This window comes from Paraburkholderia phytofirmans PsJN (genome assembly GCF_000020125.1).
GTDB classification, from domain to species: domain Bacteria; phylum Pseudomonadota; class Gammaproteobacteria; order Burkholderiales; family Burkholderiaceae; genus Paraburkholderia; species Paraburkholderia phytofirmans.
This window is the reverse complement of record NC_010676.1, coordinates 919,511-1,148,864: the sequence shown is the minus strand read 5'-3', so window position 1 is coordinate 1,148,864 and position 229,354 is coordinate 919,511. Positions and strand designations below refer to the sequence as shown.

At 63.6% G+C, this 229,354-nt stretch carries 202 protein-coding genes and 2 riboswitches (1 of these 204 only partly in view); of the genes, 107 read left to right on the top strand and 95 right to left on the bottom strand.

Going from position 1 to position 229,354, the window contains the following annotated elements:
• Positions 1–617 precede the first annotated feature (617 nt).
• Positions 618–1,562, top strand: a complete 945-nt coding sequence (locus BPHYT_RS24860) for a flagellar brake protein (protein WP_012426879.1) — start codon at positions 618–620, stop codon at positions 1,560–1,562.
• A 33-nt stretch (positions 1,563–1,595) separates the two neighbouring features.
• Here the strand turns inward: BPHYT_RS24860 and BPHYT_RS24855 are convergent, their stop codons facing one another.
• The 4 genes from BPHYT_RS24855 to cobW form a co-directional block, all read right to left on the bottom strand.
• Positions 1,596–2,192, bottom strand: a complete 597-nt coding sequence (locus BPHYT_RS24855) for a vWA domain-containing protein (RefSeq protein ID WP_012426878.1) — start codon at positions 2,190–2,192, stop codon at positions 1,596–1,598.
• An 86-nt stretch (positions 2,193–2,278) separates the two neighbouring features.
• Positions 2,279–3,355: an ATP-binding protein gene (locus tag BPHYT_RS24850; protein WP_012426877.1), complete on the bottom strand. Its 1,077-nt coding sequence runs from the start codon at positions 3,353–3,355 to the stop codon at positions 2,279–2,281.
• Positions 3,352–7,161, bottom strand: coding sequence for a cobaltochelatase subunit CobN (gene cobN, locus BPHYT_RS24845; RefSeq protein ID WP_012426876.1), 3,810 nt, complete (start codon positions 7,159–7,161; stop codon positions 3,352–3,354). The genes BPHYT_RS24850 and cobN overlap by 4 nt, the downstream gene beginning before the upstream one ends.
• Before the next feature lie 6 nt (positions 7,162–7,167).
• The gene (cobW, locus tag BPHYT_RS24840; protein ID WP_012426875.1) at positions 7,168–8,259 is read right to left on the bottom strand and encodes a cobalamin biosynthesis protein CobW; all 1,092 of its coding nucleotides are present in this window, start codon (positions 8,257–8,259) and stop codon (positions 7,168–7,170) included.
• A 197-nt stretch (positions 8,260–8,456) separates the two neighbouring features.
• A riboswitch (cobalamin riboswitch) is annotated at positions 8,457–8,749 on the bottom strand.
• Between the two features lie 67 nt (positions 8,750–8,816).
• Positions 8,817–9,066, top strand: a riboswitch (cobalamin riboswitch).
• Positions 9,067–9,305: 239 nt separating this feature from the next.
• On the opposite strand from cobW, the gene cobA reads away from it, so the two are divergent.
• From cobA to bluB, 5 genes are read left to right on the top strand one after another with little or no spacing between them, the layout of a single operon-like run.
• Positions 9,306–10,082 (top strand): uroporphyrinogen-III C-methyltransferase, encoded by a 777-nt coding sequence (gene cobA, locus BPHYT_RS24835; RefSeq protein WP_041759586.1) that lies wholly within the window; start codon positions 9,306–9,308, stop codon positions 10,080–10,082.
• A complete protein-coding gene (locus BPHYT_RS24830; protein WP_012426873.1) occupies positions 10,079–10,567 on the top strand; it encodes a cobalamin biosynthesis protein in 489 nt (162 codons plus the stop codon). The genes cobA and BPHYT_RS24830 overlap by 4 nt, the downstream gene beginning before the upstream one ends.
• A complete protein-coding gene (cobO, locus tag BPHYT_RS24825) occupies positions 10,564–11,166 on the top strand; it encodes a cob(I)yrinic acid a,c-diamide adenosyltransferase (protein WP_012426872.1) in 603 nt (200 codons plus the stop codon). The genes BPHYT_RS24830 and cobO overlap by 4 nt, the downstream gene beginning before the upstream one ends.
• A gap of 3 nt (positions 11,167–11,169) precedes the next feature.
• A complete protein-coding gene (locus tag BPHYT_RS24820; RefSeq protein ID WP_012426871.1) occupies positions 11,170–12,468 on the top strand; it encodes a cobyrinate a,c-diamide synthase in 1,299 nt (432 codons plus the stop codon).
• Positions 12,452–13,111 carry a 5,6-dimethylbenzimidazole synthase gene (gene bluB, locus BPHYT_RS24815; protein WP_012426870.1) on the top strand — a complete coding sequence of 220 codons (660 nt, stop codon included), beginning with the start codon at positions 12,452–12,454 and terminating at the stop codon, positions 13,109–13,111. The genes BPHYT_RS24820 and bluB overlap by 17 nt, the downstream gene beginning before the upstream one ends.
• 12 nt (positions 13,112–13,123) lie before the next feature.
• Here bluB and BPHYT_RS24810 read toward each other — a convergent pair whose 3' ends face one another.
• From BPHYT_RS24810 to BPHYT_RS24770, 9 genes are all read right to left on the bottom strand, one after another.
• On the bottom strand, positions 13,124–13,768 hold the full coding sequence (locus BPHYT_RS24810) for a DUF4136 domain-containing protein (protein ID WP_012426869.1): 645 nt from the start codon (positions 13,766–13,768) through the stop codon (positions 13,124–13,126).
• Positions 13,765–16,254: a CHASE2 domain-containing protein gene (locus BPHYT_RS24805; RefSeq protein WP_012426868.1), complete on the bottom strand. Its 2,490-nt coding sequence runs from the start codon at positions 16,252–16,254 to the stop codon at positions 13,765–13,767. Before BPHYT_RS24805 ends, BPHYT_RS24810 begins: the two co-directional genes overlap by 4 nt.
• A 66-nt stretch (positions 16,255–16,320) precedes the next feature.
• The gene (locus BPHYT_RS24800) at positions 16,321–17,775 is read right to left on the bottom strand and encodes a FecR domain-containing protein (protein ID WP_012426867.1); all 1,455 of its coding nucleotides are present in this window, start codon (positions 17,773–17,775) and stop codon (positions 16,321–16,323) included.
• Positions 17,772–18,509 (bottom strand): response regulator transcription factor, encoded by a 738-nt coding sequence (locus BPHYT_RS24795; RefSeq protein ID WP_012426866.1) that lies wholly within the window; start codon positions 18,507–18,509, stop codon positions 17,772–17,774. Before BPHYT_RS24795 ends, BPHYT_RS24800 begins: the two co-directional genes overlap by 4 nt.
• 849 nt (positions 18,510–19,358) lie before the next feature.
• A complete protein-coding gene (locus BPHYT_RS24790) occupies positions 19,359–20,042 on the bottom strand; it encodes a septal ring lytic transglycosylase RlpA family protein (RefSeq protein WP_012426865.1) in 684 nt (227 codons plus the stop codon).
• A 34-nt stretch (positions 20,043–20,076) separates the two neighbouring features.
• The gene (locus tag BPHYT_RS24785; protein ID WP_012426864.1) at positions 20,077–20,880 is read right to left on the bottom strand and encodes a peptidoglycan DD-metalloendopeptidase family protein; all 804 of its coding nucleotides are present in this window, start codon (positions 20,878–20,880) and stop codon (positions 20,077–20,079) included.
• A 65-nt stretch (positions 20,881–20,945) separates the two neighbouring features.
• Positions 20,946–21,194 carry a hypothetical protein gene (locus BPHYT_RS24780; RefSeq protein WP_012426863.1) on the bottom strand — a complete coding sequence of 83 codons (249 nt, stop codon included), beginning with the start codon at positions 21,192–21,194 and terminating at the stop codon, positions 20,946–20,948.
• Between the two features lie 240 nt (positions 21,195–21,434).
• Positions 21,435–24,902, bottom strand: a complete 3,468-nt coding sequence (locus BPHYT_RS24775; protein WP_012426862.1) for a DEAD/DEAH box helicase — start codon at positions 24,900–24,902, stop codon at positions 21,435–21,437.
• Positions 24,903–25,026: 124 nt separating this feature from the next.
• Positions 25,027–25,809 (bottom strand): DeoR/GlpR family DNA-binding transcription regulator, encoded by a 783-nt coding sequence (locus BPHYT_RS24770; RefSeq protein WP_012426861.1) that lies wholly within the window; start codon positions 25,807–25,809, stop codon positions 25,027–25,029.
• 274 nt (positions 25,810–26,083) lie between these two features.
• Between BPHYT_RS24770 and BPHYT_RS24765 the strand changes: the two genes are divergently transcribed.
• Positions 26,084–28,579, top strand: coding sequence for a GcvT family protein (locus tag BPHYT_RS24765; protein ID WP_012426860.1), 2,496 nt, complete (start codon positions 26,084–26,086; stop codon positions 28,577–28,579).
• Between the two features lie 7 nt (positions 28,580–28,586).
• On the opposite strand, the gene BPHYT_RS24760 is transcribed toward BPHYT_RS24765, so the two are convergent.
• From BPHYT_RS24760 to BPHYT_RS24750, 3 genes are all read right to left on the bottom strand, one after another.
• Positions 28,587–29,126: a cytochrome b gene (locus BPHYT_RS24760; RefSeq protein ID WP_012426859.1), complete on the bottom strand. Its 540-nt coding sequence runs from the start codon at positions 29,124–29,126 to the stop codon at positions 28,587–28,589.
• Complete coding sequence (locus BPHYT_RS24755) at positions 29,123–30,211, bottom strand: catalase family peroxidase (RefSeq protein ID WP_012426858.1); 1,089 nt, start codon at positions 30,209–30,211, stop codon at positions 29,123–29,125. The genes BPHYT_RS24760 and BPHYT_RS24755 overlap by 4 nt, the downstream gene beginning before the upstream one ends.
• A 111-nt stretch (positions 30,212–30,322) precedes the next feature.
• Entirely contained in the window at positions 30,323–30,592 is a 270-nt protein-coding gene (locus tag BPHYT_RS24750; RefSeq protein WP_012426857.1) for a DUF4148 domain-containing protein, read from the bottom strand.
• Positions 30,593–30,872: 280 nt separating this feature from the next.
• Between BPHYT_RS24750 and BPHYT_RS24745 the strand changes: the two genes are divergently transcribed.
• The 3 genes from BPHYT_RS24745 to BPHYT_RS24735 all read left to right on the top strand — a co-directional run bounded on the left by BPHYT_RS24745 (position 30,873) and on the right by BPHYT_RS24735 (position 33,086).
• Positions 30,873–31,595, top strand: a complete 723-nt coding sequence (locus BPHYT_RS24745; RefSeq protein ID WP_012426856.1) for an anti-sigma factor family protein — start codon at positions 30,873–30,875, stop codon at positions 31,593–31,595.
• 148 nt (positions 31,596–31,743) lie between these two features.
• Positions 31,744–32,262, top strand: a complete 519-nt coding sequence (locus BPHYT_RS24740; protein WP_012426855.1) for a sigma-70 family RNA polymerase sigma factor — start codon at positions 31,744–31,746, stop codon at positions 32,260–32,262.
• Positions 32,259–33,086: an anti-sigma factor family protein gene (locus BPHYT_RS24735; protein ID WP_012426854.1), complete on the top strand. Its 828-nt coding sequence runs from the start codon at positions 32,259–32,261 to the stop codon at positions 33,084–33,086. Before BPHYT_RS24740 ends, BPHYT_RS24735 begins: the two co-directional genes overlap by 4 nt.
• A 93-nt stretch (positions 33,087–33,179) precedes the next feature.
• Here BPHYT_RS24735 and BPHYT_RS24730 read toward each other — a convergent pair whose 3' ends face one another.
• Positions 33,180–34,136 carry an AraC family transcriptional regulator gene (locus BPHYT_RS24730; protein ID WP_012426853.1) on the bottom strand — a complete coding sequence of 319 codons (957 nt, stop codon included), beginning with the start codon at positions 34,134–34,136 and terminating at the stop codon, positions 33,180–33,182.
• 207 nt (positions 34,137–34,343) lie between these two features.
• Between BPHYT_RS24730 and BPHYT_RS24725 the strand changes: the two genes are divergently transcribed.
• Both BPHYT_RS24725 and BPHYT_RS24720 read left to right on the top strand, forming a co-directional pair.
• Positions 34,344–35,267 (top strand): NmrA family NAD(P)-binding protein, encoded by a 924-nt coding sequence (locus BPHYT_RS24725; RefSeq protein WP_012426852.1) that lies wholly within the window; start codon positions 34,344–34,346, stop codon positions 35,265–35,267.
• Between the two features lie 14 nt (positions 35,268–35,281).
• Positions 35,282–35,488 carry a hypothetical protein gene (locus BPHYT_RS24720; RefSeq protein WP_012426851.1) on the top strand — a complete coding sequence of 69 codons (207 nt, stop codon included), beginning with the start codon at positions 35,282–35,284 and terminating at the stop codon, positions 35,486–35,488.
• A 131-nt stretch (positions 35,489–35,619) separates the two neighbouring features.
• Here the strand turns inward: BPHYT_RS24720 and ribA are convergent, their stop codons facing one another.
• The gene (gene ribA, locus BPHYT_RS24715; RefSeq protein ID WP_012426850.1) at positions 35,620–36,270 is read right to left on the bottom strand and encodes a GTP cyclohydrolase II; all 651 of its coding nucleotides are present in this window, start codon (positions 36,268–36,270) and stop codon (positions 35,620–35,622) included.
• Between the two features lie 270 nt (positions 36,271–36,540).
• Here ribA and BPHYT_RS24710 point away from each other — a divergent pair, with 270 nt between their 5' ends.
• The gene (locus tag BPHYT_RS24710) at positions 36,541–36,984 is read left to right on the top strand and encodes a CBS domain-containing protein (protein ID WP_012426849.1); all 444 of its coding nucleotides are present in this window, start codon (positions 36,541–36,543) and stop codon (positions 36,982–36,984) included.
• 384 nt (positions 36,985–37,368) lie between these two features.
• On the opposite strand, the gene BPHYT_RS24705 is transcribed toward BPHYT_RS24710, so the two are convergent.
• Both BPHYT_RS24705 and BPHYT_RS24700 read right to left on the bottom strand, forming a co-directional pair.
• The gene (locus tag BPHYT_RS24705) at positions 37,369–37,713 is read right to left on the bottom strand and encodes a DUF4148 domain-containing protein (protein ID WP_012426848.1); all 345 of its coding nucleotides are present in this window, start codon (positions 37,711–37,713) and stop codon (positions 37,369–37,371) included.
• Positions 37,714–37,995: 282 nt separating this feature from the next.
• A complete protein-coding gene (locus BPHYT_RS24700; RefSeq protein WP_012426847.1) occupies positions 37,996–38,637 on the bottom strand; it encodes a DNA-3-methyladenine glycosylase in 642 nt (213 codons plus the stop codon).
• Positions 38,638–39,054: 417 nt separating this feature from the next.
• Here BPHYT_RS24700 and BPHYT_RS24695 point away from each other — a divergent pair, with 417 nt between their 5' ends.
• Together BPHYT_RS24695 and BPHYT_RS24690 are read left to right on the top strand one after the other, a co-directional pair.
• Positions 39,055–39,402 carry a BON domain-containing protein gene (locus tag BPHYT_RS24695; protein WP_012426846.1) on the top strand — a complete coding sequence of 116 codons (348 nt, stop codon included), beginning with the start codon at positions 39,055–39,057 and terminating at the stop codon, positions 39,400–39,402.
• A 477-nt stretch (positions 39,403–39,879) separates the two neighbouring features.
• Positions 39,880–40,962, top strand: coding sequence for a calcium:proton antiporter (locus BPHYT_RS24690; RefSeq protein ID WP_012426845.1), 1,083 nt, complete (start codon positions 39,880–39,882; stop codon positions 40,960–40,962).
• Positions 40,963–41,016: 54 nt separating this feature from the next.
• Here BPHYT_RS24690 and BPHYT_RS24685 read toward each other — a convergent pair whose 3' ends face one another.
• Both BPHYT_RS24685 and BPHYT_RS24680 read right to left on the bottom strand, forming a co-directional pair.
• The gene (locus BPHYT_RS24685; protein WP_012426844.1) at positions 41,017–41,910 is read right to left on the bottom strand and encodes a LysR substrate-binding domain-containing protein; all 894 of its coding nucleotides are present in this window, start codon (positions 41,908–41,910) and stop codon (positions 41,017–41,019) included.
• A gap of 242 nt (positions 41,911–42,152) precedes the next feature.
• Positions 42,153–42,428: a hypothetical protein gene (locus tag BPHYT_RS24680; RefSeq protein ID WP_041759122.1), complete on the bottom strand. Its 276-nt coding sequence runs from the start codon at positions 42,426–42,428 to the stop codon at positions 42,153–42,155.
• A gap of 11 nt (positions 42,429–42,439) precedes the next feature.
• On the opposite strand from BPHYT_RS24680, the gene BPHYT_RS24675 reads away from it, so the two are divergent.
• From BPHYT_RS24675 to BPHYT_RS24645, 7 genes are all read left to right on the top strand, one after another.
• Positions 42,440–43,534, top strand: a complete 1,095-nt coding sequence (locus tag BPHYT_RS24675) for an ABC transporter substrate-binding protein (protein ID WP_012426843.1) — start codon at positions 42,440–42,442, stop codon at positions 43,532–43,534.
• Between the two features lie 5 nt (positions 43,535–43,539).
• The gene (locus tag BPHYT_RS24670; protein ID WP_404935479.1) at positions 43,540–44,490 is read left to right on the top strand and encodes an ABC transporter permease; all 951 of its coding nucleotides are present in this window, start codon (positions 43,540–43,542) and stop codon (positions 44,488–44,490) included.
• A complete protein-coding gene (locus tag BPHYT_RS24665; protein ID WP_012426841.1) occupies positions 44,487–45,374 on the top strand; it encodes an ABC transporter permease in 888 nt (295 codons plus the stop codon). Before BPHYT_RS24670 ends, BPHYT_RS24665 begins: the two co-directional genes overlap by 4 nt.
• Positions 45,375–45,409: 35 nt before the next feature.
• Positions 45,410–46,483 (top strand): ABC transporter ATP-binding protein, encoded by a 1,074-nt coding sequence (locus BPHYT_RS24660; RefSeq protein ID WP_012426840.1) that lies wholly within the window; start codon positions 45,410–45,412, stop codon positions 46,481–46,483.
• A 55-nt stretch (positions 46,484–46,538) separates the two neighbouring features.
• Complete coding sequence (locus tag BPHYT_RS24655; RefSeq protein ID WP_012426839.1) at positions 46,539–47,363, top strand: transporter substrate-binding domain-containing protein; 825 nt, start codon at positions 46,539–46,541, stop codon at positions 47,361–47,363.
• A gap of 67 nt (positions 47,364–47,430) precedes the next feature.
• Positions 47,431–48,177, top strand: coding sequence for an amino acid ABC transporter permease (locus tag BPHYT_RS24650; protein ID WP_012426838.1), 747 nt, complete (start codon positions 47,431–47,433; stop codon positions 48,175–48,177).
• Positions 48,178–48,179: 2 nt separating this feature from the next.
• Entirely contained in the window at positions 48,180–48,836 is a 657-nt protein-coding gene (locus tag BPHYT_RS24645; RefSeq protein WP_012426837.1) for an amino acid ABC transporter permease, read from the top strand.
• Positions 48,837–48,914: 78 nt separating this feature from the next.
• Here BPHYT_RS24645 and BPHYT_RS24640 read toward each other — a convergent pair whose 3' ends face one another.
• Genes BPHYT_RS24640 through BPHYT_RS24630 form a run of 3 tightly spaced genes read right to left on the bottom strand, consistent with a single transcriptional unit; the run spans position 48,915 to position 52,917 of the window.
• Entirely contained in the window at positions 48,915–50,195 is a 1,281-nt protein-coding gene (locus tag BPHYT_RS24640; protein ID WP_012426836.1) for a c-type cytochrome, read from the bottom strand.
• A 12-nt stretch (positions 50,196–50,207) separates the two neighbouring features.
• Positions 50,208–52,460: a xanthine dehydrogenase family protein molybdopterin-binding subunit gene (locus tag BPHYT_RS24635; RefSeq protein ID WP_012426835.1), complete on the bottom strand. Its 2,253-nt coding sequence runs from the start codon at positions 52,458–52,460 to the stop codon at positions 50,208–50,210.
• A 1-nt stretch (position 52,461) separates the two neighbouring features.
• Positions 52,462–52,917, bottom strand: coding sequence for a (2Fe-2S)-binding protein (locus BPHYT_RS24630; protein ID WP_012426834.1), 456 nt, complete (start codon positions 52,915–52,917; stop codon positions 52,462–52,464).
• A gap of 410 nt (positions 52,918–53,327) precedes the next feature.
• Between BPHYT_RS24630 and BPHYT_RS24625 the strand changes: the two genes are divergently transcribed.
• Positions 53,328–53,726 carry a hypothetical protein gene (locus BPHYT_RS24625; RefSeq protein WP_012426833.1) on the top strand — a complete coding sequence of 133 codons (399 nt, stop codon included), beginning with the start codon at positions 53,328–53,330 and terminating at the stop codon, positions 53,724–53,726.
• A gap of 525 nt (positions 53,727–54,251) precedes the next feature.
• Positions 54,252–55,070 carry an alpha/beta fold hydrolase gene (locus BPHYT_RS24620; protein WP_012426832.1) on the top strand — a complete coding sequence of 273 codons (819 nt, stop codon included), beginning with the start codon at positions 54,252–54,254 and terminating at the stop codon, positions 55,068–55,070.
• A 10-nt stretch (positions 55,071–55,080) separates the two neighbouring features.
• On the opposite strand, the gene BPHYT_RS24615 is transcribed toward BPHYT_RS24620, so the two are convergent.
• A complete protein-coding gene (locus tag BPHYT_RS24615; protein WP_012426831.1) occupies positions 55,081–56,058 on the bottom strand; it encodes a peptidoglycan DD-metalloendopeptidase family protein in 978 nt (325 codons plus the stop codon).
• A gap of 605 nt (positions 56,059–56,663) precedes the next feature.
• On the opposite strand from BPHYT_RS24615, the gene BPHYT_RS24610 reads away from it, so the two are divergent.
• Complete coding sequence (locus tag BPHYT_RS24610) at positions 56,664–57,074, top strand: SRPBCC family protein (RefSeq protein WP_322786763.1); 411 nt, start codon at positions 56,664–56,666, stop codon at positions 57,072–57,074.
• Positions 57,075–57,225: 151 nt separating this feature from the next.
• Here BPHYT_RS24610 and BPHYT_RS24605 read toward each other — a convergent pair whose 3' ends face one another.
• From BPHYT_RS24605 to BPHYT_RS24590, 4 genes are all read right to left on the bottom strand, one after another.
• A complete protein-coding gene (locus BPHYT_RS24605; protein WP_012426829.1) occupies positions 57,226–58,488 on the bottom strand; it encodes a c-type cytochrome in 1,263 nt (420 codons plus the stop codon).
• A complete protein-coding gene (locus BPHYT_RS24600; protein WP_012426828.1) occupies positions 58,485–59,267 on the bottom strand; it encodes a (2Fe-2S)-binding protein in 783 nt (260 codons plus the stop codon). The genes BPHYT_RS24605 and BPHYT_RS24600 overlap by 4 nt, the downstream gene beginning before the upstream one ends.
• Positions 59,264–62,092, bottom strand: coding sequence for a xanthine dehydrogenase family protein molybdopterin-binding subunit (locus BPHYT_RS24595; RefSeq protein WP_012426827.1), 2,829 nt, complete (start codon positions 62,090–62,092; stop codon positions 59,264–59,266). Before BPHYT_RS24595 ends, BPHYT_RS24600 begins: the two co-directional genes overlap by 4 nt.
• 483 nt (positions 62,093–62,575) lie before the next feature.
• Positions 62,576–63,331 (bottom strand): DeoR/GlpR family DNA-binding transcription regulator, encoded by a 756-nt coding sequence (locus BPHYT_RS24590; RefSeq protein ID WP_012426826.1) that lies wholly within the window; start codon positions 63,329–63,331, stop codon positions 62,576–62,578.
• Positions 63,332–63,453: 122 nt separating this feature from the next.
• Here BPHYT_RS24590 and BPHYT_RS24585 point away from each other — a divergent pair, with 122 nt between their 5' ends.
• Both BPHYT_RS24585 and BPHYT_RS24580 read left to right on the top strand, forming a co-directional pair.
• Positions 63,454–64,041 (top strand): NUDIX domain-containing protein, encoded by a 588-nt coding sequence (locus tag BPHYT_RS24585; RefSeq protein WP_012426825.1) that lies wholly within the window; start codon positions 63,454–63,456, stop codon positions 64,039–64,041.
• Between the two features lie 222 nt (positions 64,042–64,263).
• Positions 64,264–64,593, top strand: coding sequence for a hypothetical protein (locus BPHYT_RS24580; RefSeq protein WP_012426824.1), 330 nt, complete (start codon positions 64,264–64,266; stop codon positions 64,591–64,593).
• Positions 64,594–64,596: 3 nt separating this feature from the next.
• On the opposite strand, the gene BPHYT_RS24575 is transcribed toward BPHYT_RS24580, so the two are convergent.
• Positions 64,597–64,818: a hypothetical protein gene (locus BPHYT_RS24575; protein ID WP_148225146.1), complete on the bottom strand. Its 222-nt coding sequence runs from the start codon at positions 64,816–64,818 to the stop codon at positions 64,597–64,599.
• Positions 64,815–65,975, bottom strand: a complete 1,161-nt coding sequence (locus tag BPHYT_RS24570; protein ID WP_012426823.1) for a porin — start codon at positions 65,973–65,975, stop codon at positions 64,815–64,817. The genes BPHYT_RS24575 and BPHYT_RS24570 overlap by 4 nt, the downstream gene beginning before the upstream one ends.
• A 547-nt stretch (positions 65,976–66,522) precedes the next feature.
• Here BPHYT_RS24570 and BPHYT_RS24565 point away from each other — a divergent pair.
• Both BPHYT_RS24565 and BPHYT_RS24560 read left to right on the top strand, forming a co-directional pair.
• The gene (locus BPHYT_RS24565) at positions 66,523–67,632 is read left to right on the top strand and encodes an OpgC domain-containing protein (RefSeq protein WP_012426822.1); all 1,110 of its coding nucleotides are present in this window, start codon (positions 66,523–66,525) and stop codon (positions 67,630–67,632) included.
• Positions 67,633–67,815: 183 nt separating this feature from the next.
• Complete coding sequence (locus tag BPHYT_RS24560; RefSeq protein ID WP_012426821.1) at positions 67,816–68,703, top strand: alpha/beta hydrolase; 888 nt, start codon at positions 67,816–67,818, stop codon at positions 68,701–68,703.
• 45 nt (positions 68,704–68,748) lie between these two features.
• On the opposite strand, the gene BPHYT_RS24555 is transcribed toward BPHYT_RS24560, so the two are convergent.
• Entirely contained in the window at positions 68,749–69,831 is a 1,083-nt protein-coding gene (locus tag BPHYT_RS24555; protein ID WP_012426820.1) for an AI-2E family transporter, read from the bottom strand.
• A 374-nt stretch (positions 69,832–70,205) separates the two neighbouring features.
• Between BPHYT_RS24555 and BPHYT_RS24550 the strand changes: the two genes are divergently transcribed.
• Positions 70,206–70,487: a DUF3331 domain-containing protein gene (locus BPHYT_RS24550; protein ID WP_012426819.1), complete on the top strand. Its 282-nt coding sequence runs from the start codon at positions 70,206–70,208 to the stop codon at positions 70,485–70,487.
• 274 nt (positions 70,488–70,761) lie between these two features.
• Entirely contained in the window at positions 70,762–73,347 is a 2,586-nt protein-coding gene (locus BPHYT_RS24545) for an adenosylcobalamin-dependent ribonucleoside-diphosphate reductase (protein ID WP_012426818.1), read from the top strand.
• A gap of 152 nt (positions 73,348–73,499) precedes the next feature.
• Here BPHYT_RS24545 and BPHYT_RS24540 read toward each other — a convergent pair whose 3' ends face one another.
• The 4 genes from BPHYT_RS24540 to BPHYT_RS24525 form a co-directional block, all read right to left on the bottom strand.
• Positions 73,500–74,450, bottom strand: coding sequence for a dimethyl sulfoxide reductase anchor subunit family protein (locus tag BPHYT_RS24540; RefSeq protein WP_012426817.1), 951 nt, complete (start codon positions 74,448–74,450; stop codon positions 73,500–73,502).
• Positions 74,451–74,469: 19 nt separating this feature from the next.
• Positions 74,470–75,225 carry a 4Fe-4S dicluster domain-containing protein gene (locus tag BPHYT_RS24535; RefSeq protein WP_012426816.1) on the bottom strand — a complete coding sequence of 252 codons (756 nt, stop codon included), beginning with the start codon at positions 75,223–75,225 and terminating at the stop codon, positions 74,470–74,472.
• Between the two features lie 27 nt (positions 75,226–75,252).
• Complete coding sequence (locus BPHYT_RS24530) at positions 75,253–78,177, bottom strand: molybdopterin-dependent oxidoreductase (protein WP_012426815.1); 2,925 nt, start codon at positions 78,175–78,177, stop codon at positions 75,253–75,255.
• A gap of 369 nt (positions 78,178–78,546) precedes the next feature.
• Complete coding sequence (locus tag BPHYT_RS24525) at positions 78,547–79,479, bottom strand: 2-hydroxyacid dehydrogenase (RefSeq protein ID WP_012426814.1); 933 nt, start codon at positions 79,477–79,479, stop codon at positions 78,547–78,549.
• Between the two features lie 256 nt (positions 79,480–79,735).
• Here BPHYT_RS24525 and BPHYT_RS24520 point away from each other — a divergent pair, with 256 nt between their 5' ends.
• Complete coding sequence (locus tag BPHYT_RS24520) at positions 79,736–81,214, top strand: diguanylate cyclase domain-containing protein (RefSeq protein WP_012426813.1); 1,479 nt, start codon at positions 79,736–79,738, stop codon at positions 81,212–81,214.
• A gap of 118 nt (positions 81,215–81,332) precedes the next feature.
• On the opposite strand, the gene BPHYT_RS24515 is transcribed toward BPHYT_RS24520, so the two are convergent.
• Positions 81,333–81,635, bottom strand: coding sequence for a putative quinol monooxygenase (locus BPHYT_RS24515; RefSeq protein WP_012426812.1), 303 nt, complete (start codon positions 81,633–81,635; stop codon positions 81,333–81,335).
• 267 nt (positions 81,636–81,902) lie between these two features.
• On the opposite strand from BPHYT_RS24515, the gene BPHYT_RS24510 reads away from it, so the two are divergent.
• Complete coding sequence (locus BPHYT_RS24510; protein ID WP_012426811.1) at positions 81,903–82,244, top strand: zinc ribbon domain-containing protein YjdM; 342 nt, start codon at positions 81,903–81,905, stop codon at positions 82,242–82,244.
• Between the two features lie 54 nt (positions 82,245–82,298).
• Positions 82,299–82,724 carry a VOC family protein gene (locus BPHYT_RS24505; RefSeq protein ID WP_012426810.1) on the top strand — a complete coding sequence of 142 codons (426 nt, stop codon included), beginning with the start codon at positions 82,299–82,301 and terminating at the stop codon, positions 82,722–82,724.
• Here BPHYT_RS24505 and BPHYT_RS24500 read toward each other — a convergent pair.
• Both BPHYT_RS24500 and BPHYT_RS24495 read right to left on the bottom strand, forming a co-directional pair.
• Complete coding sequence (locus BPHYT_RS24500) at positions 82,721–84,121, bottom strand: heavy metal sensor histidine kinase (RefSeq protein WP_012426809.1); 1,401 nt, start codon at positions 84,119–84,121, stop codon at positions 82,721–82,723. The two genes, BPHYT_RS24505 and BPHYT_RS24500, sit on opposite strands and share 4 nt — an antisense overlap.
• Entirely contained in the window at positions 84,118–84,789 is a 672-nt protein-coding gene (locus BPHYT_RS24495; RefSeq protein WP_012426808.1) for a heavy metal response regulator transcription factor, read from the bottom strand. The genes BPHYT_RS24500 and BPHYT_RS24495 overlap by 4 nt, the downstream gene beginning before the upstream one ends.
• A gap of 193 nt (positions 84,790–84,982) precedes the next feature.
• Here BPHYT_RS24495 and BPHYT_RS24490 point away from each other — a divergent pair, with 193 nt between their 5' ends.
• The 3 genes from BPHYT_RS24490 to BPHYT_RS24480 all read left to right on the top strand — a co-directional run bounded on the left by BPHYT_RS24490 (position 84,983) and on the right by BPHYT_RS24480 (position 87,115).
• Positions 84,983–85,615, top strand: a complete 633-nt coding sequence (locus tag BPHYT_RS24490) for a hypothetical protein (protein ID WP_012426807.1) — start codon at positions 84,983–84,985, stop codon at positions 85,613–85,615.
• A gap of 91 nt (positions 85,616–85,706) precedes the next feature.
• The gene (locus BPHYT_RS24485) at positions 85,707–86,342 is read left to right on the top strand and encodes a cytochrome b/b6 domain-containing protein (RefSeq protein ID WP_012426806.1); all 636 of its coding nucleotides are present in this window, start codon (positions 85,707–85,709) and stop codon (positions 86,340–86,342) included.
• Positions 86,339–87,115, top strand: coding sequence for a molybdopterin-dependent oxidoreductase (locus BPHYT_RS24480; protein WP_012426805.1), 777 nt, complete (start codon positions 86,339–86,341; stop codon positions 87,113–87,115). The genes BPHYT_RS24485 and BPHYT_RS24480 overlap by 4 nt, the downstream gene beginning before the upstream one ends.
• 25 nt (positions 87,116–87,140) lie before the next feature.
• On the opposite strand, the gene BPHYT_RS24475 is transcribed toward BPHYT_RS24480, so the two are convergent.
• A complete protein-coding gene (locus BPHYT_RS24475) occupies positions 87,141–88,109 on the bottom strand; it encodes an AraC family transcriptional regulator (protein WP_012426804.1) in 969 nt (322 codons plus the stop codon).
• A 318-nt stretch (positions 88,110–88,427) separates the two neighbouring features.
• Here BPHYT_RS24475 and BPHYT_RS24470 point away from each other — a divergent pair, with 318 nt between their 5' ends.
• Complete coding sequence (locus BPHYT_RS24470; RefSeq protein WP_012426803.1) at positions 88,428–89,480, top strand: NAD(P)-dependent alcohol dehydrogenase; 1,053 nt, start codon at positions 88,428–88,430, stop codon at positions 89,478–89,480.
• A 721-nt stretch (positions 89,481–90,201) separates the two neighbouring features.
• Complete coding sequence (locus tag BPHYT_RS24465) at positions 90,202–91,158, top strand: LysR family transcriptional regulator (protein ID WP_012426802.1); 957 nt, start codon at positions 90,202–90,204, stop codon at positions 91,156–91,158.
• Between the two features lie 41 nt (positions 91,159–91,199).
• Here BPHYT_RS24465 and BPHYT_RS24460 read toward each other — a convergent pair whose 3' ends face one another.
• Both BPHYT_RS24460 and BPHYT_RS24455 read right to left on the bottom strand, forming a co-directional pair.
• Positions 91,200–92,342 (bottom strand): nucleoside hydrolase, encoded by a 1,143-nt coding sequence (locus tag BPHYT_RS24460; protein ID WP_012426801.1) that lies wholly within the window; start codon positions 92,340–92,342, stop codon positions 91,200–91,202.
• Between the two features lie 210 nt (positions 92,343–92,552).
• On the bottom strand, positions 92,553–93,488 hold the full coding sequence (locus tag BPHYT_RS24455; RefSeq protein ID WP_012426800.1) for a hypothetical protein: 936 nt from the start codon (positions 93,486–93,488) through the stop codon (positions 92,553–92,555).
• Between the two features lie 124 nt (positions 93,489–93,612).
• On the opposite strand from BPHYT_RS24455, the gene BPHYT_RS24450 reads away from it, so the two are divergent.
• The 4 genes from BPHYT_RS24450 to BPHYT_RS24435 all read left to right on the top strand — a co-directional run bounded on the left by BPHYT_RS24450 (position 93,613) and on the right by BPHYT_RS24435 (position 100,540).
• The gene (locus BPHYT_RS24450; protein ID WP_041759120.1) at positions 93,613–94,458 is read left to right on the top strand and encodes a M15 family metallopeptidase; all 846 of its coding nucleotides are present in this window, start codon (positions 93,613–93,615) and stop codon (positions 94,456–94,458) included.
• A 259-nt stretch (positions 94,459–94,717) separates the two neighbouring features.
• On the top strand, positions 94,718–98,584 hold the full coding sequence (gene tssM, locus BPHYT_RS24445) for a type VI secretion system membrane subunit TssM (protein ID WP_012426798.1): 3,867 nt from the start codon (positions 94,718–94,720) through the stop codon (positions 98,582–98,584).
• The gene (gene tagF / locus BPHYT_RS24440) at positions 98,581–99,573 is read left to right on the top strand and encodes a type VI secretion system-associated protein TagF (RefSeq protein ID WP_012426797.1); all 993 of its coding nucleotides are present in this window, start codon (positions 98,581–98,583) and stop codon (positions 99,571–99,573) included. Before tssM ends, tagF begins: the two co-directional genes overlap by 4 nt.
• Positions 99,574–99,577: 4 nt before the next feature.
• A complete protein-coding gene (locus tag BPHYT_RS24435; RefSeq protein ID WP_012426796.1) occupies positions 99,578–100,540 on the top strand; it encodes an OmpA family protein in 963 nt (320 codons plus the stop codon).
• A gap of 75 nt (positions 100,541–100,615) precedes the next feature.
• Here BPHYT_RS24435 and tssA read toward each other — a convergent pair whose 3' ends face one another.
• The 9 genes from tssA to BPHYT_RS24390 all read right to left on the bottom strand — a co-directional run bounded on the left by tssA (position 100,616) and on the right by BPHYT_RS24390 (position 111,426).
• Complete coding sequence (gene tssA, locus BPHYT_RS24430; protein WP_012426795.1) at positions 100,616–101,725, bottom strand: type VI secretion system protein TssA; 1,110 nt, start codon at positions 101,723–101,725, stop codon at positions 100,616–100,618.
• A 54-nt stretch (positions 101,726–101,779) separates the two neighbouring features.
• Positions 101,780–104,455 carry a type VI secretion system ATPase TssH gene (gene tssH, locus BPHYT_RS24425; RefSeq protein WP_012426794.1) on the bottom strand — a complete coding sequence of 892 codons (2,676 nt, stop codon included), beginning with the start codon at positions 104,453–104,455 and terminating at the stop codon, positions 101,780–101,782.
• Positions 104,456–104,490: 35 nt separating this feature from the next.
• Positions 104,491–105,585: a type VI secretion system baseplate subunit TssG gene (gene tssG, locus BPHYT_RS24420; protein ID WP_012426793.1), complete on the bottom strand. Its 1,095-nt coding sequence runs from the start codon at positions 105,583–105,585 to the stop codon at positions 104,491–104,493.
• On the bottom strand, positions 105,549–107,387 hold the full coding sequence (tssF, locus tag BPHYT_RS24415) for a type VI secretion system baseplate subunit TssF (RefSeq protein WP_012426792.1): 1,839 nt from the start codon (positions 107,385–107,387) through the stop codon (positions 105,549–105,551). The genes tssG and tssF overlap by 37 nt, the downstream gene beginning before the upstream one ends.
• Before the next feature lie 119 nt (positions 107,388–107,506).
• The gene (gene tssE, locus BPHYT_RS24410; protein ID WP_007176945.1) at positions 107,507–107,986 is read right to left on the bottom strand and encodes a type VI secretion system baseplate subunit TssE; all 480 of its coding nucleotides are present in this window, start codon (positions 107,984–107,986) and stop codon (positions 107,507–107,509) included.
• A gap of 85 nt (positions 107,987–108,071) precedes the next feature.
• Complete coding sequence (locus BPHYT_RS24405; protein ID WP_012426791.1) at positions 108,072–108,575, bottom strand: Hcp family type VI secretion system effector; 504 nt, start codon at positions 108,573–108,575, stop codon at positions 108,072–108,074.
• A 77-nt stretch (positions 108,576–108,652) separates the two neighbouring features.
• Complete coding sequence (gene tssC / locus BPHYT_RS24400; protein WP_012426790.1) at positions 108,653–110,143, bottom strand: type VI secretion system contractile sheath large subunit; 1,491 nt, start codon at positions 110,141–110,143, stop codon at positions 108,653–108,655.
• A 14-nt stretch (positions 110,144–110,157) separates the two neighbouring features.
• The gene (gene tssB / locus BPHYT_RS24395; protein WP_012426789.1) at positions 110,158–110,706 is read right to left on the bottom strand and encodes a type VI secretion system contractile sheath small subunit; all 549 of its coding nucleotides are present in this window, start codon (positions 110,704–110,706) and stop codon (positions 110,158–110,160) included.
• A gap of 36 nt (positions 110,707–110,742) precedes the next feature.
• On the bottom strand, positions 110,743–111,426 hold the full coding sequence (locus BPHYT_RS24390; protein ID WP_012426788.1) for a tetratricopeptide repeat protein: 684 nt from the start codon (positions 111,424–111,426) through the stop codon (positions 110,743–110,745).
• Between the two features lie 360 nt (positions 111,427–111,786).
• Between BPHYT_RS24390 and tssJ the strand changes: the two genes are divergently transcribed.
• The 3 genes from tssJ (at position 111,787) to icmH (ending at position 114,647) form a co-directional block, all read left to right on the top strand.
• Positions 111,787–112,413 carry a type VI secretion system lipoprotein TssJ gene (gene tssJ / locus BPHYT_RS24385; protein WP_041759576.1) on the top strand — a complete coding sequence of 209 codons (627 nt, stop codon included), beginning with the start codon at positions 111,787–111,789 and terminating at the stop codon, positions 112,411–112,413.
• A 108-nt stretch (positions 112,414–112,521) separates the two neighbouring features.
• Entirely contained in the window at positions 112,522–113,868 is a 1,347-nt protein-coding gene (gene tssK, locus BPHYT_RS24380; protein ID WP_012426786.1) for a type VI secretion system baseplate subunit TssK, read from the top strand.
• Positions 113,865–114,647 (top strand): type IVB secretion system protein IcmH/DotU, encoded by a 783-nt coding sequence (gene icmH / locus BPHYT_RS24375; protein WP_012426785.1) that lies wholly within the window; start codon positions 113,865–113,867, stop codon positions 114,645–114,647. The genes tssK and icmH overlap by 4 nt, the downstream gene beginning before the upstream one ends.
• A gap of 73 nt (positions 114,648–114,720) precedes the next feature.
• Here icmH and zwf read toward each other — a convergent pair whose 3' ends face one another.
• From zwf to BPHYT_RS24345, 6 genes are all read right to left on the bottom strand, one after another.
• A complete protein-coding gene (zwf, locus tag BPHYT_RS24370; protein WP_012426784.1) occupies positions 114,721–116,202 on the bottom strand; it encodes a glucose-6-phosphate dehydrogenase in 1,482 nt (493 codons plus the stop codon).
• Positions 116,203–116,505: 303 nt separating this feature from the next.
• Complete coding sequence (lhpI, locus tag BPHYT_RS24365) at positions 116,506–117,441, bottom strand: bifunctional Delta(1)-pyrroline-2-carboxylate/Delta(1)-piperideine-2-carboxylate reductase (protein WP_012426783.1); 936 nt, start codon at positions 117,439–117,441, stop codon at positions 116,506–116,508.
• A 45-nt stretch (positions 117,442–117,486) separates the two neighbouring features.
• Positions 117,487–118,593, bottom strand: a complete 1,107-nt coding sequence (locus BPHYT_RS24360) for a potassium channel family protein (protein ID WP_012426782.1) — start codon at positions 118,591–118,593, stop codon at positions 117,487–117,489.
• Between the two features lie 264 nt (positions 118,594–118,857).
• Positions 118,858–119,109, bottom strand: coding sequence for a hypothetical protein (locus tag BPHYT_RS24355; protein ID WP_012426781.1), 252 nt, complete (start codon positions 119,107–119,109; stop codon positions 118,858–118,860).
• Between the two features lie 99 nt (positions 119,110–119,208).
• Positions 119,209–119,841 (bottom strand): C39 family peptidase, encoded by a 633-nt coding sequence (locus BPHYT_RS24350; protein ID WP_012426780.1) that lies wholly within the window; start codon positions 119,839–119,841, stop codon positions 119,209–119,211.
• A 45-nt stretch (positions 119,842–119,886) separates the two neighbouring features.
• Positions 119,887–121,227, bottom strand: coding sequence for an NAD(P)/FAD-dependent oxidoreductase (locus BPHYT_RS24345; RefSeq protein ID WP_012426779.1), 1,341 nt, complete (start codon positions 121,225–121,227; stop codon positions 119,887–119,889).
• Between the two features lie 282 nt (positions 121,228–121,509).
• Here BPHYT_RS24345 and BPHYT_RS24340 point away from each other — a divergent pair, with 282 nt between their 5' ends.
• The 3 genes from BPHYT_RS24340 (at position 121,510) to BPHYT_RS24330 (ending at position 124,266) form a co-directional block, all read left to right on the top strand.
• On the top strand, positions 121,510–121,764 hold the full coding sequence (locus BPHYT_RS24340) for a helix-turn-helix domain-containing protein (protein WP_012426778.1): 255 nt from the start codon (positions 121,510–121,512) through the stop codon (positions 121,762–121,764).
• A 2-nt stretch (positions 121,765–121,766) separates the two neighbouring features.
• The gene (locus BPHYT_RS24335) at positions 121,767–123,107 is read left to right on the top strand and encodes a type II toxin-antitoxin system HipA family toxin (RefSeq protein ID WP_012426777.1); all 1,341 of its coding nucleotides are present in this window, start codon (positions 121,767–121,769) and stop codon (positions 123,105–123,107) included.
• 304 nt (positions 123,108–123,411) lie between these two features.
• Positions 123,412–124,266, top strand: coding sequence for a helix-turn-helix domain-containing protein (locus tag BPHYT_RS24330; RefSeq protein ID WP_012426776.1), 855 nt, complete (start codon positions 123,412–123,414; stop codon positions 124,264–124,266).
• An 82-nt stretch (positions 124,267–124,348) separates the two neighbouring features.
• On the opposite strand, the gene BPHYT_RS24325 is transcribed toward BPHYT_RS24330, so the two are convergent.
• Positions 124,349–126,202 carry an ATP-binding protein gene (locus BPHYT_RS24325; protein ID WP_041759118.1) on the bottom strand — a complete coding sequence of 618 codons (1,854 nt, stop codon included), beginning with the start codon at positions 126,200–126,202 and terminating at the stop codon, positions 124,349–124,351.
• Positions 126,172–126,714 (bottom strand): molybdopterin-dependent oxidoreductase, encoded by a 543-nt coding sequence (locus tag BPHYT_RS24320; RefSeq protein WP_012426774.1) that lies wholly within the window; start codon positions 126,712–126,714, stop codon positions 126,172–126,174. Before BPHYT_RS24320 ends, BPHYT_RS24325 begins: the two co-directional genes overlap by 31 nt.
• A 292-nt stretch (positions 126,715–127,006) precedes the next feature.
• Here BPHYT_RS24320 and BPHYT_RS24315 point away from each other — a divergent pair, with 292 nt between their 5' ends.
• Positions 127,007–127,954, top strand: coding sequence for a phosphoribosyltransferase (locus tag BPHYT_RS24315; protein WP_012426773.1), 948 nt, complete (start codon positions 127,007–127,009; stop codon positions 127,952–127,954).
• Positions 127,955–127,970: 16 nt separating this feature from the next.
• Here the strand turns inward: BPHYT_RS24315 and BPHYT_RS24310 are convergent, their stop codons facing one another.
• Positions 127,971–129,665, bottom strand: a complete 1,695-nt coding sequence (locus tag BPHYT_RS24310; RefSeq protein WP_012426772.1) for an ATP-binding domain-containing protein — start codon at positions 129,663–129,665, stop codon at positions 127,971–127,973.
• Between the two features lie 213 nt (positions 129,666–129,878).
• Here BPHYT_RS24310 and BPHYT_RS24305 point away from each other — a divergent pair, with 213 nt between their 5' ends.
• A complete protein-coding gene (locus tag BPHYT_RS24305) occupies positions 129,879–130,505 on the top strand; it encodes a glutathione S-transferase family protein (RefSeq protein ID WP_012426771.1) in 627 nt (208 codons plus the stop codon).
• Positions 130,506–130,638: 133 nt separating this feature from the next.
• Entirely contained in the window at positions 130,639–131,211 is a 573-nt protein-coding gene (locus BPHYT_RS24300) for a Fur family transcriptional regulator (protein WP_012426770.1), read from the top strand.
• A 148-nt stretch (positions 131,212–131,359) separates the two neighbouring features.
• Here the strand turns inward: BPHYT_RS24300 and BPHYT_RS24295 are convergent, their stop codons facing one another.
• Positions 131,360–131,872 (bottom strand): response regulator, encoded by a 513-nt coding sequence (locus BPHYT_RS24295; protein ID WP_012426769.1) that lies wholly within the window; start codon positions 131,870–131,872, stop codon positions 131,360–131,362.
• A gap of 476 nt (positions 131,873–132,348) precedes the next feature.
• Here BPHYT_RS24295 and BPHYT_RS24290 point away from each other — a divergent pair, with 476 nt between their 5' ends.
• Positions 132,349–133,068: a ribonuclease activity regulator RraA gene (locus BPHYT_RS24290; protein ID WP_012426768.1), complete on the top strand. Its 720-nt coding sequence runs from the start codon at positions 132,349–132,351 to the stop codon at positions 133,066–133,068.
• Positions 133,069–133,160: 92 nt separating this feature from the next.
• On the opposite strand, the gene BPHYT_RS24285 is transcribed toward BPHYT_RS24290, so the two are convergent.
• On the bottom strand, positions 133,161–133,946 hold the full coding sequence (locus BPHYT_RS24285; protein ID WP_012426767.1) for a TetR/AcrR family transcriptional regulator: 786 nt from the start codon (positions 133,944–133,946) through the stop codon (positions 133,161–133,163).
• 74 nt (positions 133,947–134,020) lie between these two features.
• Between BPHYT_RS24285 and BPHYT_RS24280 the strand changes: the two genes are divergently transcribed.
• From BPHYT_RS24280 to BPHYT_RS24220, 13 genes are all read left to right on the top strand, one after another.
• Positions 134,021–135,562, top strand: a complete 1,542-nt coding sequence (locus BPHYT_RS24280; RefSeq protein WP_012426766.1) for an MDR family MFS transporter — start codon at positions 134,021–134,023, stop codon at positions 135,560–135,562.
• 398 nt (positions 135,563–135,960) lie between these two features.
• A complete protein-coding gene (locus BPHYT_RS24275; RefSeq protein WP_012426764.1) occupies positions 135,961–137,235 on the top strand; it encodes a zinc ribbon domain-containing protein in 1,275 nt (424 codons plus the stop codon).
• A gap of 193 nt (positions 137,236–137,428) precedes the next feature.
• Complete coding sequence (locus tag BPHYT_RS24270; protein ID WP_012426763.1) at positions 137,429–138,505, top strand: TAXI family TRAP transporter solute-binding subunit; 1,077 nt, start codon at positions 137,429–137,431, stop codon at positions 138,503–138,505.
• Between the two features lie 210 nt (positions 138,506–138,715).
• Positions 138,716–139,603: a DMT family transporter gene (locus tag BPHYT_RS24265; protein ID WP_012426762.1), complete on the top strand. Its 888-nt coding sequence runs from the start codon at positions 138,716–138,718 to the stop codon at positions 139,601–139,603.
• Between the two features lie 213 nt (positions 139,604–139,816).
• Positions 139,817–140,713, top strand: coding sequence for a sap1 transcriptional regulator SapR (gene sapR, locus BPHYT_RS24260; RefSeq protein ID WP_012426761.1), 897 nt, complete (start codon positions 139,817–139,819; stop codon positions 140,711–140,713).
• A gap of 216 nt (positions 140,714–140,929) precedes the next feature.
• Positions 140,930–141,208 carry a hypothetical protein gene (locus BPHYT_RS24255; RefSeq protein WP_012426760.1) on the top strand — a complete coding sequence of 93 codons (279 nt, stop codon included), beginning with the start codon at positions 140,930–140,932 and terminating at the stop codon, positions 141,206–141,208.
• Positions 141,209–141,406: 198 nt separating this feature from the next.
• Positions 141,407–142,000 (top strand): GNAT family N-acetyltransferase, encoded by a 594-nt coding sequence (locus tag BPHYT_RS24250; protein WP_012426759.1) that lies wholly within the window; start codon positions 141,407–141,409, stop codon positions 141,998–142,000.
• Between the two features lie 255 nt (positions 142,001–142,255).
• Entirely contained in the window at positions 142,256–143,122 is an 867-nt protein-coding gene (locus tag BPHYT_RS24245) for a MerR family transcriptional regulator (RefSeq protein ID WP_012426758.1), read from the top strand.
• 322 nt (positions 143,123–143,444) lie between these two features.
• Positions 143,445–144,437 carry a sulfonate ABC transporter substrate-binding protein gene (locus BPHYT_RS24240; protein ID WP_012426757.1) on the top strand — a complete coding sequence of 331 codons (993 nt, stop codon included), beginning with the start codon at positions 143,445–143,447 and terminating at the stop codon, positions 144,435–144,437.
• Positions 144,438–144,560: 123 nt separating this feature from the next.
• Positions 144,561–146,162, top strand: a complete 1,602-nt coding sequence (locus BPHYT_RS24235; protein ID WP_012426756.1) for a flavin-containing monooxygenase — start codon at positions 144,561–144,563, stop codon at positions 146,160–146,162.
• 73 nt (positions 146,163–146,235) lie between these two features.
• The gene (locus tag BPHYT_RS24230; RefSeq protein WP_012426755.1) at positions 146,236–147,144 is read left to right on the top strand and encodes an SDR family NAD(P)-dependent oxidoreductase; all 909 of its coding nucleotides are present in this window, start codon (positions 146,236–146,238) and stop codon (positions 147,142–147,144) included.
• Between the two features lie 82 nt (positions 147,145–147,226).
• Positions 147,227–148,108 carry a metal-dependent hydrolase gene (locus tag BPHYT_RS24225; RefSeq protein WP_012426754.1) on the top strand — a complete coding sequence of 294 codons (882 nt, stop codon included), beginning with the start codon at positions 147,227–147,229 and terminating at the stop codon, positions 148,106–148,108.
• Positions 148,105–149,070: an alpha/beta fold hydrolase gene (locus BPHYT_RS24220; protein ID WP_012426753.1), complete on the top strand. Its 966-nt coding sequence runs from the start codon at positions 148,105–148,107 to the stop codon at positions 149,068–149,070. Before BPHYT_RS24225 ends, BPHYT_RS24220 begins: the two co-directional genes overlap by 4 nt.
• Here BPHYT_RS24220 and BPHYT_RS24215 read toward each other — a convergent pair.
• Positions 149,045–149,599, bottom strand: a complete 555-nt coding sequence (locus BPHYT_RS24215) for a putative glycolipid-binding domain-containing protein (RefSeq protein ID WP_012426752.1) — start codon at positions 149,597–149,599, stop codon at positions 149,045–149,047. The two genes, BPHYT_RS24220 and BPHYT_RS24215, sit on opposite strands and share 26 nt — an antisense overlap.
• A 254-nt stretch (positions 149,600–149,853) precedes the next feature.
• Here BPHYT_RS24215 and BPHYT_RS24210 point away from each other — a divergent pair, with 254 nt between their 5' ends.
• The 4 genes from BPHYT_RS24210 (at position 149,854) to BPHYT_RS24195 (ending at position 152,248) form a co-directional block, all read left to right on the top strand.
• A complete protein-coding gene (locus BPHYT_RS24210) occupies positions 149,854–150,798 on the top strand; it encodes an urea transporter (protein ID WP_012426751.1) in 945 nt (314 codons plus the stop codon).
• A 91-nt stretch (positions 150,799–150,889) separates the two neighbouring features.
• The gene (locus BPHYT_RS24205) at positions 150,890–151,666 is read left to right on the top strand and encodes a class II aldolase/adducin family protein (protein WP_012426750.1); all 777 of its coding nucleotides are present in this window, start codon (positions 150,890–150,892) and stop codon (positions 151,664–151,666) included.
• Between the two features lie 57 nt (positions 151,667–151,723).
• Positions 151,724–151,909 carry a 4-oxalocrotonate tautomerase gene (locus BPHYT_RS24200; protein WP_012426749.1) on the top strand — a complete coding sequence of 62 codons (186 nt, stop codon included), beginning with the start codon at positions 151,724–151,726 and terminating at the stop codon, positions 151,907–151,909.
• A gap of 51 nt (positions 151,910–151,960) precedes the next feature.
• Positions 151,961–152,248: a hypothetical protein gene (locus BPHYT_RS24195; RefSeq protein WP_041759117.1), complete on the top strand. Its 288-nt coding sequence runs from the start codon at positions 151,961–151,963 to the stop codon at positions 152,246–152,248.
• An 8-nt stretch (positions 152,249–152,256) separates the two neighbouring features.
• Here BPHYT_RS24195 and BPHYT_RS24190 read toward each other — a convergent pair whose 3' ends face one another.
• The 7 genes from BPHYT_RS24190 to garD all read right to left on the bottom strand — a co-directional run bounded on the left by BPHYT_RS24190 (position 152,257) and on the right by garD (position 160,537).
• A complete protein-coding gene (locus BPHYT_RS24190) occupies positions 152,257–153,456 on the bottom strand; it encodes a porin (RefSeq protein ID WP_012426748.1) in 1,200 nt (399 codons plus the stop codon).
• A 98-nt stretch (positions 153,457–153,554) separates the two neighbouring features.
• Positions 153,555–154,907: a TRAP transporter large permease gene (locus tag BPHYT_RS24185; RefSeq protein ID WP_012426747.1), complete on the bottom strand. Its 1,353-nt coding sequence runs from the start codon at positions 154,905–154,907 to the stop codon at positions 153,555–153,557.
• Positions 154,908–154,914: 7 nt separating this feature from the next.
• The gene (locus BPHYT_RS24180) at positions 154,915–155,394 is read right to left on the bottom strand and encodes a TRAP transporter small permease (protein ID WP_012426746.1); all 480 of its coding nucleotides are present in this window, start codon (positions 155,392–155,394) and stop codon (positions 154,915–154,917) included.
• Positions 155,395–155,547: 153 nt separating this feature from the next.
• Complete coding sequence (locus tag BPHYT_RS24175) at positions 155,548–156,540, bottom strand: TRAP transporter substrate-binding protein (RefSeq protein WP_012426745.1); 993 nt, start codon at positions 156,538–156,540, stop codon at positions 155,548–155,550.
• Between the two features lie 587 nt (positions 156,541–157,127).
• Entirely contained in the window at positions 157,128–158,057 is a 930-nt protein-coding gene (locus BPHYT_RS24170) for an SMP-30/gluconolactonase/LRE family protein (protein WP_012426744.1), read from the bottom strand.
• Positions 158,054–158,896 carry an NAD-dependent epimerase/dehydratase family protein gene (locus tag BPHYT_RS24165; RefSeq protein WP_012426743.1) on the bottom strand — a complete coding sequence of 281 codons (843 nt, stop codon included), beginning with the start codon at positions 158,894–158,896 and terminating at the stop codon, positions 158,054–158,056. The genes BPHYT_RS24170 and BPHYT_RS24165 overlap by 4 nt, the downstream gene beginning before the upstream one ends.
• Positions 158,897–158,947: 51 nt before the next feature.
• Positions 158,948–160,537, bottom strand: coding sequence for a galactarate dehydratase (gene garD / locus BPHYT_RS24160; protein WP_012426742.1), 1,590 nt, complete (start codon positions 160,535–160,537; stop codon positions 158,948–158,950).
• A 224-nt stretch (positions 160,538–160,761) separates the two neighbouring features.
• Between garD and kdgD the strand changes: the two genes are divergently transcribed.
• From kdgD to BPHYT_RS24145, 3 genes are all read left to right on the top strand, one after another.
• A complete protein-coding gene (gene kdgD / locus BPHYT_RS24155; RefSeq protein WP_012426741.1) occupies positions 160,762–161,679 on the top strand; it encodes a 5-dehydro-4-deoxyglucarate dehydratase in 918 nt (305 codons plus the stop codon).
• Positions 161,680–161,887: 208 nt separating this feature from the next.
• Positions 161,888–163,240, top strand: coding sequence for an MFS transporter (locus BPHYT_RS24150; RefSeq protein ID WP_012426740.1), 1,353 nt, complete (start codon positions 161,888–161,890; stop codon positions 163,238–163,240).
• A gap of 201 nt (positions 163,241–163,441) precedes the next feature.
• Entirely contained in the window at positions 163,442–164,185 is a 744-nt protein-coding gene (locus tag BPHYT_RS24145) for a FadR/GntR family transcriptional regulator (RefSeq protein WP_012426739.1), read from the top strand.
• A gap of 101 nt (positions 164,186–164,286) precedes the next feature.
• Here the strand turns inward: BPHYT_RS24145 and BPHYT_RS24140 are convergent, their stop codons facing one another.
• Positions 164,287–165,870 carry an aldehyde dehydrogenase (NADP(+)) gene (locus tag BPHYT_RS24140; RefSeq protein ID WP_012426738.1) on the bottom strand — a complete coding sequence of 528 codons (1,584 nt, stop codon included), beginning with the start codon at positions 165,868–165,870 and terminating at the stop codon, positions 164,287–164,289.
• 222 nt (positions 165,871–166,092) lie between these two features.
• Between BPHYT_RS24140 and garL the strand changes: the two genes are divergently transcribed.
• The 4 genes from garL to BPHYT_RS38775 all read left to right on the top strand — a co-directional run bounded on the left by garL (position 166,093) and on the right by BPHYT_RS38775 (position 170,246).
• On the top strand, positions 166,093–166,893 hold the full coding sequence (garL, locus tag BPHYT_RS24135) for a 2-dehydro-3-deoxyglucarate aldolase (protein WP_012426737.1): 801 nt from the start codon (positions 166,093–166,095) through the stop codon (positions 166,891–166,893).
• A 9-nt stretch (positions 166,894–166,902) separates the two neighbouring features.
• A complete protein-coding gene (locus BPHYT_RS24130) occupies positions 166,903–167,817 on the top strand; it encodes a 2-hydroxy-3-oxopropionate reductase (protein ID WP_148225145.1) in 915 nt (304 codons plus the stop codon).
• A gap of 241 nt (positions 167,818–168,058) precedes the next feature.
• On the top strand, positions 168,059–170,074 hold the full coding sequence (locus BPHYT_RS24125; protein WP_012426735.1) for a glycoside hydrolase family 28 protein: 2,016 nt from the start codon (positions 168,059–168,061) through the stop codon (positions 170,072–170,074).
• A 10-nt stretch (positions 170,075–170,084) separates the two neighbouring features.
• Positions 170,085–170,246, top strand: a complete 162-nt coding sequence (locus tag BPHYT_RS38775; protein WP_167315769.1) for a hypothetical protein — start codon at positions 170,085–170,087, stop codon at positions 170,244–170,246.
• Here BPHYT_RS38775 and BPHYT_RS24120 read toward each other — a convergent pair.
• On the bottom strand, positions 170,239–171,531 hold the full coding sequence (locus tag BPHYT_RS24120) for an MFS transporter (protein ID WP_012426734.1): 1,293 nt from the start codon (positions 171,529–171,531) through the stop codon (positions 170,239–170,241). The genes BPHYT_RS38775 and BPHYT_RS24120 overlap by 8 nt on opposite strands.
• A 29-nt stretch (positions 171,532–171,560) precedes the next feature.
• Positions 171,561–172,397, bottom strand: coding sequence for an NAD-dependent epimerase/dehydratase family protein (locus BPHYT_RS24115; protein WP_012426733.1), 837 nt, complete (start codon positions 172,395–172,397; stop codon positions 171,561–171,563).
• A 395-nt stretch (positions 172,398–172,792) separates the two neighbouring features.
• Here BPHYT_RS24115 and BPHYT_RS24110 point away from each other — a divergent pair, with 395 nt between their 5' ends.
• Positions 172,793–173,335: a DUF2867 domain-containing protein gene (locus BPHYT_RS24110; RefSeq protein ID WP_041759116.1), complete on the top strand. Its 543-nt coding sequence runs from the start codon at positions 172,793–172,795 to the stop codon at positions 173,333–173,335.
• Between the two features lie 110 nt (positions 173,336–173,445).
• On the opposite strand, the gene BPHYT_RS24105 is transcribed toward BPHYT_RS24110, so the two are convergent.
• Positions 173,446–174,267, bottom strand: a complete 822-nt coding sequence (locus tag BPHYT_RS24105) for an alpha/beta fold hydrolase (protein ID WP_012426731.1) — start codon at positions 174,265–174,267, stop codon at positions 173,446–173,448.
• Between the two features lie 766 nt (positions 174,268–175,033).
• Here BPHYT_RS24105 and BPHYT_RS24095 point away from each other — a divergent pair.
• From BPHYT_RS24095 to BPHYT_RS24080, 4 genes are all read left to right on the top strand, one after another.
• Positions 175,034–176,446 (top strand): cytochrome ubiquinol oxidase subunit I, encoded by a 1,413-nt coding sequence (locus BPHYT_RS24095; RefSeq protein ID WP_012426730.1) that lies wholly within the window; start codon positions 175,034–175,036, stop codon positions 176,444–176,446.
• Between the two features lie 39 nt (positions 176,447–176,485).
• Positions 176,486–177,490, top strand: a complete 1,005-nt coding sequence (cydB, locus tag BPHYT_RS24090; RefSeq protein WP_012426729.1) for a cytochrome d ubiquinol oxidase subunit II — start codon at positions 176,486–176,488, stop codon at positions 177,488–177,490.
• On the top strand, positions 177,465–177,677 hold the full coding sequence (locus tag BPHYT_RS24085; RefSeq protein ID WP_012426728.1) for a hypothetical protein: 213 nt from the start codon (positions 177,465–177,467) through the stop codon (positions 177,675–177,677). The genes cydB and BPHYT_RS24085 overlap by 26 nt, the downstream gene beginning before the upstream one ends.
• A gap of 357 nt (positions 177,678–178,034) precedes the next feature.
• On the top strand, positions 178,035–178,808 hold the full coding sequence (locus BPHYT_RS24080) for a response regulator transcription factor (RefSeq protein WP_012426727.1): 774 nt from the start codon (positions 178,035–178,037) through the stop codon (positions 178,806–178,808).
• Between the two features lie 191 nt (positions 178,809–178,999).
• Here BPHYT_RS24080 and BPHYT_RS24075 read toward each other — a convergent pair whose 3' ends face one another.
• Positions 179,000–180,967 (bottom strand): ATP-binding response regulator, encoded by a 1,968-nt coding sequence (locus BPHYT_RS24075; protein WP_012426726.1) that lies wholly within the window; start codon positions 180,965–180,967, stop codon positions 179,000–179,002.
• Between the two features lie 378 nt (positions 180,968–181,345).
• Between BPHYT_RS24075 and BPHYT_RS24070 the strand changes: the two genes are divergently transcribed.
• Positions 181,346–182,137, top strand: coding sequence for a hypothetical protein (locus BPHYT_RS24070; RefSeq protein ID WP_012426725.1), 792 nt, complete (start codon positions 181,346–181,348; stop codon positions 182,135–182,137).
• Between the two features lie 204 nt (positions 182,138–182,341).
• A complete protein-coding gene (locus BPHYT_RS24065; protein ID WP_012426724.1) occupies positions 182,342–185,800 on the top strand; it encodes an alpha/beta fold hydrolase in 3,459 nt (1,152 codons plus the stop codon).
• Positions 185,801–185,825: 25 nt separating this feature from the next.
• Here the strand turns inward: BPHYT_RS24065 and BPHYT_RS24060 are convergent, their stop codons facing one another.
• Entirely contained in the window at positions 185,826–187,238 is a 1,413-nt protein-coding gene (locus BPHYT_RS24060) for an FAD-binding oxidoreductase (RefSeq protein WP_012426723.1), read from the bottom strand.
• Positions 187,235–188,224: an isopenicillin N synthase family dioxygenase gene (locus tag BPHYT_RS24055; protein ID WP_012426722.1), complete on the bottom strand. Its 990-nt coding sequence runs from the start codon at positions 188,222–188,224 to the stop codon at positions 187,235–187,237. Before BPHYT_RS24055 ends, BPHYT_RS24060 begins: the two co-directional genes overlap by 4 nt.
• 306 nt (positions 188,225–188,530) lie before the next feature.
• Here BPHYT_RS24055 and BPHYT_RS24050 point away from each other — a divergent pair, with 306 nt between their 5' ends.
• The 5 genes from BPHYT_RS24050 (at position 188,531) to hutC (BPHYT_RS24030) (ending at position 192,529) form a co-directional block, all read left to right on the top strand.
• Complete coding sequence (locus BPHYT_RS24050; RefSeq protein WP_012426721.1) at positions 188,531–189,358, top strand: transporter substrate-binding domain-containing protein; 828 nt, start codon at positions 188,531–188,533, stop codon at positions 189,356–189,358.
• A gap of 88 nt (positions 189,359–189,446) precedes the next feature.
• Positions 189,447–190,097: an amino acid ABC transporter permease gene (locus BPHYT_RS24045; protein ID WP_012426720.1), complete on the top strand. Its 651-nt coding sequence runs from the start codon at positions 189,447–189,449 to the stop codon at positions 190,095–190,097.
• A 21-nt stretch (positions 190,098–190,118) separates the two neighbouring features.
• The gene (locus BPHYT_RS24040; RefSeq protein WP_012426719.1) at positions 190,119–190,781 is read left to right on the top strand and encodes an amino acid ABC transporter permease; all 663 of its coding nucleotides are present in this window, start codon (positions 190,119–190,121) and stop codon (positions 190,779–190,781) included.
• 19 nt (positions 190,782–190,800) lie between these two features.
• Positions 190,801–191,670 carry an amino acid ABC transporter ATP-binding protein gene (locus tag BPHYT_RS24035; RefSeq protein ID WP_012426718.1) on the top strand — a complete coding sequence of 290 codons (870 nt, stop codon included), beginning with the start codon at positions 190,801–190,803 and terminating at the stop codon, positions 191,668–191,670.
• Between the two features lie 55 nt (positions 191,671–191,725).
• Positions 191,726–192,529 carry a histidine utilization repressor gene (hutC, locus tag BPHYT_RS24030; RefSeq protein ID WP_012426717.1) on the top strand — a complete coding sequence of 268 codons (804 nt, stop codon included), beginning with the start codon at positions 191,726–191,728 and terminating at the stop codon, positions 192,527–192,529.
• Positions 192,530–192,554: 25 nt separating this feature from the next.
• Here the strand turns inward: hutC (BPHYT_RS24030) and hutC (BPHYT_RS24025) are convergent, their stop codons facing one another.
• The 8 genes from hutC (BPHYT_RS24025) to BPHYT_RS23990 all read right to left on the bottom strand — a co-directional run bounded on the left by hutC (BPHYT_RS24025) (position 192,555) and on the right by BPHYT_RS23990 (position 200,212).
• Positions 192,555–193,316 carry a histidine utilization repressor gene (gene hutC / locus BPHYT_RS24025; RefSeq protein ID WP_012426716.1) on the bottom strand — a complete coding sequence of 254 codons (762 nt, stop codon included), beginning with the start codon at positions 193,314–193,316 and terminating at the stop codon, positions 192,555–192,557.
• A gap of 102 nt (positions 193,317–193,418) precedes the next feature.
• Positions 193,419–195,068 (bottom strand): HAL/PAL/TAL family ammonia-lyase, encoded by a 1,650-nt coding sequence (locus tag BPHYT_RS24020; protein ID WP_012426715.1) that lies wholly within the window; start codon positions 195,066–195,068, stop codon positions 193,419–193,421.
• Between the two features lie 38 nt (positions 195,069–195,106).
• A complete protein-coding gene (locus tag BPHYT_RS24015; RefSeq protein ID WP_012426714.1) occupies positions 195,107–195,898 on the bottom strand; it encodes an ABC transporter ATP-binding protein in 792 nt (263 codons plus the stop codon).
• A gap of 35 nt (positions 195,899–195,933) precedes the next feature.
• Complete coding sequence (locus BPHYT_RS24010; protein ID WP_012426713.1) at positions 195,934–196,686, bottom strand: ABC transporter permease; 753 nt, start codon at positions 196,684–196,686, stop codon at positions 195,934–195,936.
• 14 nt (positions 196,687–196,700) lie between these two features.
• A complete protein-coding gene (locus tag BPHYT_RS24005) occupies positions 196,701–197,423 on the bottom strand; it encodes an ABC transporter permease (protein WP_012426712.1) in 723 nt (240 codons plus the stop codon).
• A gap of 102 nt (positions 197,424–197,525) precedes the next feature.
• The gene (locus BPHYT_RS24000; protein ID WP_012426711.1) at positions 197,526–198,386 is read right to left on the bottom strand and encodes a transporter substrate-binding domain-containing protein; all 861 of its coding nucleotides are present in this window, start codon (positions 198,384–198,386) and stop codon (positions 197,526–197,528) included.
• Positions 198,387–198,679: 293 nt separating this feature from the next.
• Complete coding sequence (locus BPHYT_RS23995; RefSeq protein WP_012426710.1) at positions 198,680–199,360, bottom strand: methyltransferase family protein; 681 nt, start codon at positions 199,358–199,360, stop codon at positions 198,680–198,682.
• A 12-nt stretch (positions 199,361–199,372) separates the two neighbouring features.
• Positions 199,373–200,212, bottom strand: coding sequence for an arylamine N-acetyltransferase family protein (locus BPHYT_RS23990; protein ID WP_012426709.1), 840 nt, complete (start codon positions 200,210–200,212; stop codon positions 199,373–199,375).
• Between the two features lie 405 nt (positions 200,213–200,617).
• On the opposite strand from BPHYT_RS23990, the gene BPHYT_RS23985 reads away from it, so the two are divergent.
• The 6 genes from BPHYT_RS23985 to BPHYT_RS23960 all read left to right on the top strand — a co-directional run bounded on the left by BPHYT_RS23985 (position 200,618) and on the right by BPHYT_RS23960 (position 208,538).
• Positions 200,618–202,141, top strand: coding sequence for a carbohydrate porin (locus tag BPHYT_RS23985; RefSeq protein WP_012426708.1), 1,524 nt, complete (start codon positions 200,618–200,620; stop codon positions 202,139–202,141).
• A gap of 98 nt (positions 202,142–202,239) precedes the next feature.
• Positions 202,240–203,403 carry an NHL repeat-containing protein gene (locus tag BPHYT_RS23980; protein ID WP_041759571.1) on the top strand — a complete coding sequence of 388 codons (1,164 nt, stop codon included), beginning with the start codon at positions 202,240–202,242 and terminating at the stop codon, positions 203,401–203,403.
• A gap of 37 nt (positions 203,404–203,440) precedes the next feature.
• On the top strand, positions 203,441–204,745 hold the full coding sequence (efeB, locus tag BPHYT_RS23975) for an iron uptake transporter deferrochelatase/peroxidase subunit (protein ID WP_012426706.1): 1,305 nt from the start codon (positions 203,441–203,443) through the stop codon (positions 204,743–204,745).
• A 58-nt stretch (positions 204,746–204,803) separates the two neighbouring features.
• Positions 204,804–205,847 carry an iron ABC transporter substrate-binding protein gene (locus tag BPHYT_RS23970; protein WP_012426705.1) on the top strand — a complete coding sequence of 348 codons (1,044 nt, stop codon included), beginning with the start codon at positions 204,804–204,806 and terminating at the stop codon, positions 205,845–205,847.
• On the top strand, positions 205,847–207,451 hold the full coding sequence (locus BPHYT_RS23965; RefSeq protein WP_012426704.1) for an ABC transporter permease: 1,605 nt from the start codon (positions 205,847–205,849) through the stop codon (positions 207,449–207,451). Before BPHYT_RS23970 ends, BPHYT_RS23965 begins: the two co-directional genes overlap by 1 nt.
• A 28-nt stretch (positions 207,452–207,479) precedes the next feature.
• A complete protein-coding gene (locus BPHYT_RS23960) occupies positions 207,480–208,538 on the top strand; it encodes an ABC transporter ATP-binding protein (RefSeq protein WP_012426703.1) in 1,059 nt (352 codons plus the stop codon).
• Between the two features lie 86 nt (positions 208,539–208,624).
• Here BPHYT_RS23960 and BPHYT_RS23955 read toward each other — a convergent pair whose 3' ends face one another.
• Complete coding sequence (locus BPHYT_RS23955; RefSeq protein ID WP_012426702.1) at positions 208,625–209,506, bottom strand: LysR substrate-binding domain-containing protein; 882 nt, start codon at positions 209,504–209,506, stop codon at positions 208,625–208,627.
• A 114-nt stretch (positions 209,507–209,620) separates the two neighbouring features.
• Here BPHYT_RS23955 and BPHYT_RS23950 point away from each other — a divergent pair, with 114 nt between their 5' ends.
• The gene (locus BPHYT_RS23950) at positions 209,621–210,541 is read left to right on the top strand and encodes a DMT family transporter (protein ID WP_012426701.1); all 921 of its coding nucleotides are present in this window, start codon (positions 209,621–209,623) and stop codon (positions 210,539–210,541) included.
• Between the two features lie 60 nt (positions 210,542–210,601).
• On the opposite strand, the gene BPHYT_RS23945 is transcribed toward BPHYT_RS23950, so the two are convergent.
• Positions 210,602–211,900 (bottom strand): MFS transporter, encoded by a 1,299-nt coding sequence (locus BPHYT_RS23945; protein WP_012426700.1) that lies wholly within the window; start codon positions 211,898–211,900, stop codon positions 210,602–210,604.
• 177 nt (positions 211,901–212,077) lie between these two features.
• Between BPHYT_RS23945 and BPHYT_RS23940 the strand changes: the two genes are divergently transcribed.
• The 8 genes from BPHYT_RS23940 to mdcH are packed head-to-tail and all read left to right on the top strand — an operon-like array spanning position 212,078 to position 219,096.
• Positions 212,078–212,851, top strand: coding sequence for a GntR family transcriptional regulator (locus BPHYT_RS23940; RefSeq protein ID WP_012426699.1), 774 nt, complete (start codon positions 212,078–212,080; stop codon positions 212,849–212,851).
• An 8-nt stretch (positions 212,852–212,859) separates the two neighbouring features.
• Positions 212,860–214,542, top strand: a complete 1,683-nt coding sequence (gene mdcA, locus BPHYT_RS23935) for a malonate decarboxylase subunit alpha (protein ID WP_012426698.1) — start codon at positions 212,860–212,862, stop codon at positions 214,540–214,542.
• Between the two features lie 2 nt (positions 214,543–214,544).
• Positions 214,545–215,468 (top strand): triphosphoribosyl-dephospho-CoA synthase, encoded by a 924-nt coding sequence (locus BPHYT_RS23930; RefSeq protein WP_012426697.1) that lies wholly within the window; start codon positions 214,545–214,547, stop codon positions 215,466–215,468.
• Positions 215,456–215,770 (top strand): malonate decarboxylase subunit delta, encoded by a 315-nt coding sequence (locus BPHYT_RS23925; RefSeq protein WP_012426696.1) that lies wholly within the window; start codon positions 215,456–215,458, stop codon positions 215,768–215,770. Before BPHYT_RS23930 ends, BPHYT_RS23925 begins: the two co-directional genes overlap by 13 nt.
• A complete protein-coding gene (locus BPHYT_RS23920) occupies positions 215,767–216,651 on the top strand; it encodes a biotin-independent malonate decarboxylase subunit beta (protein WP_012426695.1) in 885 nt (294 codons plus the stop codon). Before BPHYT_RS23925 ends, BPHYT_RS23920 begins: the two co-directional genes overlap by 4 nt.
• Entirely contained in the window at positions 216,648–217,466 is an 819-nt protein-coding gene (gene mdcE / locus BPHYT_RS23915) for a biotin-independent malonate decarboxylase subunit gamma (protein WP_012426694.1), read from the top strand. The genes BPHYT_RS23920 and mdcE overlap by 4 nt, the downstream gene beginning before the upstream one ends.
• Entirely contained in the window at positions 217,466–218,164 is a 699-nt protein-coding gene (locus BPHYT_RS23910) for a malonate decarboxylase holo-ACP synthase (protein ID WP_012426693.1), read from the top strand. The genes mdcE and BPHYT_RS23910 overlap by 1 nt, the downstream gene beginning before the upstream one ends.
• Positions 218,164–219,096 carry a malonate decarboxylase subunit epsilon gene (gene mdcH / locus BPHYT_RS23905; protein WP_012426692.1) on the top strand — a complete coding sequence of 311 codons (933 nt, stop codon included), beginning with the start codon at positions 218,164–218,166 and terminating at the stop codon, positions 219,094–219,096. Before BPHYT_RS23910 ends, mdcH begins: the two co-directional genes overlap by 1 nt.
• 30 nt (positions 219,097–219,126) lie before the next feature.
• Here mdcH and BPHYT_RS23900 read toward each other — a convergent pair whose 3' ends face one another.
• The gene (locus BPHYT_RS23900) at positions 219,127–220,065 is read right to left on the bottom strand and encodes a LysR family transcriptional regulator (RefSeq protein ID WP_012426691.1); all 939 of its coding nucleotides are present in this window, start codon (positions 220,063–220,065) and stop codon (positions 219,127–219,129) included.
• A 195-nt stretch (positions 220,066–220,260) separates the two neighbouring features.
• On the opposite strand from BPHYT_RS23900, the gene BPHYT_RS23895 reads away from it, so the two are divergent.
• Together BPHYT_RS23895 and BPHYT_RS23890 are read left to right on the top strand one after the other, a co-directional pair.
• Positions 220,261–221,040, top strand: a complete 780-nt coding sequence (locus BPHYT_RS23895) for a putative hydro-lyase (RefSeq protein ID WP_012426690.1) — start codon at positions 220,261–220,263, stop codon at positions 221,038–221,040.
• Positions 221,041–221,105: 65 nt separating this feature from the next.
• Positions 221,106–222,407 carry an MFS transporter gene (locus tag BPHYT_RS23890; RefSeq protein ID WP_012426689.1) on the top strand — a complete coding sequence of 434 codons (1,302 nt, stop codon included), beginning with the start codon at positions 221,106–221,108 and terminating at the stop codon, positions 222,405–222,407.
• Between the two features lie 21 nt (positions 222,408–222,428).
• On the opposite strand, the gene yjfF is transcribed toward BPHYT_RS23890, so the two are convergent.
• The 5 genes from yjfF to BPHYT_RS23865 form a co-directional block, all read right to left on the bottom strand.
• Positions 222,429–223,526: a galactofuranose ABC transporter, permease protein YjfF gene (yjfF, locus tag BPHYT_RS23885; protein WP_012426688.1), complete on the bottom strand. Its 1,098-nt coding sequence runs from the start codon at positions 223,524–223,526 to the stop codon at positions 222,429–222,431.
• Positions 223,523–224,554, bottom strand: a complete 1,032-nt coding sequence (locus BPHYT_RS23880) for an ABC transporter permease (protein ID WP_012426687.1) — start codon at positions 224,552–224,554, stop codon at positions 223,523–223,525. The genes yjfF and BPHYT_RS23880 overlap by 4 nt, the downstream gene beginning before the upstream one ends.
• Positions 224,551–226,200 carry a sugar ABC transporter ATP-binding protein gene (locus tag BPHYT_RS23875; RefSeq protein ID WP_012426686.1) on the bottom strand — a complete coding sequence of 550 codons (1,650 nt, stop codon included), beginning with the start codon at positions 226,198–226,200 and terminating at the stop codon, positions 224,551–224,553. The genes BPHYT_RS23880 and BPHYT_RS23875 overlap by 4 nt, the downstream gene beginning before the upstream one ends.
• A gap of 235 nt (positions 226,201–226,435) precedes the next feature.
• On the bottom strand, positions 226,436–227,422 hold the full coding sequence (locus BPHYT_RS23870) for an ABC transporter substrate-binding protein (protein WP_012426685.1): 987 nt from the start codon (positions 227,420–227,422) through the stop codon (positions 226,436–226,438).
• 320 nt (positions 227,423–227,742) lie between these two features.
• Positions 227,743–228,354, bottom strand: coding sequence for an alpha-ketoglutarate-dependent dioxygenase AlkB family protein (locus BPHYT_RS23865; RefSeq protein ID WP_012426684.1), 612 nt, complete (start codon positions 228,352–228,354; stop codon positions 227,743–227,745).
• Positions 228,355–228,510: 156 nt separating this feature from the next.
• Here BPHYT_RS23865 and BPHYT_RS23860 point away from each other — a divergent pair, with 156 nt between their 5' ends.
• Entirely contained in the window at positions 228,511–229,095 is a 585-nt protein-coding gene (locus tag BPHYT_RS23860) for a malonic semialdehyde reductase (RefSeq protein WP_012426683.1), read from the top strand.
• A gap of 31 nt (positions 229,096–229,126) precedes the next feature.
• Here BPHYT_RS23860 and BPHYT_RS23855 read toward each other — a convergent pair whose 3' ends face one another.
• Positions 229,127–229,354: the 3' portion of a hypothetical protein gene (locus BPHYT_RS23855; protein WP_012426682.1), read on the bottom strand. The gene runs 102 nt beyond the window's last position; the window shows 228 of its 330 coding nt (coding positions 103–330); its start codon lies beyond the right edge, outside the window — the gene reads right to left on this strand; the stop codon is at positions 229,127–229,129.

Genomic DNA, 229,354 nt, shown 5'->3' with positions numbered 1-229,354 from the left:
ATGATCTCTCCATCTTTCAATGGAAAAACCTTCCTTTCATTACTGTGTGAGACTTGATACTTTCGCTTCCAGCAAACCCCGAAGGATCCACTGCGCGTCGCGCATCAAGCGCCCACACTTATCGGCTGTTAATTTTTAAAGATCGATTCCGCATTCACCACCAAACCGGCACCGCACGCCGCTGACATCTATCATCAGCATTCCAACTACCCGGCACCGCTTCGTTCTGCGTCGCTGCATCAGCAGCAGAGAAACGAGATTATGGAGAGCGAGCGACACGTCGTCAACCCCCTTCGCGCAATATTTTTCAGAAAGTTGAGCGGTACCGAAACAGGCACCATCACAACGCCGTCAAATTAGTTAGTCATCCGATTTAATTGTGCGCTCATGAGGCAATCGTACTCGTGACGGCCAGCCAGGCGATCAACGGCCGAGACTACCCGCCGCCAAATCAGTCAAGCGAGCCGCCTTGCAATATATAGAGCCACGACACACATCCCGCGCACATCCCGCAGCGGCATCGAAAGAACTGGAAAACCGGCGCCGCCGCAAAAACTAAAGTTTCCCTCACATCAGCCGTCAACCAAGATATCCCGCCACTCAAATCGCCGCCGACCATGGACAATCCAGTCGAGGAACACGTCGAGGAAGCCTCACCCGCAGCCCAAACTCCGGCCTTGAATCCGGAAAACGTGCCGGTAGGCAAGCCTCTCGACTGGCCGATCGTCGACGCCGACGGCACGCTGCTGTTCACCAGCGGCACCATCCTGGCGACCACGGACGAGCGCAACTTCCTGTTCGCGCACTTCCGTCCGCAGCGCGGCGACTTACTGGACGCGACCACGCAACCGCCACAGCAGACAGAGCCGCAAGCGGACCCCAACGGCGAACTGACGCTCAAAGACATGCATCTGGAAATCGGTGCATTGATCGGTGTGCGCTCGCAGCTCGGCAGCGGCGCGCCCATGCATCCGTGCCGCATCATCGGTTTCGCGCCGAATCATTCGCTTTTCGTTACTCCGCCGATGCACGAAGGCCGCATCTTCCCGCTCGGCATCGGTGAAAACATCGAAATCGTCGCGATTGCGAGCCATGCGGTGTTCCGTTTCGTCTGCACGATCGAAGCGATCTGCCGCACGCCGTTCGATTATGTCGTGCTGTCGAAGCCCGGCGTGATCCGCCGCCTGCGCGAACGCAAATCGATCCGCGTTCGCGCGCACCTCGCGGTGCGTTTCGGCATCGGCGAAACCGGCGAATCCTATGAAGGCCTCGGACTCGCGAAAGGCATTAGCGCACTCGGCATGTCGCTGACCGCCTCATGGAGTCTCGGCGCCGTCGGCGACCGGTTGCGCGTTGCCTTTCGCCTGAAGTCGAAGGATCTCAACACGGAGATCGAAACCACGGCGGTGATCCGCAACGTGCAGAAAGGCAGCGGCCCCGGCGAGCCCTCGACTCACGGGCTCGAACTCGATCAACTCGACGCAGCCCAGCAGATGGCAATGAAAGTCTTCGTGTTCGACCGTCAGGACGATGTGGTGTATTGGTCGAACGGCCTGAAATAAGCGCTCGCCCGTGAGCGGCACGACCCGCGCCGCTCAGCCCATCAGCATCAGTTCTTCCGGTGTCAAACGCCGAGCGCCCCAAGCATCGGCGAGCGTTTCGCAGCGGCCCAGCCGGATCGCCTCGCGCTCGAAATCGACGAACACCACCTCGTCCGCATCCAGCGGCCGCGCCGGCATGTCACGCGTGCGGCCATCGGTCAGAATCCACAACCAGCGTTGCTGGCCGGGCTTGCGGCGCGCGCTGCGATCCAGCAGTTCAGATGCACGCCGAACGCCCGCCGTCAGCGGCGTGCCGCCTCCGCCGCCCACTGGGCTCAGCCACCGCTCGTTCCACCAGCGCGGCACGGCGGGACCGAAACGCACGTCCGCAGCGGCGCCGCCGAAACAGACCAGCGCCGCCTCGGCCCGCGCCGCGCTCGCACGGTCGAACAGGGCGATCAGCAATCCCTTGGCGAGCGCGAGGCGCTGCCCGGCCAGCATGGAACCGGAGCAATCGAGTACGAAGCAGTGCAGCACGCCGCCGCGCGGCGCCTCGCGCGCGAAACGCAGATGCCCGGCGCGCAACGCCTCCTGGCGCTTCGCGGAGAGTGTGCGCAGCCAGTCGATGCGTATGCCCGGTTCGCCGCGCAAGCGCCCGCGCGTAGCGGGACCCGCGCCCGCGCCTTGCAGCCATCGAAAACCGCTGCGCAAGTCAGCGGCGGCGCCCTTCCGATGGCTCAGCGTTTTTTTACATTAAGTGGAATGACGCCCTTGACGTGCGTGGTTGCGGCCGGCTCGGGCGCGAGATAGCCCCAATCCGAATCGGCGGCGGCAGCGGCGGCCGGCGGCGGCCCATCGCCTTCCGCGGATGAGGACCTGCTATCGGAAGAAGCCGCACGTTCGGCGTCGCCCTCACGCGGGCCACCTTCGGCCGGCGACTCGCGAACATGCCGCCGATGAGCCAACACCGCCTCAGCCACCCGATCGACATGCTCCGCCGTCACCGCAGCCGCCTGTTCAAGCGCCGCCAACGCGCGCGCCGCGCGCAGCATCACGAGATCGGCGCGCAAACCATCCACGGCGGCGTCGATGCAGAGCGCGCTCACATGCGCATGCACGGCGTCATCGAACGCGAGTTGCGGCAGCGCTGCGCGCGCCACTCGAATCCGCTCGACATAAGCGGCCTGCTGCTGCGCATAGCCCGCGCGAAAGCCCTGCGGATCGAGATCGAACGCGAGCCGCGCCTTCACGATCGCCTGACGCACGCGCGGCTCGAAACAGTTCTGCAACTCGATCATCAAGCCGAAGCGGTCGATCAATTGCGGCCGCAGTTCGCCCTCTTCAGGATTCATCGTGCCGATCAGCACGAAGCTCGCGTCGTGGCTGTGCGATACGCCATCGCGTTCAACGGTATTCACGCCGCTCGCGGCGGCGTCGAGCAAGGCATCGACGAGCGCGTCGGGCAGCAGATTGACTTCATCCACATACAGCACGCCGCGGTGCGCCTTCGCGAGCAGACCGGGCGAGAAGCGCACCGACCCGTCGCGCAACACGGTTTCGAGATCGAGCGTACCGATCAGGCGATCTTCGCTCGCGCCAAGCGGCAGATTCACCAGTTGCCCTTCCGGCAACAACTCAGCCAGCGCGCGCGCCGCGGTCGACTTCGCGGTGCCACGCGGCCCGGTGACCAGCACGCCGCCCAATCCCGGATCGATGGCGGCCAGCAGCAGCGCCTGCTGCAACGGCGCCTGGCCGATCAGCGCGGCAAAGGGAAAAACGGGCCGCGCGGCGTTGGCACTCATCGTTGTACTCATGTTTGCATTCCTTCGATCTGCTGCTCGCTCGCAAGCAGATGCTGTTCGACTTGCGAGCGATAGTCGCCGGGCGCCTGCCACAAACCGCGCTGCATCGCTTCGAGCAGGCGCTCGCAGATCGAATGCAACGCGTGTGGGTTATGCCGCTGCAAGAACTCGCGGGTGTCTGCGTCGTTCAGATAGGCGTCGGTCACGAGCGCATATTGATGATCCGCGATCACGCGCGCCGTCGCATCGTAGCCATACAGATAATCGACGGTCGCGGCGATTTCAGCCGCGCCCTTGTACCCATGACGCTTCACGCCATCGAGCCATTTCGGATTGACCACGCGCGAGCGGATCACACGCGCGATCTCCTCGTGCAGCGTACGCACGCGCGGCGCGGCCGGATTGCTGTGGTCGGCGTGATACACGCTCGGCTGATCGCCGGCCAGATGGCGCACCGCGGCAACCATGCCGCCCTGGAACTGGTAGTAATCGTTCGAATCGAGCAGGTCGTGCTCGCGGTTATCCTGGTTCTGCAGCACCACGTCCATTGCGGCGAGACGTGCGCCGAACGCGTGGCGCGCTTCTTCGCCCGCGCTCTTTTGCGTGTACGCGTAGCCGCCCCACGCCTGATATGCGTTCGCCAGATCGGCGTCGGTCTGCCACTGCTGCGAGTCGATCATGTCCTGCAGACCCGCGCCGTAGGCGCCGGGCTGCGCGCTGAACACACGCCAGCCGGCGCGCTTGCGCGCTTCGGCGGCGTCCATGCCGCGCGCGATCAGCGCATCGCGTTCGCGCAGCACGCGCGCGCGAATCGGATTCAGGTCCGCGGGTTCGTCGAGTTCGGCGACGGCCTGCACGGCGGCGTCGAACAAATGCATGACGTTGGCGAAGGCGTCGCGGAAGAATCCGGACACCCGCAAGGTGACATCGATTCGCGGCCGGTCGAACACCTCGATCGGCATGATTTCAAAATCGGTCACGCGATGGCTGCCCGGCGCCCACTTCGGCCGAACGCCGAGCAATGCGAGCGCTTGGGCGATATCGTCGCCACCGGTGCGCATGGTCGCGGTGCCCCAAACGGACAGACCAATGGCGCGCGGATAGTCGCCTTTCTCCTGCAAATGCCGTTCAATCAACTGCTGGGCAGATTTCAAGCCGAGCGACCAGGCGGCTTGCGTCGGCACCGCGCGCGTGTCGACCGAATAGAAGTTGCGGCCGGTGGGCAGCACGTCGGGCCGGCCACGCGACGGCGAACCGCTCGGCCCCGGCGGCACGAAACGGCCTTCGAGGCCGCGCTTTAGCTGAAGCATTTCCTGTGGACCGCAGGCGTCGAGCCGCGGCAGCACGTCGTTACGCAGACGCTCGATCACTTGCTCCGCTCGCGGCAAGCTCACTGCGAGCGGCAACGCCGTTGCTGATGCGTCCGTTCGATCACCGCACACGCCGCGCAATAACTCAGCCGCCAGCAACTCCAGCCGTTCACGCGTATCGCCGCAGTGCCGCCACGGCGCATCGCTCACGCATTGCAGCACGTCGGGACGCGGACCGTCCCACACCGCCGACCAATCCACCGACAACGGGTCGAACAGATGATCCATCTCCAGATCACGCGCCAATGCATCGATCAAACCGGCCTTGCCGCCTTGCCCGTCGCCGACTGGAAAACGTCCCAGCGCCAGCAACGTATCCCGCCGCTGCACGCCATCAGGCGATTGCCCGAACGTATGCAAGCCGTCGCGAATCTGCGCTTCCTTCAGCTCGCATAGCCACGCGTCGACGCGCGTGAGCAGCGCGTCTTCATCGTCCTGTCCGTTGGGCGCCGCGAGACTCAGTTCCTCATGCAGTTTATGTTCGACGATGGTCGCCAGAATCGTGCGCCGCAACAGTTTCGAGCGGCGCGGGTCGACCATCAGCGCTTCATAGTATTCGTCGACCTGACGCTCCAGGTCCTGCAACGGTCCATAACTTTCGGCACGCGTGAGCGGCGGCATCAGATGATCGATGATCACAGCCTGCGCGCGCCGCTTGGCCTGGCTGCCCTCGCCCGGATCGTTGACGATGAACGGATACAGATGCGGCATCGGCCCGAGAATCAGATCGGGCCAGCACGTGTCGCTCAATGCGACGCTCTTGCCGGGCAGCCATTCCAGATTGCCGTGCTTGCCGACATGCACGATTGCGTCGATGCCGAACTGGTGACGCAACCAGAAATAGAACGCCAGATACGCATGTGGCGGTACGAGTTCGGCGTCGTGATAGCTCGCGTAATCACCCTGCTCGCGCGAGCGCGATGGTTGAATGCCGACGAACACCTGACCGCAACGCCAGCCCGCGATCATGAAGCGGCCGCGCCGCAGCGTCGGGTCCTCGTCCGGCGTGCCCCAACGCGCGTTCAACGCGTTGCGTACTTCAAGAGGTAAGGCGTTGAAATACCGCAGATAGTCGTCGAGCGCGAGGCTTTGCAGCGCGGGACGCAGATCGCGCACGACCGGATCGTTGGTCACGCCTTCGGTGAGCTTTTTCAGCAGCGCGTCGCCGTTCCTGGGCAAATCCGCGAGACGATAGCCTTCGTCGCGCAGCATCGACAGAATACCGACCACCGAAGCCGGCGTATCGAGCCCCACGCCATTGCCGATGCGCCCTTCGCTCATCGGATAGTTGGCGAGGATCAGCGCGAGCTTCTTGTCCGCGTTATCGAGTGAACGCAGACGGCACCAGCGCCGGCTCAATTCGGCGAGAAAACCTACCCGCCCGGCGTCCGGCTGATAACGCACCACATCGACCTGCGTGTGCGGACAACGGTACGCGAGTCCCTTGAAACTGATCGCGCGCGTGATGATGCGGCCGTCCACTTCCGGCAGCGCGATATGCATGGCGATATCGCGCGAATTGAGACCCTGATTGTCCTTGACCCAATCCTCGCGATTGCCGCCGCTCAGAATCACCTGCAGCACCGGCGCGTCGCCGGCGAGCGCGAGCGGCTCGGGGTCGTCGATCGCGGAGGCGGCGAACGCGGTCGTATTCAGCACCAGCGCCACCTCGTGCTGCGCGCACAGCGATTGCACGACGTCGCGGCTCATCGCATCTTTCAGCGAGGTAATCGCGATCGGCAGCGGATTCAGACCTTGCGATTCGAGTGCGTCGATCAGCGCGTCGAACACCGCCGTGTTGGCGGCCTGCAGATGCGCCTTGTAGAAGAGGATCGCCGCAACCGGCGCTCCTGGTTTCCAGCGCGCCTGCCAGTCGGCCACGGTCGGCGTATCGCGCTCGGGATGGTAGAGCGTCGCGGCGGGCAACGCGCGCGGTGGCGCAGGTTCGCGCCCCCAGCCGAAGGCGCGGTGCGCGATACAGCGCAGGAACGCCTCGGCATTTTGCGGGCCGCCTTCACGCAGATAGCGCCACAGTTGATGACACAGATCCGCGCTCGCGGTGCTGCGCGCGAGCAGGTTCGGATCTTCCTGCAAGTCGCCGGAGAACATGGCGAGCGTCTGCTGCTTGCGCTCGGCGAGCGCCACCACCTGCTCGATACCGTAAGGCCAATACGCTTCGCCACCGAGGTGGTCGACCACCACCACGCGCGCATGCTGCAAGACGTCTTCGAGATAAAAATCCACCGACGCCGGTTGCCGCAAATACGTGACGTTCGCGAGCCGCACGCCCGGGAAGCCTTCACCCAGGCGCGGAAAAACGCTGGCCAGCAGCGAAAGCGTAGTGTCGGCGGAACTGAGCACCACGATATCCGCGGGTTGCTGATCGATCCGGATCACGCCTTGCGTGTCGTCGACAAAACCGCCCGGCGTGGTGCGCAGCAGATGCATACGCGCTTACGCCTGTTGCGTTTCGGCACTCGACGGCACGCCGAGCGCCGCGTCGAATGCAAGCTGCAAGGCGGGCTGATCGAGGTCTTCACCGATCAGCACGAAGCGGCTCGGGCCGCTTTCGCCGGCCTGCCAGCGTCGATCGAAATAGCTGTCGAAGCGGCGCCCAACGCCTTGAATCACCAGACGCATCGCCGCGCCCGGCAGCGCCGCGAAGCCTTTGACGCGATAGATCGTGTTGGTCTCGACCAGCTGTTGCAACGCGGCGATCACCGCCTCGCGCGACGACGCGTTCGCCTGCACGACCACCGAGTCGAATTCGTCGTGATGGTGGTCGGCGTCGTCGGCTGAACCGTGGTGATCGTGGCGCAAGTGGATCGTGTCTTCCGACGCCGCTTCGAGGCCCAGCAACGTATGCAGATCGAGTTGGCCCATGTGTGCGCGAACGATTTTCACTTGCGGCGGAATTTCTTCGCGGATCGAAACTTCAACCGCGCTTTGCTGCGCGTCGTCGAGCAAATCCGTTTTGTTCAGAATCACCAGATCGGCCGCCGACAATTGATCTTCGAACAATTCGTGCAACGGCGACTCGTGATCGAGATTCGGATCGGCTTTGCGCTGCGCATCCACGGCGACGGGGTTGTCCGCGAACTGGCCGCTCGCGGCGGCCAGGCCGTCCACCACGGTGACCACGGCGTCCACGGTGAAGCTGTTCTTGATCTGCGGCCAGTTGAACGCTTGCACCAGCGGCTTCGGCAACGCGAGGCCCGAGGTCTCGATCAACACGTGATCGATCTGCTCGCGGCGCTCCACGAGTTTTTCCATTACCGGGAAAAACTCTTCCTGCACGGTGCAGCACAGGCAGCCGTTCGCGAGTTCATACAATTGGCCTTCGGTCTCGACGCCGTTTTCATCGCAACCGATGCCGCAACCCTTGAGGATTTCCCCGTCGATGCCGAGTTCGCCGAATTCGTTGACGATCACCGCGATGCGCTTGCCGCCCGCATGCTGAAGAATATGCCGCAGCAGCGTGGTCTTGCCGCTGCCGAGAAAGCCCGTGACGATGGTGACGGGGATCTTGCGCATTTGAGTTTGCATCGTGAGGTCCATCCGTAGGAGTTGCACGTGCACGCCGGCGTGTTTTTCGGCTTATGCCGGGGCAAACGGAGCACACGCCCGGCCAGCCACGACAATATCAAAACACGGGGACGAACGACGGCGTTGCCGCGACAACAGAAAACAGAAAACAGAAAGCGGGAATGAGATCATGAACGCAGCGCCGCATCCCCGCGGCGTTCGCCCTTCGTTATCTGGCCGGTATCCGGGCTGGCGAAAGCGCCGCTTCCCCTTCCCGGGCGAGTGGTTTCTCGCCCAGTGGTGATATGCCGACGCGGCCTTGCGCGTGGACATCGAAGCCGGCTCCGCGGTGCCGATCGACTGCGTTGAACACTGCAATCAGCACCACATTTCGCTTACCGTTGCGGGGGCAGCACAGGTTGACCCGATCCATGGCAGGTGGGCACCCTGTTTCCCGTTTAACTGCATGCGCACGAGCGCGCACACGAGCACCAAAGTGCGTGCGAGTGTAGGCCCGCAGCCCTGTGCCGTCAAGGAAACGCAAGCCGCAAGCGCTTATCGGGCGGGGCGCCATGTGCTATCGTATGCGCGCGTTTGGTGCCCGCACATGCATTCGCGTGTGCAGTTAAACGGGAAACAGGCAGCGCTCAGAGCGCCCAACCTGTGCTGTCCCCGCAACGGTAAGCGACCTGCGGCGCGATGTTGAATCGACTTGCGCCGCGCATGCGTTTTTTAAGCCACTGTCCGGCAATTTCCAGCGAATGCGGACGGGAAGGCAAAGCGCGTGAGGCCGCCAGCCCGGATACCGGCCAGACGCGGAGGCGGCGAACCTCAAGGCATCATCGCGCCGCCGACCGCCGGAATCCGCGAGGGACGGATGTGAAGGCGCTGAAGCACGACGCAGTGTGTCCGTGTCGGCGAGTTTCGTGTGAAATTCGCTGCGAACCACGCATTGCGCCGTGCCTGAATCCGTAGCACTGCATGACCCCAAAGTCCGCCGTCTGGCGACCCTTCGCGTTTTACTCTTTCCCGCTTGTCAGGACATGGCGCCCGCCATGCACGCCGCGATGACCCGCGCCTGGCTGATCGGCGCCGGCCCCGGCGACGTCGAACTCATGACCATCAAGGCCACCCTTGCATTGGCGCAAGCCGATGTCGTGCTGGTCGACGATCTGGTGAATCCCGAGGTCCTGCAATTCGCGCGCGCCGACGCGCTGGTCGTCTACGTGGGCAAACGCGGCGGTCATCCGTCCACACCGCAGGAAGGCATCGTCGCGCAGATGCTCGAACATGTGCGGGCCGGGCGTAGCGTCGCGCGTTTGAAAGGCGGCGATCCGTTCGTATTCGGCCGTGGCGGCGAAGAACAGCAGGCGCTGCACGCGGCGGGTATCGAGGTGGAAGTCATCAACGGCATCACGGCGGGCATCGCGGCGCCCGCGGCAATCGGGATTCCGGTCACGCATCGCGATCACGCGCAGGGCGTGGTGTTCGTCACCGGGCACGGCGCGGGCAGCGGCGAGCCGGACTGGGCCGCGCTCGTGGCCACGCGCATGACGCTCGTGATCTATATGGGTATGCGGCGGCTCAACGATATCGTCGGCGCGCTGCTGGCGGCCGGCATGAGCGCCGACACGCCGTGCGCGGCGATCGAATCGGCCACGCGTCCCGAGCAACGCCATGCGCTCGCGCGGCTTGGTGAGTTTGCCGCCACCGTCGCGCGTGCCGGGCTCGGCTCGCCGGCGATCGTGGTGATCGGCGGGGTGGCGTCGCTTGCGTTGGCGCGAGAGGAGGCACATGCGGAACTTGCCGCGACGCCGCGCACGGAAGGAACGGATCCGCGATGAAAACGCTTAGCGTCGGCATCGGTTGCCGTTTGCACAGCCCGGCTGAGCAGATCGAAGCCGCTGTGCGCGCCGCGCTCGGCGCGCATTCGTTCGACGAAATCCGTACCGTCGCCTCGCTCGATAGCAAAGCCCGCGAAGCTGGCTTGCTCGAATTCTGCGCGCGGCACGCGCTGCCGCTGACATTCTTCAGCCTTGAACAGATCGCGGCGATGCCCGTCGCGGTGCCTTCGGCGTCAGCGCGCGAGCACCTCGGCGTGGACGGCGTCTGCGAGCCATGCGCGCTGCTTGGCGCGGCGGCCGACGCCGGGGGCGGGGCCGGGCTTAGTGAATCTGTCATAGGCAATGCGCCTCGCGCCACACTCCTCGTGCGCAAAACCGTTTATGCAGGCGTGACCGTGGCGATCGCCTCAACCACCGCTCAAGCCGCTCAGTCCGCTCAAGCCGAACACCCAGACAACGACACACAGAAACAGGACCTGCCATGAAGACCGATCCCGAATCGCATCAACGCATGACCGAGCGCCGCCGCGAGGGCCACGAGAAAAAACAGGCCAATGCCACCGTCGAAAAAGGCCTGCTGATCGTCAACACCGGCACCGGCAAAGGCAAAACCACCGCTGCGTTCGGCATGGCCGTGCGTGTGCTCGGCCACGGCATGCGTCTCGGCGTCGTGCAGTTCATCAAGGGCGCGCTGCACACTTCCGAGCGCGACTTTCTCGGTGCGATCGCCAACTGCGATTTCGTCACGATGGGCGACGGCTACACGTGGAACACGCAGAACCGCGACGCCGACATCGCGACCGCGCGCAAAGGCTGGGACGAAGCGCGCCGCATGATCGAAAGCGGCGAGTACCAGATGGTGATCCTCGACGAGCTGAACACGGTGCTCAAGTACGAATACCTGCCGCTCGACGAAGTGCTGTCGGTAATCAACGCGCGCGCGCCGATGTTGCACGTGGTGGTGACCGGCCGTCACGCGCCGGACGCATTGATCGAAGCCGCCGACCTCGTCACCGAAATGCGCATCGTCAAGCATCCGTATCGCGAGCAAGGCGTGAAAGCGCAGCGCGGCGTGGAGTTCTGAGCGATGGCCGCGTGCCCCGCCCTGTTCATCAGCGCGCCCGCGTCGGGTCAAGGCAAGACCACGATCACTGCGGGTCTCGCGCGCTACCATCGGCGGCTGGGGCGGCGCGTGCGCGTCTTCAAGACCGGACCGGATTTTCTCGACCCGATGATTCTGGCGCGCGCGAGCGGCGCGCCGGTCCTCTCGCTTGATCTATGGATGGTGGGCGAAGCCGCCTGCCGCACGCTGCTCGCGCAAGCGGCCGCCGAGGCCGACCTGATCCTGATCGAAGGCGTGATGGGTCTGTTCGACGGCACGCCGAGCAGCGCCGATCTCGCCACCACGTTCGGCGTGCCGGTGCTCGCGGTGATTTCGGCGAAGGCGATGGCGCAGACCTTCGGCGCAGTCGCTTTCGGTCTCGCGCAATTCCGGCCGCAGGTGCCGTTTTACGGCGTGCTCGCCAATCGCGTCGGTTCGGCACGGCATGCGCAGATGCTCGAAGAAGCGTTGTCACCGGCATTGCGCTGGTGCGGGCACATCGCCGCCAGCGATGAAATCACGTTGCCCGATCGTCACCTCGGCTTGCATCAGGCGGATGAAATCGACGACCTCGACGCGCGCCTCGATCACGCCGCTGACACGTTAGGCCGCACCGCGCTCGCCGAATTGCCGCCGCCTGTCGAGTTCGGCGCGCCCACACCCGAGGTCCTGCCGCGCCTGCTGGACGGCAAGACGATCGCTGTTGCGCGCGACGCCGCGTTCTCGTTCATCTATCCGGCCAACCTCGCGCTGTTGGAAGTACTCGGCGCGCAAGTGGCCTTCTTCTCGCCGCTCGCGGACGAGGCACTACCCGAACACGCCGACGCTGTGTATCTTCCAGGCGGCTACCCGGAACTGCATGCCGCAGCGCTTGCGAACAACAACCGCAGCGCCGCAAGCATTCACGCGCACGCGGCCGCCGGCAAACCGCTCGTCGCCGAATGCGGCGGCATGCTCTATCTGCTCGACCAACTCACCGACACGCACGGCGTGACCACGCCGATGCTCGGCCTGCTGCCCGGCCACGCGACGATGCAAACACGCTTCACCGCGCTCGGCATGCAACAGATCGACAGCCTGCACGGGCCGATGACCGGCCACACATTTCACTACTCGAAGCTGAACACTTCGCTCACGCCGCTGCGCTCGGCCACAAGGCCGCAGGGCGACGCACCCGGCGAGGCCGTTTATCGCGCCGGCTCGATCGTGGCGACTTACATGCACGCTTATTGGCCCTCCAACCCGGCCTTCACGGCCGCCCTGTTCCATGGCGAAGCCTTTTAACGATTCCGAGCGCGACGCCGTCTACCGCGCGATCTACGAACGCCGCGACATGCGCCATTTCGTGCGCGATCCGGTCGATCCGGCCGTGTTGCAGCGCCTGCTCGACGCCGCACATCACGCGCCGAGCGTCGGCTTCATGCAGCCGTGGCGGATCGCGCGGATCACAGATCCCGCGCTGCGCACGGCCCTGCACGACGCGGTGGAAAACGAACGGCTCGCCACCGCCGATGCGCTCGGCAAACGCCGCGAAGAGTTCATGAAGCTGAAAGTGGAAGGCATGCTGGAGTGCGGCGAACTGCTGGTGATGGCGCTGATGGACGGCCGCGAACGTCACATTTTCGGCCGCCGCACCTTGCCGGAGATGGACCTCGCGTCGGTGGCCTGCGCGATCCAGAACATGTGGCTCGCCGCGCGCGCCGAAGGTCTCGGCATGGGCTGGGTATCGCTATTCGACGTCGACGCGGTTCGCCAACTGCTGCGCATGCCCGAGGGCGCGCGTCCCGTGGCGATTCTGTGTCTCGGCCACGTCGACCGGTTTTATAGCGAGCCGATGCTGGAAACCGAACGCTGGGCGAGCCGTGTGCCGCTCGCCGATTGCGTGTTCGAAAACCGCTGGCCCGAAGACAACGATGCGCCGAAATGAACTCGACGCGCGCTACGGCTGAAGCGGCTTCACCGACGTCACCGTCGGCACGCCGCCAGTTTCGTCGGCGCGCAGTTTCACGCGCCAATCCGGCGGCGCATCGAAGGGAAATCTGGCGAGCGCGCTTTTGACGAGCGTCGGCATGGCGTGCAGCGGGTCCGCGTCGCGATCGCTGCTCACCGCGCTGACTTTGTAGACTTCGTGTCCGCTCGCGCGCTCGAAAAACCGCAGCGTCAGCGCATGCTGGTACGCGGGACCGCCGAACAGCGAGAATGGCGCGGCGGGCCCGCGTCGGCAGTCGCCTGATGCACAGCCGTTTTCATTGACGACGATCGTCGCCGGCCGCGTGTCGTAGGCGACTGAGAGCAGATAGCGCGCGGTTCCAGCCGTCGTCGCGACGAAGCCCTGCTTCGCCAACTCGTTCACCAACAAACTCTCGAATTGCGGTTGATCCGCGCCGGCTTCCTGCGACGGCATGCGCGCGATCGTATAAGTCCGCTCGCCTTGCAGCGCGGCGGCCGCGTTGGTGGCGTCGGCGGTATGCACATCGGCGCTCAGGCCCGCGCAACCGGTGAGACTTGCCGCGGCTAGCGCGGCACAGATCAGGATTGCTTTCACCATCTTCTCGCTTCGATAAAGTGCATGTTCATACGTCATGGGCGCGGCGTGAAAGCGGCGCCCGATTGTGCGTCTTCGAGCACCGGCAGGCAGATCGTGAATGCCGTGCCCTGGCCGGGTTCGCTGGCCACCTCGACATCGCCGCCATGACGCGTGACGACCGTCTTGACGAAGGCCATGCCGAGCCCCGCGCCGCCCACTTCCGGCCGCTCGGTTTCGTGAAACCGCCGGAAGCGCTCGAACAGCCCCGCCTGCTGGTCTTTCGGAATGCCGTAGCCCTGATCGCGAATCGTGCACGACACGCGCTTCGCCGCCGGCACGCCCTTCGGCGTCAGGCTCGCGAGGCTGCACACGATGCGCGTATCCGGCGGGCTGTACTTGACCGCGTTGTTCAGAATGTTGACGAGCGCGCGCGTCATCAGCGAACGGTCGGCGCAGATCCAGTCGTCGTCGGCAGCGTCGGCAGCGCCCGTCTCCGTGTGCAGAGTGATGCGCTTAGCGTGTGCCTGCGGCCAGACTTCGTCGCTCGCGTCGATCAGCAACTCAGCGAGACTCACCGGTTCGAGCACATAGGTTTGCGATTCGGCGCGCGCCAGTTGCACAAAGTCGTCGGCCAGCGTCAGCGCACGCTGCGCGTAGCGTTCGATGCGCTCGAGCAAACCGCGCGCGAGCACCGGCTCGCGGCGGGCACGCTCGATCTCCACCAGCGCGAGAATCGATGCCTGCGGCGAACGCATGTCGTGCGAGAGGAGCCGCAGCGCGTCTTCGCGCTGACGCTCGGCCGCATGCAAGGCCGACACGTCGACGAGGCCCGCGATCCAGCCGGTGGTCTCGCCCTGCGCGTTGGTGCAGTTCGCGTAGCGCAGCAAATGATCGCGCTCTTCGACGTCGCGCACCTCGACGCCGTGCGCCATCAGCGCGGCGAATTCGTGCCGCGTGGGATCGAGCGGCGCCGGCCAGTGCGCGCGGGCGAGCAGACTGTTTTCGGCGTCCGACGCGGCATCGGTGTCGATCGTCTTCACGAGCGTCAGACCGCCCAGCACGGCCTGCATCGGACGGCCTTCAGGCAGCGGCGCGCCGAGGCGCGCGAAATGCGCCTTGGCGGCATGATTCGCGATCAGCACGACGCCGCGTACGTCGCTCACGAGGATCGGCTCGGGCATGCTGTCGAGGCTGTTCCACACGAAACGCTTCATGTCCTGCACGCGCTGCGCGGCCTGCGCCATCAGCGCCATATGCTGCTCCAGCACGTCGCCGCCGAACTCGCGGCGGCGCTGCGGCGTTTCCGGCAGCAGATGGGGTTCGTCGGCGAGACGCTGCAGTTCTCCGCGCAGATAGGCCATCGTCATTTCGAGGCGCCGCCAGTTCCAGATCGGATACACGGCCACAAGACCGACGATTGCCGGCACCGGCGACATCCAGAGCCGCGCGCCGTACAGCAAGGCGGCGCTGCCGGCCGCCGCGAGCAGACACAAGGCGCCGGTCAGCAGCAACGAACGGCGCGGCGACAACACCAGAAATCCGGCCAGTAACGCGGCAAGCGGCGCGAGCGACACCGCGAACAGAATCCACGGATAGACCGGCTCGATCTCGCGGCCGGTGAGCAGCGTGTCGAGCACGTTCGCGTGGATGTACACGCCGGGCAGCGGGCCGAGTTTGCCGGACACCGGCGTCGCGAAACGGTCGTACAAGCCGGACGCGGTCACGCCGATCAGCACGATGCGGCCGCGCAACTGCTCCGGCGGCACGTCGCCGGCGAGCACGCGCGCGAAACTCAGCTTCGTGTAGTTCTGCGCGTTCGGACCGAATGGGATCAGGAAACGGCCTTCGCCGCCGTCGTCGGCGGCGGGGTCGGTTTCGGCTGCGGGCAAAGCGCGGCCGCGCTGCGAGCCGTTCAGATGGAGCGAGCCGTGCTCCACCGCCTGGGCGACCGGCACCATCAACTGCGGCCAGCGTGAGTCAGCGTCGCCCTCATAGCGCGCGACGCTGCGCACGATGCCGTCGCTGTCGACTTCGAGATTGATATGGCCGAGCCCCGCCGCCGCATGCGCGAGCGGCGCCACCGGCTCGACCACGACGCGGCGGCCGCTGTCATCGGGCGCAGTGAGCAAGATCGGCAGATAGGTTGGACTCAGCGCAATCGCGCGGGCGAGTTCGGCGTCTTGCGGATTGGCTTCGGTGAACAGCACGTCGTAGATCACCGCGGCGGGTTGCGCGCCGGCGATCTGTTCCAGCAGCTTCGCGTGAACACTGCGCGGCCATGGCCAGCGGCCGAGTTGCGCGATGCTCGCGTTGTCGATTTCGACCACCACGATATCGCGCAGCAGCGGTTGCGCACGCAGGCTCAGCAAGCGGTCGTAGACCAGATGATCGACGCTCGCGCTCAGACGCCCGAGCGAACTGAGCAGAATCACCACGATGCCGAGACAGCCGATGCCCACCCATTCGATCAGGAAGCGGCGGCCGGCGCGCCGTCCGAGACGGGCGCGCGGATCGAGGCTCAGAAGCGTAGGTGTGGTCGGCAAAGGGTGGCTTGGTTCGATACCAGGAAGCGGGCTGACGCATGGCTCAGCCCCGTGAATCTACCAGCGTCAGCGCGCAAGCGTAAACGAGCGCACCGCGCTGCTCTTTTCATAGAAGCGGCCGTTCTCGAACTGCTCGGCGACGATCGTCCAGTAATAGACGCCGGCCGGCAGGTCGCTCACGATCAGTTGACCGCCCGACAGATCGGTGCGGTCCACGAGCGGATGGCGCAGATCGGCCGTGCTCGCCAGCACGAAACGGAAGCGCGTCTCGACCGTGCCACGGCTGACGAACCAGCGGAATTCATAGTCGCGGCTGCCGGCTCGCTGCTTCGCCGAGGCGGCCAAACCGAGCTGGCGGCGTTCGAACGCGTACACCTGCGGCAAGCCTTCGAGGCCGTGAGCGTCGATCGCGGCGACGCGTACGAAATAGGTGCCGTCGGCCAGGTCGCCGAAATCCGCGTGCGGTTCGCTCACGCGCTGGTCGCGAATCAGGTCGAGCTGGTCGGCGTCGCGCGCGATCTGCATGCGGTAGGCCACCGCGCGGTCGGCCGGCACGAGGTCGAACGCCACCGTTTTGCCGTCCTGCACCCTGGCCGGCTGCGTGAGCGCCGGCGCGGGCAGCAATTCGACCGGATCGCCGATCGCGCCGCCCGCCCGCGTCACACTGCCGAAGCGCGCCTTCACGAGTTGCGAGGAGGCCTGCAGCGGCGCGCCGGGCGGCGGCGTGAAAGCGCGGCCGCCGAGTGCGGCAGGGTCGACGCCGACCGCGCCGTCCAGCACTTCCACCGCGGTGGTTTGCGCGCCGCCGTCGTAGGCGACCTTGAAGCGCGTGCCGCGCACGCCCGCCACGACGGATGGCGAGCGGATCTGAAAGCGGTCGTCCTTTTTGGTCGCGTGCGTGACCTGGCTTTCGACTTCGCCGTTGCGCAGTTCGAGCAGGCGATCGCCGGCGCCGGTCAGCGTGGTGCGCCTCAGCGTGCCGATATCCAGCAAGCCGTTCTGTCCAATCGTGACATGCGAGCCGTCCGGCAATTCCAGCGTGACAAAACCGTTGTCGCCAGTGCGCACCCGGTCGCCTTCGCCGAGCGTCGCGCCTTCGGCAAGCGGCACGTAAGGGTTCTTGCCGAAGGCGTGCTCGGCCGGTCCGCTGGTCGCGATCACGCGAGCGGATTCCTGTTCCTGCTTGAGCTTGTCGGCGGGCAGAAGCAGTGCGATGCCGGCCGGCAAGCGGCGCGGCGCGGGCACATGATTCAGGCGGCTCAGCACGGCCCAATCGCTCGGGTCGCGCATATAGCGGCCGGCGATCTCGTAAAGCGTATCGCCTTCGTGGGTCAGATACGAGACATAGGCCGGCGCGGCGGCTTTCGCACGCGGCTTCGGCGCGCGCGACGCTTGCGCGGACGCCGACACCGGCGCGAAACAGGTCATCACGAGCAGGCCGGCGGCCGCGATCCATACGCCGCTGCGGCGGGCCGGCGAGATCAGGCAACCACGCGCTGCCCCAGCGACGGAAAGCGTCACGCCTCCCCCGCTTCGGGGCGTTCGCCGGCCGCTGCCGGCGGCGTGGCGGAATCGATTCGCTCCAGCCGGTAACCATAGCCGTAAATCGGCGTCAGCCGATAGCCCTGCTCCGGGCGCAGGCCGAGCTTGCTGCGCAGCATCGACACGTGGGTGTCCATGGTGCGCGACGGAATGTCGGTCGCCTGCTTCCAGATCACGTCGAGAATATGCGCGCGCGACAGCGGCCGGCTCAGATGCTGGAACAGCAGAAGCGCGAGTTCGAATTCCTTCTGCGTGACGGCGACCGTCGTGCCGCGCGCCACCACGTGCTTGGCGCCCAGATCGAACTCGAATTCGCCGAAGACTTCCTTCGCCGCGGGCGGCTTGAGGTGATACGCGCGACGCAACAGTGAACCGACGCGCGCCAGCAAGACCGCTGCGGACACCGGTTTGACGACGTAGTCGTCCGCGCCCGTGTTGAGAATCGACGTGATGTCGGTTTCGCGGCCGCGGCTCGTCATGAACAGCACCGGCAGACGCTCGGAGAGGCTTTCGCGCACCCAGCGCAGCACCTCTTCGCCCGACATGTCGGGCACATTCCAGTCGAGCACCAGCAGATCGAATGTCTGGCGCCGCAACTGCCGCACCAGTTCGCGGCCCGCACCGTATGCGTGACAGATATGGCCCGCCGCCGACAGCGTTTGGCAAACCAGGTCGGCCTGAGCCGAATCGTCATCCAGGACAGCAATTCTCATAACACCCCGCAACGCGACATCATTCGTAACTGGTGGCCGGCTAGCCGGCAGATGACCGGGATGACGGCGTAAGCACCGACGATCCGGCTTTCAATTTCATCTTCGGCTGCACATTTTTCTAGTGGTCCTTTGCCTTGCGCCCTGTTCAGGTCTTCCGCTGCCATCTCGATATTAGGACGCGTGATTCGCTTTATCGCGCGAGGTATCGAGGGGGAAGGCCATCATAATCGAAAACAGCTGCTGTTTTCCGGATGCGATTAAGCCGCTATCCGCTCCGGCTATGCGACATCATTTTATTGGTATCGACCACTCGGGTTGTGGTTCGGATCGGCTGGTCTCGCCTGCGCGGTGATTGGCCCCGTTCGCCGTTGTCTTTTCTGGCCGCGTTCTGCATTCAACTCGCGGCGATTTGACAATTTGCGAGTCAGTATAGGAACAGTCTCAAAATAAATCGTTTAAAGATTGTTAAACCGAGGGGCTCGCGACCCGGACAAAAAATGCGGCGCGGCCTCAATCCAGAGGCCGGCGCCGCTCAAACATCACACGCTCGCGGGGGTCTAGCCGCACGAGTGAAGTCAAATTAGCCCGTCATAAAATCGAGCTCAAGATGAAAAAACTGCGTTTGTAACCGGCAGCAAGGTAGTTATTACGTCGGACGTAATTCATTCGGAACGCAGAGCTTGCGCCATAAGCGTTGAAAATCGTATGAATTGAAGTGTCTGCATCGGGAAATTTACATACGCAGTCATTTTGTTACAGTCGATGCCGGTCGTCTGATTCTTACGGCAGCCTTCAATCAATCAATCGGCCAGCGGGCCGGCTTTGACTTTTCCGTAATCACGATCGGCATCAGGCGCTGCCACCCAGGCAGTAGCGTGCCGTCGCGACGCGTTCCAGCATGACCTGCGCGTTGCCTGTAGAAACAAGGCCGAGCGCCTGCGCGGCGGCATACGATAAATCGATGATTCGGCCACGCACGAACGGTCCGCGGTCGTTGATACGAACGATCACCGAGCGCGCGCCGTTGAGCACCGTTACCCTCACGCAGGCGCCAAGCGGAAAGGTGCGATGCGCCGCTGTGAGCGCGTGCATGTCGTAGCGCTCGCCGCTGGCGGTGCGGCGCCCTTGGAACGGCTTGCCGTACCACGTCGCCATACCCGTTTGCCGGAACGTGTTGCCGCAGGAGCAAGCGGGCGTGGGCGATGCGGCATCGTCGCTCAGTGGTGGATCGGGCGGCGGCTCGTCGCTCGCGCTGCCCGCTGCGTGCGATGCACCGCGGTCGCCGAAGTCGCCGGCTTGCGCCGCGTGCTGTGCCGCACCGTGACCGAAGCGGTCAACGGCAGCACTGCCGCTCGGCGAATCGCGACCGGCGTCCGGCTGCGCGCATCCGGCGAGCGCGAGCAGCGCGCCCAGCAACAGGACGGCCGACACGCGCCGGCCGGCCGCAAAGCAATAGGGAGAGGAAATCATAGGCATCACGTCGCGGCGCACCGCCTGGCGCAGGCGGCGCGTCGCGTTCGAGTTCAAGGTCACTGCGGATGAGCGGCGAGGCCGCGAGCGCGCTGCGTTACTGGCGTTGCGGGAGGTACTTGAGCGGATCGACCGGTTTGCCGTCCGTGCGCACTTCGAAGCGCAGCGACGCCTGGCCTTTGTCGTCCGCGCCCATTTCGGCGATCACCTCGCCAGCCTTGACGTCCGCGCCTTCCTTGACGAGCAGCGCGCGGTTGTTGCCGTATGCCGTCAACAGATGGGCGTCGTGCTTGATGATGATCAGCTTGCCGTACGCCGCGATGCGCCCGCCCGCGTACACAACGCGGCCGCCCGCCGAAGCCCGCACGGATTCGCCGACGCGCCCGCCTATCAAGATCCCCTTGGTCTTGCCCAACACGAACGGCGCGCTCACCTGACCGCTCACCGGCCATGCGAGTCGAGCCTTTGCGGACGCGGGTTCACTCGGGCCATCCGCGAAGATGGCGCGCGCCTGTTCAAGCGAATTCGAAGGCGTGCCGGTCGCGGACGATGTGACGGCAACCAGCGGTGGCGCGACCCGCAGCATCTGGCCGACGCGCAGACCGTCGGTGGACGACAAGTGGTTCCACTGCGCGAGCGCCGAAGGCTCGCGACCGAACGCCTTGGCGACGCCGATCTGCGTGTCGCCGGGATTGACGCGGTAGAAGCCCGCCGGAATTTGCGAAGTGGGCACCGGCGTCGGCGCATTCGAGAATGCAGCCGCGGGCGGCGGCGCCTCGTCGACATGGGTCGGACGTGCCGGCGGCGCGAGCCATGCACAACTTGTCAACGACGCGGCCAGCAACAACGCGAATAGTATGGAAGAGCCCGATCTGGCAAAACGGGACGAACAGGTTTTCATCGGGGAGATCCGGGTCATTCGAACCGGGCCGGCGACCTGCGCCGGCCCGCATCGTCGGGCGATGCTTACGGCTTGGCCGGCGCTGCGTCGTCGTTCGACGGCGCGTCTTGCGCGCCGCTGGCAGCGGACGCCGCCTTATGGTGATGCGCGTGCTTGTGATGCTTCTTCTTGTGGTGATGCTGTGCGGCCGGCGCCGAGGCTTCCTGCGTAGCGACGCCTGCCGGCGACGATGCAGCGACCGGCGTGGAGGCCTGGGCGAATGCGCCGATCGAGAACAGACCCGCGACGGTAACGGCGAAAATATGCTTCTTCATGGACGGTTTTTCCTTAACGAACTGCGTTGACTGACCGCTTCTCGGTCGCGTGTTCAACGAGTGTCAGGACAAAGCGTTGACGGCATCGCCGGGAACAGACCCATCCTTGACGATTTGTCACGATTGCGCTCATGGCAGCGTCAAATCTGGAGATATTTGAGCGCCCTGGAACGGGCGCAACGTCGCGCGGCGCGATGAGTGCGCCGGACGTTTCGAGATGGTGTGCTGGATCGCCGGTTCCTACCGGCCGCTTTCGATTTCCGGCATCGGCGCGAACAGCGCGTCGAGATCGTCGTCCGAGAACTTGGCGGCGCCCGCGGCGTCTTCGGAAAGAATGCTGTCGGCAAGCCCGGCCTTCTGCTCCTGCAACTCGACGATCTTTTCCTCGATGCTGCCCGCCGCGATCAGCTTGTAGACGAACACCGGCTTGTCCTGTCCCAGCCGATGCGCGCGATCGGTCGCCTGGTTCTCGGCGGCCGGGTTCCACCACGGGTCGTAGTGGATCACCGTGTCGGCGGCGGTCAGGTTCAGGCCGACACCGCCCGCCTTCAGGCTGATCAGGAACAGCGGCACCTCGCCCTTCTGAAAACGCTCGACCGGCGTGACGCGATCGGTCGTGTCGCCGGTGAGCATCATGTAGGGTATCCCGACCTCTTCGAGCGCTTGCGCGATCAGCGACAACATGCCGGTGAACTGCGAGAACAGCAGCACGCGGCGGCCTTCCTCGATCAGTTCGGGCAGCATCGACAGCAGCAGGTCGAGCTTGGCCGAGCGCATGGCGCGCGCGCCCTTCTCGATCTTGCCCGTCCTGTCGGATTTTTCAGGGACGTCGTTCGCCTCAGCGGCTGCCTTGAGCGTTTTGACCAATCGCGGATCGCAGCACACCTGGCGCAGCTTCAGCAATGCATCGAGCACGATGATGTGACTGCGCGCAAGACCTTGAGCGCTGACGGCGGCGCGCACTTTCTCCTGCATCGCCGTGCGCACGGTTTCGTAGAGATCGCGCTGCGCCCCTTCCAGGTCCACCGAGCACAGGATCGTGGTCTTGGCCGGCAACTCCTTGGCGACCTCGTCCTTGCGACGGCGCAGCATGAACGGCCGGATGCGCCGCGCCAGCAAAGCGCGGCGCACGCCGTCGCCGTTCTTCTCGATCGGATTGCGCCAGCGCCTGGTGAAGTCTTTCTGGCTGCCGAGAAAACCCGGCAACAGAAAGTCGAACTGCGACCACAGTTCGCCGAGATGATTCTCCAGCGGCGTGCCCGTCAAACACAGCCGATGCCGCGCGCGCAGCCCGCGAATCGCCTGCGCGGCTTTGGTGGTGGCGTTCTTCACGTACTGCGCTTCGTCGAGAATCAGCAAGTGATACTCATGCTCGGCGAGCACCTTCTGATCGCGCCACAGCAGCGCATACGTGGTCAGAATCAGTTCGTGTTCGCCGATCTGCTCGAAGCGTTCCTTGCGCTGCGGACCGTTGAGAAGCAGCACTTTCAACTCGGGCGCGAAACGGCGCGCTTCCTCGCGCCAGTTGTGCACGAGCGTGGTCGGCACGACGATCAGCGCGGGCCGTGTCAGACGCCCCGCTTCTTTTTCCGCGAGGATATGCGCGAGCGTCTGTACGGTTTTGCCCAGACCCATGTCGTCGGCGAGCACGCCGGCGAGGTTCTGCTCGCGCAGAAACTGCATCCAGTTCAGGCCCTGGTGCTGATAGGTTCGCAGTTCGGCCTTCAGGCCGCGCGGCACCGGGACTTCTCGCAGACCGGGCCCGGCTTGCAGACGCTGCGCGAGTTGGCGGATCGAATCGTCGCCACGGAATTGCCAGCGGCCCGTGCCGTTCAGCGCTTCCAGGCGGCCGGCGTCGACGGATGCCACGCGCAGCGGCGCACCGTCCGCGAGCGAGCCGCCGAGTGCGTCGAACAGATCGACCAGCACGCGCACCACCGGCTTCAGTCGACCGGCGCGCAAACGCAGACGTTTGTTCTCCTCGGTCTTCAGCTCGATCGGTTCATCGTCGGCGATGGCTTCGAGCGCGCCGCCCAGCCAGCGCCGGTCGCGCCGGAACAGGTCGGCGAGCAGCGGTTCGAGCCGCACGTTGCGCTCGCCGATGCGGATGCCCATCTCCAGATCGAACCAGCCGTCGCCGGCCTGATGCGCGGTGCCTTCAATCGCGTCGATCTCGATCACGTTGTAGCGGAACTCGGGCGCCATCGTCACACGCCAGCCTTTGCTCACGAGCTCCGGCACGGCGTCGTTGACGAACGCGGACCACGCCTCGGCGTCGGGCAGGCCGAGCATGGTGTCGGGCAGCAGACGCGACGCGTAGACGCGGCTGGTCGGCACCTTCTGCAAACCGGTCTTGCGCAGTTCGAGCAGACGTTTTTTCTCGGCCTCGTAACGGCGGCGGATATGAATGACATCGCCGCCCGGCATCGGCACGAGCGTCACGCTGCTGTCCACGTTGATGCTCACGCCGTCGTAATCGAAACTCACGCCGGCCAGTTCGACTGCTCCGGATTGACGCAGCCCCGCCTTGCTCGTCGAAGACGGCAGCGCGTGACTATTGAGCGAAAGCACCGGCACCGGCTCGACGTCGATCACTCGAATCGCGGACGCGTCTTGCGTAGGCGGCAGCGGCAACTCGGGCGCGACCTCGCGCAGCACCGAGGCGACGAGCGGCGCTTCGGCGAGCGAGATGGGTGGCATGGCCAGATAATCCGGCAACTGCTGGAATGGCAGCGACGACTGGACGATGCCCGCCTCATTCGCGACGCCGTCGACATACCAGACCGGTTCGGTCGGCAGCACCATGCTGGCGCGCGGCTCGGTGCACAGCACGGGCCGCAGACGTTCGTCGGCGAGCGGCTCCCATTCGATCCGGCCGGGCCGATCGGCGCCGCGTGACAGCGCGGCCGGACCGGCCTCGCCGGGCGCGGGCTTGAAGTCGAAGAACAGCCGCCCCGTCGCGATCAGCTTCTGCAGCATCTCCGCGCCGCTCGTGCCGCGCAGAATGAACTGGCCGAAATCTTCACGGGAGCGGCCGAGCCAGAGACCGCGCAGGATCGAGAGGTCTTCGTCGGAGACGAACTTCGGCTGCTTGAGCAGCGCCGCTTCCACGTTACCCCAGGCTTCGTCGACCGCGACGACCGCGCCGGCGGCATTGCAGCGCGCGCGGTACAGCACCACTTCGTGGCGCTTGTGGAAGCTGGACCAGTTCAGCTGGTACGCGAGCGTTTGCGTGCGCGGGGCGCTCGCCTTCTGCGCGTCGGCATCCGCGGCCTCGGCTCGGGCGCGAAAGCGTTCGAGCCAGCTAACCAGTTCGGGCCGTACGCCTGACGGCTGCCCCATGTGTGCCATGTGTGCAATCCGCTTGGGCGGCAGATCGCCCGTGGTTTCGCTGTCGTCCAGTTCGATCTGGGTGATGTGGTCCATCTCGTCGTGGTACTCGAGCTCGGCAAACAGCAGCGCGGCGACGTGCTTGCAGTTGCGGCCGACCGGACACGTGCAGTCGCCTTGCGCCCAAGGCGAACCGCCATCGGTACGGAACCGCACGCGCGTTCTGTAGGGTGTCGGCTGGGTGCCCTGCACGTCGCCGCTGAGCGTGGCGCCGTGCCATTTCACGTTGGCGACGGGGCCGACCGAGCGCGCCTTGGCGACAGTGTGGTCCCCGAGCCATTCTGCAATCCGTTCCCGATCAAAGAAAACTGACGACATCAGCGTCCAATCCTATTCAAGCCGGCTCGGGCAAGCGCGCGGACAGAATCAGCCCGACAGCGCGCGCATGGCGCCGCCTGGTGAAAATCTGTGCAGCATCGATTGCCTGTGGTAACCGGCCATTTTACGCGTTGGACGAAATTGGCTGTGTGCTCACCTCCACATCCACGCCAGCCGCCGCGAACACCTGAGCCAGTGCTGGCGCGAGCGCATCATCTGTTACCAGCAGATCGACGGCGTCCGCGCCGAACGCGTGCACCAGCGCGCTGTGGCCGAATTTCGCGTGATCGGCCGCGACCACGCACCGTTCGGCCTGGGCGCAGGCCGCCTGTGAAAACGCCGCATCGGCGGGCAGCGCGTCCATGAAACGCCCCTGCATGTCGATCGCGGTGACCGAGACGATCGCGTAGCGCACGTGAAACTGCCGCAGAAAAGCCAATGCGCTGTCGCCGACCGCCGCGCAATCGTCCGGCCGCAACTCGCCGCCCGTAATGAACACCCGGTTGCCATTGCGCGGCGCCAGCAGGCGCGCGACCTCGATGGAAGGGGTCACGACCGTGAGCCGCGAACGGGCGGCGAGCGCCTGCGCAATATGCAGACAGGTCGTGCCGCCCTCCAGGATCAGCGAATCGCCGTCCCGCACCAGTTCGCCGATGCGCGCGCCAATTGCCCGCTTGCCCTGCTGACTTGCCGTCATGCGTCGCTGGAACGGCGGTTCGTCGAGTCGCTCGGGCAGCATGATGCCGCCGTGGACCTTGATCAGCAGGCCGTCCGCGATGAGCGGCTTGATGTTGCGGCGGATGGTCTCGTCGGAGACGTCGAAACGGCCGGCGAGATCCGTGATCGTGCAGGTGCGCTGCTCGCGGACGATTCGCAGGATTTCGGCTTGGCGCTGGTTGGAAAACATGGCGATTGGGCGGTGATGGTTCAGGGGAGTCTAGCAAAGGACACAGTCTGGCGGGTTAGATAGCCACACATTTCCAACCAAAACCACATTCCTGCGACGATGACAACGCGGCCTTTTATGCTGAAGCGGAGACTTCGCGAGATGATTTACTTCCAAAAGCACGATCGTGTGACCGTTGCATGACGCCGCCGAGATCACAACAGCGTTGCGTCTTCGTTGCATTTTGTGTTTTTTTACGGCAATCTACACGCACTTCCTCCACGCATTTCCACACATGTCCACACCTCTTCCTACTCACGCGCGCGTCGTCATCGTCGGCGGCGGGATCATCGGCTGCTCGGTCGCCTACCATTTGACGAAGCTGGGCTGGACCGATGTAGTGCTTCTCGAACAGGGCCAACTCTCGTGCGGCACGACCTGGCACGCGGCCGGACTCGTCGGCCAGTTGCGCGCGCAGGAAAGCATGACGAAGCTGATCCGCTATTCGACCGCGCTCTATGCCGAACTCGAAGCCGATACCGGCCTCGCCACCGGCTGGAAGCAATGCGGCTCGCTCTCGGTGGCGCGCACGGCCGAGCGGATGACGCAACTCAAACGCACCGCCGCCGTCGCGCGCGCCTACGGCGTGGCCTGCGACGTGATCAGCCCGCGCGAAGCCGGCGACCTGTGGCCGGTCATGCGCACCGACGACCTGCTCGGCGCGGTCTGGCTGCCCGGCGACGGCAAGGCGAATCCCACCGACCTGACCCAGGCTCTAGCCCGCGGCGCTCGCCAGCGCGGCGCGCGCATCGTCGAGAATACCCGCGTCACGGCGATCCACACGCGCACCGCGCAAGACGGCAAGGCGAACGGCGCGCGTGAAGTCAGCGGCCTCGCGTGGCGCAACAAGGACGGCGAGGAAGGCACGCTCGGCGCGGACATCGTCGTGAATTGCGCGGGCCAGTGGGCCAAGGGCGTCGGGCGCCTGTGCGGCGTGACCGTGCCGCTGCATTCGGCCGAGCACTACTACATCGTCACGGAACGGATTGCCGGCGTGCATCCGGATCTGCCGGTGATGCGCGACCCGGACGGCTTCATCTATTTCAAGGAAGAAGTGGGCGGCCTCGTGATGGGCGGCTTCGAGCCGGATGCGAAACCGTGGGGCATGAACGGCATCCCCGAGAATTTCGAGTTTCAACTGCTGCCGGACGATTGGGATCAGTTCGAAATCCTGATGAAAAACGCGCTGCAGCGCGTGCCCGCGCTCGAAACCGCTCAGGTGAAGCAGTTCTATAACGGCCCCGAATCGTTCACGCCGGACAACAACTTCATGCTGGGCGAAGCGCCCGAACTGCGGCGCTTTTTCGTCGGCGCGGGTTTCAATTCGATGGGGATCGCGTCGGCGGGCGGCGCCGGGATGGCGCTCGCGGAATGGATCGTTGCGGGCGAGCCGACCATGGATCTGTGGCCGGTCGATATTCGCCGCTTCGCGCGCTTCAACGGCAACGACACGTGGCTGCACGATCGCGTGAAGGAAACGCTCGGCCTGCATTACGCGATGCCCTGGCCGAATCGCGAACTCGATAGCGCGCGGCCGTTTCGCCGCTCGCCGCTGTATTCGCTGCTGCGTGACGAAGGCGCATGCTTCGGCAGCAAGATGGGCTGGGAGCGCGCCAACTTTTTCGCGCCCTCGCCTGACGAGGCCAGAATCGAGTACGCGTTCGGCCAGCAGAACTGGCTGCCCTGGAGCGGCGCCGAACACCGCGCGTGCCGCGAAGGCGTCGCATTGTTCGACATGACGTCGTTCTCCAAATTTCTCGTCAAGGGACGCGATGCGCAAAGCGTGCTGCAAGGCCTCGTCGCCAACGACGTGGACGTGCCGAACGGCACCACCGTCTACACCGCCATGCTCAACGAGCGCGGCGGCTATGAATCGGACTTCACGCTCACACGCCTTGCCGACGATCAATATCTGCTCGTCACCGGCACCGCGCAAACCACGCGCGACTTCGACAGCATCGAAAAATCGATTCCGCACGACAGGCACTGCACGCTCGTCGACGTGACCGGCCAATATGCGGTGCTCGCCGTAATGGGCCCGCGTTCGCGCGAACTGCTGCAAAGCGTGTCAAAAGCGGATTGGAGCAACGAGGCGTTCGCATTCGGCCAGAGCCGCGAGCTCGATCTCGGCTACGCGACGGTGCGGGCCACGCGTCTCACCTATGTCGGCGAACTCGGTTGGGAGTTGTACGTGCCGGTGGAATTCGCGGTCGGCGTGTACGAGACGCTGCACGCAGCAGGTAAAGCGTTCGGCCTCGTCAACGCGGGCTATTACGCGATCGACTCCTTGCGCATCGAGAAAGGGTATCGCGCATGGGGCCGCGAACTCACGCCGGATACGAACCCGTTCGAAGCAGGCCTCTCGTTCGCCTGCAAGCTCGACAAGGACATTGCGTTTCGCGGCCGCGACGCGTTGCTGAAATTGCGCGCCGAACCGCTGCGCAGACGCATGGTCGTGCTGAGCGCCAACGGCGCAACGGACCGCATGCTATGGGGCGGCGAAGCGATTCTGCGCGACGGCAAACCGGTGGGCTTCGTGAGTTCGGCGGCATTCGGCCACACGCTGGGCTGTCCGGTGGCAATGGGCTACGTGAACAATCCCGACGGCGCAGCGGACGCCGAGTATCTGAACAGCGGCAGCTATGCGATCGACGTCGCCGGCGAACTGCTGCCGGCAACGCTGCATCTGAAGGCGCCTTATGATCCGCGCTCGGAACGCGTGAAGTGTTAAAGAAGCACTAGCGCTCGCCGCGCGCCATGCTGGAAAACACGCCGTCGCGCCGGATCAGTCCATGAAACAACGCGGCCGCGAGATGCAGCAGCACGGTGGCGAACAGCGCGAATGCGAACCACGTGTGCAATGCGCGCAGCAACGCGAACAGTTCGACGTTATGCGGCGCGATCGGCGGCAGATGCAGCGGACCGTAGAGCGTGACCGGATAACCGGCGGCGGACAGCATTCCCCAACCGATCAACGGCATGGCCGCCATCAAAACATACAGCACCAGATGCGAGGCCTTCGCCGCGAAGCGCTGCGGCGCGGGGATATCGTCGGGCAATGGCGGGCTGCCGCGTGTGCTGCGCACGCCCATGCGCAGCACCACCAGCAGCAGCAACGCAATGCCGAGCGGCCGGTGAATCGCGATCAGCGTGTCGTGCGCGCGCGAGACGGTGGCGACCATGCCCACGCCGATGAACAGCATCGCGATGATCAGCGGCGCCATCGTCCAGTGCAACAGGCGCGCGAGCGGACTGAAATGAGTGCGCGTCGGCTTCATGAGTGATCTCCGTTTGTCTGGGTTTGATGAAGCGCGGGGTGCAGGGCCTCCTCGCGCGTGCGGCGCTTGTACGACAGCGCATAGGCCGCCGAACGCGCGGCGAGCAAAGGATCGTCCGAGGGCGCGATGCCTGCGGGCAGGATCGTCGGATCGAAGTTGATGTCGCGGCACGTGCCGTTTGCCTGCGATGTCGTGTGATCGATGACGAGCGTGCCCGCGTCGATATGCTGACGATCGTCGGGCCATTGCAGCGTGGCGTCGTTCGTCGGATCGCCGGGCTTCGCAACCGTCAGGATCAGATGCCAACGCAGTGGTCCGTTCTGCAGGCGCTGGTCGAGGTCGGCTGCGAGGAAATTCTTCTCGGCTTTTTCAGCATCCGTGATCGGCGCATACGGCGTTTCGGGCACCATCGCCCAGCGCACCGCGCGCGTGTTGCCGCCGCCGTTGGTGAAACGGAATGCGTTGATGCTGTAGTACGCGGCATTCGCCAGACTCGACGAAGGCGGATGCGCCTTCACCCATGCCTGAAACGGTTGGGTCTCGGGATTCGCGGCGTAGAACGCCTTGAGTTTGGCCGGGTCCGGTTTGCCGGTCGCCGGGTCGGGCTTCGCTGCATTCAGTTGCTGATAGAACTGCTCGGGCGTGTGCACCGCGAACACCGGCGTCGAGTTCATTCCTGTGCGCCACTGCTCGCCGTTTTGCAACTGGAACAGCAACGCGAGACTGCGTACGGGCGAACTCGTATCCGGCGCGGAAGGATTGCCGCCGGGCACCGCGAAGCGTCCCGTGACCGGCGTGCGGCCGGCCGCAAACACCGCCGCGCTCGAGAGCGCCGCGCCCTCGCCGTTGCCGTCGAAATAGCCTTCGACGCACAGACCCTTCGCATGATTGCGCCGATAACCGGGATGCTGACCCGCCACGGCTTCGAATGTGTTGATGATGCGCGGTGCGGTGAGACGCGCCGGCGTCAACCAGCCTGCCGTGTAAGCGAAGCCGCCGGCGAGCGCCAGCACGGCCGCACCGATCACGGCAAGTCGGCAAGGCACGCAGGCAGGCGCCGGATTGGGAACGGATGGTTTTGCCACGAAACACTCCTCTGTCGGATAGATGCGCTTACCGGGCAAACACACGATGCAGCGATCTATTCCATTCGATATCCGGCGCGCCCGTTCCGGTTGCGCGCCGGTATCGGCCCTTCAATTGACGCTGCCTGCCTGCGCGTCGTGGCCCGCGACGCGATCGGTAGCCGCCGCTTCTTTGGCGAGTGCTTCCTTGTGCTGCGCGACCTGCTGCGCGAATACCGGGCTCACGTCGGGATACGACGCATCGGTGACGTAATTCAGGCCGTTCTGCTGGGCCTGGATCAATTCCTGGTACACCTCAGCACGCGTCTTGCCTTGCGCGAAAGCGCTCGACGAAGCGGCGAGAACAACAACGGACAATGCGGCGAAAGCGATCTTCTTCATGATGAACTCCAGTGAGTTTTGTGCGGGTTTGCATGAGGGAGAACCACGGGTCCGCGGCTTTTATTCCTGCCTCGAAGCGAGAGAAAAAACATATTCGAAAGCGGGAATAAACGCGGGTGCAATCGGGTTAGCTCGCGCGTGGGCGGCGCGGTGAGGGCTGCGTGAAAGTGCGATCGCGCGAGGCCGGCAAGCGTAAAAATTGGCGTGCGAACATATGGAATAAACTGGGGTGTGTGCGTGTTCGCCCCTCGACAGCCGAACTCCGACGCACGCCGACACCATGACCACTGACGCCCCTTCCGATTCGCCGCTTTCCGAAGCGGACATTCAGGCCTACGCTGACGGCACACTGACGCCGGAGCGCGCCGCGTTCCTGCGGGAATATCTGGGCAAGGATCCGGCGGAGGCGCGCCGCGTGGCGTTTTACGGCAGGCTGAACGCGCAGATCCAGCAGGCTTTTCAAACAACGGACGAACCCGCGCCGGGCCGCGTCACCGGGTGGCGCCGGGCAATCGGGCGCATCGACATGTCAAAACGCACGCGAAAGTGGCTCAACGCGCTGGCGGCGCTCGCGCTGACGTTGGCGGTGGCAAGCGGCTGGCTCGCCGCTACCCAGGTGTCCGCCCTGGCGCTGAACAACGCCGCGGTGATGGCGCTCGCAGAAAGTGCCGCCGGCCAGGTGTCGGCAGCTTCGCCCACGCGCGTCGATGCGTCCGCGCCGAATCTCTCGGCGATCGGCTTGCGTCTCGTGGACCGGCGCGTGGTGGCGCTGGGTCCGTTGCAGCGGGTCAGCGAATTCATCTATCTGAACGGCGACAATCAACCGGTCGTGCTGCTGTCGGCGTTGGCGCTGTTCGCGCCGGCGCAGCCGCAGTGGTCCGCGAGACGCATCGGCGAGATTCGCCTGTTGCTGTGGACCGCGCAGCGGCAGCGATTCGTGGTCGCCGGCGACGCCCGCACCCACGGCCTGATGCGCGCCGCCGACACGATGACCATGCGATAACGACGTGATGAATACAGTACGCGATTCACGATTTCAAACACTGCGGGGAATAAACTGCGCGCAACCGTGTTCGCTTCTCAAATGCGTCTTTTCGCGCGACAGCAGCACGCCTCCTTGCCTGCGGAAAACCCCACGATTGGGATAAAAAATGGATGTCCGTGACGAGTTGATGGAGCATGTGCCGCGATTGCGGCGCTATGCGCGAGCGCTGATCAACAATCGCGACCTCGCCGACGACCTGGTGCAGGACACGCTCGAGCGCGCGCTCGGCCGCACCGGCATGTTCCAGCCGGGCACCGACCTGCGCGCGTGGCTGTTTACGATCATGCACAACGTGTTCGCCAATCAGGCGCGCAAGGCGTCGGCGCGCGCCGTCCACGTGGCGGTCGACGACGAAAGCGTGTCGGAGAGCGAATTCGCCGTGCCCTCCGAGCAGACCCGCTCTCTGGAAATGCGCGACCTCGACTACGCGTTGCAGCGTCTGCCCATGGAGCAGCGCGAAGTCGTGCTGCTGGTAGGCCTCGAGGAAATGAGCTATGCCGACGTGGCGCTTGCGCTGAACATCCCGCTCGGCACGGTGATGTCGCGGCTGTCGCGCGGACGCGAACGCTTGCGGGCGTTGATGGCGGGCACGCAGCCCGGTGCAAAATTACAGGTGGTGCGATGAGCGACCAGACTATGCCGATCGGCGAAGAAGACCTGCACGCGTACGTGGACGGCACGCTGTCCGACGAACGCCGTGCCGATGTGGAGCGCGCGCTCGAACAGAATCCCGAGCTGGCCGCGCGCGTCAGCGATTATTTTTCGCTGAACAGCATGTTCCATGAGCGCTACGACCGCGTGCTGAACGAGCCCGTGCCGAAGCGCCTGCAGGCGCCCGCCCCGCGCCGCTGGCGGATTGCCGCCAACTGGCCGCAATTCGCCGGGATGGCGGCGGCACTGGTGATGGGCGTGGGCATCGGCGTGGGCACGCATATGGGACAGGACGTGATCGCGCCGGTCGCGGGCGGCCACTCGGACACGCGCCCGGTCAGCGCGGACAGTTCGGAAATGTTCGCGCGGCAGGCGGCGGTGGCGCATGTGGTCTACATGCCCGCCGTCGACCGGCCGACCGAACTGAGCACCGACGACCACGAGCAGGATTTCGTGCAGTGGCTCGCCAACCGGCTCGGCACCAACGTGCATCCGCCGATTCTCTCGAAGAGCGGTTTCAATCTCTCGGGCGGGCGTCTGCTGCCGGGCGCCGATGGGCCGACCGCGCAGTTCATGTATCGCGGGCCGAACGGCGAGCGGGTCACGCTGTGCATTTCGCGTCGCCAGCAGAATTCGAACACGACGGCGTTCAAGCTGTATCAGGACGGCCCGGTGAACGTGTTTTACTGGATCGACGGCGACTTTGGCTATGCGGTGTCGGGAGGCATCGAGCGCAAGGAGTTGCTGCAACTTTCACATGACGTGTATTCGCAGTTGACGGGCGCGGCGCCGGGTTGATCGCAAGGCTGCTGCATTGCGGTTTGCATTTCAGTTTGCGGGCGCGCGGCCTCTAACGAGATGAGGCCGCGTGCAGCGCCTGGTTTCGTGACCTTATCGCGGTATGGCAATGTTGCGGCTCTGGTTCGAATCGAGCTCGACAATATTGCCCGCATTCGCACCTGATCTGATCAGCTCGCGCGGCGTCACGCCCAACAGGCGGCCCATCCAATGCGCCATGTGACTCTGATGCGCGAAGCCCGTATCGAGCGCAATCTGACTCGCATTGAGCTTGCCTTCCAACAGCAACGTTCGCGCGCGCTCCACGCGCCGCTGCACCACGTATCGATGCACCGGCATGCCGAGCGTCTCGCGAAACAGCACCTTGAAATGCGGCACGCTCAACTCGACGAGCGCGGCCAGTTCGCTTAGCGTGAGACGCTGGTCGAGATGCGCCTCAATGAACTCGATCACGCGCGCGGCCGTTTTCGGCGCGAGCGTGCGCCGCTTGTTCTCGAGCGTTGGCGCACCGCCGATCAGGCGCACCACCATCGCCGTACACAGGCTTTCGGCGTAGAGCGGATCGGATGCCTCGTCCGCTTCGAGCTCGGCGCGCAAGGCCCAGGCGAGATGCTGGAAGCGCGGATCGCGCATCTGGAATTGCGGACGCAATTGCGCATCGCCGGATTTCAACGACAGTTGCTCGACGGTCCGTTGCGCGAACGCCTCGCTGATCCACACGCTGAAAATCGTGCAGGCGGCCTCGTCGCTCCACTGCCCGTCGAGACCGGCGGGAATCACGTCGGCGTCGCCATGCGCCTGGATTCGCGAGTGGCCGCGCTCGTTGCACAGGCAGCGCGCCCTGACCGGCGCGCCGACATGCACGCCCACCCGGTGATACTTGAACGCGGGAATACGGTGCAGCCCGGCAGACACGTTGACCAGTTCCGCGCCGAAGCCCTGCCAGCCGAGCAATCCGCTCGAGCGCAACGTGAGGCGGGAACCGCTATGCGGCAGCGGTTGCAGCAGCGGTTTCGGTTGCCCGGCCGGTATCGGTGTCACTGCATTCATTGCTTCCCTCGTGGATGGCGGCAAGTGAGTCTGCATTGTGCGGCGTTTTGCGTTGCTTCGCTCGACTCTACGTAATTCAACGTTTCCGCCGCGGCGGGGCAAGTAAAAACCGTCATCCGAATCTGCGCGGCGCGATCCTTGCCCGCGCGTTTTCGCGTCGCTGCGTCCCTATGATGAGGTCGTACCGAGTCAACCAGGGAGTGCAACGTGTTCGTGATTTTTGGAGCTGCCGGCAATGTCGGCAAAGTAAGCGCGGCGGCATTGCGCCGGGCGGGCTGCAACGTGCGCGCGGTCGTCCGTGACAAGCAACAGGGCGCATTCCTCGCCGGGCTCGGCTGCGAGATCGTCGTCGCCGATCTGCTCGACGCCGCGACCGTGGCGCGCGCCATCGAAGGCGCGCATGCGGTGCAACTGCTGTGTCCGTTGCCGAATGGGCACGCCGATCCCGCGCAACCGATGCGCCGCATGATCGACGTGAGCGTCGCCGCGCTGCGCGCCGATCCGCCGCCGCGCATCGTCGCGCTCTCCGACTACGGCGCGGAACATGCGGCCGGCACGGGCATCACCACGCTGTTTCACGAGCTTGAAACGCAACTGCGAACCGTCGATTCGCAGTTGACGTTTTTGCGCGCCGCCGAACATATGCACAACTGGGCGCGCGTACTGCCGGTCGCGCTCGCGAGCGGCGCGTTGCCGAGTTTGCATCATCCGTTGAGCAAGCGCTTTCCGACTGTCGCCGCGCAGGACGTGGGCGTGCTCGCCGCCGAGTTGCTGCTCGACAATGGCGCGCAGCCGGTCTCGCCGCGCGTGGTGAGCATAGAAAGCGACGAGCGTGTCAGCGCATTGGACGTGGCGCGCACGATCGGCGAACTGGCGGGCCGTGCCGTCGTCGCACGCGAGGTGCCGCGCGGCGAATGGGCCGCGCTGCTGCAAGGCGCAGGGCTTGGAGAACACCATGCGCGTTTGATCACCGATCTCTACGATGCGCATAACGCGGGCCGTATCGATGTCGAAGCGGACATTAGCGAACGGCGCTTCGGCGCGACGGCGTTAGGGGAAGTGTTCGCAGCGCTTCTGCCGCGTGCGGCCGCAGTCGCAGCCGCGGCACCTGCTGCCGGCACTGCTCGATAAACAGGAGAGGCCGCATGCATACCTGCCCTTTGCTGCGCGCATCGATCGACGCGCGCAAGGTCGCGCCTGTACAGCGTCGAACGCAGTCCACACGCACGAGCACGCGCTCGCACCGCTGGCTGGCGATATCGGCAAGTCTCGCGGGATGGCTAGGCTGGCGCGCGCTGCGGGACGTGCTCAACGCCATCCCCGACAGCAACGACGACTTCAGCCTGTTCTGACCGGCCGCACTTAGATCCACCGAAGGCGCAAAGCAAAACGCCCGGCATGCCGGGCGCGAGATATCGACGAATCCGCCGCTACAGCGCCGGCCGGCATCCAGCACACACGGCGGCCGGTGCGTGCGCGCGGCTCATTCGTTCTCGTCGAAGTAATGACCGAACTTCACCTGCTTGGTGCGGATATAGCGCTCGTTTTCCTCGCGCATCGGAATCGCCAGCGCGACCCGCTCGCACACCGGAATGCCGTGCTTGGACAGCGTGTCGAACTTCTCCGGATTGTTGCTCATCAGACGCACCGACGTGACCTTCAGCGTGCGCAGAATGCCGGCGGCCGAATCGTATTCGCGCGAGTCGTCCGGCAAGCCGAGATCAAGATTGGCCTCGACAGTGTCGCGCCCCTGCTCCTGCAGCGCATACGCGCGAATCTTGTTCGACAGGCCGATGCCGCGCCCTTCGTGGCCGCGCAGATACAGCAGCACGCCGCAGCCTTCCGCCGCGATATAGCGCAGCGCGAGGTCGAGTTGCTCGCCGCAGTCGCAGCGGTACGAGCCGAGCACGTCGCCGGTGAGGCATTCGGAATGCAGGCGCGTCAACACGGACGACTGGTTGGCGACGTCGCCCATCACGAGCGCGAGATGTTCGGCGCCGCTTTCGCATACGCGAAACACGTAGGAAGTGAACGTGCCGTAGCGCGTGGGAAGCGTGGCGGTGGCGTCGAGAATGACGCATTCGCCGTTGGTTGCGCCGTCTACTGCGGGCGACGGATCGTGAGACGTGAGCATGGCGTTAGACAATGGTGCTGACATGAACCCGATCAAACCGGGAATAAGGTACGGACTGGGAGTTTACCGCTAATCGGCGTCCCGCACCCGTATGCTCTTGCATGCGGCACGGAACCGCCGTCGCGGCGCGGCGCTACCCGAGTTAAACGTCCGGCGCGCCACAGGTATTCCCGAAGTACCCCGGTGCCGCGTCACGCCTATACTGGAATCGCCTGTCCCTCACGACAGCGCGCCGCGCCGGCGTGCTGCACTGCGAAACGGAGCCGCTCCATGACAAGCGTTGCACAGCTTCTTAAAACGAAACCGAACAACACCACCGTTTTTACTGTCGGGGCCGACGACTCAGTCTATGAGGCAATCAAGCTGATGGCCGAAAAAGGCATCGGCGCGCTGGTCGTGACAGACGGCGACAGCATCGCCGGCATCGTCACGGAGCGCGACTACGCGCGCAAGGTCGTGCTGATGGACCGTTCGTCGAAGGCCACGCCGGTGCGCGACATCATGAGCAAGGCGGTGCGCTTCGTGCGCCCCGATCAGACCACCGACGACTGCATGGCCCTCATGACGGAGCGGCGTATGCGCCACTTGCCGGTGATCGAGAATGACCGGCTGGTCGGCATGGTATCGATCGGCGACCTGGTGAAGAACATCATCGCCGAACAGCAGTTCACCATTCAGCAACTCGAGTTCTATATTCACGGCGAGCGGCCCTGACGGACGGCGCGCGGCGCACGCCGCCAGACCGGACGCGCAAAAAAAGCCCAATCGGTCAAACGGTTGGGCGAAGCTACCTTGCGGCAGCGGAGGTTTCTTGACTGGTGCGCCGCTCGCGCGGCACGGCGGTCTTGTGGCGCTCGCAGCACTGCTGGCGCGTGGCGCGCTTGACCGACTCAACGTTTGCAACCGTGCGCGTCATGACGGAACGCGCACGTTGTTTTCAATTTCAGAGCACTTGCCGCGGTTTCCAATTTCGATTTTCAGACAGCGCAACGTTTTTGGAACCGCAGTTCGAACTGGTCCCTGCGGCTCCGTGTCGTTCCGTGCTCCACCGGGCAAGCCGACCGCTGAGCGCCGAATCCGCTTGCCCGGCTACCTCGCTTAATTACCGAAGTAGACCGACTTCGAGCCCGACATCGGCTGAACCACGCCGCCGGCTTGCGACGAACCACTCACCGCGCCACCGTAACCGCTGGTGTCTGCGACCGGCTCCTGTGTCTGCGCAACGGCCGGGTTTTGCGCCTGGACGCGCCGTTCAGCAGCCTGGATGTCCGACGGATAAGTCGGATCGTTCGACGCAGCCGGGTTATACCCCGCCTGTTCCACCCGGATCAGATCGGCGCGAACATCCGCGCGGGTCACGGGCTGCTGGCTCGCCTGAGCGAACGAAGCGATCGGAGCGGCGAGAACGGCTGCAATGGCAACTGCCTTGATAAGCGATTTCATGATGATTTACCTCCAGACCTAGTTTTATTTGCGACGCTTGCCACACCATGTGAGAAGCGGGTGAATTCAGTCTAGTCATCACATCGCCAAGGGAAAACCCTTGATTAAGAGATAGATAATTGTCGGAATCGCAAAAATGGTCTGGAAATTACCGCAAGGTCGCATTCAGAAAGCATCTCTGGCGTAATAATTGTCGGGAACGTAACCCTTTGTGTCTGAAGTTTCAAAAATACCTCTGATCTGAGCATGTTCTACCGTCAGACGCAGAATTGCAGGGCAAATTTACGCCCGCTTCGGCGCACCGGACTGGGGCGTTACCAGCAGCTTGCGCGGCCCGCTGACAAAGGCGCTGCCGGGTTCGAAGAATCTGAGCGGTTGATGCATTTCGCGCGACAAGCCAATGCGCGTTGTCACACCGACCGGCACCTCGCCCCGCTCGATAACGCCGATCCACAAGCCCTGCCCCGAGCACAGATCCCAGCCGTCGAACGACGGTCCGACGCCGAACGCCATCGTGAGCCGGCCGGGTCCGCGCGCGAGATCGCGCAACGGCACGCCGGGGCGCCGCGCTTCGATCAACGGCAGGCCTTCGAGCGGTTCGATCGCGCGCAGCAGAATGCCGGCGCCGACTTCCTCGGCTTCGGCAGACATATTGAGCATGTACGACAGCCCATAGGTCAGCCGCACATACGCGTGACCCGGCGCGAGAAACATCGAACCGTTATGCGGCCGGCGGCCCATGAATGCATGGCTGGTCGAATCGCCGAGCGGATACGCCTCGGTCTCGACGATGCGCCCGCTCATGCGGCCTTCGGGCAGATCGTGCACGAGGTATTTGCCGATCATGAAGCGCGCGAGTTCGACGGTGTCGAGAGGCAAATCGTCACGAAGCAAGGGCAGGATGGGGAGTTGATGTTTCCGCATGCGTCAGGCCTTATTTTTAAAGCGCATGGTGTGGGGCTTAAGAGAAAATGCAAACAGCATGAAAAGGCATGCGGATCGGGCCATTGCGCGAGCCGTGGACGGTGCGATGCGCGCGTCGGTCCCAGCGATTGACCGCCATCGGCCAGTTTTCATCGGCCTATTCGTTGTACCAAAACCTCACTTCTGTGCAGCGCCGCCATCACCATGGCACTAATTGGAGTATCGTGTGTTTCCGGCCTGCAGCACAGCCTTTGCCGGCTCGCGTGTGTTTCGGCCCGCCCGAATCAACATACAGATGGATAGCATTCGCACGATCCGCAGCACCGTTCCATTCAGTTTTGATCCCGATGTACCCGCTGGTGTAGCGCACTGCCTCATTCGGAGGCGGTTGTACCCATGACAATAGGAGAGAGTTGAATGAAAGCATTCCCGGCAATCAAGATGATCGGCGGCGCGCTGATCGTTCTCGCGTCCCTCAACGCATATGCACAGAGCAGCGATGCAGCCCCGGCAGCGGCAGCGCCGACGGCCAAGCAGACCAAAGCGACCGACCGCGCTTTGGGACGCAAGGTCCGCTCGGCCCTGTCGAAGACGAAAGGCCTGAGCGTGTCGAACATCACCGTGCGCGCACGTGGCGGCGCAGTGACGCTGGCCGGCTCCGTGCCCGAACAACCGCAAGTCGATCTGGCCACCCAGACCGCACAAGGCGTGGCAGGCGTGACGTCGGTCAAGAACGCGCTGACGATTCGTCCGGTCGGCCAGTAACCGAGTGAACCCTGGACGCCAATGCCTTCTCGCAGGGCATTGGCGTTACCGGAGCGGTTTCGAGCAGTTCGCCGGGAGCCGCGCACCCGTAGTATGCTCGGCACACTTGGATTCGCCCTGCATCCCGCATTACCGATGCGGAACTCAACGCATACCGGTCGCCTTGGCCGCCGAGCATTAAGCACGCACCAGCGACGCATCAGTCACACCCGCCACGCGTTATCCGCGCAATTCTGCGTGACCCGATCCCTTTCTCCACTAGTCGCCGTTTGCGCCACAGCATGCCGGACGCACGCCGTCGTCATGTGTCCCTAAGAATCGACATAGCCTCGCACACGAACAACTATCCTTTATAATTTAAAGCGTTAGAGCGTGTTGTTTAGAAGTTGCATGACCATGCGCGCTTGTTTCAAGCCAGGGCGGAAGCCATCCGCGTCCCGCCGGGCCATTCACGACAAGCATTAAAAGGAAGCCCGAATGACCACGCCCGCGATCGTTCTGCCCCGCTGGACCATTGCCGCGCCGTTCCTTGCGTGGATCGTGCTCGGCATCGGGTATGCCATGCCGGACAGCGGGCTGCTGCTCGTGCTGGTCGGCGTCGCGCTGTGCGCGGCGGTCTTCACCGCCGTGCATCATGCGGAAGTGGTCGCGCATCGCGTCGGTGAGCCGTTCGGCACGTTGGTGCTGGCGGTGGCCGTCACCGTGATCGAGGTCGCGCTGATCGTCTCGGTCATGCTCACGTCCGGTCCGGAAAAAGCCGCCCTCGCGCGCGACACGGTTTTCGCCGCGGTCATGATCGTTTGCAACGGCATTGTCGGCATTTGCCTGCTGGTCGGCGGCATTCGCCACCGCGAGCAGGATTTCCAGAGTCGCGGCGCTGCTGCGGCGCTGGCGGTGCTCGCGTCGCTCTCCGTGCTGACGCTGGTCATGCCGAACTACACGACCACCAGCGTCGGTCCGATCCTGTCGTCTTCGCAACTGGCGTTTGCGGGGGTGTCGTCGCTGGTGCTGTATGGCGTGTTCGTATTCGTGCAAACCGTTCGCCATCGCGATTACTTCCTGGCCGGCACGCCGGATGAGGACGTCCACGCCGCGCCACCGAGCGCCGGCCAGGCGCTGGCGGCCGGCGGTTTGCTGCTGGTGTGCCTCGTCGCGGTGGTGTTGCTTGCGAAGGTGCTCTCGCCGGTGGTCGAAACGGCGGTCGAGAATGCGGGCGCGCCGCCGGCGGTGGTCGGCATTATCATTGCCGCGCTCGTGCTGTTGCCTGAAGGGCTTGCCGCGGTGCGCGCGGCGCGCGCCGACCGCTTGCAGAATAGCCTGAATCTCGCGCTCGGCTCGGCGCTGGCCAGTATCGGGCTGACCATTCCGACGGTCGCCTGCGTGTTTTTGTATACCGGCCAGCCGCTGGTGTTGGGCATCGACGGCAAGGAAACCGTGCTGCTCGTGCTTACGCTGATCGTCGGCACGCTCACGCTCAGCAGCGGGCGCACGACGATTCTTCAAGGCGCCGTGCATCTGTCGCTGTTCGCGGCGTATCTGTTTCTGTCGTTCGCGCCCTGAGCCTGCGGGCCTGATCCTTAAAGAGAGGGCCCCACACCGTTGAAACGGGCGCGCCTACTCTTCCCAGTGCGCCGCAATCCAGTCGCGGAACAGATTCAGCTTCTGCTGATGCGCGACCGAGTCCGGATAAACGAAGTAATAGCGCCAACCGGTCTTGAGCACCGTATCGAACGGGCGCACGAGACGCTTTGCCGCCACGTCCTCGTCGATCAGCGCGAGGTCGCTGATCGCGACACCGAAGCCCTGTAGCGCAGCATTGGTCGCCATATCCAGCGTATCGAAGCTCGGGCCGTGTTCGGCGTCGATCGCCGCAGCGTTCGCGGCATCGATCTCGGTCACCTTGGCGAGCCACATCTTCCAGTCGCGATGATCTCGCGTGGGGTGCAGCAGCGTATGACGCGCGAGGTCGGCCACTTCGGCGAGCGGCTTGTCCTTCAAAAGATCGGGTGCGCACACGGGCGTCAGACGCTCCTCGAACAACGGCACTGCCTGCACGCCCGCCCCCGGCGACGAACCGTAGATGATCGCGGCGTCGAACGGTTCGAGCTGGAAATCGACGTCGTGCTGCCACGTGGTCGTGATCTGCACGTGCAGTTCGGGATACTCGGCCTGAAAGCGCATGATCTTCGGCAACATCCAGCGCATCACACAGGTCGGCACTTTCAACGCGAGATCGGTGCGCTGCCGCGTGAGACGTAGCGAAATTTCCTCGATGCGCGCGAAGCTCTCCTTCACGGCCGGCAGCAACAATTCGCCTTCGGCGGTGAGCGTCAGGCCTTTCGCATGGCGCTTGAAGAGCGGAAACTTGTAGTAATCCTCGAGCGCGATGATTTGCCGGCTGACCGCGCCCTGCGTCAGGCATAAATGATCGGCGGCACGCGTGAAACTGCGATGCCGCGCCACGGTTTCGAAAATCTGCAAAGCATTGAGCGGCGGTAGGCGTCGCATCGTGAGTGTCCAGTACGATCAGGAAAAGTCATTGCGAGGGCGTGGCGGCGCGGCTCATCGCAGGCCGTCGGAGCGCCACGCCGGGCCTACAGGATACGCGATCAGAAATTTCCGCACGACAAGCGTGCAAACTGGCCTTATGCATTCGGCTCATGCCGCTGCCGAATCTTGCGCTCCGGCAAGCCGCAATGCACCGGCACAGGGCAACGCGCGTCCACAGTCGCACCAGAACCGAGCTTTCCTCATACCTCCGCAAGGGCGGAAAGCGTCGACGAAACATGGACGTTAACCCGCATGCGTTGCTGCTTAGGCGCTTCCGCCGTCTGACCGCCCTGCACGAGCGCAATCGCGCGATGGCCACCGCATGAGCTTATGTCATGCCGTCCATGCGCATATTTCGTTTGTTGAGGGATTTTGGCAAACCTAGAGTGCTTCCACACGCAGCGCAGGCAGAACACGCCAATTAGCGAGGCGACGGCGTCAATCAGCGACATCATCGGCAACAAGGCGTTCAACACAGGAGACCGCCATGCAAGAGATCAAACGGGGCAGAAGGCAGGCCATCAAGACACTCGGCGCCGCACTCGCGGCATCCACCTTGCCGATGCCGTTCATCAATCTGCGCGCGCAGGAACACAACTTCAGCGGCAAGACGTTGCGCCTGTTGACCTGGTCGGACGACACCGGCGCGGCCGCGCTGCGCAATATCGCCGCCACCTTCACCGCGAAAACCGGCGCCAAAGTCATCGCCGACCGCGCCGACGGCACCTCCGGCATGGTCGCGAAGGTCAAGGCCGCAGGCGACCGCCCGACCTACGACGTCATCACCCTGGCCGGCGTCGGCGCCGCCGGTCTCGGCGATGCAGGTCTGCTGATGAAGCCCGATCTGGACAAACTGCCGAATCTGAAAGACGTCGCGCCGCAGTACCGCACGGGCGCGAACGGCTTCGGCGTGGGCTATCTGCTGTGGTCGGACGGCTTGATCTACAACACGTCGACGGTCAAGACCGCGCCCGCATCGTACGAAGCCCTGTGGGATCCCAAATACGCCGGACGCCTGTTCCTGCCGCCGCCCGAGTGGGCCGAAGCGGTCGACCTCGCGATCATCGCCGCGAAGATGAACGGCGGCTCGCAGCAGAACATCGAGCCGGGCTTCAAGAAACTGATGCAGCTGAAAGATCGCGTGATGACGCTCGGCGAGAACCCGAACCAGGTGGCGGATCTGTTCCGTACCGGCTCGCTGGATATCGGCGGCATCTATTCACCGGCGTTCTTCCCCGACCAGATCCGCAAGCCCGAGTACAAGATGGGCGTGACCTACGGCATGAAAGAAGGCTTCGCCACTCAGCTGATGTTCACCGTGATCCCGAAATCGCATCCGGGCGACAGCGATCTGATCCACGCCTTCATCAACCATTCGCTCGACGCCGGCGTGCAAGGCCGCATGGCCGCCGACGTGCTGAACGGCCCGGTGAATTCGAAAGCGGTGATACCCGCCGAAAGCCGCGCGTTCGTGCCGAGCCCGCAGCAGATCGCCGAGAAAGCCGTGCTGCATGACGACAAAGCGCTCGCCGTGGTGCAGCCAGCGTGGATCAAGCGTTACACCGAAATCTTCGCGGCATGACGACGATGCTCGCGCGCTTCTCGCGACGTGTTGCTTCGTCCGGGCCGGCGTCCGATGCGGCGTCGGGTGCGTCCGGTCTCGGACCGGACACGCCTGCCGCCACCGCGATGGCAAAGGCGCGGCCATGGCTGCTGCTCGCGCCGATCCTGCTGTTTCTCGCCATCCTCGGCGCGGCGGCGCTGGTCGTGTTGCGCATGAGCTTCGGCACGCAGGGCAACGAGTGGCACGGCTTCACGCTGCAAAACTACGCGGACCTGCTCGACGGCTACTTCATGAAGTCGTTGTGGCTCACCTTGAAGCTCGCGTTCCAAAGCATGATCTGCGCTGTGCTGCTGGCGATTCCGGTCGCACTGGCCATGGCGCGCACGAAGTCGCGGCTCGCGCGGCGGCTCCTGCTGGCCGGCGTGCTGCTGCCGCTGCTCGTCAATCTGCTGCTGCAAGGCTACGGCTGGCTGATCATTCTCGGACCGGCCGGTCTGCTCAATCACGCGCTGCTCGGCAGCGGCCTCGTGCAACGTCCGTTGATGTGGCTGTACCGCGAAAACGGCGTGCTGCTCGGGCTGATCCAGACGGCGTTTCCGCTTGCCGTGCTGCCGCTTTCGAGCGCGATGCGCGCGGTCTCGAGTTCCTACGAAGAAGCCGCCGCCACGCTCGGCGCGACACGCTGGCAAACGCTGCGTCACGTGCTGTTGCCTTTGGCGATGCCCGGCCTCGTATCCGGCGCGCTGCTCGTGTTCGCGTACAACGCGAGCGCGTTCGCCGTGCCGCTGCTGCTCGGCGGACGCCGCGTGCCGATGCTCGCCGTGCTGGTCCACGATCAGGTTGCGCCGTTGCTGAACTGGCCGGCGGCTTCCGCGTCGGGTGTCGTTTTGATGATCGCCACGTTGACGGTGATGGCGCTGTCGCAGCGTCTCGTGCGCCGCACGCAAAAACTTGCCGAGGAGCCGCACGCATGAGCACGCCCGTTCAAACCGCTCCCTCGCGCATGCCGGGCTCGCCGCGCTCGCCACGGCTCGCGGCCGTCATGCCCGGCCAGCTCGGCAAGGCCACCGCCCTGCTCGCGGCGATCGTTCTGTTCCTCGCCGCGCTGCCGATCCTCACGATGATCACGATGTCGTTCAGCGCGGCCGACACGCTCGAATTCCCGCCGCACGCCTATGGCCTGCACTGGTATCACGCCGCCTGGCACAGCTTCGTGTCGCCGGACGCGAGCGATACGCTCTCGATGGGCGACGCATTGCGCACGAGCCTGGTCGTCGCGCTGTCGACCATGGTGATCGCCACGCTGGTCTCGGTGCCCGCCGCGTACGCGCTGAGCCGCTACCGCTTTCGCGGCAAGCCCGCAGTCGAGCAACTGGTCGCGTTGCCGCTCGTCTATCCGCTCGTGATGCTCGGCCTGTCGCTGCTGCTGGTGTTCAACGTGCTGCCGGTCGAACTCGGCGTGTTCCGCCTGATCATCGCGCACGTGATTCTGGCGCTGCCGTTCACCGTGAAGAATTGCGCGGCGTCGGTCGCCTCGATCGGCCCGGAATTCGAAGAGGCCGCCTGCGTGATGGGCGCGAGTCCCGGCCGCGCGCTCGTCGACGTGATCCTGCCGCTGATGCGCCCCGGCATTCTCGCCGGTATGCTGTTCGCGTTCATCATCTCGTTCAACGAATTCACGGTCACGTTCTTTCTCTACGGGATCGATACGATGACGCTGCCGGTGTGGCTCTACAGCCGCACGGTGTCGTCGCTCGATCCGACCGTGTTCTGTTTCGCCGTGTTCATCGTCGCGATCGACTTCGCGCTGATCTGGCTGCTCGAAAAGCTGATCGGCGACGAAGGCGTCGCCTTGTGATCCGCGCTCATGACGCCCAACTGCTGGAGCATCCGATGACCCATTTAACGTTGCAGGCCGTGACCCGGCGTTTCGGCGCGGCGCATGCCGTGGACAACGTCGATCTGAGCGTGCCCGACGGCAAGCTGGTGTGCTTCCTCGGCCCGTCCGGCTGCGGCAAGACCACGCTGCTGCGCATGATCGCCGGGCTGGAAACGCCGACCTCGGGCAGCATCCACTTCGCCGGGCGCGACATCACGCGCCTGCCGGCCAATCAGCGCGACTTCGGCATGGTGTTTCAGTCGCTCGCTCTGTTTCCGCACATGACGGTCGCGCAGAACATCGCGTATCCGCTGAAGCTGCGCAAAACCGCGAAGGATCAGCAGACGCGCCGCGTGGCCGAATTGCTGGAACTGATCCAGTTGCCGCACATGGCGAACCGGCCGGTCACGCAACTCTCCGGCGGCCAGCGCCAGCGCGTGGCGATTGCGCGCGCGATCGCGTCGCAACCAAAACTGCTGCTGCTCGACGAGCCGCTCTCCGCGCTCGACGCCAAGCTGCGCGAAGCCATGCAAGTGGAAATCCGCCTGCTGCAGCAGCGCCTCGGCATCACCACGATCATGGTCACGCACGACCAGCGCGAAGCGATGACGATGGCCGACGAAATCGTCGTGATGGAGAAAGGCCGCATCGCGCAGGTCGGCAAGCCGCTCGATATCTATCGCGATCCGGTCAGCGAGTTCGTCGCCGACTTTATCGGCCTCGGCAATATCCTGCCGGTCACCTACGACGGCGCGGGCGGCGTGAGCCTGCCGGGTGGCCGGCGCATCAGCGTCGTGCAGCCGGCGCGCGTGCCGGAGTCGAGCAGCGATATCCGCCTGTTGATCCGGCCGGAAGACGTGTGCGTGAAAGCGGCGTCCGACGCGGCGGGCCCGAACCGGCTGCTGGGCACCGTGACGTTTATCCGCGACGTGGGCGCGTCGCTCGAAGCGACCATCGATTGCGCCGGTTTCACGTTGACCGCCGCCACCACGCCGCGCGAAACGCCGGGGCTTGCGCTCGGCATGCCGGTGCTCGCGGAATTGCCACCGCACGCGTGCAAACTGATCGCCGCGCGCGCCGCGCATTGAGCCGTACGTCACTCGAACCCATTCCAATACCGACATTTTCGACAGAGGACAAACCATGAACCACCGCTCCGTTACCCCAACCCGCACGCGCCGCGTGTTCGCCACGCTCGCCGCGACGCTGGCCTTCACCGCTCTCGGCGCGCTGTGCGCGTTGCCGTCGGCCGCGCATGCGGACGCGCTCGACAATATCGCCAAGTCCGGCACGGTGCGCATCGGCGTGTTCGAGGACTATCCGCCGTTCGGCTCGATCGGCCCGGACATGAAGCCGATGGGCTACGACATCGACGTCGCCAATCTGATCGGCAAGGCGCTCAACGCCAAGGTCGAACTCGTGCAGGTGACGGGCGACAACCGCATGGCCTATCTCGCCGACCACAAGGCGGACATGCTGCTGTCGGTCGGCCAGACGCCGGAACGCGAAAAGGTGATCGACTTCTCACAGCCGTACGCGCCGTACTATCTCGCCGTGTTCGGCCCGAAGGCCCTGCCCGTGAAGAACGCCGCCGATCTCGCCGGCAAGTCGATTTCAGTCGCGCGCGGCACGCTGGAAGACCTGAGCGTGACCAAGATCGCACCGCCCACGGCGAACATCAAAAGATTCGACGATCCTAACGGCGCAATTTCGGCGTTTCTTTCTGGTCAGGTACAGTTGATGGTAGTCGGCAACGACGTCGGCGCCACGATTCTCGCGCGTCATCCCGCTAACGATCCCGAGCAGAAATTCTCGCTGTTCAGCTCGCCGGATCACGTCGGTTTGAACAAGAACGAGCCGCGTCTGAAGCAGAAGGTCGACGAAACGATTGCCAAGGCCCGCAAGGACGGCACCATGAACGCGATTTCGCAGAAGTGGCTGCGTGCGCCGCTGCCGGCCGATCTCTGAACCTATTTTGCGCGGACCGCGAAGCGTGGTCCGCGCCGGAGTTTGACCTCACGATGAGCGCCACGCCATGACCTATGCGTTCGACTTCAGCGGCTTCGGCCTCTATGGGGGGATGCTTGCGCGCGGCGTCGCCGTGACCTTGGGGCTGACGGCGGTCTCCACAGTGCTCGGTGGGATCGTCGGCATTGCTGGTGCGAGCGTGGCCGTGGCCGGGCCGAAATGGGCGCGCTGGGTGGTGGCGAGTTATGTCGAGCTGATCCGCAACACGCCGTTCATCGTGCAGTTGTTCTTCGTGTTCTTCGGCTTACCGAGCCTAGGCATTCATATCGATGAAGTGCAGGCCGCGATTCTCGCCATGACCGTCAATCTCGGCGCTTACGCCATCGAGATCGTGCGCGCCGGCATCGATTCGATTTCGCGTGGCCAGATACAGGCGGCGCAAGCGCTCGGTTTGCACGGACGGCAGGTGTTTCGCTTCATCGTGTTGCCGCAGGCTATCGCCAATGTGTTTCCCGCGCTGCTGAGCCAGGTGCTGATCGTCATGCTCGGCTCGGCGGTGGTCTCGCAGATCTCCGTGCCCGATCTTACCTACGCGGCCAACTTCATCCAGTCGCGCAACTTCCGCTCGTTCGAGAGCTACCTGATCATCACCGCGACGTATCTGGTGCTGTCGATCGCGCTGCGGCAAATCCTCAACCGGCTCGGCCGCGGTCTGTTCGCGGGCCGTGTGGCGCGCGGCAACGAGAGCGCGCCGCGTAACTGGCGCAACCGCCTGATGTGGCGCGGCGCCCGCACTCTGCCCACGGAGCGTTGATCATGGTCGAATTCACGCTGTGGGACATTGCCCGCAATCTGTTGCTCGCCGCGCGCTGGACGGTGCTGCTGTCGCTGATCGCGTTTGTCGGCGGCGGTATCGTCGGGCTGATTCTGCTCGCGATGCGCGTGTCGCCGATCGCCTGGCTGCGGCGTATCGTCGTGGTCTATGTGGAGGTGTTTCAGGGCACGCCGCTGCTGATGCAACTCTTCCTGGCGTTTTTCGGCTTGCCGCTGCTCGGCGTCGATGTGTCGCCGTGGGTCGCGGCCACTGTCACCTTGACGCTCTACACGAGCGCGTATCTGGTCGATATCTGGCGCGGCTGTGTGGAAGCCGTGCCGCGCGGCCAGTGGTCTGCGGGCGCGAGCCTCGGCATGACGTTCGGCCAACAGTTGCGTTACATCGTGTGGCCGCAGGCGCGCAAAATCGCGGTGGCGCCGACGGTCGGTTTTCTCGTGCAGGTGGTGAAAAGCACGGCGCTCGCGTCGATCATCGGCTTCACGGAATTGACCAAGACCGGCACCATGATCACCAACGCCGCGTTCCGCCCATTCCCGATCTACGGCATGGTCGCGATGATCTACTTCGCGATGTGCTTCCCGCTGACGTGGTACGCGCGGGTGCTGGAGAAACGGCAGAAGGTAGGTCAACATCGTTGATGCCGCGCTCCGGCGCATGAATAAAAAAACGGCAACCGTGTGAAGCGGTTGCCGTTTTTTATTGCCGGCCTCGCAGAACTAGCGGGCCGCGTGCGTGGACTTGCGCAACTTCGCCACGTCGTCCGCCGTCACCGCGGGCGCGCCGTTGTTCCATCCGGCCCGCACGAAAGTGAGCACATCGGCGATCTGCTGGTCGTTGAGCACCGGCGCGTACTTCGGCATCGGATACGGCGCGGGAATGCCGCCGATCACCAGGTCCTCGGTGCCGTTCAGCGTCACGTTGATCAGCGACGACGGATCCTTCTCCAGCACATTTGGATTGCCGGACAGGGGCGCGAGCATCGGCGCGAAGCCGCGTCCATCGACACCGTGGCAGTGCATGCAATACGCCGTATAGACGCGCGCGCCGGCATCGTTCGCGGGACGGTTCAACGACACCTTCGTCGCCTGCGGATCGTACTTGTAAGGCGGCGCGCCGCTGCCCCCTGCCGGCGGCAGCGACTTCAGATACGTCGACATCGCGGCGATGTCCGTATCGTTCAAGCCCTGCGTGCTGTTGTTGATCACGCTGGTCATCGAACCGAACGCCGAGGCATGGCGATTCGCGCCGGTCTTCAGAAACGCCTGCAAGTCCTGATCGTTCCAGCGGCCCAGACCGACGTTGTGCTCGCCGGTGAGGTTCGCCGCGAACCAGCCGTCGAGCAAGCCGCCGGTCAGGAACGCGCTGCCGCTTTCATCGAGCGCCTTTTCCTGGAACGCGATGCCACGCGGCGTATGGCACGACCCGCAATGGCCGAGCCCCTGAATCAGATACGCGCCGCGATTCCACGCCACGTCCTTGCCCGGCTTGTCCTGATAGACGCCTTTATCGAGGAACACCATGTTCCAGAACTTCAACGGCCAGCGCATGTTCAACGGCCACTTGATGTCAGGCTCGCGGTTCGCCTGCTGCACCGGCGCCACGCCGCTCATGAAATACGCGTACAGCGCTTTCATGTCGTCGTCGTTGACCTTGGCGTAGGACGGGTACGGCATCGCCGGATAGAGGTTGTGGCCGTCTTTCGCGACGCCTTCACGCATCGCCCGCGCAAAGTCCTCTTCCGTATAGCCGCCAATGCCGGTTTGCGGGTCCGGCGTAATGTTGGTGGTGTAGATCTGGCCCATCGGCGTGGTCATCGGCAGGCCGCCCGCGAACGGCTTGCCCTTGGGCGCCGTATGACAGGCGACGCAATCACCGGCCTTTGCCAGATAAGCGCCGCGTTGCACCAACGCCTGATCCGCCGCTCGCGCCGGAGTCTGCGCGAACAACGGCAGTGTCAAGCACAACGCCGCGCCGAAACCCTTCAAAGTGTTTTTCATATCGGGCTCCGCTCAGACGGTTTGCAGTTGGCTGCCGACCGGCAATTGCCGCAGCCGCTTGCCGGTGGCCGCGTAAATCGCGTTGGTCAGCGCGGGCGCGAGCGCCGCGGTACCGGGTTCGCCGATGCCGCCGGGCGCCTCGCTACTCTTCACGATATGCACCTCGATAGGCGGCGTCTGATCGATCCGCAGCATCCGGTAATCGGTGAAGTTGTTCTGCTCGACGCGGCCGTCCTTGATCGTGATCTCGCCGTAGAGCGCCGCCGTGATGCCGAAGATGATGCCGCCCTGCACTTGCGCTTCGATCGTGTTCGGGTTGACCACCATGCCGCAATCCACCGCGCAGACCACGCGCTTGACCGCCACCTCGCCCTGCTCCACCGCCACATCGACGACGATCGCGAAGAAGCTGCCGAACGCATGCATGACCGACACACCGCGCCCCTGGCCCTTGGGCACCGCGCTGCCCCAGTTCGCCGCTTGCGTGGCGACGTTGAGCACGCTCAGCGCGCGCGGAGTTTTGCCGAGCAGGTCCTGACGATATTTGACAGGATCGACTTTGGCCTGCGCCGCGAGTTCGTCGATGAAACTCTCCACCACGAAGGTGCCGCGCGTCGGTCCCACGCCGCGCCAGAATGCGGTGGGCACCGTGTGCGGTTCCTGGCGAACGTAGTCGATCAACTGGTTCGGCAGGTCGTACGGCAAGTCCGCCGCGACCTCGACCGCGTCCGGATCGATGCCGTTCTTGAACGCAGGCGGCGCGAACCGCGCCATTACCGACGAACCGACGATCCGATGCTGCCACGCGACCGGTTTGCCGTTCGCATCGAGCCCGGCCGAAATCTTGTCGTAGTAATACGGGCGGTACATGTCGTGCTGAATGTCTTCTTCGCGGGTCCAGACCACCTTCACCGGCGTCGACACCTGCTTGGCCACCTTGACAGCTTGCGTGACCATGTCGAACTCGAGCCGCCGGCCGAAGCCGCCGCCGATCAGATGGTTGTGCACGACGATCTTGTCGGCGGGCAAACCCGTGACCGCCGCGGCGGCATCCACCACGCGCGTCGGCACCTGCGAGCCGAGCCAGACATCGCAACCGTCGGGGCGCACATGCACCGTGCAGTTGATCGGCTCCATGGTGGCGTGCGCGAGAAACGGCTGCTGATACACGGCGTCGACGCGCGTCTTCGCATTGGAGAACGCATTGCCGACGTCGCCGTCCTTGCGCGCCACCGCGCCGTCGCGTTGCGAGGCATTGGCGAGATCGTCGACGATCTGCTTCATCGACAGGTTCGCGCCCGCGCCTTCGTTCCACTTGATGACGAGCGCCTGCACGCCGCGTTTGGCGGCCCACGTGTGGTCGCCGATCACCGCGACCGCGTTGTCGATCTTGATGACCTGGCGCACGCCGGGGATTTTCTTCGCGTTGGTGTCGTCGACGCTCGCGAGCGTGCCGCCGAACACTGGGCAGTTGGCGATCGCCGCGTAGACCATGTCGGGCACGCGCACGTCGAGCCCGAACATTGCGGTGCCGTCCACTTTCTCCGGCGAGTCGAGCCGTTTGACCGCCGTGCCGATCAGCTTGAAGTCTTTCGGGTCCTTCAGTTTGACGTTCTGCGGCGCGGGGAGACCGGCGGCAGCGGTCACCAGTTCACCATAGCTGACACTGCGCTTGCTAGCCTCGTGAATCACCTGTCCGCCCTGCGCGTGGCAGCTTGCGGGATCGACCTGCCATTGCTGCGCCGCCGCGCTGATCAGCACGGTGCGCGCGGTGGCGCCCGCTTTGCGCATCGGCTCCCACGCATAGCGGATCGAGGTCGAGCCGCCCGTGAGCTGGCCGCCGAGCAGCGGGTCCATGAAGAGCTTCTCGTTCGGCGGCGCGTGATCGATGGTGATTGAGTCGAGCGGCACTTCGAGTTCTTCGGCGATCAGCATCGGAATCGACGTGTAGACGCCTTGGCCCATCTCGACCTTCGGGATCACGAGCGTGACCTTGCCTGCGGTATCGATCTGAATGAACGCGTTCGGCGCGAACACGCCGCTTTGCGGTGCTTCGACACCGTCGCCGCCGATCACCGACTTGCCGGCCTTCTGATCCTGACTGGCGGCCGGCATGCTGAAGCCGAGCAACAGACCGCCGCCCGCCGCCGCGCCGACCGTCACGCCGAATTTCAGAAAGGTGCGGCGCGACAAACCACCTGCGGCGCGCGCGCCGGCCTTCGACGCTTGCGTGCCGTTTTGTGAGTCGAGCAATCCCTGTGACATGTCATGCTCCCTTGGCGGCTTGCTTGATTGCCGCGCGGATGCGGTTGTAGGTCCCACAACGGCAGATATTGCCGGCCATGGCGGCGTCGATGTCCGCATCGGTAGGATTGGGGTTGCTAGCCAGCAGCGACGCCGCCGACATGACCTGCCCCGACTGACAGTAGCCGCATTGCACGACGTCCAGTTGACGCCAGGCCTGCTGCACCTTTTGACCGGCCGGCGTGCTGCCCACGGCTTCGATCGTCGTAATCTTTTTATCGCCGACGGCCGCTGCCGGCAATACGCACGAGCGCACTGCCACGCCGTCGAGGTGCACGGTGCATGCGCCGCATTGCGCGATGCCGCAACCGAACTTGGTGCCGGTCAAACCGACGATATCGCGCAGGACCCACAGAAGAGGCATGTCGGGCGGCGCGTCGACGGTGTGCGTCTGGCCATTGATATTCAGCGTTGTCATTTGAGCGGCTCCGAGTGGGGTTTATTGTTTATCAGGCTGTTTAGACAGAGACGTCGAACCAAAACATAAAGACTAGCCGCGTTTATTCGACTGACTGGACTAATACGTGTACCGTTTTTCCGGTCATTGAAAACGGCGATAAATGCACGGGCGCGAGCGCGCCGATGCTGACCGGCGAATTGTAGACGCGACTTAAAAAGTTCGCTTCGTGGCTGCACAGCGGCGGCCGGCTCAAAGCATTTCGCGGAGGGTGATCGCGCGTCTGAAAGCTGTTGTTAATCGTCGGGAGACGATCCGTGCATCGGCCTGAACGGTCGGCCTCTACGCGGCTCGTGAATCTTGTTGAATCAATACCGGGCGATTTTGTTAGCATGGTCCGGTCTGACTGACTATCCGAAGGAGCAGTACACATGAACGACTCGCAATGCACTCAATTCCTCTCGGACATTCGCCGACCGCTGTTGGCGCTGCACAAAGCCATTCTCGACCACGAGCGTGCCGTGTACGAAAAGGAATTCGGCCCGGTCACGCCGGCCGCTTTCCTGCAGGTGCTTATCAACGGATCGGGGTTCCGCTGGCTCGCACCGCTCTCGACGGTCATTGCGAACGTCGACGAAATTCTCGACGATAAGGAAGCCGACGCCACCGACCGCACCGCCGCGGTCGAAGCGGTGACGGGGCTCTTCTCGCCCGACCAGCCGAACAACGCTTTTCTGCCGCGCTATCTGCCGCTGTTGCAGGCCGATCCGGCAATCCTGCATCAGCATGGCCAGGTGTCGCAGCTGTTGCGCGGGATCGAGTCGAAGTAGCCGGTTGCGCGCGGCTTCGTGTGCTCGCGTGGTGCGAGTTCGGGCCGCGCGTTGGTTGCGCGTTGGTTGCGCGTTGGTTGCGCGTTGGTTGCGCGTTGGTTGCGCGTTGGTTGCGATTTGTTGTCGGCATGATCGGGGGTGTGGCGCTTGGCGTTCAGGCCGCCTCGGCTCCCGTATTTCCTCACCATCGAAAGCACGCGTTTCGATCGATAGCGCCTTGTCCACTCGATGGCGGCATGCGGGCGTCGCCGAGCGATTACCAGGCTTTCCAAACACTGCCAACACAACGAGGCCTTATTTCAGGCCAACTTATGCACGATTCGTAAGAGTGCGTGTTGCCGACCCCCACCCGTTTTCGATCGAAACGCGTGCGCGATTGATTCCTGGCTGAATTTGCCTGGTTTTGCTGAATAAAACAAAGGTGAGCTTCTGCGGGAGATGTTCAGCGGGAGCTACGGAAAGCCGGTCAGCATGCTTCACGAAGCTTTGCTAAGGTAAGCAGACTTCCTCGCGACGCTTATCGCCATGCAAACCTGGCCGCTCCCCGAAAGCTATACCTTCCGCGATCAAGCCGTGCGTTTCAACGTGAGCGGCAATGGTCCGCCACTGGTGCTGGTGCACGGCACGCCGTTCTCTTCGTATGTGTGGCATCGCATCGCTCCGCATCTCGCCCAGACGCGCACGGTCTATTACTACGACCTGCTCGGCTACGGGCAATCCGAACAGCGCGACGGCCAGGACGTTTCGCTCGGCGTGCAGAATGCTTTGCTGGCGGAATTGCTCGCGCATTGGCAACTGACAAGCCCGGATGTCATCGCACATGATTTCGGCGGCGCGACTTCATTGCGCGCGCATCTGATCGATGGCTGCGACTATCGAAGCCTCACGCTGATCGATCCGGTCGCGGTCGCGCCATGGGGTTCGCCGTTCGTGCGGCATGTGCGCGAACACGGCGACGCGTTCGCCGGACTGCCGCCGTATATCCACGAAGCGGTGGTGAAAGCGTACGTGCGCGGCGCGATAGCGCGCGAGATTCCGGACGACGAACTCGCGCCTTATGTCACGCCATGGCTCGGCGCAACCGGCCAGGCGGCGTTCTACCGGCAGATCGCGCAAATGGATCAGCGCTACACCGACGAGGTCGAAGCGCGCTATCCGCAGTTACGCTGTCCGGTGCAGATCTTGTGGGGTGAAGAGGACCAGTGGATTCCTTTGGCGCGCGGCCGACAACTGGCCGCGGCCATACCGGAAGCGCGCTTTCAGGCGGTGCCGAAAGCCGGCCACCTGATGCAGGAAGATGCGCCGGAAGCGATCGTCGCCGCGGCACTGCTTTGGCTGGATTGAAGCCGCGCGCCTAGCCGCGTCCTTGCGGCAGGTACGGCATCGGATCGATCGGTTTGCCGTCGCGGCGCAACTCGAAGCCCACGGAAACGCGCGAGTTGTTTTCGTCGCCCATCTCGGCGATCTGCTGTCCCTGCGCGACGATGTCGCCGGTTTTGACCAGCAGCTTGCGGTTGTGCGAATAGGCGGTCAGAAAGTCCTTGTTGTGCTGGACGATGATCAGACTGCCGTAGCTGTTCAGACCCGTGCCGGCGTACATCACCTTACCGTCGGCGGCGGCGCGCACCGGATCGCCCGGCTTGCCGCCGATTTCAATGCCGCGTGTTTCGCCCGGCTGGAAACCTTCGACCACACGTCCGCCCGCGGGCCAGGCCAGCGCTACGCCGTTCGCGTGCCGCGCGGTTTGTTGCGCCACTTCGCGTGCTTCGGCGGCGCTGAGCGCCGGCGACTGCGCGGACTGCGCCGATTGCGCAGCCTGCGCCGATTGCGAAGGTGGCTGCGTAGCACCCGACGCGGTTGCCCCCGCCTGCCGCGCCGCGACCGAAGCAGCCGGCGTGGATGCCGCCACGGCTTTCGCCGCGGCATTGGCCGCGTTCACCGCGCGCACCGTTTCCGGCGACGCGACGTGCAAGACCTGGCCCAACTTCAAGCGCGAGGACGCATTCAATCCATTCCAGGCTTGCAACTGCTTTACGCTGCAATGATGATGCTGCGCGATGCGCGCCAGGCTGTCGCCACGCTTGACGCGATACACGAGCGGCGGCGCTTTCTTGAGCAGCGCGCTCTGCTCGGCGCTGATGCCGGGCGGCGCGGCCGACGTCGCATCGGATGCAGTCGCGCTAGCCGCCGGCACACTGGACGCAGGCGCCGCGCCCGCTGCCGCGCCTGTCTGGGCGCCCTGCTGCCCCACGTTCGCACAACCGCCGACCGCCAGCGCGACCCATACGCCAGCCAGACTGGCCATCATTGTTTTGTCGAAGCGCTTTCCCATCTTGTTCGACTCCTGCCTTGTTCGTTGGCAAGCCGGATGCCGCCTTGCCGCAGTGACGCGCACGCCCGGACGGCGCGCTGCTCTCCCTGCGACACGGCAAAGCCGCCTCGTGCGGCGCTCACCCATGCCTTTGCCGACCAACCCAACCCCTCGCCTTCACAAGCTGCCGGATGCCGCCAGCACAGCCGATCTTCCGCGAAAAGGGCCGGATTGCCGATTAAAATTCAAGCGGAATTGTAAAGTGCGTTCTAACAAAACGCGTCAACCCACATACTTTGATACAAACCTTACGCAGCGTATTGCGGTCATCGTTGCGCATGCAACGTGTACGGCGGCGGCGCGTGCCCGTCAGGCATCCGCGAGACCGCCGCAAGTCCGGGTGTTGTCGGACCGTGTTTCGTGCGTCGCCGGCAAATCGGGTACGGGCTTGCAATTCATGCAAAGCGCACCTATGGCGAGGCCTCGGCAGCGCACGGTAACGTTTGCATTAACGGCAGAGTGGCATGGAAACTTGAATCGCCGGCTTCGGCTGGCGGTACACACGGAGTGAGAGTCGTGTCGGCAAGCGGACGGCACGGAGGCCCTCCGGCTCGATGGGATGCGACATGATGAGAAAGGCGGCACAAGCCCAGGTGATCAGCGTTCATATCGCGCGCGACTGGCGCGAGGTTTACGCTTTCACTTCGGATCCGGCGGCGTTTCCCGAGTGGGCATCGGGACTCGGCCGCCCGTTGGGTCACGACGATGCGATATGGCGTTTCGAAGGCAGCGAAGGCGCGACGACCGTGCGCTTCTCCGCGCCGAACGAGTACGGCGTGCTCGATCACTTCGTGCTTTTGCCCGACGGCAACGAGATCTATATACCGCTGCGGGTGATCGCGAACGGCAGTGGCTGCGATGTGCAATTCACGCTGTTTCGCGTGCCCGGCATGACTGACGAGAAATTCGCCGCCGACGCGCAATGGGTCGAGCGCGATCTGCGCAAGCTGAAGGCGTTGCTTGAAAAGCGGGATTGACGTGCGTGCGTGGCGTCGACGGTTTTTGTCCAGGCTTGCTGCGCAAGACCACCGTGCATTAAAAAACCGACGCCCTCAAGCAGAGAGTGTCGGTTTCTTTACGTGGCTGCACCTGCCGCCCGATACAAAGCGCGGGAAATACAGCAACGGTTCAGCGCAGCGCTTTCACCGCATCCGCCGTCACATCGGCAGGCTGACCGCCCCACGTCGCGCGCAGATAGTTGGCGAGCTGTGCGAGTTCCGCATCGCTGAGCTGCGTGGCGAAGCCGGGCATCTCCTGCATCCGTTCGAGGCCCGGAAAATCTTGCGCGCCGATGCCGTCGAGCATCGCCACGATCAGATTGTGGGCATCGCTTTGGCGCAGCGTCGAATTGCCGTGCATCGGCACCGCGACATGCGGCTTGCCTTCGCCGTTCAGACCATGACAGCCCGCGCACACGGCGAGATACACGTTGCGCCCTGCTTCGAGCTGAGCGGCGTCAGCGGAAACGGACCGCAGCGGTTGCGGCGCGGGCGCCTGGTCGCCGAGCAGATAGGACGACATGGCGCGCAGGTCGTCGTGCGTCAGGTACTGGCTGCTCAGATGCACTACCGGGTACATCTCGCCGAATGCCGAGCCCTGCGGCGCGATGCCGGTCGCGAAGAAGGTCTGCAGATCGGCGGCGCTCCAGCCGCGCGCCGCGAGACCGTGCGGCGTGATATCCGGCGCCGCGATCCGGCCGAGCGCCGCGCCGGTTAGCGGCTTCGCGCCGTCGAGCTGGCCGAACGTGCCGCGCGGCGTATGACACTCGGCGCAATGGCCGAGCGCGCTCGCCAGATAGCGGCCGCGATTCCACTCCGCTGTCTGTCCCGTCGACGCATCCGGCAACGCGTCTTTCAGGAACACCCAGTTCCAGAAACGCACGCCGAAACGCAGGTTGAACGGGAACGACAGGTCGGGCTCGTGGTTCGCCACCGCGGCCGGCTTCTGCGCCATCAGGTACGCGTAGATCGCATCGCTGTCCGCGCGCGACAACTGGCGGTACGACGTATACGGCATCGCCGGATAGAGTTGCTTGTCCGGCGTGACGCCGTCGTGCAGCGCCTTGTACAGATCGTCCGCGCTCCAGTTGCCGATGCCGTGGTCCTTGTCGGGCGTGATGTTGGTGCCGTAGAAGGTGCCGAACGGCGAAGCCAGCTTCACGCCGCCGGCGAACGGCGCGCCGTCGGCCGTGGTGTGACAGGCGGCGCAGTCGGCGGCTTTGACGAGGTAGCGGCCGCGCGCGAGCGGGTCGGCGGCGGTGGATTGCGGACCCAATGCGGCGGCGGCGGCCAGCGCGCCGGTGTCGTCGTGCTTGCCGCCGCACGCGCTCAGCGTAAGCATCGCACCGAGCAGCAATAGCGCGCGGCGCAAGGTGATCGGTCGAATCGTCATGCGGCGTCCTTTACGAGGCCCGGCGTGGTCAGCACGACTTCCTTCACGGCTTCGTAGTAGCGCACGTAGCCCGTACAGCGGCAGATGTGATCGTTCAGCGCTTCGGTGATGGTCGCCTCGACTTTGTCTTTGGCAACCGGCTGACGCTTCAGGCGTTCGATCAACACGATCGCCGCGTTGACGAAGCCCGGCGTGCAGTAACCGCACTGAAAACTGAAGTGCTCGAGAAACTTCTGCTGGATCGGCGCCAACTCGACGACCTCGCCCGCTTCGTTGCGCTTCGCGTGGCCTTCGATCGTGCGGATGGACTTGCCGTGGAAAAAATTCGCGCCGGTGATGCAGGTGCGCACTTCTTCGCTGGTGCCGTCCGGTTTGTCGACGATCACCACGCACGCGTGGCAGATGCCCTGGCCGCAGCCGAGGCGCGAGCCGGTCAGGTGCAGATACTCATGCAGGTAATCGATCATCATCAACCCGGCGGGCACGTCGGTCGGGCCGACGATCTCGCCGTTCACCTTGATCGACAGCGGCATCGAGCGGAAATGCGTCAGCGGTCGCTCGACCACGGCGGCAGCGGACGCGCCGGCAGGCGCGCTCGCAGCGCCGGCAGCCGACGCCCCGGCGACATCGCTCGCGGGAGCGGCAAGCGAGCCGCTCGCAGAAGCTACGGAAGCGCTGCTAGCGGGAGCCGTGCCGAGCGCCGCGGAAGTCCCGCTTGCCGCGGCGGCGCTCACCGCGCCACTAGCGGCATTAGCGTTGGTTTGATTGAGTGCCGTCATGCCAGCACCTCCTGAATACGTTGCGGGGTGACCGGCAAGTCGGTAAAGCGATGTCCGATCGCGTGCGCGATCCCGTTCACGATGGCGCCGACCACCGGAATCATCACCACTTCGGCGATGCCCTTTGGCGGATCGGTCTCGGTCAGCGGCGGCAGCACTTCGCCGGTCTGAGTCCAGACGGCGACATCCGTGGCGCGCGGCAAGTGATAACGATTGAAGTTCCACGTACCGTTGCCGGGGCCATCTTCGTAGAGCGGCAAATATTCATGCAGCGCGTGGCCGATGCCCATCGCCAGGCCGCCTTGCAGTTGGCCCGACACGAGTTGCGGCGAGATCTGACTGCCGCACTCCATGATCGAGTGATGCGCGAGCAGCTCGACCTTGCCGCTCGCTTCATGCACGGACAGTTCGACCAGCGTGCCGACCGCGCTGTAATACGTCACGGCCGCGTTGTTGCGCTGGACCGGCGGAATGAACACGCGCTGACGATCCAGCACGCGGTAGCGATTCGGCGTGCTCTGCATCTTCTGCTTATCGGCCGGAGCGCTGTCGCCGTAGCGCACGGCGAGGCCGTCGAGCGGCCAACGCTCGACGCTGCCGTCGATCTCGAAGTCCGCTTCGGTCCACTGCCAGCGGTTGAACACGTGCACGGTCACGCCGGTCACGAGTCCGAGTTCGTGCGCCTTCTTCGCGAGCTGTTCGAACGGCAGCGCTTCGAGGCCGGCCGCGGACAGCTTGCCATCGACCCAGCGCGCGTCGTCGATATGCACCACCAGCGGCGCGGCCTGGCCGCCGCCGATGCCCCGGCTCCAGATCGACATCGCGGCGGGCCACAGGCCATGCGTGAACACCACGCGCGCCGCTTCGCGCGTGCTGTGCGTGAAGTAGTAAGCGGAATTCGTCGCGCTCGAGGGCGACGCGTAACCCGGCGACCAGCGCGGATTCGCCGCCAGCTTGTCCTGATCCGCTTGCGACATCATGTACGGATCGCCGCTCGTCACCACCGGCAGATCGGGCCAGTCGGTGATGGCGACATGCACGTCGGTGGCCGGCTTGCCGAGCCACTTCGCCACCGCGACGGCCTGCGAGGTCGACATGCCGGTGCCGATTTCGGCAGCGGTATGTTGCAGGCTGATCTTGCCGTCGGCGCCGAATTCGACCTTCGCGAACGAGGTCTCCGCGCCCGTGCCGAAGTCCTTCTGCACGCACGCAAAGCCGACGCCGTAGCGCTTGCCCGGATGCGCCGCCTCGAACTCGGCCTTGCGCTTCGCGCGGTTCGTCCACAGCGGATGCAGCTTCGCCTTGTTCAACACATCGTCGACGCGAATCGCGCCGGCCGGCACCGCGCCTTGCGTATTCTTCATGCCGGAACGCAGCGCATTTTTCAGGCGGAACTCGATCGGATCGAGTTCGAGCCGCGCGGCGATTTCGTCGATCATCATCTCGGTCGCGGCCATGCTCTGCAGCGTGCCGTAGCCGCGTGCGGAACCCGCGTCGATCGCGCGCGAAGCAATCGCCACCGCCGACAGATCGTTCTTCGGGAAGTAGTAGATCGACTGCGCGGCCGTCGCGCCGACCATCGCCACCGACGGCGAGAAGTTGCAGCGTCCGCCGCCGTTCGCTTCCATCTCCGCCTTGAACGATTGCAGCAGACCGCTCTTTTTATCGACGGCGATGCGGTAGTGCATCTTGAACGCGTGGCGCTTCAACGAAGTCTGGAACTGCTCGTAGCGATCGTTGGCGAGGCGCACGGGACGGCCGTCCGAATACATCGCGCAGACGAGGCCGTAGAACGGCACGTTGAAGTGATCCTTGGAACCGTAGCCCACCGTGTAGCACGGGTGGATGAACAAATGCTTCACCGGGAACGCGCACTTCGCGACCATCCCGGCCGCGCTCTCGGCGACTTCGGATGGCGCCTGAGTCGGCACGACCATATGCAGCGATTGCGTCGCCGCGTCGTACCAGCAGTTCGCGTTGTCGGGCTCGAGCGCGGCCGTGTCGATCGACTGCGTGTTGTACTCGCGCTCCATCACCAGCCAGTCCGGCGACGGCTGATCGAGTTCCTGCTGGATGCGCGCGGCGTGGAACATGCCCTGCTCGTCGAGTTTGCCGTGTTCGACGCCGTCCGGCCACACCGGTTGATGCTTGCGCATCATGCTCGGGAAAACGGGGGCGTCTTTCAGACTGGAGAAGGTGTCGTCGTCGTACGGCGTCTTGCCGCCGACGCGCACGAAGCGGAACGTGCCCCACGTATCGCGTTCGAGCGCGCCGGTCGGCGCGCCGTAACGGATGATCTGATCCTGGAACTTCAGCTTGTCCTTCGCGAAACGGAAGCGCGCGAAGTCGTGATAGATCAGGATCGCCACCGCCTGACCGAGATACGCGGGCGTCTTGCCCGGCGGCAACAGCATGTCGTCGCCATAGAAGGCCGGGAAGATCAGGCCGTCGCGCGCGAGATCGGCGGCGGTAATCACGCGGTCCGGCTTCAGTTCGTCGCCGAGCAGCGACAGGTCGAAGCCTTCATAGCTGCGGTCGGCTTGCGTCGTGCGCAGAATGAACGCGTGCGATTGCTGCTGCGGCCAGTGCGGCATGTCGGCGGCGCGAATGTCGCGGGCGAACACTTTCGAGCCGGTCACTTTGGCAATCCCGTCGATGCGGAATTTTGCCTGGCCGTTGGCCGCATCCCACTGCACGGGCGTCAGGATTTTTTCTTCGAACAACGCAGCGAATGCGCGGCTGCCCATCGGCGCGATATACACCGACACACCCGCCAACACGCTGGCCTTCAGAAAACTGCGACGCGAAAGGTCGAGTTTCCCCATGGACTTCTCCTTTAGTGAATACGGCGGCAACCCGGCCTCGCGGGGGCTTTCTTCGAGGCGTCGTCCAAAGAACTTGCGTCGAGGCGCCCCGCAATGTAACTGCCTGACGGCGGCGCCAGAAAGATGTGCAGCATCGCGCGCAAGCGTCCGCGTGCGTGCCTGCACAGAGCAAGTTCCGCTGGACGGCTGTCACCACGAGGGAGGTATTCGCACTGCGGACGCTATTTAACGCCCGGGCGTACCGGCGACTTGCGACAACCGTCACTTCGGTCATGCCTCAGTCGATCTGATTGACCTTGAACTACCGTGAGTTGCCTTTCCTCGCCCTACAGAGGGCAAGGGGCGGGATTATCGCGTTGATTCGCCACAGCGTGCGTCAAATTTTGTGCGCTATCTCGCAAATAACGGATCTGGTATGAAGCGCTATATCCGTAGGTTTACGTCGGCTTTCGGCGTTTTTTGACCTTTAATCAGCATGCCGAACTATGCGCGCACAATGCTAATGCCTAAGGCTTCGAACGGCGAAGTCAACGCCTTATCCGTGTTCCGTTCGACGACGATCGCACTGGCCGCTGTCACGTCCGCGATCTTGTACGCCGAGGCCGCATTGAGTTTTTCCGCCGACGCCAGCACCACCGTCTCCGCCGCGTGTTCCGCGAACGCGCGTTTCACGTAGGCCTCTTCCCTGTCGCCGGTGCTCAGACCCGCTTGCGGATGCACGCCGGTCACGCCCATGAAATACAGGTCCGCGCGAATGTGGCTGAGCGTTTCGATGGCCGCGGCGCCGACGTTGACCATCGAATGCCTGAACAGGCGGCCGCCGATCATGACGATCTCGAGCCCGGCATGCTCCGCGAGTTCGACGGCGACGCTCGGGCTATGCGTGACGATCGTCGCTTGCAAATCACGCGGCAGATGACGCGCCAGCTGCGCGGCCGTCGTGCCGCCGTCGACGAACGCAATCTGGCCGTGCGCGATCATGCCCGCCGCCGCCCGCCCGATCGCCGCCTTCGACGCCGATTCGATCCGCTCGCGCCCGGCAAAATCCACCGCTGCCGGCGACGCCGGCAGTGCGCCGCCATGCACGCGCTGAAGCTGGCCTTCGGCGGCGAGTTCGCGCAGATCGCGGCGAATCGTGTCCTCGGAGACTTCGAATTCAGCGCTCAAACTTTTGGCGATCACTTGCCCGTTGCGCTTGAGCGCATCGAGTATCAGCTGCTTTCTTTGCGATGTGAGCACGGCGATTGATCCTTGGCGGATTGCGCTGGATTGCACGAAATTACTTGTTTTTGCACGATATCGCACGATACCATGATTCGCATGCGGAGCGAACCGCGTTTCCACGGGACAGGATGCGAGCCATGAACGAAACCGCCGAAAGGGTCAGGATTGTCGACGTCGAGGTGCTGTCAGACGACTGGTACGTGCTGAAAAAAACCACCTTCGACTATCGCCGCGCCGACGGCAGTTGGCAGCGCCAGAGCCGCGAAACCTACGACCGCGGCAACGGCGCGACGCTGCTGCTTTACGAACCGCTCCGGCGCACGGTCGTGCTGACGCGGCAGTTCCGGCTGCCGGCGTTCGTCAACGGCCATCACGGCATGCTGATCGAAACGCCGGCCGGGCTGCTGGAAGCCGCTTCGCCGGAAGAACGGATTCGCGCCGAAGTCGAGGAAGAAACCGGCTACCGCGTGCACGACGTCCGCAAGGTCTTCGAGGCCTTCATGAGTCCGGGTTCGGTCACGGAGAAACTGCACTTTTTCGTCGCCGAATACGATGCAGTGGCGAAAGTCGGCGCGGGCGGCGGCCTCGCCGACGAAGGCGAAGACATCGAAGTGTTGGAACTGCCGGTGGACGAAGCGCTGGCGATGATCGAGCGCGGCGAAATCGTCGACGGAAAGACCATCATGCTGTTGCAGTATGCGAGGTTGAACCTGTTCGGCACATAGCTGGAACGTGGCGACCTTGCGCGCTTTTGGGATTCATCCTATCGGGCATTAGGAAAAGGACGATAGGTTCGACCCGGCAATAAAAATATTCTTACGCATCCCATTGAGGTCGAGCGGCGCCGCAGTCACGGCAGCGCCGATTTACCGAATGGAACCCTTCCCGTCAGAATATTTTTTTGATTCGCCGTTCTTATCAAGGCGGCGCATAAAGCCGAGGTTCAAATGGATTCTCTCAGTTCAGCAAGCCGATTCATGAGCGGCTTTTTCTTCGGCACTCTAATTGCCGCCGTCATCATGGTGCTCTTGTGCAATGCCGGCGAATTTTCTCCGTTCATGGCCAAACTGCATGCGCTTGAACAGGTTATCGTGACCGCGCTGATTGCCATCGTAATCGTCGACGCTAAACCTCTGGCCTATAAGACCGTGTGGCGCGAGCGCCGCTGCAGTTTCATCCTCGATGAAGATATCAATGCCACGCTGCGCGGCCGGACCTTCGGCATTCCGTTCGGCGTGATCGTCGGCATTCTGTTTCAGAATTACGTGATGAATTGAGCGTTAATCCGGTTCAACACGTTGTTCGATATTCATCATTTTCATTCGCGCGCCTTGTGATAATTCGTTATTCAAGGCGCGCAGTTCGTTTACCTCTTTCCTTTTCTTAAATGCGGAATGATCGGCTAGCCGATCAATGCCCGCTGCGTGCGCCGGACTGGAAAGCGCCGCCGCAGCGCCCAAAAACAGACGGCCGCGCGGCACGGCTAAATAAGGTGGAATCAAAACTTATGCCGGATCGCCGCGCGCACCACGACCTGCTTCGAGGTCGATGACGGCGACTGCGTGCCGACGTTGAAGGCATCGTCCAGAATCGAATAGGTCGAGTCGCCGGTCACCTGCTGATACTCGCCCTGAATGTAGACGTCGGTGCGTTTGGACAGGTTGTAATCCGCCATCAGGCCGAACGAGTGAATTTTCGGCTTCACGCCGCCGCTCGAGGCGTCGTAGGTTTCCATCGTGTACACGTATTGCGCGCCGACGAATAGCATCGGCGAAATCTGATACTTGCCGTTCACCTCGAAGTTCTGATACTTCAGCGAGTTCAGCAAGACGCCCGGCGGCACGAGCGGCGTCACGCCGAGATAGCCGTTGCCGGTCGGATCCAGATAATTCGAATTGGTATAGACGAAGCCGGCCGTCGCCGGACCGAACGTGTACGTGATGCCGCCGCCGAACACGCGCATGCGGGCGGCGATGAAGCTCGCGTCGTTCGCCGTGATCGCACCGTTCGCGCCATTGCCGGGATTGTCGGCCTGCAGATACGCCGCGGCCACCAGCAGTCCGCCATAGGAATACTGGCCGCCGAAACTGTACGCGCGATTGTTGGCGAAGTTGGTGTCGTTGCTGAAGCTATACACACCGCCGAACTGGAAGCCGGACAGCGACGGACTCGTGTACTTGACCGAGTTGTCGAGCCTGAACGAGTTGTCGGTATTGTCGTTGTCGTACGGATGCGAGAAGAGCGAGCCGGCCCAGTTGCCGTTGGCCGTGGTCTGCGCTAGATAGTCGACCACCGAATCGTACTGGCGGCCGAACGTCAAGGTGCCGAACTGATTCGCGCTCAAGCCGACGAAGGCCTGACGGCCGAACATGCGGCCGCCCTGATTGAGCCGCCCGGAACTCACGTCAAAACCGTTTTCCAGCTGGAAGATCGCCTTCAAGCCGCCGCCCAGTTCCTCGGCGCCTTTCAGCCCCCAGCGGCTGCCTTGCGCATAGCCGCTCGCCAGTTCATAGACATGGCCGCGGCCGACATTGTTGGTGTAGTTGATGCCTTCGTCGAGTACGCCATACAGCGTGACGCTCGTCTGCGCCGAGGCGGGCGCGGCAAAAGCGGCGGACAAGGCGGTGGAGACAGCTAGCGCGAACACTTGCTTGTTCATGACGATCTCCCTGCACTCGAGCAATGGGACAACTCGATCCGGCCGCTTTGTTCTTGGCGCCTCACAAGATGCTGCACCCACCCTGGCACGCTTTACGGAAATCCTCACACGCCGTTAGGCCGCCGTCCATTGGGTGTCGTATCGATATCTGAAAACGTTGCGAAATCTCCACTTGGTGCGATGGGCCCTTTTGTCGCGGCGCTCATTCAGGTAAACGGCGCAGCGCCACGCGGACTTGATAGCGGCGGCGCGTCAAGCGCGCTGTCGTACCTTGCCGAGCCGTGCCTACCTTGCCCTGTCTCAAGCCGATTTGTCACGAAAAGAAATATAATCGCGAGCTTCTTGCGGCGGCGCAGCGGAACTCCGCACCGCCACGCGGGTCACTTTTACTGCCTCCTGCGACCGTGCCACGTTCGGCCGGTTGGAAAACGGCGACGCGGGTCGCGTATCCGCCGCAGCATCCCAATCCAATTTCTAAAAGCCTTGTGAGACGCCTGCCGCGCTGAACCAGCGCGCCGTCGCACGGGGTTTGCTTTTGGCGAACACAATGCAAAAGTCGCAATCCCGCCTGATCGAACTCGATTTTTTTCGGGGGCTGGTCCTTCTGATCATCGTCGTCGACCACATCGGCGGCAGCATTCTGTCGCGCGTCACGCTGCACGCCTACGCACTATGCGATGCCGCCGAGGTGTTCGTGTTCCTCGGCGGCTTTGCGACCGCCACGGCGTACGCCGCGCTCGCCGAACGGCGCAACGAGACGATCGCGCGCAGCCGCTTCCTGCGGCGCTCGCTGGAAATCTATCGCGCGTTCCTCGTCACCGCCGCGCTGATGCTGCTGGTCAGCGCCGTGCTCAGCGCGTTCAGCATCGACGGCCCGAATCTCGCCACCACCGATCTCGACGATCTGATGGACACCCCGCTCGCGGCGCTCGGCGACATTCTGCTGTTCCGCCGCCAGCCGTATCTGGCTTCAGTGCTGCCCATGTACGCGTTCTTCGCGCTGCTGGTGCCGATGATCCTGCCGCTCGCGCGCAGCAAGCCGTGGCTGCTGCTGGCCGGCAGCGTCGCGCTGTGGGCCGGCGCTCCCGCTATCGTCGCCTACCTGCCCGCCGCGCCGGACATGCACTGGGATTTCAATCCGTTCGCCTGGCAACTGCTGTTCGTGCTCGGCGTGCTGGCCCGTTGCCAGCCGGTTTATCAGCGCGCGAGCGCGCACCGTCTGAGCTGGCTCGTCAGCCTGCTGGCGCTTGCGGTGGTCGCGGCGGCCGCTTACTACAAGCTGTTTATCGAGCACGAACCGCTCGATGCCAGCCTGAAGCAAAACCTCTCGTATCTGCGGGCTGTCAATTTTCTCGCCATCGCGTGGCTGGTCGCGAATCTGATTCAGTTCGGCTGGGCCAGAAAGCTCGCGCAATGGGCGCCGTGGGTCGGCGAGATCGGCCGCAAAGGGTTGCTGTGCTTCATCGCCGGCGCAGTGATTTCGCTCGTGGTCGACTCCGTGCTGTACGCAGCGACGGACGGCTATCTGAACTATCCGCTCGGACTGCTCGCGGATGCGATCGCGATCGGCGCGCTGTTCGCGGTCGCGCTGGGCGTGGAGCCGCTCAAGCGTGCGGCCGGCCGCTTGTATGGCGGGTGGCTGCGCACGTCGCCCTGAGCGGCGTCCATACCATAAGTAAGGGCGTAGCCTTGCCGTTTGACGGCGGCCACGGCTACTTCTCTGCCACTCGGGTCACGTTCCCTGCCGCCATCCGCTGGACTTGCCAGCAGTCAAAATGTTCTGCCGATCCTGCTAGCATGACGGCCGCACGCAACCCGCCCGGCGGCTTCCTACTCTGACATGCGTCTATTCCTACGTTCAGCCCTCGTTGCGCTCTGCGCGGCCTCGATCAGCGCGCCGGCGCTCGCCAGCACCGTGATCAGCCGCAGCTTCCATTCCGACGCCCTCGGCCGCGACTGGGCCTACACGATCTATCTGCCGAGCGGCTATCGCCATGACGGCAGCCGCCTGCCCGTGCTGTATCTCCTGCACGGCAATAACGGCGACGCCAACGACTGGATCACACAAGGCCATCTGCAGAGCGCGGCCGACGCGTTGATCGAACACAAGGACGTGCCGCCCGTCGTGATCGTGATGCCGCAAGGCGGTACGGACTGGTATGTCGATCGCAAGGAGAAGATGGAGACCGCCTTCTTCGACGATCTGCTGCCCGAGATCGAAACGCGCTACGCGGTCTCGACGCAACGCGGCGCACGCATGATCGGCGGCGTCTCGATGGGCGGCTTCGGCGCGCTGCGCTATGCGATGACGCAACCCGAGCGCTTCTGCGGCGCGCTGCTGCTGAGCCCCGCGATCTATCCGAACGAGCCGCCGCGCGCGTCGGCTGCGCGCCGCGTCGGCGTGTTCGGCGAGCGCGAATTCGACGCGCATATCTGGCACGAACTCAACTACCCGGCGCAATGGGATCGCTACATGAGCCGGCCGTACCGTCTGCCGATGTTCATCGCCGCCGGCGACGACGACCTCGCGATCCAGGCCGATGCATCGTCGCTCTATACACACCTGCGGCTGGCGGGCAATCCGGCGGCGTTGCGTATCATTGACGGCGGCCATACTTGGGACGTCTGGAGCGCGCTGCTGCCGGCCGCGCTCAAATACACGCTCGGTTGCGTGAAGCCGCAACCGCAGCAGCAACCACAGGACCATCCGTCAAACCAGCGGCCCTGAGCGCTTCAGCAGCGCCCCCTGATGCCGGTTTGAAAACCCGTGCAACTATCGCACGAGGTCGGTCCACAACACCATCAGCACGGTCATCAGCGCGGGGCCGATGAAGATGCCGAGCAAGCCGAACGTTTCCGCGCCGCCGAGAATGCCGAACAGCACAAGCAGAAACGGCAAACGCGTCGAGTTGCCGATCAGCACCGGCCGCACGAAATGCTCGGCGATGAACACCACGACGGAGCCGAACACGGCGAGGCCGACGCCCGCCGCCACCGAGCCTTGCGAGACCAGCCACAAGGCCGCGAGACCGAAGGTGAGCGGCGCGCAGAACGGCAGCATCGCGGCGATCGCGGTGACGAGCGCGAGCAGCGCGACATGCGGCAAGCCCGTCACGAAATAGGCGACGCCCAGCAACGCACCCTCGCCGAGCCCGACCACGACCAGTCCCGAGACCGTGCCGCGCACCGCCGTGGCCATGCGCAGCAGAAGCTGCGCGCCGTCTTCGCCGAAGCCGCGCCGCACGCCTTTGAGCAGCGAGCTCGACAGGCGCGGCCCCGCCTGAAAAATCACGAACAGCGTGATCAGCATGAAACCGAACACCGCCACGGCATGCGCCGCGCGTGCGCCGAAGTGCCGGCCGAGCGTCATCACCGTGGTGCTGTGCAGTCCTTTCATGGCCGCCGATCCGCGCAGCGGCTGAGCAAGATTGGCCTGCCACCACGCGGAAGCCTGCTGCGCGCCGAACGGCAGATGCTGGATGAAATCCGGCAACGGGATGCCGTTTTCCTGCGCGTCCTTGAACCAGTCGCTCATGTCGTGCGCTTCGCGAAGCGCCTGGGCAATGCCGACGCCCACCGGCAGCACGACCAGCAAAGCGATCGCCAGCGTCAGCACGGCCGCGATCAGCGTCGTGCGCCCGGTGAACCAGCGGTTGCCCTCGACCTTGCGCAACAGCGGCCATAGTGCAATCGCAAGCACGGCGGCCCATGCCACCACTGCGATGAAGTCGCGCACGACCCACAGCGCTAGCAACACCAGGCCGATGTACAGCACGAGCGAGGCCGCTTTCTGGTTCTTCAGGCAGTCCGGCGCGTCAGGCGGTTCAGGCGGTGCGACAGGCGGGCGTGAATTCATGTGAGCTCTTATGGTTTGTAAAGGCACCCTTCAAGGGACATCCTTCGATACGTGTGCGCGAGCCGACCGGAAAAATGCAAAACCGCTACACTGGCGCGGCACGGTCGCTCATCAATAACCACATCTTAAAGGAAGCACCGGCGCCCCCTGCAGGCAGTACGCTTGTCTCACTACGTACAACACTGCGTTGCAAAAATCCGTCCTATCGTAAATTCAGCATAACAATGGCCCGCGAAGGCCCGTCTTTTCGGGATAGCGCGAATGTCAAGTTTCATTGTTGCTATTTGAAGAACAGTGTTTCAACCGCGACACAATGGCTATCCGGCGCGCGCGGGACTACATTCGCCACACCACACAATACGGAGCCGACGACGATGACCTTAGAGTCCATCCCCCTTGACGGTACCCATGGCGTCCGCATCGAAATTCTCGAGCGCTCGGACACGACGCTTGTGATTCGCTGGGTCGAGCCGGGTAAATGTCATTACGGCGAGCAGCGGTGGCGGCGCAGGTCGGCACATACGTCAGGCACGTGTGCGGTGTCGCGCCGCAAGATTCGCCGCGGCGACGCGGTGTTCAAACCAGCCGAGCGGCCCGCGCCTTTGAATGCTTCCGCCATGATCTGCGCTGAACTGCTGGAGTGCGTCGAGGCCTGAGCCTCAATCTTCCTGCCGGCGCCGCGCGCACGCGTGGCCAACCCGCCTGACGCGCCCGCTCTGCCCGGCGCACCAACCCACATAGCGGCACGCGCAGCGCGCGCGACCCGCTTCCCGGCGTGGATAAAACACCCTCTGATTGCGGCCCCTCGTCACGTGCGTTAAGGTGGACGACGTTGCGTCAAGTCACCCTGCCTGCCCCAGGCACGGCGTATCGTGACCCGCACTCCACCCACCGCGCCGTATCCCTTGCGGCGCCGATTGAGGGCATACCATGGCCGAAGACACGCCGGAAACCCGCACGCCGATCGCCCCCCCGGCGCCCCCCGCGCCTCCCGCACCGCTGGTCGCACCGCAACAATTCTCCCTGGACGTCCTGCTCGAAAAGTACGCGAAAGGCGACGAGCAGTCCGCGGACGATGTGTTCAAGCGCGTCGCGCGCGGCGTCGCCGAGGCTGAACCGCAAGCGCTGCGCGAATCGGTCGAGGCGCTCTTCGTCGACAACCTGCGGCACGGCGCGCTCGGCGCCGGCCGCATCATGAGCGCGGCGGGCACCGGCATCGCGGCCACACTGATCAACTGCTTCGTGCAGCCCGTGGGCGACGCGATTCAAGGCGTCGACGAACAAGGCTTGCCCGGCATCTACGTCGCCCTGCTGCAGGCGGCGGAGACCATGCGCCGCGGTGGCGGAGTCGGCTACAACTTCTCGGCGATCCGGCCCAAAGGCGCGCGCGTTCACACCACCAGTTCGTCGGCGTCCGGTCCGTGCAGTTATATGGACGTGTTCGACGCGTCGTGCCGCACGGTTGAAAGCGCCGGTTCGCGGCGCGGCGCGCAGATGGCGGTGCTCGACTGCAATCATCCCGATTTGCTGGAGTTCATCGAGGCCAAGCATTCGAAGGGGCGCTGGAACAACTTCAACGTGTCAGTCGGCGTGACCGATGAATTCATGCGCGCCGTCGAAGAAGATCAGCCGTGGCAACTCGTGCATCGCGCCGAGCCCTCACCGGCCCAGCGCGCCGCCGACGACGTGCGGCAACGCGAAGACGGCCTGTGGGTGTACAGCGAACGTCCCGCGCGCGCGATCTGGGATCGCATCATGCGCTCCACTTACGACGTCGCGGAACCCGGCATCGTGTTCATCTCGCGCATGAACGAAGACAACAATCTGCGCGCCGTGGAAACCATCCGCGCAACCAACCCTTGCGGCGAGCAACCGCTGCCGGCGTACGGCTGCTGCAATCTCGGACCGCTGAACCTCACGCGTTTCGTGATCGATCCGTTCGCGCAGATGAAAGGCCGCAAGCCTTCGTTCGATTGGGACGGCCTTGCCAAACGCACGCGCACGCAGGTGCGCTTTCTCGACAACGTGCTCGACGTCACGCTGTGGCCGCTGCAGCAGCAATACGACGAGTCGCGCGCCAAGCGGCGCATCGGCGTGGGCTTCACCGGTCTCGGCGACACGCTCGTCATGCTCGGCTTGCGCTACAACTCGCAGGAAGGCCGCGACTTCGCCGTGCGCATCGCCCAACTGATGCGCGATGAGGCGTATCGCGCATCCGTGGAACTGGCGCGCGAGCGCGGCGCATTTCCGCTTTTCGATGCCGGGCGTTATCTGGAAGCCGGCACGTTCGCTTCGCGCTTGCCCGAAGACATCAAAGAGGCCATCCGTCGCGACGGCATTCGCAACAGCCATCTGCTCTCCATCGCGCCGACCGGTACCGTGAGCCTCGCCTTCGCGGACAACGCGTCGAACGGCATCGAGCCCGCCTTCTCGTGGACCTACACGCGCATGAAGGTGATGGCCGACGGCGGGCGCGAATCGTTCGATGTCGAAGACTACGCATATCGGCTCTATCGCGAGCTTGGCGGCGACACGAACAAGCTGCCGGACTATTTCGTCAGCGCACTGGAAATGTCGGCACGCGACCATCTCGACATGATGGCGGCCGTGCAGCCGTACGTGGACACGTCGATCTCGAAGACGGTGAACGTGCCCGCCGACTACCCGTTCGAGGCGTTCGAAAGCCTTTACTTCGATGCGTGGAAAAACGGCCTCAAGGGTCTCGCCACCTATCGTCCGAACGAAACGCTCGGCGCGGTGCTCAGCGTGAGCCCGCCGCAAGCCGACGACACGCTGACCGAGAACGACCTCGATCCGCTGCGTATCGCGATCGATCATCGGCCCAGGGGCGAGTTGCCCGCGATCATCGAGAAGGTCGAATATCTGACGCAGTTGGGCAAAAAGTCGCTTTACGTAGCGGTCTCCTTCATCGAGGTCACGGGGCGGCTCGGTGGCGAAGACGTCACCATCGAACGGCCTATCGAGTTCTTCATTCCGACGGGCCAGCGTGACGAATCGCAGCAATGGATCACGGCGACCATGCGTTCGCTGTCGCTGGCGGCGCGCGGCGGTTTTGTCGCGCGCAATCTGCAGGACATGCGCAAGGTTTCGTGGGATCGCGGGCAAGTGCGGCTCGGTGAGGTGCAGCGTCTCGACGGACATCGCGCGCCGCGCTGGCACGATTCGGAAGTGGCCGCTCTCGCCTTCGCGATCCAGCAGATTCTGCATCGGCGCGGCTTTCTCGATGCCGAAGGCAATCAGGTGCCCTCGCGCATGCTGGCTCGTTTGCCGCGCGGACAGATGCGCGCCGAGACGGCATTGCCGGCGGATTTCGGCATTCGTCCGCATCCCGTTGAGACCGACGCCGACGCTCCCGCGTTGACGCAGCCCGGCGGCGCGCAAGGCCTGCATACGATGCTCGGGCGCAAGTGCGGATCGTGCGGGGCGAATGCGGTAATCCGCAAGGACGGGTGCGACTTTTGCACCGCGTGCGGCGAGGTGGGTGCGTGCGGCTAGATTGCTCTGCGTGAAAAACGTCGCGGCCGCTATTCTTCGCGGCCGCTTTTTTTGCGCCAACTTAGGTCGCCGCGCGTGCCGCATGCGCGGTGCTATTAACCGACTCGCTGCCACGGTGTTAATGGCATCCGACGCAACCGCGACCCAGTGCCCTAACCCACCCTCGCGTAATAAAGATTCTGCGGATGCTTCGCTTCGGCAAAGAAAAACCAGCGCTCCGCCACCAGTCCCGCGTACTGCACGAGACACGCCGCAGCCAGCAGCCCTAACGAAACGCCAATCGAATGCAGGCCCGCCCCTAACGCCAGCAACAAAACCGGCGCGACAAACGCCGTCGCGAGAAAACCCCATTTGACATTGCGCAGCGTGCCCGCCGATTTGCCGTGAAAGAACTCGCGCAGATTGAACGCACCGGCGGTAAAACCGCGCGACACCTGCACCAGTTTCGGATTGTGAATGCCGGTGGCGCTTTGCACCGTCGACTTCGGCCGCAAGCGCGCATTGCGCATGAGCGACGCCGAGCGGCTCGCACAGCCGGCGAGCGTCAGCACGCATGCGCAGACAGCGAGTCCAACGGTCCACTCGGGCGCGAACCATGCGCTCAAAGCCGTCGCCAATGTGAAGCCCGACGCGCAGCCAAGCAGCGTGAAGTTCACCAGTGTGAGCGGCGTGGCCCACTCCTGCAGAAAGCGCAGGCACGCGTAGATCATCGCCGTGCAGACGAACAGCATGGCGCTCGCCAGCACGCCGAGCCAGCCGATCGCGAGCGACCACGGCGAGCCGAACCAATGCGCGACACCATAGAAAAACGCGCAAGCAAGAAACGCCGGCAGGCACAAACATTCACGCGACAACCACGAGGTCCGCCACATGGCGATTGCGCGCCATGCGCGTTCGGGATGGCCGAGATGGAAAAACGATGCGATCAGCCCGAGTCCGCCCAATACGACCGACACGCCCGCGCCGGCGATATAGAACGCACCGGAGGGCGAAGCGAGCAGGCCCAGATGCGCGGCAGTTTCCACGCCGACGAGCGCGATCAGCAGGCCTTGGGCCGCGCCGCTCAAAGTGGTCAGAAAAACCACGGAGAATGCGGGATTCATCGTGAGGTCCTATCAGTCGTTAGATGCGCGTCGCCATCGACGCGAGATGCAACTCGCCGCGCTCGAATTGCGCATCGAGCGATTCCGGCGACGCGCTCGGCTCCTGCAGCGAGCCAGACGATTTGCACGAGCACGAACCGCTGCCGCAACCCGCCGCCTCGGTGGGCACGCGCGGCAAATAGTGATTCGCCGGCCGCGTATTCCACTCGGGCATCAACTGATAGCCGCCGCGCTCCTCGATCGCCTTCGACACCACCGACTCGGGATCGTGAATATCGCCGAACAGCCGCGCCGAAGTCGGGCAAGCGAGCACGCAGGCCGGCTGACGGTCGCGCTCGGACAGATTTTCATCGTGGATCCGATCGACGCACAGCGTGCACTTGGTCATCTCCTTGCGGCTTTCGTCGAGTTCGCGCGCGCCGTACGGGCACGCCCACGCGCAATACTTGCAGCCGATACAGCGGTCGAAGTCCACCAGCACGAGCCCGTCTTCCTTGCGCTTATAGCTCGCGCCGGTCGGACAGACCGGCACGCACGGCGGGTCCTCGCAGTGCAGACACGACTTGGGAAAATGGATCGTCTCGGCGTTGGGAAAACTGCCGGCTTCAAAGCTCTGCACCCGGTTGAAGAAGGTGCCGGACGGATCCGCGTCGTACGGATTCAGATCGGCGAGACTGCCCGATTCGCCCGACGTGTTCCACTCCTTGCAACTCGTCACGCAAGCATGGCACCCCACGCACACGTTCAGGTCAATCACCAATGCCATCTGTGTCATCACAGGCTCCTTGCGGCTGTCCCGATGTTATTTGCGCCCCGTCGCGCCGCGCAGCCGCGCCGCGAACTCCCCTCGTCCCGCGAAGTAAGTTTGCACGATCCGCGAGATCACACCGTTCTCGCCCGGCACTGCGGGCATCGGCGCGAATTGCGGCAGCGTGTGCCGCGCGTCCGCCTCCGCCGGATAGATGCGCACGCGCACGTCGTACCACGCGGCCTGGCCCGTCACCGGATCGGAATTCGACATGCTTCGCTCAACATCGTCGGCGCGGTTGGGCAACTCGTCGGTGATGAGGTGATTGAGCAGGAAACCGCGTCGCGATTCGTTCGCGCCCGGGCCGAGGCTCCATGCGCCCGACGCCTTGCCGATCGCGTTCCACGTCCATACGGTGCCCGGCTCGACGGTCTCGCTAAAGCGCGCCATGCAGCGCACACGGCCCCATTGCGATTCGGCGTAGATCCACGCGCCGTCGGCGATACCGTTTTCGGCCGCCATCAACGGATTCATGTACAGATAATTCTCGCCGTGAATCTGCCGCAGCCATGCGTTCTGCGAGTCCCACGAGTGGTACATCGCCATCGGCCGCTGGGTCACCGCGGCGAGCGGAAACCTGTCGAGGTCGGTCGCCGCGCTTTCGAGCGGTGCGTACCAGAACGGCAGCGGATCGAAATACTTTTCCACCCGCGCGCGCAAGTGATCCGGCGGCTGCCTGCCGCTCGTGCGGCCCTGCGCGGCGAGCCTGAATTTTTGCATCACGTCGGAATAAAGCTGGATCAGAATCGGCTCGCCGAACTTGCGGAAACCGTGCTTGACCGCCCACTCTAGATACGGCCCGTTGCAGTTGCGCATGTACTGCAGCGTCTCGGGCAACGGGTAATGGAACACGCAATTGTTCTTCGCGTATTGCTCCCACTGCCGCGGATTCGGTTCGCCCACCAGCGCCTTGTCGCCATCCTTGCCACGCCAGCCGATCAGAAAGCCCACGCCGGAATCAGGCGACGTTGTGAAATTAACGACGAAGTCAGGATAGTCGCGATAACGCCTTGCGCCCTCGGCGGTCGTGAAAGCCGGAAACTTTAGACGCGACGCAAGCTCAATCAGCACTTCCTGGAACGGCTTGCATTCACCGGTAGGCGGCACGACCGGTACGCGCACCGAATCCACCGGACCGTCGAATTCGGAGATCGGCCGGTCGAGCATGGACATCGCGTCGTGCCGTTCCAGATAGGTCGTGTCGGGCAGGATCAGATCGGCGAACGCCGTCATCTCCGACTGGAACGCGTCGCACACCACCAGAAACGGAATCTTGTACTCGCCGCTGGCCTGCTTGTCGACCAGCATCTCGCGTACTTTCATCGTATTCATCGACGAATTCCACGCCATGTTGGCCATGAAAATCATCAGCGTGTCGATGGGATACGGATCGCCGCGCCACGCGTTGGTAATCACGCTGTGCATCAGGCCATGCACAGCCAGCGGATATTCCCAGGAAAAGGCCTTGTCGATGCGCACCGGTCCGCCCTGATCGTCGATGAACAGGTCCTCGGGCGCGGCGGGCCAACCGAGCGGACCGGTAGCGAGCGGCGTGTTCGGCTTGACGGCGTCGGGACTGTTAGGCGGTTTCGCCGATGGCGGCACGGCACGCGGAAACGGCGACTTGTGACGAAAGCCGCCCGGCGTGTCGATGGTGCCGAGCAGCGACATCAGCACGGCTAGCGCGCGGATCGACTGGAAGCCGTTGGAGTGCGCCGCGAGGCCGCGCATGGCGTGGAAAGCGACCGGGTTGCCGGTGACCGTTTCGTGCGTCTCGCCCCACGCGTCGGTCCAGCGGATCGGCAAGGTGATACGGTGCTCGCGGCTCGTCTGGATCATTTCACCGGCGAGGCGGCGTATCGTATCGGCCGCGATACCAGTGATGCCGGCGGCCCACTCCGGCGTGCAATCGGCCACGCGTTCGCGCAGCAACGCGAACGACGGCGTGACCGGCGTGCCGTCGTCGAGCGTATAGCGGCCGTCGAGCGCGGGACTGACGCCGGCCGCGTGATGCGGCACGGCGCGCGCGGCATCGGCATCCCACCAGAGATGATTCTGCGGAAACAGCGGATTGCCGACCGGCCGCTCGGGATCGCGCACGAACAGGCCGAAGTTTTCGCTGGCTTCGTCGAGCGAGACGAGTTCCGCCGCGTTGGTGTAGCGCCGCACGAATTCATGATCCCATGCGTCGGCGGCAATCAGTTCGTGGAGGAACGCCATGAACAGCGCGCCGTCGGTGCCGGGCTTGATCGGCACCCACTCGTCGGCAATCGCCGCGTAACCGGTACGAATCGGATTGATTGCAATGAAGCGGCCGCCTGCACGCTTGAACTTCGAAATCGCGATCTTGAGCGGATTCGAATGATGATCTTCCGCGGTGCCGATCATGAAGAAGAGCTTGGCGCTGTCGAGGTCCGGGCCGCCGAATTCCCAGAACGAGCCGCCGATCGTATAGATCATGCCCGCCGCCATGTTCGACGAGCAGAAGCCGCCGTGCGCGGCGTAATTAGGCGTACCGAACTGTTTGGCAAAGAGGCCGGTCAGCGCCTGCATCTGGTCGCGTCCGGTGAAGAGCGCGAATTTTTTTGGGTCGGTGGCGCGAATGTGGCCGAGGCGCTTTTCGAGCACCTCGAACGCGTGCTCCCACGACACCGGCTCGAACTGGGCGCTGCCGCGCTCCGCGTCGGGCTTGCGCATCAACGGTTGAGTGAGCCGTGCGGGCGAGTACTGCTTCATGATGCCCGACGCGCCCTTCGCGCAAATCACGCCCTGGTTGAGCGGATGCTCCGGGTTGCCGTCGATGTAACGCACCTCGCCTTCGCGCAGATGCACACGAATGCCGCAGCGGCAGGCGCACATGTAGCAGGTGGTCGTTTTGATGTCGAGCCGTTCGTTCTGCGTGCGAGCGTGATGTTCCATGCGGGGTCTCCGTCGCTGTTTCGGCTGGCGCGCCGAAGCGGTGGTGATGCGATACCGCACATCCTATGCGCCGTCGCCCCACAAGGGAAATCGCCATTTTCGAGAGAAACTATTCGCTGTGCCGATAGTTTATGTTTGGCTTTCAATGGCTAGTCGAGCGCGGGTGAACATGCGCGACCGCATTCCGGCATGCGGGGGCTTGCCGGACAACCAGCGCGTCTAGTGGCCGTGTGGCGACCAGTAGACCTTGCTTAAGCGCGGCATTCGAGCTGCGGGTTTCGCGGCTCGACACCGAAGAGTACGAGTACATCGGCAACCGGCCGGGCAGCAGCGAAGAAAAGTAGTCGCGGACCGCGCGGGTTCTGAACGTCAGATCGGCGTCAGTACCGCTTCTCCCGCAAAATGCCGGCGGGCATTACTCAAGAAATTGTCGACCGAGGCCGTGATCGCTTCCGGCGAGCGGCCGCCCACGTGCGGCGTCAACACCACGTTGCGCAGTGTCAGCAAGGCTTCGGGCGGATGGGGCTCGCTCTCGTAGACATCGAGCGCGGCACCGGCAATCGTCCCTGTCGTGAGCGCCTGCGCGAGCGCCGCCGTGTCGAGCACACTGCCGCGCGACACGTTGACCACGAAGCCCTGCGGACCGAGCGCCTCGAACACCGCCGCGTTGATCAGATGACGCGTGCCCGCACCGCCCGGCGTCGCGACGATCAAAAAGTCGCTCCAGCGCGCAAGGCCTTCAACGCTATCGAAGTACCGATACTGCGAGCCTTCACGCGGCTTACGGTTGTGATAGCCGATCTCCATCTCGAACCCCGCGCCGCGTCGCGCGACCTTCTCGCCGATATTGCCGAGCCCGACAATGCCGAGGCGCTTGCCGGAGACGTTCGGCTGCATCGGCAAGGTGTCGCGCCAGACACCCTTGCGGGTGGCCTGATCGAGTTGCGGCACGTCGCGCACCACCGCAAGCAGCAACGCGAAGGCGTGATCGGCCACGCAATGGTCGTTGGTGCCCGCGCCGTTGACGAGCACGATATCGCGCGAGCGGGCGTGGTCGACGGCGAGGTTTTCATAGCCCGCGCCCAGCGCGCTGATCAGTTCGAGTTGCGGCATGCGGTCGATTTCCGCGGCGGCGAGTCCGGTCGTACCGTTAGTCAGCACGGCGCGAATCGTCTCGCCGTGTGCGTCGAGCGCGGCGGCTCGTCCGGCGGCGTCGGGCGCGTAGACGACGTCGAACGCGGCCTCGATCTTCGCGCGGCTCGTACCGTTGAGGGGGATCAGAACCAGCAGGGATGGCTTCATGGCGGCGCTTTTTCCTGGCGACGTGGATGGACAGGACAATTTTCAGGCCAGTGTAACAAGGCTCCCGAAGGCTTGCCGGCAAGCCCGCTCATAGGCCAGATGCCCTACTGAATGCGCCGGCGCGCCTCAAGTCCAATGTAACCGCGCCGTTATTTCGTTAGATGGCCTGACGCAAAAATGATGCGCAACCGGTCTTTCTTTTCAGCCACAGCCCAACCCGTCTTAAAATAGCGGCACTTCCGATTTTGAGAACCTCATGCTGGATATCCTCCCGCGCGGCCCCGCGCCCGCCAACGACGATTCCGAGATGTTCGAACTCGCGCCCGTCTCGCTCTGGCTCGAAGACTTCAGCGGCGTGCGCTCTTTGTTCGATGCATGGCGGGCAGACGGCGTCACCGATCTGCGCGCGCATTTCGCCGCCAATCCGGACTGCGTCGCGCAATGCGCGCACAGCATCCGCGTCATCAAGGTCAATCAGAAGACGCTGACGCAATTCGAGGCCGCCGATTTCGACGCGCTCACCAGCAATCTCGCCTCGGTATTCCGCGACGACATGCTCAAGACGCACCTGGAAGAGTTATGCCAGTTGTGGGCCGGCCAGTCGCAGTTCACCAGCCAGACGGTCAACTACACACTCGGCGGACGCCGCCTCGACGTGTTGCTCAAGGGCGCCGTGCTGCCCGGCCACGAGGCGCGCTGGGACCGCGTGCTGGTGTCGGTCGAAGACATTACGGAACTGGAAGGCGCGCGGCATCGCGTGACGCTTGCCGAGCAGTATGTGCGCGGCCTGTTCGAATATTCGCCGGTATCGCTCTGGGTGGAGGATTTCAGCGCGGTCAAGCGTCTGCTCGACGAGGCGCGGGCAGCGGGCATCAACGATTTCCGCGTGTTCACCGACGTGCATCCCGAGTTCGTCGAGCGCTGCATGCAGGAAATCCACGTGCTCGACGTGAACCAGCACACGCTCGACATGTTCGCGGCGAAAGACAAGAAAACGCTGCTATCGCGTCTCACCGACGTGTTCCGCGACGACATGCGTCCGCATTTCCGCGAGCAGCTGGTCGATCTGTGGGACGGCAAGCTGTTCCAGCAGCGCGAAGTGCTCAACTATTCGCTCGACGGCAACGAGGTGCATGTGCACCTGCAGTTTTCCGTACTGCCGGGCCATGAAAAGACCTGGGACCTGGTGCTGGTGGCGCTCACGGACATCACGGCGCGCAAGAAGGCCGAAGCCTACCTTGAGTTCCTTGGCAAGCACGACGTGCTGACCAAACTGCGCAACCGCTCTTTCTACGTGGACGAACTCAACCGGCTCGAACGCAAGGGCCCGTGGCCCGTGACGATCATCATGGCCGATCTGAACGGTCTGAAACGCGTCAACGATCAGCTCGGCCACGCCGCGGGCGACGCGCTTTTGCGGCGCGCCGGCGAGGTGCTTGCCAAGGCGACCGAGACGCCGTTTCATGCGGCGCGCATTGGCGGCGACGAGTTCGCGATCCTGATGCCGGACACCGACGAGCGCGGCGGCGCCGCGATGGTCGACGCGATCCGGCAACTGGTGGAACTGAACAATCAGTTTTATCCTGGCTCGCTGCTTAGCTTCTCGATGGGCGCGGCGACCTGCCAGCGCGGCGACCGGCTCGAAGCGGGCGTGCAGCGCGCCGATCTGCTGATGTACGAGGAAAAGCGCGCGACCTACGCGAGCCAGCCGGCTGGCGACCCGGCGGGCCGCTGATCAGTGCATTGGCCGCACCGGATCACGGCGCGGCGTCGGAATGATCGGCGCGCTTTTTGGCATTGCGGCGTGGCTGAACCGGACGACGGAGCGAGCCGCCCAGCCTTGAGCAGTGAGTTCAGCCCGGCAATTTGGCCGCCAGCACATCGACCTTTTCGATCGTGGGCGGCGAGGCGAACAGGTCGCCGGCCTTTGCCATCAACGCGGCCGCCACTTTGCCGTTCAGGTGCGCGTCGCGGCCGGCTTCATCCGGAAAGGCATCGAAGATACCGAAGGTGGACGGCCCCAGCTTCAAACCGAACCACGCGACGGTGCCCGGCTCCTCCTCGACAAGCGGCAAGCCGCCGAGCAGAAACGCTTCAACGTCCTTTTCCTTGCCGGGCTTGGCTTCGAGACGAACGTACAGTGCGAGTTTGACCATGACAGAACTCCTGCTGTGAGATTCGAGCAATGGTGTGCCGTGCAACGCTTCGCCAGGCGGACGAAACTTGCGGGGCCGCGAGACTATCGAGAAGTATAGTCCGCTATCGGTGTAGCGCCCTCGCGCGCGCATCGCGTCAGGACCCACGCGCGCCGGTTTGCGCTAGCGCAGCATTCCGCGTTGCCGATGGCGGCCGCCCGGCGCGCGTCGGCTATACTCGCCGCCCCTGAAGTTTTCCGCGACCCGGCGCCGCGGTCTGGAAAAATCATGTCGACAATCCCCGCCTGCACGCAGTGCGCGATGGAAAACACCTACCCGGACGGCGACAACTACGTCTGCCCCGACTGCGCGCATGAGTGGCCGATGAACGCCGCCGCGTCGGTCGATGAGGCCGACGCGCGCGTGGTCAAAGACGCCAACGGCAACCCGCTCGCCGATGGCGATGCCGTCGTGCTGATCAAGGACCTGAAAGTGAAAGGCTCGTCGATCACGCTGAAAATGGGCACCAAGGTGAAGAGCATTCGCCTGGTCGGCGGCGATCATGAAGTGGACTGCAAGATGGACGGCGGCAACTTCATGCTGAAGGCCGCGTATCTGAAGAAGGTCTGAGTCTGAACGAACGGCGCCGGCCGGCACAGTCAGTAGTCACGAGGAGCGACAGCGATGCTTTCCCACGTTTTCATCGGTATCGGCGATTTCGAGCGTGCGTGCAGCTTTTACGACTCGCTGATGGGCACGCTCGATCTGCGCCTCAAGTTCCGCGATCCGCAAGCATGCTGGTCCGGTTGGATGGCGGCGGATGCGCCGCGCCCGCTGTTCCTGATCGGCAAGCCGTACGACGGCCAACCTGCCTCGGCCGGCAACGGTCAGATGATCGCCCTGCTCGCCGCCGACCGCGTCACGGTCGATCGCGCACACGCCGCGGCGCTCGCTCACGGCGGCACGTGCGAGGGGCCGCCCGGTTTGCGCCCGCAATATCACGCGAACTATTACGGCGCCTACTTTCGCGATCCGGACGGCAACAAGCTCTGCGTGTGCTGTCACGAACCGCAAGCCCCGGCCAGCCCGGCCACCGCGACCGGCGCTTAAGCGCCCGGAAAGCGCAACTCGAAGCGCACCACGCCCGGCGCCGGACACACCACGCGCGCCGTGCCGCCATGCAGATGCATGATCGCCTTCACGATCGCAAGACCCAGGCCGCTCGATTCGGTGAACGCGCTACGCGCCGTGTCCGCGCGATAGAAGCGATCGAACAGGCGGCCTAGCTGTTCTTCGGGAATCGGCGCGCCGTCGTTTTCGACCACCACGGTGGCGCCCGCCTCGTCCTGCGTACCACGCAGACGCACCACCGTATCGCTCGCCCCGTAACGCACGGCATTGACGACCAGGTTGTTGATCGCGCGGCGGCACAGCATCGGATTGGCCGACGCCACACCCGTGGCCTCGACCACGAAGCGCATGCCGCGTTCGTCGGCGGGACCTTCGAAATAATCAGCGATCCTGACGAGTTCCTCGCGCAGATCGACCGGCTCGCGTTCCACTGAAAGCGCCGCATGGTCCGCATGCGCGAGAAACAGAATGTTCTCCGCGATATGGCTCAGGCGGCTCAGTTCTTCGAGATTCGATTCGAGCACCTGCTGATACTCGTCGGGCTCGCGGATCCGCGCGAGCGTCACCTGCGTCTGCCCGATCAACGCGCCGACCGGCGTGCGAATTTCGTGTGCCAGGTCGGCGGAAAACTGCGAGAGCCGCTGATAACCATCCGCGAGACGCTCGAGCATGGCGTTGAACGCATGCGTGAGCTGACGCAATTCGAGTGGCGCCGCCTCGCTGTCGAGCCGCACCGACAGGCTCGTGGGACTGATCTGCGCGGCCCGCGTGGCAATCTCGCGAACCGGACGCAGCGCGCGCCGCAGCACGTACCAGGCGAGCAGCGTCGCGGCCAGCATGCCGATCAGCGTGGCCAGCACGATGCGATCGCGGTACGCGGCCAGCATGCGCACTTCCTCCGTCATCGGGTGGCCGGCGATCACTTCGACTTCGGTGCCGTCCTCGCGCGCTTTGGCGGTGGCGATCGCCCAATGCACCGGCACACCGTTGGCCAACCGCGTCTGGCGAACGTCGGCGAAGGTCGGCAAGCGGCCCTCCACACCGGCTTGCAGCGCGGGCACCGCCACGCCCGCCGGGTTCACGTCGATGAACGGCGCTTCGCCCGGACGGCGAAACAGCAGCACGTCCTGTTCAGCGCCCAGCATGGTCTCGAACAGCAATGGCCGGCTCTTCAGTTCGCCGACCGAATAGAGATCGCGCACGATGCGGCTGAAATGCTCGACGCGGGCGGTCAGCACCACGTCGGCGCGACGTTGCAGCGACACTTCGGCGGAGTGATAGAAATACGCGCCGAGCGTGCCGATCACCACGCACGCAATCGACGCGAACAGCACCGTGGTGCGAGCCGTGAGCGAGCGCCCGGTCCAGAATGTCATGAGCCGTCGCCGAAGGTATAGCCGATGCTGCGCACCGTGTGGATCAGCTTCTTTTCAAATGGATGATCGACTTTGGCGCGCAGCCGTTTGATGGCCACGTCGACCACGTTGGTGTCGCTGTCGAAATTCATGTCCCACACTTCGGAGGCGATCTGCGTGCGCGACAGCGCTTCGCCCTGACGGCGCACCAGCAGATGCAGCAGCATGAATTCCTTGTTGGTGAGCGGAATCTCGACGCCTTCGCGCGTCACCTTGCGGCGCAGTACGTCGAGCTTGAGGTCGGCGATTTCGAATACATCGCTCTCGCGGATCACGCCGCGGCGCAGCAGCGTTCGGATCCTCAGCACCAGCTCCGTAAATGAAAACGGCTTGACGAGATAATCGTCCGCACCGAGTTCGAGGCCGCGAATGCGATCGCTGACGTGGTCGCGCGCGGTCAGGAAAATCACCGGCAGATCGCGCCGCGTGCGCAAAGCACGCATGATTTCCCAGCCGTCGATGCCGGGCAGCATCACGTCCAGCACCACGAGGTCGTACGCATTTTCGAGCGCCATATGCAGACCGTCCGTGCCGGTACGCGCGAGATCGACCGCATAGCCGCTCTCGCGCAAACCCTTCTTCAGGTAGTCGCCGGTTTTCGGATCGTCTTCGATGACGAGGATAGTCATGGTGCGCGGTGCTTCGATTCGGCTTTGGCCCAGAGGCTCGCCCTGCCGCCCGCCGAATTCTGGACGTGGATATGCCGGCCATTTTACGTGGCTGCGGCGCGCCATTCATGACGTTTTTGTCATCCGTCTGTCACTCGCCGGAGCCGGTCCCGAGACTAATCTGCCCCCATCCTTCACCACTTGGAGCAGATTCATGAAGATTGTTTCCGCGCGTGCGTTGCGCACTTTCGCCGCCCCCGCGCTCGTCGCCGCTGCTTTGTTCGCCGCCGGACCGGCTGCACAGGCCCAGAGCGCCGCGCCCACCGGCGTGCGCGGCACGGTGACATCGCTGTCGGGCGATCAGCTCAAGATTCACACGCGCGACGGCAAAGACGTCGACGTGAAGCTCGCCAAGGACACGCCGATCCGCGGCGTGGTGCTCGCCAACATCAACGACATCAAGCCGGACAGCTATGTCGGCACCGCCGCGATTCCGCAGGCGGACGGCACGCTGAAGGCGCTTGAGGTGCACGTGTTCCCGGCCAGCATGCGCGGCTCCGGCGAAGGCCATCGTCCGTGGGATCTCGGCGGCAATAGCTCCATGACTAACGGCACAGTGGGTTCGCTCGTGGTCAGCAACGGCCGCACGATTACCGTGAAGTACAAGGACGGCGAAAAGAAAGTTGTGATTCCACAAGACGTGCCTATCGTCGCGCTGGAACCGGGTGACCGTTCGCTGCTCGTCCCGGGCGCGAAAGTCGTGCTGTTCGCGCACAAGGAAGCCGACGGCTCGATGGCCGCCAACTTCATCTCCGCAGGCGAGCATGGCGTGACGCCGCCGATGTAAGACGGCTTGCTGTTTTGTCTTCGAGTCGGACAGCCGCGTTCCTGCATGACGCGGCTTTTCGATTTCCTGTTTATCTCGTGACCTTTGCACCATGCCCGAATCAAAATCGCGCCTGCTTGTCCATCCGCTCGTCGTGCGAATCACGCACTGGATCAACGCATTCGCGATGGTCTGCATGGTGATGAGCGGCTGGGCCATTTATAACGCGTCGCCGTTTTTCCCGTTCCGGTTTCCGGTTTGGGCGACCGTCGGCGGATGGCTGGGCGGTTCGATCGCGTGGCATTTCGCGGCGATGTGGCTGCTGTGCGCGAACGGGCTGCTGTATTTCGCGTATGGCCTCGGACGCGGGCATTTCCGGCGCAAGCTGTTGCCGGTTCATCCACGCGACGTGGTGCATGACGCGAGCCTCGCGCTGCGCTTCAATCTGCCGCACGATTCCGGCAAATATAACGCGGTGCAACGTGCACTGTATCTGCTCGTGCTATGTCTTGGCGTGTTGCTGGTGGCGTCGGGGTTGTCCATCTGGAAGCCCGTGCAATTCTCGTGGCTCACCGCGCTATTCGGCGGCTTCGACTTTGCGCGGCGCGTGCATTTCATCGCGATGGCCGGGGTGGTCGGTTTCGTGGTCGTGCATCTGGCACTGGTGCTGCTCGTGCCGCGCACCTTGCTGCCAATGTTGACAGGACGCGCACGGCTACATTCGGCGCATGAAAGGAGCGAGGCATGAGCGCATCCAAACCCAACCGCGACGCACGCCGATCCCCCATCGTGCTTGCCGATCATCAGCCGCAAATCGAGCGGCTGCAACGGCGGCTGTTTCTGCGCTCCTCGCTTTCCATCGGCGCACTGGCGATGCTCTCGGGCTGCAACATGCAGGACGGCGATTCGGTCGACAAGGTGCTCTGGGCCATGTCGCGCTGGAATGATCGCGTGCAAGGCTGGCTATTCGATCGCAACAAGCTCGCGCCGACCTATTCGGCGCGCGAAATCACCGACCCGTTTCCCTTCAACGCGTTCTATCCTGAGTTCGACGCGCTGGACATCGACGGCTCGACGTATCAACTGGAAGTGTCGGGGCTCGTGTCGGACAAGCGCACCTGGAATCTCGATCAGTTACGCGCATTGCCGCAGGCTTCGCAGATCACGCGCCACATCTGCATTGAAGGATGGAGCGCGATCGGACAATGGAGCGGCGTGCCGTTTCGCACGTTTCTGGAGCGCGTCGGCGCTGATTTGAGCGCACGCTATGTCGGTTTCAAATGCGCGGACCGTTATTACTCCAGTCTCGACATGGCGACAGCTCTGCATCCGCAGACGCAACTCACGCTCGATTTCCGCAATGAGCCACTGCCGGCTAAATACGGCTATCCGCTGAAACTGCGCGTGCCGACCAAACTCGGCTTCAAGAATCCCAAGCACATTGCGGCGATCTTCGTGACCAATACGAATCCTGGCGGTTACTGGGAAGACCAGGGGTACAACTGGTTCAGCGGTTTGTAACGTATGGCGCGGCGGGCTTGCCCAATCACACCGCGGTGACGTAACGCGGCACCGGCTTGACCACGCGCGGCGCGGGCGCATCGTAGACGGCGCGCATGCGCTTCACCTCGTCGACTGGGCTCAGGCCGAACAAACGCTTGAACTCGCGGCTGAACTGCGACGCGCTTTCATAACCGACGCGCGCCGCGGCCGCGCCCGCATTCAACCCATCCTGAACCATCAGCAAACGCGCGTGATGCAAGCGCGTGGTCTTCACGTATTGCATCGGCGAAGTGGCGGTGACAGCTTTGAACTGCGCGTGAAACACGGCGAGGCTCATGCCCGCTTCGGACGCGAGCGTATCGACGTCGAGCACGCCGTGATAATCCGCGTGAATTCGCCGCAATGCTTTGGCGATGCGGCCGAAATGATTCTGATGCGTGAGCGCCGCGCGAATCGCGTCGCCCTGCTCGCCGGTCAGCACGCGATAACAGATTTCGCGCACTACCCCAGGCGCGAGAATGCGCGCGTCGAGCGGAGAAGCCAGCGCTTCCATCAAACGTTGCACCGCGTTGCTCAACGCCGGGTCGAGCGGTGTTGAATAAATACCGACGGGTTCGTTCTGCGCGGTGCCGTGCGTTTCGTTCAACGCCATCAGCAATTCTGCCACCATGGTCAGATCGACGCGCACCGAGATGGCGAGAAACGGCTCTTCCGCGCTCGCCTCGGTTTCGCATTCGAACGGCAAAGGCACCGAGAGCACGAGATACTGCTGTGCATCGTACTGAAACACCTGATCGCCGAGGAAGCCGCGCTTGCGCCCTTGGCAGACAATCACGATGCTCGGCTCGTACATGACCGGCATGCGCGGCATGGGACTATTCGCGCGCATCAGATTGACGCCTTCGAGACTCGTGCGCGTGAAGCCCGGGGTGGGCGCGAGCACATCGAATAATTCGACGAGGCGCTGCTGGGCGGGAACGACCGATACGGGTTCAGCGGAACGGGGAGACATGACGGTATAGTGACGTGCGAGAGAATAATGCTTGAAATTTAGCATCAAACGACCTATCGCGCTCCTTGCCAGGAGTTTTAGGCAAATCTTCAAGACATTCAGGTATTCCCGGGCTGCCTGCCCGCTCCTATCATGGGAACCCTGCCGGATCATCCTTTTCCGCGCTGCGCCGGGCTCGGTTGGCAATTGCCAGTTTGACGAATTTGCCAGCCGCTGCCCGCGCCGTGATCCCGGTTCATGACAAGGTTGGCCACATCGGCGACATGCGTCGCCCATCGCCGGCGCCTTGCGACTTCACCCTCTTTGCTGGAGCTACCCATGAGCACGACTTACGCCTATGCAGCGACCGACGCGACCGCGCCGCTCGCCCCGTTCGAAATCCAGCGCCGCGAACTGCGCGCCCATGACGTGCAGATGGAAGTTCTGTTTTGCGGTGTGTGCCATTCCGATTTGCATCAGGCGCGCAACGAATGGAAGAACACAGTGTTTCCGGTTGTACCGGGCCATGAGATTGTCGGCCGCGTGACCGCGGTGGGTCTGGACGTGACGAAGTACAAGGCTGGCGATCTGGTCGGCGTCGGCTGTCTGGTGGATTCATGCCGCACGTGTGCGAGTTGCAAGGAAGATCTCGAGCAGTATTGCGAGAACGGTTTTGTCGGCACGTATAACGGCGTTGATCGAGTTGATGGGCAGACCACTTACGGTGGTTATTCCACGCAGCTCGTCGTGGATGAAGCGTTCACGCTGCGTGTGCCGGAGAATCTCGATCCTGCGGGTGTTGCGCCGTTGCTGTGCGCGGGGATCACGACGTATTCGCCGCTGCGGACCTGGGGTGCTGGTCCTGGCAAGAAGGTGGGCATTGTCGGGCTTGGCGGCTTGGGGCATATGGGTGTGAAGCTCGCTCGCGCGATGGGTGCGCATGTTGTGTTGTTCACGACCTCGCCTTCCAAGATCGAAGATGCGAAGCGGTTGGGTGCGCATGAAGTTGTGATTTCGAAGAATGCCGGGGAAATGGAAGCGCATTTGAATAGCTTCGATCTGATCGTGAATACGGTTGCTGCTCAGCATGATTTGAATCCGTTTTTGAATCTGCTCAAGCGGGATGGGACTATGACGCTGGTTGGTGCGCCGGAGCATGATCATCCGTCGCCGCAAGTGTTCAATCTCATTTTCAAGCGTCGCCGGTTGGCTGGGTCGTTGATTGGGGGGATCGCTGAGACGCAGGAAATGTTGGACTTCTGCGGGGAACATGGGATTACTTCTGATGTTGAGGTGATTCCTATGCAGGGGATCAATGAGGCTTTTGAACGGATGCTGAAGAGTGATGTTAAGTATCGGTTTGTGATTGATCTGGATTCCTTGCGGAAGTGATTTTTGGTTTTTTTTGGCTCGCGCCGTGGATCTTTTTTGGGCTGTGGCGTGGGCTTTTTTTGGGTGTGCTTTTTGGGGGTTGGCCTTTCCTTGATTTGTTAGTGGTCTATTAGCGTTGCCCCTGTGCGGGGCGGCACCTACTTCTCTTTGCCGCCGCAAAGAGAAGTAGGCAAGAGAAAGCGGCTCACACCGCTAACTCTTAAGCGGGTCCCCCGCACAGTCGCGGTAGTGGCTCATCTGGAATCGGTGCCCCCGCGCATTCCGCATAAGTGACAAGGCAGTCATTCTTCCGGCGGCGCTGCGCGCGCCCCCGGGTACATCATTAAACCCATCGTTTTTTTCGGCGTGTCGCCCAAGCGAAGCCGATGGCACCAACACACCTAAAAAAATCCACTGTCTTTCGCGAACCGCTCCGACGAGCGCGCAGCGCGAGGCGGGAAGCATGACTGCTGTGTCACGTGCACGGAATGCGCGAGAACACAGATTCCAGATGAGCCACTACCGTGGCTGTGCGGGGGACCCGCTTAAGAGTTAGCGGTGTGAGCCGCTTTCTCTTGCCTACTTCTCTTTGCGGCGGCAAAGAGAAGTAGGTGCCGCCCCGCACAGGGGCAACGCTAATAGACCACTAACAAATCAAGGAAAGGCCAACCCCCTAAGCATCCCAAACAAAAAAACCCGCCAAAAACAGGCAAAAAAACACCCATCGACAGGAGCATGAACCGTGATTGACAGAATAACTGCAATGCGCACCTTCATCCGAATCGTGGACACCAACAGCTTCACCCGCGCAGCGGAATCACTAAACATTCCGCGCGCCACGGCGACCACCATCGTCCAGAACCTGGAAGCCCTGCTAGGCACAGTCCTTCTAGCCCGCACGACGCGGCGCTTAAGCGTCACCCCTGAAGGCGCGGCCTACTACGAGCGCTGCACGCAAATTCTCGCCGACATCGACGAAATGGAAGCCAGCATCCGTCACGCGACGGACAACCTGACCGGCCGTCTGCGCATCGAAATGCCCGGCGCTGTAGCCAGCGCCATCGTGCTGCCGGCTCTCGACGACTTCCATACCCGTTACCCGAACCTCGATCTCGCAATCGGTATCAGCAACCGCACAGTCGACCTGATCACCGAAGCCATCGACTGCAGCATCCAGCTCGGCGAATTGCCAGACTCGAATCTCGTCGCGCGCCAACTCGGCACGCTCGAACACGTGACCTGCGCGAGCCCAGCCTACCTGGCCCGCTACGGCACGCCCACGGATCTCGACGATTTGCGTGGCCATTCAGCCGTCAATTGCATGTCGCCGCATAACGGCCGCGAAGTGGACTTCGATTTCGAAGTGAACGGCGAAGCGCAAAACGTGAAGGTGAAAGGCTTCGTCAAAGTCAGCGACGAACAGGCCTATCTCACCTGCGGCCTGCAAGGCCTCGGCTTGATCCAGCCCGCGCGGATCGCCGCGCAACCGTATCTCGACTCGGGACTATTGCGCGAAGTCATGCCGCAATGGAAACCGGTGCCGATGCCGGTCTCGGTCGCTTATGTAAAGAATCGCCGCGTGTCGCCACGCGTGCGCGCGTTCGTGGATTGGCTGGCGGAATTGTTCGAGAAAGCGGAGCACGTCGATCAGGATCTCTCGCGTGTCCGTCAATTGCTGCGCGGCCTGCATCCCGCCTGATGCGGGTTGAATGCAGGCACGCAGCGCGGTAGCAAACCGCGTCAGTTCGCTAACTTGACCGGTACCGGCCGCGTCAGCAGGTCGACATAGAAGTTAAAGAAGTTCGGATTGTCAAAGCGTTTCACCACCGTCATTTTCTGCAACCCCGCCGGCGGCGAACTCGTATAGCCGGTCGCCTTGCCATCGTTCGCACCGAAACTCATATCCACGTCCACCCACTCATCCACGGTCTGCGTGGCGAACGAAGGGTGCATCAGATACGCCAGCGTCAGCGTGTCCCAAATGTTCGTCGTGTAGTTCGGGTTGGTCTCGAAACCGTTCTTGCCGTCGAACCCATAACCGTTGAGAGTCTTGAACAATTGCGTGATGATGGTCTGCTTCGTCGGGTCGTGCGCGACACGGTCGTAAAGCGCTTTGTCCATCTTCACGGTGTCGGTTACATCGAGCGGAATCACCACCTGTTTGATCGGCAGGCGCAACACGGTCTTCGCCGCCTCCGGATCGAACCACCAGTTGAACTCGGCAGTCGGCGTGGTGTTGCCCGGCACGTCGATCGCTCCGCCCATGTAAATGATCTGCTTGATCAACGGCACGATCTCAGGATGCTGACGCGTGGCCAGCGCAATGTTGGTCAGCGGGCCGATCGCGAGAATCGTCACCTCGCCGGGATTCTGCTTGACCGAATCGACGATGAAATCCACCGCGCTTTTGCTCTGCACTTTGGTGTGCGTGGCGAAGCCGTCGGGCGGCGCGACCAGGTCGCTGTCGGATTTCGGCTCGGGTGTATTCCATGCGCCGAGATAGCCGTCGCCGCCGGGGAATTGCTTCTGCTCCGCCTGAACGGTGGCGAAGTCGTGGGACAAGGCGTAATTGGCGCCCGCATACACGCCGATCTGATTGTCAACACCCAGACGTTCGACCGATTTCAACGCATCCGCCACGCCTTGCTTCAACCATTGATTGCCGGAGACCACCGTAATACCCAGCACTTTCAATGAGCCTTGCGCCTGCAATTGCGCGGCCATGACGCCGAGTTGGCCATCGTCGCTCAGTGTGTTGTAGTCGCTGTCGATAATCACCTTCGGCGGAGTCTGCGCGTTGATTTCACTACCGCCGCAGGCCGAAAGCGCCGTGATAGCCATCACGCTTGCCACACACGTCATTGCCACGAGAAGTCGCTTCACTCATGTCTCCTTTTTTATAGCGCTGTGTCGCGCGAAGGAGGCTCATCATAGACGTAATCCGGATGAAATAAAATCGTCATGTCGAATGGATAATTCACGGAGAGTGCATGCGCGCGAAAGACGCGCAGGCGAAGCCTGCAACAGAGCATAGTCTGCTGCGGCCGACAGCGCTGATAGAAAGCGCCAAACTGATTGAATGAAGAAGCGTGACTAAGGCTGACGAGCCTGCTGCGCCGAACCCGGGCACGCCGGATCCTTGCCCCAATGGCCGTCACATACGCGCCAGCGGCACAACTGGTCTTCGAAGAAGCCACGCTGTCCGCATTCTTTCACGCGCTCAGCCAGTCTGGCGTTGCCAGGCGTTGCGGACGCGCTAACCTTGGTCGCGGTGTTGCCGCTCGCTGTTTTCGCATCCGCTGGCTTGGTGCGCGCGACGAGCGCGGCCAATAGATCGGCATCCGAATCATCTTTCGATGCATTGCCATTCGTGCGCGTTTTCTTCGACTGAGCGACCGCGGTCGGCGCGCTCGCATGACGGTTGCTGGCAGTCGCGCTTTCCTTCTTGCCGTGGACGGCGCTCTCGTGCTTCTCCTTGCTGGCTACCGCCGTCGCGCTTTTGCCATGCTTCGCCGCCGGCACCGTGACCGCGGAAGCGGCCGTTGCGGATGCCACCGACACGGATGCACCGCTCGGCTCCGCGCCGTCGGCGAGCGCGCGCGACAGACGGCTGCCATCGCTGGCAGGTGCCGTGGCGGACGCCGCAGCGGCTTTGCTGTCGCTATCGTCGGCAACGATCGTGGCCGCTTGCGAGGATGCCGGAGCCGGCGCCTCCGCTTTGGCGACAACCTCCGGCGCGGCGCTCGCCGCCGCAGCAGCACTCTTTTGCTCACTCGCAGACGCAGCCGCTGCCAGCGACTCGCTCTGCACACGCTGCTGCATATGCCACGCACCCCAGCCGCCGGCTGCGATCACGAGCAGCGCGACCAATACAAAGGGCGCCCTGGACCGGCGTGGTTTTTCCGCAGGCGGCGCAACGCGGCCTTCGAGGTTCGCAAGAATTCGCGAACCATTGCCATCGGCGCCTTTAGCCTTATCGGATAACAGGCTAGGCGGGGCTTTGGAATTCGAACTTTCCGGCGCACTCATTCACTGTCTCATTGAATCCTGGATTATTTCGCCGTGATAATACGTTCTGGCTCGTCTCCGAGCAGGCCTGATTCTAAGAGCAAGCATTACAAAATACAATTGTTTCCAATTTCCGGGGTCGCCTTTGATTGCCGTAGTACTTCTCGCCTATTTCGCCATCGCCGTTGTGATCGCCGCAATGCTGCTATTGCCGGCGGTACGCGCCTCTTTATTAGGCGCGGCGCTCGCTATTCACGGCCGTGTTATGCGCAGAGCATCGCTTAGTGCATCGCGCGCACGCGGTCAATTAGCACGCTCGGCAAGAATTTCGCAATCGACCGCAGTCGATATGCAAAAGTTACTGATAAAGCGGCGCTTGCTGATTTTTACCACGACAGGTATTCTTGCGACGCCTCCATTGGTGGCACTTGCTTTACGCGGCCGGCAATTATTCCAATTCGATGACACTGCACGGGTTCCGGACGAGAAAATTGCCGCGTTATTGAATGGCGAACAGCTCGTGCCCCCGCCGCCGTTGCCGCCGGAGGTATTCGCAACGCAGGAAGTCGAGCAGATCCGGCCCGCGCTTAAAGACGCGAGCCGCGACTGGAATTTGCTCGACGCCGATTTCAGAACGCGTTTATTGCTCGTGTACAAAATCATGCGCGAGCAATACGGGTATGAAATGGCTTTGCTGGAAGGTTATCGCAGTCCGGAGCGGCAAAACCGGCTGGCGCAAATGGGGGGCAACGTCACCAATGCCGCAGCGTTTCAAAGCTATCACCAATACGGTCTTGCCTCGGACAATGCGTTTTTGCGCGACGGCAAGCTCGTCATTTCAGAAAAAGATCCTTGGGCCATGCGCGGTTATCAGTTATACGGGCAGACAGCCGAACAGGTCGGTCTGACCTGGGGTGGCCGCTGGAAAATGATGGATCTCGGGCACGTCGAATATCACAAACCCGGCTTCGTACTTGGGCGCGGTCATTAAGGCGCAATGGGCGAAACCGGGTAATAAAGAGGTTGACATGGGGCGTTCAATCAATTTTTCTGGCGAAAAGCGGCAATGCCGCCCGCATAACGGCATTGCTCCGATCAGCGTCGTTACGGGCAAATCGCGTCGATTTAACAATTCCGCCGTATTCGCTTTCGCCTGAATATGCTTTCGTTTTATTTCAAACGCCGTACGCGCGCCATGCTGTCTGCCGCAGCACGCGCCACAACACTCATCACCAAGACCTGAACGGCTTATGCGACGCATTCTCAACGTGTTGACCCACACACGCACGCTCTCGATCATCGGCTTGCTCGCGCTCGCTGCTGTTTTATTCATCGGCGCCGATACCTTGCAGATCGATCTGATGTGGCCGGCCATCGTGCTCGGCGCCGTGATCGCGTTGTGGCTGCTGGTGTGGATCGTGCGCCGCCTGCGCGCGCGCCGTGCGAACCGCAAGCTCGGCGAAATGCTCGAGCAGCAGGCCGAGAAGCAGGCCGAGGCCGGTCCCGCGCCCACGCCCGCGCGCCAGGCTGAACTCGACGTGCTGCGCACGCGTCTCGTCGATGCGGTGAAGACCATCAAGACCTCGAAGATCGGTCAGGTCTCGGGCGGCTCGGCGCTCTATGAGTTGCCGTGGTACATCGTGATCGGCAACCCCGCCGCGGGCAAGAGCAGCGCGGTATTGAACTCGGGCTTGCAATTCCCCTTCGCCGACAAGAACAACGCGGTGATCCACGGCATTGGCGGCACGCGTAACTGCGACTGGTTCTTTACGACCGAAGGCATTCTGCTCGACACCGCCGGCCGCTATTCCGTGCATGAGGAAGACCGCACCGAATGGCTCGGCTTTCTCGGGCTGCTCAAACGTTTCCGGCCGAAGGCGCCGATCAACGGCATCATCGTCACGGCCAGCATTGCGGAACTGACCAGCAGCAAGCCTGAATTCGCGATCAATCTCGCGAAAAACCTGCGCCAGCGCGTGCAGGAATTGACCGAGAAGCTCGAAGTGTTCGCGCCGGTGTATGTGATGTTCACCAAGGCCGACCTGATTACCGGCTTCACCGAATTCTTCAGCGGCAGTGAGCGTCACGAATATGATCGCGTGTGGGGCGCCACCCTGCCCTACGAGCCAGACGAGAAGCGCGACGTGGTCGGTTTGTTCGACGAACACTTCGAAGAGCTGTACGACGGCCTGAAAGAGATCAGCGTTGCGCAAATGTCGATCAATCGCGGCAACAAGCTCTCGCCGGGTCAATTGAGCTTTCCACTCGAGTTCTCGACGATTAAGCCCGCGTTGCGCGCCTTTCTCGCCACGCTGTTCGAGACCAATCCGTTCCAGTACAAGCCGATTTTCCGCGGCTTCTACTTCACGAGTGCATTGCAGGAAGGCGAAACGAATAGCGCGGCGGCCACGCGCATCGCCAACCGTTTCGGCCTGAGTTCGGACGGCCTGCCCAAGCCGCATAGCGCGTTCTCGAAGAACGGGTTCTTCCTGCGCGATCTGTTCTCGAAGGTGATCTTTGCCGACCGGCAAACGGTCAAGCAATTCGCCAGCCCTGCCAAGACGCGCATGCGCTATGCGACCTTCTTCGGCTTCGTTGCGGTGCTCGCACTGGCGCTCGGCGGCTGGACCTGGTCCACGGTCAATAACCAGCAGCTCACCGCGAACGTGCAAGCCGACCTCGACAATGTCGTGCGCCTGCAGCAGAACCGCAACGATCTGCAATCGCGCCTGCAAGCCATGGACGTGCTCGAGGACCGCATCGATCAACTCGAACAGTTTCGCCGTGACAGGCCGCTCGCGGTATCGCTCGGTCTGTATCAGGGCGATCGCCTCGAACAGCGTCTGCTCACCGAGTACTACAACGGTGTGCGGCAGATCCTGCTCGATCCGGTTTCGCAGAATCTCGCGTCGTTCCTGAAGGACGTCAACGCGCACCCCGACCAGCTCGTGCCGTTGAACCGCGCGCCGGACGCCGCCGCGATTCCGGTCTCCACCCACTCGGCCATGAGTGCGAACAGCCAGGGCGGCTTGTATAGCGACGCCTCGCCGACCAACGTCGAAGATGCGTACAACGCGCTCAAGACGTATCTGATGCTGAGCGACAAGCGTCACGTGGAAACGGCTCACCTGACCGATCAGGTCGCGCGCTTCTGGCGCGGCTGGCTCGAGACGAATCGCGGCAACATGCCTCGTGACGAGATGATCCGCAGCGCCGAGCGCATGATCACGTTCTACCTCGCGCGCGTGTCCGACGACGATTGGCCGATGATCGACCAGAATCTCGGCCTCGTCGATCAAACGCGAGAGAACTTGCGTCGCGTGGTGCGCGGCATGCCGGCGCGTCAGCGCGTCTACGAAGAAATCAAGGCGCGCGCCTCGACCCGTTTCGCGCCGATGACGGTCGCGCGCATCGTCGGCGAAAACAATACCGCGCTGGTGGCGGGCAGCTATGCGATCCCCGGCACCTTCACGCGTGAAGCCTGGTTCCAGTACGTGCAGCCCGCCATTCGCGATGCCGCAACGAAAGAGTTGCAGGCAAAGGACTGGGTGCTTAACACATCGGCTCACGACGATCTGACGCTGGAAGGCAGCCCCGAACAGATCCAGAAAGCGCTCGTCGCGATGTACAAGACCGAGTACGCGATGCACTGGCAGAAGTTCATGCAAGGCATTGCGGTGCAGAGCTTCGGCAGCTTCGGCCAGGCCGTGGATGCAATGAACCGCTTGGGCGATCCGCAGGATTCGCCGATCCGCAAGGTGCTCGAAACCGCGTACGACCAGACTTCGTGGGACAACCCGTCGCTCTTCAACGCGAACCTGAAGCGCGCGCAAACCGGCGTGACGAGCTGGGTCAAGAACCTGTTCTCGCGTGCGCCCACTGGCCAGATCAACGCGAACATCGACATCAACGGCAATCCGGTTGAAGTGCCGATGGGTCCGATCGGCCAAGAGTTCTCGGCATTGGGCCGCATCGTCGTGAGCGGCGACAACGGTTCGATGCTCAAGGGCTATATGGACACGCTGTCGAAAGTCCGCACGCGCTTTAACGTGATCAAGAATCAGGGCGATCCGGGACCGGGCGCGCGTCAACTGATGCAGCAGACGCTCGACGGCAGCGGCTCCGAACTCGCCGATTCGCTGAAGTATGTCGACGAACAGATGCTCACGGGCCTCACCGACTCGCAGCGCAAAGCGCTGCGTCCGCTGCTCGTGCGTCCGTTGATGGCGGCGTATGCGGTGGTGATCCAGCCGGCCAGCGTCGAAGTCAACAAGGTGTGGAACGCGCAGGTGTATCAGAGCTTCCAGAACTCGCTCGCGAACAAGTACCCGTTTGCCAGCGACGCGAAGGTCGAAGCCGGCGCCGGCGAAATCGCCCAGGTGTTCGGGCCGGACGGCGCGATCGCCAAGTTCGTCGGCACCACGCTCGGGCCGCTCGCGGTGCGCCGCGGCGACACGTTGACGGCCCGCACATGGGGCGACATGGGCCTTGCCCTCACGCCTGACTTCACGAGCGGCTTCGCGCGCTGGGTGGCGCCGCTCGCCGGCGGCGCGGCGGGCGCAACGGCGGGCCAGGGTTCGGCCGAACCGCAGACCGTGTTCCAGATCCTGCCGCAGCCAAGCAGCGGCACGACGGAATACACGCTGGCGATCGACGGCCAGCAGATGCGCTACCGCAACACGCCGCCGCAGTGGACCAACTTCGTGTGGCCGAATCCGTCGGGCTCGCCTGGCGCGACATTGAGCGCCACGACCTTCGACGGCCGCACGCTGCAACTGGTCAACGAGCCGGGCCGCTACGGCCTGGAGAAGCTGATCAACTCGGCGCAGCGCAAGCGTCGTCCGGACGGCACGTTCGACCTGTCGTGGACGCAAGGTGGCGTGACGGTGGCGGTCAGCATGCGCATCATCAGCACGTCGCAGGCGTCGAGCGGCAGCAGCGATGCGCCGCAACAGCAAAGCCTGCGCGGCTTGCGGCTGCCGTCCTCGGTGGCGGATGTGAGCGCGGCGGCGAATTCGGTCAATGCGACGGCCGCGGGTGCGCCCGCGCCGGCCACGCCCGCGACACGGCCGGCTGCGGCCGCCACCGCGGTTTCGAATACAGGGGGTGCGCAATGACGCAGACCGTGCAGGCGCAAATCGCCTACTTCGGCAAGATCCCGTCGCGCGGCGACTTCGTGAAGAGCGCGCATAACCCGCAATTGCTGGCCACGCTCGACCGCTGGATCGCCGAAGCCATGGAACTGCTCAGCGACGATCCGCGCTGGAAGATCGTCTACGAAAACGCCAAGCCGATGCACTTCGCGTTCCTCGGTTCGCGCAGCAAGCTGGCGATTGCCGGGCATATGGTGGCGAGCCACGATCAGTCGTCGCGGCGCTTTCCGTTCCTTGCCGCCACCGCGCTCGAAGTCGAAAAGCCGCTGACGTTTCTGGCGCACAGTCCGCTCGCGTTTGCGCGCTTGTGGTCGCGCGTCGCGGCGCAAATGAAGCCGCTGCTCGGCGCGAGCGAACCGCCCGGCGCGCTGCAGGCGCTCGGCGAAACGCAAGTGCCGATCGAGATCGGCGGCGGTCCGGGCAATCCGCACGACGGTACGTTCAATGACTTCGTCGAACACCAGACGCTCGCCGGGCTCGAACAGATGCTGCTGGCGAGCGGCCATCCGGTGCGCTTGCGCGGCGCGATGCTGGCGCTCGGCTCACTGCTGCGTCCGGTGATGCAAAGCGGCTCGTCGCATCTCGAACGCGGGCTGACCTTGCCGCTGCCGAACGACCCTTTCTATCGCAGTCTCGTTGCTGCATTCTGGCTCGAACTGATTGCGCCGTTCGTCGCGCAGGCGGATTTCGAGCTGGCGATTTTCATCGGCACGATTGCCGAGCGCGAGCGGCTCATCATCGGCTTCAATGGCGCCTCGGCCAAAACGCTGCATAGCGTGGTCGATCCGCAGTCGTACGCGGCGCACAACATCGATATCGACGATCCCGAGTGGATCGACGAACACGCACAAAACGATCATGGCATCAGCAAGCTCGTCAGTTACCTCGACCAACCGCAACTGTCGCTGCGCGTCAGCATCGACACGTTCCGCGAAGCATTCACGGGAGCGTGACACGATGCTGAACCACACATCCACCGCACGCATGACGGTGCTGCTCGCGGGTCTTCTGCTCGGCGCGTTTGCGCATGCCGACAACGACGGGCCCGCTCGCGTTACGCCGGTCGACAATAGCGGCGTTTCGATTCACACCACGGTGCTGCCGCCGGCTGCTTCGGCCTCCGTTGGCAACGCAGGGCCTGCCGTGAATACGGCCGGACTCGCAAGCGGCACGACCGGCGCCGGCACCGGCGCGATCACCGCGGCGCCGCCGCCTGCCAACGCGACGCCGGGCCAGGTCGTGGTGGGCGGCAAAGTGCCGGACGAAGCGACCAAGGCGGCCGTGCTCGCGCGCCTGCGCGACACTTACGGCGCGGCCAATGTGGTCGATCAGATCGAAGTCGCCGACGTGGCCACGCCGCCGAACTGGTCCGCCAATGTGCAGAAGCTGATCGGCCCGCAGTTGAAGCAGATCAGCAAAGGCCAATTGAAAATAGACGGCACGCAGATCGACGTGAAAGGCGAAGTGCATAACGAGTCGCAGCGGCAGCAACTCGCAAGCGATATGGCGAATGCGCTGAACCCGACTTACACGATCAAGAATGGGCTACGTGTAAGTGCGTCCGAACAAGGCCTGCTCGATCAGACGCTCGCGAATCGTACGATCGAATTCGAAACCGGTAGCGCGACGCTCACGCCGCAAGGCCGCGCGATTCTCGATCAGATGGCCGCCGCGATGGTAAAGATGACGACGAAGACCGTTGCGATCATCGGCCACACTGACAACTCGGGTAATCGCACGTCGAATATTGCGCTGAGCCAGGCGCGCGCGGATGCGGTGAAGGGTTATCTGGTTGCCAAGGGCATTCCGCCGCAGCAGTTGTCGACCACCGGCGTTGGCCCGGATCAACCGATTGCATCGAACGATACGACGGATGGGCGCGCGCGGAATCGGCGAATAGAGTTTCGTGCGGGGTCTTGAGCCGCTGTTGTTCGCGCAGCGTGCATGAAAAAAGCCTGGCTTCGAAGCCAGGCTTTTCTCTTTCTTTAGACCGCCTTATTCGCTGTTCTCTTCCGGCTTCACGCCCAGCAACTCGCGAATATGCGCGAGCGATCCATCGTCTTTCACCACCGTCGAAAGCCATTGATGCAATGGCATATCCGCGGCCTCCGCAGCCTTGTCGGCGAAATACGCGGCAGGGTTATGCGGCTCCGTCGCGCGAAAGAACTTGGCCACCGCGCGCAACTGCGCAACGGCCTGCGCGCGGCTCTGGATTCCTGCAATTGGACTCGTCGGCATGGTCGTCAACACAGGTTCCTCGCGTTGCGGTGCGGTCTTGAAGGTGGGCTCGGCGCGATCGTGCTCGTTCGCCGCGGGCGCTTTAGCGGGCGGCGGCACTTCGGCGTTCACGCCGACTTCACGTGCAAAGCGCTCGGCCAACCGGTACACGTTTTGGTAAGCGTCCTTCGCTTGCCGGAAACTCGGCGCGGAATCCGCGGCGCGCCGGTCCAGTTCCTGTTCGAGCGCGAGCATGGCCGCTTCGAACGCTTTCAGATCGACCAGTAGCGCTGAATAGAATGCCGGCGGCGTAGCGCGCTTCGACGCCTCGATCTGATCGATCGACGGCTTGCCGCGCGCGATATCGTCGGCGTGATCCGGATCGCGTTTGACGGCTTGCGCGACGTGCGTGGCCACGTCCCAATCGATGGTGCTGTACGCATTACCTTGCGACGACGTGAGCGGCATGGCGCGCAGCAGATCGCCCGTACGCCCGACCAGCCACGCGACGTTGCCGAGGCGATATTCGGTGTCGTCGCCTTCCGGCAGCGGATGCACGTGATCCCAGTAGCGCTCGCAAAGCCCCGTCAAGAGCGCGTAACCCTGCGAAAGACCGTTGATGCCTTCATCGATCGCGAGCGCTTCAGTGAGCCAGACGGCGAGACGCAAATCTTTGGTCTGCGTTTGCAGCAAGCTGCCCGAACGCTCGACCACGAACGCCCAATCCGCCTCCTTGATCTCCGTGACCCATTCGCCCTGATCCAGCGACGGGTCTTCGAAACGGCGCGCGTGCTGGATCGCATCGAAATCGGCTGAGAACAGCAGATCTTCGCCACAGGGCGAGGTTTCGCTGAGCGGAGCCAGCAAGATGTCTAGATTAATCGGCATGAGAGAAAGCAATAAGTATCGGGTACGGCATTTAAATCAGATTGGCGCGTCCGCTCACACCACCGTGTAGTCGAACTCACCCGCCTCGCTCGCGCGCACGGCAATGCGCTCGATCGCGGCGCCGTTCGCCACACGTTCCAGCACCTGCTGCGCGACTTCGGGCAGGAGCGTGCCGTTCAGAATGTGATCCACATTGCGTGCGCCGGAATCCACCTCGGTGCAACGCGCGAGCACCGCATCGACCAGCGACTCGTCCCACTCGAACACTGCCTTGTGATTCGACTCGATGCGGCGGCGAATCCGGTCGAGTTTCAATTCGATGATCTCGGCCAGTACGTCGTCGGAAATCGGATAGTACGGCACCACTTTCATGCGGCCGAGAAATGCCGGTTTGAATGCTTTGTATAACTGCAGACGCAAGGTTTCCGCGAGTTCATCGGCGTCGGGCAGTTCTTCCGCGCTCTTGTTCAGGCACGCCTGCATCACCGCCTGCGAGCCGACATTCGAAGTCAGAATGATCAACGTGTTGCGGAAATCGATCTCGCGGCCTTCGGCGTCGTCCATCGTGCCTTTGTCGAACACCTGGAAGAACATTTCGAGCACTTCGGGGTGCGCCTTTTCGACTTCGTCGAGCAGCACCACCGAATACGGATTGCGGCGCACCGCTTCGGTCAGCACACCGCCCTCGCCGTAACCGACATAGCCCGGCGGGGAACCCTTCAGGCCGGACACGCTGTGCGCTTCCTGATACTCGCTCATGTTGATCGTGACCATCTTGCGTTCGCCGCCGTACAGCACATCGGCCAGCGCAAGCGCGGTTTCGGTCTTGCCGACGCCCGACGGTCCGACGAACATGAACACGCCGCGCGGCTTGTTCGGGTCTTCAAGATTCGCACTAGCGGTGCGCACGCGCTGCGCGATCGCTTCGAGCGCATGGTCCTGACCGATCACACGCGCGGCCAGCAACGGCTGCAGGTTCAGCACGGTCTGGATTTCGTCCTTGACCATGCGGCCGAGCGGAATGCCGGTCCACGAGGCGACGATTTCGGCGACCACATGAGCGTCGACCTGCAGCGGCACCATCGGTTGGCCGCCTTGCAAGGCGTGCAATTCGGCGACGCGCGCGGCAAGCTTTTCGCGCGCCTGCTGTGCCTTATCCGCCTGCTCCGGGCCCGCGCTGTTCACGCGCGCCGCGTCGATGTCAGCGCGCAAGCCGACTATCTCCGTCACCAATACGCGTTCCTTGTCGTAGCGCGCTTCGTCTGCGGCGAGGTCTTTGAGGTCCTCTTCACGCAGGCCGCGCAATTCAGCGAGGCGTTCATCGTGCAGCGCGCCGCTCGCCGCTTCGCGTTCCAGCGCGGCGATTTCAGCGTCGATACGTTCGAGGCGTTTTTTCGTGTCGTCGATGGTCGCCGGTGTCGAACTGTGCGCGAGCGCGACTTTCGCGCAAGCGGTGTCGAGCACGCTGATCGCTTTATCCGGCAGTTGCCGGCCGCTGATGTAGCGATGCGACAGACGCACGGCTTCTGTGATCGCATCATCCAGCACGCGCACATTGAAATGCTTTTCCATCAGCGAAGCCATGCCGCGCAACATAGCCGCGGCGAGCGCCTCGCTAGGCTCCTCGATCTTCACGACCTGGAAACGCCGCGCGAGCGCCGCGTCTTTCTCGAAGTACTTCTTGTACTCGCTCCACGTGGTGGCCGCGATGGTGCGCAATTCGCCGCGCGCCAAGGCCGGCTTCAGCAGATTGGCCGCATCGTTCTGCCCGGCCTGACCACCGGCGCCGATGATGGTGTGCGCTTCGTCGATAAAGAGAATGATTGGATGCGGACTCTTCTTGACCTCATCGATCACATTCTTCAGGCGGTTTTCGAACTCGCCTTTCACGCTCGCGCCGGCTTGCAGCAACCCCATGTCGAGCACGTGCAGCGCGACGCCTTTGAGCGGCGCGGGCACATCGTCGGCGGCAATGCGCAGCGCGAGACCTTCGACCACGGCCGTTTTACCGACGCCCGCTTCGCCCGTCATGATCGGATTGTTCTGGCGGCGCCGCATCAGAATATCGATGGCCTGGCGAATCTCGCCTTCGCGGCCGATCACCGGATCGATCTTGCCTTCCCGCGCACGCTGCGTGAGGTTGCTGGTGTAGGTATCGAGCGCGGGCGTTTTAGACGGCGCGCCCGGCGCGACAGCGCTCGCCACCGGATCACTCGCGCTATCTCCCGCGCTTTGCGTGTCATTGCTGTGCTCGACTTCGCGCGAACCCGCAGTCAGCTCATCGAATTTGTGCTTCAGGTCGGTCACACGCACGTCGCGCAGCAGCGGCGACATGCGCTCGGCGAATTGCGCGAGATCCGGTGCGCTCAAAAGCGCCAGTAGCAGATGCCCTGAGCGAATCCGCCCAATCTGCGAATCAAGCGATGCAATCAACCACGCCTGTTCGAGCAACTCGATCAGATGCTTCGAAAACACCGGCGTACGCGTATTGCCGGTTTTCAAACGCTGCAACTCGCGCTCGAGATCCGCGCGCAAGGCGTGCGGGTCGATCCTGCTCGCGCGCAGCACCAGTGCGACGTCGCTGGCCGGTTCGTCCAGCAGCGGGAGCAGCAGATGCTCGAGGTCGACCTCGTAGTGACCGCGCGCGAGACAATTGTTCGCCGCCAGCAAAGCCGCCTGCCGGCAGGTCGGATTCAGTTTGGCGATCAGGGTATTGAGGGACGTGCTCATGTCGTGCGATCCGGGTCCGGGTTCTGTCGTTATGGTCAGTGAATCACGTGCAATTCGTAGCGGGCATCCGCGCGGTCACGGTCGGCGTCTTTAGTGCACAGGAATGCGTCCCAACCCAGGCGCGCGCCCTTGCTCAATAAGCTCGGTCCGACGGCTTCGCGGCGCAGCACCAGCGACACCTCGTATTCGAGCGTAACGCCGGCCAGCAGCGTGAGCATGCGTTCGAGCGCCACCGCACGATCGGCGCCGGGCAAAAACGCTTCGTAATCGGCCTTGTCGAGCGGTCCGATCACGAGGCGCGCACGCATGTCGCGCTGCCAGACGCGCTCGCCCGCCAGCGCAGTCGCGCCGAGCGTCGCGTTGACGCTGCCGAGCAAGGTCAATTGATCGCGCGGCACGTCGTACCATTTGCCGACGAACTGCTCGACGCGCACCCGCACCTTGAAGTACTCCGAGAGCGTGCGTTGCAAATACGCCGCCGATACCGGCCGATGCCGCGCGGCCAATGCGTAGCCGGCAATCGCCTCGTCGAATAGCGCGCCCTCGCCGCTTTGCAGGCTGTTGCGCGTGTCGTCGTCGGCGACGCCGGCGAGCGCGAGCAATAGCGGCAGGTAACGTTCGTCGCGATCCAGTTCGTAGTGAAACGGCAGACGGTACTTCTTCCACGCCGCGTAGAACAGCGCCGTCGCGCGATTCGAAAACACGTCGAAGAACTCGCGCGCGGCACGATCGCGCTTGATCTGTTCACGCGCGATGATCTGCTCGGTGTAGTGCAGCGGCAATGCGCCCTGCCCGCCGAGCAAACCAAAAAAGGCCGGCGTGATATCCACCTTGTCCAGCGAACCGTCTTCGAGCGCTGCCGTGCGTTGCGACTTTTCCTTCAGCGCCGCACCTGCGTCGTCATAAGACTGCGCGCCGTGAATCTCGCTCGGCGGGAACGACATCGACAGCGAATTGCGAAAAGCAATTCGCTGCGCGACAATTTCGCCGGGACGTCCGGGTTGAGATGGCGATTGCTGCGCGAACCACTTCTCGAGAATCCGCACCGCCTGAAAAAATTCGAAGCGATGCGGCTCGTCGAGAAGCTGCTCGACTACGCCAGGATCGATTCGCCGCTGCGCGGTTTGCATCGCAGGATCTCCTCGCCAGTGCGCTTCGACACGACGACCAGTTGCACAAAGCTGTTCAAATGCACGTACAGCCCAAAAAACGTATCGATCACGCGCACGAACGACGCGAGACTCGTGCCGACGAAATGTTCTTCGTCGATCGTCAAACGAATCTCGATACCGCGCACGAAAGTGGCGAACGGTTTACCCGGCAGCCATTGCACGGCGGCATGCTGTTCGATGCCGACCAGTCCGTCGATATGCCGCGCGGACACCGCCGTTCGCCGCAAGTCGTAGAGCACGAGCATTTCCTTGAGCGCCGACAGGCCGCTATTGGCAAGCGACACATGATTCAACGCCAGATGGGAAATCAATCGCCAATGCGCGGCGCGACCGCGCTCGAAACGCACGCTCGGGGTGGGCCGGCGCAGCATCGAGATGCTGCCGGTCAGCGAGCCGCCTTCGAGAAACAGATCGCCCCCTTCGAGCCCTACCGCCAGACCGGCCGGCAAATCGCGATTGGTGCAGGTGAGATCGAGACTCAAGGTATCCGTTTGCGGCGCGGCCGGTTCGAAGTCGATATCGACGATAGAGATTTCAGTCTCGTAGCCGGGGCTTTTCTGTGCAACCCAGTCGTTGCGCCGCGCAAACCAGTAATGTCCCGCGCGCGCTGCTTCGCCATGATGCAATGAATAGAACGGCCGGAACTCGATCACCGATTCTTCATGCGCCTGCTGCCTGACGAGTTTCACCGAATCGATCGAATAGACCTCGTAGGCAAACGCGCGGCGCGCTTCGGCGATCACCGGATATGAAATTGCCTGATGGCTGATACGGATCGGCTCACCGTGCTGCTCGAACAGATTCACCACCGGCGTGCAAAACAGGCGGAAATGATGCGCGGCCAATGAATCCAGCAGACGCGCCATGTGCGAATCGCTGCGCACTTCCTTGAGCACGACATGCAGCGTCAATCGCTGGCAGCGGCCGCTCTCGCGAGTCATCGCCGCCAGATCGAAGTCGGCGAAGTTGAATTTTTCGGGGAACGCGAAGTATTCGGTCAGCAACCGGTATGCCGGATGCGATTTGGCCGGATAGTCGATCAGCGCGTCGTCTTCGTCGAAACCGGCTTGCACGACCGGAGATTCGCGCAGTTGTTTCCACACGCCGCGACGGTCGGCTTCCACGTAAGTGGCCATGCCGTTGACGAACAGACAGTCCGCCAACGCCGCGATAAACGACTGCTCGCCGTGCAAGTGTGTGCGCAGTTTGCCGACTTTCAGCGCCGATAGATCGAGTTGCGCCGCCGTCGATTCGAAGGTGATCGATATGATTGCCGTGGCATTGCCGGGCAATACGGTCGCACTCGGCGCCATCGCCACGGATGTGTACTTCGCCTCGGAAATGCGGATCGGCGCCAACGTCACATCGTAAGCGGTACGGAAACGGCATTGCACGCCGCGAATGGGCCGCGATTTGAGTTCAGTGCCGCGTTCGACAAGAACCGGTTCGGTCAGATGACTCAGCGCGGCGGAGGTGCCCAACTGCGCGATCGAGCACGACGGGAACGGCCGCAGGTAGTGCGGGTAAAGCACTTCCAGCAGCGCTTCGGTAAACTCGGGGTAATCGTCGTCGAGTTTCTTGTTGATGCGCGCGCCGAGCAGCGCGAACGATTCGATCATCCGCTCGACGTGCGGGTCTTCGCAATGCTCGCCGGACATGGCCAGACGCGCCGCGATCTTCGGATAGCGCTCGGCGAAGTCGCGCGAATAGCGCCGCAGAAATGATAACTCGCGCTCGTAATACGGCAGCAATTCTTCCATCGATCTATCCCCGGACCTGAAACTTCTCCGCCTGATTTATCGCCACCGTTGCGCGTAACGGCTGCGGTAAAGCGGTACTCGGCACCACTACTCAAACAACACCGACTGAAAAAAACAAACTACAACTTCGCGCGTGCGCGCGTCACTGAATACTGCAACGTGGACGGCTGCAACATCGCATCGAAACTCACCGGTTCTTCCGCCGGATGCACCACCAGCAGCGCCTGAATCGCGAAGTTCAGCGCATTGGTGGATTGTTCGTTCAATTCGAGCGTGACCGCCACCTGCTGCAAACGCGGCTCGTGCCGCGCAATGGCCTGTTGAATCGATTTGCAGATGAACGTGCGGTCGTAATGGCTCGCAAGACTCAAACCCGCGAAATCGTTCAGGCCGTACGTGAGGACCGAGCGCTGACATTCCGGCAACGCCGCCAGCTCGTGCTCGGTCAGCGCGATGCGCGTATTCAGGATCGCCTCGACGTCGCGCGCGACTGTGCTCTTCAATTCATCCAATGACAATTGCCGCATTGCCGGAGATGCCGGCAGATGCGGTTCGTCGTCGAACAGCTTGTCGAGAAAGCTGGGTTCGAAGCGTTTCATCAGCGTCCGAAGAAGCGGATCGATGCGAGACGCGCCCGGCACGCGGCAACTCTTTCGAGCCGCGCGCGCCGCGTGCGCCCGTGCATCAGACCGCGTACGTCTTGTCGTTCTTCGTCAGGCTCCACGCGCCTTGCGCGTTGCCGCCCTGGTTGCCGCCGATCTTCTGCTGCGTGTACTTCCACTGCACGGCAGCGTACTTCAGCGAGAACTGTTCGGTCGGCAGGCCTTCGCCCACCACGCTCGGCGTCACGCTCGAAATGATCACGTACTTGAGCTTCACTTCCAGGTACTTGATGCGATTGCCTTCGCCGTCCGAACGCATGAAGTCGATCGTGACTTCGTCGAACGTCGTGCCGCCCGACGCGTGTTGATAGATCAACGGGCTGACCACGTCGATGTCTTTCGTGAACTGCATGTCGGCATGTTCGCAGCGCTCGGAGGTGTGACCACCTGCCGTGGAGGCGGTTGCGGAACGCGGTTGCGTGATCGCGTGACTCCACGAATCGATTTCGATCCAACCAGCGTGATCCTTATCGGCAGACTCGCCTTTGATCGCCGGATTGCCGAATTTTAAATAGATATCCTTCATAACTCATCGACTCCCCAAAGAGGTGGTTTCAACAGCTAACCCGGGCGGCCAGCCCAGGTTAGCTGACTTGCTTTGCTTTATGAATTAGCCGGTTTCGGCAGGTCAGCGACAAGCCGCAAAGAGATCGACAGCTCGTCCAGTTGAAAGTGCGGACGCAGGAATGCGACCGAACGATACGCACCAGGCTTGCCCGGAATCTCCGAGACCTGAATCGATGCCTCGCGCAGCGGGAACTGCGCCTTCTGCTCCTGAGTGGCGTTGTCGTCCAGCAGCACGTACTGCGAGATCCAACGGTTCAGGAATACTTCGACGTTCTGTGCCGATGCAAAGCTGCCGATCTTGTCGCGCATCATCGCCTTCAGGTAGTGCGCGACGCGCGATACCGAGAAGATGTACTGCAATTGCGCGGACAGGACCGCATTGGCATTCGCGCTGTCGGTGCTGTATTTCTTGGGTTTCTGCACCGATTGCGCGGCGAAGAACGCGGCGTAGTCGGAGTTCTTGCAATGCACGAGCGGAATGAAACCGAGGTCGCTCAGTTCCTTTTCGCGGCGGTCGGTGATCGCGATTTCAGTCGGGCATTTCAGCGCGACTTCGCCGTCGTCGGTCTTGAAAGTGTGGGTGGGCAGATCTTCCACCAGACCGCCGCCTTCCACGCCGCGAATCGCCGCGCACCAGCCGAAGTCGTCGAATGCGGCCGTCAGGCGTGCGGCGAACGCCCACGCCGCGTTACACCACAGGTATTTGCTGTGATCCGTGCCGTCCACGTCTTCGACGAAGTTGAAACCCTCCGCCGTGGCGCCGTCTTTCGGATTGAACGGCAGGCGGCCGAGAAAGCGCGGCAGCGTGAGACCGACATAGCGCGAATCTTCGGCGTCGCGAAACGACTTCCACTTGGCGTATTCGACCGTGTCGAACACCTTGCCGAGATCACGCGGCTTGCCGAGGTCGGCAAAGGTATCGAGGCCCATCAATTCGGGCGAAGCCGACGCGATGAACGGCGCATGCGCGGCCGCGGCAACGTGCGACATTTGCTCGATGAAGTACATGTCTTCCGGCTGGCGCGTCACTTCGAAGTCGCCGACGATCGTGCCGAACGGCGAGCCGCCGAAGGTGCCGAATTCTTCTTCGTAGATCTTCTTGAACAATGCGCTCTGATCGAATTCGATCGCGGTCTTGAAGTCGCGCACCAGGTCGCGCTTGGGCGCATGCAGCGCCTTGATCTTGACGGTTGCGCCGGTATTGCTTTCCTTGCACAGATAGTCCAGACCGCGCCACGTGCTTTCCATGCGCTGGAATTCGGGCGCGTGCATCACCGCGCTCAACTGCGCGGAGATCAGGCGGTCGAGTTCGGCGACGCGTGCGTCGATGGTGGCCGACAGGTTGTCGGACACCACCACCGTGCCGTCGAGCACCTGATGCACGAGTTCGCCGATCAGGTCTTTCGCGCGCGCGTGCTCGGAATCGGACTTAGCCACGCGGCTTTTCTCGACGATTTCGTCGAGCAGCGTGGATTCCGTACCGCTTTGCGCGGTCGCGAGTTGAGCTGCTGCCGTTTGCTGATTCATCTCACACCCCGTGCTTATTCGCCGTGCTTGTCGTGGTCCGGCGCGCCGCCGTGCTGGTCCGCCGCGTTGCTCTGGTCTTTCGCCAGGGTTTGCAACTGCTGCGTGTTGTTGAGCACTTCGCTCAGCAGGTCTTCGAGTTTGTCGTTGCCGGCCAGCTTGTTGCGCAGATCAGCGAGCTTCGAACGCGCTTCGAGCAGGCGCCGCAGCGGTTCGATTTGCGCGACCACTTCGTCCGGATTGAAATCGGCCATGGACTTGAAGCGCAGGTCGACCGCGAATTTGCCGCCGGCTTCGCTCAGGCGGTTTTCCACCTGAAACGCGGCGCGCGGCTCGATTGCCTTCATCACGTCGTCGAAGTTGTCGCGGTCGATATTGACGAACTTGCGATCGCGCAGCTTCGGCTGCTCGACTTCTGACTGCCCCGCCAGATCGGCCACCACGCCCACGACGAACGGCAGCTCCTTCACCTCGATCGCATCGCCGCGCTCGACCTCATAGGTCAACTGAACGCGGGGCGGCCGCACTTTTTGCAAGCGTTTCTGAATGCTTTCTTTCTTCGCCATCGTCGGCTCCCGGTGCTGATGGATCAGGCGTGTGGATCAGCGCAGCGCGCTGAACGGATCGGACGCGCCGCCGCTTTGCGCGGCTTTGGCGGGTGCTGCGGGCGCTGCCGGCGCAGCTGGAGCTGCCGGCGTGGCGGCGGGCGCCGCGGCGCTGGTCGTAGCGTCCGGCGTCTCCGCTGCGGGCTTGCCCTTGGCGACGTGGCGAACCACGCGCTTCTTCTTCACCGCCGGCTTGTCGCTCGGGTCGGGCGGGAACAGCGTGGCTTCGCCGAGCGTGTCGCGCAGTTGCTTGGCGAGCGCTTGCGCGTCCGACTTGGCGTCGCCCGCGAGCGACGCGTCCTGACGCAATTCGCCGAGCGATTGCGTGGCGACGCGCAAGCCGGCCACCGCCAGCACGCTCTTGGCCTGACGATCGGTCTGGTCGCGTTGCAGCGCTTCTTGCGCGGCAACGATTGCCTGGCCGTAATGACCTTGCGTGAACTGGATCTGCGCAATACGCGACCAGGGTTCTTCACGCGTCGGATCGGATTTGGAAAGCTGCTGATAAAGCGCGATAGCGCGATCCTGATCACCGCCCTTTGCGACGGTATCGGCATCCGCGAGTTGCTTATTAAAAGCCTCCGGTGTGGTCGCCAAGTTGTTGCCCTGTGTTGCGCAACCGGCCATCACGCCGCATGCCAACACAACCCCAGATAGTTTTACTAACAGACGCTCATTCATCGTTTTTCACCGACGTGCGAATTTTTTAATTCAAGGAGAAACCGGAGTTTTGCTTTGCTTCAAGTGCGCGGGTATAGTACAGGCCAATTTTCGATAATTCAACTTTCGTGTGAAGAAGGATTGCACAAAAAAAATGCATGTGGATCATTTAATCGCAGCATGCAGAAATTGTTTCCTGCTGCAATAGCAGTAATCAGGTTACCGGAAAAAATTTCCACTCGCCGGCCGCAACCTTGCAACATGTTGAGTTACATGCGCTTTGCATAAAGCGGCATTACGCGGCATTGCTTGGCTGAAATTGGCCGGATTGATTTCGTTATTGGTGTTTTGACGGGGACGGCGCCGAGCCGGTCGATGTATATGAATTCGCATGTTATTCGCTATGCATCGTTATTGATTGCCAATGCGGCCGCCTGCCTGCTGCTGGGCGGCTGCGCAGCGGGCGTGACGGTGCTCGGAGCCGCTGCCAACGCGGCTTTGCAGGCAAGCGGCCTCGGCAAACCGGACCTGCCGGATGCCCAGAAACCGCCGCGCAATGTCGGTCTCACCTTATATGCCGCACCGAATCTGAATGCCGCGAATGACAAACGGCCATTGGCGCTGGTAGTACGGCTTTACGTGCTGAAAGACCCGACTTCATTCCAGCAGGCGCCATTCGACGCATTTACCGATCCGGCAAAGGAAAAGACCATACTGGGCGGTGATTTGCTGGGCGTGCGCGAAGTAACGCTGATCCCCGGCCAGCGCTACGTTGTTACCGAAAAAGTCTCGCGTGAAGCGCAGGCATTCGGTATCGTCGCGCTATTCCGCGATCCGGCAATGCAGCGCTGGAAATTTGCCTTCGACCCGGCGAAGTCGGAGAAATCCGGCATAATGATCGGCCTGCATAACTGTGCAATGACGGTGACCAATGGCACGGTGATCCCGCCAGACCAGGGACTGCCCGCGCAAGCGCTGAATATGCTTTCTTCGGTAAGCTGCGGATAAAGATGCCGGTCAAATGCGATTTAACATTTTCTAAACAATTAACAATGCGGCGCTCGAATCGGTTATCTCCGGGTGCGCCATACGCTGAACGCATATAACAGGTTTGAGATGAGTTATTCCGCAAAAGTGCTCTGGGGGGAAGGCCTGTTTTTGAGGCCGCAGCATTTTCAGCGTCAGGACGCTTATCATGAGGCGCGCCTGTTCGAATCGATCCAGGCGATCCAGCCGTATAACTGGGGCGTGCGCTCGGCGCGCTTCGACCGCGACGCGCTCGGCAGCAACGTGCTGCGCGTGAGCGAACTCTCACTGGTATTTCCCGACGGCGCGCTCTACTCCGCGCCGCAGGCCGACGATCTGCCGCCGCCCATCGCGCTGGATACGCTGCCCGACGGCATCAACGAATTCACGTTTTATCTTGCGCTGCATCCGCTGCGCGAAACCGGCGCGAACTATGCACAGGACAGCAACGCCGGTTTCGTGTCGCGTTACGTAAGCGAGCAGACTCCGGTGGCCGATCATTTCACCGACGCCGCCGAAGCCGACATCACCTTCCTGAAGACCAGCGTCAAGTTGATCGCGCATAGCGAGCCGCGCGATCAACTGCTCTCGGTGCCGCTCGTGCGTGTACGCCGCACCGCTACGAGCGGTTTCGAAATCGACGATACGTTCGTGCCGCCCTGCCTCGCAATCGACGCCTCGCCGATCCTGCATCAGCGCCTGCGCCAGCTGATCGACGCACTGCAGGCCAAGGTCAACGCGTTATACGGTTTTCACCGCGAGCCGACCAAGAACATCATCGAATTCCGTTCCGGCGACATCGCGTCGTTCTGGCTTCTGCATACCGCGAGTGCGGCATTCGCGTCGCTCGCGCATCTGTACCAGCATTCGGCGCTGCATCCCGAACGCCTGTTCCAGGAACTGCTGCGCCTCGCCGGCCAGTTGATGACGTTTTCGAAGGGCTACGCGCTGTCCGACTTGCCGGCTTACCGGCACGACGATCCGGGGCCCGGCTTCGCGCGCCTCGACACGATCCTGCGCGATCTGCTCGAAACCGTGATCTCCACGCGCTACTTCGCGATCGCGCTCGAGGAAGTGCGGCCGTCGTTCCATGCGGGCCGGCTCGACTCAGGCAAGATCGACGACAAAACCATGTTCTACATCGCGGTGTCGGCTGATATGCCGACCGCCGAGCTCGTGGAAGCCGTGCCCGCGCGCTTCAAGGTCGGCGCGCCGGACGACGTCGACAAGCTGGTGCTCTCGGCCATGCCGGGCGTGCGGCTCGTCTACACGCCGCAGGTGCCGCCCGCCATTCCGGTCCGTCCGGGCGCGTGCTACTTCTCTTGCGAATCGCGTGGCGCGCTGTATGACCGTATGTTGCAGGCCCAATCGGCAATGATCTATGCGCCGTCGGGCATCAACGATCTTCAACTCGAACTGATCGCCGTCACATCATGAGCTACGCGCCATCCCTCTTTGGCGGCAGCAGCACGCCTACCGCCACGCCCGCACCGATCACCGAGCCGACCTATCAGGTTCGTTCGCTGCTCGATTTGCTGTACGACGGTTTCTTCATGCTGTTCCTGTTGAAGAACGGCCGTGAACCCGGCGACGCGCAGGAGTTCAGCCAGCGCATCCAGCAGTTCCTCGGCGACTTCGAACGCGGCGCGAAGAAGCTCAATGCGTCGGCGGACGATGTCTATGCGTCGAAGTTTGCGTTCTGCGCGGCCATCGACGAATCGGTGCTGTCGTCCACCTTCAGGATCCGCACGGAATGGGAGCGCCGGCCGCTGCAACTGGTGCTGTTCGGCGAGCAACTGGCGGGCGAGAAGTTTTTCCAGTATCTCGAGGAATGCCGCGCACAAGGCGCGGCGCGTTTGCAATCGCTCGAGGTGTTTCACATGTGCCTGCTGCTCGGCTTCCAGGGCAAGTATCTGCTGGAAGGACCGGAGAAGCTCGCGTATCTGACCGCGCGCATCGGCGATGAAATCGCGCATATGAAAGGCAAGCGCGCGCCGTTTGCGCCGCATTGGCCGTTGCCCGATCAGGTCGCGCACCGTCTGAAACGCGAGGTGCCGCTGTGGTCGATCGGCGCGGTGTTCGCGCTGGTGGGATTGCTGGCTTATCTCGGCCTGAATACTTATCTGCGCGATCAGACCTTGCGCTCGCTCGCGCCGTATTCGCAGGTGGTCAAGCTCGGGCCGCAATCGGCTACGTTGACGATTTCGTTGCCCTAAGCCTGCGCGAACCGATAAGTGAAAATGGCCCGCATGTGCGGGCCATTTCCGTTTGGCACTGAAAAAGCAACGCTTATTGCGACTCTTCCGCCCACACGGCATTTTCGCGCGCCATCAGCGCCGTGGAAGCAGCCGGTCCAAACGTGCCCGCCGTATAACCGCGCGGCTTTTCGCCCGACTTGCCCCAGCCTTCCAGAATCGGTTCGGCCCACGCCCATGCCGCTTCGAGTTCGTCGCGCCGCATGAAGTGCGTGAGGCGTCCGCGAATCACATCGATCAGCAAGCGCTCATACGCTTCCGCGCGACGCTCGGTGAAGGCCTGCTGCAAATCCAGATTCAGATTCACCGGCAGCATATGCATGCCGCTGCCCGGCTCTTTCGCGAGCACCTGCAACTGGATCGATTCTTCCGGCTGCAACTGGATCACCAGCCGATTGCCGTAATTGCGCCCGCCCTTCGGAAAGATCGAGAACGGCAGTTCGGCGAATTCGATCACGATCTCCGACACCTTCTTCTGCATCCGCTTGCCGGTGCGCAGGAAAAACGGCACGTGCGCCCAGCGCCAGTTGTTGATATGCGCGCGCAATGCGACGAAGGTTTCGGCGCGGCTGCCGGCCGGCACGTTGTCTTCTTCCTGATAACCCTTCACCGCTTCGCCATCCACGGCGCCCGCGGTGTACTGGCCGCGCACAGTGTCGCGCGCGATGTCCTCGGGCGTCATGGGCCGCAGCGAACGCAGCACCTTGAGCTTCTCGTCGCGCACCGCGTCCGGGTCGAGCGAAACCGGCGGCTCCATTGCGACGATGCACAGCAGTTGCAGCAAGTGGTTCTGCACCATGTCGCGCAGCGCGCCGGTCTTATCGTAGAAGCCCGCGCGGGTGCCCACGCCGACCGTTTCCGCCACCGTGATCTGCACGCTCTTGATATACGGCGCCTGCCACAATGGGCCGAAAATCGGATTGCCGAAGCGCAGCACCATCAGGTTCTGCACGGTTTCCTTGCCGAGGTAGTGGTCGATCCGGTAGATCTGCGCTTCGCTGAAATGCTTGCCGACCGCCGTGTTGATTTCCTGCGCGGAGGCCAGATCGTGACCCAGCGGCTTTTCGAGCACGACGCGCGAGTTGGCGTCGATCAAGCCCGCGGCGGAGAGGTTGTCGCAGATGTTCGTGAACAGATCCGGCGACGTCGCGAGATAGAACACGCGGCGCACGCCTTCGCGCGACACTTCTTTCAGGCGCTGATAATCTTCGACCGAGTCGACGTCCATGCGCACGTATTCGAACAGCGCGAGAAATTTGTCCCAGGCGCCGGCATCGAACGCTTTCTTTTCAATGAAGGGCTTCGCCTTCAGCTCCATGAATTCGTTGATGTACTCCTCACGCGACCAGGGCTTGCGGCCGATGGTGAGAATGCGGGTGTTCGGCGGCAGATTGCAGTGCAGGTGCGCCATGTAGAGCGCGGGCAGCAGCTTGCGAAACGACAGGTCGCCGGTACCGCCGAAGATGATCATGTCGAGCGGCAGGTCGGGAGTGGCAGAAGCGTGTTGGGTCGTCATAGCGCGGTCGCAGCGTCGTGAGGGAGAAGGCGTCGGTGAGGGGCAGAAAAAAGCGGGCAGAAAAAAAGCAGCAGCGCGGTGCCGGCGGACCGGCACTTTTTCTGGCAAACGCCTATGGTGCAACGTTTTGAGATTGTTTGCACGGCAACATGCGCCGCAGGTTCGCGCAATATGCCAACTTGAGGTGCTAAAGGCCTGTTTTCAGGACCTTTTTCGGCGTTGGCGGGCACGCCTATGGTGTTGTAAAGCAGGCTTCGCAGGCCGCGCAACCGGCCCTTTCACATGCGCTTTTTCGCCAGGCCTTCAACCTCCTGACAAGGACTCGCGCGCCACGCGGCACGCCGCCAGATCCCATGCAGCGCAGCCGACGGTTTTAAATACGATCGGTTTTTTTTGCGGCAATAGCGCTGGATTGTCGAGCACTGAAGCGATGCCGCCGACCTGAGCCCAGTCGACGCCCGCCTGAATGAAGTCGCCCGCTTCATGGCGCGCGCCGGCTTCGTCGTCGACGAAAAGCGCGCTTTCGCCGAGAGTGCGCGCGCCTATCTCGACCATGGCGGGCGTGAATGCGCCAACGCCGATCACGAGGCGCTCCGCGCGTGCCGCTTCGTCGTAGACCGGCTGCCTGCTCGTGGTCAGCGCGATCACGACATCGACCGAGTCGGGGATCGTGGCGCCGGCTTGCGTCAGCGGCCGCAGATCATGCGCCTTGCCCTGATGCGCGGCGCAAAACGCCTCGGCGCGCGCAGGCGCGCTGCCTTTCACCCATACGCGCGCGCTGGGAAACAGTTCGCCGATCGCCTCCAGATGGTTCAGTGCCTGCGTGCCGGTGCCGATCAGCAGGAATTCGCGCGGCGTTGCGGCGGCAAAGGTGTCGACGCCCAGCATCGAGATCGCCGCCGTGCGGCGTCCCGTCACGGTCGGGCCGTCAAGGATGAAGAGCGTCTCGCCGGTATCGGCATCGAACGCCATCACCTTGCCGTGGATGGTCGGCAGGCCGCGTGCGCGATTGGCCGGGCATACGTTGACCAGTTTGTGGATCGCGAGATCGGGCGCAGTGGCCGGCATCGACAGCATGATGCCGTCTTCGTTGAGCGGCACGACGAGCCGCTCGGGACTCGCGATGCGCCGCTGCGCGTAGTCGATCGTCGCGCGCTTCAGTGCATCGACGAGCGCGGCGTAGGGAATCAGCCGCGTGGTCGCGGCGGCGTCGAAAGTCTGCGTGGTCGGGTGGGTCATGGGCAGGTCGTTCCAGTCTTTGGCAGAAGTTTGAGTTCGAATGGGCTAGCAGACGGCGGGCGTTTCATTCGGCTGGCGTGACGACTGGATCAGCATCAGCAGATCGCCCGCCTCGATCGGACACGGCTCGTCTTCGTAAAACGACAGCACGCGCCCCGCGCGCACGAGACCCACCACCACCGCGCCCGGCAGCGCATTGCTCCAGCGGCCGACTTCCTGCGCGCTCGCCCGGCGTTCGACCAGGTTGACGCGGCCGCGCGCCGACAACAGATCGTTCACGAAAGGCACGATGTATTCGCTGTCGACCGCGTCGGCAAGCAGCAAGCCGCCGATCTTGGTCGACGAGACGATCACGCTCGCCCCGGCCTGGCGCAACTGGCGCTGATAGGTCTGCTCCTGAATCCGCACGACGATCTTGGTTTGCGGCGCGACGCTGCGCACAGTCAGCGTGAGCAGAATGGCGGTGGCGTCGTCGGTGACGGCGATGATGACCGCGCGGGCGATCTGCACCTGCGCCTGCTGCAACAGGTCCTCGCGCGACGGATCGCCGAGCAGGCCTGCTACACCCAGCGCCGTGGCCGCTTCGAGCGCCGCCTGCTGCGGATCTATGACGACAATCGATTCCGCGGCGAAGCCGCTTTCCAGCAACTCGCGCACCGCGACCGAACCGCTCAATCCATAGCCGCAAATCACGACGTGATCGCGCAACTGCTTTTGCAGGCGTTTCATGCGGAATTCCTCGATGACGCGTTGAATGACGAACTGATAAGCGGTGCCGAGAAACACGAACCAGATGACGATGCGGATCGGCACGATGAAAAAAGCGTCGATGAGGCGCGCGCGAGCGGTCACCGGCACGATGTCGCCGTAACCGACGGTGGCTACCGTCACCATGGTGAAGTACATCAGATCGACGATGCCCAGGACTTTGCGGTTGGCATCGCGCAACCCGTCCCGATCGAAATAGAGCACGGCGAAGGCGAGCACGCACAGGCCCACCACCAGATAGACGCGATGCAGCAGCATGCGCTGCGGCGACGCCGCCGGCCGCGTGAACAGCGTGCGGGCGCGCGGCGCCTGCCAGGGCGTGCGGGCGCGGCGCGGCAGACGGAAGCGCGGCAGACGTGGCTCCGGCTTGGGTGAATCAGGCACGCGGCGGCTCCGGCAGTCGATGACAAGCGATTCTACGACGCCGGACGCGCCGCGGGGCCGGATCGCGAATGCGTGACGATAAGCCGCGAGTGTTAGTGGCGGTTCGGGGCGGCTTAGCGCTCGGTCGAGGTTCGCCGCGGCACAGTCCTATCAGCCGCGTGCAAGCTCGCACATCGAAGCCGGGCTAACCGCAAAGCCAAAGTGGCGCACAAAGCCTTACATGACGCGTGGCCGAACCGAAAATCAGCCACGCCGCCGTCACTGTCACTGCGAAGTATTCTTCTCGCCTCCCTTCTTGCCACCCTTGAACATCGCGCGGCACGCCGGGCTCAGTTCGTCGACGTGCTGTTTCATGCACGCGGTAATCTTGTCTTCGTTGGGAATGTCGGCGGCGCAAAAATGCATGGCGTCGCCACGGCAGGCCTTGGTCTGCTCGTCACGGCTGGCAGCGTTCGAGGTGGCAGCGGAGCCGAGCGCAATCAGGCTGGCGGCAAGCAGGGCGTAGGTTCGTTTCATGGCGGTTCCGGGATCGCAAAAGTCGGTACTGGCGATACAGCAGAAACCGGGCCCGATCAATGCACTCACTGGGCGATCCCAAAAAACGCCATGCCGTGGCTAACGCGCGATCCGGCTGAGCGTCATGCCGCGTCCCGCGTAGAAACGCGTCATGGTGTCGAACGGCAGATACACGTCCGCCTGATGCGGTGCGATGCCCGAGGGATTGTGAAACCACACGCCATCGCCACCGCGTCCGTGCAGCAGGATCAGATGACCGCCCTGGCGCTGATTGGGCCGGTCGGGATAACGGATCTCGGGGCTCACGGACACGATTGCCAGCGTGTCGGCGTTCAGGCGCGCGGCCATGTCTTCGAGCGGCGCCTGCGGCAGCACGTCGACCCGAACGCCGAACGCGCCGGCCACCCAATCGGCAAACGGCCGGTAGATCAAGCCGTCGACGCCGCCATCCTCGCGCATGCGGTACACGCCATGCCGCAACGCTTCGTCGAGCAGCGCGGCGCGCGGCGCGTGGTCGATGCGCCAATAGTCGAGCGCCGACTCGAGGCATGTCAGGCCGCACAGGCGCTTGGCCCAGAAGCGGTAACGCTCGGGGTCGGAGAAGCCGCTGCGCTGCCAGCCGGGATCGTCGCACGGGTCGCCATGCTGCTCGACGATCCGGCCGACCCACTCGGGACTGCCCCATTGCGTGTAGTACGGCACGCCCGCGTGGCGCAAAAACGGTTCGTTCATTGGCGGTGTTTGGGGTTGGTTGGGGTTGGTCGAGAGGCGCGGGTTTTACAGCATGCTGCGCGGCCGCTGCATCGTGCCGTCGAAGAAACGTTGCAAACGAAACGCCGACAGATCGAGCGACGCCTCGCCGCCATCGTTCATTTCCGCGAGCAGTTTGCCGACGATCGGTCCCATCGCGAAACCGTGGCCGCAAAAACCGGTGGCGATGGTCAGGCCGCTGACCTGCGGCGGCGCGTCGATCACCGGAATGCCGTCGGGCAGCACGTCGATCAGGCCGGCCCACGATTCGACCACCTGCGCATCTTTCAACGCCGGGAACAAGGCGCGCAGTTTTTTCAACGCACGCGGCGCGTGGCCCGCGTTCGGCTGCGGATGCGGGTCACGCGGATGCAGCACGCGCTCGTGTTTCGGCACGCCGCCCGGCAAACGCTCGCGCAGATCACGCAGGCTCGCGCCGTTCAGATGGAAGCTGAACTTCTCGCGCTGCGCCCACAACTCCGGCAAGAACCACTTGAGCGCGCGGAAGTGGCCGAGCGTCATGTCGACGTCGACCTGCATGTCGTCGGCGAGATTGATCGCGCCGTTCGCGCGTTGCCGCACGCCGAGGCCGTGGCCCCAGAACGTCGACGCGGTGATGCGTGGCAGCGGATTGGTGCGCATGCAGGTGCCGCGCACCGCCTGCTGCGGCAGTTCGAGCCCGAGCGTTTTGAGCAGACGCCAGCTGCTCGCGCCGGCCGCGCAGATGAAGCGCGAAGTGCGCAGCGTGCCACGCTCGGTGACCACGCCGGCAATCGCGCCGCCCGCGCGTTCGACGCCGATCACGCCGCAGCCTTCGAAGAACAGTGCGCCGGCTTCCCTCGCCCGCGCCGCAAAGGCAGCTGCGGCGCGGCGCGGTTCCGCCTGGCCGTCGCTCGGCGTGTAGAGGCCGCCGAGCGCGGGCGCGTGCATGCCGGTCACGACCGTGTCGATCTGCTTGCGATCGAGCGTGCGAGTGTCGAGGCCATGTTGACGCGCGACGTCCATCCATTGCTGGAACGAGGCCCAGTCCTCCTCGCCGGTCGCGACGTAGAGACAGCCGCCCTGACGCCATTCGAGATCGAAGTTCAACTCGCTTTCGAGTTGTTTCCACAGCGGGATGGCGGCCATCATGAGCGGCACTTCGGCGGACTCCCGGCCCTGCTGGCGCACGAATCCCCATGCCCGCGACGACTGCTGCCCGGCGATCCGCGATTTGTCGAGCACCACCACCGAGAGGCCGCGGCGCGCCAGATAGTAGGCGGCCGCGCAACCCATGATGCCGGCGCCGGCGATCACGACATCGGCATGTTTCGGGAACGCCTGGTCGGCGGAAGTGAAGTTTGCGTGCAGCGGGTAAGTCGTGGTCATCGAACAGGCAGGTTTTAAGTGTGGGCGTAATCTTCGCAGGCAGCCTGATTGTCCGCAATGCCCGTGTGGCTGACGACCGGCGGTAGGCGCGGCAAAGCGCGAGCGCAGCGGTGCTCACGCCCGTTCACGGCCCTTTACAACAATTCGCGCCGCTTATTCGCCACACAGATATTTGCGTTTTATTCGCCACACAGATATTCGCAAAATATGCGCCACACGAATATTTGACAAATATTCGTGTGGCGCATAAAGTGCGTTTATTCGTGTCGCGGATAATCTGCCATGCTTCACCTCATCGCCACGCCGGACCAGATAGCCCAGGTGCTTGCCGCCAGCCGGCGGCAAGCCGGCCTCACCCAAGCCGAGGCCGCCGCGCGGATCGGCGTCAGCCAGAGCCGTATTTCGGCATTCGAAACCGACGCCGCCGCCCTCACCCTCGCACAATTGCTGGCCTTGTGCGGCGTCTACGGTCTGCAATTGCAACTGCTCGACAAGAGCCAGACGTTGCCCGGCCCCACACCGTTGATCGAGTGGTGAGCATGGGTCGCCAAACTCACTCACGCGCACTGTCGGTATGGGCCAACGGCGAGCGCGTCGGCGTCTGGCGCCTGCCCGCTCGCGGGCCCATGGAGCTCGCCTACGATCCCGCGTGGGTCGCCTCGCCGGCGGGACGGCCGCTGTCGCTGTCGCTGCCGTTCACGCCGGGCAATCTGGCGCAAAAAGGCCCGCGCGTTCTCAACTATTTCGACAACCTGCTGCCCGACAGCGAGGCGATCCGAAAGCGCATCGCCCAACGCTACCAGACCGAGACGCTCGATGCGTTCGATCTGCTGCAAGCCATCGGCCGCGACTGCGTGGGCGCCGTCCAGCTGCTCGCCGAAGACGACGTGCCGCAAGGCGTCGAGCAAATCGAGGGCACGCCGCTCACTGACAGCGAAATCGAGACCATGCTGGCGCGCACGGTCGGCAACCCCGCGCTCGGCGCACCAGACCAGACGGACGATTTCCGCATCTCGCTCGCCGGCGCGCAGGAAAAAACCGCGCTGCTGTGGCATGACGGCAAGTGGCAGCGGCCGCATGGCGCCACGCCCACCACGCACATTTTCAAGCTGCCGCTCGGCCTTGTCGGCAACAAGCTCGCCGACCTCAGCACCTCGGTCGAAAACGAGTGGCTCTGTCTGCGGATTCTGCGCGCCTACGGCCTGCCGGTCGCCAATACGGAGATCATGACGTTCGGCAAACAGCGGGTATTGAGTGTCGAGCGCTTCGACCGGCAAATGCATTCGAGCGGGCAATGGCTGCTGCGTCTGCCGCAGGAAGACTTCTGCCAGGTGTACGGCGTGCCGTCGCATCGCAAATACGAAAACGAAGGCGGCCCTGGTGTGCTCGACCTCGCGCGAATTCTGCAGCAATCGGTCGAGGCGCGGCAGGACATCGAGACGCTGCTGGCGAGCCAGATTCTGTTCTGGATGCTGGCGGCGCCGGACGGCCACGCCAAGAATTTCAGCATCCGCCTGCTGGCGGGTGGCCACTACCGGCTCACACCGCTTTACGACGTGATGTCGATCTGGCCGGTGGAAGGCAGCGGCCCGAACCAGTGGTCATGGTTCAAGGCGCGGCTCGCCATGGGCATGTGGTCGCGCAGCAAGCACGACGCGTTTCGCGACGTGCAGCGGCGGCACTTCAACACCATGGCGCTGAAGTGCTCGTACGGCGCGGACGCGGAACCGCTGATCCAGCGGTTGATCGAGCAGACTCCCGGCGTGATCGAGCGGGTCTCCGCGGAATTGCCCGAACGTTTTCCGGCCAAGGTCGCCGAACGGATTTTCAAAGGCCTGAAAAACTCGGCGGCGAAGCTCGGCACGATGTCTGCTGGCTAGAGGTTTCGGACGGCTGGCATCGCGTGACATATTTCTCTTCGGATACAGCGAGGTTTCATCGGTAAAATAGATTGATGCTAAATGCATAAAAAGATCGCCAAACCGGTCCGTTTCGACTCCTGCATTGACGGGCCCGACGGCGGTCGTACAAAACGACAGACTGCGATACTTTTTACGGTACATTTGCTGTCCCCTGCGACGCCGCGTTCCCTGCGCATTTGCATATTTGCATGTGCATGGCCGCGCCGCGCCTGCCCGTATCGCACTCCCCAGCACCCTTTAAGACGGCGGATTCTCACGCAGTATGGCCAACGAAACACACTCACCCGACTCCATCGCAGTCGCCGAGCGCGTGCGCGAGTTGATGAGCCGGCACGGAATCGGCAAACGCCAGCAGACCACGGAACTGTGCCGCATCCTCGATCTGAGTTTTTCACAGGGACACCGCAAGTTGCGCGGCAACAGCCCGTGGACGCTCTCGCAAATCAAGAAGGTCGCCGAGGTGTTCGGCGAACCGGCCGCCCAGCTATTCGGCGCGCAATCGCTCGATCCGGGCATGGTCGGCGCGATCGCCCAGGAAGCCGTGTTCAGCATCGGCGCGATCGAACTGGCCTGCACGGCCTGGGTCGGCGCCGCGCTCGAAGCGGGCAGCCGCCCGGAATTCGTCGCGTATTCCCGGCTCGGTCAATGGCGCGTGGCGCGGCACGACGGCACGCTGTATCAGAGCGCGTACGAGGTCCACAAGATCGAGATCTATCCGCGCCGCGCCGAAACCGACAAGCCGACCATCGCGGTCGTCGACGACGATCAGGCGAGCGCCGACAACCTGCGCGACTACCTGGAGCGCAGCGGCTTCGCGGCAGTGGCGATCTACGGACTCGCGGCCTTTGCCGACCAGCTGCAAACCCAGGTGTTCGACGGCGTCGTGATCGACTGGCTGTTCGGCGCACAGACCTCGGCAGCGGCGATTCGCGCGGTGCGCGCCTCGGAAAATCCGGACGCGCCGATCTTCGTGCTGACTGGTGAATTGCTGACCGGCAAGGCCAGCGAATCGGAGATCAGCCAGGTGATCCGCAATTACGACGTCGCGTGCTATGAAAAGCCCGCGCGCATGGCGATCCTGGTCGCCGACCTGTCGAAGCGGCTGAACCGGCCTTAAGCGGACCCACCCGCGCCGGCAAACGGCTGAAGGCGTGTGCTCAGGTTGATGCCCACCTTCGCCCGGCCGCCCACGCTTCGCATCACACCGTATGCCGCGAAGCCAACGCCCGCTGCAACGCGCTGCGCAGCTCCTCGTAATGTACCGGCTTTAATAACGCGTCGAAGAACGGCTGCGAGCCGCCATCTCCCTCTTCTGCCTTTCCGGCCGCTTCCGGCTCCGGCGCGTACGCGCTGACCACGATCACCGGCACACCAGCGGACGGCCCGCCGCGCGCGGCGAAGTCCGCGAGAAACGTGTAGCCGTCGCGCTCGGGCATATGCAAATCGAGCAACACTACATCGCAGCGGTGCGCGTCGAGCCAGGCGAGCGCCTCGTCGGCATTGGCGACGGCGTGCGCGTCGAAATTCATATGCGCGATCATTTCGCTGAGCGACTCGCGAATCAGACGGTTGTCGTCGACGATCAGCACGCACGGACGCGCGCCGCCTGGCTCGGCTCGCGCCGCCACGTCCTGCGGCTGCGCGGCGCCGACCGGCGTGACCGGAATCGTCACGGTGAAACTAGTGCCCTCGCCGAGCTTGCTCGCCACCTCGACGGTGCCGCCGAACAGCTTGACCAGTCCCTGCACGATGGTCAGCCCCATGCCGGCGCCCTCGAAGCGCCGCGTGCGCGACGCGTCCAGCTGGGTGAACTCCTGGAAGATCAGCGGAATCTGCGCCTGCGGCACGCCCGGCCCCGTATCGCTGACGACGAAAACCAGCAGCGCCGGCCGCTGCCGCAACTGCACGCGCACGGTGCCGGTTTCGGTGTAGCGGATCGCGTTGGTGACGAGGTTGTTGACGATCTGGCGAATGCGGTGCGGGTCGGAATCGACAAGGCCGCTCATGCCGCCCGCGTCGCTCTCCAGTTGCAAACCGCGCGCGGCGGCCGCCATCGCGTGTTCATCGACGATCGACGCCAGCAGTTCGCGCGGCTCGAAATGCTCGTAACGCAATTCGAGCTTGCCGGCGCCGAGGCGCGCGTAGTCGGTCAAATCCTTCATCTGCGCTTCCAGATGCCGGCCCGCGGTTTCGAGCCGCTGGATCACCTTGCGGTCCGCCTCGGAGTGGTAGTTGAAGCCCAGCAATTCGATCGACGACACGATCGCATGCAACGGCGTGCGCAGCTCGTGGCTGATCATGCCGAGAAACGCGTCCTTGGCGTGACTCGCCTCGCGCGCGGCGCGGCTCGCCTGGTGCTCGGCTTCGAGCGCCGCGTGCTGCTGACGCATCAGGCGTGTACGGCGCCGGCCGTTCAGTACGAGCAGCAGCGTCGCCGCCGCCGACAGCAACAGCAGCAACAGGCCGCCGGCGAACAGCATGCGGCGCTTGTTGATGAAATCGCGGTTCATCGCCTCGCGATCGGCGACGTCGGCAAAGCGGCGGCTCAGCGCGAGATCGTTGACTTCGTTCCAGTGCTGGCGCAGTTGCGCGACGATCTGGTTGGCCTGGCTGCGGTCTTTCGGCAGCGCGTCGACTTCAGGTTCGATGCCGCCGAGTAATTGATCGAGCGAATGGATTTCGTCCAGTTGCCGTTGCAGCAGAGAAAGCTGCGTAGTCAACCGGCGAGTGGAACCGGCCATCACGTGCAGCTTCGATTGCAGCAACTGATAGCGCAGCATCAGCCGCTGGTAGTCGTCGTCGACGCCCGACTGATACAGCAATAGCTGATTTTCGAAGCGCGCGTAGGCGATCTGCAATTGCGCGGCGTCCCAATAGAAGCCGTCGTACGAACCAGTCAACTGCTCGGTGGCGCGCGGGTTCAGCAGATTCGCGTACAAGAGATAGCCGATCGCGCCAACTGGCGCCGCGAGCGCGGTCAGCCAGATCAGCACATAGAACGCACGGCGCCACGGATGGCGCATTATTTGACGATGAGTGCCTTGATCTGCCATACGAATTTCGAATCGCCCGAGGCGCCCGCGAGTTCATCCGGGAACGCATCGCGCGGATAGATAAGGAACAGCGGCCCGAAGTCGCTGATCTTCAGACGCCGGCCGTTCATGCTGTACGCAACCACCACGCCGTAGCGATCGCAGTCCGACACCGGAATGGTGTAGGTATAGTCGTCGAGCGTATGGATCTCGACCTGGCTGCCAGTGGCGCCGACTGTCTTCAGAATATCCGCCAGCAACGGTCCTGTGAAGGTGGAACGCGGGGTCCACGTGGTCGAGGTCGTGATCGAATGGACCGGCAGCGCGAGCAGTTGAGCCTCGGTGAAGTGGTAAGTCTTGTTCGCGGCGTCGGTAGTCTTGCCGATCTTGCCTTGCACGTCGAGCGATAAAGGCGCCGGCGCCGGCTGAGCCTGCGCGTTCCAGGCGGCCAGCGCGAGCATGAGGCCCGCGGCCCAGCGCGCGCCCGTGACGGCGCGTTGTCGGTCATTCACCCTGGCGGTCGACTTGGTCATATGCTTTTTTATTCCGTTATCTATTCTTCTTGCGGGCGGCCTGATAGTCGCCGGCCTGGTCCGTGCCGGCCCGCCGCCTCTTGGCGCTTGTTTCTTGTCCCCTGCACAGGCCGCGGTCTCGCGTCGCGCATCGGGTCGCCGCGCGTCACCCCGACGCGCGATCTTTGAACCGCATGCATAATATCGCCAAAATTCTTTGTCTCAAAAACGGGGCTCGTGGCCGCGCGCGCCGCTTGCCGCTCCCGCATCAGAGACGCTCGCCCCACACGCGCCACGCGACGCCCTACGAGTCATGAACAAGCCGGTTTTGCCCCTGACGTACGAACAACTCGACCACTGGATCGAATCGCTGCAGCCTGCCTTGCTGGCCGAGCGCTTCGCGATGGCGATCGGCATTCTGCGCGGCGGCGCGCCGCTCGCGCTGATGGTCTCGCACGCCGTCGGCGCGCCGGTCGCCTTTCTGCGCTACGACCGCCTGACGCGCACCGTCGCCTGGGATTCGACGCTGCCCATCCCGCCCGCGGGCTCGACGGTGCTGCTGTGCGAGGACATCGCCGGGCGCGGTTTTACGCTCACCGATTGCATCGCGTTTCTTCAGCAGCAGGGCCTCGTGGTCAGAACCCTGACCGGCGCCGTCGACGAGTTGAGCCGCACGCAACCCGACTATGCGATCGACGCGCGCGGCTACTTCGCGTTGTTTCCGTGGGAGCGCCAGGCGTACACCGAGCGTTATCGCGGCGACTGGGCGCGCGTCGAATCAGGCGCCGCGCCCGCGATGGCCGACGATCACGAATACGCCACCTACGCGATCGACCTCGACGGCATTCTGCTGCCCGACGTGCCGCTCGCGCGTTACGACGAAGATCTCGCCGCCGCGCTTGCCGAACGCGATGCGCTGCTGCCGTTCGAGGAACTGCCGGACATCGACCTGCAGCAGGTTCGCACGATCATCACCGGCCGGCCGGAGCTGGATCGCGCGCGCACCGAAGCGTGGCTCGCGCGGCACGGCTTCGGCCATCTGCAACTGGTGATGCGCACGCCCGACACGCACGATGAAAGTCCCGCCGGCAGCGCCGCGCACAAAGCCGCGGCCGCATTGCGCGGCGGCGTCACGCATTTCATCGAGAGCGATCCGGTGCAGGCGCTGCTGATCGCACAGCAAGCGCCGCTCTTGCGAGTGATCTGGTGGGACGCGCACACGCAAACCGGCCTGCTGGTCGGCGCGCGCGCGTGGACGTGACCCGAGCGTCCGGGCGTTAGACCTCTTTCGCTTCCTTCACTTCGCGGCTCTCCTTGCCGTCGCGCAAATGCAGATGCCGAGCGGCGCGCTGCGACGCGACGACGATCAGCTTCATGGTCGCGCGCGTGGCGCCGACGAATAGCTTGCGCGCGATGCGTTCGTCGAAAGTCGCGAAGTCGATCTCCGTAAAAATCACGCACGGCGCCGCCTGCCCCTTGAAGCGGTAGATCGACTCGAACAGCACGTCGCCCTCGCGGTACTCCGGGTTGCCGAACAGATCGTACTTGCCGGTGAAACTGCGCAACCGATGCGGCCCGAGGTGATCCAAAGCGCTCATCGCCGAGCCTTCGCGGCCGCGAAACGACAGCACCACGATGTCCTGCTTGCGAAAGCCGAGCGAGAGCGCCTGCGTGATCGCGCGCTTGGTGGCCTCGATGCTGCCTTCGGCGGCGTTCGCTTCGTCGTAGACCGAGAGCGAAATGTCGGAGCCGTCGAACGGACTGCCCGAGGCGAGCGCGGCGGCGACCGGAACCGAAGCGCCGACCACGTCGCGCACATAATCGAGAATGTCGCGCGGACTGCGATAGTTGGTGGTTTCCTTCAGCGTGGTCCAGCCCGGCAGCGCGACGGGTTCACGCATATACAGATTTTGCAGCGGGTCTTCGAGCCACCACCACGCGGCGTTGGGGCGCAACAGACGCTCGAGTGCCGCCACCCACGGCTGCTGGAAATCCTGCCCTTCGTCGACGATCAGCACGTCGAACTGCCAGCGCGGATCGATCGGTGTGTCGGCGAACGTGGTTTCGAGCTGATCGAAGACATCGCCCGCCTGAAAATCCGGCGCGCGGCCCGCGTCGCGCGCAATCCAGTCGCAGAGCTGGTGATAGTTCGCCACCTTCGCTTCGGGCGGCGCGACTCGCGCGATGTGGTCCGCCAGCGGCCGGTTGAAGCACACGTATAGCGGCGTCTGGCCGCGCGCCACCGCGTCCTTCATCACTTGCACCGCGAGTTGCGTTTTGCCCGAGCCGGCCGTGCCGATCACGCGCAGCCGGAACGGCGCGAATTCGAGCCGCCGCGCCCAGGTCGCGAGACCGCCCGCGAGACGCGTGACGAGCGTGCCCGCCTGGCCGACCAACGCGCTGGCGTCGGGGGTGAGCGCCAGTTCGTCGGCGAGGAAGTGGTGAATTTTCGGCGCGCAGGCTAGACGTGGTTCATCTGCGGGCAAGGCTTCGCGGACGATCGCCGCGAGCCGGTCTTTACGCGTTGCATCGACGATTCGCGCGGGATTCACGCCGGCGATCGCCGCGTCCTTGACGACGTGATCCGGGCAATACAGCAATTCCTCGACGAAATACGTGCCCGCGCCGAACGCGGCAGTAAAGCGCCGATGCAAACTTTCGATGGTGTGGGCGAGCGCGATCGCCACGTTGCGCTCGGTTTGCAGATAGACCTTGACGAGCCCTTTCGGCGTTTCGCGCAGAAAGCCGGTTTTCTGTTCGACGATCATCACGCGCCCGGCCGGGCTGACGATCACGAAGTCGGCTTCGCCGAACACCGAGAAGTTCTGGTTCAGGCGCGTCCAGTGCACGCCGTGATAAACGGTGTAGCCATCGGGCAGCGTCTCTTCCAGCAACGCCAGCGTTTCGCGTTCGCGAGCCGCCGCGCCGGTCGCGGCGAGGCTCTTCCAGTCGTCGGGAACTATGCGGGCCATGCGTGCCTCGTCGGATTCGGGTGGGCTCATTGTACGCAACGCGCGCGCATTGCCGAATGGCCGCGGGGCTTCGTTTTTGGACGTGCCCGCCGCACGTTTCAGGCGGCCGGTTACGGCGCCGCGGCGCGCAAGATCGCGCTCATCGTGTATCGTTACTGGCTGAACGCCGCGCGAAGGGCGCGGCTTGCCAACGTAAAAATAAGGATTCACCGGATGATTACGATCTGGGGACGCGCCAATTCGGTCAACGTCCAGAAGGTGTTGTGGTGCTGCGATGAGCTGGTGCTGCCGTACGACCGTATCGACGCAGGCTTGCAATTCGGCCGTAACAACGAAGCCGCCTATCTCGCGATGAACCCGACCGGCAAGATCCCGACGCTGGTCGACGACGACTTCGTGCTGTGGGAATCGAACTCGATCCTGCGCTATCTGGTGATGCAGTACGGCGAAGCCAGCCTGCTGTATCCGGCGGAGCCGAAAGCGCGCGCCAGCATCGACCGCTGGCTGGACTGGTCGTTGTCCACGCTGCAACCCGCCGAGCGTCCGGTGTTCTGGGCGCTGGTGCGCACGCCCGCCGCCGGGCGCGACGCCGCCAAACTCGCCGCCGACTTCGACGCCGTCACCACGCTGTGGCGCATGCTGGACACGCATCTGCAGGGGCGCTTCTTCCTCGAAGGGGAGAAATTTACGCTCGCCGACATCGTGATCGGCGCGTACGCCAAGCGCTGGTTCGGGCTCGACGGCGTGACGCGTCCGCCGCTGCCGAATCTGGAACGCTGGTATTCGCGTATTGCGACGCGCACGGGGTTCAAGAAGTACGTGGATTTCCCACTGACTTGAGCGATCGGGCCGCGCGTGGTCCGTGCTCCGGTCACGCGCCCGAATGTCTGATCATGAGCCGTCATGGCTAAGGTGGCGGCCGGACGAATCGCGAGCCGGCACAGCGAGACGCGATGGCCTTTATAATCGACGCATGAAGACCGCCAAGCCCGCCGCGACCGCCGACAAAGCCACCTCCGCCACCTCCGCTCACTCACATGAGCCGGGGCACACGCACGGCGTTTCGCAGGAAGCCGCATTGACACTCGCGGAAGAATATTGCCGCGAACGCGGCGAAAAACTCACGCCGATCCGCCGCAAAGTGCTCGAATTGCTGCTGAATTCCGGGCGCGCCACCAAGGCGTATTCGCTGCTCGACGAGATGCGCCAGATCCATCCCGGCTCGGCGCCGCCCACGGTGTACCGGGCGTTGGACTTTTTGCTCTCGGCGGGCCTCGTGCATCGGATCGAATCGATCAATGCCTTCACCGTCTGCCACGATCTGACGCAATGCCAGCACGGCATCCTGGTGGTGTGCCAACAATGCGGCAACGTCACCGAATTGCATCAGCCGAAACTGCGCCAGGCGCTAGTCGCGCAAATCGAAGATTCGGGCTACCGCCTCGCGAGCGATGAAATCGAACTGAAGGGATTGTGTGCGGCCTGTCAGGCGCTGGAAGCCGCGGCGTCGAGCAAGGAGTCGGGCACACCTGTCGCCATCAAATGACCTCGACGTTCGGCAATGATCGCGAAACGCACTCACGCCTGCTCTGCCATCAAGCCCGGCATCTGAAGATGCGGCGTCTCGCGGCGCGGCTGTCACGCGGCGCCGCGAATTCGTCGGTTAAAACGAAGCGCTAAGTCAGCCCGCTAGGTCAGCCCGCTGCGCGAGCGTCGATCGCGTCGTGCAGCAGCGTCACGAGATCTTCCGGCAAAGCCGGCTTGGTCATGAAATGCTGGAAGCCTTCGCCGATGCTGCGTAAGCGATAGGCGTCGTCAGTGTGGCCAGTGAGCGCCACCGCAACCGAGGGCGGGTGGTCGCCGCGAATCTCGTGATCGCGCAAGCGCTGGATGAGATAGAAACCGTCCATGGCGGGCAGTTCCAGGTCACACACCACGGCATCGGGCAACAATCGCAGCGCCGCTTCCACGCCCTCTTCCGCATCCGCCACCGCGACGACATGCGCACCTTCTGCTTCGAGTAATAAGGTCAACGATTCCCGGCTGTCCGGGTCGTCTTCTACGAGCACGATCGTGGCCTGATCGAGTCTCAATGCTCCGTTCATTTTGTGTTGCTGCTCTAAAAAACCGGTTAGGCCGTCCGACTTGGCCAACGTGTCGCCCTGCTGCTTGCCGCCGATTTGCGCGGCTGCGCTATTGCTGTTCATGGTTCCGACTCGATTTCATGCGCGGAGTTGCAACCAGGCCCAAGATTGTAAAGCATGGCCTGGGCGCCAACGCGCGCGCACAGTAACGCGCCAAAATTGCACGCCGATGAAAAACCGGCCATCGGCGCCACAGTCAAGGCTCTCCGATGCCGACCCGATTCGCCGTGGCGGCTCGCGCAAAACCCCGTTCGCACGACCTTCCCGCCTGACGTTTCTTTTCCCATTCCTGTTCGTGTGCGATGCCGGCAACCTGATTGATGCTGCCTGCATTCACATCCACACCACTAGTAGCACGTTGCGTGCCTCGCCGGTTCCGGCATCGTACGAGTGTGCCGCGCGCGCAGATTGGCGGTGCTCTTGCGCGCGGCGCTATCATCGTGTGCGCGAGATGTATCGACTTTGCGTCGCTACGACACCGCGCGGTACGCGGTTGCCATGACCCGTTTGCGCTACCAACCTTGAGGCCGACCGACACCATGTCCGATCTCGACTCCGCCACGCTCGAAGCACTTCGCCGGGTCAGCACCGCTACGCTGACTACCCAACTATTCAAGCGCGGCCTGCGCAATACATTCATGCAAGGTGTCGCGCCGCTCGCCGCGCACAGCGGCGCGAATCTGGTTGGGCCGGCGTTCACGCTGCGCAACATTCCATCGCGTGAAGACATCGACGTGCTCGAACTGTTTGCCGATCCCGAGTACGCGCAGCGCAAGTGTGTCGAAACGATTCCGGCCGGCCACGTGCTCGTGCAGGATTGCCGCGGCGAGCGCGGCAGCGCGTCGTTCGGTTCGATCCTGACGCAACGCTTGCAGGTTCGCGGCGTGGCGGGCATGGTGTCCGACGGCCCGGTGCGGGACAGCACGACGATCGCCGCGCTCGGCATTCCCGTGTTCTGCGCGGGGGCGAGCGCGCCGCCCAATCTGATTCGGCATCACGCGGTGGACATCAATGTGCCGATCGGCTGCGGCGGTGTCGCGGTGTTTCCAGGCGACGTGATCGTTGGCGACGCGGACGGTGTGGTGGTGATTCCGCTCAAGATGGCGGCAGAAGTTGCGCAAGCCGCTGCCGAACAGGAGCAACTCGAAGTGTTTCTGACCGAGCGGATTCGTGACGGCGCCGCATTACCCGGAACATATCCGCCGAACGAAGCGACCAAAGCCGCTTACGAGGCGTGGAAAGAAAAGCGGAAAGCGTGAGACGGTGTACCGCAGCGATGGACGATGGCTGGTAGTTGATGGTTGATCGCAACCGCTATGCGCAGGTATGGTTCAGAGGGCGTCGCCAGCCGTCAATTGGCCTTCTTCGGACCAATACCCTGCACCAGCAAAGCCACCGCATGCCGCGCGATTTCCGCGCCACCGATATTGCGGCGAAGCGGATCGTTGCACCACAGCTTCGACGTGGCCAGAGGCAAAATCGTCAGTCCAAGTAACGTGACGAAGACGAGCGCGGGTTCCAGCTCTGCGTTCAGCCGCCCTTCCTTCTGCCACCGGGCGATAGCCGACAGCGACGCCTTTTGATGCGCGTTGCCGAAGCGCTCGTGCATACGCTGGCGCAACAGGCCGCCGTCGCTGATCACTTCGCGCACCCACAGCGACGGAAACCACGGATGCTCGGCGGCCACCTGCACGAGCCGCTGCGCGAGCTGCGTGATAGCCGCAACCGGGTCGTCGGGATTCTCCTGGAAAGGCACGCCGAGCCCCGCGCGCAGCGGCGCGAAACGTTCGTCGATCAACACGTCGAGCAGTTGATCGCGCGTCTTGAAGTAGTAATGCATCATCGCCGGCGTAAAACCTGCCTCGCGGGCGATCTCCCCGAGCGTGGTGTCGACGATGCCCTGCCGCGCGAACAGCACGAGCGCGGCGTCGAGCAGGCGGTTGCGCTGCTCCGGTCCGCGCGCGGCGCCGGAAGGTCTGCCCGGACGCCGCGTGGGCGCCGCCGGTTTTATCGACGATACGCCTGCTTGGGCTTCGGCACTCCGCCCTGGCGCGGAACGCGCCTTGCGGACCTTCACGGCAGTCGTATCAGGCAGCGCGCTTTTCACCTTTCGATCGTCGGACGGAATCCTTGCCATTGCATTCAATTTGACCGGTGATGCGATGTCGCATATATTAATCTCTGAATTAATTAATTTCAATCCGTGATGCCATGGACCAATCGACCACGACACGCCCCGCCGAACTGACGCAGCCGCACGCGCAGACAACCGCGCCCGCCCACGCAGCCGATCACCCGCCGATCCGCCTGCTGTTTCCGGCGCTGCTGCTGGTCATGCTGCTCGCCGCGCTCGATCAGACCATCGTTTCGACCGCGCTGCCCACTATCGTCGGGGAACTGGGCGGCCTCAATAATCTGTCATGGGTGGTGACGGCCTACCTGCTCAGCTCGACCATCGTCGTGCCGCTGTACGGCAAATTCGGCGATCTGTTCGGCCGCAAGATCGTCCTGCAGACGGCGATCATCGTGTTCCTGGTCGGCTCCGCGTTGTGCGGCGTCGCGCAGGACATGACGCAGCTCATCGTGCTGCGCGCGCTGCAAGGACTCGGCGGCGGCGGCTTGCTGGTGGTGACGATGGCCGCCATCGCCGATGTGATTCCGCCCGCTGAGCGCGGCCGCTATCAGGGCGTGTTCGGCGGCGTGTTCGGTCTCGCAACCGTGATCGGCCCGCTGCTCGGCGGTTTCCTCGTCGAGCATCTCTCATGGCGCTGGATCTTCTACATCAACCTGCCGCTCGGCATTATCTCGCTCGTCGTGATCGGTACGGTCTTCAAGCCGCACGTTCGCCAGGTGAAGCACACTATCGACTACATGGGCGCCGCGTTCCTCGCCGGCGCCCTCACCTGCATCATCCTGTTCACGAGCCAGGGTGGCACGATCCTGCCGTGGTCGTCGCCGCAACTCTGGTTCACGCTGGGCATGGGGCTCGTGTCGATCTGGGGTTTCATCCACGAAGAACGCAGCGCGGTCGAACCGATCATGCCGCTCGAACTCTTCAAACAGCGCACGTTTTTGCTGAGCAGTTTGATCGGCTTCATCATCGGCGTATCGCTGTTCGGCTCGGTGACGTTCCTGCCGTTGTATTTGCAGGTGGTCAAAGGCTCGACGCCATCGGAAGCCGGCATGCAGATGCTGCCGATGATGGGCGGTCTGTTCCTGATGTCGATGGTGACGGGCCGGGTGATCAGCAAGATCGGCAAGTACCGCATGTTCCCTATCGCGGGCACGTTTCTCGTGGCGGTGGCGATGCTGCTGCTCGCACGCCTGCAGATCGGCACGCCGATTCATGTGATGTATATCGACATGGGCATTCTCGGCTGCGGCCTCGGCATGGTGATGCAGGTGCTGATTCTCGCGGTGCAGAACACCGTCGAGTTCAAGCACATGGGCGTGGCCACTTCGGGCGCGACACTGTTCCGCTCGATCGGCGGATCGATCGGCGTGGCCAGCTTCGGCGCCGTGTTTTCCAACGGCCTCGCTGCGCGCCTCGAAAAGCTGATCCCGCCCGACACCGAGTTGCCGCACGCGCTCGGCCCCGCCGCGATCCACGCATTGCCGCAAGCGTTGCGCGACGATTATCTGCAAGCATTCGCGGGTGCGTTGCACACGGTGTATCTTTCGGCCGCCTGCGTGGTGGTGCTCGCCTTCGCGCTCGCATGGCTGCTGAAGGATCATCCGCTGCGCAAACATTGATGCTTTGCCCGCTTTCTTCGGGCGCTTGATGCAAGCGCTTAGTGCGAGCACTTAATGCAAGTTAATGACGAGGTCGGACGCCATGCGCGCCGACCTCGTTCTGTTTTCACCTTCGCTCGATTCGTGTGAAAAAACCTCTGCGCCCGATCGTCCTGCCGACATAGCGGCTATTTCGTCCTACCTGCAAATGTTCGCTAGCGCACATAAGATAGGTAGCAACGGCGATTGACGTTCTGATTGAAACCCCACATATTGCAACCAGCGGCAGCGCAAGCGTGGGCTGGCCGCGCAAGACTCTCCGGCGCATGTGGATCGTGATTTCCGCGGACATTGCTCCCGCTTCAACATGATCCGGAACATGCCGTAATGGCATCGTTTTCCAAAGGTGGGTCCACAGCATGTCCACCCAGACACTACTTGGCCACAGTTTTCCGACGCCTTGCAAGCGATGTGGCGGCGCACTGTACCGGCAAGTCGACTATTGCCCCTATTGCGGCGCGGTCCATCCACTCGACGCGGGTCCGCACAAACGCACCGTCATTCCCGGCAGCCGCGCGAGCGCCATGAATAAAGTAGCGCAGAAAAATAGCCTCGACCCGGCGACAGCCGATGACACCGACCCCACGACGCGTGCCGCGTTCATGGCCGAACCTGCTCATGCCGAGGCAGCGATGCCTGCGTCCGCACTCGTTTCACAGGACAGGCCGATTCAGCCGCTGCCCGCACTGCCCAATGCGGCGGGTCGCGGCTCAATCTCGCTTCGTAAAATGCTCTATGCCATTGGAGCGGTTGTCGTGATCGGCCTGGCGTATGTCGGATATGCGCTATTCAGCGATCGCGATTTGTCGAGCGGCAATAGCGAGCAGTCCGCCGAAAGTGAAACTACTCAGGACGCCAGAACGACGACCGGCACGATCGCGCTGTATTCGCCGACCCAGCCAGCCATCCAGGCCGGCGCCGCGGGCAAACCCGCCACGTCCGTCAATCCCGCGAAGCCGGCACCGGTGATCTCGGCGACGCCCGTCGCGCCGCCGGTGGCCACGGTGCCCGCCAAGCCCGCGCCGAAGTTCCGCGATGCCGCGCAAGCCGTGCAGGCGGCGCGCCTCGCCTCCCGCGCTAACGACCTCTCTGCGGCGCAAGCCGCTCTCGGCGTCGCGCAGACGATGCAACCGGGCAATTCCGACGCAGCAGACCTCGCGACAGAATTGATGCCGCTGACCGCCCGCCGCGACGCCGCGTTGCAGGCCGCGCAAACCTGCGCCGCGCAGCAGACGTGGTCCTGCGCACGCCAGTTCGCCAATGAAGCGCTCGCGATCGACACCGGCAGCGACACGGCGAAGTCCATACTCGAGCGCGTGATTCGCGAGACTGGCTGGGCTCCGCTCAACCCGCGTGGCGCGGCGGGCGCGTCGCCACAAGGCAAACCGTCGGCGCAAGCGCCTGCCGCTCCGCCGTCACAGCAGGCGGCTCAACTGCAGACTCCACTGCAGGCTCCGCTCCCCAAGGGCATGCCGCCGAACGGCGAAGCCGTGGCGGCCGCCCCGCGTTCCACCACCGCGGCGCCCGACGGCAATAGCGTCGAGGCGCGCGAACGCGCCATCAAGGACTCCGGCTGGAAACGTCCGGCGACGAATGCCGCGAAGCCCTCTGCGGGCGGTTCACCGAGCCAGTGACAAATAGTTTGGATACCGAATCGTATAATTAAACTGCCAGAGAATCACACGTATCAGCGCGTTGGGTTTGAGAGGTAACAGACGGACGTGGCAGGCGCTGCACATAGAACATGACATGGCAATCCGGCTCACTGGTGCTTCATGCGCATCGACGCGCGAAGTCATACGAACCTGACCGATAGGTAGAGAGACCATGCTGAAGAGACTTCTCGCGGGATGGCTGGGGCTGGCGCTGATGGTCGTATCTTCACTGGCCTGCGCGGAGCCGGCGCACTACAAGATCGTCACCGGTCCGGAACGGGGCACGTATATCCAGATCGGCCAGGATCTGTCGAAATGGGTCGCGCCGCCAGCAGGCATCGACCTGGAAGTCATGGCGTCGAAGGGCTCGGCTGAAAACGTGCAACGCATGCGCTTCGAGCCGGGGGTGAAACTGGCGCTCGTGCAATCCGACGTGTATCAGGCTTACATCGACATGGCCAACGCCGGCAACGCCGACGCCGGCACGGCGATCCGTCCGCTGCGGCTCATCATGCCGCTGTACGACGAGGAAATTAACGTCGTGGTGCGCGCGGACTCGCCACTGAAAACCCTCGCCGATATCAAGGACAAAAGCATTAGCGTCGGCCTGATCGGCAGCGGTACCGCGCAGTCGGCCACGACGCTCTATCACCTGATGTTCGGCCAGCCGATTCCCGAGCAGAACATCCAGCATCTGAGCAACGAAGATGCGTTGGCCGCGTTGATCGTGAAGAAAGTGGATGTCGCGATCATCGTGGTCGGACAGCCGGCCAAACTGTTCAACGACATGAATCCCGACCTGTTGCAGCAGATCCGTCTTCTGAAGGCCGATCCGGCCGCTCCCGAAACTATCCGCGCCAAACAGACCTATTTCCCCACGACGATCCGCGCGGCCAGTTATCCGACCTGGCTCAAGGAAGATGTGCCCGCACTGACCGTCAAAGCCTTTCTCGTCACCTACGACTATGGCCTGCGCGATACCGTCGGCAATCTGAATCATTTTGCTGACTCGCTCTGCGCCAACTTCGACAATCTCCAGGAACACGGGCATCCGAAATGGAAGCAGGTGAAGCTGGAGTTGCCGCCGCTCGTGCGCGGGTGGAAATACTACTCGCCGGTCGAGAAGCATTTGCGCGCGTGTCTCACGAACAAGAGCGCCGCGATGAGCGCGACGGCGGCACAGCAGGGCACGCCGAGACCGCGTCCGACGTGCACGGATCAGGAGCGCTTGCTTCTGCTGTGCAAGTAAGTTCGTCGCATTGCCGGCTTCGTCACGCCGAGCAGGACTGCATGCGTTGATGGCGAGATGCCCGACGCCCGCGTTGCGCGTTGCGCCGGGCTGAACTCTGTACCGCCCCATTCCTCGGTACAGTTTGGAAGATTTGCACCGATCCGTACCTTAACGTCCATGGCCGGATAGCGGATGCTGTCAATCTCTTCCTGCGCCCGGACTTTCCCGATGGACAAAACGACAAACGGCTGGCTGAGCGGCTTCATAGGGGTGTTGATCTTCAGCGGCTCGTTGCCGGCCACGCGCGTCGCCGTGCAAGGCCTCGACCCGCTATTCCTGACGGTCGCCCGCGCGACGATCGCCGGCACGCTCGGGCTGCTGCTCCTGCTCGTATTCCGCCAGGCGCGACCGTCCCGCCGCGATCTGATGCCGCTCGCGATCGTCGCACTCGGCGTGGTAATCGGCTTTCCACTACTAACCGCGCTGGCGTTGCGCCACGTGAGCGCGGCGCATGCCGTGGTGTTCGTCGGCCTCCTGCCGCTCGCCACGGCGATCTTCGGCGTGCTTCGCGGCGGCGAGCGTCCACAACCGGCTTTCTGGCTGTTCTCGGCGCTCGGCAGCGGCGCGGTGGTGGCGTTTGCCCTGCGTCACGGCCTCGAAGCATCGCCGATCGGCGACGCGTTGATGCTGGCCGCCATCGTCGCATGCGGGCTCGGCTATGCCGAGGGCGCGCTTCTGTCGCGCCACCTCGGCGGCTGGCAGGTGATTTCGTGGGCGCTCGTGCTGTCGCTGCCGCTCATGCTGCCGCTCGCGGTATGGACACGGCCCGTGTCGTTCGACGGCGTCAGCCAAGCGTCGCTCTGGGGTCTCGCCTATGTGTCGCTCTTCAGCATGCTGATCGGTTTCATGTTCTGGTATCGCGGCCTCGCGCTCGGCGGCATTGCGGGCGTCGGGCAGTTGCAGTTGCTGCAGCCGTTCTTCGGCCTGCTGCTCGCGGGACTGCTGCTGCACGAGCAGGTGCCGCCCGCGATGATTCTGGTCACCGTCGTCGTGGTGGGCTGCGTGGCGGGCGCGCGGCACTTCTCGCGCGCGGCGCCGGTGCGGCCGGCTGTCTGATGCGTGTTCGGCGGACGTCATGCAGGCTTATCGCCTGCGTCTCGTCAGCATGGCGTCGCCGTTATTGCCCGGAGCACGCACGCGCACTCACAGGCGAGCGCCTGGCGTATCACCCGCATGCGCCGCAGCGATTTTCGAGGACGCGCGGCGCGGGCGGCCGGTTGAATATGTCATCATTCCCGTGATCGATAACAACCCAGCGCCGCGACCACGATGCCGACCGCTTTTGCTCAAACCGTCGAAGCCCGCTTTGCCGAACTAACGCCCACTTCCAAGCGCGTCGCCAGCTACATGCTGGCCAATCTCGACCGGCTCGGCCTCGAAACCGCCGACCAGATCGCCCAGCAAGCCGGCACGAGCGGCATCTCGGTCGGCCGCTTCCTGCGCAGCATCGGCTATCGGAATCTCGACGACCTGAAGCGCGAACTGCGCGGCGCTCAGGAACGTCCATGGCTGATCACGGACCGGCTCGATGCATTCCGCCGCGCCGCCGGTCAACACGACGGGACAACGCCGGACGCCGGTTCGCCTGCCGAGCCCAACCCCGCGCTCGCCCATTCACTCGAACTCGAGATCGGCGCGATCCAGCATGTCTACCAGCTCGCTCAATCGCCGGTATTCGCGCGCGTGGCCGAGCGCATCTCGAACGCGGATGCCGTCTACATTCTCGGCATTCAGTCCACGCGCGGCATCAGCAACGCGTTCTACAGCTACCTCGAATACATTCGTCCGCGCGTGTTCTATTCCGACGGCATGTCGGGCTCGTACGTCGATTCGCTGAACTCCGGCTTCGAATCGCCTTATCTGATCGTGACCGACACGCGCGCTTACTCGAAGGTCGCGCGCCGCTATTGCGAAGCCGCCACGCGCCGCGGCCTGCCGTTCGCGCTCATCACCGACATTTACTGTCCGTGGGCGCGCGAGTTCGACGGCGATCTGCTGCAGGTGAAAACCGACGTCGGCCAATTCTGGGATTCGCTCGCACCGCTCACCTGCCTTTTCAATCTGCTCATCTCGGCGATCGTCGAAAGACTCGGACCGCGTATCGACGAACGCGTCGCGCGCAACCGGGAACTGCAAAGCGAGTTCGATCAATTCGACGACCTCTGATGCACGCCAGGCCCTTCGCCTCAATGACCGGCCATCGACTCATCGAAGTCACGCCTGACAAGCATGGCGTGGATATCGACGTCACCGGCAAACCCATCTGCAAGGCCGCGCGTTGCCGCCGATCGACACCAGCGCGAGCGGGCCTATGCGCCTGATGTGACCGAACGACTGTCAGGAAAACGGGTATCCTCACCGGCTCGTTCAGAAGGAGGATCCATGAAGTTTTCAATTTGCCTAACGGTTGCCGCCCTGACGGTTTCCGCCGGCGCGTACGCTCAGACCGCGCAAACCTTCCGCTTCGGCGAGGGCCAAAGCTCGCTGCCGTCGGGTCATGCGCAGCCCGCGCCTCAAGCGCAGACCCAACAGGGGACGGCCTCGCAGCAATCCGCCGAACAGCATGCGCCGACGTCCGAGGCCAAGCCGAAACATAAGGCCAGGTATCACCGGCATCATCGTGGGCATGTGACGCAGCCGGATACGTACTCGCATAGCTAAGCTGTGCCGGGCGGGTGAGCGTGGTGCGCCGTCGTCTTCGCTAGCGCTAGTGATTGCTAAGACACGCCTGTTCGCGCGTATGTGCCAAAGCTGAATACCCGCCATACGTCGCGGCGATTTTTGACTCGCTTCAAATTCGCGCGCGCGGCGGGCATAGTAAAACGTATCCGCCGACTTATCGCCACGACAGGAACACGTATGAGCATCACGCACGCCGCGCCCGCTGCTTCCGGATCGACGAACACCGCCGTCCCGCTGATCCGCGACGCCACCGAAGCCGATCTTCCGGCCATTCAGGCGATCTACGCCCACCACGTGCTGACCGGCGTCGCCTCGTTCGAAGAAACCCCGCCCTCCGTCGATGACCTACGCATGCGGCTCGCGTCGGTGCGCAGCCATGGGTTGCCGTACATGGTGGCGGAGATCGACGGCGAAGTCGCCGGCTATTGCTATGCGACGCCTTACCGGCCGCGCCCCGCGTATCGCAACACCATCGAAGATTCGATCTACGTGAACGACGCCTATCGCGGCCGGGGTCTGGGACGCGTGCTGCTCCAGGCGCTGATCGAGCGCTGCGAAACCGGACCGTGGCGTCAGATGGTCGCCGTGATTGCGGACGGCGGCAGCGGCGGTTCGCTGTCGTTGCATACGCAGTTGGGTTTTGAATTGACGGGTACGTTGAAGGCGGTGGGCTTCAAACACGGCCGCTGGCTCGACACGACGCTGATGCAGCGCACGCTCGGCAAGGGTGACTCGAGCGTGCCGGACGACGTGTCGGCGAGACGCGACTGAAGCGCCGCGGCGCTCATACCCGACTCAGCGCTGGCTGTGCGGCACCGCTCTGCAGGTGATCGGCCAGTCCTTTGAGGGCACGCTCCGGCACTGAGGCACTGGGGCACTGGGGCACTGCGACACTGCGGCGTTGCACTTTGCGTCAACACCCCGAACGCCTTACCGTCCCACGCCCAGTCCATGCTCGCGCCACAATCGCCCGCATCGAGCGGCGGCGTTGGCGGCCGCGCGCGCCGCCGCGTTAAAATCCCTCCCATGCCCAACACGCCGCCTCCTGCCCCGCCCTTGCCCGCCGACTCGCACGACGCCGCCGGCGCCACGCCGCGCAACGAATACACCGTCGACGAACTCGCGCGCGTCACCGACACCACCGTGCGCAACGTACGCGCGTATCAGGACCGCGGCCTGCTCGCGCCGCCGGAAAAACGCGGCCGCGTTGGCGTGTACGACGACACGCACGCTTCGCGTCTCAAGCTGATCAACCATCTGCTCGCTCGCGGCTATACGCTCGCGAACATCCAGGATCTGATCATGGCCGTCGACGAAGGCCACGACCTGCGCTCTATCCTCGGCCTGGAAACGGCGATCGGCGGCCGCTGGTCGCGCGAGCGGCCGAAAAAATACTCGCTGATCGAACTGCTGCACATGTTCGGCGACAAGGCTTCGCCGAGCGCGCTCGGCAAGGCCGTCGACCTCGGTCTGCTGGAGCGCGACGGTCTCTCGTTCGTGTCAGGCAGCCCGACAGCGCTGGCCGCCGGCGCGACCATGGCGAAGGAAGGCATTCCGCTTGCCGACCTGCTCGACGCCGTAGGCATCGCGCGGCCGCATTTCAACGCGGTCGCCAAAGCGCTGGTCGATCTGGTGGTCCGTCAACTGGACCGCTACGACCCCGACGCGCTGCCGCCGCCCGCCGACGTGCCGGCTCTCGTCGACGCCATCTGGCGCGTGCGGCCGCTCGCGATGGTGCTGGTGGAAAGCGAAATGAACCGGGCGCTCGAAGAAGCTTCGGGCGATTACCTCGGCGACCGCGTCGCGGCGATCATGGAAAGGAATTTGAAGCATCCTGCCGGAGGCTCCGCGGGCGCCGCGGCTGCGACAAAGAAAGGCAAAACGAAGAAGTAGTCTGCGCGGGTAGTCTGGCTCTCGCCTTTGCGTCGAGCTACGCCCGCGTCCATGCCTTCGCCCCCACTCCTGCTTTTACGCACGCCCGCTAGCGCGCGCTAGCTGGACACGCCGGGACCGCGCGATGTTCCGCCGCGCGTCATATTCAAATCTGCATTGCTTCGTTTGAACGGCGTGACGTCCATGCGACGATCCCCGAACGTCGCCGCAACGCGTTTTCTGCCGCATCCGCGAGTCCACGCCATGCTTCTGGCGGAACCGAACGAAGCCTGCAGACAACCCATGGCGGCCAAACCAATCGAACGCAATGGAGATTCGCAGGATGGTCCGTCACGCCCGTTATTCGCTTCAACTCGCCGCCTTGCTCGCAGCATTCACCACCTTGAGCGCCACCGCGCAGACCGGCGGCAACGCCGGCGAGCCGGCCAAGGTACTGCGCATCGGCTATCAGAAATCAGGCCTGCTTGCGATACTCAAGGCGCAAGGCTCGCTCGACGAAAAACTCAAACCGCTCGGCTACAGCATCAAGTGGTTCGAATTCCCTGCTGGACCGCAACTGCTCGAAGCGTTGAACGCGAACAGCATCGACTTCGGCTACACGGGCGCGCCGCCGCCGGTGTTCGCTCAAGCTAGCGGCGTACGCTTCGTGTACGTCGGCGCCGAGCCTTCAGGAAGCCACGCCGAAGCGATCCTCGTCAAAGGCGACTCGCCGTTGCGTAGCGTGGCCGATCTGAAAGGCAAACGCGTCGCGCTGCAAAAAGGCTCGAGTTCGAACTATCTGATACTCGAAGCGCTCAAGAAAGCGGGCCTGCGCTACGAGGACATTCGCCCGGTGTATCTGCCGCCCGCCGACGCGCGCGCCGCCTTCGAAAGCGGCAGCGTCGATGCATGGGTGATCTGGGATCCGTACTACGCGTCCGCGCAGCAGGCACTGAAGGCGCGCACGCTGGCCGACTACACCGAACTCAATGCCCCATACAACTTCTACGAAGCGACGCGCGACTTCGCGCAGCAGCATCCCGACGTGATTGGCGCGATTCTCGGACAGTTGCGCACCGCGGGGTTGTGGGTCAACGCGCATCCGGTGGAAACCGCCGCGCTCATCGCGCCGAAGGTCGGTCTCGATCAGAAGCTGGTCGAAACGTGGGTGCGCCGCTATCCGTATGGCACCACCGCCGTCACGGACGAGATCGTGCGCTCGCAACAAATAGTCGCCGATGCGTTCTACGGCGCCAATCTCATCCCAGCAAAGATCACCGTCAAAGACAGCGTCTGGCAAAACCGAGAAGTCACGGCGGCTCTCGCCGCGAAGTAGTCAGCGGCGGCCCTCCCAGCCTAGAGGCGGGCGTCTAACCGCCCGCTTGCGTCATCCGTTGCCAGCCCCTATTGTTACATCAAACAATGTAACAGTTAAGACGGTAAAAAGGAGACGGTTCGGATGAACGCACGCATGCTGCCCCACGACGCCGCGGCGCCCGACGCGTTAGCGCCTGTCGAGACCGATATCGCCATCATCGGGTCCGGGTTCGCGGGCCTCGGCATGGCGATCCGCCTGCGCCAGTCCGGCATCACGGACTTCATCGTCGCCGAGAAGGCCGACTCCGTCGGCGGCACGTGGCGCGACAACCATTACCCCGGTTGCGCTTGCGACGTCCAATCCCACGTCTACTCGTTCTCCTTCGCTCCGAATCCGCGCTGGACCCGAATGTTCGCGCGCCAGCCGGAAATCCGCGCTTACCTCGAAGACTGCACGCAGCGCTTCGGCGTCGAGCGGCATCTGCGTTTCGGCCATGAACTGGCGAGCGCAATCTACGACGAAGCGCGCCACCGCTGGCAACTGACCTTCGCGAACGGCCGGCAATGGTCGGCACGCGTGCTGATCTCCGGTATGGGCGGCCTGTCGCGCGCGGCCGTGCCGAACATTCCCGGCCTCGATAAATTCAAGGGCAAGACGTTCCACTCGCAGCAGTGGGATCACAGCTATTCGCTCGAAGGCAAACGCGTCGCCGTGATCGGCACGGGGGCGAGCGCGATCCAGTTCGTTCCGCAGATCGCGCCGCGCGTCGCGCATCTCGACCTGTTCCAGCGCACGCCGCCGTGGATCATGCCGAAGGCCGACCGCGCCGTCAGACCGCTGGAGCAATGGCTGTTCAAACACCTGCCGTTCACGCAGAAGATCATGCGCTCGGCGCTCTACTGCATGCTCGAATCGCGCGCCTTGGGATTTGCGATTCATCCTTCGCTGATGAAGACCGCGCAGAAAGCCGCGGAGCGGCATCTGCGCCGCCAGGTGCGCGATCCGCAGTTGCGCGCCGCGCTCACGCCTAATTACACAATGGGCTGCAAGCGCGTGCTGATCTCGAACGACTACTTCCCCGCCATATCGCGCCAGAACGTTTCGGTGACGACCACCGGCATCGCGCGCATCGAGGAAGACGCCGTGGTCACCACCGACGGCGCGCGTCATCGCGCCGACTGTCTGATCTTCGGCACCGGCTTCCAGGTGGCCGATCCGTTTCCGCGCGGCGTGGTACGCGGACGCGGCGGTGTGGATATCGTCGATACATGGCGCGACGGCGCGCATGCTTACCTCGGTACGGCATTGCCTGGTTATCCGAACTTCTTCATGGTGGTCGGACCGAACACCGGTCTGGGTCATAACTCGATGGTGTTCATGATCGAGTCGCAGGTCGAGTACATCCTGCGCGCGCTGAAGACGATGCACGCCGAACGCGCCGACGCCATCGAAGTGCGCCCGCAGGTGGAGCGCGCGTACAACGAGCGGATCCAGCAGAAGCTCGGCCGCGCGATCTGGTCCACGGGTGGCTGCAAGAGCTGGTATCTCGATCCGGCCACCGGCAAGAACACGACGCTATGGCCGGGATTTGCCTACAAATTCCGCCAGGCCACCAGCACCTTCAGCATGGACGATTACCTCGCGTATTCGCCCGCGCCGCGTGCGGCGAGCGTGCCGACGGGTTCAGCGCAAGACACGCACGCTCATGGGGGCGCTGCTTCAGCGCCCGTGGAAGCAGCCTGACGAAACGATAACGACAACGATAACGACAACAACAACGACAAGGCACCGTTCAGGGAGAACCGGAGATAAACCAATGAAAAACTTTACCGATAAAGTCGCCGCAATCACCGGCGCAGGCTCGGGCATGGGCCGCTCGCTCGCGATTCAGTTGGCGCGCGAAGGCTGCCACCTCGCGCTCGCCGACCGCAATGCCGTGAGCCTCGCCGAAACCGCACAGCTTGCGCAAGCCGCGGCGCCGCAGATCGTCGGCTCGCCGTTACACATCACCACACGCGTGCTCGATGTTGCAGACCGCGCCGCGATGTTCGACTGGGCCGCCGAAACCGCCGCGCAGCATCAGAGCGTCAATCTCGTGTTCAACAACGCGGGCGTCGCGCTATCGAGCACCATCGAAGGGATGGATTACGCGGATCTGGAGTGGATCGTCGGCATCAACTTCTGGGGCGTGGTGCACGGCACGAAAGCGTTTCTGCCGTACATCAAGGCCTCCGGCGACGGCCATATCGTCAACACGTCGAGCGTGTTCGGGTTGTTTTCGCAGCCGGGCATGAGCGGGTACAACGCGACCAAATTCGCCGTGCGCGGCTTTACCGAAGCGCTGCGCCAGGAACTCGACCTGATGAAGTGCGGCGTCTCGGCGACCTGCGTGCATCCGGGCGGCATCCGCACGAGCATCGCGCAATCGAGCCGTATCGCGACGAACATGGTCGGTTTCATGCTGGAAACCGAACAGCAAGGCAAGGACGACTTCGAGAAGTTTTTCATCACCACCGCCGACGAAGCCGCGCGCGTCATTCTCGACGGCGTGCGCAGGAACAAGCGGCGCGTACTGATCGGACGCGACGCGCGGGCCGCCGACTGGCTGGCGCGCACACTGCCGGCCGCCTATCAGGCACTGGTGGTGATGCAAACGCGCCGCATGAAACGCGTCGCCGAAAAACGCGCGCGGCGCGCCGCGCAGATAGACGGCAAGCGCGCCTGATGCGCCGGACTTTTTTGCCGAGCGCCACGTACGTCATTCGATCACGATCAGCAACTCATCGAGAATCACAAGGAGAAAGGCCATGATGCCGATTCGCCGCGACCTACGTTTCAACTTGCCGCAGGAACGTGCCTGCGATTGGCACGTGCAGGGCTCGCATGTGACACACTTCTTCAACGCGCTTTCGCTGCTGTTTCCGGCTGGCGAGCGTTTTTTCATGGACAGCGTGCGCAACTACCGCGATCAGATCGACGACCCTGTGCTAAAGAAGCAGGTGCTCGGCTTCATTGGCCAGGAAGCCATGCATACGCGCGAGCACGTCGAATACAACGATCTCCTGCAGCAAGCCGGCCTGCCCGCGCACAAGCTCGACAAACGGCTGTGGGCGATTCTCAACTTCGGCCGCAAGGTCCTGCCGCATTCGTACCAGCTCGCCGTGACCGTCTGCCTCGAGCACTACACGGCGATGCTCGCGGGCCTGCTGCTGGAAGACGCATCGCGCATCGGCGGCTCGGTGGAAGGCTATACGCAGATGTGGACCTGGCATGCCCTGGAGGAAACCGAGCACAAGTCCGTTTCCTACGACGTATGGAACGCCGTGCTCAAACCCGGGCTGGGCCGCTATCTGCTGCGCACCGGCACCATGCTCGCCACCACGTTGACGTTCTGGCTGATCGTGTTCGACTACCACGTGCGGTTGCTCATCGCCGACCGCAAACGCGGCGGTCATTTACGCGGCATGTGGCGTGTCGTGAAGTATCTGTACGGGCCGCGTCATGGCGTGTTTCCGCGTATCGCCGGTGAGTGGCTGAGTTTTTTCCGGCCCGGCTTCCATCCGTGGGATCACGACAACCGTGTGCAACTGGCCCGCATCGAAGGTCTGGTCGCCGCGGTCGATGCCACCAACGCGCTCACGCCGAGCGCCCGCAAGGCCGCACGGCGCGGCGTGCAGGCGGCCGCGTGATACGCGACACGCTGTCGGTCGAGGCCGGCGACGTGCGGCTCGCGGTCTACATGAGCGGCCCGCGCGACGCGCCGCCAATCGTGCTGGTGCACGGTTATCCCGACTCGGCGGCCGTGTGGGAACCGGTGCGCGCGCTCCTGGACACGCGCTACCGTGTGATCGCCTACGACGTACGCGGCGCCGGCGCTTCCGAAGCACCGGCCACGCGCCACGCGTACCGGCTCGAACGCCTCGCCGCCGACCTTGCGGCAGTCGCCGGCGCGACCTGTGGCGCGCGGCCGTTTCACCTGGTCGGCCACGACTGGGGCTCGATTCAAAGCTGGGAAGCGGTGACCGACCCGGCGTTCAAAGGCCGCATTGTTTCGTACACGTCGATTTCGGGGCCGTGTCTCGATCACGCGTCTTTCGGCCTGCGCGGCGAGAGCGAGGGCGAGAGCGACGCCGCCGCTCGAACCGCACCGCCGAGAACGAAACGCCCTTTCGGCAGCGGCGTCCGGCAAACGCTCAAGTCCTGGTACATCTTTTTCTTTCATCTGCCCTGGCTGCCGGAACTCGTGTGGCGGGCGGGCGCCGCACGCCTTTGGCCGTTGTGGCTGCGTATGACGGAACGCGTGCGCCCCGCGCCCGATCCCGCGCAAGTGCGCAACGCGCTCAACGGTCTGAATCTCTATCGCGCCAATTTCATCGACAAGCTGCTGCGCCCGCGCGCACGGCACACGCACGCGCCGGTGCAATTCATCGTGCCACTGCGTGACCGCTATGTCGGCCCGGCGCTCTCGCTTGGGCTGGAGGGCTGGCTCGGCGCGTATGAGCGCAACGAGATCGACGCCGGCCATTGGGTCGTGCTGCGCGACCCCGAACGGATCGCGGCGGGCATCGAACGCTTCGTGGAACGGCATCGCGCCGACCACGGCGGCTGGGCGCCGCCGGCTACGCTCAACGCTCGCGCGGCAGGCGTGTGAAGAGCGTCGGATAGTCGATCACGAGACCGTCGTCGTCCACCCTCATGTCCGCCGTGAAGTTGCGGAAGATGCCCTCGTAGCGATACTCGCGATGCAACTCGATGCATGAGTACGCCTGTTCGACACGCGTGACCTGCAAATCGGGCGTGGATATATACGCCACCGAAATGGGTCGGCGCTCGCCTTCGGCCAGTTGCAAGCGACGGATAGGCAGCGTGTTGGTGAACGGCGTAGCGGCGATATCGATGTCGATGCAGCCTTCGATCGCGCTCAGCGCGAGGCCGTGTCCGTCGTGCCAATGGCCGGCGCCATCGCCATGCAACTCCAGCTCGCCGCCGCCGACGATCTTCAGCCACGCATAGCGCGTACGCCAGTGCGCGTCGCAGCGCACCTTGTAGTGCAGGCCATACGACTTTCCGTAACGCTGGCCGACCACGACGCTTTCCACCGCGAAGCCGTCCTCGTGCGCGTCGAACGCCAGATGTTCGATGCCGTCGCCCTCTTCCGATGCCCACCGCAATTCACGCATCTGCCTGCCTCCTCTTTGGACGGCGCGACCGGGTTCTGCCTGGCTGCGCCGGGTTGATATCGTAGCGCGAAAGCTTTTGTTCGGGCGGCGCATGGCATCGCGGAGCGGCGTCGCAAATAGCCACTATTAACGCACGCGACGCCCAGCGCGACTCAGCTGGCCTATGCTCGCGGTTCGCAGTCCTCCGACCATGCGCGCGCCCGACGTTCGCGCAGCGCAATTGCGCATCATTGAAATCACACCGACTTCCCATCATGCACGCCGCCGCGAATGAAGCTCAATCTGCCGCCTTGCGCACGCTGTTGCGCAGCCTCGGCCAGATCGTGCTGCAAGCGAATGCCTTCACCGGCGCGTGCCTGCTCGCCGCCTGGCTGCTCTATGATCCGCGCCTCGCCTGCGCGGCGCTGATGGGTGCGGTCGCGGCCAACGTGAGCGCGGTATTGGCCGACTATTGTGAGGACGACACGCGCGCCGGGCTGCACGGTTTCAATGGCGCGCTGGCGGGGCTGGCCGCTTTCAACTTCATCGCCGACAACGCGACAGCGGGCGCGGTGGCGATTCTCGCCGCCACCTGCACGGCGTGGTTGTTAGCGCCGTGGTCGCGCTGGCTGCGTGCGCGCGGGCTCGGTATCTTCTCGAGCCCGTGCCTGATCGTGACGTGGCTTTGGCTGCCCTTGGTAACGGTCAACGCGACGTCAGCAAACGTGACGCCCGCGCACGCGCTGAGCGCGGCGCAAGCGGGCAGCGGCTTGCTTGCCGGTTTCGCGCAAACCGGTTTTGCGTCGGAAGCGTTGCCCGGATTGCTGGTGTTGATCGGGATTGCAGCGGCCTCGTGCAGGCATGCGCTGCGGGCATTGATCGGCGCGGGCTTTGCCAGCGCCGCGCATCTGCTGCTGGGTGCGACGATAGCGTCGTTCGACGCCGGCCTGTTAGGATTCAACGGCGTGCTGACCGCGCTCGCATTAGCGGACTGCGGGCTCGTTACGATGCTCGGCGGGGTGGCCTTGTCGAGCGTGCTGCAAGCGGCGGCGGCGTACTTCGGCTGGCCGGTTATGACCGCGCCCTTCGTCCTCGCGACGTGGAGCGTGCAGTGGCTTACGCAGCGCCTGGCGCTTGGCGTGGCCGCCGTTGAACCGGCGCAACTTAGGGACACCACACGTCGCGCGACGACGCCGGTTCCAGCCACACGCGAGAGCTAGTCAGGCCGCCAGATTCGCAACGCGCCCGCGCCACACGCACACGCACGGACGCATTTCAGCGATCGAACAGTTCAGGATCCAGGAGACAGACATGTCGTTCACTCACACCCCTGCCGGCCGCGTCGCGCAGACAGGGCCATTGTCCGACGCGGAGCGCCGGACCCGCGTCGACCTGGCCGCGGCCTACCGGCTCGCGGCGCTCAACGGCTGGGACGATCTGATCTACACGCATATCTCGGCGAGCGTGCCGGGCGAACCCGGCCACTTCCTGATCAATCCATTCGGCCTCGCCTTCGACGAAGTGTGCGCCTCGAATCTCGTGAAGATCGATATCGCGGGCAATGTCGTCGGTGCGAGCGAACATGCGGTGAATGCCACCGGCTTCGCGCTGCACGCGGCAGTCCACGCGGCGCGCGCCGACGCCTTCTGCGTGATGCATCTGCACAATACGGCGGGCGTGGCGGTCTCCGCGCAACCGGCCGGCTTGCTGCCCGCCTCGCAACATGCGCTGCGCTTTTACGGCCAACTCGCGTACCACGATTACGAAGGCCTCGCGTTTTCGCCGGCGGAAGGCGAGCGCCTCGTCGCGCATCTCGCCGACAAGCCCGCCATGCTGTTGCGCAATCACGGCACGCTGACCACCGGCCGCACGGTCGCCGAAGCCTATGTTGTGATGGCAACGCTGCTCAAGGCATGCGAGATCCAGTTGCAGGCGCAAGCATGTGGCGCGCAACTCGTGGTGCCGAGCGATGCGGTCGCCGCACGCACGGCGGAGCAACTGTACGATGGCGGCGCCATTGAAGGCGCGCTCGAATGGCCTGCCTTGCTGCGCAAACTCGACCGCCTCGATCGCGGCTATCGCGATTGAATTCGCGCCGCGCTCATTTCATTTCAATCCCACTCGCATCTTTAACGGAGTTATGCCATGCCCACGTTTCGTATCGAACTTTTCGAAGGCCGCTCGGTGGAACAGAAACGCCAGTTCGTCGAAGCCATTACCAAGGCAACCTGCGAATCGCTCGGCGTTGAACCGAATTCGGTGGACATTATTCTGACCGACGTGAAACGCGAAAACTGGGCAACGGCCGGGCGTTTATGGTCCGACGCCTGAGCGCGTGAAACGGGCGGCTTGCCTGCCTGTGGCTGCCGCTCGAACTGTCTTTTGTACGCGATCGCGGCCGAACTGATTACGAAGGAGGCGGTGCATGAGCCGTCGGGAAGCATGTGCCCTGCCACCATCGCAATGCCGGAAACGGCTACGCAAGCGAAGATCGCCGATTTGCCGGTCGTGACGTTTATCTGGCTGAACGCGCGGGATCGGGCCGACACGCGCCATGCCCGGGGAACGGGCGCCAAAGAGGCTGCGCGCGTTGCGCGCGCAGCTTGTGATGCTCAGCGAAGCGTAATTAAACGCGTCGCCGTGGCGGCGCAGCAACACACCGCCACGTAGTTACGTCGTCAGAACTTGTGGATGATGCCCACGCCGGCAGCAAACTGGCTGCGCGACGAGGACGGCGCGCCGTTCTGGCCGTCGCCGATATCGGCCGTCGCGTTGATGATGCTGACGCCGTTCGTACCCAGAGTCTGACCGCTTGCACGTTGATACGCCTCGAGCGCGTACAGGCCAGTGCGCTTGGAGAGGCTGTAGTACTGCGAGAGGTTGAACTGCTGATAGCGAGCCGAGCTCGAAATGCCGTTCGCTTCCGTTGCGCGCGTGTAGCTATAGCCCGCGGCCAGATCCAGCGACGTCACAGGCTTGAAGTGCAGCACGGCGCCGCCCGTGTTGAAGATCGCGGTGGTGCGGAACGGCGAGTTGATACCCGGAATGTATTGCACGTTCGAGTACGAGAACGACACGTCCCATGACGGGCTGAAGGCATAGCCGCCCGTCACCGCAAAGCGTTGTTGAGCCTGCGCGCGCTGATAGCCGTTGTTGATGCCCGACACGCCAGGCTGAGCGCCGTTGTTCGACGCCGTGGAGTCCGCGCCCCATGCGCCGCCGCCAGACGTCGAGTTGTTGATGCGCTGGAAGCCCGCCGCAATGCCGAACGGACCGTTCAGGTATTGCAAGCCCGCGCTCCACGTCGAGCCGGCGTTGAAGCTGCCAGCCACGCCGCCCAGCGCGTACGAGCCGCTAGCCGTCAGGCCGTAGAAGCTCGGCGTCGTGTACACCAGCGAGTTGTTGACGCGGTAGACCGTATCCAGAGAATCGATATCGCCCGGGTGCGCGCCGTATGCGCCCGTCAGCCAAGTGGTCGGGCTGTACGGCGAGAGCATCGTGTAGTACGACGTGTACTGGCGGCCCGCCGTGAACGTACCGTAGCTGCTGTTCGTCACGCCGACATAAGCCTGGCGGTTGAAGCCGAGACCGCTGACGGACTGCGCGCCGGTGGCGCTGTTAAAGCCCTCTTCCAACTGGAAGATCGCCTTGGTGCCGCCGCCCAAATCCTCCGCGCCCTTCAGGCCGAAACGGCTGCCGGCCCAGATGCCGTTGACCATCTTCACGACCGAACGGCCGCCGCTGGTCGAACCGAGCGACGTCTGGCTGCTCTGATAGCCGATACCCGTATCGACGATCCCGTACAGCGTCACGCTGCTCTGAGCGTGTGCGCCGAGGGCGACCAGTCCAAGCGCTGAAGTTGCCAATGCCTTTTTCATTTCTGCTCCTCTTTAAAAGATTTTTCTTTGATCGCGGCACCCTTCGGGCGCCGCGGAGTGTGGATATTGTTCGAACGTCCCGGCGTTAATGAAGGACTTCAAAATACCGGGTGACCATTGATCAGGCTAGGCAACCATGTCGAGAACATCGGTACGTAAGTGACGATGTTGATCGCGCTGAAGATAGCCAGGTAATACGGCCACGCCACCTTGGTAGTTTCACCAATCGACACATTGCCAATCGCGCACCCAATAAACTGCACCGAGCCGATTGGCGGATGCACGAGACCCAATGCGCAATTCAGCAGAATCATGATGCCGAACTGCACGGGACCAACGCCGGCGTGCATCGCCATCGGCAGGAACAGCGGCGTGGTGATCAGAATGTGCGCCGCCATGTCGACGAACGTGCCGAGGAAAATCTGGATCAGGTTGATGTACAGCAGCATCAGCCACGGCAAGCTGGTCGCGCCGTCGAGCATGTGTTCGATCGCATCCGGAATCTCCAGATAGGCCATCTGGTAACGCAGCATGTTCGACACGCCGATCAGCAGCAGCACCACGCCGGTGGTTTTGGCCGCCTTGGAGAGCGCGTGGAACAGCTTCTTCATCGTCATCGAGCGATACACGACGATGGTCAGCACCAGCGAATAAAACACGGCGATAGCGGCGGCTTCCGTCGCCGTAGCAATGCCCTTCGCCACGCAAACCAGAATGATCGCGATCACCATCAAGCCGGGCAACGCACCGAGGAACGTACGGGCCACGGCGTACCAGCCGGGGAATTTCTGCAGCTCCGTCGAACCATCGGCACGACGCGGATAGCCGTATTTGACCGCTTGCCAGTAGGCGGCGATCAGCACGAAACCCATCACCCACAACACCGGGAGAAGACCGGAAAACAACAGATCGCCGATCGACACGCCGCTCATCGGATGCCCATTCAACGTGCCGGTGATGCCTTGGGCCGCGAATGCATAGATGATCATGTTGGTCGACGTCGGCATCAGCGCGCCCGCCAGCGACGAGTGCGTCGTCACGTTGACCGCGTAGGCCGCGCTGTAGCCTTCACGCTTCATCAGCGGAATCACCACGCCGCCCATGGCCGACGTATCCGCCGAGGGCGACCCGGAGACGCCGCCGAACAGCGTGCACGCCACCACGTTGGCCATGCCGAGGCCGCCGCGGAAATGCCCGACCGTGGCTTGCGCGAAACGCAGGATGCGGTCCGCGATGCCACCGTGCAGCATCAGCTCGCCGGACAGAATGAAGAACGGCACCGCGAGAAACGAGAAGCCGTTGATGCCCGAAATCATCGACTGCATGGCGGTGGCCGCCGGCAAGCCTTCGTAAAGGTAAGTCAGGACGCACGCGAGCCCGAGCCCGAAGGAAACAGGAACGCCGAGAAGGAGAAAAACGAGAAAACTAACGGAGAGGATGGCAAGTTCCATGATTGCTCTATTTTTGTTTCTGTGCGAAAAGCGCGAGCAGGTTCTCGATCGAGAACATTGCAATGCAGACGCTGGCAATAACCGGGATGCAGTAACGCAACGATTCAGGCAAACCGATAATTGGAATGCGGTCTTCGGCGGTGGCCTCCACCATCTGCAGACAGCCGAAAAAAATCATCACCGCAAACACGATCAGGCAAATGTGCTGAAACGACGTGGCGATGAGTTGCCCTTTCGGCGGCAATTTCTTCACGAGCGAATCGAGACCGATATGGCCGCCTTCGCGGACCTTGAGCGCGGCGCCGAACATGGCGATCACGATCACCAGCAAAAGCGCGATGGGCTCGACGAAATCCGGTGCATCGCTGAAGACGTAGCGCATCACGACGCTGTAGATCACCAGCACGCTCAGCACGGCGAGACTCAGCGACGCCACGACAACCAGCGCGCGGAACAGAAAATCATTTGGGCGCTTCATGAATCTCATTGGACCCATCCTTGCATTCGACCGACCTGTCTTTAATATTCAGCAATCTGTTCGACTCTTCAGTTCGGAACGCGCACAGCGGCAAGGCCTGCGAATCTTCTCGCAGGCCCTTCGCACCTTCACACCGCGGCATGGCTTCCGTTCAGGCGAGCCTTATTTGACTGCCTGAATCTCGTCGACGAGCTGCTTCATTTGCGGGGTCTTTTCGTACTTCGCCCAGACCGGCTGCATCGCCTTGACGAACGCGGCACGATCGATCTGCGTCGAGGCGACGATGGTCGCGCCGCCCTTCGTGACCGTCTTGCTCGCATCGGCTTCGCGTGCGGTCCACAGCTTCTGGTAGTAAGGCACCGAGTCCGCCGCAGCTTTCTTGATGATCTCCTGCTCTTGCGGCGTCAGCGTGTCCCACACTTTCTTCGAGAACACGAGCACTTCCGGCGTCATCGAGTGCTGGGTTTCGGAGTAGACCGGCGCGACTTCGAAGTGCTTGGTTTCTTCGTACGACGGCAGGTTGTTTTCAGCGGCATCCACCAGACCCGTCTTCAGGCCCGTATAGACTTCGGCGAACGGCATCGGCGTGGGCGTGCCGCCCATTGCGCGGATTTCGTCGACCATCAGATCGGACGGCTGCACGCGAACCTTGAGGCCCTTCATATCAGCCGGCGTGTGAATCGGCTTCTTGGTGTAGATGGAACGCGCGCCGCTCTCGTAGAACGTCAGCGCGATCATGCCCTTCGCCTTGAAAGCGTCGAGAATCTTCTGGCCTTCCGGGCCGTACATCACTTTGCGGAAATGGTCGATGTCGCGGAACAGGAACGGCAGCGACGGGATCATCGATTCCGGCACGATCTCGTTGAACGCGGCGCCGTTGGCGCGCGCCATGTCGAGCGCGCCGATGCGCACCTGATCGATCGTGTCGTTTTCGGAACCCAGCGCGCTATTGCCGAAGACCTTCACGGAGTCTTTGCCGCCGGTTGCCTTGTTGATCTCTTCTCCCATGTGTTTCACGGCCATGTTGGTCGGATAGGTGTCGCCGTGCACGTCGGACACGCGGAACACACGCGCTTGTGCCGACACGGTGCTCAAGGCCAGCACCGAAGCCGCGACGATCAGCGAAACACGGGAAGGGGCAAACTTCTTATTCATCGTGAAATTCCTTGAAAAATTGACCGTCCAATCGATTGCGGAAGGTCCGCTTGCGGGGCTACCCGCGGATGCGACATGGTTTGCTGCGTCTCCCGGCTCGACGCTCGCCACCGCGTTCGGTCACGGGCGCTTTGCCATGCTGGTCTGTGCAACGTCCCCGGCGCAGATGCTCAGCACTCCTGTCAGCCAACTCCACTCTTGTACTTTTGCTTCAACTGCATCGGCCTGCGTCTCGTTCAAGCCGACAATCCGAACTACTAAGAAAGGAATTCGTTTGGGCTTATACGTTGTACGACGACATATGAAGTCTATAAAACGCAGTTTGAGTTGTACAGACGGTATTTACCCGCACCACGCGGGCATCCGGCAGACATGACCGATAGATCATCCGGCAAGCCCCGGCGCCAGCAGGATTGGTGCTGACGGGGGTAAAACCAGATGCGCGGGACGGCCGGCCTTTCGTAAAAGAAATGTGACACTACCGTAGTCTTTACGCCACAATGTTGTACGATGACCTATGAATATTTAAGCAAAAAAGGCGCCGGACATGCGTGACATGTCCGGCGCCCTTCTCGTACAGGCTCCGCTTACAGTTCGCCGGCAAACTCCGGCTCGGGCAACCCGGTTATGCCGGGACGCACGGCGAACAGATGCCCGTCGTGCTCGCTCGCGTTCGCAGCGGGACGGATCGACGTGACGAACAGCGTATCCAGCTCGCGCCCACCGAAGGCACACATGGCCGGCTTGATGGCCGGCACGGCAATCTGCCGGTCCAGCTTGCCCTCGGGCGTGAAGCGCAGTAACAGGCCGGCGTCGTTCGCGCAAATCCAGTAGCACCCGTCGGCGTCCACCGCGGCGCCGTCGGGACGGCCCGCATGCTGATTCAGATCGGCAAACACGCGACGGTTGCGCGGCTCGCCGGATTCGATGTCGTAATCGAATGCCCAGATCTGCCTGCGCAACGGATGCGAGTCCGACAGATACATGGTCGCGCCATCCGGCGACCACGCGAGGCCGTTTTGCGTGATCAGTTCCTCGACGACCGGCGCGGACAGCATGCCGCGCTCGTCGAAACGATAGAGCGCGCCGGCCGGCTTGGCCGCCGCCATGTCCTGCACCATCGTGCCGGCCCAGAAGCGTCCTTGCCGGTCGCAACGGCCGTCGTTGAAGCGCATGTCGTCGCAAGCGAAGTCCGGTGCGGCGAGTTTGCGCCCTGTCACTTGCACGGCTTCGCCGTTGGCCGCGGACTCAGTCAGCGTGAGCGCGAAGAGGCCGGTCTCGCAGCCGGCCAGCACCGTACCGCGATGGTCGAACGCGATGCATGCCACTTTCTCAGGCAGCAGCCATTCAGAGCGCTCGCCCGAATCGATCCGCAAGCGCACGATCTTCTGGGCGGGAATATCCACCCAATAAAGGGCTTGCTCCGCAGCGCGCCAAACCGGACTCTCGCCGACCGCAGCCGGCGCCTGCCCCGCTGCCTCGACCCGCTCCACGCGCGGGTTCGCCGCGGCGCTCACCGCTTCGGCTCCATCGGACCGGCGAGCACGAACGGGCCACCCTGGAAACGCTGCGTCGGATCGTCGAGATCGGCGGTGGGTGCCGTGACCGGAAAGAGATGCTCGAATTCGACCGAACTGTCCTGCGGACGAAAACCAAGGAACGCGGCCTTGGTGTTATCCACCCATTTGGTGCGGTTATCCGACACGCCGTACACGATCGCGTGACCCACGCGGTTGGTGAACAGCGAGCAGCGCACCAGTTCGATGAGGTCGCGAAAGCTCAGATAGGTCACGAGCATGCGCGGATTCTTCGGCTGCTCGAACGACGAACCGATCCGCAGACACACCGTCTCCAGACCGAAGCGATCGAAGTAGTAACGCGACAACGATTCGCCGAAGCACTTCGTCACGCCGTACAGGCTATCCGGACGCAGCGGGGCGTCGATATCGACCACCTCCGTCACCGGATGAAAACCCACCGCGTGATTCGAGCTCGCGTAGACGATGCGCTTCACGCCCTGCTTCTGCGCCGCCGAATAGAGGTTGTACAGGCCGCGGATATTCGCTTGGAGCAAGTCTTCGAACGGCGCCTCGACGGAAATGCCGCCGAGGTGAACCACCGCGTCCACGCCTTCGAGCAGCGCGTGAACGGCGGCTTCGTCAGCGATGTCGACGATCGAGGCTTCTTCATGCGCCGCCACCTCGCCGAGCGGCGCGATATCCGTGATGCGCACGATATCGGCCCACGCGGCGAGCGCGCCGCGCAACTGCTTGCCGAGGTTGCCCGCCGCGCCGGTGAGCAGCAGGCGGCGGAAGGGTTTCTGTGCCGCGCTGCGGTCAAGGTTCGAGTCAGTCATGTTTCTATATTGGTGTGAGTGTGATCGGATCGAGCAAGCCCGCCGGATCGATCAGGTCACCGGCGCGGGATTGAACAGCGTCAGCGCATTGTGGAGCTTGAGCTTCTCAGCGCAAGTCTCTTTGCGGCCGCTGGCGACGTCGAGCATCAGACGGAAGAGTTCCCAGCCCACCTCTTCGATTGTCGACTCGCCAGTCGCGATGGTGCCGGCGTTGATGTCCATCAGATCATGCCAGCGGCGCGCCAGATCCGAGCGCGTCGCGACCTTGATGACGGGCACTTCGGCAAGGCTGTACGGCGTGCCGCGGCCGGTGGTGAACACGTGCAGGTTGATACCCGCCGCGACCTGCAGCGTACCGCAGATAAAGTCGCTGGCCGGCGTGGCCGCGTAAATCAGGCCTTTCTGTTTGACCTTCTCGCCCGGCGACAACACGCCGGAAATCGCCGAATTACCGGACTTGATGATCGAGCCCATCGCTTTTTCGACGATGTTCGACAAGCCACCCTTCTTGTTGCCCGGCGTGGTGTTGGCGCTGCGATCCGCGCCGCCGCGCTTCAGATAATCGTCGTACCACTGCATCTCGCGGATGATCGCCGCGGCGACTTCCGGGTTGGCCGCGCGCGCCGTCAGTTGATCGACGCCGTCGCGCACTTCGGTGACTTCGGAGAACATGACCGTGGCGCCGGCACGCACCAGCAAATCGGTCGCGTAGCCCACGGCGGGATTCGCGGTGAGACCGGAGAATGCATCGCTGCCGCCGCATTGCACGCCGATCACGAGATCGGACGCGGGACACGTCTCGCGGCGACGATTGTTCAAACGCTTCAGATGACCGTCGGCCATCTTCATGATCGACTCGATCATCGACTGGAAGCCGACGTGCGATTCGTCCTGCAGCACGACCACGTCGCCGTTCAGATCAGCCTCGATATCGCCGATGTCCGCGACTTCGGCGACATTCGCGGCCGCGGCGATCGGGATCGTGCCGGGCGGCATCAGGCGCTCGGGCTGCAGTTTTTCGCAACCGAGGCTGACCATCATCACCTCGCCGCCGAAATTCGGATTCAGGCTGATGTTGCGCACGGTGCGGATCGGCACCATCGCGTCGGGCGCGTCGATCGCGACGCCGCAACCGTACGTGTGGCCGAGGCTCACCACGTCGTCGACATTCGGATAGCGAGGCAGCAGTTCAGCCTTGATACGCGTCACCGCGTGTTGAACCACGTCGGCCACGCATTGCACCGTCGTCGTGATGGCGAGAATGTTGCGCGAACCGACCGAGCCGTCCGCGTTGCGATAGCCCTCGAACGTATAGCCCTCGAGCGGCGGCATGTCCGGCGCCTTGATCGTCGCGATCGGCAGATCCTCGAGTCCAGGCGGACTCGGCATGCGAATCACGTGTTCGTTGATCCAGCTGCCCTTCGGCAGCGCCTTCAGCGCATAGCCGATCACCACGTTATAGCGGATGACCTCGTCGCCCTCGGCCAGGTCGGCCAGCGCGACCTTGTGCCCTTGCGGCACGCGCTCGCGCAGCGCCAAACCATCGGGAAATACCGCGCCCTCACCCAGACCGCCGTCGTTGACGACGATCGCGACATTGTCGTTGGGGTGAACGCGAATGTAGAGCGGAGATTGTTCCATTGCATCGATCCTTATGGCGGTGTACGCCTGCTGCGCCTTCTATTCATACGTCATCCTACAACATGAAAGATTGCGCAGACGTTCCGTATTTACCCTAGGCCAAGCATTATGCCGTGAAAACACCGTTGAGTTAGCCGATTTGTTGTTGTACGATGACGTATAAGAAATCTCAATTCTCACTTGATTGAGCTTCCACACACCATTCGACGCTCTGGATACATATCATGACGACACCGCAGGAACTGAAGCAGATCGTTTCCGAAGGCCTCCTGTCCTTCCCGGTTACCGACTTCGACGAACAAGGCGATTTCCGCGCCGATACGTATGCTGAGCGCCTCGAATGGCTTGCTCCTTACGGCGCGTCGGCGCTGTTCGTCGCCGGCGGCACGGGCGAATTCTTCTCGCTCACGCACAACGACTATTCGAACGTCGTGAAAACGGCTACCGAAGTCTGCAAAGGCAAGGTGCCGATTCTCGCCGGCGCGGGCGGCCCGACGCGCGTAGCGATTGCCTACGCACAGGAAGCCGAGCGTCATGGCGCGAACGGCATTCTGTTGATGCCGCATTACCTGACGGAAGCGTGCCAGGAAGGCATCGCCGCACACGCTGAAGAAGTCTGCAAGTCCGTGCCGAACATGGGCGTGATCATCTACAACCGCGCGAACTCCAAGCTTAACGCCGATATGCTCGAAGGCCTGGCCGAGCGCTGCCCGAACCTGATCGGCTTCAAGGACGGCGTGGGCGAGATCGAGAACATGGTGTCGATCCGCCGCCGCCTCGGCGACCGTTTCTCGTATCTCGGCGGCCTGCCGACCGCTGAAGTTTATGCAGCGGCGTACAAGGCGCTGGGCGTGCCGGTGTATTCGTCGGCGGTGTTCAACTTCATTCCGAAGACCGCGATGGACTTCTACCGGGCGATTGCCGCGGACGACCACGCCACGGTCGGCAAGCTGATCGACGAATTCTTCCTGCCGTATCTGGCGATCCGCAACCGCCGCGCAGGCTACGCGGTCAGCATCGTCAAGGCGGGCGCGAAGCTGGTCGGCCACAGCGCCGGCCCGGTCCGCGCACCGCTGACGGATCTGACGGAAGAAGAAATGGGCAAGCTGGACGCGCTCATCAAGACGCTCGGCCCGCAGTAATCGGGCTGGCGTAACGACAGCGATCGACACCCGGCGGCCGTGCGAACGACGGCCGCGTAGACGGCACCGCAAAGAGCGCCCGGGACGGCAACGTCGCCGGGCGTTTTTTGTAGCGCCGCACCAGCATGTATCGAAAGGCCTGTGGTCGCTCATTGCGCCACGACGCCTGGGAGCCCGCTCCCAGGCATAAGAAATTCAGGAGATGACCATGGAAATGAGCCGCACGGCGAGTGCCGCCCATGTCGCAAAGCGCACCCGAGTCCGCTACGGAATTTTGCTGCTGATCTTTCTGATCACCACCTTCAACTACGCGGACCGCGCCACGTTGTCGGTGACTGGCTCGGCCATGCGCGCCGAGTTCGGCTTCGACGCGATCCGTATGGGCTACATTTTCTCCGCGTTCAGTTGGGCCTACGTCCTATCGCAACTGCCGGCCGGCTGGCTGCTGGACCGCTTCGGCGCGCGGCGCGTCTACGCGGCGAGTATTTTCTTCTGGTCGCTCTTCACCCTGCTGCAAAGCTCGATCGGTTTGCTGGGCAGCGCGGCGGCGGCCGTCACCGCGCTGTTCGTGCTGCGCTTCGCAATGGGCGCGGCCGAATCACCGGCGTTTCCGGCCAACGCAAAGGTGGTGGCAAGCTGGTTCCCGACTAACGAACGCGGCACGGCGTCGGCCATTTTCAATTCGGCGCAATACTTCGCGGCGGTCGTGTTCACGCCGTTGATGGCGTGGCTCACCCACGCGTTCGGCTGGCACATGGTCTACGTCGTGATGGGCGTGATGGGACTTCTGCTCGCGCTCACCTGGCTGAAGGTGATGAAGAACCCCGCCGATCATCCGCGTGTGTCGCGCTCGGAACTCGAGTACATCGAACAAGGCGGCGGCGTGATCAACGGGCAGAAGAAAGCTCCATCCGCCGGCAAGATCGAGAACACAGGCGGCTGGTCTCTGGTTCGCCAACTGCTCAGCAACCGCATGCTGCTCGGCGTCTATCTCGCGCAGTATTGCATCAACGTGCTGACCTACTTCTTCCTGACGTGGTTTCCGATCTACCTCGTGCAGGCGCGCGGCATGACGATTCTGCAAGCGGGTCTGGTGGCTTCGCTGCCGGCGATCTGCGGATTCTCCGGCGGCGTGCTCGGCGGCATTCTGTCCGATGGGCTGATCCGTCGCGGCCATTCGCTTACGGTCGCGCGCAAGGTGCCGATTGTCGGCGGCATGCTGCTGTCGGTGTGCATCATCGGCTGCAATTATGTGTCGACCGACTGGGTCGTCGTCGCGCTCATGTCGCTGGCGTTCTTCGGCAAAGGCATCGGCGCGCTCGGCTGGGCCGTGGTCGCCGATACGTCGCCGCGCGAGGCGCTCGGCCTGTCGGGTGCGATCTTCAATATGTTCGGCAACGTGGCCGGCATCGTGACGCCAATCGTGATCGGCTATCTCGTCGCAAAGACCGGCTCGTTCAACGGCGCGCTGGTGTTCGTGGGCATCAATGCGCTGCTCACGGTGTTCAGCTATCTCGTGATCGTGAAAGATATCAAGCGCGTCGAACTGCGCCCGAACTGATCGCGCAGCGGTTATCGTACTTCTCTGCGGACAGCGAAATAAGCGCCGCCGCAGCACGAAATGCAGGCTAAAAAGGGACTTCGGCGTCGCATCGGACGCCGGTCCGCAAAATGATATGGCGTGGTTATAATCAGTCGTCAGACGACGGTATAATGAAACGCATGAAGTGTCTGCAACTATCTGATTCAAGGGGCGTTTTCGATGGCTACACCACTGGCATCCGCGGCACCGCCACGACGCGCGCGTAATCTTGCCGAGTTCGTCGTTAGCTACGTGACCGAGCAAATCGCGTCCAACGCCTTGAAGCCCGGCGACAAACTGCCGACCGAATCGCAACTCATGGTCACGCTGAGCGTGAGCCGCACCGTCATTCGCGAGGCGATTTCGCGTTTGCAGGCGGGCAAGATCATCGAAACACGGCACGGCATCGGCAGCTTCGTGTTGGAGCCGCAGCGCGAAAAGCTCGGCATCGACATGGTGCCCGCCACTACCTTGCGCGACGTGCTGTCGATCCTGGAACTGCGCATCAGTCTTGAAACGGAATGTGCGGGTCTCGCCGCCCAGCGCGCCAAGCCGGACGACCTCGCGCGCATGCGCGCCGCGCTCGACGCGATCGAAGCCACGCGTCATAACGGGCTGGACAGCGTCGACGCCGATCTGCAGTTTCATATCTCGGTGGCGCGCGCCACCGGCAACCGCTATTTCGTCGACATCCTCACGCAAATGGGCAGCGCGCTGATTCCGCGCAACCGGCTCGACTCCGCCGGCATTGCGCGCGCGGAACCGGACGCGTATCTGTCGCTCGTCAATCTCGAACACGAAAGCATTCTCGAAGCGATCACGCGCCATGATGCGGAAGGCGCGCGCGCGGCGATGCGTATGCATCTGTCCAATAGCCGCGAACGTCTGCGGCGGGCGAACGAAGCGGCAGACGCGAACAGCTGATTCGCCTTGCCGTTGAATCGAGTTCGCCAGAGTGGACGCAATAAAAAAATATGGCCGGGATATCCCGGCCATATTTTTTACTTCACCTGATCATCCGCCATTTAGCTGCGCGTGATCTCGCCATCACGACGGCGCCACAAATCCAGCGGGTTGTTGTCAGCCAACGCTTCCGGCAACAGATCGGCCGGGAAATCCTGATAGCACACCGGACGCAGGAAGCGCTCGATCGACGTCGTGCCAACCGAAGTCGCACGGCTATCGGACGTAGCCGGGAACGGCCCGCCGTGCACCATCGCGTGCGACACCTCGACGCCCGTCGGGAAGCCGTTCACCAGAATCCGCCCGGCCTTGCGTTCGAGAATCGGCACCAGCTTCTTCGCCGACGCCAGATCCGCGCTGTCCATTTGTACCGTGGCGGTCAACTGGCCGTCAAAGTACTCGGCGACCGCCAGCAGTTCCTGCTCGTCCTTGCAACGCACGATAGTCGAGGCCGGACCGAACACCTCGTCTTCCAGCGCCGGCGTGGCGAGGAACGTCTGCGCATCGGTCACGAACAACGCCGCGCGCGCCTGAGTCGGGCCGGTCGTATCGACACCGCGAGCCACGGCTTCGACGCCCTTGATCGCGGCCAGCTTACCCTCGCCTTCTTCATAGGCCGCGCAGATGCCGGACGTCAGCATGGTCTGCGCGGGCTTGCCGCTGAGTGCTTCGGACGCAGTGGCGACAAACGTCTTGAGCGCGTCGCTGTCGACGGCAATCGCGAGGCCCGGGTTGGTACAGAACTGCCCGGCGCCGAGCACCAGCGAATCGACGAAGCCACGGGCGATGCTCTCGCCGCGCGCCGCCAGCGCATTCGACAGCAGGAACACGGGGTTGATGCTGCTCATTTCCGCATACACCGGAATCGGCTCGGCGCGCGCCGCCGCGACGCGCATCAGCGACGTGCCGCCCGCGCGCGATCCCGTGAAGCCGACGGCCTTGATCGCCGGATGCGCGACCAGCGCCTCGCCGACGGAATTGCCCGCGCCGACGATCATCGAGAACACGCCTTCGGGTAAGTCCATTTCCTGCGCGACACGTTGGATCACGCGGCCGACCATCTCCGACGTGCCGAGGTGAGCACGGTGCGCTTTCACCACCACCGGGCAGCCGGCCGCGAGCGCTGCCGCCGTATCGCCGCCCGCCACCGAAAACGCGAGCGGAAAATTGCTGGCGCCGAACACCGCGACCGGGCCGAGCGGAATCTTCCGCATGCGCAGGTCGGAGCGTGGCAGCGGCTTGCGCTCCGGCAGCGGCGAATCGAGCGTGGCGGCAAGCCACTGGCCGGCGCGCACGACTTGCGCGAACAGCTTGAGCTGGCCCGTGGTGCGGCCGCGCTCGCCTTCGAGACGCGCCTTCGGCAGACCCGATTCCTGGTGCGCCCGTTCGATCAGCGCATCGCCCAACGCCGTGATGCCGTCGGCGATACGCTCGAGGAACTCGGCGCGCACCGAGAGCGGCAGTTGACGGTACGGATCGAACGCCTGCTGCGCCAACTCACACGCCTGCCCAACGAGCGCCACCGAGCCGCTGCCGAAAACCGGCTCCGCGATATCGGATCCCGTGGCAGGATTGAACGCATGCAGTGGTTTTTCCTCGCCGCGCACCGCTTTGCGGCCGATCAGCATTTCGCCGGTAATTGTCATTTGCTTTCCTTGAGTGAAGGCTTAAGATATAGGTCATCCTACAACATTCCGAGACATGCGCGCAACCTGAAACGCTTGCCTGGCGAGGAATTCGGGTTAACGTGACCATTACAATCCGCGAGGCCAGTGCTACTCTGCAATCAAGACATACGACGACCTATAACTCGTGTTGAGCCATCGTCGGAGCTTGCCCGATCCATTGCCGTTCGAGGAAATCAGCCCATGCCAGCCATCACACCTTACCAGCCCTTACCCAATAGTTTCCGCCGGGCAGTCTGCGGCGGTGAAACCCTGATCGGCTGCTGGGCGTCGCTCGCCAGCCCGATCGTGACCGAGTTGCTCGGCATTGTCGGTTTCGACTGGATGCTGCTGGACGCCGAGCACGCGCCGAACGACGTGCTCACGCTGATTCCTCAACTGATGGCGCTCAAGGACAGCGCCAGCGCACCGGTCGTGCGGCCGCCCGCCAACGACAGCGTGTTCATCAAACGGCTCCTCGACAGCGGCTTTTCGAACTTCCTCGTGCCATTCGTGGAAAGCGCCGACGACGCGGCCCGCGCCGTCGCCGCCACGCGCTACCCGCCGCAGGGCATTCGCGGCGTATCGGTGAGCCATCGCGGCAACCACTATGCGACCGTGCCCGACTACTTTAGCGTCGCCAACGACAATGTCTGCGTGATCGTGCAGATAGAAAGCCGCAAGGCCGTCGACGCAATCGACGAGATTCTCGCCGTGGACGGCGTGGACGCCGTGTTCGTCGGCCCGTCCGACCTCGCGGCCGCTTACGGCCAACTCGGCAACGCGAATCATTCGGACGTGCAGGCGGCGATCGCGCATGTGTTCGAACGCGCGCAGGCCGCGGGCAAGCCGAGCGGCATCCTCGCCCCAGTGCAGGCGGACGCGGAGCGCTATATTTCCATGGGCTGCCGCGTCGTCGCGGTGTGTGCGGATATGGGGCTGCTGAAAGGCGCCGCGCAGACGGTTCAGAAACACTTCATGCAGAAACAGGCGGGCCAGCAGTAGCCGGCCGCCATGACATCTTCGGAGCATTCCATGCAAAAAGCAGGCTTTATCGGACTCGGCATCATGGGCAAGCCCATGGCCGCGAACCTTCTCAAGAACGGCGTCGCGCTGGCGGCGTTCACGCGCAGCGGCGTGCCCGACGATCTCGTCCAGGCGGGCGCCGTCGCGTGCGACAGCCCGGCCGCGGTGGGCGCGCAGGCCGACGTGATTTTCATCATGGTGCCGGATACGCCCGACGTCGAGCGCGTGCTGTTCGGCGAGCAGGGTCTGGCGAGCGTGTTGCGCGCGGGGCAAACCGTGGTCGACATGAGCTCGATTTCGCCGATGGCCACGCGCGAGTTCGCGGCCCGCGTGCGCGAGAGCGGCGCGGACTATCTGGATGCGCCGGTTTCCGGCGGCGAAGTCGGCGCCAAGGCCGGCTCGCTGACCATCATGGTGGGCGGCGAAACCGCGACCTTCGATGCCGTCAAGCCGCTCTTCGACATGATGGGCAAGAACGTCACGCTGATCGGCGGCGTCGGTGCCGGCCAGGTGTGCAAGGTGGCCAACCAGGTGATCGTCGCCGCGACGATCGAGGCTGTGGGCGAAGCACTGCTGCTCGCATCCAAGGCCGGCGTCGATCCGGCGCGCGTGCGTGAGGCGCTGATGGGCGGCTTCGCGTCGTCGCGCATTCTCGAAGTGCACGGCGAACGCATGACCAAACGCACTTTCGATCCGGGCTTCCGCATCGAACTGCACCAGAAGGATCTGAACCTCGCGCTCTCGACCGCGCAATCGCTCGGCGTGTCCTTGCCGAACACCGCCACCTGCCAGGCGCTGTTCAACGCGTGCGTTGCGCACGGCGGCAAGGCGTGGGACCACTCGGCGATGGTACGCGCGCTCGAATTCCTCGCCGATCACGAGATTGGCCAGAAAATCGCTTAATTCGCACGCCGCTTTTTGATGCGCCGCTCCGCTTGCCCTGGAAGTTAGGCAAGCAGCGGCGCGCTCGTGCGTTCGCCCGCTTCGTCGCGAGCTGACAAAAGTTGCATCGTCTCCATAGGTGAAGTTTTTTTACAAATATTAAGGATACCTTACGTAAACAAAACGGTTTCGACGACCTGCATCTGCATTCCAGAAGTGGCAGCGATTACTGACAACGCCCGCAAAGGGCAAGGAGACATCCGTGGCAAACATAGATAAAACCAGCGGCAAGCGGACAACATATAAAACACCCGGCCAGGCTGAACCGAATTCGCCCGCCCGCCGCGCGTTTATCGTGCTGGCGGGAACGTCGGCGGGCGCGACGCTGCTCGGCGGCCTGTCCGCTTGCGGCGGTTCCGTCAACGGCGGGACCGCCACGCCGCCGGTCGTGCAGGATCCGATCTGGGGCACCTCGGGCGCCGCGACACAGATCATCGCGTCTTTGCAAGGCATCACCCAGTCGATGTTTGCCAGCCGCGATTTCGTGGTCACGCAGTACGGCGCCGTACCGTGCGCCGTCGTCGCCGCGACCAATCCGTACACAGGATCGGCATCGGTCGCGAGTCCCGGTTCGAACCAGACCAACGCGGCCGCGTCGTTCGACTCGCGCCCCGCGTTTCTCGCTGCCATCCAGGCCTGCAACGCCGCGGGCGGCGGACGCGTGGTCGTGCCGGCGGGCACGTGGTACTGCGCCGGACCGATCGTGCTGCTAAGCAATGTGAACTTCCACCTCAGCGCGAGTTGCACGATCTACTTCAGCCCGAACCCGGCCGACTACGCGAAGGACGGCCCGGTCGCGTGCGGCGCCAACGGCAATCTGTTCTACAGCCGCTGGCAGGCGAACGATTGCCTGAACTACGGCTCGCCCGTGTACGCGCGCAATCAGACCAACATCGCGCTGACCGGCGAAGACGCGACCTCGGTGCTCAACGGACAAGCCATGACACCGTTCGCCGGCAGCGGCAACACCGCCACGTGCTGGTGGACCTTCAAGGGATCGAATGGCGCGTACGGATGCGTGAATTCGTCGACGCCGTCGCAGGTGTATCTGAATCCGAAGAACGTCGATCTGAAAACCGCCGCGCCGGGCATTTCCGATGCGCTGTATGCGCAACTGACCAGTCCCACTACACCCTGGCAGGAAGACCAGAACTATCTGCCCGCGCTCTCCGAAGCCGGCGTGCCGATCGCGCAGCGCGTCTTCGGCATTGGGCACTACCTGCGTCCGTGCATGGTCGAGTTCATCGGCTGCACGAATGTGTTGATGGAGAACTACACCACCAACAACACGCCGTTCTGGCAGCATCATCCGACCGATTGCAAGAACGTCGTGATTCGCGGCGTGACGACCAACAGCATCGGCCCGAATAACGACGGCTTCGATCCGGACGCGTGCAACAACGTGCTGTGCGACAGCGTGACGTTCAACACCGGCGACGACTGCATCGCGATCAAATCGGGCAAGGATCTCGATACGCAATACGGCCCCGCGCAGAATCACGTGATCCAGAACTGCATCATGAACAGCGGCCACGGCGGCATCACGCTCGGCAGCGAAATGGGCGGCGGCGTGCAGAACATCTACGCCCGCAACCTGCAGATGCTGAATCAGAACTGGGCGACCAATCCGCTGAACATCGCGATTCGCATCAAGACGAATATGAATCGCGGCGGCTTCGTGAAGAACTTTTATGTCGATAAGGTCACGCTGCCGAACGGTGTCAGCCTCAAAGGCGCGGGCTACGGCAGCGCGTTGCTGAGCGGCAGCCCGATCAACGCCACGGTGCCGCTCGGCGTCGTGACGGCGAGCGCGGCCAATCCGTCGGCGGCACAGGGCGGACTGATCACGTTCGACTGCGATTATCAGCCGGCGAACGACGCCATTCGTATTCGTCCGGCAGTCGTGCAGAACGTGAACATCTCGAACGTGACGGCAAGCAACGTGACGCTTAACGGTGTGACCGGGTCGTGCTTTCAGGCAATCGTCGCGCAAGGACCCGTTGCGTTCGACTACAACGGCGCGGCCCCGACGCCGACCATTCCGCCGATCACCGGCGTGACGATCTCGAACTGCAATCTGGGCACAGCGGTTTCGGCCGGACCCGCGAGCGCGACCACGCCCGGACCGATCTACGCGTACAACGTGAACGGCATTACGTTGAGCAATGTGGTGATCGGCGCGACGACTTACAACACGACGGTCGTCGATAAGCGTTAAGCAGCAAACGGTGGAACGGCTGGGCGAGGCGCAAGCTTCGTCCAGCCGCGAAGATTCAGAACAAGTAGCGAACAAGGCAAAAAAATGGCGCCGCCCGAAAGCGCCGCCATTTTCATTTTCCCGCCCGCCCGATCAGCGTCCGGAATTCATCGCAACCAGCCCACTCATTTGACCACCGCACTCGCCGGCGTCCAACGCGGCTCCGGCGTCTTGTCCGCGCTCTTCGCCAGCAAACACACCACACCGGCCGCGATAATATCGAACACCGCCAGCACCACGAACAGCGGGCTATACCCGATCTGCGTAACCAGCACGCCGAACAGCGCAGTGAACGCAGCCGCGCCCAGATAACCCGCCATGCCGCCCATACCGGTCGCTGTCGCGACTTCGTTCTTGCCGAACATATCGGACGTGATCGCGTACAGCGCACCCGACAAGGTCTGATGCGCAAAACCGCCGACGCACAACAGCGCCACCGCCACATAAGGACTCGCCACGAGGCCCACGCAGGCCGGTCCGATCATGAACAGCGCGCCGACCACGAACACCATCTTGCGCGACGTGAACAGCGACACCTTGGCGTACTTGTGAAACAGCGGGCTGAGATAGCCGCCCAGCACGCAGCCGATGTCGGCCGCGAGAAACGGCATCCAGGCATACAACGCAACTTCCTTCAGGTTCATGTGACGCTCGGTCATCATGTACAGCGGAATCCACGCGTTGAAGGTCTGCCACGCCGGCTCGGACAGAATACGCGGAATGCCGATCGCCCAGAAATCGCGGCTGCCGAGCATGGCGATCCAGTTGCGCTTGGCGGCGCCCGCGTCGCTGTGCTTCGCTTCCTGACCGCTCAGAATGTAGTCGCGTTCGGCGTCGCCCAGCAGTTTCTGATTGCGCGGATGCTTGTAGAGCGCCATCCACAGCACGCTCCACACGATCCCGGCCACGCCGACTATCACGAAAGCCAACTGCCATTCGCCGTGCAGCAACGCCCACACCACCAGCGGCGGCGCCAGCAACGCGCCGATCGACGAGCCGATGTTGAACCAGCCGATCGCGACCGAGCGCTCCTTGGCGGGGAACCACTCGCTCGTCGCCTTGACGCCGGCCGGAATCCCGGCCGCTTCCGCAATGCCGAGCAGGCCGCGGAAGAACGCAAGGCTGCGCCAGCCCGTCGACCACGCCGCCGCGGCGCACGCCAGCGACCAGGCGAGCGCGAACGCCGCAAAGCCGATCTTGGTGCCGACGGTATCGAGCAGGAAGCCCGCCACCGGCTGCATGAATGCATAGCAAAGCTGCCACGCCACGACCACGTGCGCATACTGCTCCGTGGTGATGTGGAGGTCTTTCATCAACGCCGGCGCCGCGACTGACAGCGTGTTGCGCGCGAGATAATTGATAATGAGCCCGGCCGCGACCAGACTGACCATCCACCAGCGGATGCCCTTGATCTTCATTGCTGCGTCTCCTCGTAATCCTTAACGTCTCAAACAGGCCGCGTGGCGGAAGCGGCCGAGCCGTCCGCAGCGGCGTCATCGCGCGAATAATCGATACCCACGAAGCTGCCGCCCTGGAAGCGCTGGCCCAGCGCGTCGAGCGGATTCGGCCGCGCGAGAATTTCTTCGGCGTAGACCTCGGCGTCCTGCGTCGGCTGATAGCCCAGACGTTCGGCGCCGCTGTTGTCCCACCAGCTGCGCGTGTTGGCCGAGACGCCCCAGATGGTCAGGAAACCTACGTTCTCCGCTTCGACGCAACGGTCGAGGAAATGCAGCAGATCGCGATGACCGAACCAGGTGCTGAGATGCCGCGGTTCGGTCGGCCGTTCGAGACAACTGCCGATGCGCACGCACACGCTCTCGATACCGTGCTTGTCCCAATACATTCTGGCGAGCGCTTCGCCCCACACCTTGCTCAGACCGTAAAAGCCGTCCGGGCGCAGTTCGCAATCGAGGCTCAGATGCTCGGTGACCGGATACATGCCAATCGCGTGATTGGAGCTCGCGAACACGATGCGCTTCACGCCTTGCCGGCGCGCGCCTTCGTACACTTCGACGAGCCCGCGCAGATTGTTTTCGATGATCTCGGGCAGCGGACGCTCCACACTCGTGCCCGCGAAATGGATCAGGACGTCGACGCCTTCCAGCAGACGATCCACGACCGCCGGATCGCGCAGGTCGCCGTGCATCACGTCCTCGCCATCCACTAGCGGCACGAGCGCCTTCGAGCCCGCTGCCGAACGCAGCGGCGTGCCGCGCGCGATCAACGCGGCGCGTACCACGGAGCCTAGCTGGCCACCGGCTCCACTCAGAGCAATCTTCTTCATAAGGTTCCTTTCCTGCGCCGCGCGCGATCGAACTGGGGTACAGCTCTCGCTTTTGTCATGGGCGGCAGCTCTGCCGATTCCGCGATAGTTGTACGATAACGTACTATTAACCATGCTAGACCGGATTTCAATTAGGCACTTACCCTTATTCGGACCGACTGATATCGAGATTTCCCTTACGAAACAGGTGAGTACGCCCGAACTATTTATGTGACATCGTATAACTATAAACACATAATTTGCGTGAAACGCGCGACGTGCTGAACCGCGTCCGCCGGCCTCGCGCGAGACGCCCACAAGCGCGTAGACTTGATGCGCTCACGCTTAAGCCGCCCTGCCGCCGCGATCCGGCGCAGCGCTCCTCGTCGATGCATCACTTAGCGCCGCACGTCACCATGCTCACTGCCCACTGTTCCGTGCAATCCGTCGCCCTGCCGGCTGAATCTGGCGTCTCGCGTTTGTACGACGCGCCGGACCTGGCCGATGCGTACGCCGTCCGCCTACCCGAGAACGCCATCGACGATCCGGAATTGCTCGCGCGCTTCGTGTTCGCGCATCAGGCGGCCTGGATCGCGAAGCTGATGAGCGTGCGCGATGCGATCGTCGCGCGTGTCGGCTTGAAGACTGCCAGGCAGTTGCGCAGCATCAAGGATCCTGCCGCCGCACGGGAGCGCCTCGACATCTTCAGGATCTACGCGCGCAACGCGCACGAGATCATCCTCGGCGAGAACGACCGTCATCTCGACTTTCGGGTTTCACTGCTGCAGCAGACCCGTGGCACGCGCGAAGACCGTGCGCGCTATCTGATCCTGTCGACCGTCGTGCATTGCCACAATCGGCTCGGCCGTTTCTATATTCTCGCGATAGCGCCGTTCCACCGGCTGGTGGTGCGCTCGTCATTGCGGCGAGCGGCGCGGATCGGCTGGCCGACCGTCTGAAGCGGCTCGACCGCGGGCTCGAGGATGGCCCGCGGCTCGATGTCGAATGCGGCCAGGTGCGCGCGCTTGTTCGCGCCCCGCCGCACTCGCGGCAACAAACCAGATCAGCTTTACGACCCGACGAACTCCAGCAGGTCGCCGTTCACCTTGGCGGCCTCGACCGTGCACATGCCATGCTGGCCACCCGGATACACCTTCAGCGTGGCGTTCTTCACGATCTTCGCGGTCAGACGGCCGGCTGCGTCGATCGGCACGATCTGGTCGTCGTCGCCGTGCAGCACCAGGGTCGGCACGTCGATCTTCTTCAGGTCTTCGGTGTAGTCGACTTCGGAGAACTGCTTGACGCAGTCGTAAAGCCCCTTGATCGAGCCGGCCATGCCCTGGACCCAGAACGAATCGATCACGCCTTGCGACACCTTTGCTCCCGGCCGGTTGTAGCCATAAAACGGCAGCGCGAGATCCTTGAAAAACTGCGAGCGATCGTCTTCCACGCCCTTGCGGATACCGTCGAACACGTCGATCGGCGTGCCGTTCGGATTGCTCTCGGTCTTCAGCATCAACGGCGGCACCGCGCCGATCAGCACGGCCTTCGCGACGCGTTGCGTGCCATGCCGGCCGATGTAATGCGCGACTTCGCCGCCGCCCGTCGAATGGCCGACGAGCGTGGCGTCCTGCAAATCGAGGTGTTCGATCAGCGCCGCGAGGTCGTCGGCGTAGGTGTCCATGTCGTTGCCGTCCCACGTCTGCTCCGAGCGGCCATGGCCGCGCCGGTCATGCGCGATCACGCGAAAGCCCTTGCTGCCGAGAAACAGCATCTGCGCGTCCCAGGCATCCGCGCTCAGTGGCCAGCCGTGCGAAAAAACGACCGGACGGCCCTTGCCCCAGTCCTTGTAGAAAATGCTCGTACCGTCTTTCGTCTTGATCGTGCTCATCTGCTGACTCCTTGTAGTTGAAGTCTGCCGTTGCCGGCAGGTGGATGAAGCGTGGCTTCTCGAACCATTCGCGCGGCACGCGACATGAAGCCCATTGAGGCACGGCATGCGCTGCACCACACATCGATGACGGATTCGCGACGCGCCGGGCCGTTCGGCCGGTACGTCGGCAATGACTATTCGAAGCGAATAACGGGAAAAAATACTGGACTGGCCACACGACGTGCACGCGTAAGAAGCATGCGCTCTTTTGAAAAACGCTGCCGCCTGGCTGCCTGCATGGTATGAGCAAACGGGCTTATTGGCTAGCCGCAGCGCGCATGGAAAGTCGGTTCGAACGGAGCGATTGTCGGTTCATGAGGAGCCAATCCCAATTGCCGAACATTGCGTTGCCGATCGAGTCGCCGTGCGAGACAGCGACTGCCGCCGGAAGACCGCAGGCTCTCGTCAGATGCGTACTCGAACCGGTCCCCGCGACAATGCTGCAGCGCGGTCGATTGCCGCAGTTGCACAGCCAATACGCGAAAGCGCCCGTCTTCGGCTTAGCAAGCGCGACCATAAAAACTTGATATCCATCAAAGGCTTGCCATCCAAAAATAAAAAATCGCCACAAAACAAGGTGGTTTTTTGACGCACATCGCGTCGCAGCAAAAAAATCGACCATCCCCTACGCTTGCGCCATCTGCCCAGTGCAGTGCGCACCGACAACGGTCGACGCGCGTAGTCCGTCCTCGCGGACCCCACGCACTTCAAGCACGTCAAGCTCATGAACTCCGCTCTATCGGCCTTCGATCTCGCCCGCATCCAGTTTGCGTTCACCGTCTCGTTCCACATCGTCTTTCCGGCGCTCAGCATCGGCCTCGCCAGCTTCATCGCCGTGCTCGAATGGCGCTGGCTGAAAACGCGCAAGGCGTACTACAAAGACCTTTGTCTGTTCTGGTCGAAGATCTTCGCCGTGGCCTTCGGCATGGGTGTGGTTTCCGGCGTGGTGATGAGCTATCAGTTCGGCACCAACTGGTCGGGCTTCTCCAGTTTCGCCGGCCCCGTCACCGGCCCGCTGTTGATGTACGAAGTGATGACCGCGTTCTTCCTCGAAGCGGGCTTCCTCGGCATCATGCTGTTCGGCTGGCAGCGCGTCAGTCCGCGCGCCCACTTCGGCGCCACGCTGATGGTGGCGATCGGCACGCTGATTTCGACCTTCTGGATTCTCGCTTCCAATAGCTGGATGCAAACGCCGCAAGGCTTCGAAGTCGTCAACGGCCGCGTCGTGCCGCTCGACTGGTTCAAGATCGTTTTCAACCCGTCGTTCCCGTACCGGCTTGCGCATATGGCGCTCGCGGCATTCATCGTCGCGGCGCTGGTGGTGTCGGCGGTGGGCGCATGGCATCTGCTGCGCGGACGGCGCGATCCGGCCGTCAAGAAAATGTTCTCGATGGCGCTCTGGCTCCTGCTGATCCTCACGCCGATCCAGGCATTCGTCGGCGATCAGCACGGTTTGAACACGCGCGAATACCAGCCCGCCAAGATCGCGGCGATCGAAGGCCTTTGGGAAACAGAAAAAGGCGGCACCGCGCTGAACCTGTTCGGCATTCCCGACATGCAGGCGGAAACCACGCGCTACGCCGTGTCGATTCCGCATCTCGGCAGCCTGATCCTCACGCACAGCTGGGACGGCGAAATTCGCGGCCTTAAAGAATTCCCGCCGCAAGACCGGCCGAACTCGACAGTGGTGTTCTGGAGCTTTCGCATCATGGCCGGCCTCGGCGTGCTGATGATCGTGATGTCGGTAGCCGCGTGGGTGCTGCGCCGCCGTGGACGCCTGTTCGAATCGAAGTGGTTCCAGCGCGTCGCCGTGGCAATGGGGCCGACGGGTTTCATCACGCTGCTGGCCGGCTGGGTCACCACCGAAGCGGGCCGTCAACCGTGGGTCGTGTACGGCGTGATGCGCACCTCGCAAGCCGTGTCGCCTCTCACCACGCAGCAGGTCGGCATTTCGCTGATGACTTTCGTGGTGGTGTACTTCCTCGTGTTCGGCACCGGCGTCTACTACATGCTCAAGCTGATGCGCGCGGGTCCCGCGCTTCCGGGACACACGCCACACGAAGCGCCGCCGCGCTCGCCAAACGAGACCGCGCGCCGCCCGCTTTCCGCCGCCGATCACATGATCGACGCCGCCTGAACCACCCTGCTTCACAGCTACTTGCGATAGAGAAAGAACATGGACGTAACCGTAGTGTGGGCCGCGATCATCGCGCTGGGCCTTTTCATGTATGTGGTGCTGGACGGCTTCGATCTGGGCATCGGCATCGTCTTCCCATTCTTCCCCGATGAGAAGGAACGCGACCTGATGATGAACACCGTCGCGCCGGTGTGGGACGGCAACGAAACCTGGCTGGTGCTCGGCGGCGCCGGATTGTTCGCCGTGTTTCCGGCGGTTTATTCGACCGTGCTGTCCGCGCTGTATCTGCCGCTGATCTTCATGCTCGTCTGTCTGATCTTTCGCGGCGTGTCGTTCGAGATTCGCGCCAAGGCCAATCGTACGAAGCATCTGTGGGACCTCGCGTTCATCGGCGGCTCGGCGGGCGCGACCTTCTTTCAGGGCATTGCGCTGGGCGCGTTCCTGCAAGGCATTCCGGTAGTGGACGGCGCGTATGCCGGCGACGCCTTCGGCTGGCTCACGCCGTTCAGCCTGCTCACGGGTCTCGGACTCGTGGTCACGTATGCGCTGCTCGGCTGCTGCTGGCTGGTGGCGAAGACCGAAGGCGATCTGCAGCGCCGCCTGCATCGCGTGGTCTGGCCGTTGACGGTCGTGCTGCTCGGCTTCGTCGCGATGGTCAGCCTGTGGACGCCGCTGCAGGATCCCAACATCGCGCAACGCTGGTTCCACGACGGCCTGTTCTATCGTTTGCTGCCGGTGCCGTTCCTCGTGGCGGTCGCGGCATTCCTCATGCATCGCGCGGTGCGTGAGCGGCATCACAACACGCCGTTCGCGCTCGCGCTGCTGCTGGTGCTGCTCGGCTACGCGGGGCTGCTGGTGAGCTTGTGGCCGTATGCAATTCCGTCCAGCATGACGCTGTGGGAAGCGGCCGCGCCGCGTTCGAGCCAGATGTTCACGCTGGTCGGCGCAGCGGTGATTCTGCCCATCATCATCGCCTATACGACAATGGGTTATTGGGTATTTCGCGGCAAGGTGCGTCATGGCGACCAACATCACTATCACTAAGCAGACGAACTCCGGCGCGGGTCACAGCGCCACCCACGAAGCATCGCCGGCGACCGTGGCGCCGGCGCGCAAACTGCCGGGCTGGCTCTGGTTCATCGCGCTATGGTGCTTCGGCGTGGGCTCGGCGATGTCGCTCGGATTCGCATTCAAGATTCTGATGAATGCGACGTTATTTGCAGTCAAATAGAGGCTGCTTCAGCGCGCTTCGATCCGGCGCGCATAACCTTCGGAATCCTGCATGGACGCCTTCAAAAAAGGGCGAATCGGCTCGTCTACCAAGCAAGCCGAAAACCTATGTGCGAGAGACCTGCTTTGGACATCATGCGGCGCATCGGAACGGACGGCGATTTAACAAATAAACTGGCATTTGGCGGCGTGCCGGCGGAAGTCCTCTTGAGGAACTCGCCGGAAGATGCGCCGCGGCACCGATCAGGCATATGATCGCGGGGTGGGCGGCAATGATGCGATTCACGAGGCTAGAAGTAAAACGAGACCCTATAACGGCGGTAGCCCACATCGGGCAGGCCCGACTCGCGGAGACATCATGAAGTTTCTTGTAGCCGACGACCATGAACTGATCCGGCAAGGCGTCAAAGGCATGCTGCGCGGCCTCGATCCCGACGCCCAGTTCGACGAAGCCGACAACTGGGAGACGCTTGCCCTGCTCGCGCGTCCCGACGCCGATCACGATCTCGCCATTGTCGATCTGCATATGCCGGGCATGAGCGGCGCTTCATCGCTCGAAGTGCTGTTGAAGGCGAATCCCGCGCTGCCGCTCGTCGTTCTCTCCGCCGAAGAATCGCCCGACGAAATGCGCGCGGTGCTGGCCGCCGGCGCGCTCGGTTTCGTGCCGAAGCGCCAGCCCGCCAGCGTCATGCTCAAGGCCATCGAACTGGTGCTTTCAGGCGGCGCTTATGTGCCGATGGAAGCGCTCAGCCTGCTGGGCTCGCGCGACGCGCAAGCCGCGCCCGCGCGTGCTGAAGCGCTTGCCGAACCGGCGCCGCAGCATGCGGCTCCGGCCGGTGCGCACGCACCCAGCCAGGGCGGCGGCGCTACGCTCACCGAACCTCTTACGCAGATCCAGGCACTTCAGCCGCACCAGCAGCATCTGCTGGAGAATCTGTCGCCGCGTCAGCAGGACATCATGCGGCTCGTGCATCGCGGCTGGACCAACAAGATGATCGCGCGCGACCTGGGCGTCGCGGAAGGCACGGTGAAGGTGCATCTGTCGGTGATCTTCCGGGCGCTCGGTGTGCATAACCGGTCGACGGCGATCGCCGTTATCAATGGCTGGCTGGAAGCTGGGAAAACTTTGTAGCGTGAGAGTGGCGACGGCGGCGTCCGCGCCGCTATGTCGACCAAGGGCGCCTTTACTTCGCGGTTCGCCTGTCCTTGTCCAGTCCGCCTGTCCCTGTGCTGTTCGCCTGTCCGTCTGCTGTGCGCCTGCTGCTGTGCGCCTTTTTCTGCGCGCCTCTCCTTCTCCGCTCGCCTCCCCCTTCCCATGCGCCTCTACTTCTGCGCTTCACTTTGCGACTGAGCGCTTTGAGTCAGCGTGCTTTGCGGCTGGCCCTTCGATCCCATTCTCGCCTCCCCTTGCGCCGCGCTCCCAGCAGCGGCCAACGCACCACTCACCACCCGCCCGCTCGCTTCATTTCCCACTACGTTTCCCGTTTGACCCACGCGTAATGCCAGCGCCGCAGCGGCCCGCCCCTTGTCCAGCTCGGCCTGCTGCCACAGCATCTCCAGCGTGCGCCGCAAGCGCGCCGGCGTGACCGGTTTGTGAAGCACCGGAATCCCCTGCAAGGCGAGCGCCGCCAGTTCGGCCGACGCCATGTCGCCCGTGATCAGCAGCGTCACCACGTTGTCGTGCCCCGCGCGCGCGAGCATGTTGCGCACGGCAGTGAGCGCCTGCGCGCCGGTTCGGTGATTCGCCAACTGGTAGTCGCACAGCACGGCATCCGGCACGAAGCCGCCTTCGAGCGCCGCGAGCGCATTGGCCTCGTCGCGCGCGCCGAGCACGCTGCAACCCCAACGGCCCAGCAGACTCACCAGGCCTTCGAGAATCGACGGATCGTCGTCGATGCACAGCACATGCCGCCCTTGCGCCGACGGCCCGCCGGCCACCGCTTCGTTCAGGCTCGCGACGACGCCGTCGGGGTCGCCCGCCTGCACCGGAAAACGGAACACCGAACCGCGGCCCGGCGCTGAACGCAGTTGCAATTCGCCGCCGAGCATCTCGACCAGCCGCTTCACCGTCGGCAAGCCGAGGCCGTGCCCCTGGCGTGCGTCGCGTTGCGGATTGGCGACCTGATAAAACTCCTCGAAGATGCGCGCGTGCTCCTCCGCGGGAATCCCGATGCCCGAATCACGCACTTCGATAAAGCCGCCCGTCTGCCGCCCGGCGCGGCGCAAGCCCAACCAGATCGCGCCGTCCTCGGTATAACGCACCGCGTTCGACAGCAGATTGCTCAGCACACGTTCGAGCAGCACAGGGTCGTCGTGCACCACCATCGCGGTCGGCGCGATGCGCAGCGCCAGCCCTTTGGCGGCCGCCTGCGGACGGTACTGGCTGCCAACCCGCTCGAACAGTTCGGACAGCCGGAAATGCAGCCGGATCACCTGGGTCACGCCGCTTTCGAGCCGCGCAAGGTCGAGCACCTGGTTGAACAACTGGTTCAGCGCCTCGACGTTGTAGACGATGTGCTCGGCGGTTTTCGCGTGCTGCACGGGCGTCGCCGCCGTGTCGTTCAGCGAGGCGGCGAGCAGGCCGATCGCATGCAGCGGCTGGCGCAAGTCGTGGCTGGCGGCCGCGAAAAAGCGCGTCTTGGCGAGGCTCGCTTCCTCAGCCACCCGTTTTTGCGCGGCCAGCGACTCCGCCAGATACTGCTGATCGACACGTGCCTGCACGACCTGCTGGAACAGCTTGCGATAACTCAGCGCGTAGACGTTGATCGCGCAGAAGAAAAACGCGAGGACGATGGCAAGCAGCGTGCGGTCGAACGTATGCGTGCCGAAATGCATAACGATCGAAGGAAACAGCAGAAACGGAATCGAGGTCGAGAAATTTAGCAGGTCGAAGCCATTCGACATGAACACGCCGGCGGCCAGCGTGACGAGCATGACCGTGTGCAGCAGCGGCAGGTCCGACTGCGGGCTCTGGAACGCGAACCACACGGCGATGCCGGGCCCGCTGTAGAGCAGCATGCCGCGCACCGCGTGAAGAATGATCCAGCCGCGCGGCGAGACGAGTTGCGGGTAACGGCGGTTGACGAGCCACAGCGCCAGACTGGCGCAATTGGCCGCGGCATAGAAACCGAAGCACGCGATAAAGAGCGGCGGCGACGGTATGTTCGGCCAGTAAATCGACACGAGCACCGCGATCGAAAACCAGTGCGAAAAGAAAGCGATCGGATCTTGCGCATACAGCACGCGCACCAGGTCTTCGTCGATAGCACGCTGGATCGGGTCAGCCCGCATCACGCGGTCTCCTCGGACTCGGCAAATTCGGTTATGTGGATCGCAAGCGCGGCGACGCCAGCGGCGCGAACCGCATCGGATACTTTGGATACGGCGTGGCTCTGCGTCTGGGATGCAACTGCGATGCGATTGCGTAGCCGCAGTGCGATGCAATTTTCCAGTGCAAGCCCGTTTTACTTCAGACGAATACGATGCACTTTGCCGGATGGTTTACCCGGCAGTTTACCCATCAGCTACCACTTAATCCATATAGGCGAAGCGGCCGCTGGAAACCATACTGGCTTCACATTCCAGCGCGGCCTCAAAGCTTCAACATCCACACCCCGCCCGCAGTTCAGGCTCACCGCGCTCCTTGCCTTTCCCCTTATGGAGGTTTTCATGGGCGCAGTTCCGAGCCACGCGTTCGTCCGCAATCTCGACGATGCAATCCTGCCGGATTTGTGGCGCAGGCGTACCCGGTTGTCCGGCGACGAAATGGTGTCGATGGTCGAACTGGTCAAGCGGGCCTTGCGGACCTATCACCCGCTCGAACTGCAGGCGCTCGGCGAGGACAAGGAAGAACTGGTCGCCCAGTTCATCTACGCCAAGGTGCTGCGTCTCGCGCCGGGCCACACCGAAACCCACGCCTGCGCCGAGAGCGCGCCGTCCAACGGCTACGCATTGTGCGCGTATTTCCGCCGCTACCTGATCGACTGCCTGCGCAGCGCCGGCCATCAGCGCAACGTATCGATGGAAAACGACGGTATGGCGCAGGAAATCGATTTGCACGCGCAGGCGCTGGAAGATCCGGTGGAAAGCGTGCTGCTGCAATACGGCCTCGACGAACAACGCGTGCGGCTCTCGGCGCGCGCCTTTATCGAAAGCCTCGATGAACCGGAGCGGATCGTGCTGGCCGGCAGCCTCGGCTGGTGCTCGGAAGGCAAAGGCGGTTTGTCGGCAGTCGCAGCGCAGCATCGTGTGCCCTCGTATCACTATCGCGCCGTCAAGCTCGGCGTCACCATGAAGAAGACGGCTGGCGCCGAGGATTTTTCGAATACGAAGATTGGCCGCTGGCTCACGGACGTGCTCGGCATTGAGATCGAGATCGACAATCGCCCGGCGATTCTGCTCGCGCTGAACCTGCTCGCCGCCGAATCGAGCGACAGCGAATTGAATGAAGCGGCCGCGTAATAGCACGCGGCCGTGCACCCGCGGCACCCCGGCGCCCTCTCGCGACGTCCCGTACGCGGCACAGCCGGCCCGCGCGCCACATACGATGCGCCTTTTTTTGTGAGCGCGCACCGCCTAGGATAAAAAAGCTGTCGCCGCACACCGTCTTGCTTCCGAAGTCCTGGTTGTCGCTCCCCGCATTCCATTCCAGACGAGGTGGTCGTGATGAACCGCTTATCGAGCGTCGTAACTGCAATCCAAGCGCATTACGACGTGGTTGTGGTGGGTTCCGGCTACGGCGGCGGGATCGCCGCGAGCCGTATGGCGCGCGCCGGGCGCCGCGTGTGTGTGCTCGAACGTGGGCGCGAGTTCATGGCCGGTGAATTTCCCCGCACGCCGTTTCAGGGCGCCGAAGAAGTGCAATACAACACGGCGCTCGCACATATCGGCTCGCCGCTGGCGTTGCTCGAAGTGCATGTGAACGACGACGTAAACGCGGTAGTCGGCTGCGGTCTCGGCGGCACCTCGCTGATCAACGCGAACGTCGCGCTCGAAGCCGATCCGCGCCTATGGGACGACCCGCGCTGGCCGGCCGCCTTGCGCGCCGACAAGGCGGGACGCGACAAAGGGTACGCGTCCGCGCGAGCAATGCTGCAGCCGTCGCCGGTGCCGCAGAGCTATCCGGCCTTGCCGAAATTGCAGGCACTTGAGAGATCGGCGCAGGCGCTCGGCATGGAAAACGAGTTCTCGCGTCCGGAGATCACTGTCACCTTCAATGACCGCACGAATGCCGCGGGTGTCGAGCAGAAGGCTTGCGTCGGTTGCGGCGACTGCAATTCCGGCTGCAATTACGACGCCAAGAATTCGACGCACATGAACTATCTGCCCGACGCCGTCGCGCACGGCGCGCAGATTTTCACGGGCACCGCCGTCCATTCGGTGCTGCGCGACGCAGCCACGGGAAAATGGATCGTGGGTTACCAGCTGGTGAGCCTTGGCCGCGAAAGCTTCGGCGCGCCGGATCTGTTCGTGAGCGCCGATATCGTCATCGTATCGGCCGGCACGATCGGTTCGACCGCGTTGCTGCTGCGCTCGCGCAAGCAGGGCTTGAGCGTCTCCAACATGCTCGGCAAACACTTCACCGGCAATGGCGACGTGCTCGCCTTCGCCTACAACACCGAGCCGGTGATCAACGGCGTCGGCTGGGGCGCGCATGAAAAAGGCGAGATTCCGCCGGTCGGGCCGACTATCACCGGCCTCATCGATCATCGCGAGACGCCGAATGTCAGAGACGGCTACGTGATCGAAGAAGGCTCGCTCGCCGGTCCGGTGGGCGCGGCGCTGGTCGGCCTGCTCGGCGCCGCCGCGCCGCTCGTAGGGGTGGATGTCGCGCCGCGCTCCGTCGCGGAACAGCTCGCCTACGACGCCCGCGTCGCCACGAGCTTTCTGCGCGGCCCCTATCACGGCGCGCTCCATCACACGCAAAGCTACCTCGTCATGGCGCACGACGACGAGAACGGCGAGATCGACGTGGACGACAAAGGCCAGCCGCGCATCGTGTGGGAGAACGCCGGCAAGCAGCCGATCTTCCAGGCGGTCGAAGAGGTGCTCAAGCGGGCGACCGTGCCGCTTGGCGGCAAATACATGCGCAATCCGATTTCCACCGATATTCTCGGCAATCGCACCGTCACCGTGCACCCGCTCGGCGGCTGCGGCATGGGCGAAGATGCGGAACACGGCGTGGTCGATCATATGGGCCGCGTGTTCTGCGGCGCCACGGGCAACGCGGTGCACGACGGACTGTATGTGATGGACGGCGCGGTTATGCCCATGTCGCTCGGCGTCAATCCGCTGCTGACGATTTCCGCGCTGACCGAACGCAATTGCGAGCTGCTGCTCGCCACCCACCCGCTGAACGCCGCGCCGGCGGAAGGCGCCGCCGTTACGCCGACCCTGCCGCCTCCGCCGACGCCGCAGGCCGCGTCCTCGTCATTGACGCCCTCCTCGCCGCAAAAGATCGGCCTGCACTTCACCGAAACGATGGTCGGCACCTACACGCCGAACGTTGCGGGCGAAGCGGCCACGAGCCCGATGGAATTCACGCTGACCGTCGAATCGGAAGACCTTGCCGACATGATTAGCAATCCGCAGCATCTGGCGCAAACGGCCGGCACGCTGACCTGCCCCGCGCTCTCCGCGCAACCGATGACGATCTCCAACGGCACCTTCAATCTGTTCGTGGTCAACGAGTCGGACGTGGACGAGCGCAACATGAATTACCGCATGACGCTCAACGCCACCGAAGGCAAGACGTACTTTCTGAGCGGCAAGAAGATCATCACGCGCACTTCGCCGATCAATCTATGGGAGCAGACCAACACGCTCTATGCGGAGGTCCGCGAGTCGGCGCAAGCCGATGCGCCGCTGCTCGGCAAGGCGACACTGATCATCACGCCGGAAAATTTCCTCAAGCAGCAGCGCACGCTCGAAGTCACCCACGCGCCGGATCTGAAGACGCGTCTCGAATGGACCCTGAAGTTCGGCAAGTTTTTCGCGGGCGTGCTGTTCACAGAATACGGCGGCGTAGCCGCACCCTTGCAGTATTTCGACCCGAAAGCGGAACCGCGTCTGAAGCGCGCGTTGCGTGCGCCGGCGCCGCAAATCGTCTTCTTCGATACGCCCGACGGCACGAAGCTCAGACTCACGCGCTATCACGACCCCGCGCGCAAAGCGGCGCGTCCGGTGCTGCTGATTCACGGCTCGGGCGTATCGAGCCGCATCTACTCCACCGACCTGATCGCGACCAACATGGTCGAATATCTGTTCGCCGCCGGCTACGACGTGTGGCTCGTGGATCTGCGCGTCAGCATCGAAATGCCAAGCGTGTTCGTGCCGACCAATGTCGACAAGGTGGCGCGCGAGGACATTCCGTCGGCGGTCGCCAAGATCCGCGAATTGACCGGCGTCCCGGAGATTCAGGCGCTCGGGCACTGCATGGGCGGCGTGGCGCTGACCATGTCGCTGCTGTATGGACTCGAAGGCGTGCGCTCGGTGTTCATTTCGCAGGTGTCGGCGCATCCGGTGCCGGGCACGCTGGAGAAGATCAAGGCTGGCCTGCATATTCCCGACTTCATGGAACATCTCGGGCTGATGGACGTGACCGCGTATACGGAACACAAGTCGTGGCCGCAGAACCTGCTCGACGAAGCGCTCAAGTTTTACCCGCTCAATCATAAGGAAGGTTGCGGCAATCCGATCTGCCATCGCGCGACCTTCCTGTATGGCCTGCTCTACGAGCATGAACAGTTGAACCAGACGCTTCACTCGAACCTGCAGGAAATTCTCGGTGTGCACGACGTCGGCGTATTCAAGCATCTGGCCACGATGGTGAGAGCACACAAGGTGGTCGATGCCGAAGGCAAGGATGTCTATCTCACCGGCACCGACGGCATGAAAGGACTGGAGGGCATGCGCCGGCCGATCGGGTTCATTCACGGCGATAAAAACGAAACCTATCTGCCGATCAGCACGCAACTCACCTACGAGATGCTGGTCAAGCATTTCCCCGAGCAGCCCTACGAGCGAACCATCATTCCCGGCTATGGACACATCGACTGCATCTTCGGGAAGAATGCCGCCTTGGATGTCTATCCGATAATCGTGAAGTATCTGGACGCGCATTGACGCAACGCGTGGCGGCGTAGCGCGATCAGAACAGCTTGCCCGGATTCAGAATGCCGTGCGGGTCCAGCGCATGCTTGATCGAGGCCATTGCCGCCAACTCCGCCGGTGAGCGCGAGATCGGCAGGAACTCGCGCTTGAGCAAACCAATGCCATGTTCCGCCGACACCGAACCGTGCAGCGGTCCGAGCATGTCATAGACGAATGCGTACACGGCGTGATGATCCACGCCAGGAATCGAATGACCGTCCACGGTGACATGCAGGTTCGAATCGCCGATATGCCCGAAGAAATACGACGCGTTGCCCGGCCAGCGCTGATCGAGCGCTGCACGGCAGTGGTTTACAAAGGCGCCGATCTCGCCGATCGGCAGGCTCACGTCGAAGTTGATCGCGTCGAGACGCACCGGAAACTCCGCGGTGCATTCGCGAATTGCCCATAGCGCGCGCACGTCGGCCACCGACTGCGCGATCACCGCGTCGCGGATCGCGCTCGCGTCGAGCGCTTCGGTCAGCGCGGCGGAGAAACGCTCGCCGTCGTCGGTTGCGTCGAAGCTCGCGTGTTCGATCAGCGCATAGAGCGGATGCGAATCGGCGAACGGCGAACGCGTGCCGGTCAGCTTCACGCCGAAGTCGTAGAAGTCCGGCCACATGATTTCGAACGCGCCGATATCGTTGCCGAAGTGCGTCGTCAAACGGCGCAGCAGGCTCACGGCGGCGTCATAGCCCTCGAGTGCCACCAGCGCGGTATGGCGCGCAGCGCGTTGCGGATGCAGTCGCAGCACCGCGCGCGTGATTACACCAAGCGTGCCCTCCGAGCCAATGAACCAGTGCTTCAGGTCATAACCGGTGTTGTTCTTGACCATCTTGCCGAGCGACGTGAGCACATCGCCATTGGCGAGGACGACTTCGAGGCCGAGCACCTGATCGCGCGCGGTGCCCGACTGGATCACCCGGTTGCCGCCTGCATTGGTCGCGAGATTGCCGCCGACCTGGCAGGAACCGCGCGCGCCGAGATCGAGCGCGAGTTCGAAGCCGGCTTCAGCAGCGGCTTCCTGCGCGGTTTGCAACGTGGTGCCGGCGCGCACGGTCAGCGTCGCCGACGCACTATCGACTTCCTCGATACCAACTAGCCGTTCGAGCGACAACGCAATATCCGTGGCGCGCGCAATTGCGCCGCCCGCGAGACCGGTCATGCCGCCTTGTGGCACCACGGCCTGATACGCCGCGTGGCAAATAGCGAGCGCGCGCGAGACTTCTTCCGTGGTGCGCGGCAGCAGCAAGGCGGCGGGTCGCGTCGGTTCGTGGCGCGTCCAGTCGGTCATCGCACGCTCGCCGATCTGCTCGCCCACGCGTACGCTGTCTTCACCGAGCGCGGCGCGCAATGCGTCGAGTGTCGCCGAAAGCGGCGCGGCTTGGTTCGCCGTGCTGTTGTCTGTCATGCAGTGGTTCCTTGCGCGCCTTCAGCGGCGTGTTTCTTCCGATAGCCCATCGAGTCGTTGATACGCCCGAGGATATAGTCGCCCGCGGCGACCGGTTGATACTTGAGATCGGTGTCGCTGGTGCCGAGATCGCGCGGATCGACCAGCGCGCCGTAAGTCGGATCATAAAACGTCGCGATCGAATAGCGCTCGCGCCCCGACGCATTGATCACGCGATGCAAGGTGGAACGGAAGCGATCGTTGGTCCAGCGCGCGAGCAAATCGCCGACGTTGACCACGAAGCTGCCCTCGACCGGCGGCGCCTCCACCCACGTATCGTTGGCGATTTCGCGCACTTGCAGGCCGCCCACCTGATCCTGCCACAACAGCGTGATGCAGCCGTAATCGGTATGCGGCGCGACGCCGAACTGATCGTCGTCCGATTGAGGCGGTTGCGGCGGATAGTAGACCATCTGCGTGCGCTGCATCCGTTTCGTGTAGCGCGGCGCGAAGAAGTGTTCGTCGACGCCGAGGCTCACCGCCACCGCGCGCAATAGATCGGCGCCGCACTCAGCGACCGCCTCGTAGTAGCCATACAGCGCGGGACGCAACTCCGGCATGAAGTCCGGCCAGTTGTTCGGGCCGCGCAATGCCTGGCCGGCCAGCACGTCGGGGTCGTCTTCCGGCAATTCGAGGCCGATGCTGAAGAACTCCTTGTAGTCGGGACGCTTGGCCTGATACATGGTCGCGTCGCCGAGCGCGTTGAAACCGCGATGCCGCTGATTGACCGCCGCGCGTCGCTTGGTCTCCACCGGAAACGCAAAGAAGCGTCGCGCGGCTTGCGCGGCGGCATCGATCGAGTCTTGCGGTACGCCGTGGTTGACGATGTAGAAGAAGCCGATCGTCGTGCACGCTTCGCGGATTTCCTGCGCCACGCGCTGCAATGCCTGTGGCTCGCCCGCGCGAACGCCGGCGAGATCGATGATCGGAATGCGGCTCACGGGCATCACGCTGCTCCTGAAAGTACGGCTCAATCGGCTTGATCGGCCGAATCGGCCGATGAAAGTGGCGGGTCAATCGTCCGCGGGAAAATGCATTCTCGCGCCGTGCATTGCAGTTGTATATACCGCCAAAAGCTCACCCGCAAGTTGCTTTATAGGGCTTCGCATAAGGGCTTTTCTCTACTCGCGTGTTTATTTATTTCGCGCGAAAACTGCGGTATATACTGCCTCGCATGACTCGCGCCGAGTTCGCACCGGACTCGTTTCATGCACCACGTTCGCGCGACACCGCTTTGCCAACCGGAGAATCTCATGAGCATCCTTGCAGGCTGGAAGTGTCGTTTGGTCATGCTGGCGTTGTGCGCGGCAAGCGTCACCGCCCACGCGGAAGACCAGCTCGCCAAAGTGAAAAAAGCCGGCGAACTGGTGGTCGGCACCGAGATGCAGTTCGCGCCTTTCGACTTCCTCGAAAACGGTCAGCAGGCCGGTTTCAACAAGGACCTGTTCGCCGAAGTCGGCAAGGAAATGGGTGTGAAGGTGCGCTTTATCGACTTGCCGTGGCCGAGCGTGCTGCCGGGTCTCGAAGCCGGCAAGTTCGACATGGTCGGCGGCCCGCTGACCGTCACCAAGGCGCGCATGGAGCGCTACACATACACACTGCCCGTCGCGGACGCCACCGACGCGCTGCTCAAACGCGCGAACGATTCGTCCGTCAAGCAATCGTCGGATATCGCGGGCAAGACGGTCGGCGCGGGCAAGGGCTCGGCGCAACTCGACCAGTTGAAGGCCTATGTCGCCACACTGCCGAAGCCGCCTGAAATCCGCGAATACGTCGACAACAATCAGGCCTACGCCGACCTCGCCGCCGGCCGCATCGCGGCGGTCGCGAACTCCATGACCAACATCGCGTACGTGGCCAAGCAGCGCCCGGAAACCTTCGCGGTGGTGCAGCCGCCGTTCGGCGCAAAGGTGTACTTCGCCTACTGCCTGCGTAAAGACGCGGACAGCAAACCGCTCGCCGATGCCTTCAACGCCGCGCTCGTGAAGATGCATAACGACGGACGCCTTGCCACGCTGCAGAAGAAATGGTTCGGCGTCGCGATGGATGCGCCGACCACCATGCCCACGCCGAACTATTAATCGGCCCATGTTGCACATGTCCTGATGCACGCGATGCGGCCGTTGCAAAAACCGCATCGCCCTCCCCGTTCTACCGAGTGCGACGCTTATGTTCAGCACGACCGTCTTCCTCCAGGGCTTGCCGCTGCTGCTGCATGCGGCGCTCGCCACTATCGGCATTTCGCTGGCGGGACTCCTGATCGGCTTCTTCGTCGCGATCGGCGTGTGTGCGGCGCGGCTCTCGCCGAACCGCGCCGCGCGCATGTTCGGCGGCGCCTATGTGTTCTTCTTTCGCGGCGTGCCGATGCTGGTGCAGTTGCTGCTCGTGTACTACCTGTTGCCGTTCGCGGGCATCAACGTGTCGCCGATCGTGGCGGCGCTCAGCGCCGTGTCGCTGTGTTCCGCGTCGTATATCGCCGAGATCCTGCGCGGCGGTTTTCTCAGCGTTCCGCCAGGCCATCTCGAAGCCGCGCGCATGCTCGGGCTTTCGCCGTTCGACATGCTGCGCCGCATTCTCGTGCCGCAAGCCTTCCGTTTGACGCTGCCCTCGCTTGTCAATGAGATGGTGCTGCTCATCAAGGCTTCGTCGCTGATCTCGGTGGTGGGCGTGGCCGAGTTGACGCGCACCGCGCAGAACATCGCGGCCAGCACCTATCGGCCGCTCGAAGCGTACGTTGCGGCCGGGCTAATCTACTTCGTGATCTGCGGCGCGCTCGCGCTCGTCGCGCACGCCGCCGAATACCGCTTGCAACACGCCTGAGTCCAACATCGACACCGCGCCATGCAACAACTTGATCCCACCGTCATCACCCACAACCTGCAGCCGATCGCCGCGGGCCTCGCCACGACGCTCGGCACGTGGGCCGCAGGCGTGGCGATCGGCATCCTGATCGGCTTTCTGATTGCGGTGCTGCAACTCTTTTGCGGACGCTGGGTGCGCGGCGTGTTGCGCCTCTATATCGAACTGTTTCGCGGCACGCCGTTTCTGGTGCAACTCTTTTTGCTGTACTACGGCGGCCCGTCTTTCGGCCTCACGCTCGAACCGATGACCGCCGGCGTGCTCGGCCTGGGCCTTTATGGCAGCGCGTATTTTGCCGAAGCTTTTCGCTCCGGTTTTCAATCCGTGCCGCCGGGTCATCTCGAAGCGGCGTCGTGCCTCGGCCTCACGCGCTGGCAAGCGGTGTTGCGCATTCAAGTACCGCAAATGCTCGTCCTGATCGTGCCCGCGCTGACCAATCTGATCATCGTGTTGAGCAAGGAAACCGCCGTGTTGTCGATTGTCACCGTGCCCGAGCTTACGTTCGTGCTGACCGGCATCGGCTCGGCTACTTTTGCTTTCGTCGAAACGCTGCTGGTGCTGTGCGTGTGCTATCTCGCGCTGGTCGAACTGACTTCACGAGCGGGTATGTGGGCCGAAACCCGCATCGCGCGCTTCATGGCATGAACGGAAAGAAGACTCTCTTATGAACGCTATCGCCGACATGCCGTCTTCCGCGTCCTCCGCTACGGTCGGATCATCGTCCGGCGCGCCGCTGATCGAAGTGCGCGACCTGCGCAAGCGCTTCGGCGAAGTCGAGGTGCTGCGCGGTGTCGATCTCGAGATCGCGCGCTCCGAAGTGGTGTGCATCATCGGCCCATCTGGCTCGGGCAAGAGCACGCTGCTGCGCTGCCTCGCCGCGCTCGAAACCTACGATCAGGGCGACGTGCGCATCGAAGGCGAACTGCTCGGCTACAGCGAGCGCAACGGCAAACGCGTGCGCGCGTCGCAAAGCGAAATCAACCGCGTGCGGCGCAACGTCGGCATGGTGTTCCAACAGTTCAACCTGTGGCCGCATATGACGGCGCTCGGCAACGTGATGGAATCGCTGCTGCGCGTGCGGCATCTGTCACGCGACGAAGCGCGCCGCCGCGCCAACGCGATGCTCGAAACGGTCGGCCTCGCGCATAAGGGCGACGCATATCCGGCCAAGCTCTCGGGCGGCCAGCAGCAGCGCGTGGCGATTGCGCGAGCGCTCGCCATGGAACCGCACATCATGCTGTTCGACGAGCCCACTTCGGCACTCGATCCTGAACTGGTCGGCGAAGTGCTGCAAGTGATGAAGCAACTCGCGCGCGACGGCATGACGATGGCGGTCGTCACACACGAAATGGGCTTCGCCGCGCAGGTCGCGGACAAAGTCATGTTCATCGATCAAGGCCGGATCGCCGTGCAAGGCAAACCGCGCGATGTCTTTCACGATGCAGGACAACCGCGCTTGCGGCAGTTCCTGCAAAACTATTTCGACCGCAACGCGTTCTGGACGCGCGGTCCCGACGACGCACAGCCGCTATGAACCCGCGCCGTCGGCTTCTTCCTGCCTCACGCGGACACTGACGCAAGGGCCGCCGATGTCCTCCACCGTTCGCAGCCGCGCTCACGACAAGCCGCTTTCCGCATCGGCGCTGAAAGCCGCGCGCGCCGCGGCCGACGCGCCGGCCGCGCGCTACGAACAGGTCAAGAGCCATATCCGGCAGATCATCGAATCGGGCGAACGCCGCGCGGGCGACCGTCTGCCGTCGGAACTGGATCTGGTCGCGACACTTGGCGTATCGCGCATGACGGTCAATCGCGCGCTGCGTGAACTCGCCGAAGAAGGACTCGTGACGCGCGTCTCCGGCGTCGGCACATTCGTCGCGCAAAGCAAGCCGCAATCCACGCTGCTAATGATTGCCCATATCGGCGACGAGATCCGCTCGCGGGGCCATGAATATCGCTGCGATACGGTTCTGTCGCAACGCGAAACGGCGTCCGTGATGGTGTCGAACGCGCTAGGGCTTGCGCCGGGCGCTTCGGTGTTTCATGTGATTTGCGTGCACCGCGAGAACGGCTTGCCGGTGCAGCTCGAGGATCGCTATGTGAATCCGGCCATCGCGCCGGATTTTCTGCTGCAGGATTTTTCGGCGATGCGGCCGTCGGAATATCTGTTCGAGATCGTACCGGCACACGACGTCGAGCACGTGGTCGACGCCGGTCTGCCTACGCGCGCCGAAGCGGAACTGCTTGAAATTCGCGCGGAGGAACCCTGCCTTACGCTGATGCGCCGCACGTGGACCAGCGGCGTGGCGGTCACGTTCGCGCGGTTCGTGCACCCTGGGTCGCGTTATCGGCTCGGCTGCCGCTTTTCCCCCGAGCTGTCGCAACGCCAGGGGTGACACGCGCCCGCAGCCTCAAAGCGCGCTAGACGTTGCCGGCAAGATGAAAACGCGACGCCGGATGCCACAACTGCACCGAGGTCGCCACGTCCTCGCCCACCCACGTGCGGCGCCAGAGTTGCAGACACGGCTCGCCGATATCCATCAGCAGATGCCGGCGCACATAGGCGTCGGGCTTCTGCGCATAGATGCAAAACTCGGCGCGCTGAATCGGCGCGAGCCGCACCATGTAGTGATTCGGCGTTTCGATCGTGAAATCCTGGTTCAGATAATCGGGAAACACCTTCGGGTTGACGTAGCGGTCCTCGTACTGGATCGGTTCGCCCTCCTCGCTGTGCACGATGCACGAATGAAAGGCCGGCCCACTGGCGAGACCGAGCGCTTCTAGCGCCTGCGGGTCGTCGCTCGGTTCGAGCGTCAGCACGCGTGCCGAATGGCGATGGCCGCGCGCCGCGATTTCGTCGGCGATGTTGCGGATTTCCAGCACCGTCGATTCGTAGCGCTGCGGCGCGACGAAGGTGCCGGAACCTTGCACGCGCGTGAGCACGCGTTCGGTGGTCAATTCGCGCAGCGCGCGCGACACGGTCATGCGCGCAACGCCGAACTCCTTGACCAGTTCCGTTTCGGACGGGATCAACCCGCCGGGCTTCCAGTCGCCTTCGCTGATGCGCCTGATCACGTAGCGTTTGATCTGCTCATAGGCAGGCATGGCTTTCGCCGGCGTCTCCTGGCTGCAATCAGGGCGGTCCTGCGTCACCGCGATGCGCGTGCTTGTAGTTGTGTTCACTCCGACCTCGTGGGTGATACGCCGTTTTTACCTGGTTTGTACCTGGTTGGTACATCTTGACCGGCTTGCCGGCGGATAGCCCGCTCACCGGCGGCGGCTGCGTCATGCAATGTGCGCGGCAGCCTGCCCGTCGTTGACAGCGATACTCGCGGCTGCGCGCACGTGGCCCGCGGCCGCCAGATTCGCGAGCGTGGCAGGTGCTGCCGTGGCCGCGCCGTCGGCAGACGTGAGCGGCCGAGGGCCAATCTTACCTGGGTTCGGCAAGGGCGGCGGCGCCTCGTCGGCGATCATGCGAAAGGCGGCGCTCATGTCGTCCGCGAGCGGACGGTCGTCGCGGTAGGTCGGCACGACGCGCCGCACGCGCTGCCACAGCGCTCCGGTGTGCGGAGCGCGTGGCGCGTCGATACTTTGCAGGTCGTAGGCTTGCGCCGCCGCCAGCAATTCGATCGCGACGATGCGTCCGGCGTTGTCGATGATTTCCAGCGCCTTCAACGCGGCGGGCGTGGCGTGGCACAGGTGATCTTCCTGCAAGGCCGAGGTGATGCCGCCGTCGAGACTCGCGGGCAGCGCGAGCCGCCGGTTCTGCGCGACCAGCGAGGCCGCCGTGTACTGCGCGATCATGAAGCCGGAACAGGTGCCGCCCGGCTCGGCGAGAAACGCCGGCAGGCCGCTCACCAGCGGATTGACGAGACGGTCGAGGCGCCGCTCGGCCATTGCGGCGACTTGCGCGATCGCGGTAGCGAGGCTGTCCATTGCCAGCGCGATCGAAGCGCCCACCGCATGCGCCTGCGAATACACGCGCGGCTCTTCCGGCGTGCCGGCGACGATCGGGTTGTCGGTAATCGATGCGAGTTCGCGATTGACCACATCGGCGGTCGCGGTGAGCACGTCGCGCGCGGCGCCGTGCACGTGCGGAATGGTCCGCATGCTCAGCGGGTCTTGCGTGCGTTGACCGACCACCGCCGCGAGAATGCCGCTGTCGGCCAGCGCGGCGCGCATGCGCCCACCGACCAGGTTCAGGCCCGGCGAAATACGCAAGGCCAGCGAATCTTCGTCGAAAGCCGCAAGCTGGCCGCGCAGATTCTCGAAGCTCATCGAGGCGACCATGTCGGTCCAGTCGAGCAGGCGTTCGGCACGCGCGAGAGCCAACGCTGCGAGGCCGGTGACACACGGCGTGCCGTTGACGAGACTCAGCCCTTCCTTGGCTTCGAGCACGAGCGGTTCGAGCCCGAGGCGTTGCAGCGCGGCGCGTCCTGTGATTCGCTCGCCGCGCAAGCGCGCGTAGCCTTCACCGATACAGACGAGCGCGATATGCGCCATATGGCTCAGATACCCGACCGAGCCGAACGCCGGCACTTCCGGCAGGCAATCGGCGTTGAGCAGCGCCACCAGTTGATCCGCGACTTCGAGGCGAATCCCCGAATGTCCGTGCGCGAAGTTGTTGACGGCCGCGGCCATGACCGCGCGCGTTTCGGCTGCGCCGAGCGGCGCGCCGACGCCGACCGCGTGGCTCATCAGAATGTTGCGCGACAACGTGCGCTGCTCGCCCGGCGAAACGACGACGTCGCACAACGCGCCGACGCCGGTATTCACGCCATACGCGCGAATCCCGCGCTCGACGATCTGTTCGACCAGCACGCGCGCCGCGGCGATGCGCGCACGGGCGTCGGCGGAAAGCTCGAGCGGCTCACCGGCGGCAACCGCTGCCACCTGAGCCCAGTCGAGAGGACGATTGGAACGGATCACGGCCATATGAACGCTCTGCCTGGTGGATTACCTGGTGATGCTGATTAGTTGGTGGTGCGGTCCTGATGGCTCGAAACGAATTGCCGGAAACGGTCCGATTTGCATTCGACGAACACTTCGTCGGGCGTGCCGTCGGCTTCCACTTGCCCCTGATGCAGGAACATCACGCGATTCGATACATGGCGCGCGAAACCCATTTCGTGCGTGACGACCAGCATGGTGCGGCCCTCTTCGGCCAGCGAGCGCATCACGCGCAGCACTTCGCCCACCAGTTCAGGATCGAGCGCCGAGGTCGGCTCGTCGAACAGCATGACTTTGGGATGCATGGCCAACGCGCGCGCAATCGCCACGCGTTGTTGCTGGCCACCCGACAGATGCGCCGGATAATGACCGCGCTTTTCCGCCAGACCGACTTTCGCCAGCAGCGCTTCCGCCTCTTCCACCGATTCGGCGCGGCTGCGCTTTTGCACGCGCATCGGCCCTTCGATCAGATTTTCCAGCACGGTCATGTGCGACCAGAGGTTGAAGTTCTGGAACACCATGCCGAGTTGCGAGCGCACCCGGTCCACCTGGCGGCGGTCGCTCGGTTGCAGTTTGCCGTCGCCGCGGCGCTTCATTTTCAGCTCTTCGCCGGCGAGCGAGACCGAGCCATCGTCGGGCGTTTCGAGGAGGTTCAGGCAGCGCAGGAACGTGCTCTTGCCCGAACCGCTCGCACCGAGAATCGAGATCACGTCGCCTTGATGGGCGTCGAGCGAAATGCCTTTGAGCACATGGTGATCGCCGAACGATTTGTGAATGTTCTTGACCGACAGTGCAACGGGTGCCGTAGCGTTCATGGGATTCTCCAGATTCATCCAGGATGGGCGGCCGTTCACGGCGCGGCGCGGCGTGCTTCGGTGGTGGCGGAAACCGGGCGGCTCACCGCGGCCGGGCGCGCCGCGCGCAGATGGCGCGACAGACGCGTTTCGAGCATGCCAAGCAAGCGCACGATGACAAAATTCAGGAACAGATAGATCAGCGCGGCGCAGATGAAGACTTCCGTCGTGCGATAGGTTTGCTGGATGATCTGCTGCGCGACGCCCGTCACTTCCCACACGGTGACGAGACTCGCGAGCGCCGTCGATTTGACGAGCAGCACCGCCTCGGTCGAATACGCCGGCAGACACTGGCGCAAGGCGATCGGCCCGATCACGCGGCGCAGCAGCGCGAAACCCGACAGGCCGATCGAATAACCGGCCTCGATCTGACCGACCGGCACCGCCATCAAGCCACCGCGAATGATTTCGGCGGTATAGCCGGCCGTGCATAGCGCGAGCGACAACACCGCGCACATGTAAGGCTCGCGCAGCACCGGCCACAGGAAGCTCTCGCGAATCACGCCGAACTGGCCCATGCCGTAGTAGACGAGGAACATCTGGATCAGCAGCGGCGAGCCGCGGAACACGAGGATATAAGCGCGCGCGAAGCGATTCGGCAGCCAGTGCGGCGACACGCGCATCGTGACGATCACGAGCGAAAGCAGGCCGCCGAGAATCAGCGAGCAGAAGAACAGACCGAGCGTGGTCGGCACGGCCGCGAGCAGTTGCTTGATCGTGTCGAACAGAAAGTCGAAGTCGAAATGCATGGTGGCCGCCCTCGTCAGTTACGCGCGAAGTTGCGCTTGAAGGACCGGCCCACGTGCGCTTCTGCACGGTTGAAGACCCGGTTCGAGATGCTGGTCATGATCAGATAGAGCGCGCCGCCCACCACGAAGAACGTGAAGTATTGATGCGTGGAACCCGCCGCCACCTGACTCGTGCGCAGCAATTCGGCGAGCCCCGTCACGGAGATCAGCGCCGAGTCCTTCAGGCTCAATTGCCAGACGTTGCCGATGCCGGGCAACGCGAAACGCAGCACTTGCGGAATCAGGATGCGGCGCGCCATGGTCAGCGTCGGCATGCCGATCGAGCGCGCGGCTTCGAGTTCGCCGCGCGACACCGCCAGCACCGCCGAGCGGTACACCTCGGCCTGGTAGGCACCTGAAATCATGCCCACGGCCAGCGCGCCGACCACGAACGGCGGCACGCCGACGAAGCCTTCCGCGCCGAACAACTGGCCGACGCTCGTAACGAGCGTCGAGCCGCCGAAATAGAACAGATAGATGACGAGCAGTTCGGGCACGCCGCGAAACACCGTGGTGTAGATATCGCCGATCACGCGCAGCGTACGAAAACGCGACAGCTTGGCGGCCGCCACCAGCGCGCCGAACACGGCGCCGACCGCAAGCGCCGCAAGCGTGAGCGCCACCGTCATCAACGCCGCGAGCAGCAATACGCCGCCCCAGCCTTCCGGCCCGAAGCCGAGCATCTGTATCAGAGCCATTCCCTACCTCTCATCTTCATCCATTGCGGCGGATCGAACCGGCCGGCACGCGCGGTTCTTTCGCCACGCGCGCCTGCCGTTGCCTCTCGACGTCCCGGCGAATCAAGGCGTGACGTCGGTCTTGAACCACTTGTTGGAGAGCTTCTTGACGGTGCCGTCGGCGAGCGCGGCGCTGATCGCGGTGTCGAACTTCGCTTTCAGGTCGGCGTCCTGCTTGCGGAACGCGAGGCCTTCGCCCGGACCCCAGATCGGGCCGCCAATCTTCGGACCGGCCATCACAATCGACGCGGTTTCTTTCTTGTCGATGTTGGCGGCGTAGTACGTCACGTCGTCGAAGGAAGCGTCGATGCGGCCGTTGGCCAGATCCAGATCGCGCTCGGGCGAGGTCTTGTAGACGCGGATCGTGGCAATGTCCTTGAAGCCGTCGTTGATGAACTTGGTGTAGACCGTGCCCGACTGGATGCCGATGGTCTTGCCCTTCAACTGCTTGCGCAACGCGTCGACGGTCGGCTGGTCGGCCTTCGGGTCGCCGGACAGCTTGACGACACCGGCGCCCGGCGCGGCCTTGGGCAGCACCTTGGCGTCGGCGACGGCGAACGTGGCGGGCGTGGCGGCATACGGCTTCGAGAAGGCGATGATCTTTTCACGCTCCGGCGTGATCGAGATCGCGTCCATCAGGACATCGAACTTGCCCGCTTGCAAACCGGGAATCATACCGTCCCAGTCTTGCGCCACGAGATTGCATTGCAGCTTGATGCGCTCGCACAGGTTGGCGACCAGTTCGGGTTCGAAGCCGCCCAGCTTGCCGCCCGGCAAGGTCAGATTCCACGGCGCGTAGCCGCCTTCGAGCGCGATCGTCACCGTCTTCCAGTCTTTGGCCTGCGCCGGTGCCGCGAAAATCGCCGCAGCGCCGAGCACGGCGCCGATCAATGTTTTTGCTGCCGTCGTGCGCTTCACTTTCACGTCGAAACTCCTTTGATTGAGGACACCATCGAATCGGATGTTTAACCGCTGCTTAATTTGTATAGACAAGTCTGCATGAGTCAAAAAGCAGTCGCAAGAGAATTTGTGAGAAATTGGCGGGATCATCGGGTAAGCCCCTAGGAGATTCAGCGCAGCGGGGCTTTGCGGGGAGTTCTTAATGGGTGAAAGCGGCGCGGCGCACATCGCAGCTCGGGCAAGCGCGAGCTATTTTGTCTAGACAGGTTGATGCAAGCTGAGCAGATGAACGCGGCGCGAACGCCGAGGCGACGCGCCTACCAGATGAACGGCACGAAGCGATAACGCACGCGCGCCATGTAGTCCGTGTAGCCGTCGAGTTGCGCGGCCAAAACACGCTCTTCGCGCACCGCGCGCCAGCCGATAGCGATCACCATGACCGGCACGAAGGCGAGACCCCACCACGATCCAAGCAGCAAGGGCGTGCCGACCAACAGCAGCAGCGCCGCGGAATACATCGGATGACGGACATGCGCGTAAAGGCCGGTATCGACCACCTTATGCCCGCGGCTCGTCTGGATCTTCACGACCGGCGCGGCATAGCTATTGGCCTGAAACACGAAGCGGCACATGAAGAGGCAGAGGAACACGCAGAGCGAGCCGAAGCTGACCAGTGCCACCGGCAATGGCGCGCTCCAATGAAAGCGCATCGCGTCGAACGCCATCAGGACGAGCCAGCCGCACCACGCGAGCGACACGCTCACCATGAAAATGCGGTCCCAGCGGTTTTGCTGCGCCTGCAACAACGGCGACAGTCGCTCGGCGAGCAGGCCGGGATCGTGACGCGCCAGCCACAAACCGATCCACAGGCTCAGCACGCCTAGCTCGATCACATACCACCACGCGGCCGGCCAAGCGAAGGTGCCCGCCGCGCCGAACAGCAGCGCGCCCATGCCCACCAGCCACACCACCGTTTGGAAGATGAGGCGCGCGACCATGGCCGTTGCTTGCTACGCGGTTTGAGCCGGCGTGCGCACGCGGTCGAATATCCCGGCGATGTCGAGGTCGCCGGTGTCGATGCCGAATTGATCGCGCAGACACGCCGCGAGTTCGCCGGCGCTTTTGATTTGCCGCTCGCTGATGAGCCGGCCGTCGGCCGCGCGCTCGCTCAGTTGATCGTTGAACAGCGCGAGCCGCGCCTCGGGCAGCACGCGGCACACGATCAGCGTGCTCGCAAAAATCACTTCCGGCGAGGTCGCCGTGTACCAGTTCGAGGTTTCGTAATCGATCCACTCGACCGGCTGCAGATCGAAGCAATAGACCCGCGCCCAGCTTTCGTCGCGAGCCTGCACTTCGAGATTGAGTGCCTCGCGCGAAGCGTCGGCGAGACGGAACGTGCCGAGTTCCGTGCGTTGCGCGAGACCCGCGGTCAGGCGCAGCGGCGCGGTCAGCGTCACGCTGCCGAAGCCGACGTCCGCGATCCAGGCTTCGTTGTCGATGTCGAGGCGCAACACCATATGCGTGCGCGGCGGCGGCGGCGCGTCCGATGCCCGGCCCCACAGCACGCGCCCGAGCAACGGCGTGACCGCGAAGCCCAACTGCGTCAGCACGTCGGCGAACAGCGCGTTCTGTTCGAAACAGTAGCCGCCGCGGTGTTCGGTGACGAGTTTGCGTTCGACCGATTCGAGGTCCAGTTTCACCGGACGCCGCGTGAGCGGGTTCAGGTTCTCGAACGGAATCGCGCGCGGGTGCAACCGATGAAGCGCCTGAAGCACTTCCAGCGTCGCCGCGCGCGGCCCCTGGTAGCCAATACGGGCGAAGTAATTATCCAGATTCACTGTGTGAGACATCGGCAGGTTCCATCCAGTATGGGTTTGGGCGCTTGTCGCGGGCCGGATGCGTGCGACCGTGCGTTTTGGAAATCGATCATAGCCGCTTTTGCGGTCAACTCGCGGCGGCGGCCTTGGCTGGAGTCGGTAGTGCGTCGATATGACCACCAGCATTCGTTTTCATTACATTTACATTCGCTGCGAATTACGTGCAAATGCGGTTTAGTAGCAGTCCGTAAAGCGCAAAGTTATACGTCAGTAATATTGATGCGAATCGTTCTCATTTGTGTTGACTCACCAAATTCGCATGCGTACGATCTCGCCATCTGCTGTGTCGGCGTCGCGAACCGATAGGGCAAATCGCGGGCAGGCGGCGACGCGCCGCGATGGTTTCAATGAGTCGATACAACACCAATAAGGATTTCGATGAAGTTCGCCCATTTCAACGGACCTGGCGCACAAGCGCGTCCGTTTCGCGATTCCGCGCCGCGCGCCGCTCTCACGCGCCACTCGCGTTTGCCCTCGGTGCGGCGTGCCGCCCTCTGCACGGCGTTCGCCTGGGCGTCGCTGACAGCCGGCGTCGCCATGGCCGAAGCCAATCCCGACGCCGCGCCCGAAGCGCCCGAGGCCGACCTGAAGATTCAGGCGACCCAGGCGAACCAGTGGACCGGTTTCTGGAATCGCCAGCAGATGCTTGGCGACATCGGCGGCCTGCGCCCCTGGCTCGGCAAATACGGCGTGACCTTCACGCTCACCGAGACCAGCGAAGTGCTTGCCAATCTGCGCGGCGGTCTCGCGAAAGGCGCCGACTACGATGGCCTGACGACCGCCACCGTGCAACTGGACACGCAAAAAGCGTTCGGCCTGCCGGGCGGCCTGTTCAACGTCAGCGCGTTGCAGATACATGGCGCGAATCTCAGCGCCAACAAGCTCGGCACGCTGAATACGGCGAGCGGCATCGAAGCGGACGACACGACCCGTCTGTGGGAATTGTGGTACCAGCAATCGTTCCTGAACAAACGCATCGACGTGAAGATCGGTCAGCAAAGCATCGACCAGGAATTCATCACGAGCCAATACTCGGCGCTGTTCGTCAACACGATGTTCGGCTGGCCCGCGCTGCCTTCGTACGACATGCCCTCAGGCGGTCCGGCGTATCCGCTGTCCGACCTCGGCGTGCGCGTGCGCGGCCAGATCACGCCTTCGTTGACGGCTCTCGCCGGCGTGTACGACGGCGACCCGCTCGGCAACAACCCGAACAACAAGAGCGGCACCAACTTCAATCTGCACAACGGCACGCTGTTCATCGGCGAGTTGCAGTATGCGATCAACCAGCCGGCCGACGGCGAGATGGTCGGCGCGGGCGGCGGCGGTTTGCCCGGCACCTACAAGCTCGGCGTCTGGTACAACAACGGCAGCTTCGCGGATCAACGCTACGACAACACCGGCTTGTCGCTCGCGAATCCGGCCACGAGCGGCGTCGCCCAGAATCATCGCGGCGACTACAGCATCTACGCGGTGGCCGACCAGATGATCTGGCGTCCCGATCCTGACGAGCCGCGCAGCATCGGCGTGTTCGCGCGCGTGATGGGCGCGCCCGGCGACCGCAACCTGGTCAGCCTCGCGGCGAACGTCGGCGTCGTGATGAAAGCGCCGTTCCAAGGCCGCGACAACGACAGCGTGGGCCTTGCGCTTACCTACATCAAGGTCGGCAATCATGTGAACGGACTCGATGCGGATACCCGCGCGTTCACCAACGGACCGTACGGCGTGCGAACCAGCGAAACCGCGCTCGAAGCGACCTATCAGTACCAGGTCAATCCGTGGTGGCAAGTGCAAGCCGACGCGCAATACACGTTCAACGCCGGTGCCGGCCAGAATCCGAACGATCCGACGCAGCCGCTGCGCAACACGTTCGTCATCGGCGTGCGGACCAACATCAACTTCTGATGACCGCGCCCAATTCACACGCTACCGACCAAATCGAATCCCATGCTTTCGATCATGACCGCAATCACCGCTTTGTGCGCAGGCACGGAGGCCCAATCGTGAACAATCCCTCGCGCAAGTTTTCGCCGCGCGCCGCGCGGGTCCTCGCATGGCCTTTGTTTGCCGCCGCTCTCGGCGCGGCTGCATTGGTGAGCGCCGGCAGCGCGCACGCCGAGCCGCAAGGTTTCCTCGAAACCGTCAAGCACCACACCACGCTGATCAACACCGTGCCGGGCAACGGCGACCAGAATCCGTACGCTGTGGTGGTCGCGCCGGTCACGGCGGGCACCGTCAAGCAAGGCGACGTACTGGTCGGCAACTTCAATAACTCAACGAATCTGCAGGGCACCGGCAGCACGATCATCAACTACCACCCGGACACCAGGGAGATGACGGTGTTCGCGACGGTGCCGCGCGATCTGAAGGAATGTCCGGGCGGCATCGGCCTCTCGACCGCGATGACCATGCTCAAGTCCGGCTACGTGATCGTCGGCAGCACGCCGAGCAACGACGGCACCACCGGCACCAAGGGCGCCGGCTGTCTGATCGTGATCGATCCGCAAGGCAAGGTCGCCGCGACCATCAGTAGCCCGAACATCAACGATCCGTGGGGCAACATGGCGGTCGTCGACAACGGCGGCAGCGCGACGCTGTTCGTCAGCATGGCCGGCTTCGGCGTGGGCGGCGCGGACGGCAATCCGCCGGTGTTCAAGCAGGCCACCGTGCTGCGTCTGGACCTCGACGTGCCGGCCGGCAAGCCGCCGGTCGTGAAGAAGGAAACGGTGGTGGGCAGCGGCTTCGGCGCGCAGGCCGACAAGGGCGTGTTCCTCGTCGGCCCGACCGGCCTCGCGCTGTCGCCCGATCAGAAACTGCTGTACGTGTCCGACGCGATCGGCAACCGCATCACCGAAATCGACGAACCGATGACGCGCGACACGAGCGCGGGCGTCGGCCGTCAACTGACGGCCGACGGCCTGCTGCACCGGCCGCTCGCGATGGTGACCGCGCCCAACGGCCACCTGCTCGTCACCAACGCGCTGAACGGCCAGATCGTCGAAATCGATCCGGCCAGCGGCAAGCAGATCTACGCGCGCTGGATCGACACCGACAAGGCGCAATCGCCGCCGGGCAACGGCGATCTGTTCGGCCTCGCGATGACACCTGAAGGCGACGGTTTCTACTACGTGCAGGACGACGTGAACACGCTGGTGCTCGCGAAATAAATTGAATGTCTCCAAGCCGAATGAAGGTGAAGTAATCATGGCAAACGATCAACCCCCGCGGCCTTCACGGCGCGGGTTTCTCAAGGCGGGCGGCGCCGCGGTTGCCGCCGGCGCGAGCCTCGGCGCAAGTCTGGCGACGTCGCAGAACGCGCTCGGCAAGACACAGCCGCACGCCGCCGATCCGCAACTGGCCGTCGAGCCGTTCTACGGCGTGCATCAGGGCGGCATCGTCACGCCGCAGCAAAGTCATACCTACGTCGCCGCGCTCGATCTCACCACCGAGAAGCGCGAGGACGTGATCGCCCTGCTGCGCGCCTGGACCGAGGCGGCCGCGCGTCTCACGCAAGGCGGCACGGCCGCGCCGCTGCCCACCGGCGACGCGGACCAGAATAAAGCCGCACCCGATTCCGGCGACGTACTCGGTCTCGGCCCCAACGGACTGACGATCACGTTCGGCTTCGGCCCGGGTCTCTTCACTCATGAAGGTAAGGACCGCTACGGACTCGCCGCGCGCCGCCCCGCCGCGCTCGTCGATCTGCCGCGCTTTAACGGTGACCAGTTGATCAAGGAAAAGACCGGCGGCGACCTGTACATCCAGGCCTGCGCGAACGACGCGCAAGTGGCGTTTCACGCCGTGCGCCAATTGTCGCGCATGGCGTACGGCACGGCGGCGATGCGCTGGGGCCAGGCCGGTTTCCTGTCGGGTCCGCGCGGTCAGACGCCGCGCAATCTGATGGGCTTCAAGGACGGCACCAACAATCCCTCCACCGCCAGGCCGCCGCTGATGAACCAGTTCGTGTGGGCCGGCGCCAGCGCCGACGCGCCGTGGATGGAAGGCGGCACCTACACCGTCGTGCGGCGCATCCGCATCACGCTGGAGCACTGGGACAACACCGAACTGGACTTCCAGGAACAGGTGTTCGGGCGCCACAAATACAGCGGCGCGCCGATCGGCAAAAAGAACGAGTTCGATGCCGTCGACCTGAAGGAAGAAGACAAGGACGGGAACCCGGTGATCCCCGAGAACTCGCACGTGCGTCTGTCGAATCAGGCGAGCAATAACGGCGCGCAGATTTTGCGCCGTTCGTACTCGTACAACGACGGCACGAATTTCTACATCGAGCGCTGGCCGCCATGGCGCCAGGAAACCGAGTACGACGCGGGGCTCATCTTCATCGCGCATCAGAGCGACCCGCGTACCGGCTTCATTCCGATCAACGACAGGCTCGCGAAGTTCGACATGATGAACCAGTTCACGACGCACGTCGGCAGCGCGATTTTTGCCGTGCCGCCGGGCGCGAAGCCGGGTTCGTATATCGGCGCGGGATTGTTCGAGACGTAAAGCAGACGCAGTCGACAACAACACAGATCACTACAACATCACCACGGACTTCTGGATCATGGCTTACAACTCGTTTGGCACGCGTCTGCGTGCCGTGGCCACTTCGCTAGGCAGCGCAGTCGCCCTCACGCTGGCTGCTTTCGCGACGGTGCCGTCGGCGGCCGAGGCCGCGTCGATCACGCTGTATAACGCGCAGCACGAGCAGGTCGTCAATCTGCTCGCCAAGGACTTCGAAAAGCAATCGGGCATCTCGGTGAAGATCCGCAACGGCGAAGGCCCGGCGATGGCCGCGCAGATCGTCGCCGAAGGCGCCGCCACGCCCGCCGACGTGTACTTCACGGAAAACTCGCCGGAGCTGATGCTGCTCGAAGAGAAAGGCCTGCTCAACAAGGTGGACGCCTCGACGCTCGCCACCGTGCCGGCGCGCTTCAACTCGCCGACCGGCGCATGGGTTGCGGTGACCGCGCGTGAAAACGTGCTCGCCTACAACACCACCAAGGTCCAGGCATCGCAACTGCCGCAATCGCTGTTCGATCTCGCCAAGCCGGAATGGAAAGGCAAGATCGGCATTGCCCCGAGCGACGGCGACTTTCTGCCGCTCGTCTCCGCCGTGCTTGCGCTGAAGGGCGAAGCGCAAACGGTGCAATGGCTCAAGGGCCTGAAAGCCAACGCGCAGATTTTCGACGACGACGAAGGCGTGGTCGCCGCCGTGAACCGCGGCGGTGTCGCGACCGGTCTGATCAACAACTACTACTGGGCGCGTCTGCATGCCGAACTCGGCGACGCCAAGACCCGCAGCGCGATCTATCACTTCGCCAACGGCGACGCCGGCGCGGCCGTGAACGTGTCGGGTGCGGCGGTGCTGAAGTCCGCGCACAACACGGACGGCGCGCAGAAGTTTCTCGCGTATCTCGTCAGCGAGCGCGCGCAGGAATTGATGGCCAAGAGCCATGTGATGTTCGAGTATCCGCTGCACGCCGGCGTCGCACCGGATCCGATCCTCAAGCCGTTCGCCGAACTGAGCCCGCCGCCGCTGACGATCCAGCAACTCGGCGACGATAGCCAGGCCGGCAAGCTGCTGCGCCAGGCAGGCCTGCTGTAATGAGCGAAGCATTGTCAGCCGGGCCACCGGCTGTCTCCACGGTCCCGGCGCGCGCCCGTTCGCGTGCGCCTCGCGGGCTGTTCGCGGCAGCGGCACTCAGCGCTTTGCTGGTGTTGCTGCCGATTGCGTTTACGTTCTGGTGTGCCGCGAGCTTCGGGGCGGCCGAAGCGATTGACCTGATCTTCCGGCCGCTGGTCGGCGAATTGCTGATCAACACGTTGACGATCACTGTCTCGACCACGCTGGTCTCGGCCGTGATCGGCACAGCGGCTGCGTGGTTCGTCGAACGCACGCATTTGCCGGGGCGCCGCGCGTGGGCCGTGTTGAGCGCCGCGCCGCTCGCCATGCCCGCGTTTATTTCGAGCTATGCGTGGGTGTCGCTGAGTCAGGATCTGCAGGACTTCACGGGCGCGTTGCTCGTGCTGACCTGTGCGTATTTTCCGCTGGTCTATCTGCCGGTTGCCGCCGCGTTGCGCGGCATGGATCCGGCGCTCGAAGAAAGCGCTCGCGCACTCGGTTGCAACCGTTGGACCACGTTCATTCGCGTGGTGCTGCCGCAACTGCGCCCCGCGTTGCTCGGCGGCATGCTGCTGGTCGCGCTCGGCGTGCTGTCCGAGTTCGGCGCATTTACGCTGCTGCGTTTTCGTACCTTCACCACGCAGATCTACGCGGAATTCCGCACCAGTTTCGATGGCGGCGGCGCTTCGCTGCTCGCTTGCCTGTTGATCGTGATCTGCCTGATCGTGCTGGCATTCGAGTTTCGCGTGCGCGGCGCGGCGCGTTATGAACGCGTCGATCGCGGCACACGTCGCGCGGTCTTGCGCTACGAGCTCGGCGTTTGGCGCTGGATCGTCGTCGCCGGCCTTGCGTTGCTGTCAGTCACCACGCTCGGCGTGCCGCTCGGCATGATCGGCTACTGGCTCACGCAGCCGGGCGCGGCAGCCGTCACGCCGGCTGATGTGTCGCCCGAACTGCTGTTCAATGCCACGATTTCGTCGCTCGGTTTCGGGCTTGCCGCGGCGTTGCTGACCACCTTGCTCGTGGTGCCGCTGGCGTTCCTGCTAGTGCGCTATCCGACCCGTTTCGCGACTCTGTTCGAACGCACGGTGTTTCTCGCGCAGGGCGTGCCGGGGCTGGTGATCGCGCTGGCGATCGTGTCGCTCGCGGTCCATGCGCTGCAACCGCTCTATCAGAGCGCAACGCTGCTGGTGATCGCCTACTCCATGCTGTTCATGCCGCTTGCGCTCGTCAGTGTGCGCGCCGCCTTCATGCAGGCGCAGCCGCGCCTCGAAGAGACCGCGCGCGCACTCGGCCTGAACTGGTCGCAGACGCTGTTGCGCGTGGTGTTGCCGCTCGCCGGACCGGGGCTCGGCGCGGCCGCGGCGATGGTGTTCATCTCGGTCGTCACTGAACTGAACGCGACGCTGCTGCTCTCCCCGCTCGACACGCAAACGCTCGCCACCCAAGTCTGGGCCGACACGTCGACCATGGCGTTCGCCGCGGCGGCGCCCTACGCGGCGTTGCTTACCGGCATCTCGCTGTTCGCTTCCGGCCTCCTGTTCGCATTGCTCGGCAAATCGGCGCTGCTCGGCGAACGCAGCTGACGCGCAGCGCTTTTATCATCGGATTTTCATGAGCGAACTTCGTATCCGCGGGCTGCAAAAATCATTCGACGGCACGCCTGTGCTGCACGGCATCGATCTTTCCGTCGAGCGCGGCACACTGCTGGCGCTGCTCGGTCCGTCGGGCAGCGGCAAGACCACCTTGCTGCGCTTGCTGTGCGGTTTCGAACGCGCCGACGGCGGCAGTGTCGAAATCGACGGCCGCCGCGTAGTCGGCGACGATCTGCATGTGCCCTCCGAACAGCGCCGCATCGGCTATGTGCCGCAAGAAGGCGCGCTGTTTCCGCATCTGTCGGTGGCGGACAACATCGTGTTCGGCTTGCCGCGCGCGCAGCGACGCGCGCGGCATCGCGTGGCCGAGTTGCTGGAGCTGGTCGGCTTGCCGGGGAATTTCGGCGAACGCGCGCCGCAGCAGTTGTCGGGCGGTCAGCAGCAGCGCGTCGCGCTGGCGCGTGCGCTCGCGCCGTCGCCAACGCTGGTGATGCTCGACGAACCCTTCTCGTCGCTCGACGCCGCCTTGCGGCTCGAAACCCGGCAAGCCGTGGCCAGCGCGTTGGCCGCGACCGGCGCGACGGCCGTGCTGGTCACGCACGATCAATCCGAGGCGTTGTCGCTCGGACATGAAGTGGCGGTGTTGTGGAACGGCCGGCTGATCCAGACGGCGACGCCGGAGACGCTCTATCGCCGGCCAGTGACGCGCGAGCTGGCATCGTTCGTCGGCGAGGCGGTGTTGTTGCCGGGCATGGCCATACGGGATCGCGTGAGGTGCGAGCTCGGCGAGTTGTCGTTGTCCGGGCCGACCGGCCAAGGCGCTGTGGACGTGATGGTGCGGCCCGAGCAGATCCGTCTGTTGCGCGCCGAAGAAAGGATGCCTAACGGCGCGGCAACGTATGACGCTGTCGTCACGGAAGTGATCTTTCAAGGGCAGGACGCGGGCGTCGCGCTGCAATTGCGTTCCGACGCGCGGACGATGGTGCGCGCGCGGGTGCCGGGCTATCTCTGCCCGCGGCCGGGCGAGCAGGTACGGCTTGCGGTGGATGGCGAAGTGACGGCTTATGCGCGTGCTTGAACGCAGCGTTTGAACATTAAAAGTGCGAAGGCGAACTTGAATGCCGCCTTCCGCAACTCGACCCGCACAATCGCTTCTGCCCGCCCCTAAGCCGAAGCCCCACGCGCCTGAGGCCGCTGCGACAGATCCTGCATCATCTGCGCGGCCAGATAATCGCAAGTCGGACGATCCGATTTGGCGCTGCGCGCCACCACGATTTCCAGCGGCGCGATCTTCGGCAAACCCTGTGCTTCACCGAGAATCGCGAACCGTGGCGGCACGCTGCAACGCGTGAGCGCAATCACCGACAACCCCGCATCCACGGTCGCCACCAGTCCCATCAGGCTCGCGCTGCTGAACGCGGCGCGATAGCGGATCCGCGCGCCGTCGAGCGCGGCCAGCGTATGCTGGCGCGCCACGCAGCCCGGCTCATAGAGTCCCACCGGCAGCGGCGACGCCGCCAGCACCGGCGTATCCACCGACGCCCCCACCCACACCATCGGCTCGCTACGCACGAATTCGCCGCGCAGCTTGCGGTCGCGCGTGACGAAGGCAAGATCGATCTTGTTGTCAGCGAGCATGGGCGCGAGCGACGTGCTTTGCGCGCAGACGATTTCGATTTCCACGTGCGGATACAGATTCGAAAAGCGCCGCAAAACGGGCGACAGCAGCGACGACACGTAGTCGTCCGGCGCACCGAGTACTACTCTTCCTGTCACCTCCGGCCGAACAATCGCCGACCACGCCTCCTCATGCAACGCCAGCACACGCCGCGCGTATTCGAGCAGCGTATTGCCCGGCCGCGTGAGCGACAGATTGCGTGTATTGCGGGCGAACAGCGTCGTGCCGAGCATGGTTTCGAGCCGCTTGATCTGCATACTGACCGCCGCCTGCGAACGATGCACGGTCGTCGACGCCTTCGTGAAGCTGCCCGTTTCCACCACCGCCACGAAAGTGCGCAGCAGATCGACGTCGAATTCGGGGTGCATGATTTATCAATCCCGCTTATGGAATTGCTCAATTTAATTCGTTTGTCGGTGCCGCGCAAGCCGCGCAATACTCTGGGCATTACCTCATCACATCGATTCGCGGAGCCGTTGCGTATGTCCCTCACCCAACGTCAACAAGGCGCCATCACGCTGGCCAGCGGCGGGCTTCTGATGGGCACGCTCGGCATCTTCGTCGAGGAAGCGCAGCTCGGCGCGCTCACGCTCGTATTCTTTCGCTGCCTGTTCGGCTTTCTCTCGCTCGCCGCGTATTGCGCGTGGAAGGGCTTCTTCACTCGCGCGCATTTCACGCGGCGCACCGTCGCGCTGGCGCTGATTTCGGGCGTGCTGATGGTCACGCAGTGGGTCGGTTTTTTCGACGCGATTCATCGCACCAGCATCGCGGTCGCAACCGTGGTGTTTCACGTGCAGCCGTTCTGGGTCGTGCTGATCGGCGCGGCGTTGTTCAACGAGCGGCTCGGCATGGACCGGCTCGGCTGGATCGCGACTGCTTTTGTGGGGCTCGTGCTCGCGTCGGGCGTCGCGGCCACGGAGAACCTACAAGGTCATGCGAGCTACCTGATCGGGATCGGCGAAGCGCTGGTGGGATCGGTGCTGTATGCGAGCGTCACGCTGATCGCCAAAGGGCTCGGCAATTTGCGTCCGCATCTGCTGACGCTCGCGCAGTGCGCGGTCGGTGTGGTGTGCCTGCCGTTTATCGCGCCGCTCACTGCCGTGCATATCGGACCGATGCAGTGGTTCTGGCTAGTCGGCATGGGCGTACTGCATACGGGGCTTTCGTACGTGCTGATTTACGGCGCGTTGCCCAAGCTGAGCACGCCGATCATCGCCGTGCTGCTGTTCGTGTATCCGCTGACGGCGATCGTGGTCGATGCGCTCGTGTACGGACGGACATTGTCGATGTTGCAGCTGGCGGGCATGGCGTTGATCGTGGTGGCGAGTCTGGGGGTGAATCTCGGCTGGCCGTTGCTTTCGGTGCTGCGGCCAGGCGGACGGGTGCGGCGGCAGGTGGATTGAGGCGGGGCGCGCCGCACGCCCAAGGTGCCGGCGCGACCCTCTTCGTTCAAGCTACCAACCTTACTGCGGCAACACTTCGCCCCGCGTCTCCGGCGCAAACGGAATCACGAACAGCCCGACGATAAACGCGATCGCCGTCAACGCCACCGGCACCCCGAGCGTATGCATATGCAGCACCGCCGCGCCGAGTAGAAAGTTGACGCCCGCGCCGACGAACCGCCCAAACGACGTGCAGAACGCGAAGGCCGTCGCCCGCACGCGGGTTTCGAACTGCTCCGGCAGCCACAAGCTGAACAGCGCGAAATTGCCGCCGAAAAAACCCAGCACGAAGAGCCACGCAATGAACGGCGCGAGCCCATTCGGCAAATAAAACGCCCAGCCGAAACTGCCGACGATCGCCACCGCCATGCCGAGGAAGTAAATCGCCAGGGTCTTCTTGCGGCCGATGCGCTCAGCGAGCGGCGGCAGCGCGAGACAGCCGAGGATCGTCGCAATCGACAACAACCCCGTGGCCAGCGAAGCGGTTCTGATCGCGTCGTTCTTCGCCATGCCGGCCTTGGTCGCCAGCTGAATCACGGCGGACGGCTCGTACACAGCGCCCGCCCACAACCCGATGATGGCGATCGTCAGCAGAATGCACGCGACCCACGTGCGGCGCCGATAAGCCGGTCCCAGTATCTCGCGCAGCGGCTTGGTTCGCACGGTGCGCGCCTCGGCCTTCTCCCACTTCTCCGACTCCTTCACCCGCAGCAAGATCAGAATCGCGACCACCACCGGCACCGCGCCGGTCAGGAACATGGCGCGCCAGCCGTAATGCACGCCGATCGTGTAATTCAACGCCGCGGCGAGGAAGAACCCGGCGTAGTAGCCCGTTTGCAGATAACCCGCGCCCATCTTGCGGCGGTCCTCCGGCCACGCTTCGGCCACATAAGTCCCGGCCAGCGCCCACTCGCCGCCGATGCCGACGCCCGCAATGAAGCGATAGATGCCGAGCTCCCACACGTTGTGCGAGGTCGCCGCCAGTCCCGTGAAAATGGCGAACGTGAAGATCGTGCCGGCCAATACCTTGGTGCGGCCGTAGCGGTCCGCAAGCGGCCCCCAGATGAACGACAGCCCCCACCCGACCAGGAACAGCGCGAATAGGATCGAGCCGGCCAGCCCGACGTTCGCCGGCGTCGCCGCATAGCCCGAGCGCGGCAGCAGTTCGGTCAGGGCAGGCGTCAGCACGAGCGCGTAGATGAACGAGTCCATCCCGTCGAGCGTCCAGCCTGCCCACGCTCCCCAAAAACCTGCGATCTGCGAACGATTAAGCGGCGTGCGGCGCCGCGTGACCGACGTGCGGTCGGTGAGTGAATTCATCATGCTCCTCCGGTCCAACAGTTGGCATACGTGACAGGAACGACGAGATAGCGCGTCTGCGATGAACGGCCGCGCCCTTGCACGACCGCTCAGCGGCCTTCGTGCAATGAACGGTGAAAATCTTTCCGGGTTTGCCCGCGTTTAATTGTGGAATTTTTATATATAATATTTGATATCATGAGCGACGCAATAGATGGTTTTCCCCTGGACGCCCCGGCGCGCACCCCGCTGTTACCCGCGGCGGCGCCGCGTGAGAGCACGTCCCGCGTGATCGCGGAGGCGCTGCGTGCGGCGATTGTCGACGGCACGCTGGCGCCCGGCGCGCCGCTGCGGCAGGACGCGATCGCGCGGCATTTTTCAGTCAGCGCAATTCCCGTGCGCGAAGCGCTGCGTCAGTTGGAGAGCGAAGGCTGGGCCAAAGCCGCCGTGCATAAGGGCGCAACCGTCGCGCCTTTGTCGGCGGAAGAAGCGCGCGAAATTTACGAGATCCGCTCCGCGCTGGAGAGTCTCGCCATCGGGCTCGCGATTCCCAGGCACACGGCGGCCACGTTGCGCGAATCCGCCAGCCTGTGCCGCGCAGCCGAACGCGAGGCGAACCCATCGCTTTACGTCGCGCGCAATGTGGCGTTTCACATGAGCCTGTACGCGCCCGCTGCCCGTCCGCAACTCGAGGAGATGATCGGCACGCTGCATCGGCGGGGTGAACGGTATCTGCGTCTGAAGTTCGGCTTGCCGTCGTACAAGGGCGCGTCCGACAATGAACACGCCGCGCTGCTCGACGCCGTGGAATGCCGCGACATTTCCGCCGCCCAGCAACTGGTCGTCGCGCATCTGCTGGGCACGGGCGACCTGCTTTATCGTTTCCTAACCGAACGCGCGCAGGCCGAAGCCGCGCTTGCGAATCAACCCAAGCCGCGCGGCAGACGCCCGCGCGCCACCACCGGGAGCTGACTAAGCCGATGAACCGACCCGCCGAAGCCGCTGCGTCCGCAGTATCGACACCCACCGCCGCCCGTTCGTGGACCACCCGCCGCGACGAAAAGAACCGCCGCCTCGCCGCCATTTCGCCCTGGCTCAAAGACGGCGTGCTGCCGCCGGAGCGCATCGTCGACGCGCTCGAAACGCTGATTCAGCCGGGCGATCGCGTCGCTCTCGAAGGCGACAACCAGAAGCAGGCCGACTTCCTCTCCCGCTCGTTCGCCAAGGTCGATCCGCAGAAGATTCACGACGTGCATCTGCTGATTTCGAGCATCGGCCGCCCCGAGCATCTGACGCTGTTCGAGCGCGGCATCGCGCATAAGGTCGACTTCTCGTTTGCCGGTCCGCAAAGCCTGCGCGTCGCGCAACTGCTCGAAGACGGCCAGCTGGAAATCGGCGCGATCTATACGTACGTCGAGTTGTACGCGCGCATGTTCGTGGATCTGACGCCGCACGTCGCGCTGCTGTGCGCGGAAAAGGCCGACCGTCATGGCAATCTGTACACCGGCGCGAATACCGAAGACACGCCCACCATCGCCGAGGCGGCGGCCTTCCGGCATGGCATCGTGATCGTGCAGGTCAACGAGATCGTCGACGAACTGCCGCGCGTCGACATTCCGGGTTCATGGGTCGACGTGGTCGTGCAAGCGGACCGGCCGTTCGCCGTCGAACCGCTGTTCACGCGCGATCCGCGCCATATCGGCGATCTGCAGGTGCTGACCGCGATGATGGTGATTCGCGGCATCTACGAGCCCTACGGCGTAACGTCACTGAATCACGGCATTGGCTTCGACACGGCCGCGATCGAATTGCTGCTGCCCACGTACGGCGAATCGCTCGGCCTGAAGGGCAAGATCTGCCGCAACTGGACGCTCAATCCGCATCCCACCATGATTCCCGCGATCGAGTCGGGCTGGGTGGACAGCATCCATTGTTTCGGCAGCGAAGTCGGCATGGAGCGGTATATCGAAGCGCGTCCCGACGTGTTCTTTACCGGCAACGACGGCAGCCTGCGCTCGAACCGCGTGCTGTGCCAGCTGGCCGGGCAATACGGCGTCGATCTGTTCATCGGCTCGACTTTGCAGATCGATGCCGACGCGAATTCGTCGACGGTCACGCGCGGGCGTCTCGCCGGCTTCGGCGGTGCGCCGAACATGGGCCACGATCCGCGCGGCCGGCGCCATTCGAGCGAAGCGTGGCTCAAGCTGCTGCGCGATGAGGGTCCGGTATCGCGTGGCCACAAGCTGGTCGTGCAGATGGCCGAGACCTACAAGAAAGGCGGCGAGCCGACCTTCGTCGATGAGCTCGACGCCGTCGCGGTCGGCGCGAAAAGCGGCATGCCGATTGCACCCGTGATGATCTACGGCGACGACGTCAGCCATGTGGTCACCGAGGAAGGCATCGCGCATCTGCACAAGGCCGAAGGCATCGACGAGCGGCGCGCGGCGATTGCCGCCGTGGCCGGCGTGACGCCGATCGGACTACGCGCGAAGCCAGAGAAGACGGCGGAATTGCGCCGACGCGGCATCGTCGCGTATCCCGAGGATCTCGGCATCCGGCGTGGCGAGGCCAAGCGCTCGCTGCTGGCGGCGCGCAGCATCGACGATCTGGTGACCTGGTCGGGCGGCCTGTACGAACCGCCGGCGCGCTTCAGGAGCTGGTGAGCATGGCGTCCCCTGCTTTGCTCGCGCGGGAAGAAGCGCAGGCGCGCTGCGCTAACGCTGTACGTACGCTTTCCGACGCGCAACTCGCCCGCTACGCCATCACCGCGCTGATCGACGAAGCCCAGCTCACGCCCAAGCCCGCGCTGGTCGACCGGCGCGGCAGCGGCGCGCATCGCGACCTCGACCTCGACACTATGCTGCGCTCGGCGCAGGCGCTCGAGCCGACCTTCGCGGCGCTCGCCCGCGCGGCGCGCCGCCGCGGCGAACCGTCCGCGTTGCTGCGTACCGAACTTGCGCAGATCGGCCGCGCTGGCGAACTCGACATGCTGAATGCCACGGGCGGCAGCAACGCGCATCGCGGTGCGATCTGGATCGTCGGCCTGCTGGTCGCGGGGGCAGCGCTGCCCGCCGGCGCCATGCGTCCGAACGCAGCGCGGATCAGCACGCGCGCCGCGCAGATCGCCTGCTTCCCGGATCGCTTCGCCGCGCCTTCCGACAGTCACGGCGAACGCGCGCGTCAGCGCTACCAGGTGGGTGGCGCGCGCCGCGAAGCGCAAGACGGCTTCCCGCATGTGATCGACGTGGGCTTGCCCGCGTTGCTTGCAGCGCGTCAGCGAGGCATCGACGAAAACGCCGCGCGCGTCGACGCCCTGCTCTCGATCATGGCCACGCTCGACGACACCTGCCTGCTGCATCGCGCGGGCTTGCCCGGTTTGCATGCCGGACAACACGGCGCGCAACGCGTGCTGGACGCGGGCGGCAGTTCGACGGCCGCGGGCCGCGCCGCGCTCGCCGCGCTCGAACACGACTTGCTGACGCTCAACGCATCGCCCGGCGGTGCAGCCGATCTGCTCGCCGCCACCCTCTTTCTCGACATGCTGGCGCATCACGACGCCGACAGGAGCCTCGACTCATGGAACATCTGACTTTCGACTATCCGGCCAAACGCGCCGTCAAGACCCGCGCGCATGTCGGCGTGGTGGGCTCGGGCGATCTGGAAGTGCTGCTCTCGCCCGCCGATCCGGCTAGCGCGCTGACGGCGCACGTGGTCGTGCGCACCAGCGTCGACGGTTACAGCCACATCTGGAAGAGCGTGTTCGACCGCTTTTTCACGCGCTACGACGGCGCCGCGCAAATCGAGATCAACGACTTCGGCGCGACGCCCGGCGTGGTGGCGTTGCGCCTCGCGGAAGCCGTCGAAGCCGCCGAACAGGGAGACGACGCATGAATACGCTTGCGACCGCTCAACCCGCGCCGATGCTGCGCGAGAGTTTCATCGAAATGCCGGCGCGCGAGCGCGCCCGCTCGCTGCTCGATGCGGGCACTTTCCGCGAACTGCTCGGCCCGTTCGACAAGATCGAATCGCCGTGGCTGCCGTTGCAAGGCGTCGTCTGCCAGGCGGACGACGGCTGCGTGATCGCGCGCGGCACCATCGATGGCGAGCCCGCCGTGGTCGCCGCGATCGAGTCCGCGTTCCAGGGTGGCAGCATCGGCGAAGTGTCGGGCAGCAAGATCGCCGCCGCGCTCGAACTGGCCCTGCGCGACTGCGAACGCGGCAAGATCGTGCGGCCGGTCGTGCTGTTCGAAACCGGCGGCGTGCGGCTTCAGGAAGCCAACCTCGGCCTCGCGGTGATCGCGGAGATTCAGGCGGCGATCGTCGCGTTGCGCCGGCATGTGCCGGTGGTCGGTGTGATCGCGGGCATGGTCGGCTGTTTTGGCGGCATGTCGCTGGCGGCCGCGTTGTGTTCGTATCTGGTCGTCACAAAGCAAGGGCGGCTCGGCATGAACGGCCCCGAAGTGATCGAACAGGAAGCCGGCATCGACGAACTCGACGCCAGCGACCGCCGCCGCGTGTGGCAGCTGATCGGCGGCGAACAGCGCACGGCGACGGCCCTCGCCGATACGTTGGTCGACGACGATGCGGACGCTGTGCGCGCCGCCGTGCGTTCCGCCTTCGAGCAAGGCGTGCCTGCCGCGCATCGCACCGAACAGGTCGACGTGTTCCTCGACCGGCTCGCGCGGATCGATCCCGCCGGCGTTACGCCCGAAAACATGCGTGACGTGTTCAACCGTCAAACGCAAAACGAATCGTGCAAGGAGCAAGCATGAGCGACGCACAACTTAGCCGCGGCGCGCGCTGGTTCCAGGCGCTGGCCGGTGACTCGAGCACTCAGGCGCCCGTATTGAGCGGCGACGCGCCGCTCGGCGGCGAGACCGCGCACTTCTTCTCGGTCGTGCCCGACCCCGCCAACCGCTTTCCACGCGCGACCGATAACGTGGTCGGCCTCGAACAGGGCTGGCGGCTCGCGCGCGCCGTGCGTGACGCCATTGCGCGCGACGAAGCGAGCGGCACGCGCCGCCCGATTGTCGCGATCGTCGATGTGAAAAGCCAGGCGTACGGCTATCGCGAGGAAATGCTCGGCATTCATCTCGCCTGCGCCGCGGCCGTCGATGCCTACGCCGCCGCGCGCGACGCGGGTCATCCGGTGATCGCGCTGATCGTCGGACCAGCCATGTCGGGCGCGTTTCTCGCGCACGGCTATCAAGGCAACCGCATCGTCGCGCTCGACGCGCCCGGCACCATGGTTCATGCGATGGGCAAAGAAGCCGCCGCACGCGTCACGCGCCGCACGGTCGAAGCGCTCGACGCGCTCGGCGAAACCATCGTGCCGATGTCGTACTCGATGGCGTCATTCGCCAAACTCGGCCTGCTCGATCAGTTGATCGAAGGCGTCGATGCCGATGCGCCGGACACCGCGCAGATCGAGCGCGTGCGCCAGGTGTTGAGCGAGCAGATTCGCAGCGTGCGCGACGATGGCCGCCGCAATCTCGCGCATCGGCTGGAATCCGCGGCGGCGCAGAAGAATCGCGCGGCGTCGATCGAAGTGCGCCGGCGTCTCGCCGAACAATGGGACGCCGTGTGATGCAAGTGTGTGCCGCGCCGCCGTTTGCAATCGATCACGCGGTGTCGTGCGATGCGCGATGGCGGCCGCACGACTTGCTGCGTCTGCAACGCCTGCAAGCATTCCACAATGAACCGTCGTGGGTGCGCGAGGCGTTCGGGCGCGCGCCGTATGCAGTCGTCCGGCGCGCGCCGGCGGCGGATGGGTTCGTCGCGATCGGCATGCGCGGCGTCGGGCGCTCGGAGCGTTATGGCACGTGGGCATCGTCGGCGGATGTAGTAAGCGCCGTGTCGCCGGAAGCTCTTTCACGCGCACCGCTCGCCGGCCGTCATGCATTGCCCGCCTTCGCCGCACTCGCTGCATTGCAAAACAACGCGACCGGCCCGTTGAATGCATTCGTCTGGGGGCCGACCGGCAGCGCTGGTTTCGAACTGGCGACGCAAGTACCAACGGTGACGGCATCGAGCGATCTCGATCTGCTTATCCGAACGCAGGAAAAACCTCTCACGCGAAACCTCGCGATTGAATTGCTCGACTATCTGCAAGCGCTCGCGCAACGCATCGGCGTTCGCGTGGACGCGCAACTCGATACGCCCGCGGGCGGCGTGGCGCTGGCCGAATGGGCAGCGGGCAAACCGCGTGTGCTGGCCCGCCACGCACGCGGCCCGCAACTGATCGCCGATCCGTGGGACCCCGCGTCTCACGGCGACGACGCCTGATGCTCGCGCTGCTTTTCCCAGGTCAGGGCGCGCAGACCGATGGGTTCCTGCATCGTCTGCCGGAGCATGATGCGGTGCGCGACACGCTCGATGAAGCGTCGCAGATGCTCGGCGTCGATGTGCTTACACTGGACACGCCGGACGCCTTGCGCTCGACCGTCGCCGTGCAAATCGGCTTGACGGTTGCAGGCGTGGCGCTTACGCGCGCGCTGGCCGCCGAACGGTTCATGCCGGGGATCAGCGCGGGTCTTTCGGTCGGCGCGTACCCCGCGGCCGTGAGTTGCGGTGCGATTCATTTTGCAGACGCATTGAAGATGGTGCGCCGCCGCGCCGAATTGATGGAAACCGCGTACCCGTCCGGCTACGGTCTCGCAGCGATATCGGGCTTGACCGAGTATCAAGTGGAAACGCTCGCTGCACGACATGTCGATGAAACACAGCAGCATGTCTTTATCGGCAACGTGAACGCGCCGCGCCAGATTGTCATAGCGGGCGCGAATGACGCACTGGACGCCTTTATCGAACGCGCGCTGGCCGCGGGCGCGCGCAAGGCCACGCGCCTCGCGGTGAGCGTGCCGTCGCATTGCGAATTGCTCGCGCAAGCCTCGGACGAACTGGTCGCCTACGCAAAGGACGTGCCCTTTCACACGCCGCAAAGCATCTACGTCGGCAATCGCGGCGGCCGTCCGTTGTATACGGCGGACGCGATCCGCAATGACCTCGCCACCAATATCCGCTACACGGTACGCTGGTTCGACGCACTCACGGTGATGCAGGAAATGGGCGCGCACGTGCTGATCGAAGCGCCGCCGGGCCAGGTCTTGACCGACATTGCGCGCGAATACTTGCCGGAGACCGCCGCGCTCGCCGTCAGCACTTTCCCGTTCGATCGACTCGTGGCCACCGCGCGGCGGCGTCTCGACGCGCGTTGAATGATGTGCGGCATGTCCGTCATGCGTGCCTCAGCGTTTCTCGATCAACTGCCGCCCCATCGCCTTCGCATACTGATCGCACGCGTTACGCGCGACACGCGATGCCGCGAGCACGCCGACGTCGGCATCGTCGCGGTAGTACATCGCGACGTCGATCGGCGGCGGAAGTGGGCGCACCTGCAATTGTCCCAGTTCCCCATTGCTCAGATAAGGCTCGACGAATAGCGCGGGCACCGCCGCGATTCCAAAGCCGTCGCGCAGCAGTTTCACGATCACCGCGACCGACGGCATGCAGGTCACCTGAGTCTGCGCGAGCGGCACACCGGCGCGCTTCGCGAGCGCCTGCACGATCGCTTCGACGGCGATTTGCGGCGCGGTGCCCCGGCCAAATGTCAGCACGGGTTTGCTCAACACCGTCTGCACATGTTTCGCGCGGCTGGCAGGAATCAGATCGCTGCGCGCGATCCAGCGCACGGGATAGCTCGCCAGCAAGGTCGACACGATCGACGCCTCATGCTCCGCCGTTTCTTCCACCTGAATCGCCAGGTCCAGTTCGCCCGCGCGCAAACGCGGGCCGAGTATCGCGCTCGAATCGACCGTGAGGTCCACGACGATGCGGTTGTACTCCAGGTTCAGCATCCGGATGTAGTCCGGCAGCCAGCTATGCACCACCGTCTCGATCACGCCGAGGCGCAAACGTGTCGCCACTTGCGTCTCGTCCTGCGCGGCCAGTTGCAGCGAGCGCGTGGCCTGCACTACCGAGCGCGCATGCGCGAGCAGCCGCTCGCCATTCGCCGTGAGCTGAAATTCCGCGGCATCGCGCTCGATCAACTCGACGCCCAACTCGGCTTCGAGTGTCTTGATGCGCAGTGAAATCGCCGCAGGCGTCGCGTGCATGGCGGCGGCGGTCGCGCGAAAACTGCCCAGGCGGGCGAGCGTCAGAAATGTTTCGACAAAGCGGGTATTCATGGCGGAGCTCTCTCAGCAGCGGCGGGTTGCACGCGATCATCGCCGTGAACGGGTCACGGCGGGGCCACGGCGCCGTTAAGTTTAATTTAACGAAACGCAATAAAAACTCGCTGGATGGATATTTTTGACGTTACTAATCTGGTTTGCATCGCTGAAGTATTTCAGTCACGCGATCTACCTGGAGCCGAGCAGTCCATGTCCTACACGCCATCCGAATTTCGTCAGCAGATACGCAGCCGGCGTCTGTCCGGTCCCACTGCGGGCTATTGCGGCGACTATGCGCAAGCCAACCTCGCCATCCTGCCCAAACAGCACGCCGACGATTTCCTGCGCTTCTGCACGTTGAATCCGAAAGCGTGTCCGCTGCTGGGCATCGGCGAACCGGGCGACTGGCGCGTGCCCGCGCTCGGCGCCGATCTCGACATCCGCAACGACGTGCCCGCGTTTTACGTGTACCGGCATGGCGAGCGCGCCGAGGAAGTGCGCAGTCTCGACGAATTGTGGCGCGACGACCTGGTGGTGTTCGCGATCGGCTGCTCGTTTTCTTTCGAAGAAATGCTGCGGCGTGAAGGCATCGCGCTGCGCCATATCGAACAGCAGGTCAACGTGCCGATGTATCGCACTCGCGAGCGCAACGTGGCTGCCGGCGTGTTCGGCGGCAATCGCGTCGTGTCGATGCGGCCGATGAAAGCCGCCGACGCCATCCGCGCGATCCAGATCACCAGCCGCTTTCCCGCCGTGCACGGCGCGCCGGTTCATATCGGCGATCCGTCGCTGATCGGCATTCGCGATCTGGCGAGTCCCGATTTCGGCGACGCCGTCGAAGTACGCAGCGACGAGCTGCCCGTGTTCTGGGCTTGCGGCGTGACACCGCAAGCCGCCATCGAAAGCGCGCGTCTGCCGTTCGCGATCGCGCACAAGCCGGGGCACATGCTCGTCACCGATATTCCCAACACCACGCTGGCGGTGCTGTAGCCGCAGCGTTTGTGCCCTCACCCGCCGTGCGACGAGACGCGGCCAACGACGACCGGAGTGCAAGCATGGAAACCGAAGCGCAGTTGACCGGCGACGCCGAGCCTTATGGCGAGTCCGGTGCAGGACAAGGCCCGTTCGCGTGGTATCGGCAGATCTCCGCCAGCGAGAAGCGCGCCTTCTGGAGTTGCAAGATCGGCTACGTGCTCGACGCCATGGACACGCAGTTCCTGAGCTTCGTGATTCCGACGCTGATCGCGACCTGGAGCATCACGCGCGGCGACGCCGGTCTGATCGGCACCGTCACGCTGCTGAGTTCAGCGCTTGGCGGCTGGGCTGCCGGCGTGCTGTCGGATCGTATCGGCCGGGTGAAGACTTTGCAGATCACGATTCTCTGGTTCGCGGTCTTCACGCTGGCTTGCGCGCTGGCGCAGAATTTCTCGCAGTTGCTGTGGGCGCGCGGGCTGATGGGTCTCGGCTTTGGCGGCGAGTGGACGGCGGGCGCGGTACTGATCGGCGAAGTGATCCGCGCGCGCGATCGCGGCAAGGCGGTGGGGCTCGTCCAGGCGGGTTGGGCGATCGGTTGGGGCATTTCGACGCTGCTCTTCATGGCCGTGTTCTCGCTGGTCCCGGCCGATTACGCCTGGCGCGTGCTGTTCGCCATCGGCATTGCGCCGGCGCCGTTCGTGATCTGGATCCGCCGCTTCGTCGACGAGCCCGAAGTGCATCGGCAGCAGAAAGCGGCGCAGGCCGCCACGCAAACGCGCGCTTCGCTGTTCGATATTTTCCGCGGCGAGATTGTCTGGACGACACTGCGCGCGTCCGTGCTGGCTACCGGCGTGCAAGGCGGCTACTACGCGGTGACCACCTGGCTGCCGACGTATCTGAAAACCGAACGGCATCTGAGCGTGATCGGCACCGGCAGCTATCTCGGCGTGGTGATCGTCGGCTCGTATTGCGGCTATCTGACGGGCGCTTATGTCAGCGACAGGATCGGCCGCAAGCGCGCCTTCATTGCGTTCGCCCTGGCGTCGTGCGCGATTGCACTGATCTACACGCAACTGCCGCTCGACAATCTCTCGATGCTCGTGCTCGGTTTCCCACTCGGCTTCTGCGCGTCGGGCATTTTCTCGGGCATGGGCGCGTTCCTTACCGAGCTGTTCCCCACGCGGATTCGCGGCTCCGGCCAAGGCTTCTGCTACAACTTCGGGCGAGCGGTCGGCGCGACGTTTCCGTTCCTGATCGGCTACGTGTCGCAATCGATGACGCTCGGCCACGCGATCGGCGTGTTCGCCGCGGCGGCGTACGGCATCGTGATCCTCGCCGCGTTGACGCTGCCTGAAACCAGAGGGCGGCAGCTCAGCGCCTGAGCCGCCGCGACGCGCGCGTGTTCAAGCCTGTTCAGGCGCGCGTCCGATCACGTGCGAATCCGAGGCGGCCGGTCCGTCCGCGTGGCCGCGTTCGCGTCCCGCGGTCACGACCGCGCCGGTGCCGCCCGGACGACCCACTGACTTCGCGTGACGCTCGATCAGCCGTTGCAACAGACAGAACGCGCACAGCAAGGCGCCGATCACGATGCGGGTCCACCACGAACTGAGCGTGCCGTCGAACGTGATCAGAGTCTGGATCGTGCCGAGAATGCCGACGCCGAACAGCGAGCCGATCACATAGCCGACGCCACCCGTCAGCAGCGTGCCGCCTATCACGGTCGCGGCGATCGCATCGAGTTCCATGCCCTGCCCTTGCAAGCCGTAACCCGACAGCACATAGAACGTAAAGACCGCGCCGCCTAGCGCCGAACAGAAGCCGCTCAGCGCATACACGCCGATGCGCGTGTGCGCCACCGGCAAGCCCATCAGCAAAGCCGAGCGCGCGTTGCCGCCGATCGCATAGACGTTGCGGCCAAAGCGCGTGAAATGCGCCACGTAGATGGCCGCCAGCAGCGTGACGAACGCGATCAGCACATTCGCCGTCACCGAGCCGACGCCGATGTCCAGACGAAACGCCGAAATTTTCTGGAAGGTCGGATCGGTGATGGTGATCGACTGCGTCGTGATCAGAAAGCACAAGCCGCGCGCGAAGAACATGCCGGCCAGCGTGACGATAAAGGCCTGCAAGCGGAAGAAGTGGATCAACGCGCCCTGCACCGCGCCGAACACGGTGCCCATCAGCAGCACGGTCGGCAGGATCACCCAGACCGGCCAATGCAGATGTTCGGACAGCACCGCCTCGACGATAGTGGTCAGCGCGACCACCGACCCCACCGACAGGTCGATGCCGCCGGACACGATCACGAACGTCATGCCGATCGCCACGATCAGCAGGAACGCGTTGTCGACCAGCAAATCGAGCAGCACTTGCCACGAAAAGAAACCGGTGTACATCACCGAGCCGAATCCGAACAGCGCGCAGAACAGCAGGATCGTGACGGCGATCGGCAGCGTGCGCGGATCGACGATATGAGCCCAGGCTTCGAGGATGCGTCTCATCGTGCCACCCTCCGGTGCGTGACGAGCGACATACCGAGCGCGCGCGCCGATGGCGACTGGATCACGCTCACCGCGAGCACGACGGCCGCCTTGACGACGAGCGTCGCTTCCGGCGGCACGCCGATCGAATAGGTGGTGTACGTGAGCGTCTGAATGATGAGCGCGCCCAGCACCGTGCCCGCGAGGCTGAAGCGGCCGCCGAGCAGCGACGTGCCGCCGAGCGTGACCGCGAGGATCGCATCGAGTTCGAGCAGCAGGCCGGCATTGTTGCCGTCCGCGCTGCGTACGTTCGAGCTGATGAGAATGCCCGCCATCGCCGCGGTCAGCCCCGAGAAGCCGTACACCGCGAAGACGAGCGCCTTGGAGCGCAAGCCGACCAGGCGCGTGGCGACCGGATTGACGCCGATCGCGCGAATGAACAGCCCGAGCGCGGTGCCTTCGACGAGCGCGGCGGTCGCCAGCACCGCCACCGTGGCGATCCACACCGAACTCGGCACGCCGAGCAGGTAGCCGCCGCCTACGAACAGATAGCCCGGCGCGCCGATCGGGATGATCTGTCCCGCCGTCAGCAATTGCGCGATGCCGCGCCCGGCGACCATCAGGATCAAGGTGGCGATGATCGGCTGCATGCCGACGAAGGACACCAGCACACCATTCCACATGCCGCTCAGCACGCCGACGATCAACGCCGCGATCAGCGCCTGCGCGATCAGTGCGCTTGATGGTTCCGGTTGAGCCGCCAGGATCGTCGCCGCCGCGGCGCCCGCGATCGCCACCACCGCGCCGACCGATATGTCGATGCCGCGTGTCGCGATCACCAGCGTCATGCCGGTGGCGACGAGCACGAGCGGCGCTGCGCGATTCAGCACATCGATCGGTGCGCCGAACAAGTGGCCGTCGAGCATGCGCAGCGACAGGAAATGCGGATTGACCCACAGGTTCAGCCCGCACAACAACACCAACGTGACGCACGGCCAGATCAACGGACGCTCGGCGCCGTCGCGTACGAACCAGTTCGATAGCTTCATTCGCCGCTCCCCGCGATGAGTCGATAGATATTGTCTTCGTTCGACGCCTTGCCGGCCACTTCGGCAATCTTGCGACGGTCGCGCAACACCGCTACGCGATGACTCACGCGCAGCACCTCGCTAATCTCCGACGAAATGAACAGGATGCTCAACCCGCTCGCGCATAACGCCAGCAGCCGGTCCATGATGTCGAACTTGGCCGCGACATCGATGCCGCGCGTCGGTTCGTCGAGAATCAGCAGTTTGGGATCGGTCGCGAGCCAGCGCGCCAGCAGCGCTTTCTGCTGATTGCCGCCGGACAGCAGGCCGATTGGCTGTTCCGCATCGGCGGCCTTGATGCCGAGCCGCTCGATCCACAGATCGGCCAGCTCGCGCGCGCGCTGCCGGCTGATCTTGCGCCACCATCCGCGCCGCGCCTGCAAAGCCAGCAGGATGTTGTCGCGGATCGACAGTTCGGCGACGATGCCCTCTTTCTTGCGGTCTTCCGCGCAATAGCCGATGCCGTGGCGCACCGCGTCGCGCGGCGAACGCAGCCGCACAGGCCGGCCTTCCACCAGAATCGTGCCGCTGTCGGCACGGTCCGCGCCGAACAACAGCCGCGCGGTTTCCGTGCGGCCCGAACCGAGCAAACCGGCCAGACCGAGGATTTGGCCCGGCTGCACGTCGAGGTCGATCGGCTGCATCGTGCCGCGCCGTCCGACGCCACGCAACTCGACGAACGGCTGGACAGCCTGCGCGGCTTGCGGCCCTGCGTGAGCTTCGTGCCCTTGATGCCCTTCGTGCGCGGCTTCGCGCAAACGCGCGCTCATGCGCTCGTGGCCGACCATCTTCGACACGAGTTGATCGGCCGGGAGATCGCGCGCGAGATATTCGCCTTCGCGCTCGCCATTGCGCATTACCGTTATACGATCGGAGATGGCATACGTCTGCTCGATGAAGTGCGTGACGAAAAGAATTGCAATGCCCGATTGCTTAAGATGCCGAAGTATTTTGAAAAGCTGGCTTACTTCGCCGTCGTCGAGACTCGAGGTCGGTTCGTCGAGGATCAAGACGCGTGCGTCCACCGAGAGCGCCCGCGCGATGGCCACCATCTGCTGCACGGCGATCGGATAGGCGTCGAGCGAACGGGTGACGTCGAGTGTCACGTCGAGGCGCGCCAGCGCGGCCTGGGCGCGCCGCTTGATGTCGGGCCAGTCGATCGCGCCGAAGCGCCTCGGTTGCCGGCCCGCGAAAATGTTCTCGGCCACCGAGAGGTTCGGGCACAGGTTTACTTCTTGGTATAGCGTCCGCACGCCGGCGCCTTCGGCTTCCTGCGGCGAGGCGAACGCCACCAGCTCGCCACCGAGGCGGATCGTGCCCTCGTCCGGTGCCAGCACGCCGGTAAGCACATTGATTAAAGTAGATTTGCCTGCGCCGTTCTGCCCCATCAGCGTGTGAATCTCGCCGGGAAACAGGCGGAAATCGACGCGCTGCAGCGCCTTCACGCCGGGGAATGTCTTGCTGACGCCCGCGGTAGCGAGAATGGGTTCGAGTGCGTTCGTGGTGCCGCCGGCTTGGGTTGCGGCGGCGCCGGTCATGCCGGTGGTCGCTTGGACGTTGCCGGCGCCGCCAACTGGCGGATTCGGTTCGGAAGCGGGATGCGTCATAGGCCTCGCTCGATCGGCGTTGCGTGGTTCGGCGGCCTCCAGCGGCCTCTAGCGGTCTCACGCCGGCAGTGCGGAAAAGAGGCCGCCCGCTGCCCAAGCAGTCGGACGGCCAGGCACCACTGGAGAAACCTTTGCAATCTGTCGGTACTGCGCTTCCCGGTTGCGCTTTCGTGCGCGCGTTATGTTCGCGTGTTTATCTCAGCGCACGAAAATCAGGAAGCCTCATCAATTGGCCTCAGTACTTGCGCGTCGGCAATGTCTGCGCGGCGACGCTCATCGGGAATACCGTCTCTTCCGTCAGGATGCGCTTGGGCAGCGACTTGCCGGCCACGACATCTTTCACCGCCGACATCAGTTGCGGCCCCAGCAGCGGACTGCACTCCACATCGACGTTCATCTTGCCCGCAGCCATGGCCTGGAAGCCGCCCTTGGTCGCATCGAACGAAACGACGGTGATGTCCTTGCCCGGATGCATGCCGGCCTCTTCCATCGCCTGGATGGCGCCGAGCGCCATATCGTCGTTATGCGCATAAACTACATTTATTTTATTTCCATATGTCTTTATAAACGCTTCCATGACCTGCTTGCCGCCGGCGAGCGTGAAGTCGCCGCTTTGCGAAGCAATGATCTTGAACTTGGGATCGCTCTTGATCACTTCGACGAGACCCGAGTGCCGGTCGTTGGCAGGCGCCGATCCGACCGTTCCCTGAAGTTCAGCGATGTTGATCGGGCCTTGATCGTTTTTGAAGTGATCCTCGAGCCAATGACCACCGCGGCGGCCTTCTTCCAGGAAGTCCGAGCCGATCATCGTCACGTAGAGCGAGGTGTCTTTCGTATCGATGTTGCGGTCGGTGAGAATCACCGGAATCTTCGCGGCTTTAGCCTCGCGCAGTACAGGTTCCCAGCCCGACTCGACGACCGGCGAGAACGCGATCACGTCGACTTTCTGCGCGATGTATGAGCGGATCGCTTTGATCTGGTTTTCCTGCTTCTGCTGGGCGTCGGAGAACTTGAGCTTGATCTTTGCGTCGGCCGCTGCTGACTTGATCGACTCGGTGTTGGCGGTTCGCCATGCGCTTTCCGCGCCGACTTGCGCAAAACCCAGCGTAATCTGTTTATCCTGCGCGTAAGCGCCCGGCGTGGCCAGTGTCAGCGCACCGAAGCCCGCGCAGAGTGCGAGCGCGCCCAACGCACGACATGCGGCGCGTCGTGTATTCGCCATGACTGTCTCCTGATCGTTGTTGTGTAGGCGATCCATCGAGTCCGGCCAGCCGTTACGGCCCTCACGGTGCGTGGATCGTGATGTAGCGTAGTGTGTAGGGCGTTAACCGTCCAATCATATGATTCGCGTCGGCGATATCAATTTCGGTATAGCGGGCGGTGGCGGTTGTTGGCTGGAACGTGGGGTGGGGTTTTGATGTGGCTGGGGCGCGTTGCCCGGCGTGATGATGTGGTTAATGCTTTTTTATGCGCTTACGTGTTCTTGGGCTTGGTTGGCTTGGTTGGCTTTGTTAGCGCTGCGGCCGACCGACGCACGTCGCATCAGCCAACACGTGCGCGCGGGGTCACCCATCGAAACGTCAGATTGATGCGCTCGCCCGCCACGCGCGGCTCCTTCGGCACCCGATGCCGCCAATCCGCCTGCGTGTTGCCCTTCATCACCAGCAAGCTGCCGCCCTTCAGCGAAAAAGACTGCACGACGCCGGTCTTGTTGTGCCGCAGATCGAACGTGCGTGCGACGCCCAGGCTCACCGAGGCGATCACCGGTTGCATGCCGAGTTCGGGTTCGCGGTCCGCATGCCAGCCCATGCTGTCCGTGCCGCTGCGGTAGCGGTTGATCAGCACGCTATTGAAATGCGCGTCGCAAATCGACTCCGCGGCGGACTTCAGTTCAGCGACGGTCGGCGTCCACGCTTGTGGAACGTTGCGAATACCCGAGTAGACATACACGGCGTCAGGCTTGCCTTGCCAGGCGGTCAGGCGCGGCAGCGGCACACGCCCGGCAGGCGTGCCCATCATGTCCTGACGCCATTCGACTTCGCCGATGAGTTGCGTCAACGCTCGTGCCGCCTGTTCAGGCGACAGCCAATCGGGATACCAGTCGACATCGGGCGCCGGCAGAGCATCGGTAAAATCCGCAAAAAGATCCGTCATGAGAATGCCTGAGTACAATCGCGCGCACGACGCGCGACCGGATTAGAACCTTGGCTATTATGGCGGCAACGACGACCACGCTCCTGCGCGTGGCTTGCGGTTCGATCCGGCGCCGTCCTTTTCCTTTCACACACGTCACCTTCAAGGAACAATCACATGATTCTTTCGGACCAGGCGCTTGATCAGCTTTTTCGCGAAGCGCGCACGCATAACGGCTGGCAGCAAAAACCGGTCGACGACGCCGTGCTCAAGCAACTCATCGAGCTCGTACTGCTGGGCCCGACCTCGGCCAATTCGAGTCCGGGCCGCTTCGTCTTCGTCAGGACGCCGGAGGGCAAGGAGAAGCTGCGCCCGGCTTTGTCGCCAGGCAATCTCGAGAAGACGATGGCAGCGCCAGTTACGGCGATCGTCGGCATGGACATGGCGTTTTACGAGCACTTGCCGAAGCTGTTTCCGCATGCCGATGCGCGCAGCTGGTTTGCCGGTAACGACAAGGCGATCGCCGACACGGCATTTCGCAATTCGACGCTGCAAGGCGGCTATCTGATTCTTGCCGCGCGCGCGCTCGGCCTGGACACGGGCGCTATGTCGGGGTTCGATGCCGCCAAGGTCGACGAAGCATTCTTTGCCGGCACGACCGTGAAGTCGAACTTCCTGATCAATCTGGGCTACGGCGACCCGTCGAAACTGTTCCCGCGCAGCCCGCGCTTCGCTTTCGACGAGGCCGCGCAGATCGTCTGACGCACGGCGCCTGACACGCCGTTGCAGACGGTCAACTCAGGATCGCCACGTAGAAGACCACGGCGCCGATCAACGCGCCGATGAAGCAGAAGCCCTCTTCGGCGTCGTCGCCGTTGGACCGCACCCACGCCCCGACGACGCCGAACAATCCCGCGATACCGAGAGCGACGCTAAGCATCACGACATAGAACAGCGCGCTTTTGCCCAACTCAGAAAAGTCGATATTGCGCACGCCGAAGTACAAGCCGATGGCCATCAC

Excerpts from the sequence above, each read along its gene's own strand:
- BPHYT_RS24860 (WP_012426879.1), top strand. The coding sequence starts at position 618 with ATGGACAATCCAGTCGAGGAACACGTCGAGGAAGCCTCACCCGCAGCC.
- BPHYT_RS24850 (WP_012426877.1), bottom strand. The coding sequence starts at position 3,355 with ATGAGTACAACGATGAGTGCCAACGCCGCGCGGCCCGTTTTTCCCTTT.
- cobN (WP_012426876.1), bottom strand. The coding sequence starts at position 7,161 with ATGCATCTGCTGCGCACCACGCCGGGCGGTTTTGTCGACGACACGCAA.
- cobW (WP_012426875.1), bottom strand. The coding sequence starts at position 8,259 with ATGCAAACTCAAATGCGCAAGATCCCCGTCACCATCGTCACGGGCTTT.
- cobA (WP_041759586.1), top strand. The coding sequence starts at position 9,306 with ATGACCCGCGCCTGGCTGATCGGCGCCGGCCCCGGCGACGTCGAACTC.
- BPHYT_RS24830 (WP_012426873.1), top strand. The coding sequence starts at position 10,079 with ATGAAAACGCTTAGCGTCGGCATCGGTTGCCGTTTGCACAGCCCGGCT.
- cobO (WP_012426872.1), top strand. The coding sequence starts at position 10,564 with ATGAAGACCGATCCCGAATCGCATCAACGCATGACCGAGCGCCGCCGC.
- BPHYT_RS24820 (WP_012426871.1), top strand. The coding sequence starts at position 11,170 with ATGGCCGCGTGCCCCGCCCTGTTCATCAGCGCGCCCGCGTCGGGTCAA.
- bluB (WP_012426870.1), top strand. The coding sequence starts at position 12,452 with ATGGCGAAGCCTTTTAACGATTCCGAGCGCGACGCCGTCTACCGCGCG.
- BPHYT_RS24810 (WP_012426869.1), bottom strand. The coding sequence starts at position 13,768 with ATGACGTATGAACATGCACTTTATCGAAGCGAGAAGATGGTGAAAGCA.
- BPHYT_RS24795 (WP_012426866.1), bottom strand. The coding sequence starts at position 18,509 with ATGAGAATTGCTGTCCTGGATGACGATTCGGCTCAGGCCGACCTGGTT.
- BPHYT_RS24785 (WP_012426864.1), bottom strand. The coding sequence starts at position 20,880 with ATGAAAACCTGTTCGTCCCGTTTTGCCAGATCGGGCTCTTCCATACTA.
- BPHYT_RS24780 (WP_012426863.1), bottom strand. The coding sequence starts at position 21,194 with ATGAAGAAGCATATTTTCGCCGTTACCGTCGCGGGTCTGTTCTCGATC.
- BPHYT_RS24775 (WP_012426862.1), bottom strand. The coding sequence starts at position 24,902 with ATGTCGTCAGTTTTCTTTGATCGGGAACGGATTGCAGAATGGCTCGGG.
- BPHYT_RS24770 (WP_012426861.1), bottom strand. The coding sequence starts at position 25,809 with ATGTTTTCCAACCAGCGCCAAGCCGAAATCCTGCGAATCGTCCGCGAG.
- BPHYT_RS24765 (WP_012426860.1), top strand. The coding sequence starts at position 26,084 with ATGTCCACACCTCTTCCTACTCACGCGCGCGTCGTCATCGTCGGCGGC.
- BPHYT_RS24760 (WP_012426859.1), bottom strand. The coding sequence starts at position 29,126 with ATGAAGCCGACGCGCACTCATTTCAGTCCGCTCGCGCGCCTGTTGCAC.
- BPHYT_RS24750 (WP_012426857.1), bottom strand. The coding sequence starts at position 30,592 with ATGAAGAAGATCGCTTTCGCCGCATTGTCCGTTGTTGTTCTCGCCGCT.
- BPHYT_RS24745 (WP_012426856.1), top strand. The coding sequence starts at position 30,873 with ATGACCACTGACGCCCCTTCCGATTCGCCGCTTTCCGAAGCGGACATT.
- BPHYT_RS24740 (WP_012426855.1), top strand. The coding sequence starts at position 31,744 with ATGGATGTCCGTGACGAGTTGATGGAGCATGTGCCGCGATTGCGGCGC.
- BPHYT_RS24735 (WP_012426854.1), top strand. The coding sequence starts at position 32,259 with ATGAGCGACCAGACTATGCCGATCGGCGAAGAAGACCTGCACGCGTAC.
- BPHYT_RS24730 (WP_012426853.1), bottom strand. The coding sequence starts at position 34,136 with ATGAATGCAGTGACACCGATACCGGCCGGGCAACCGAAACCGCTGCTG.
- BPHYT_RS24720 (WP_012426851.1), top strand. The coding sequence starts at position 35,282 with ATGCATACCTGCCCTTTGCTGCGCGCATCGATCGACGCGCGCAAGGTC.
- ribA (WP_012426850.1), bottom strand. The coding sequence starts at position 36,270 with ATGCTCACGTCTCACGATCCGTCGCCCGCAGTAGACGGCGCAACCAAC.
- BPHYT_RS24710 (WP_012426849.1), top strand. The coding sequence starts at position 36,541 with ATGACAAGCGTTGCACAGCTTCTTAAAACGAAACCGAACAACACCACC.
- BPHYT_RS24705 (WP_012426848.1), bottom strand. The coding sequence starts at position 37,713 with ATGAAATCGCTTATCAAGGCAGTTGCCATTGCAGCCGTTCTCGCCGCT.
- BPHYT_RS24700 (WP_012426847.1), bottom strand. The coding sequence starts at position 38,637 with ATGCGGAAACATCAACTCCCCATCCTGCCCTTGCTTCGTGACGATTTG.
- BPHYT_RS24695 (WP_012426846.1), top strand. The coding sequence starts at position 39,055 with ATGAAAGCATTCCCGGCAATCAAGATGATCGGCGGCGCGCTGATCGTT.
- BPHYT_RS24690 (WP_012426845.1), top strand. The coding sequence starts at position 39,880 with ATGACCACGCCCGCGATCGTTCTGCCCCGCTGGACCATTGCCGCGCCG.
- BPHYT_RS24685 (WP_012426844.1), bottom strand. The coding sequence starts at position 41,910 with ATGCGACGCCTACCGCCGCTCAATGCTTTGCAGATTTTCGAAACCGTG.
- BPHYT_RS24675 (WP_012426843.1), top strand. The coding sequence starts at position 42,440 with ATGCAAGAGATCAAACGGGGCAGAAGGCAGGCCATCAAGACACTCGGC.
- BPHYT_RS24670 (WP_404935479.1), top strand. The coding sequence starts at position 43,540 with ATGCTCGCGCGCTTCTCGCGACGTGTTGCTTCGTCCGGGCCGGCGTCC.
- BPHYT_RS24665 (WP_012426841.1), top strand. The coding sequence starts at position 44,487 with ATGAGCACGCCCGTTCAAACCGCTCCCTCGCGCATGCCGGGCTCGCCG.
- BPHYT_RS24660 (WP_012426840.1), top strand. The coding sequence starts at position 45,410 with ATGACCCATTTAACGTTGCAGGCCGTGACCCGGCGTTTCGGCGCGGCG.
- BPHYT_RS24655 (WP_012426839.1), top strand. The coding sequence starts at position 46,539 with ATGAACCACCGCTCCGTTACCCCAACCCGCACGCGCCGCGTGTTCGCC.
- BPHYT_RS24650 (WP_012426838.1), top strand. The coding sequence starts at position 47,431 with ATGACCTATGCGTTCGACTTCAGCGGCTTCGGCCTCTATGGGGGGATG.
- BPHYT_RS24645 (WP_012426837.1), top strand. The coding sequence starts at position 48,180 with ATGGTCGAATTCACGCTGTGGGACATTGCCCGCAATCTGTTGCTCGCC.
- BPHYT_RS24640 (WP_012426836.1), bottom strand. The coding sequence starts at position 50,195 with ATGAAAAACACTTTGAAGGGTTTCGGCGCGGCGTTGTGCTTGACACTG.
- BPHYT_RS24635 (WP_012426835.1), bottom strand. The coding sequence starts at position 52,460 with ATGTCACAGGGATTGCTCGACTCACAAAACGGCACGCAAGCGTCGAAG.
- BPHYT_RS24630 (WP_012426834.1), bottom strand. The coding sequence starts at position 52,917 with ATGACAACGCTGAATATCAATGGCCAGACGCACACCGTCGACGCGCCG.
- BPHYT_RS24625 (WP_012426833.1), top strand. The coding sequence starts at position 53,328 with ATGAACGACTCGCAATGCACTCAATTCCTCTCGGACATTCGCCGACCG.
- BPHYT_RS24620 (WP_012426832.1), top strand. The coding sequence starts at position 54,252 with ATGCAAACCTGGCCGCTCCCCGAAAGCTATACCTTCCGCGATCAAGCC.
- BPHYT_RS24615 (WP_012426831.1), bottom strand. The coding sequence starts at position 56,058 with ATGGGAAAGCGCTTCGACAAAACAATGATGGCCAGTCTGGCTGGCGTA.
- BPHYT_RS24610 (WP_322786763.1), top strand. The coding sequence starts at position 56,664 with ATGATGAGAAAGGCGGCACAAGCCCAGGTGATCAGCGTTCATATCGCG.
- BPHYT_RS24605 (WP_012426829.1), bottom strand. The coding sequence starts at position 58,488 with ATGACGATTCGACCGATCACCTTGCGCCGCGCGCTATTGCTGCTCGGT.
- BPHYT_RS24600 (WP_012426828.1), bottom strand. The coding sequence starts at position 59,267 with ATGACGGCACTCAATCAAACCAACGCTAATGCCGCTAGTGGCGCGGTG.
- BPHYT_RS24595 (WP_012426827.1), bottom strand. The coding sequence starts at position 62,092 with ATGGGGAAACTCGACCTTTCGCGTCGCAGTTTTCTGAAGGCCAGCGTG.
- BPHYT_RS24585 (WP_012426825.1), top strand. The coding sequence starts at position 63,454 with ATGAACGAAACCGCCGAAAGGGTCAGGATTGTCGACGTCGAGGTGCTG.
- BPHYT_RS24580 (WP_012426824.1), top strand. The coding sequence starts at position 64,264 with ATGGATTCTCTCAGTTCAGCAAGCCGATTCATGAGCGGCTTTTTCTTC.
- BPHYT_RS24570 (WP_012426823.1), bottom strand. The coding sequence starts at position 65,975 with ATGAACAAGCAAGTGTTCGCGCTAGCTGTCTCCACCGCCTTGTCCGCC.
- BPHYT_RS24565 (WP_012426822.1), top strand. The coding sequence starts at position 66,523 with ATGCAAAAGTCGCAATCCCGCCTGATCGAACTCGATTTTTTTCGGGGG.
- BPHYT_RS24560 (WP_012426821.1), top strand. The coding sequence starts at position 67,816 with ATGCGTCTATTCCTACGTTCAGCCCTCGTTGCGCTCTGCGCGGCCTCG.
- BPHYT_RS24555 (WP_012426820.1), bottom strand. The coding sequence starts at position 69,831 with ATGAATTCACGCCCGCCTGTCGCACCGCCTGAACCGCCTGACGCGCCG.
- BPHYT_RS24550 (WP_012426819.1), top strand. The coding sequence starts at position 70,206 with ATGACCTTAGAGTCCATCCCCCTTGACGGTACCCATGGCGTCCGCATC.
- BPHYT_RS24545 (WP_012426818.1), top strand. The coding sequence starts at position 70,762 with ATGGCCGAAGACACGCCGGAAACCCGCACGCCGATCGCCCCCCCGGCG.
- BPHYT_RS24540 (WP_012426817.1), bottom strand. The coding sequence starts at position 74,450 with ATGAATCCCGCATTCTCCGTGGTTTTTCTGACCACTTTGAGCGGCGCG.
- BPHYT_RS24535 (WP_012426816.1), bottom strand. The coding sequence starts at position 75,225 with ATGACACAGATGGCATTGGTGATTGACCTGAACGTGTGCGTGGGGTGC.
- BPHYT_RS24530 (WP_012426815.1), bottom strand. The coding sequence starts at position 78,177 with ATGGAACATCACGCTCGCACGCAGAACGAACGGCTCGACATCAAAACG.
- BPHYT_RS24525 (WP_012426814.1), bottom strand. The coding sequence starts at position 79,479 with ATGAAGCCATCCCTGCTGGTTCTGATCCCCCTCAACGGTACGAGCCGC.
- BPHYT_RS24520 (WP_012426813.1), top strand. The coding sequence starts at position 79,736 with ATGCTGGATATCCTCCCGCGCGGCCCCGCGCCCGCCAACGACGATTCC.
- BPHYT_RS24515 (WP_012426812.1), bottom strand. The coding sequence starts at position 81,635 with ATGGTCAAACTCGCACTGTACGTTCGTCTCGAAGCCAAGCCCGGCAAG.
- BPHYT_RS24510 (WP_012426811.1), top strand. The coding sequence starts at position 81,903 with ATGTCGACAATCCCCGCCTGCACGCAGTGCGCGATGGAAAACACCTAC.
- BPHYT_RS24505 (WP_012426810.1), top strand. The coding sequence starts at position 82,299 with ATGCTTTCCCACGTTTTCATCGGTATCGGCGATTTCGAGCGTGCGTGC.
- BPHYT_RS24500 (WP_012426809.1), bottom strand. The coding sequence starts at position 84,121 with ATGACATTCTGGACCGGGCGCTCGCTCACGGCTCGCACCACGGTGCTG.
- BPHYT_RS24495 (WP_012426808.1), bottom strand. The coding sequence starts at position 84,789 with ATGACTATCCTCGTCATCGAAGACGATCCGAAAACCGGCGACTACCTG.
- BPHYT_RS24490 (WP_012426807.1), top strand. The coding sequence starts at position 84,983 with ATGAAGATTGTTTCCGCGCGTGCGTTGCGCACTTTCGCCGCCCCCGCG.
- BPHYT_RS24485 (WP_012426806.1), top strand. The coding sequence starts at position 85,707 with ATGCCCGAATCAAAATCGCGCCTGCTTGTCCATCCGCTCGTCGTGCGA.
- BPHYT_RS24480 (WP_012426805.1), top strand. The coding sequence starts at position 86,339 with ATGAGCGCATCCAAACCCAACCGCGACGCACGCCGATCCCCCATCGTG.
- BPHYT_RS24475 (WP_012426804.1), bottom strand. The coding sequence starts at position 88,109 with ATGTCTCCCCGTTCCGCTGAACCCGTATCGGTCGTTCCCGCCCAGCAG.
- BPHYT_RS24470 (WP_012426803.1), top strand. The coding sequence starts at position 88,428 with ATGAGCACGACTTACGCCTATGCAGCGACCGACGCGACCGCGCCGCTC.
- BPHYT_RS24455 (WP_012426800.1), bottom strand. The coding sequence starts at position 93,488 with ATGAGTGCGCCGGAAAGTTCGAATTCCAAAGCCCCGCCTAGCCTGTTA.
- tssM (WP_012426798.1), top strand. The coding sequence starts at position 94,718 with ATGCGACGCATTCTCAACGTGTTGACCCACACACGCACGCTCTCGATC.
- tagF (WP_012426797.1), top strand. The coding sequence starts at position 98,581 with ATGACGCAGACCGTGCAGGCGCAAATCGCCTACTTCGGCAAGATCCCG.
- BPHYT_RS24435 (WP_012426796.1), top strand. The coding sequence starts at position 99,578 with ATGCTGAACCACACATCCACCGCACGCATGACGGTGCTGCTCGCGGGT.
- tssA (WP_012426795.1), bottom strand. The coding sequence starts at position 101,725 with ATGCCGATTAATCTAGACATCTTGCTGGCTCCGCTCAGCGAAACCTCG.
- tssH (WP_012426794.1), bottom strand. The coding sequence starts at position 104,455 with ATGAGCACGTCCCTCAATACCCTGATCGCCAAACTGAATCCGACCTGC.
- tssG (WP_012426793.1), bottom strand. The coding sequence starts at position 105,585 with ATGCAAACCGCGCAGCGGCGAATCGATCCTGGCGTAGTCGAGCAGCTT.
- tssF (WP_012426792.1), bottom strand. The coding sequence starts at position 107,387 with ATGGAAGAATTGCTGCCGTATTACGAGCGCGAGTTATCATTTCTGCGG.
- tssE (WP_007176945.1), bottom strand. The coding sequence starts at position 107,986 with ATGAAACGCTTCGAACCCAGCTTTCTCGACAAGCTGTTCGACGACGAA.
- BPHYT_RS24405 (WP_012426791.1), bottom strand. The coding sequence starts at position 108,575 with ATGAAGGATATCTATTTAAAATTCGGCAATCCGGCGATCAAAGGCGAG.
- tssC (WP_012426790.1), bottom strand. The coding sequence starts at position 110,143 with ATGAATCAGCAAACGGCAGCAGCTCAACTCGCGACCGCGCAAAGCGGT.
- tssB (WP_012426789.1), bottom strand. The coding sequence starts at position 110,706 with ATGGCGAAGAAAGAAAGCATTCAGAAACGCTTGCAAAAAGTGCGGCCG.
- BPHYT_RS24390 (WP_012426788.1), bottom strand. The coding sequence starts at position 111,426 with ATGAATGAGCGTCTGTTAGTAAAACTATCTGGGGTTGTGTTGGCATGC.
- tssJ (WP_041759576.1), top strand. The coding sequence starts at position 111,787 with ATGAATTCGCATGTTATTCGCTATGCATCGTTATTGATTGCCAATGCG.
- tssK (WP_012426786.1), top strand. The coding sequence starts at position 112,522 with ATGAGTTATTCCGCAAAAGTGCTCTGGGGGGAAGGCCTGTTTTTGAGG.
- icmH (WP_012426785.1), top strand. The coding sequence starts at position 113,865 with ATGAGCTACGCGCCATCCCTCTTTGGCGGCAGCAGCACGCCTACCGCC.
- zwf (WP_012426784.1), bottom strand. The coding sequence starts at position 116,202 with ATGACGACCCAACACGCTTCTGCCACTCCCGACCTGCCGCTCGACATG.
- lhpI (WP_012426783.1), bottom strand. The coding sequence starts at position 117,441 with ATGACCCACCCGACCACGCAGACTTTCGACGCCGCCGCGACCACGCGG.
- BPHYT_RS24355 (WP_012426781.1), bottom strand. The coding sequence starts at position 119,109 with ATGAAACGAACCTACGCCCTGCTTGCCGCCAGCCTGATTGCGCTCGGC.
- BPHYT_RS24350 (WP_012426780.1), bottom strand. The coding sequence starts at position 119,841 with ATGAACGAACCGTTTTTGCGCCACGCGGGCGTGCCGTACTACACGCAA.
- BPHYT_RS24345 (WP_012426779.1), bottom strand. The coding sequence starts at position 121,227 with ATGACCACGACTTACCCGCTGCACGCAAACTTCACTTCCGCCGACCAG.
- BPHYT_RS24340 (WP_012426778.1), top strand. The coding sequence starts at position 121,510 with ATGCTTCACCTCATCGCCACGCCGGACCAGATAGCCCAGGTGCTTGCC.
- BPHYT_RS24335 (WP_012426777.1), top strand. The coding sequence starts at position 121,767 with ATGGGTCGCCAAACTCACTCACGCGCACTGTCGGTATGGGCCAACGGC.
- BPHYT_RS24330 (WP_012426776.1), top strand. The coding sequence starts at position 123,412 with ATGGCCAACGAAACACACTCACCCGACTCCATCGCAGTCGCCGAGCGC.
- BPHYT_RS24325 (WP_041759118.1), bottom strand. The coding sequence starts at position 126,202 with ATGGCAGATCAAGGCACTCATCGTCAAATAATGCGCCATCCGTGGCGC.
- BPHYT_RS24320 (WP_012426774.1), bottom strand. The coding sequence starts at position 126,714 with ATGACCAAGTCGACCGCCAGGGTGAATGACCGACAACGCGCCGTCACG.
- BPHYT_RS24315 (WP_012426773.1), top strand. The coding sequence starts at position 127,007 with ATGAACAAGCCGGTTTTGCCCCTGACGTACGAACAACTCGACCACTGG.
- BPHYT_RS24310 (WP_012426772.1), bottom strand. The coding sequence starts at position 129,665 with ATGGCCCGCATAGTTCCCGACGACTGGAAGAGCCTCGCCGCGACCGGC.
- BPHYT_RS24305 (WP_012426771.1), top strand. The coding sequence starts at position 129,879 with ATGATTACGATCTGGGGACGCGCCAATTCGGTCAACGTCCAGAAGGTG.
- BPHYT_RS24300 (WP_012426770.1), top strand. The coding sequence starts at position 130,639 with ATGAAGACCGCCAAGCCCGCCGCGACCGCCGACAAAGCCACCTCCGCC.
- BPHYT_RS24295 (WP_012426769.1), bottom strand. The coding sequence starts at position 131,872 with ATGAACAGCAATAGCGCAGCCGCGCAAATCGGCGGCAAGCAGCAGGGC.
- BPHYT_RS24290 (WP_012426768.1), top strand. The coding sequence starts at position 132,349 with ATGTCCGATCTCGACTCCGCCACGCTCGAAGCACTTCGCCGGGTCAGC.
- BPHYT_RS24285 (WP_012426767.1), bottom strand. The coding sequence starts at position 133,946 with ATGGCAAGGATTCCGTCCGACGATCGAAAGGTGAAAAGCGCGCTGCCT.
- BPHYT_RS24280 (WP_012426766.1), top strand. The coding sequence starts at position 134,021 with ATGGACCAATCGACCACGACACGCCCCGCCGAACTGACGCAGCCGCAC.
- BPHYT_RS24275 (WP_012426764.1), top strand. The coding sequence starts at position 135,961 with ATGTCCACCCAGACACTACTTGGCCACAGTTTTCCGACGCCTTGCAAG.
- BPHYT_RS24270 (WP_012426763.1), top strand. The coding sequence starts at position 137,429 with ATGCTGAAGAGACTTCTCGCGGGATGGCTGGGGCTGGCGCTGATGGTC.
- BPHYT_RS24265 (WP_012426762.1), top strand. The coding sequence starts at position 138,716 with ATGGACAAAACGACAAACGGCTGGCTGAGCGGCTTCATAGGGGTGTTG.
- sapR (WP_012426761.1), top strand. The coding sequence starts at position 139,817 with ATGCCGACCGCTTTTGCTCAAACCGTCGAAGCCCGCTTTGCCGAACTA.
- BPHYT_RS24255 (WP_012426760.1), top strand. The coding sequence starts at position 140,930 with ATGAAGTTTTCAATTTGCCTAACGGTTGCCGCCCTGACGGTTTCCGCC.
- BPHYT_RS24250 (WP_012426759.1), top strand. The coding sequence starts at position 141,407 with ATGAGCATCACGCACGCCGCGCCCGCTGCTTCCGGATCGACGAACACC.
- BPHYT_RS24245 (WP_012426758.1), top strand. The coding sequence starts at position 142,256 with ATGCCCAACACGCCGCCTCCTGCCCCGCCCTTGCCCGCCGACTCGCAC.
- BPHYT_RS24240 (WP_012426757.1), top strand. The coding sequence starts at position 143,445 with ATGGTCCGTCACGCCCGTTATTCGCTTCAACTCGCCGCCTTGCTCGCA.
- BPHYT_RS24235 (WP_012426756.1), top strand. The coding sequence starts at position 144,561 with ATGAACGCACGCATGCTGCCCCACGACGCCGCGGCGCCCGACGCGTTA.
- BPHYT_RS24230 (WP_012426755.1), top strand. The coding sequence starts at position 146,236 with ATGAAAAACTTTACCGATAAAGTCGCCGCAATCACCGGCGCAGGCTCG.
- BPHYT_RS24225 (WP_012426754.1), top strand. The coding sequence starts at position 147,227 with ATGATGCCGATTCGCCGCGACCTACGTTTCAACTTGCCGCAGGAACGT.
- BPHYT_RS24215 (WP_012426752.1), bottom strand. The coding sequence starts at position 149,599 with ATGCGTGAATTGCGGTGGGCATCGGAAGAGGGCGACGGCATCGAACAT.
- BPHYT_RS24210 (WP_012426751.1), top strand. The coding sequence starts at position 149,854 with ATGCACGCCGCCGCGAATGAAGCTCAATCTGCCGCCTTGCGCACGCTG.
- BPHYT_RS24205 (WP_012426750.1), top strand. The coding sequence starts at position 150,890 with ATGTCGTTCACTCACACCCCTGCCGGCCGCGTCGCGCAGACAGGGCCA.
- BPHYT_RS24200 (WP_012426749.1), top strand. The coding sequence starts at position 151,724 with ATGCCCACGTTTCGTATCGAACTTTTCGAAGGCCGCTCGGTGGAACAG.
- BPHYT_RS24190 (WP_012426748.1), bottom strand. The coding sequence starts at position 153,456 with ATGAAAAAGGCATTGGCAACTTCAGCGCTTGGACTGGTCGCCCTCGGC.
- BPHYT_RS24185 (WP_012426747.1), bottom strand. The coding sequence starts at position 154,907 with ATGGAACTTGCCATCCTCTCCGTTAGTTTTCTCGTTTTTCTCCTTCTC.
- BPHYT_RS24180 (WP_012426746.1), bottom strand. The coding sequence starts at position 155,394 with ATGAGATTCATGAAGCGCCCAAATGATTTTCTGTTCCGCGCGCTGGTT.
- BPHYT_RS24175 (WP_012426745.1), bottom strand. The coding sequence starts at position 156,540 with ATGAATAAGAAGTTTGCCCCTTCCCGTGTTTCGCTGATCGTCGCGGCT.
- BPHYT_RS24165 (WP_012426743.1), bottom strand. The coding sequence starts at position 158,896 with ATGACTGACTCGAACCTTGACCGCAGCGCGGCACAGAAACCCTTCCGC.
- garD (WP_012426742.1), bottom strand. The coding sequence starts at position 160,537 with ATGGAACAATCTCCGCTCTACATTCGCGTTCACCCCAACGACAATGTC.
- kdgD (WP_012426741.1), top strand. The coding sequence starts at position 160,762 with ATGACGACACCGCAGGAACTGAAGCAGATCGTTTCCGAAGGCCTCCTG.
- BPHYT_RS24150 (WP_012426740.1), top strand. The coding sequence starts at position 161,888 with ATGGAAATGAGCCGCACGGCGAGTGCCGCCCATGTCGCAAAGCGCACC.
- BPHYT_RS24145 (WP_012426739.1), top strand. The coding sequence starts at position 163,442 with ATGGCTACACCACTGGCATCCGCGGCACCGCCACGACGCGCGCGTAAT.
- BPHYT_RS24140 (WP_012426738.1), bottom strand. The coding sequence starts at position 165,870 with ATGACAATTACCGGCGAAATGCTGATCGGCCGCAAAGCGGTGCGCGGC.
- garL (WP_012426737.1), top strand. The coding sequence starts at position 166,093 with ATGCCAGCCATCACACCTTACCAGCCCTTACCCAATAGTTTCCGCCGG.
- BPHYT_RS24130 (WP_148225145.1), top strand. The coding sequence starts at position 166,903 with ATGACATCTTCGGAGCATTCCATGCAAAAAGCAGGCTTTATCGGACTC.
- BPHYT_RS24120 (WP_012426734.1), bottom strand. The coding sequence starts at position 171,531 with ATGAAGATCAAGGGCATCCGCTGGTGGATGGTCAGTCTGGTCGCGGCC.
- BPHYT_RS24115 (WP_012426733.1), bottom strand. The coding sequence starts at position 172,397 with ATGAAGAAGATTGCTCTGAGTGGAGCCGGTGGCCAGCTAGGCTCCGTG.
- BPHYT_RS24110 (WP_041759116.1), top strand. The coding sequence starts at position 172,793 with ATGCTCACTGCCCACTGTTCCGTGCAATCCGTCGCCCTGCCGGCTGAA.
- BPHYT_RS24105 (WP_012426731.1), bottom strand. The coding sequence starts at position 174,267 with ATGAGCACGATCAAGACGAAAGACGGTACGAGCATTTTCTACAAGGAC.
- BPHYT_RS24095 (WP_012426730.1), top strand. The coding sequence starts at position 175,034 with ATGAACTCCGCTCTATCGGCCTTCGATCTCGCCCGCATCCAGTTTGCG.
- cydB (WP_012426729.1), top strand. The coding sequence starts at position 176,486 with ATGGACGTAACCGTAGTGTGGGCCGCGATCATCGCGCTGGGCCTTTTC.
- BPHYT_RS24085 (WP_012426728.1), top strand. The coding sequence starts at position 177,465 with ATGGCGACCAACATCACTATCACTAAGCAGACGAACTCCGGCGCGGGT.
- BPHYT_RS24080 (WP_012426727.1), top strand. The coding sequence starts at position 178,035 with ATGAAGTTTCTTGTAGCCGACGACCATGAACTGATCCGGCAAGGCGTC.
- BPHYT_RS24075 (WP_012426726.1), bottom strand. The coding sequence starts at position 180,967 with ATGCGGGCTGACCCGATCCAGCGTGCTATCGACGAAGACCTGGTGCGC.
- BPHYT_RS24070 (WP_012426725.1), top strand. The coding sequence starts at position 181,346 with ATGGGCGCAGTTCCGAGCCACGCGTTCGTCCGCAATCTCGACGATGCA.
- BPHYT_RS24065 (WP_012426724.1), top strand. The coding sequence starts at position 182,342 with ATGAACCGCTTATCGAGCGTCGTAACTGCAATCCAAGCGCATTACGAC.
- BPHYT_RS24060 (WP_012426723.1), bottom strand. The coding sequence starts at position 187,238 with ATGACAGACAACAGCACGGCGAACCAAGCCGCGCCGCTTTCGGCGACA.
- BPHYT_RS24055 (WP_012426722.1), bottom strand. The coding sequence starts at position 188,224 with ATGCCCGTGAGCCGCATTCCGATCATCGATCTCGCCGGCGTTCGCGCG.
- BPHYT_RS24050 (WP_012426721.1), top strand. The coding sequence starts at position 188,531 with ATGAGCATCCTTGCAGGCTGGAAGTGTCGTTTGGTCATGCTGGCGTTG.
- BPHYT_RS24045 (WP_012426720.1), top strand. The coding sequence starts at position 189,447 with ATGTTCAGCACGACCGTCTTCCTCCAGGGCTTGCCGCTGCTGCTGCAT.
- BPHYT_RS24040 (WP_012426719.1), top strand. The coding sequence starts at position 190,119 with ATGCAACAACTTGATCCCACCGTCATCACCCACAACCTGCAGCCGATC.
- BPHYT_RS24035 (WP_012426718.1), top strand. The coding sequence starts at position 190,801 with ATGAACGCTATCGCCGACATGCCGTCTTCCGCGTCCTCCGCTACGGTC.
- hutC (WP_012426717.1), top strand. The coding sequence starts at position 191,726 with ATGTCCTCCACCGTTCGCAGCCGCGCTCACGACAAGCCGCTTTCCGCA.
- BPHYT_RS24020 (WP_012426715.1), bottom strand. The coding sequence starts at position 195,068 with ATGGCCGTGATCCGTTCCAATCGTCCTCTCGACTGGGCTCAGGTGGCA.
- BPHYT_RS24015 (WP_012426714.1), bottom strand. The coding sequence starts at position 195,898 with ATGAACGCTACGGCACCCGTTGCACTGTCGGTCAAGAACATTCACAAA.
- BPHYT_RS24010 (WP_012426713.1), bottom strand. The coding sequence starts at position 196,686 with ATGCATTTCGACTTCGACTTTCTGTTCGACACGATCAAGCAACTGCTC.
- BPHYT_RS24005 (WP_012426712.1), bottom strand. The coding sequence starts at position 197,423 with ATGGCTCTGATACAGATGCTCGGCTTCGGGCCGGAAGGCTGGGGCGGC.
- BPHYT_RS23995 (WP_012426710.1), bottom strand. The coding sequence starts at position 199,360 with ATGGTCGCGCGCCTCATCTTCCAAACGGTGGTGTGGCTGGTGGGCATG.
- BPHYT_RS23990 (WP_012426709.1), bottom strand. The coding sequence starts at position 200,212 with ATGTCTCACACAGTGAATCTGGATAATTACTTCGCCCGTATTGGCTAC.
- BPHYT_RS23985 (WP_012426708.1), top strand. The coding sequence starts at position 200,618 with ATGAAGTTCGCCCATTTCAACGGACCTGGCGCACAAGCGCGTCCGTTT.
- efeB (WP_012426706.1), top strand. The coding sequence starts at position 203,441 with ATGGCAAACGATCAACCCCCGCGGCCTTCACGGCGCGGGTTTCTCAAG.
- BPHYT_RS23970 (WP_012426705.1), top strand. The coding sequence starts at position 204,804 with ATGGCTTACAACTCGTTTGGCACGCGTCTGCGTGCCGTGGCCACTTCG.
- BPHYT_RS23965 (WP_012426704.1), top strand. The coding sequence starts at position 205,847 with ATGAGCGAAGCATTGTCAGCCGGGCCACCGGCTGTCTCCACGGTCCCG.
- BPHYT_RS23960 (WP_012426703.1), top strand. The coding sequence starts at position 207,480 with ATGAGCGAACTTCGTATCCGCGGGCTGCAAAAATCATTCGACGGCACG.
- BPHYT_RS23955 (WP_012426702.1), bottom strand. The coding sequence starts at position 209,506 with ATGCACCCCGAATTCGACGTCGATCTGCTGCGCACTTTCGTGGCGGTG.
- BPHYT_RS23950 (WP_012426701.1), top strand. The coding sequence starts at position 209,621 with ATGTCCCTCACCCAACGTCAACAAGGCGCCATCACGCTGGCCAGCGGC.
- BPHYT_RS23945 (WP_012426700.1), bottom strand. The coding sequence starts at position 211,900 with ATGAATTCACTCACCGACCGCACGTCGGTCACGCGGCGCCGCACGCCG.
- BPHYT_RS23940 (WP_012426699.1), top strand. The coding sequence starts at position 212,078 with ATGAGCGACGCAATAGATGGTTTTCCCCTGGACGCCCCGGCGCGCACC.
- mdcA (WP_012426698.1), top strand. The coding sequence starts at position 212,860 with ATGAACCGACCCGCCGAAGCCGCTGCGTCCGCAGTATCGACACCCACC.
- BPHYT_RS23930 (WP_012426697.1), top strand. The coding sequence starts at position 214,545 with ATGGCGTCCCCTGCTTTGCTCGCGCGGGAAGAAGCGCAGGCGCGCTGC.
- BPHYT_RS23925 (WP_012426696.1), top strand. The coding sequence starts at position 215,456 with ATGGAACATCTGACTTTCGACTATCCGGCCAAACGCGCCGTCAAGACC.
- BPHYT_RS23920 (WP_012426695.1), top strand. The coding sequence starts at position 215,767 with ATGAATACGCTTGCGACCGCTCAACCCGCGCCGATGCTGCGCGAGAGT.
- mdcE (WP_012426694.1), top strand. The coding sequence starts at position 216,648 with ATGAGCGACGCACAACTTAGCCGCGGCGCGCGCTGGTTCCAGGCGCTG.
- BPHYT_RS23910 (WP_012426693.1), top strand. The coding sequence starts at position 217,466 with ATGCAAGTGTGTGCCGCGCCGCCGTTTGCAATCGATCACGCGGTGTCG.
- mdcH (WP_012426692.1), top strand. The coding sequence starts at position 218,164 with ATGCTCGCGCTGCTTTTCCCAGGTCAGGGCGCGCAGACCGATGGGTTC.
- BPHYT_RS23900 (WP_012426691.1), bottom strand. The coding sequence starts at position 220,065 with ATGAATACCCGCTTTGTCGAAACATTTCTGACGCTCGCCCGCCTGGGC.
- BPHYT_RS23895 (WP_012426690.1), top strand. The coding sequence starts at position 220,261 with ATGTCCTACACGCCATCCGAATTTCGTCAGCAGATACGCAGCCGGCGT.
- BPHYT_RS23890 (WP_012426689.1), top strand. The coding sequence starts at position 221,106 with ATGGAAACCGAAGCGCAGTTGACCGGCGACGCCGAGCCTTATGGCGAG.
- yjfF (WP_012426688.1), bottom strand. The coding sequence starts at position 223,526 with ATGAGACGCATCCTCGAAGCCTGGGCTCATATCGTCGATCCGCGCACG.
- BPHYT_RS23880 (WP_012426687.1), bottom strand. The coding sequence starts at position 224,554 with ATGAAGCTATCGAACTGGTTCGTACGCGACGGCGCCGAGCGTCCGTTG.
- BPHYT_RS23875 (WP_012426686.1), bottom strand. The coding sequence starts at position 226,200 with ATGACGCATCCCGCTTCCGAACCGAATCCGCCAGTTGGCGGCGCCGGC.
- BPHYT_RS23870 (WP_012426685.1), bottom strand. The coding sequence starts at position 227,422 with ATGGCGAATACACGACGCGCCGCATGTCGTGCGTTGGGCGCGCTCGCA.
- BPHYT_RS23865 (WP_012426684.1), bottom strand. The coding sequence starts at position 228,354 with ATGACGGATCTTTTTGCGGATTTTACCGATGCTCTGCCGGCGCCCGAT.
- BPHYT_RS23860 (WP_012426683.1), top strand. The coding sequence starts at position 228,511 with ATGATTCTTTCGGACCAGGCGCTTGATCAGCTTTTTCGCGAAGCGCGC.